Origin of the sequence: Micromonospora sp. WMMD1076, assembly GCF_029581475.1 — a bacterium.
GTDB lineage: Bacteria > Actinomycetota > Actinomycetes > Mycobacteriales > Micromonosporaceae > Micromonospora > Micromonospora aurantiaca.
The window spans coordinates 1,289,153-1,514,555 of the sequence record NZ_CP120862.1 but is presented as its reverse complement, the minus strand read 5'-3'; the positions used below and the strand labels follow the sequence as shown (position 1 = coordinate 1,514,555).

Genomic DNA, 225,403 nt, shown 5'->3' with positions numbered 1-225,403 from the left:
GTCCCGGCGTACGCCCGAGGTTGTCCCCCGCGACGATGTACGAGCCGGCACCGTGCGGATAGGCCGGGATGGTCTGCCGGTAGGAGAGGCCGACGGCGACCATCAGCACCACGAGCACGGCGGCGAGCGGCAGGGCCAGCCCGAGCGCGGCGCTCCCGGCCAGCACCAGCACCGCGAGCATCGCCTCCGGCCCGTACGCCACGGAACTGAGCAGGTCGGAGGAGAGCACCGGCAGCGCGACGAGTTTGCGCATCCGCTCGTACAGCACCGACGCGCTGGACAGCGGCGGCCCGAGCAGGGCCCGGCGGACCCGGGCGGCGGTCCGGCCGGCCCGGTCGCCGGGCAGGTCGGCCGCACCGGTGGCGACCAGTTCGTCCGGCTGCGCCACTGCGAACATGTCGATCGGCGCCAGCCGGCCGAACCGGGTGGGCGCCGGGTGGTGGTCGTGCCGCCCCAGCGTCGGCTCGACCGGCAGGTCGTCTGCGCGGCTCGGGCCGCGCCAGCGCTCACCGATCCGGCCGAGCGCCGCCCGTTCCTCGTCGCCGAGCGGCGGGAACTCGGCCGAGGGCGTGACGACGGTGCCCGCCTCCGCCGCGTCCTCCCGGTCCGTCCCCACCCTGAGCACTTTCGTGCAAACCGGACGGCCCGGTGGCCGGAACGGCGCGACTTCGCCCCGACCGGCTCAGTCGCCGAGCGGCGTCGGGTCGGCGGGGGCCGCGACCGGCGCGGCGCGACGGCCGGCCCGCGCGCCGCCGAGCACCACCACCGCCACGCCGGCCAGCAGCAGCGCCAGGCCCGGCAGGGCCAGCGGCCGGGGCAACTGACCCAGCCAGACCCAGCCGATCAGCGCCGCACCCGGCGCCTCCAGCAGGATCAGCACACTGACCGTGGTCGCGGAGACCCGGCGCAGGGCGTAGTTGAACATCGAGTGGCCGAGCAGCTGGGCGCCCGCCACCAGGCCGAGGATCGCCAGCCAGGTCGCGCCGTCGAAGCCGTGCAGGCGTACGCCGCCGACCAGGCACACCACGAGCAGGATCGCCGCGCAGACGCCGTAGCAGACGGTGGTGTAGGTGGTGGTGCTGATGCTGGCCCGGGCCCGCTCGCCGAAGGCGGTGTAGACGGCCGCGAACAGTCCGCCGACCACCGCGAGCAGGTCGCCGGCGAACGCCCGGCCGGAGACACCGAAGTCGGCGCCGGTGGCGAGCACCGCGCCGAGTACCGCCACCGCGACTCCGGCCCACACCGCCGCCGGCAGCCGCCGTCCCTGCCCGCGGGCGATCAGGCCCTGCCACACCGGCTGCGTCGCGCCCAGCGCGGTCGCGGCCGCCACCGAGGTGAGCTGCGCGCTCGGCATCCAGGTGGCGAAGTGGGCGGCCAGGGCGACCCCGGAGAGCACGCAGTAGAGCCCCTCGCGCCGACCCGGCCCGACGGTCAGCGCCCGGAGTTCGGCGCGCCGCCTGGTCAACGCGACAGGGCCCAGGACCGCCACCGACAACGCGGTACGCCAGAAGGCCACTGCCAGCGCCGACGCGGCGGCGAACGCCACGAGCGGCGCCGAGGACGAGACCGAGGCGACGGCCAGGGCGAGCGCGCCCACCGTCAACGCGTCGAGCGGCGGGCGATGCGGAACGGTCGGCACGAACAGTGATCCTCACACGGACACCCGACCGACACGGAACGTCAGCACTCCGTTACGATCATGCGCGTCCCGGCGATCCCCCCTCGACGTCCGGAGGCGTTCCCTCATGCCCATGTTCCAGGCGGTGCTGTTCGACTTCTTCGGCACCCTGACCCATGGTGTGCGGCGCGGAGCCGCCCACCGCGCCATCGCCGAGATGCTCGGCTGCTCCACCGAGGCCCTGGTGGAGGTGCTGGACAGCAGCTTCTACGAACGGGCGAGCGGCTCCTTCGGGAACGCCGAGTCGACGATGCGCTGGGTGTGCGCCCGGCTCGGCGTCCACCCGTCCGACGCGGCGGTACGCTCCGCCGTCGCCACCCGGCACCGGGCAGTACGCGCGGACACCCGGCTACGCGCCGAGGCGGTGCCGGTGCTGGCCGCGTTGCGCCACCGGGGCGTCCGGACCGGGCTGGTCAGCGACTGCACACACGAACTGCCGGCGTTCCTGCCGCAGCTCACCGTCGCGCCGCTGCTCGACGCCCAGGTCTTCTCGGTACGCCTCGGCCGCTGCAAGCCGGACCCGGCGCTCTACCTGGCCGCGTGTCACCGGCTCGGCCAGGCGCCGGTCGACTGCCTCTACGTCGGGGACGGCGACAGCCAGGAGCTGACCGGCGCGGAGCGGGCGGGGCTGAGCGCCGCCCGGTTGGCGGCACCGGATCTCGCCGACCACGTGGTCCTCAACGCCGACCACGGTTTCGACGGGCCGTCGCTGACCTCACTGACGGGCGTGCTCGACCTGCTCGACCCGGTCCCCGTCGCCTGACCCGGCTCGCCGAGGGTTCGCGCGGTCAGCGGCGGCGGACGCGGTGCAGGCGGAACGGCTTGCGGACGGCCCGTACCACAGAGGCCGGGCGGGGCTGCTCGCTCAGCGAGCCGTCCGGCAGGTCGGCGCCGGACACCGCGGTGCCGGCGGGCGCGAGCCGGTTCAGCGCGCACCCCTGCGCCGCCCACCGCTCCACCAGCTCGGCGGCGGAGCCGGAGGCGTTGAGCCGCTTCGCCGCGACCAGCGGCGCGACGGTGTCCCACTCCTCGGTGCCCGGTCGCAGCCGGGTCACCAGCGCCGGCCAGGTGACGATCCGCCCGCCGTGGTCGCCGCGCAGCGTCACGTCGGCCGTGTCGCCGTCGGCCAGCCCGGGTGCGGTCTGCTCGCCGGGACCGGTGACCACGAGCAGGGTGCCCTCCAGCGGCAGGCACCACAGCGCGTACGCCGGGCCGCCGGTGCTCACCCAGCAGACCGCCGCCTTCTTCACCGCCTCGTCCACAAGCGGCGGCGTCACCCGCTCGTCCACCTCGTCACTCACCCCGCCATCCTCCCCCATGCCCCGCCCACCCCGCCCCGATGGTCAAGGAGACGGAGGTCAGCCGATGAACGGGGGGACGGTGATCTCGCCTCGGGCCACCGGCATGACCTGGCCGGACACGGTGGCGCCCACCGCCAGTCCACCGGCTGCCGTCACGGTGCAGACGAGCGTCGACGGACGGTTGATCTCGATGCCCTGCCGGACGGTGTACTCCGCGCGGCCCTCGCCGGGCAGCAGGCCGCTGGCGACCAGCCACACGCCCAGTCCCAGGGCGGCCGAGCCGGTCGCCGGGTCCTCCGGTACGCCGAGCCCCGGCACGAAGACCCGGGCGTGTGCGGTTTGCGAACCGGGCTCCCAGGAGAAGAGGCTGACGTGCTCCACTCCGTACCGCTGCGCCGCCGTCGTGTTCAACCGTGCCCGGGCCACCGCGTCCGGGCGTACCGGAAGATAGGGGAATTCGAGGCCGCACCCGGCGACCCGCGGTGGCGGGCCGGCGTGGTCGGGGCCGGTGAGGCCGACCATCTCCAGCAGCGGCTCCGGGTCGAGTTCCGGGCCGAGCGTGGGCGTGCCGCCGGTGAGCGTCGCGCCGGTGGCTGTCACCTCGATCGGCAGGACGCCGGCGCCGCACTCCTGGGTGATCCGGCCGACGCCGAAGACGCCGCGCCGGCTCGCGGTGACCGCGGCGCCGACGCTCGGGTGCCCGGCGAAGGGCAGCTCGTCGGCCGGGGTGAAGATCCGGGCCCGGTAGGTGGCGCCCACCTGCGTCGGCGGCAGCACGAAGACCGTCTCGGACAGGTTGAACTCCAGCGCGAGCGCCTGCATCTGCTCGGTGGCCAGCCCTTCCGCGCCGAACACCACGGCCAGCGGGTTGCCGGCGAACGGGCGGTCGGTGAAGACGTCCACGATCTCGTAGCCCAAGGTCGACATGTTGTTAGAGAGTAGGCCCTTAGGCTGGTGCCCGTGAGCACGCCGAACCGGGTCTACCTCGCTCGACTCGCCGGAGTCGCCGTTTTCGATCCGAACGGCGACCAGGTCGGCCGCGTCCGCGACGCGGTGGCCCGGATGCGCGCGACCCAGCGACCGCCCGAGGTGGTCGGTCTGGTCGCCGAGATGCCGATGCGACGGCGCATCTTCCTGTCCATCAACCGGATCACCTCCATCGACACGGACGCGGTGGTGCTCGGCAGCGGCACGCTCAACCTGCGCCGGTTCGAGAAGCGCCCGAACGAGCTGCTGGTGCTCCAGGAACTGCTGGACCGCCGGGTCCAGCTCGACAGCGGGCAGGCCGGCTCGGTGGTGGACGTGGCGATGGAGTGCAGCCGCGGCGGCGAGTGGGCGCTGAGCCGCGTCGCCGTGCGCGAGCACACCGGGCGGCTCACCCGCCGCGGCCACCTCCACCAGGTCGACTGGGACCGGGTCCGCGGGCTGGGTGCGGTCGGCGACAACCGGGGTACGGCGAACCTGCTCGCCGTCCTGGAGGACATGCGCCCGGCCGACCTGGCGAACGCCCTCCAGGATCTGCCCGACGCCCGGCGCAACGAGGTGGCCGCCGCGCTCGACGACGAGCGCCTGGCCGACGTGCTGAGCGAGCTGCCCGAGCGCGACCAGGTGGAGATCCTGGCCGCGCTGGACCGCCAGCGTGCCGCCGACGTGCTGGAGGAGATGGAGCCGGACGACGCGGCCGACCTGCTCAACGAGCTGCCCCCGCCGGAGCAGGACGTGCTGCTGGACCTGATGGAGCCGGACGAGGCCGACCCGGTACGCCAGTTGCTGCGCTACGCCTCCGGTACCGCCGGCAGCGTGATGACCTCGGAGCCGGTGATCCTGCCGCCGGACGCCACGGTGGCCGAGGCGCTGGCCCGGATCCGGGAGACGCAGCTGTCCCCCGCGGTGGCGGCCCAGGTCTTCGTGTCCCGTGCCCCGCTGACCACGCCGACCGGCCGCTACCTGGGTATGGTGCACTTCCAGCGGTTGCTCCGCGAACCGCCGGCCGACCTGCTCGGCGGCATCGTGGTGAACGACATCGACCCGCTGCGCACATCGACCCCGCTGCCCGAGATCACCCGCCGGATGGCCACGTACGACATGGTCGGGATGCCGGTGGTCGACCGGAACAACCGGCTGGTCGGCGCGGTGACAGTGGACGACGTGCTGGACCACTCCCTGCCGCGCGACTGGCGGGACCGGGACGCGGCCCCCACCTCGTCCGCCACCGACGACGGCACCCTGGACGGCGACGATGAGTGACCAGCGACGCGGCGACCGGCTCGACCAGCCGCGCGCCCCGCGGAGCCTGCACCTGCCGCGGATCGACGCGGAGACGTTCGGCCGCTGGGCCGAGGGCATCGCCCGGGGCATGGGCACGGCGAACTTCCTCGTCTACATGACGCTCATCCTGGTGGCCTGGTTCCTGTGGAACACGCTGGCGCCGGCGGGTCTGCGCTTCGACCCGTACACCTTCACGTTCCTGACCTTGATCCTCTCCCTGCAGGCGTCGTACGCGGCGCCGCTGATCCTGCTCGCGCAGAACCGGCAGGCGGACCGGGACCGGATCGCGCTGGACGAGGACCGGCGGCGGGCCACGCTGCAGAAGGCCGACACGGAGTACCTGGCCCGGGAGATAGCCGCGCTGCGGATCGCGATGGGCGACGTGGCGACGCGGGACTTCCTGCGCTCGGAGCTGACCCGGCTGGGTGAGGAGCTGGACGAGGCGGCCGAGCGGCGACGCAAGCGGGAGCGGCGGCAGCAGGAGCGGGAGGGCCGCCGGGCGGGCGGCGGCGAGCCGCTGGACGAGCCCCGGGACGAGCTGGACGGCGACTACGCGCGGGACGGCCGGCGCGACGCCTGACCGGTCATCGAATCGCTCACACCGTCCCCGCCAGCGGCGGTGGCGGATGACCCGCGACGTAGCATTGCGGGCATGTCAGCACCCGTCAGCACCGTCTCCGACGCGATCCAGGCCGCCCTGGCCACCGTCAACGACCCGGAGATCCGCCGGCCGATCACCGAGCTCGGCATGGTCCAGTCCGCCGAGCGTGGCGAGGACGGCGTGGTCCGGGTGGAGCTGCTGCTCACCGTGGCCGGCTGCCCGCTGAAGGACAAGCTGCGCAGTGACATCACCGCCGCCGTGGCCGCCGTGCCCGGCGTGAGCGGTGTCGAGATCACCTTCGGTGTGATGAGCCCGGAGCAGCGCCAGGAGCTGCAGTCGAAGCTGCGCGGTGGCGGCGCCACCGCCGAGCCGGTGATCCCGTTCGCCCAGCCCGGCTCGCGGACCCGCGTCTACGCGGTCGCCAGCGGCAAGGGCGGTGTCGGCAAGTCCAGCGTCACCGTCAATCTGGCCGCCGCGCTGGCGTCCCGGGGCCTGTCGGTGGGTGTGGTGGACGCGGACATCTACGGCCACTCGGTGCCCCGGATGCTCGGCGCCGACGGCGCGCCGACCCGCGTCGAGGACATGATCATGCCGCCGCAGTCGCACGGTGTGAAGGTCATCTCGATCGGCATGTTCACCCCCGGCAACGCCGCTGTGGTCTGGCGCGGGCCGATGCTGCACCGGGCGCTCCAGCAGTTCCTCGCCGACGTCTACTGGGGTGACCTGGACGTCCTCCTGCTCGACCTGCCGCCGGGCACCGGCGACATCGCGATCTCGGTGGCCCAGTTGCTGCCGAACGCGGAGATCCTCGTCGTCACCACGCCGCAGGCGGCCGCCGCCGAGGTGGCCGAGCGGGCCGGTGCGATCTCGTTGCAGACCCACCAGCGGGTGGTCGGCGTGATCGAGAACATGTCCTGGCTGGAGATGCCGGACGGCTCCCGGATGGAGGTCTTCGGGGCCGGTGGCGGCGCGGCGGTGGCCGAGTCGCTGACCCGCACGATCGGCGCGCAGGTGCCGGTGTTGGGGCAGATCCCGCTGGACACCCGGGTACGCGAGGGCGGCGACGCCGGTCAGCCGATCGTGCTGGCGCAGCCGGACGCCCCGGCTGCGAAGGCCCTGTTCCAGGTCGCCGACCGCCTGGCCGTCCGCCGCGAGTCCCTGCTCGGCAAGCCCCTGGGCCTCAAGCCCACCGGCCGCTGACCCACCCACCCCTCCCACCCCCTTCCCGGGGTCGATCATGAGGTTGACGGTCGCCGGAGCGGCGTGTCGCGCCGTCAACTTCATGATCGACGGCGCGGTCGGCGGGAAGGCTGGGCGTTCAGGTCGCGTCGTCGTAGGACGGGCGGGGGGACGGTGGGGTGGGGGTGGGGGTGCTGGTGGCCACCCTCGGGGTGTGCAGGTCGGCGGCCTTCGCCACGTCCTTCAGCTCGTCGTGCACGCCTGTGACGTCCGAGCGCAGGTTGTCGTACATGCTCTGCAGCGGCTTGCGGATCGCCTGCTCGTCGTCCTCGCTGAGCAGGTGCTTGCGGATGAACGCCTTCGGGTGCAGATCCTCCAGCTGGATGTCGGTGCCCAGCTCGCGGCTCAGGTCGCCGGTGGCGTTCCGCGCCATGTTGCGCAGGTTGCGGACCATCCGGAGGCCGTCGTTGATGACGTTGGGCAGCCGGTCCCCGAAGATCAACAACGCCAGGAGCAGCAGGGCGCCGATCTCCCACCAGTTCAGGTTCTCGAACACTCCGGCCTCCTCGTCCGTGTCAGGGGCCAGACTACGCACGTCAGGTGGCCGTCCGGGAGGGGGTGACCGGTGCTCACTTCGCGTCCGCGGCGAGCGTCACCGACGCGTTCTGCCGGGCCGACCCGCGCCGGTACTCGACAGTCACCACGGAACCGGGCGCGTACTTGCGCACCAGTGCCACCAGATCGGTCGGATCGGTCATCGGGTGGCCGTCCAGCCGGAGCACCACGTCCCCGGTACGCAGCCCGGCGGCCGCCGCCGGACCGGCCGGTTCGACCGCGTTGAGGCGTACGCCGCCGCCGGCGGTGCCGGTGCCGCCGACCTGGGCGCCGATCACCGTACGCCGGGCCTTGCCGGTGCCGATGATGTCCTCGGTGATCCGCTTCGCCTGGTTGATCGGGATGGCGAAGGCGAGGCCGATGTTGCCGGCCTCCTGCCCGTCGGCCACCAGCGACTTGATCGTCGAGTTCACCCCGACCACCCGCCCGGCGCCGTCCACCAACGGGCCGCCGGAGTTGCCGTGGTTGACAGCGGCGTCGGTCTGGATCGCCGCGTAGTAGCGGGTCGGCCCGCCCGGCTCGCCGGCCTGCATCGTCCGGTCCAGCGCGCTCACGATGCCCGCGGTGACGGTGTTGGCGAGCGACAACGGTGACCCGATGGCGAGCACCGGGTCACCGACGGCGAGCGAGTCGGAGTCGCCGAACTGCACCGGGGTCAGCCCGCTGCGCGAGACCTTGATCACGGCGAGGTCGGACTCCGGGTCCTGCCCGACCACGGTGCCGGCGGCGGTGCTGCCGTCGTTGAACACGACAGTGGCCTTGCCGGGGCCGTCGGCGACCACGTGGTCGTTGGTGACGATGTGGCCCTCGCCGGTCACCACGAACCCGGAGCCCTCGCTGGTGCCGCCGAGGCTGACCACCCGGATGGTGACCACGCTGGGCAGCACCCGCTCGGCCACCCCGGCCAGCGACTCGGGCTTGCGCTGGGCCAGCGCCGGGGCCTGCCCGGACTGCGCGCCGAGCGTCGGCACGTCACCGCCGCGCAGGAGGGCGTAGGTCAGGGCGCTGCCGAGAGAACCGGCAAGCAGCGCCGTGACCAGGGAGATCAGCACCACCTGGCGGAGCCCCGGCCGGGTCGGCAGGTCCGGGTCGGTGACCGGTTCCGGCTCCCCCGCACCGGACGCCGGCGCCGCCGGGATCACCACGGCGGCGGGCGCGTACGGATCCCGCCACGGGTCGGCAAGCGCGTCGGACCACCACGGCGACGTCGCCTGACCCGGGGCGTCCTGCGGCGGTCGTCCGGACGCCGGCCCGCCCGGCGATCCGCCGGGCCGCCGCCAGTCCCAGCCGTCGGTCACGTCGGTGCCTCCCACTCCGTCCCGCTGGCCCCGCGCCGGCGGCCGGCGGAGCCGGACGACAGTGACGCGCGGGACACATCCAGGATTACACGGATGACGCGAACGGAGTCAGGGGTTGCCGTCCGTGAGCACTCCGCGGCGGACTCGCGGCTGCGCCGGTACCGGCCCGCCTCTACGCTCACAGTGCATACCGCCCCTCGTACCAGTCCGCCCCTCGGAGGTGTCCCATCGCCACGGTCGCCGGTCACGGCAGTTCGACGGCCCAGGCGCTCCACTTCGCCGAGTCTTTCGTCACCGAGGATCTCGTGCTGCGCACGGCCCGCGCCCTCGCCCACGAGGTGGGGGTGGATGCGGTCACGCCCGGGTCGGGTGCTGCGCTGCGGCTGCTCGCCGCCGCCGGCAACGCCCGGGCCGTGGTGGAGATCGGCACCGGCACTGGGGTGAGCGGCATGTGGCTGCTGCGCGGCATGCGCCCCGACGGTGTGCTCACCACGATCGACGTCGAGGTCGAATACCAGCGCATCGCCCGGCGGCTGTTCCAGGAGGCGGGATTCCCGTCGGGGCGTACCCGGATCATCACCGGCCGGGCCCTCGACGTGCTGCCGCGGCTCGCGGACGGCGCCTACGACCTGGTCTTCGTGGACGCGGTGGCGACCGGCTTCGCCGCGTACGTGGACGCGGCGCTGCGGCTGCTGCGCCCCGGCGGCGTGCTCGCGCTCAACGGTGCGCTGGCGGCCGGCCGGATCGGCGACCCGGCCGCGCGGGACGCCGAGACGGTCACCGTACGGGAGACGATCAAGGCGATCCGCGAGTCGGAGAACTGGGTGCCCGCGCTGCTGCCGGTCGGCCACGGCCTGCTCGCCGCCGTGAAGGCCTGACGGGGCTGGCTCAGCCCAGCGTCGCCAGCCAGCGCAGCAGCCCGCGCACACCCCAGCCGGTGGCGCCCTTGACCAGCTCGCCGTGCGTGTCGTCGGACCACGACGGCGCGGACATGTCCAGGTGCGCCCACCGGTCCCGCAGGTCGCCGGTGAACTCCCGCAGGAACAGCGCGGCGACCACCGAACCGGCGCCCTGCGCCGGGGAGCTGTGCAGGTCGGCGATCTCGCTGGCCAGATACTCCACGTAGTCGTCGGCCAGCGGCATCCGCCAGGCCCGCTCGCCGGCCGCGGTGATCGCGTCGAGCAGGCCGGCCGCGAGCGCGTCGTTCTCGCTGTAGAGCGCGGCGTGCCGCTTGCCCAGGGCGACGGCGTTCGCGCCGGTCAGCGTCGCCAGGTCGAGCAGCAGGTCGGGCTTCAGCTCGCGGGCCGCGTACGCCAGCGCGTCGGCGAGCACCAGGCGGCCCTCGGCGTCGGAGTTGGTGCTCTCGCTCGTCAGCCCGCCGTAGTGCCGGATCACGTCACCGGGGCGGAACGCCGAGCCGCTGACCATGTTCTCGGCGAGCGGGGCGAGTGTGGTGACCCGGACCGGCAGGCGCAGTTCGGCGGCGCCGAGCGTCGCGGCGATCACGGCGGCGGCACCGGCCATGTCCTTGCGCATGAGCTTCATAGCCGGCACCGGCTTGATCGAGATGCCGCCGGTGTCGAACGTGATGCCCTTGCCGACGAGCACCACGTGGGTACGCGCGCCCTCCGGCCGCCAGTCCAGCTCCACCAGGCGCGGGCCGCTCGCGGAGCCGCCGCCGACGGCGAGGAGACCGCCGAAGCCCTCGGCCGCCAGTTCCTCCGGGCCGCGTACCCGCAGGTGCAGGTCGGGGCGCCCGGACACGGCCTCGGCCACCTGCGCGGCGAACCACTCCGGGTTCTTGGTGGACGAGGGCATGTTGGTGAGGTCCCGGGCGAGCCGGGTCGTCTCGGCGGTGGCCCGGGCGGCGTCGAGCGTGCCGGCAAGAGCGTCCGGGTCGTCGACGAGCACCGACACCTCGGCCAGGGCGGGTCGCTTGCCTGACTCGGTGAGACGGAATCGGTACGAGCCGAGCAGCAGCCCTTCGGCGAGGCCACGCAACGCCGCCGTCGCCTCGCCGGGAAGCGCGATGGTGATCTGCGTCTCATCCTTCGCCGCGCGGGCCAGCGCCGCTCCGGCGGTGCGCCAGTCGCGCTCGTCGCCCTCGCCGACGCCCAGGAGCCACAGCCGCGCCGGGGAGCCACCGGGACGCAGGTGCTCGCGCACCTCGCCGGCCGCGCCGGTGAGCCCGGCGGCGGACAGGACGGCGGCGGCCTCGGCAGGGACGTCGTCGCCGAGCGGCACGGCGGCCGGGACCAGGCGTGCCGTGGAGTCCGGCGAGATCGTGGAGTCCGGCGAGGCCAGGGGGTCCGGGGAGTCCGGCCCTCCGGGACGGACGGGCAGGACGAGAGCGTCGGGCCCTGCGGGCCCGCTCACCAGACGAATGACCAGCACGCTGGACCGTACCTCCGAAACGGGTTGAACGGGCACATTCCCCCACGCAGCCGTCGAGGAAAGACCCTGAGCCACCGGGCATGCCGGTGGCTCAGGGTAGGACGAACCGCCCGCACGGCGGACGCCGCGCGGGACACTCCTCGAATCAGCCCGCGGCCGCCTTCAACGCGTCACCGAGCGCGGTGGCCTCGTCGGGAGTCATCTCGACGACGAGCCGGCCACCACCCTCCAGCGGGACTCGCATGACGATGCCCCGGCCCTCCTTGGTGACTTCCAGCGGACCGTCGCCCGTCCGCGGCTTCATCGCCGCCATGTTGTCTCCCCTCAGACCTACACCAGGGTCGGTGAGTTGCCCCACAGCCACTTCGCCATCGCCATCCGCAACCGTCGCGGAAGGCCCGACCAACGATTTTCCCTGATGAACACCGCCGGACCCAAACCGAAGCAGCATTGATGTAACAGCACCTAGCTTATCTTGGATAGGCCTGTCACAATGTGCGGTCATGCAGGCACGGTCGGCACTCTTCGACCTGTACGGCGACCACCTCCGGGCCCGGGGTGGCCGCGCACCGGTCGCCGCCCTGGTCAAGCTGCTCGCCCCGCTCGGGATCGCCCCACCGGCGGTACGCACCGCGGTCTCCCGGATGGTCCGTCAGGGCTGGCTGGAACCGCTCCGGCTCGCGTCCGGACCGGGATATTCGATCACCCCGAAGGCGGCACGTCGACTCGACGAGGCGGCGTCCCGGATCTACCGGACCGGGCGGCACAGCTGGGACGGGCGGTTCGATCTCCTGGTGCTCACCGCGCCCTCGTCCCGCCGGGACCGGCAGCGGCTCGCCGCGAACCTCGCCTTCCTCGGCTACGGCACGCTCGACGACTGCACCTGGGTGGCGACCCGCCCGGGTGAGGACGTCGACCTGCTGCTCGACGAGGCGGGCGTGCGCTACGAACGGTTCACCGCCGCGCACGCGGCCGGCACCCCCGGCGCCATGGGCGTGGTCCGCCGCGCCTGGGACCTGGCCGAGATCGGCCGGGCGTACGAGCGCTTCGTCGGCGAGCAGAAGCCGCTGCTCTCCGGCGTCACCGTGCGCAGCAGCGACGAGGACGCGTACGCGGCCCGATTCCGGCTCGTGCACGCATGGCGTACGTTCCTGTTCCGGGATCCGCAACTGCCCCCGGCACTGCTGCCCGAGCGCTGGCCGGGCACCAGCGCGGCCAGCTTCTTCGACCGGCACGCGGCCCGGCTCCGGCCGGCCGCCGACCGGTACGTCGAGCAGTGCCTCGACACCGGCAACCGCCTCGCCCGACAGAAGGGTCGTTAGAAACGTGACCGAGCCGCTGCTCGTCGACCGCGCCGACGCCGTCGTCACCCTGACGCTGAACCGCCCGGCGGCGATGAACTCGCTCGACGTGGCGCTCAAGGAGGCACTCCGGGACACGCTGGCCGAGCTGGAGAGCGACCGGTCCTGCCGGGCGGTCGTGCTCGCCGGCGCGGGCGGTTCGTTCAGCGCCGGGCAGGACCTGCGCGAGCACGTGCGGACGCTGGAGACCTCGGACGCCGACCCGCTGGGCACGGTCCGGGCGCACTACAACCCGATCGCCGCCCGGCTGGCCAACCTGCCCAAGCCGGTGGTCGCCGCGGTGCGCGGGATGGCCGCCGGGGCCGGCGCCTCGCTGGCGTTCCTGGCCGACTTCCGCATCGGCGGCCCGAAGACCCGGTTCCTGATGGCGTTCGCCGGGGTGGGCCTCGCCGCCGACACCGGCGCCTCCTGGACGCTGCCCCGGCTGGTCGGTCACGCCAAGGCCGTCGAGCTGCTGATGCTCGCCGAGCCGGTCGGCGCCGAGGAGGCCTGCCGGCTGGGCCTGCTGACCAAGCTGGTGGACGACGACGAGCAGGTGCTCCCGACCGCGCAGGAACTGGCCGCCCGGCTCGCCGCCGGCCCGACAGTGGCGTACGGGGCGATCAAGCGCCAGCTCTCCATCGCCGACGCGGGCACGCTCGCCGACGCGCTGGCCGCCGAGGCGCAGGCGCAGGCGATCTGCGGCGCCACCGCCGACCACCGGGCCGCCACGGCGGCGTTCGTCGCGAAGCAGAAGCCGGCCTTCGAGGGCCGCTGACCGCGCCGGGCGGCGCCGGAGGTCAGTCGTCCTCTTCCGGATCCTGGTTGGCCTCGACGCCGAGCACGAACGCCTGCATGGCCAGCTCGTCGCCGTACGGCGAGACGAACGCCGGCAGCTCCCGCGGGCCCAGCTCCTGCACGTAGGACCAGAAGATCCGGACCGCCTCGGCACGCGACGCGGCCTCGATCGGCAGGTCCAGGCTGACCAGCCAGGTGCTGCGGGCGGGCGGCGGGCCGAGCCGGTCGGCCAGCGACCGCCAGCGGGCCGGGTCGAGTGCCACGACCGGGCCGTCCGGCGCCGGACCGTCGACCGGCACCGGCTCGTCGAGCACCCGCCGGGTGTACGCGACCACGAGCGGCCCGGCCACCGCGTCGGACTGCGGATCGTCCGGGTCCTCCCGGGTCTCGGACGACGCGAGCGCAACCCGGCCGAGCGCGACCAGGCGCAGCGGCTCGTCGACGAGCACTGCCACCCGGTCGCCGGGCCGGGGGCGGGCCGCCTCGGACAGCCCGGTCAGCTCCAGCAGGTCGTGGTGCACCAGCCGCTCGGCCTCGAAGCGCTCGGCGGGCAGCAGCACCGCCCAGGCCCCGGTCGTGGTCGTGGTCGCACCGTCGGTCGTCCCGCTCGTACGCGGCTCGGTGTCGGTCATGCCCCAATCCCATCACGCCGGAGGTGGCGCGCTCCGTCACACCCCGGCCCGGTCACCGCTCACGTGGCAGTCGGCCAGGTGGTCGTCGACCATGCCGGTGGCCTGCATCAGCGCGTAGGCGGTCGTGGGGCCAACGAACCGGAAGCCCCGCTTCTTGAGCGCCTTGGCCATCGCCACGGACTCCGGGCTGGTGGCCGGCACCTCGGCGAAGGACCGGGGAGGTGCGGCCCGGGGCGGGGGCGCGAAGGACCAGAGCAGCGCGGAGAGGCCATCGGACAGCTCGGACGCGGCCCGGGCGTTCGCGATCGCCGCCTCGATCTTGGCCCGGTTGCGGACGATCCCCGCGTCGGCCATCAGCCGGGTCACGTCGGCCTCGTCGTATCGGGCCACCGACTCGATCCGGAAGCCGGCGAAGGCGTCCCGGAACGCCTGCCGCTTGCGCAGGATGGTCAGCCAGGACAGGCCGGACTGGAACGCCTCCAGCGTCAGCCGCTCGTAGAGCGCGTCGTCGCCGCGCAGCGGCCGGCCCCACTCCTCGTCGTGGTAGACGGCGTAGTCGGGGGTGCTCGCCCCCCACGCGCAGCGCGGCAGCCCGTCGGCGCCGGTCACCAGGTCAGTCACGGCGTCCACGGTAGGCCAGCCCACCGACAACCTCGGTCAGGGCAGGCGGCCCTGCTCGACCAGCCGGGCGAACTTCTTCAGCGCCTGGGTGAGGCTGAACTTCGAGCCGGGCCAGAGCACCGGCCACGCGACCCGGCCCGCCGGCCCGCCCGGCAGGTGGAACCACTCGTGCCAGACCACCTGCGTGCGGTCGCGGTCCATCGGGGTGCAGCGCAGCACGCCGGGGCCGCGCAGCAGCTTGCCGCAGTGCACCACACCGACCTCGTACGGCGCGTCGACCCGGACCACACGCATCTCGTCGCGGAGCACGGCCGGACCGAGCGTGGTGACCGCCTCGACCAGGCTGCCCTCGCCGCCGTCGCCCTCGACCACCCGGACCCGGGTCAGCGGGATCCAGTCCGACTGCCGCTCCCACGCGGTGAGCGCGGCGAACACCCGGTCGGCCGGGGCCTCGACGATCACCGTGGCGGTGACCTCGGCGGCGCCCCGGCGGGACGCCTCGGTGAAGTCGTCGGCGGGGCGGCCGGGGCCGGTCACGCCGACTCCGAGCGGACCACCGAACCGCGCTCCCGGTCGTCGTCGGCCGGGCCGGCCGCGATCCCGTTCGCCGGGGAGACGGTGTCCTCGGTCGCCGCGGCGGCGGGGGCCTCCGCCACGCCCGCCTCGGCCGGGGCGCGGCCCGGCCGGCCGGCGGCGTCGGCGCGGCCCGGCCGCTCGTCGGCGTCGATCCGGGCCGGCTCCGGCGCGGACAGGTCGATCACCATCGGCTCGGGGGTGGACGGGCCGGGCGCCGGCTCGGTCTCGGGGCGGGTCGCGGCGGCCTCCTCGCGCGCCCGGCGCAGCGCGTCGGCGTCCTCGGTACGGCCGTCCCGCAGGGCCGCGTTCTCGGCCTCCAGGACGCCGATCAGCTCGGTCTTGTAGCCGATGTCGTACGCCGCCCGGCGCAGCGCCGCGTCGACCTGGCCCATCCGGTAGCCGCGCAGCGCCGTGTCGAAGCGGACGTCGGACACGTCCGACTCGTCGAGCGGACGGCTGCCGGGCAGGGGCACGGCCCGCCCGTCCGGCTCGGCCGGTGTGAGGCCCGGATCCCTGCCGGAGACGAGCACCGTCACCCCGAACACCACAGCCGCGACGGTCAGCGCGACGACCAAGAGGAGCAGAACCTCACCCATGCACAGATCGTGGCATGCGGGCCGGGATCGGGCGAGCCCTCCGGGACGTCCGGTCGGTAAATGCGTCCGGCGCACGGGACCGGCACGGGCGGCGCGGGCGCGACCGGATAGCGTCGGACCGGCCGGTGCGGTCCGGCGGCGAGGAGGTGGGCATGACCGGGGCGTTGCGGCTGGGCGGACGGACGTTCGGCCCCGGTGAGCTGGTGGTGATGGCGATCGTCAACCGCACCCCGGACTCGTTCTTCGACCGCGGTGCCACCTTCGCCCAGGACAGCGCGCTGCGCGCGGTGGAACGCGCGGTGGACGAGGGCGCCGAGATCATCGACATCGGCGGGGTGAAGGCCGGGCCGGGCGACGAGGTGGACGTGGCCGAGGAGATCCGCCGGACGGTGGACACCGTCGCGGCGGTCCGGTCCGCCTTCCCCGACGTGGTCGTCTCCATCGACACCTGGCGTGCCGAGGTGGCCGTGGAGGCGGTTGCGGCCGGCGCGGACCTGCTCAACGACACCTGGTCGGGTGCGGACCCGGCGCTGGCCCGGGTCGCCGCGGCGACCGGCGCCGGGCTGGTCTGCTCGCACGCGGGCGGGCTCGCCCCACGTACCCGGCCGCACCGGGCCGCCTTCGACGACGTGGTGGCCGACGTGGTCGGCACCGTGACCGGGCTGGCCGAACGCGCAATCGGGCTGGGTGTGCGCCGGGACGGCATCCTGATCGACCCGGCGCACGACTTCGGCAAGAACACCCGGCACTCGCTGGAGATCACCCGGCGGCTGGCGGAGCTGACCGACACCGGCTGGCCGCTGCTGGTGGCCCTGTCGAACAAGGACTTCATCGGCGAGACGCTCGACCTGCCGGTGCCCGAGCGGCTGGAGGGGACGCTCGCCGCCACGGCGGTGTCGGCCTGGCTCGGCGCCCGGGTGTTCCGCGCCCACCAGGTCCGCGAGACCCGCCGGGTGCTGGACATGGTGGCGTCGATCCGGGGCGACCGGCCGCCGGCGGTGACCCGCCGCGGGCTGGCCTAGCGGACCGGCCTGGCGGGCCGGGTCCGGTCCAGGGTCGGGCCGCCGGTCAGGTCCAGCGCAGGACGCCGCGCCGCCACGCGTAGAGGATGCCGAGCGCGACGATCGCCACGAAGACGCCCATCTCCACGACGGTGGTGGCGCCGAAGCCGGGGCGGTCGAAGACCAGCGCCCACGGGAACAGGAAGACCGCCTCGACCGCGAAGAGCACGTAGAGATACGCGTAGACGTAGTAGCGGATCTGCATCTGGGCCCAGTCGCCGCCGACCGGGTCGATACCGCACTCGTACGTGGCCCGCTTGCCCCACGGCTCGGCCGGCCGGCTCGGACGTAACACCCGGTTCGCCGAGAACGCCGTCACGAAGAAGAGCACGGCGGCGAGCAGCAGCAGACCGAGCGTGGCGTACGAGCCGAGATATCCGGTCACGACCGGAGCGTACCGGTCCCGTCCAGATGTCCCGGACACGTTACGAATTCGTTTCCTCGCAGGACTAGTGCTTGATGGCAAGTGTCGCCGAATAATGAGATCTCGTTGATCGTCCCGGAGGACAGATGACCCGCCCCCGCGTTGCGCCCGTTCGGCGGGTCGCGCTCCGCCGTACCCTCGCGCTGCTGGCGCCCGCGCTCGTCGCGGCGCTGGTGGCGGTGGCGCCGGCCGGGGCCGACGCCCACCCGGGGCCGGCCGCCGCGCTCCGGGTGATCGAGCCCGTGGAGCCGGGCGGCGATCCCGGCGGTGAGCCGACCGAGCCCGCGCCCACCGGCGAGCCGACGACCACGGCGACGGCCCCGCCGCCCACCGAGCCGCCGCCGCCTGCGACCACGCCCCCGGCGCCGGTCACCACCTCGCCGGCCCCGCCGCCGACGAGCGCGCCCGCCGAACCGGCGCCGACCACGGCCGCGCCGGCCACCACCGCACCGGCGCCCCCGCCGGTCGTGCCGCCGGTCAAGACCCCGCCGCCACCACCGGCGCAGCCGGCCGGCGGCCCTCTGGGAGTACGCGTGACCACCGAGGACGTGGTCCTCACGCCGGACTACTGGAACGCCGACGCCACGGTGGCCACGCTGCGGGTGACTGTGACAAACACCGGCGGGCGGGCGGAGCGGATCAGCCTCGGCTACACGCTGCCGCCGGGGCTGACCGACGCGGGCACTCCTGGTTGCGAGCCGGCCGGCGACGGCAACCACCGCTGCGTCGGGTGGGACGCCGAGCCGGGTGCCCGGTTCAGCGCGACCATCCGGGTCCGGGTCGACGGCGACGCCTGGCGGACCATGCCGCTGGCCGGATCGGTCCAGGTCACCGCCGTCGCGCCCGGTGTGACCGGGGCGGCGTACGACGACGAGGGCTTCGCGGTGCTGTTCCCGCCCGGGCCGCCGGTACCCGGCATCTCGCTGCGCGCCGACGAGGTGCTGTTCGACATCAGCGGTGCGCCCAGCACGCTCACCGTCCGGCTGGGCAACACCGGCAAGGTCGACGCGGCGGGCCGGATCGAGGTGCTCCTGCCCGAAGGGGTGACCGTGGCCGGCCCCGAGAGCGGCTGCGCCCCGGTGTCGGCCGACCGGACCCGCTGCGAACTGGGCACACTGGCGGCCGGGCGGACCGCGACCGTACGGCTGACGCTGGCGGCCTCGGCTGAGGCGCAGCGGCGGGCGCCCCTGTCCGGCGCGGTGATCGGCCGGCTCGACCCGCGTAGCGGGCGCGACCGGCAGGTGCAGATGAGCTTCCGGATCAGCGCGGCGGCGGCGGACGCCGTCCCGCCCGGCGGGGCGCCGGCCCCGACCGGCTCGCAGGGCGTGCTCGTGGCCGCCGGCGAACGGGACGGCGACGACACCTCGGTCCGGGGGACCGCCATCGCGTTGATCGCCGTGTCCGGTCTCCTGGTCGTGCTCGCGCTGACTCTGGCGACCCGTTCGCTGCGCCGCCGCAGCGACATCACAGTGCCGGAGCGTCCGATCACCGACCGGTGATCATGGATATGCGGTGATCTGGGTTACGGGCCCAGGTACTAAACGCTGCAAAGCAGGGCATACAGCGGCCCGGTCCAGTCCCATACGTCGGACCTCGACCAAGGTGGCCCTAACGTGGCGACGTAGGCTCTGACGTGAGAATCGGAGCGGGCCGGGCCGGCGAGGGCGACGGCGCTCAGTTAAGCGAGGTGCGGGTGTGACCAAGCAGATCCGTCAGCTGGACCGGGTGGTCATCCGGTTCGCCGGTGACTCCGGCGACGGCATGCAGCTCACCGGCGACCGGTTCACCTCGGAGACGGCGCAACTGGGCAACGACATCTCCACGTTGCCCAACTTCCCCGCCGAGATCCGCGCTCCCGCCGGCACCCTGCCCGGCGTGTCGAGCTTCCAGGTGCACTTCGCCGACTACGACATCCTGACCCCGGGTGACGCGCCGAACGTGCTGGTGGCGATGAACCCGGCCGCGTTGAAGGCCAACCTGGCCGACCTGCCGCGCGGTGCGGACATCATCGTCAACACCGACGAGTTCACCCGGCGCAACCTGGCCAAGGTCGGCTACGCGACCAGCCCGCTCGACGACGACTCGCTCGCCGGGTACGCGGTGCACCCGGTGGCGCTCACCTCGATGACGATCGGGGCGCTGGCCGAGCACGACGTGTCCAAGAAGGACGCCGAGCGGGCCAAGAACATGTTCGCGCTCGGGCTGCTGAGCTGGATGTACTCCCGCCCGTACGAGTCCACGCTGCGCTTCCTGGAGCGCAAGTTCGCGGCCCGCCCCGAGCTGGTGGCGGCGAACGTGGCAGCGTTCCGGGCCGGCTGGAACTTCGGCGAGACCACCGAGGACTTCTCCGTCCGGTACGAGGTCAAGCCGGCCAAGATGCTGCCGGGCACCTACCGGAACATCACCGGCAACGCGGCGCTGTCGCTGGGCCTGGTGGCCGCCGGGGTGCGCTCCGGGCTGCCGGTGTTCCTCGGCGCGTACCCGATCACGCCGGCCTCGGACATCCTGCACGAGCTGAGCAAGCACAAGAAGTTCGGCGTGGTCACCATGCAGGCCGAGGACGAGATCGCCGCGGTCGGCGCGGCGCTCGGCGCGTCGTACGGCGGCTCGCTCGGCGTGACCACCACGAGCGGTCCGGGCGTGGCGCTCAAGAGCGAGACGATCTCCCTGGCGGTGGCGCTGGAACTGCCGCTGGTCATCGTCGACGTGCAGCGGGCCGGTCCGTCCACCGGCATGCCCACCAAGACCGAGCAGGCCGACCTGAACATGGCCCTGTACGGCCGGCACGGCGAGGCGCCGGTCGCGGTGATCGCGCCGAAGTCGCCGTCGGACTGCTTCCACGCGGCGCTGGAGGCGGCCCGGATCGCGCTCACCTACCGCACGCCGGTGATCCTGCTGTCGGACAACTACGTCGCCAACGGCTCCGAGCCGTGGCTGCTGCCCGACGTGGAGTCGCTGCCCGACCTGCGGGTCGAGTTCGCCACGAAGCCCAACGGCGAGGACGGCACCACCTTCCTGCCGTACCTGCGTGATCCGCAGACGCTGGCCCGCCCGTGGGCGGTGCCCGGCACGGCCGGGCTGGAGCACCGGATCGGCGGCCTGGAGAAGGCCGACAAGACCGGCGACATCTCGTACGACCCGGCCAACCACGACTTCATGGTGCGGACCCGGGCGGCCCGCATCGAGACCATCCCGGTGCCCGACGTCGAGGTGGAGGATCCGGACGGCGACGCCCGGGTGCTGGTGCTGGGCTGGGGCTCGACGTACGGGCCGATCGGCGCCGCCTGCCGTGGCCTGCGTCAGCGCGGGCTCTCGGTGGCCCAGGCCCACCTTCGGCACCTGGCCCCGATGCCGGCGAACCTCGGCGAGGTGCTGGGCCGCTACGACAGGGTGGTCGTACCGGAGATGAACCTCGGCCAGCTCGCCCACATGATCCGGGCGAAGTACCTGGTCGACGCGATCGGCTACAACCAGGTCCGCGGCCTGCCGTTCACGGCCGCCGAGCTGGAGACGATGCTGGAAGAGGTCCTGAAGAATGCCTGAGCCCGTCGCCCTCAAGCTCACCGCCAAGGACTTCAAGTCCGACCAGGAGGTGCGCTGGTGCCCCGGTTGCGGTGACTACGCCATCCTGGCGGCCGTACAGGGCTTCATGCCGGAGCTGAACATCCCCCGGGAGAACATCGTCTTCGTCTCGGGCATCGGCTGCTCGTCGCGCTTCCCGTACTACATGAACACGTACGGGATGCACTCGATCCACGGCCGCGCCCCGGCGATCGCCACCGGCCTGTCCGTGTCCCGGCCGGACCTGTCGGTCTGGGTGGTCACCGGTGACGGCGACGCGCTCTCCATCGGCGGCAACCATTTGATCCACGCGCTGCGCCGCAACGTGAACCTCAAGATCCTGCTGTTCAACAACCGGATCTACGGCCTCACCAAGGGCCAGTACTCGCCCACCTCCGAGGTCGGCAAGATCACCAAGTCGACGCCGGTCGGCTCGGCGGACGCCCCGTTCAACCCGCTGTCGCTGGCGCTCGGCGCCGAGGCCACGTTCGTGGCCCGGACGATCGACTCGGACCGCAAGCACCTCCAGTCGGTGCTGCGGGCCGCCGCCCAGCACGAGGGTTCGGCGTTCGTGGAGATCTACCAGAACTGCAACATCTTCAACGACGGCGCGTTCGACCCGCTGAAGGAGCCGGCCACCCGGGACGACTTCCTGATCCGGCTGGAGCACGGGCAGCCGATCACGTTCGGCAGGGACGGGCAGTTCTGCGTCGTCCACCCGCCCGGTGGTTTCGGGCTGGAGGTCCGGGAGACCGCGAACACGCCGGCCGAGGAGATCGTCGTGCACGACGCGGGCGTGGCCGACCCGGCGTACGCGTTCGCGCTGTCCCGGCTGCCCGGCCTGGACCTGAGCAACACCCCGATCGGGGTGTTCCGGTCGGTGGACCGTCCCTCCTACGACAGCGTGGTGCAGGAGCAGGTCGCGGCCGCCAAGGCCACCGTCGACCAGACCCCGGAGCAGCAGCTCTCCGCGCTGCTCGGCAGCGGCGACACCTGGACGATCCTCTGATCCGCCGCTGACCCGTCCCGCGAAAGGGCGGGCCGTTCCCCCGCGGAACGGCCCGCCCTTCTGCGTGTGACGGCGGCCCGGTCAGGCGGCCGCCGAGGCGGGCACCCACAGCTCATCGACGGCCCGCTCGGCCGCGGCGAGGCTCTGCTCGAACAGCGGGACCAGCTCGGCCATCGCCGGGTTGACCGGGGCCAGGGTCAGCTCGGCGCAGATGAACAGCGGCTCCAGCCCGGTCCGGGACAGGCCGTGCGGCAGCCACGGCTCGGCGTGGTCCCAGCCCTCCCGCGGGGTGCCCGCGCCGTACCCGCCGCCGCGGCTGACCAGGACGACGAACTGGCGGCCACCGAGCAGCCCGGCGTTCGTCACCGGGTCGTACGCGATGCCGGGGGCGATCAGGTGGTCGACCCACGACTTCACGCTGCTGGGCGGGCCGTAGTTGTAGAGCGGGAGCCCGAGCAGGACCGTGTCGGCCCGCTTCACCTCGGCCACGACCTCCTCGGTCAGCCGCCAGGACGCCTGCTGCTCGGGCGTGTGCTGATCCGGCGGTACGGCACGCGCGAGGCCGGTCGCGGTGTCCAGGTGCGGCAGCGGGTTCTGACCCAGGTCGCGGTAGGTGACGGTGCCGTCCGGATGGGCGGCGCGCCACGCGCCGGCGGCGCGGGCGGTGAGCCGCCGGCTGATCGACCGCTCCCCGGTGATGCTCGAGTCGATGTGCAACAGGTGCGTCATTTCTTCCTCCTCCATCGATCGTTCGTGCAGGGCCAACCATTTATAGCAGGCCGATGTTCCTCGGGGCGCGTAAACTGGGTCACATGTCCGCCGCACCGGTCGAGGAGTCCGAGCGCCGCTCCGGGCCCCTGCTCGATCACCTGGCCCGGCGGATGCGGCTGCGCTCGGAGTCGGTGCTGGCCCCGCTGGGCCTGCGCCCCCGCCACCTGGTGGCGCTCACCGTGCTGCGCGACTCCGGCGGCATCAGCCAGCAGGCGCTCGCCGGCACGCTGCAGATCGACAGCACGAACGTGGTCGGGCTGCTGAACGACCTGGAGTCGGACGGCCTGGCCGAGCGCCGCCGCTCCCCGGAGGACCGCCGCCGGCACGAGGTACGCCTCACCGAGGCGGGCACGAAGCGACTGCGCGAGGCGGAGTGCGCGCTCGCCGGGGCGGAGGAGGAGGTCCTCGGCGCGCTGGCTCCGGGCGAGCGGGACCTGCTCTACGACCTGCTGCGACGGGCCACCCAGGGCCGGTCGTCGACATGCGGCGAAGTGATCGCGGAGGGCGGCCCGGGCGCCTGCTGACCGCGGGCGCCCGGCGGGGCGAGGGTCAGATCGCGGTGGTGGCCTGCGGCCGGTCGTCCCGGACGTGGACGAGCATGTCGCCGGTCTCGATCACCGCGCCCGCGCGGTCGTTGAGCGTGACCACCTTCCCCCGGCGGACCAGCGCGATGACCAGCGACTCCAGCTCACGCGGTGAGCGGCCCACCTCGTCGCGCTCGGCCGACCGCATGGCCAGTGCCATGCCCTGCCCCGGGGTGAGCAGGTCCTCCACCACGTCGATCAAGGGCGGGGCCGAGGTGGACAGGCCGAGCAGCCGCCCGGCCGTGGCCGACGAGACGATCACGTGGTGCGCGCCGCTCTGCTTGAGCAGCGGCGCGTTCTCCGCCTCCCGCACCGCCGCGATGATGCGCACCTGACCGGCGGTGAGCTGCCGGACCGTGAGCGCCACCAGCACCGACGCGTCGTCGCTGTCGGTCGCGATGATGACCGACTTCGCGGTACGCACGTGCGCCTGCTCCAGCACCGACGAGCGGGTCGCCGAGCCCTCGATCGTCACCAGCCCGTTGGAGGTGGCCTGCCGCAGCGCCGGCCCGCTCCGCTCGACCACCACGATCTTGGCCTTGTCCGTGCCGTTCTCCAGCAGGGCGGAGACCGCGCTGCGGCCCTTGGTGCCGTAGCCGCAGATGATGACGTGGTCCTTCACGGTTCTCCTCCACCGCGACAGGCGAAGGCCGGTGCGGTACTGCTCGGTCAGGACTTCCAGGGTGGTGCCGACCAGGATGATCAGGAACAGCACCCGGGCGGGGGTGATGAACAGGACGTTCGCCAGCCGCGCCGACGAACTGACCGGGGTGATGTCGCCGTACCCAGTGGTGGAGAGCGAGACCACCACGTAGTAGAAGCAGTCGAGCAGGCTCAGGCCGCTCTCGTCCACGTCGCGGTAGCCCTCACGGTCCAGCCAGACCACCGCCACGGTGGCGAAGACCAGGCCGAGGGCGGCGAGCAGGCGCAGACTCAGCGCGCTCAGCGGCCCCCGCCGTTGCGCGGGAAAATGGATCACCGTCGGTCCTGCTCCGCCACCTGCACGCCCTCAAGATAGCGGTTACGCCGCGAGCCGGCTGGCTGGGCCGGGCGCCCGCCCTCCTGGCCTCGTCCGGCGTTGATCCACACCTGCCCGGTCGATACTTCGGGGCCGACCGGGCAGGTGCCGGGCGCGTGGACGGGGCATGATGGGGACGTCCGGGACGGCGACCGCGAGGAGGCCGGCATGTCGTTGCTGCGACGCGTGATCGGCGGGGTGCTCCGGCGCATCCGCCTGCGTCAGGGCCGCACGCTGCGCGAGGTGGCCCTGGCCGCCGGCGTCTCCCTGCCCTATCTCTCCGAGGTCGAACGCGGACGCAAGGAGGCCTCCTCCGAGGTGCTGGCCGCGATCTGCCGCGCGCTCGGGATCCACCTCGCCGATCTGCTCGAAGAGGCACGCGACGAGCTGCGCCGGGAGCGTCCGACCCCGGTCGGCCCCGGCGTCTCGGCGGCCCGCTTCGACCGGGTGCCGGTCGCCCGCACCGGGCCGCAGCTTCGGGTCGGCCCGCCGCGGCTGTCCGTCACGCGCCGCCCGGCCGTGTCGCCCCGGCCGCCCGTGACCCGCCGGCCCGCCGTCTCGCTCCGGCCACACGTCGGCCGCCGCCCGGTCACCGCCACGCCACTGCTGGGCGGCGTGCTGCGGCCCGTGGACCTCGGACCGGCGCCGCTCGGACCGGCGTTCGACGCGGCCACGCCGATCGGGTTCGCCGGCGGCATCCGGATCTGGCCGGCTCCCTCCGCCCCGGCCGTCCGCCCCCGTCCGCGTACCTCCGTCACCGTCGCCCGGCGGCGGGCCCGTGCCGGCCGGCGGCGGCCGGTCGCCGCGTAGCTTCTGCCCAGGGCGAATCTGCCGCCGGCAGAAAGCCTGGGCCGCGTGGGTGCGCCCGGCGGACGCTGGAGACCGCCGGGTTCCCGGGCGGTCCCCGCCCACCGGCGTACGGAGGTGGGCGGCGATGGGTGGCATCTGGATGCTCGACGAGGGGCAGCCGGCGTTCGGCGACCGGGTCTTCGAACGGCTGCTGAAGGAGCGGATCATCTTCCTCGGCACCGAGGTCACCGACGCGTCGGCCAACCAGATATGCGCGCAGATCCTGCTCCTCGCGGCCGAGGACGCCGAGCGCGACATCTTCCTCTACATCAACTCGCCGGGCGGCTCGGTCAGCGCCGGCATGGCCGTCTACGACACCATGCGGTACGTCAAGAACGACGTGGCGACGCTGGCGCTCGGGATGGCCGGCTCGATGGGCCAGTTCCTGCTCTGCGCCGGGGCGGCGGGCAAGCGGTTCGCGCTGCCGCACTCGCGGATCATGATGCACCAGCCCTCCGGCGGGATGGGCGGCACCGCCGCGGACATCACCATCCAGGCCGAGAACATGCTGCACGTGAAGCGCACCATGCAGGAGCTGATCGCCCGGCACAGCGGACGGACGCTGGAGGAGATCCAGCGCGACTGGGACCGCGACCGCTGGTTCACCGCCGAGCAGGCCCGCGAGTACGGCCTCGTCGACCAGGTGCTCACCCGCGTCGACCAGCTCGCGGCGTGAGCGGGCGCGGCCCGGCCGGTCCCGCACCGGCCGGGCCGCCCTCGCGGTCAGGGATAGGTGACCACGGTGCTGGTGCCGTACGACCCGACGACAGGCGTGCCGGCCTCGTTGATCGTGCGCTCGATGCCGCCGCTGCCGTCCAGGAACACGGTGATCGCGTCGTGGAACCGCACCCCGGCCCGGCGCGGCGCCTCGATCCCCCGGTCGCAGCGGATGTCCACGCCCTGGTTGAAGTACGAGTACACGCCGAGCCCCCACGCCTCGTGCGTGCGGACGTGGTCGGCCACCTTGTACGACGCCCAGCCGTTGCCGGTCGGGCTGCGCCAGGCCGCCTGGCTCGGCGGGTCGTAGGGCAGCTCGCTCTGGTAGAACACGGTCCGGCCGCGCTCGCCGTTCCAGATCGTCTGCCAGCGCTGGTAGTGCTCGACGAACAGCCCGTACGCGGTCACGTCGTCGCCGTTGACGACCACGCCGGTGGCAGCGGTGTTCACGGTCCAGCCGATCGTGCCGGCCCGGCCGTGGTCGCCACGCCAGGCCCAGATGTTGTCGATGAGCGTGTGCCGGCTGTGCACCACCAGGCTCGTCACCGCCCGCCCGGCGTACGGGCCGCCGATGCGGAAGAAGACGTCCTGGAGCGAGATCGGGTTCGTGGCGTGCGACCGGTGGCAGTGCCGCGTGCCGACCTCGACCAGCACCGGCGACTCGACCGGCCCGGCGTCCACGAGCACCCCGGCGATGCGGACCCCGTCCACGTCCTCGATCCGCAGCGCCGCGTCCCCCCGGTCCGGCACCAGGCTGGGCATCCCGAGGCCGAGCACGACGGTGCCCGGACGGCGTACCCGCAGGGCCCGGTCCAGGTGATAGACGCCGGGGGTGAGCAGCAGGTGCCGGCCCCGGGCCAGTTCGGCGTTGATGCGCCTGGCCGAGTCGGTGGGCCGGGCCAGGTAGAACGCGGACAGCGGCAGCGACGGCACCGGCGCGCCACCGGCGGCCCAGGTGGTGCCGGCGGTGTCACGGCGCAGGCGCGGTACGGCGACCCGCCAGGCCCCGCGAGCGTCGACGAACAGGTACGGCTTCTCCCGGGTGACCGGGCTGGTCGGCAGCGTGGTGTACGGCGGGTCGGGGAAGCCCTGCGCGGGCGCGCCGAGCACACCGGAGAAGACCTGGTTCCACACGCCGTTGGTCCACTCGCCGCCGAGTTCGCTGTCCCGGGTGAGCCACTGCTGCTGGGAGCCGTTGATGGTGATGCCGTCCACCTTGGAGTCGGCGATGTAGCCGCCGCTGGAGTAGCCGCCGTTGCCGGGTTCCAGCCACAGCACGCCCTTGACGTGCACCCGCCGCATCGGTGACGCCTGCGAGACGGCCCATTGGTTCGACCAGTCCGTCGGGGTGACGGCGAGGTTCTCCGCCGAGCGCCAGAAGTTGGTGAGCGCGGAGATGCCGGCGGGCGAGTTCGGATCCGGCTGCCCGACCACCCGGACCGCGCCGTGGATCTCCACGTCGTCCGGGTGCGCGCCGAGACCGGCGACAGTCGTGTAGTAGCCGAGCCGGGCGTCCACCTCGTAGCGGCCGGGCTTGAACAGCACGGCGTACCTGTCGAAGCCCATCTCGTTGCGTTCCTGGGCGGTGAACAGCCGGTCCAGCGTGGACTGGATCTCATCGACCGGCGTGCTGGGGTCGTACACGAAGACGTTCGGGCCGAAGTCGGGCTCGCGGGCGGGGCGCGCGGCCGGGGAGGCGGCGGCGCCGGCCGGGAGGCCGAGGGCGGTGAGCGAGGCCGCGGAGGCGGTGAGCGTGAGGAAACGGCGGCGGGAGGGGTCGGGTGATCGCATCTGCCTGCCTGTTCGGTGATGGGACGGGAGAGCGCTCTCTCGGCTGTTCCTACCTCATCACCGTCGATACCGCCAGAGCCCGCCGGTTCCGGAACCGGCGGGCTCTGGGTCGGGCTGTACTCAGGCGCGCTCGGCGCGCTGCTTCACCAGGTCGTCGACGAGCTTCTCGACGTAGTCGGCGGTCTCCTCCCAGCGGGTGACGGCGACGCAGCGGATGCCCATCGCCTTGACCGGGTAGTCGTTGCCACCCACGTCCAGGCGGTCACCCACGAAGAGCACGTTGTCGATCTTCAGGTCCAGGTGCTCCAGCAGCTTCCGCATGCCGTACGCCTTGTCCACGCCCTTGCGAGTGACGTCGATCGACGTCGAGCCGCCACCACGCACCTCCAGGTCGGGCAGCTTCGCCGCTACCGCGTCCCGCAGCCGCCGCTTCTTGTCGCCGTCCGGGTCCCAGCCGTACTTCTCGGCCGGCGGGGCCGACTGCCCCAGCGCGGAGAACGTGATCTGGCTGCCCCGGTCCTCGATGATGTCGCCCCAGGTCTTCGCCTCCCACAGGCCCAGCGCCTGCGCCGACTCGGTGAGCGCGGTGACGACCCGGGCCTTGTCGGCCTCGGTCAGATCCTCCGCGTAGACCTGCCGCCAGCCCCCGTCGGACCAGCGGTAGTAGCGGGTGCCGCAGGTCGGCATCAGGTGCAGCCGGTCGCGCTGCTCCTCGGTGAGGTCGAGGTGGGCGAGCACCTGCGACTGGAACTGCTCGAACCGGCCACCGGAGATGACCAGTACGTCCACCTCGGTGAGCAGGTGGCCGAGCAACTCCGCCATCCGACGATCGATCTGGGACTTGGAAATCGCCAGGGTGTCGTCGAGATCGAACGCCACCACTCGAAGATCGTTCACGAATACCTCATGTCGTCGCGGACAGGCCAGGACCTGCCAGGGTACCGACGGGTCCTGGCACCGGCCTGAGCGCCCGGCGGGTGACACGCCCCCTCGACGGAGCGTAACCCGGCAGGTCTCCGGGCGGCCCCGCTTCCCGCTCCCGGCGTCAGCACTCCCCCGTTGACGGGATCGCCGGCCGTCGATAGCGTTCGGCTGATAATTACTTTCATCGATGGAGGCGTGCCGGTGAGATTCCTTCGAATACGCGGAGGGCTCGTCACCCTCGCCGCAGCCGCCCTGGCAGCCACCACGGTGGCGATCGTGCCGGCTGCCGCCGCGCCCGCCGACGACATGTCCACGCTGGCGAGCTCCTCCACCTTCCCGCTGGCCGACCCGGACACCCTGCTGGCGAAGGACGGCTCGTACGTCACCTACGGCACCACAGTCGGCGCCGGGACCGGCGCGCGCTGCGGCGCGACCGGCAGGCTGTACGTACCGGTCCTCGTCCACGGCTCCGGCAACAGCGTGGGCATGGCGAACTGCGCGTCGTACGACGCCCTGCCGTCCGGCCCGGGCGCGTGGGCCGAGCCCGGCGGCGCGGTCTGGGCCCCCGGCGTCGCCCGCTTCGGCAGCCGGTTCTTCATGTTCTACACCGCCTCCCGCAAGGGCACCGGCCAGAAGTGCATCGGACGCGCCGTCTCCGACAGCGCCCGCGGCCCCTTCCAGAACCAGGGCGAGTGGGCCTGCCCGGACGCCGGCCGGTGGGCACTCGACGCCAACCCCTTCGTGGCCGGCGGGAACCTGTACGTGACCTACCGGGACGATGCCATCGCCTCCGGCGCCGAGACCGGCATCTCCACCGTCCGCACGGACGGCGAGGGCCGCGCGATCTGGGACACCCGCCGGGACATGCTTAAGAGCACCGACATCACCTGGGACACCGCCAAGACCAGCGGCGGTACGCACGTGGTGGAGAACCCGTCGATGTGGAAGGCCGCCGACGGGGACTGGTACCTCATGTACTCGGGCAACAACTGGGACAGCGCCCGCTACGCCACCGGCATCGCCCGCTGCGGCGCCACTCCCCTGCCCGGCTCCCGGTGCACTCCCATCCGGGAAGGCGTGTCGAGGCCCTTCTTCGGCTACACCGGCAGCGCCGGGCTCAATCCGATCCGGGGCCTGCCCGGCAACCACCAGGGCCCCGGCGGGATGGACGTGTTCGCCGCCGCCGACGGCAGCGAGCGCGTGGTGTGGCACTGGTGGAACGGCTCCACCCGCTTCCCGATGACCGGCGTCCTGACCCGCCCCTCCACCGGCTTCCTCGTGTCGTAGTCGGCGCGCCCGCGGACACGGCTGCTCACCATGCGCTTCGGCGCAGTCACGCTGGGTTGAAATGCTTCACGGAAAATTGCATTTGGCAAGAGATGGCACCGAAATTTTCTCGATGCGATGCATCTGCTTGTCAGGTACCCGACAGTGAATTACCCACTCTTGTGCTAGCTGTCCGCCGGGAGGATGCTCGAACGGTCGAACGGCACTGCGTCGCCTCACACAGAGGGCGGCGCCCGGCTGCCACCGGACGCCGCGTTCGACTCCACCGCTGCAACGGAAGGAGTCACGTTGACTGTAATCCCTCACGGGTCAGACTTCGAGACACCAGAGGACGAGGACGAAACCGTTGCCGAGCCGACCGACCGGCACCGGCTCATCCTGGCGTACATCAAGACGCTCAGTCCGATCATCGCCGCCGTCGTCGCCTGCATCGGGACACTGGTGGCAGCGCTGGTCCGCTGACCCGCCGGCCCCGCGCTCCGGCTCCGGCCGGACGTGGGGCCGTCCCGTCCGTCCGGAAAGGTCTGGCCGGACGCGGGGCCTCCCGCGCTGAACGGTCTGGCACACTGCGGCGATGCCGACGTTTGATCGACTCTTCGCCGAACATGTCGGCACCGGCCTGGCCCGCCAGATGGCGCTGGCCGACCTGCTCGGCGAGCGTGACTGGCAGCTCGACGTGCCCGACGGCATCGTGACGTTCGGGACCGACCTGCGGTACCGCGTCCAGCTCCTCGGCACCGAGAGCCACGACGACGGCACCTGGCTGTGGGCCTGGGCCAACGAGGCCGCCAACCTCCCACCGCCGTTGCTGCATCTGGCCGGCTGGCTTCGCGAGTACGGGCACCGCCAAGGGGTCGCCGAACTCACCGAACCCACGTTCCCGCTCCAGCGCGCCGACGGAAACCGCCTCGCCCTACTGGCGTCCGGCCTGACCGGCCGCTACTACCGCGGGCCGTACGACGGCGGCGCGGTCTTCTTCCACCTCGACGACGCCCCACCGCAGATCACCGCGCCGGTCCGGCCGGAGCGGGTGCTGACCGTACTGACGCAGGTGCTTCAGTCCTTCCCGGTGGAACACCGCGTGGCCGTCGAGTCGTTCCTGCACCAGCAGGGGTGGCGGCTGGATCGGGCGCCGATCTCGGTGACGGCGCAGGATCGGGGCGGGTCCGTTCTGCGTGTCGACTTCGACGCGATGGGTCGCGTCAGCAACCTGTCGGGAACGGTCAGCCCGTAGGCGGAATGTGGTGCACCCAACCTGTCAGCATACGAACCCTCAAGCGGTGATTGAGGGCCCCGAACTGGCCGTCGCGGCGACGCATGCAAAGGTTCGCCGTGATGGCTATCGCAAGTAGCCGTCGGGAGCGCGGCAACCAGTTCGTCTACGACGAAGATCATGCTGCGTACCGGGCGATTTCTGAAGTCGCTCGTGTTTGCCGTGCCGATAAGGTCGCCGTCGATGACCCGCGAGTTCGCCCATGCCGAGGCTCGGTCGACGTGCGGGAGGCGACAAGCTTGGGAGTGGTTTTCATCCGGGTGGAGAATGGGTCGTCGCGTCCTGGCCATAGCGTGGAGAAGCTGCCAGGTAGTACGGCCGACCAGCATGACGCAGCCTTCGAGTGTCCTGCCGAGCCGGAGCTTGTCGCCGTGCGACGGTCTCGGGGCCGTGTCGGAAGGCCCAGCCGCCCCTGTCGGCGTGCCGCCGGGTCCGTCTGGATCGACACGGCCGCCATCAACGGTGAAGACCTGCAGGGCAGCTTGAAAGCCCCACGGCGCGGCCACCGCAGAGCTTCGCACCGCCGTGGCATGCTTGGCCTCCCGCGAGGGGATGGTCCGCGGTCTGTCGCATAGCCTGCCCGCAGGATTGGAGTGCTTCGTGACAACAGCACAGATACAGCTATGGGACGACAACCCCAGCACCCTCGATCTGCTGGGATTCGACGCCGTTGTTCAGCCCGTGCTCGCGGCGCTGGAGCAACCCGATCTCGACCCGCTGACAATCTCGGTGCAGAGCCCGTGGGGCGGCGGGAAGTCAACGGTTTTGGAGCTGCTCTACCTTCAGCTCAAGGACCAGAAGCGTTACGTCGTGGTTCGAACCAGTCCCTGGGAGTACGACGACCACGACGACGTGCGCGGCACGCTGATCACGGAGGTCCTGGCCGGCATCGAGGCCAGCGTTAAGGACAACGCGGCCTTGAAAGACAAGGTCAAGCAGAAGGTCACCGACCTCGCGCGGCGAATCAGCTGGGGACGAGTAGCGCACGCCCTCGCCAAGGGCGCGATCACCATGCAATGGAACTACGACGAGATGATCAAGGCGTTCACGCCCAAGGACGCCGCGTCACCGGACTCGATGGCCGGGTTCCGCGGCTCCTACAAGGAGCTGCTCGACCTGATTCCGCAGGCCGAACGCGTCATCGTCCTCGTTGACGACCTCGACCGGTGCCTGCCCGACGCGGTCACGGCCACGTTGGAAGCCATCAAGCTGTTTCTGTCGGTCAAGAAGATGGTTTTTGTCCTTGCGGCCGACCAAGAAATGATTCGTGAAGCGATCGCGGCAAGCCTCGGCGCCAGCAACCGCAGCGAACGATTCGCGCAGCGATACCTCGAGAAAATCGTGCAGCTTCCCATCGCCCTGCCGCGGCTCGCCCCGGCAGACGCAGAGGCATACATCGGACTCCTGCTCGCCGGACGCAAGCGGCCCGACGACGCGGCGCTGGAAGCATTGGCTGCGCATGTCACGAGCCGGCGCAACTGCGGCAGCAGCCCCCTGCTCGCCGACTTTGCACAGCTCGCCTGGGCGCCCCTTGACAGTGACCTCACGCTCGCCGCTCAGCTCGCCCAAGGTCTGCGGGCCGACCGCCTGGCCAATCCACGGCAGATCAAACGCTTCCTCAACGCCTACGGCGTTCGGCAGTCCATCGCCAGCTCCCGTGGAGTCAGCGTGCCCGCCGACGTCTTGGTCAAGATGCTGCTCCTGGAAGACCAGCACCGGTCCTCGTTCGAGACCCTCGCCGCAACACCCGCCCTCGAACGGGCCACGCTGCTACAGAGTTGGCAGGAGTGGGCCCACGGCACCACCGATGCCCCGGACCAGCCACCAGCGGGAATCGCCGTCGAGACCAAACATTGGGCTGACTCGCCGCCCTCGCTCACTGGTGTGGAGCTGGGCAACTACCTCACCTTGGCGGCCAGCCTGCTTGATGTGACCACCGGAACCCAGGTCAGCGACGCCACGGTCGCGCTCGTACGGCGACTTCTGTCCGAGAGCCAGGCCGACCGCGAAGCGGCAGCCGAGGCACTCGGCCAGCGTCCCGCCGATGAGCAGCGCGCCGCCCTCACACTGCTATTCACCGAGGCTAGGCGCAGCGACGACGCCACTACCATCGTGGCCGGCGCATGCCTGTGGGCCCAGCAGTCAACCGACCTGGCAGAGGTTATCGCAGCCGGGATTCGGGAGGACTGCTGGGGCCAGCGCCTTACCTCGGGCGCCGTCGTGGATCTCTTCAGCTCGTCGATCCCCGCTTTGCAGCAGCTCGTACGCGATGCAGCCCAGGACGGAACATTGGACCCAGCGACTCGCCAGGCCGCTGAGGAGGAGATCGGCGCATCCGGTGGGCACTAGCGGGTCCTATGGCGGCAGCAACGCCAAGCGCTGGCGCGATTTCCGCAAAGCGTGGAACGGCCTCAATACAGGCGACGGGTCGCCGCCGACCCCGCCGAAGCCACCACCTGACGCTCCGCCACCTCCTGACACGCAGCCACCACCGGATCTTGGTCCTCCGCCCAACCCAGGGCTTGACCTTCTCGGTGAGGCACTGCTCAACGGGCTTGGCCGCGATGACCGACTCAGCCGTAGTCCAGACGCTCCCACGCTTTCGCTGTCGTCGCTGCTCGCCCGCCGCCCAGGGGCGGGCGGAGGCGGCGGAACCGCCGGTGGCGCTGCCACCGGAACGACCGGAAGTCCAGGTCGCGCAGGCGCGCGCTCGTCACGCCAGGTCATCAATGGGGCGGGGCGTGGAGGTGCGGCTCTCGGCGCCGCCTACGCGCTGCGAGCCCGGGACGGTGCAGCGCTCGCTGACTACGGTCTCTCGCTGGCCGAGTTGGACGGGCTTGGCCCGCGAGGACAGGCAGTCAAGATCGTTGCGCTGATTCTCGGTGACGACGGACATCCCGACGAAGCTGCGCTACGGCAAGCCGCTACGCAGCAGGTGAAGCGAATCCTGGGCGAAGGAACGGAAGTACCTCCGGCAGATGCTATCCGAGGCCTTGTCGGAGAACTGATCTTTCGACTCGGCCTGACTGAACTCAAAGACCAGATCAACGCCGGAACCCTCGACGGCAAACAGGCCGCCGTGCGAGAACGCTCCTTGCGAGGTTGGATCGCGGCTAAGCTGCGCGCCCTACCCATCGGGACGTCCGGCCAAGTCACCCGATCTGAGCTGCACCAGGCGACCGCCGATCTGGCGCACAAAGCGCTTCGCATCTTGAGAGCAAGGTAGACACATGCCACCGGGAGTCTTCGAACTACGCTGCCAATCGGACACTGCCGCGTCCGCCGAATCCGCAACGCCACTCCAGTGGCCGACCAGCGCGGGCGAAACGTCGACCGTTCGCTCCGACCTGGGATGGTGGATGCAGGATATTGGCCAGGTCCCCGACGCTGCGATCGACCTCGTACGCATTGCCGGCGGTGCCTACCTCGCCGACCGCCTCGCCGACCGCCCCGCAACCTTTACCCGCACCATGCATCTGCGCATTGCAGTCACCAACCCCGATCGCTGGGCAAACGGCACCGCGGACTTGGCGGCTGACCTTCTCCACTGGCTCACTGGCGATCAATGGACGCTCACCCTGTTTCAAGATCCTTGCGCCGATCGACCGGAGAGCTCGCCCGGCCCGACACCCAATGATGCGCCTACCTCGCTGCTCAGCGGCGGCCTCGATTCGTTCCTCGGCGCCCTCCACCTACTACAGCCTGGGCACACCCAGCCCCAGTTCGTCGGGCATGCCGACTCCGCAACAGCAGTCCGGCACGCACAGTCGCTGATCGCCCAGTGGCTCGGCACCGCCTACAGTCCGCCGCCGTCATATTCGCGCCTGGAGTTCAGCCAGGCTGAGCGTAAGAGAGAGAACTCCAGCCGCAGCAGATCGCTGCTGTTTATGGCCCTGGGAACCATGTCAGCCGCGGCTGACCACTCCGACGTGGTCTACGTGCCTGAGAACGGATACACGAGTCTGAACATCCCCCTGCACCCGAACCGTGGCGGGGCACTATCAACCCGGTCGACTCATCCGACAACGCTGCAGCGCGTCAACGACTTACTCGCGGCGCTGGAGCTGACCGTGCAGATCACCAACCCATTCGCAGACCTCACGAAGGGCGAGCAGATGGCCCGGGTCGCGGCCCAATCAATGCCAGCAGGGTGGGAGAAGGCCGCCGCCAAGACAGTTTCGTGTGGCAAGCTCGACGGCCGGACCTTCGAAGGCGGCAACCCCAACCTCAACTGCGGGCTCTGCTACCCCTGCGTCGTTCGACGTGGAGCCTTCCTGGCTGCGGGTGTCACAGACGAGACCGTCTATCTCTCCGATGTTCTGACCGGAGACAGCCGCACACAGCTCCTGGGCAAGCGGCGCAGCGACCGCGAAGCGATCGCCTATGCCATCGAGCACGGACCGGACGACGACCTCATTGACGCCAGCACATGGCCCGACGGATACGACCTCGACCAGGCCACCGATCTTGTCCGCCGCGGACTGGCAGAACTGTCGGCGGTGACGCTGACATGAGCCTGCTGCTGAACGGACCGCCCGCCCTCGACTGCCACGCCCACATCGCTGCAGACGTCACGCCGGCACAAGTGCGCGCGCTCGGCGGAGCGCACGTATTCGCCGTGACCCGGACACTCGCCGAAGCCGACCAAGTGCGTCACCGACGCGACGCGCATCTCACCTGGGGACTCGGCGTACACCCAGGCGTCGCAGCGGCTCGCGTCGCGTGGGATCCGAAAAAGTTTGCAGCGCTGCTACCGAACTTCGCCTTAGTCGGTGAAGTCGGCCTCGACCGGCGTGCCGGCGACCTGCCCGGCCAGCAAGCGATTCTGCGCGAAATCCTCCGCCAGTGCTCAGGCCAGCAAGTCCTTCTCTCGATCCACAGCACGGGTGTCACAGCAGCGGTCACTGACTTGCTCCTCGAACAGCCCCATCCTGGCGCCATCCTGCACTGGTTTCTCGGGACGAATGACCAGATCGACGCTGCGACCAAGGCAGGGGCTTACTTCTCGGTCAACACTGGCATGAGCCGGTCCGCCCTTGCCGCCCTACCGGAAGACCGAGTGCTCCCAGAGACGGACTACCCCGCAAGACAGAGCAAGGCGAAGCGCCCAGCGGATGTGGCCGCCGTCGAACGATCAATCAGCGAAGTCTGGGGAGCCACGATCGAAGAAGTAAGGATCCGTCTCTGGGGCAATCTCCGAGCACTTGCAAGCGCTGCGCGGGTACTCGATCGCCTGCCGGATGCCCTTGGTGACTTACTGCTGGAGTTCTGAGGTGCACGCAACAACCCGCGTCGCCGTAGCAACTCCTCGTTAGACGACCAGGCAGAGTCATGCCGCTACATCAAGGCCGTGGCGAATCGGTAGGTTTAAACGGCATCCTTGATCTGTAGGACGACTGGCCCTGTTGCGGTCGGAGCAATCCAAGCCTCGTAGTTGGGATTCCGGGGGTCAGTCTTCGTGGTGCCGAGCCACGTGTAGCGCACGGCCAATCCATACGTGCCCTTCACATGGTAGATCCCGAACTTCGGATCGAATGTCGCGCGAGCTGTCAGCAACGGATCGTCCGTCAAAGACCATTTGATCTTTTCGGCACCCGACGGCGGCCGCCATTCAGGGCAACCGGCCGGCATGGTCGAGCCGGCGCCGTGTACGCAACGGGCAAATGCGTCTTTCAGGTTCGCCGCCATCGGTTCCCATGCCACCTTGGGATCCTGTTTTACAACCTCGGGATCACCTATGGCCGAGTGCTCTTTGATCTCCTGGACGTCGAGCTTTCCTTCCGCCCACTTCACCTTGGCCCAGTACGTCGTTGGCGTCACGACGCGGCGCGACGTCTTGGAGACGGTGTAGTCCGCCGACACCACGACGGTCCCGAGCATGTCGAAGCGGCTTTCCGCCTCGATGTAGTGGATGACCGGAGCCTCAAGGGGATTGCCGTAGAAGGCCCAATGGGCCTTGGAAACCTCCGATGTCTCGACAATGGATTGCGGGCAATTGGCCGGAGTTGCAGACGCTGACTTCACGCATTTGTCGAGCCAATCACTTGCAGCCGCGACCACGGCCTCCTGATTCACTTCGGCCGGCCAGGGATCTGATGTCGCCGGGAACGGCTCGTCTCCTCCGAAAATGAAATAGCCTAAGACGGCCAGGACGGCGACTACGCCCAGTCCTCCACCGCCTGCGGCTGCCGCCGCACCACTGCCCGAACCTGATTCCGACGACTCTTCGTCATCCCCTTGATCATCGGGGTTAGGGGGTGGACCGTAGTACTTCTTCGTCGTCCTGTAGTCATGATGGACGTAGTCGCGCGCGGGCTGGACCACGTCTCCATCGGTGGTGTGTCCGGTCTGATTGACCACCTGGTCACCTACCGTCCGAGCCCGGCCGACCCCGAACGATGTAGTCACGCGCTACTTGGATGACGTCTCCGTTGGACGTGTAACCATTCTGATTCACGACTGGAACGCCACCGGCCGAGGCAACCCTGCTGTCCACTCCATACTGATCTTGCGTATCGGAGACGGGCGCCGAGCCCTTAAGCGTCAGATACGTACCGATGGTTGCCACTGGCAGAGCGATAATGTTTGCCCACGCTGCGGCACCGTCGAGGCTTCCGCTGAAGATCATGATCAGCGAGGCAATGATGATCAGAACAAGCGCAGAGGCAGTCCAGAGTCGCTTGGGCACGACGTCCATGATGAGCGATGAATGCAACTCGCGGAAGCTTCGAGAGCGAGTGTCGTCGATCCGTCACGTTAGAACGATGAGCTGGAGCCCATTCGGCCCGCGCCTTCGACCTGGTCGCAAACAGAGTCATGGCAGCTAGACTAGGAGACGCGGGCGAGTATTTTAGCTATTCGGACAAGTCGTGTCAAGTCCCGATTTATAGGGATAGTGCCCCCGGCAGGATTCGAACCTGCGACACACGGTTTAGGAAACCGATGCTCTATCCCCTGAGCTACGAGGGCGCGAGGGCACAGTCTAGCGACCTGGGGGTTCAGCTGGGGTGGCAGGGAGTGGCCCACGTTCCCCGGACCCCCGTTCTCCCAGCCCAAGACCACAGCTCGAGCACACGAACCCCGGTTTGCGACCGGCGGTCGGTCGCGGTGACCCGCGTTGGCACCGGTTCACCCAGGGTGGCATCCGCTGAAGAGCACACACTGCGCACATCATCGAAGATCGCGATGCGCGCTCCCCCCCGGGGGGCGCGGCACCTTCGCCGGATCTGATAAGGACGCGTCGAACCGACCGAAGCGTGGCCTGAGCAGGACTTACGCCCGTTCTGCCGATCTTCAGCAAGCGAAGTTTTCTACGCGAGTTCGCACAGGCGAACCATGCGTCAGCTTTCGAGACCTGCGCGGTTGAGGCGTTCGAGCAGGCTGGGCTTGCGGGCGTGCACCGCCCGCAGCTCGGCCAGCCGGTGTCGGAACGATGCCCTGTCTCCGTCGCGTTCGCCGAGGTCGCGCAGGTCGACGAGTAGCTGTACGGCGGCGTCGTATTCGCGGGGTTTCTTCGTGGCGACGAGTTCGTCGACCCGTTGCCAGGCGGCGGGTTGGTCGACCGCGAGGGTGTCGAGGTGCCGTTGCCGGGCGGATGCTGCGGACCGTTCCCGGCGAATCCGGTCGCGTTCACGTTGCTCCGCGTCCTGTCGTTCCCGCTGGGCGCGCAACTCCGTGGCGGTGGCGAATAGTTCCCCCGCGGTGCGGGCCGCTGCCGGGGTGGGCGTATCAGTGCGGTGTGCGTCCCGGTAGCGGCGCAGCAGTCGGCTGCGCAGGTGGCTGTCACTGCCGGTGATCAGGTCGGCCAGAATGGCGTCCTTGTCCCGAGCGGACAGCCCGACGACCCAGGTGCGTAGTTGCGCGGCGGTCGGTTCGCCGGAGGCGGGCGGCGACGACCCGTCCGCTGCGGCCGCGATCAGGTCGGGGTCGATGCGCAGGAACTCGGCAACGGCGGTGAGGGACGCGTCGAGGGTGCCCAGCCCGGCGGGGACGGACGGTTCGGGCTCGTCGTCGGCGATCTCCTCGGACTGTACGCAGCGCAACCAGGCCAGGTACAGCAGGCGCAGGTCGCCGCCGGCGAGGCCGGCCCGGACCGGGATGATTGAGGCGAGCAGGCCGTGGCCGTCGAGGTCCCACTCGTCGGTGCCGTCTTCGTCCTCGTCGTGAAGGTCGATGATGATGTGCTTGCCGGCGGTCCACGCGGATGCGCTGTCGCCCTGGCAGTACCGGGCCACGGTGGCGGGGTCGAGCACGTGTTTGGGTAGCCGCAGCATGAGCTGGCGGGTGCCCCAGTTCGCCAGGTACAGGTGCGCGTCGAAGTACCGTTCCATCAGCGTGCGGGGGTCGCCCTTGAAGTTGCCCCACTCGTAGGTGTTCACGAAGCTGGTGGCGGTGATGTCGGTCCGGGTCGACAGCGACCGAAGCGCGGCCCGCTCCCGGCCGGTGAGGGGTCGGTCGACGGCGGTGAATTCGTAGTACTGGTACTCACTCACGGTGGCCTACCTTCCGCCCAGTGCCGATAGGCGTCGATCCACGCGGCGCCTTCGGGCGCGGGGGTGGGTAGCGGCAGGTCGAGGAGGTCGATCTTCTGCCGGTGGCGGTCTCGGGCGCAGACCGCGACGATGCTGTCCGCGGCCAGCTCGATCTTGCCTATGGTGGCCTCGACGCCGAGGACGGTGGTGGTGAACGGCACCGCCAGATGCTCCTCGATCATGGTGTACAGGCCGTTGAGCTGCTCGTCGTCGCCGTACGCGTCGACGGTGGCTTCCGCGATCATCGCCTCCAGCGCGGCGTTTGCCTTCGATGCCATCGGCGGAGAATGGCCGACCGGTGTCGGGGTGCTCGGAGCCTGATACGCGAGGATGGTCGGCATGGGTTCGGTGGCCGAGTTCGTCGATCTTCGGCGGGAGGTGGAGCGGTTACGGGCGGAGAACGCCCGGCTGGCTCGCCTGCTGGAGCTGCGCGGCCAGGACACGACTGCGGCACCGGAGCAGTTGTCCGCGCCGGTTGAGCGGCCAGGGCTGGTCACCATGGCCTCGCCGACTCGGGACAAGCTGACGTTGTTCGCCGACCGGTTCCGGGCCCGAACCGACGTGTACGCCGTGCGGTGGGACAACGCCCGTACCGGCGCTGCCGGGTGGATGCCGGCGATCGCCGGCGGCTGGCGCAGGGGTATGGACCGGCGCGGCGCCACCTACCTGCCCCGGACGACGGAGGTCGTCGCGGCGCATCTCGTCGGCGACGTGTTCATGGGCCTGTACCCACTGATGCCCGGCAACACCTGCCACTTCGTCGTGGCCGACTTCGACGGGCCGACGGCGATGCTCGACGCCCTCGCCTACGTGAAGGCGGCACGCGCCAGCACGGTGCCCGCCGCGTTGGAGATCTCCCAGTCGGGTCGCGGCGCCCACGTGTGGGTCTTCTTCACCGGCGCTGTTCCCGCCGCCACCGCGCGGGCCGTCGGCACCGTTCTTCTCCGTGAGGCGATGGTGCTGCGCGGGTCGATGGACCTGCGCTCGTACGACCGGCTGTTCCCCAACCAGGACGTCCTGCCCGAGGGTGGCTTCGGCAACCTCATCGCCGCACCCCTGCAGGGCCGCCGCCGCAAGGACGGACTCACCACCTTCCTCGACCTCGGCACGCTCGAGCCGCACGCCGACCAGTGGGCGTTCCTGTCGACGCTGGACCGCCTCAGCCCCGGCGACGCCGAACACGTCGCCCGGCAGGCCAAACAAGCCGCCACCGGCGCCGACGTCGCCACGATGAGCCGGTCCGCCGCGACCCAGGTCCATCCTCCGCTACCTCCCGTGGTCCACGCGGAGGCTGGTGCCGGGCTGAGCATCGACGCCAGGCAGCTCACGCCCGCCGCGCTGGCGACGTTCAAGCATGCCGCCGCCATGGCCAACCCGAAATTCTACGAGTTGCAGCGACTCCGCAAGTCCACCTGGGACACACCACGCTTCATCCAGGGCTACGACCTCACCCTCGATGACCGCCTGGTCCTCCCGCGGGGCCTGCGGCACACCATCGCCACGATCGTCGAGCGCGCCGGGTCGCGACTGGCCGTCACGGACGCACGCAACCCGGGAACCGAGATCGACAGCGCGTTCACCGCCGAACTCACGAGTAGGCAGGCCAGCGCGGTCGGCGCGCTTCTCGCCCACGACGACGGGATCCTGGTCGCCCCACCGGGCTCCGGCAAGACCGTCATGGCCTGCGCCGTAATCGCCGAACGCAACACCTCCACCCTCGTCCTCGTCGACCGCAAAGCCCTCGCCGACCAGTGGCGCACCCGCATCCAACAGTTCCTCGACATCAAGCCCGGCCAACTCGGCGGCGGCCGACGCAAGCTCACCGGCACGGTGGACATCGCGCTGCTGCCCTCCCTCGCGCGGCGCGACGACGTCGCCACCCTGACCCAGGAGTACGGGCACGTCATCGTCGACGAATGCCACCACCTCGGCGCCGCAGCCTACGAGCACTCGGTCAAACGGATCGCCGCGCAGTTCTGGCTCGGCCTCACCGCCACACCCACCCGACGCGACGGCCTCGGCCAACTCGTCACCTGGCAACTCGGACCCGTCCGCCACACCCTGACCGACGAGGAACAAGGCACCCTCGCGGCAGCCATGCACGCCGACGCCGGACCCCGTCGAGCGCTGCACATCCACGAAACCACCTTCCAACCCGGCGACATCGACCTGGACGCGCCCGGCGCACTCGCCGAGGTCCACCGAAGGCTGGCCCTCGACGAGCCCCGCAACACCCAGATCGCCGACGATGTCGCCGTCGCCCTGACCTGCGGTCGAAACTGTCTCGTTCTGACCCGCCGGGTCGCCCAGGTCGAGGCACTCACCGCTCTACTCGCTGCACGCGGATATCAGGCGCTCGTGCTCCAAGGCGCGATGAGCACCAGCGAACGGCGGACCATCGTTGACCGGCTCGACGGCGCCAAGACCGGCGACGGCCTGCTCGTCATCGGCACCACACCGTTCATCGGTGAAGGCTTCGACGCCCCCGCCCTCGACACCCTCTTCCTCGCCGGCCCGATCTCCTACCACGGCCTACTCGTCCAATGCGCCGGCCGCGTCATCCGAGCGGCGCCCGGCAAGGACCTCGCCGAAGTCCACGACTACCACGACCCGGCCACCCCCATCCTCGCCGCCGCACTCCCACGCCGCATGCCCGGCTACCGGACACTTGGCTTCACTGGAACATGAGCGCACCCGATCGCGATCACCATGACTGGTCCCGCCGGCTATGGGGTCTGACCAGACGAGCAACCAACCTCAGCCGGCGCAGGACGTCACCCCAGCCGCCGGCGGACTACCGGCCCTACGGCGACCGGCGGCCCTACGTGGTGGCCGAAACCCTTGCCGAACTGCACGGCCCGACCGGAGGCACGGTGACGCTTCCGCGTCATCTCGACTGGTCCGGGCACGCCGAGTACGACCTTGACCGGCCCGCACGGCTGGCCAGCATGTACAAGGTGGTACTCACCGAAGCCAGCATCGTCGAGGACCTGAACACCTGGCTCGACACCGACCTCCTCCGACGAAGTTGGGTGGCAGCCAGAGGGTGGGCCAGAGCCGCCAGCGCTGGGAGGAAGCCTTCCCGGAACTCGCCATCACCCGCGACAACGCGACATAGCGACAGACGCCTTGCAAGAACCCCTCAGCGTTCCCGCAAATCGAACACCGAGGAGCCGCATTTCGAACACGGTCTCGCCGCAAGTCGAATGTGATAGCGTCGCAGATCGAAAGCGTGCCGCCTATCATGATGTCGTGCCGACACCGAACCTGATTCCACGTCGGGCCGCCGCGCAGGTCGACGCCGCGCTGACCGACACCCGCGTCGTACTGATCAGCGGAGCACGCCAGACAGGCAAGAGCACGCTGGTCCGCATCGTCGCCGGCGATCGTCTCGCCGAGCGCCGCGACCTTGACCGGGCACAGGACCGGGCGGCGGCGATCGCTGACCCGGTCGGCTTCGTAGACTCCTCCGAGTTCCTGGTCGTCGACGAGATCCAGCGCGCGCCGGAGCTGCTACTGGCCATCAAAGCAGCCGTCGACGAGGACCTGCGCCCTGGCCGGTACCTGCTCACCGGCTCGTCCCGCCTCTTCGGCATGGTGGCCGCCCCGGACGCCCTGCCCGGCCGGATGGAAACCGTCGAACTCTGGCCGCTGTCTCAAGGCGAACTCGACCAAGCGCCGGACGGATTCGTCGATGCCATCTTTGCGCTCGGCCCTGACCTGCGACACGAATCGGACGTGACCCGCGCCGACTACGCGGCCAGAATCGCGCGCGGCGGCCTACCCGAGGCCACCACCCGCACCGACCCGCACCGACCCGCACCGCCGCCAACGGTTCCTCGACGCCTACGTCCAAGCGCTCATCGACCGCGATGTCCGGCAACTGTCCGACATCCAGCACAAGGGCGAACTCCGCAAGCTGGTACGCCTCCTCGCGGCCAGATCCGCGACCATCATCGCCGCCAACTCCCTGGAATCCGCACTCGGACTGAGCCGGCCGACGATCGCCCGCTACCTCCAAGCTCTGGAGGAGATCTTCCTGATCAAGCGGATCCCCGGCTGGTCCCGCAACCTGGGCACCCGCGCCACCGCCGCACCGAAACTGATCTTCGTCGACTCGGGTATCGCCGCCAACGAGACCGCGACCGACGCCCGGGCGCTGCTCCGACCGGGCGCACCATTCGGCCCATTACTCGAATCATTCGTCCTATCCGAACTCTCTCGCCAGCTCACCTGGTCCGAGCAGCCCGTCGACCTGTCCCACTACCGCGACCAGAGCAGGTACGAAGTCGACGCGGTGCTTGAGCACAGAGCGGGCCAGGTCGTGGGGATCGAGGTCAAAGCAGCCACCACCGTCGGACCCGACGACTTCCGCGGACTACGCCGACTCGCCGACCGTCTGGGCGACGACTTCATCGCCGGCATCGTCCTCTACACCGGCACCTCCACGCTGCCGTTCGGCGACAAACTCCGCGCCCTGCCGGTCAGCGCACTGTGGCAGACTTCCGCACCGCCACCAGCCTGACCTCGCACCCTTTCCGTAGGTCGCTCCCGGCACCGGAGTGGGCATGCCCGTCAGCCGGGCGGGGGCGGTGGTGCGGCGGCCACGAGGAGGGTGAGTTCCCGGACCAGGTCGTCCAGGGACTGACCGGTCTGCGCCCGGACCAGGCCGAGGGCGAGGTCGGCGAGGAGGTAGAAGCCGAGCGTGCGGGCCTGCTCGGTGTCGAAGGACGCGAGCAGTGCCTCCGCGCCGGCGAGGTCACCGCAGCGGCGGGCGGCGATGACCCCGGCGGCGCATTGCACGAGGTCGGCGGCGACCGGGGCCGGGCCGGTCACGCGGTCAGAGCTTCGGCGCGGCGGCGCGGGCGGCGTCGAAGCGGGCGGTCACGTCGGCCCAGTCCACGAGGTTCCACAGCCGGTCGACGTAGTCCGGGCGCACGTTGCGGTACTGCAGGTAGTAGGCGTGCTCCCAGGCGTCGAAGACCAGCAGCGGCGTGGAGCCCTGCCCGACGTTGCCGTGGTGGTCGTACACCTGCTCCACGATGAGGCGCCGGCCAAGCGGCTCCCAGGCGAGGACGCCCCAGCCGGAGCCCTGCACACTCTTCGTCGCCGCCGACAACTGCCCGGCGAAGCCGTCGAAGGAGCCGAAGTGCTCATCGATCGCGGCGGCCAGCTCACCGTCGGGGCGGTCACCGCCGTCCGGGGACAGGTTGTTCCAGAAGATCGAGTGCAGCACGTGCCCCGACAGGTTGAACGCGAACGTCTTCTCCAACCCCACCAACGCCGCGAAGTCACCCTTGTCGCGGGCCTCGGCGAGCTGCTCCAGGGCGTCGTTGCTGCCCTTGACGTACGCCGCGTGGTGCTTGCTGTGGTGCAGCTCCAGGATCTCGCCGGACATCGCCGGCTCCAGCGCACCGTAGTCGTACGGCATGTCGGGCAGAGAGTAGACGGCCACCAGCAAGCTCCTCACACCATAGTCGGCACCGCGAGCTGGGCGGGCACCCCGGTGGTGGTTCAGATCATCGCGTTGCCGGAGCACCCGCCCACTGCTGCCAGCATCACGTAGTTGCCAAGCTTTGGCAATAAGCATGGTCCAGATTGGGCGCGGCCCGACGCCGAGCCGGGCGCAGCGCGTCGCAAGAGGCCGCTACTGCGGTCGATGGAAAAGTGGTGCTGAACAGAACTTACGCACTTCGCGGGGCTTCCGCAGACGATCACAGCGGCGCGCGGGTGCGACCCGCGGATGACGCCCGGAAAAAGAGAAGCCGCAGGCCATCAGCCTGCCCCTACACACGGAGCGTCGGGCTAGGAAACCGATGCTCTATCCCCTGAGCTACGAGGGCGCGAGCGCCCAGTCTAGCGACCTGGGGTACACCTGGGGTGGCAGGGAGTGGCCCACGTTCACCCACGTTCCCCGGACCGCCGTTGTCACAGCCCAGGACCACAGCTCGAGCACACGTACCCCGGTTTGCGACCGGTGGTCGGCTGCGGTGACCCGCGTTGGCACCGGTTCACCGGGTTGGCATCCGCTGGAGGAGTTCCTCGTGCCGTCGCCGCCGACCGCGGCTACGGCGAGGCGCGTATCGAGACTCAACTGCACGGCATCGGCGTCGAACAGGTCGCCATCCCCCGCAAAGGCACCACCGGCGCCGCCCGCCGACGCCAACGCGGCACAAGCCCTACACCCCGCAGCCCCAAACCGGCTTTCACGACGTAACTAGAGGATCCCGCGCTCAAAGAGCAGCCGGCGAGCCTCCTTGCTGCCGAGCTCGCGCAGCCCGTTCGCGGCCCGCCAGCGGATATCCTCGCGCTCGTGGTCCAGCGCCTCGACCAGCAGATCGAACGCCTTCTCGGACTGGGCGTCGGCGATCAGCTCGAGGATCCAGTACTGGTCGTCGGGCACGCGCCGGTACTCGGTCATCAGCTCTTCGATGTGCTTCCGCGCCAGTGGCTCCAGCAGCGCGAAGCCGTCCTCGGAGAGCTGAGGGTCGTTGCTTCGCATGAGCTTGAGCGACCGCTCGTAGTTGCCCTCGGCCTGCTCGAGCAGCCGGTCACGCTCGCGCATCCACCTGTCCGCCAGCCGATCGGTGTCCCGCTCCCGGCGCCTACCCGAACGGTTCCTCTTCGCCATGGCTTCAGAGGCTAGGCCCGATGGTCGACAAGTCCGAGGTATTTGGGCGCCGGCCGGTGGCCCCGTTCATGAAGCGACGCGGAGTTCCCCAATCCCGCCCTCGCCGTCGTGGATCTGCGCTCGGTGGTGTGCTGTGCCCTGTGCGCCGTCACCTGTGCCGCGTGCTGGGCATGCGTTGTGTGTCGGGGAATCGAACCCCCGCGCCTGCCGCCGGCGCGCCAGGAGTGAACCGGACTACCCGCCGGTTCTCGGGTTTGCGCACGCTTCCACGTCGATTACCTGCTCCGCGTCGTTCAGTCGAGCAAATCGACCTGCCAGTTGACCCGCTGAATCAGCGTGTCCACCTCTCGAACCTGCCGCGCAAGATCGTCGGCCTGGCGGCGCAGCTCGGCGACCGGTAGCGCCGGGATCATCTTCAGCTCCGACCTCAGCTGCCGATATCCGCGCTGGCCCTCACCGGCCGCGGCATCAGCTGCGGACGTGACCATGCTGTGGTTCAGACGCAGGACGTCTCGTCGGGCGAGGGCGTCGGTCAGTGTGCCGCCGTCGACCAGCGTCGCAGCATTGGTTCGGTTGATTCGCCTGATCAGCGACTCAAGCTCGGTGAGCACTTCGCCCGCCTCGGCGAGCAGCGACACCGCGTCCTCAGCCGGAGTCTCGCCTTCCTGGAAGCGTGCGCTGCTGGTGATGCGAGAGCGGAGCTGTTCAGCACGGCGCGATGCATCTGCGCGCAGCGCGAGAGCTTCGGCAAGTTTCATGGGAACAGTATGGCCATCCAAGATCGGAATCACCTCCGATTTCACCGGCGGCCTACGAGGGGGCGCCGATCGCCGCCGCAGACCGCGCGCTGCGCCTCGGTCGCCCGGCTCGTGGAGGACAGGATGCCTGTGTGGCCGTGGGATATCCCGTACGTGGAGGCCGCAGCGTAGAAGATGTCGCCAGCGTAGCGTGACGTGCCGAGGAGCACCGTAGTGCAGCCGCCACCACCGCCGCTCAAGGGCTGGACCATGGCGTGACGGTGGGCCTCGTCCAACGCGGTGGCTCCATTCTCTACGCTGCTCCCATGGCAGCGTGTCCCGAGCTGACCAGGCCGCTCCCCTACGCGGGGCCCGGCCACGGTCTCTCCGGGGCAACCCCGGGGACGCGATACTCACCTGGGCACCACACCACAGGTGCGTCGGCACGCTCCGCGAGCCTGTGCACCCGCACGACCGGGCATCGTCGGGACACGCTGCCACCATCGGCCCGATCGTGACCACCATTCGCGCCCTCGCCACCGCGCTCGCGGACGCATTCCTCGCCAGCGAAGGCTGGCGCCGCACTGACCTCGTCGGCCAAGGTGGACTCGTCCTCGGCATCCGGCGGCGCTGGCTGTGGCCGGTCGCTGACTCGGTGCTGGTCGCCTACCCGCGCCCACCCACCGACCGGCCACGCGAGCTGGCGGAGTTCCTGAGCACCCTCGACCCGCTGCGCGCGGCAGTCGCCACCGCCCGCCAGCACCAGCGGCCGATCGTCGTCCGTGCCCGGCCCGTGACGCCGACCCGCACCGTCCGCCGTCCCTGGCACACCCCGGTCATCGACACCGTCGGCGACCTGGCCGCGATGCTCGACCTGAGTATCGAGCACCTCGACTGGTACGCCGACCGGCGCGGCATGAACCGACGCGCCACCGCCCACCGGCTGCACCACTACCACCACCGGTGGACCGACCACGGCCGCCTGATCGAGGCACCCAAGTCCCGGCTCCGCGCCCTGCAACGCCGGCTCCTCGCCGAGGTCCTCGACCCCATCCCGGTCCACCCCGCCGCCCACGGCTTCGTCCCCGGCCGCTCCCCGCACACCTTCGCCGCCGCCCACACCGCACAACCGGTCGTCGTCCGGATCGACCTGCTCGCCTTCTTCACCCACATCCACGCCACCCGCGTCCACGGACTGTTCCGCACCGCCGGCTACCCCGAACCCGTCGCCCACACCCTCACCGGACTCTGCACCACCCGCACCCCGCCCCCCGTCCTGCGCCGCGCACCCACCGACCTGCCGCACCGGGCGGCGCGGCTCGCCGCGCTGCGCACCGGCCACCTGCCCCAAGGCGCGCCCACCTCACCCGCACTGGCCAACCTGTGCGCCTACCGACTCGACCGCCGCCTCACCGGCCTCGCCGACGCCTTCGAGGTCACCTACACCCGGTACGCCGACGACCTCGCCTTCTCCGGCGACCTCACCACTCGCCAGGCCCGGGGCCTGATCGCCGCCGTCACCGACATCGCCCGCGACGAGGGCCTCCCAGTCCACCCAGCCAAGACCCGCGTCCGCGGCCGAGCCGACCGGCAACTCCTCGCCGGACTCGTCGTCAACCACCACCCCGCCACACCACGCGACGAGTACGACCAACTCCGCGCCATCCTCCACAACGCCGCCCGCACCGGCCTCGCCGCGCAGAACCGGACCGACCACCCCGACTTCGCTCAACACCTCATCGGACGAGTTACCTGGGTCGGCCATCACCACCCAGCACGCGCAGCCAAACTCGCCACGCTGCTGGCCCATGCACTTGCCGCACCGTGAACTGACGCGGCACGACAACTTCGCCAGATCTCGGCAAGGACGAGTCGAACCAACCGAAACACGGCCTGAGCAGTACTTACGCCCGTTCTGCCGATCTTCAGAAAGCGAGCACAGCAACGCGCACCTGCGACCCGCAGACGTGAGAAGAGAACAGGGACTCGCAGGTATTCAGCCTCCGGCCTTCCCCGGACCGCCGTTGTCCCAGCACAGGACCCCAGCTTGAGTCTCATGCGAGGTCGGTTGATCTTGATGGCAGGGCGGTACGGCCGACGGGACCGAAATCGCGTCGGCGCGACGAGAGCGGAGGGCACGCGAAGAAAGCGAGACTCCGGCGGATCGCGTCCGTGGGCGGTAGCGGCCCGATCGCCACATGAGGGGCGGGTACGGATTCACCCCAGGCCGGCAGACCGCGCGGTACGGCCACCCAGCGACCGCTAGGTCGGCAGCGCGCTCGCCAGCACCGCCAGGAGCAGGCAGAGCCCCACCACCCCGCCGACCACGGACCACGGCACCACCAGATCGACCGGTACGCCGGCCTGCTCGGCGAGGCCGGCACGGATACTCAGCAGGCCGACGAACGCGACAGCCCCGCCGAGCAGTGCGCCGATCAGCACCACCAGGGCGGACTCGGCCGTGACCAGCCAGATGACCTGCCTTCGGGTCGCACCGGCCAACCGGATCAGCCGCAGGTCGGCCACTCGGCCGGCGGCTGCCATCAGCAACGTGTTCGCCACCGCGACAGCCCCGTAGCCGGCCGAGACGCCGATCAGTAGCAGCGTGAAGAGCCAGACGAGGCGATCCTCGGCACGGTCCGCCTCGGCCGCCCAACCGGCCACGTCAACGATCCGCCCTCCGAGCGGGGGATCGATCCGGTCCTGGACGTACACCGCGGAGGTGAGCGCCGAGGGGTCGTGCGCCCGCACCACGGATCGGGGCAGGAGCAGGTCGCCGGGGATCGAGTCGTCGGTGACGACCGCGACGACGCGCAGCGACACCGACTCTCCATCGGCGAAGACCAGCGCGTACGGCTCGGCCGGCTGCCGGTTCGCCGAGGCGGGAAGGACCACGGTGTCGTCGCCGCCGAGGTCGTCCAGTGAGCCGGCGACGACGGTGAGCGCCCGGTTCGCGGCGGCGAAGCCTGCCGGGTCCACGCCGAGCGCGGTCAGTGGCCGGTTCTCCGGCGGCGAGTTGGGGTCGCTGTGGAAGACCGTCGTCGGGAGGAGGGCGGTGCCCCCGGTCGCCGCTACGGCCTGGTCCGACAGGCCTGGTGCGCGGTCGGGCACGACGACCCAGCCGGCGTCGACGTTGTCGGCCCGGCCCGCCGCGTAGGCAGCCGTGGTGGTCCGCACCATTCCGGCGACCAGCACCGCGAAGGCGACGGTGAGCAGCACCGGGGCGGCGAGCGAGGCGGTCCGCCGGGTCGCGGTCAACGCCCCGGCCCGGACCAGCATCCCGAGCGCGCCACCCCGTCGGCGCACCGGCCACCGCAACATCCGCACCAGCGGGCCGACGACCGCCGGAGCAAGCACTGTGGCACCGGCCACCAGCGCCATCACCGCGTACAGGGCGTACTGCGCCGCGATGCGGGCTTCGTCGGCGGTCGCCGTCCCGGCGCTGAGCGCGACCCCCGCCGCGACGAGCAGCGCACCGGTGGCGATGCGCAGCCGCCCGATCGGCCGCTGCTCCACAGCGGCATCGCGCAACGCCTCCAACGGCCGGACCCGTGCTGCCCGAGGCGAGGCCGACCAGACGGCGAGAAGCGAGATCACCGGCCCGGCGGCGAGCGAGAGCGCGACCGGCCAGTGTTCGTACCCGACCCGGAAGGTCGACGGTTCGAATCCGGCGTCGACGAGAAGCCGGCCCAGCAGAGGCGCCAGCCCTCCGCCCACCAGCAGGCCGACGATCCCGCTCGCGGCGCCGACGACGAGCGCCTCGCCGTACACCATGCGCCGGACCTGCCGGCCGGTGGCGCCGACGGCGCGCAGCAGGCCCAGCTCACGGCGGCGCTGGGCGACGGTGAACGCGAAGGTGGAGGCGACCACGAACACCGTGACGAAGCCGGCGAGGGCTGCCGTGGCGGTGAGCACCTGCATGCCGATCCAGCGGGTGCGGGCGTCGTTGCGGGGCTCCAGCGCGCCACGCGCGTCGCCGGTCAGGACCGATCCGTCCGCGCCGACGATTCCGCGAGCCGCCGTGGCGACCCGCTCGGGGTCGGCGCCCGCCGCGAGCACCAGCCCGACGGCCCGGACGCCGGGCGCGAGCGTGGCGGCCACCTCGTCGGCGACATGGACGCCGGGCCCGTCGACCAGACCGGTGACGGTGTACGGCTGCGGGCCGGCCGCGGTCAGCAGGGTCACCGGCGCGCCGGTGCGCAGCCCGAGTGCACGGTCCACAACCACCTCGCCGGGCCTGCGGGGCGGCTCGCCGGCCGTGAGGCGCAGTCCGCCGAGCTGGGCGCTGGACCAGCCGTGTCCCTGGTGGGCGTCCTCCCGCCGGCCGTCGGTGCCCGCAGGTCGTCCGTCGACGAGCGGCTGCGCGTAGAAGGCCCGGTCCGGCACGGCCGCCGCGACGCCGGGCAGGGCGGCCAGCCGGCCGACGAGCCCTGCCGTCGTGCTGGCGGACCAGGGCCGCGCCGGCACGAACGAGTCGGCCGAAGCGCCCGCTTCGGGGCTCTGCACCACGACCGCCGCCCGCGCGAGCCGATCCGGCACCTGCGGGCGTCCGGAGGCGAGGAGCAGGGTAGCCGCCGCGACCAGCGTGACCCCGACGGCCACGGCCACGAACGCGCTGACCGACCGTCTGATGCTCAACACGACGGCCCCGCAGGCGTCGCCGCGTGCTGGGACGGGCGGTCCTCACGCTCGGCGATCCGGGCGGCGACCACCGCCGCGGTGATCTCACCGTCCAGTTCGTCGACGATGCGGCCGTCGGCGAGTAGCAGGACCCGATCGGCGTACGCGGCGGCGGCGGGATCGTGGGTCACCATCACGACTGTCTGCCCCTGGTCGTCGACGAGTGCGCGCAGCAGCCGGAGCACCTGTCGGGAGGCCGCGCTGTCCAGCGCCCCGGTCGGCTCGTCGGCGAAGACCACCGCCGGGCGGGTGATCAACGCCCGGGCCACGGCGACGCGCTGCTGCTCGCCGCCGGACAGCTCACTCGGCCGGTGCCCGGCCCGGTCGGCCAGCTCCACCGCGTCGAGGGCGGCGGCGACGTCCCGAGCCGGCGGGCGGCGGCCGGCCAGGCGCATCGGCAACTCGACGTTCTGCGCCGCGGTCAGCGTGGACACCAGGTTGAACGCCTGGAACACGAACCCGATCCGGTCGCGGCGCAGCCGGGTCAGCTCGTCCTCACCCAGGTCGTCGAGGCGGGTGCCGTCGATCGTGACGGTCCCCTCGGTCGGGCGGTCCAGCCCCGCCGCGCAGTGCAGCAGTGTGGACTTGCCCGAGCCCGAGGGGCCCATCACCGCCGTGAACGTGCCGCTCGCGAAGCCGGTCGTCACGCCGTCGAGCGCCGTCACCCGCCGGGTTCCGGTGCCGTACACCGCGCGTAGCCCTGTCAGGGTCACCGTGTGTGTGGTCATGGCCGCCACGGTGCCCGATGTGCGGGGCGCCGCGCGTCGTGCCGGCGTGGACACTTTCCGGCCCTCCACCGGGTGGAGGCGAAGGGCCGGAATCGCCGGTACGTCGTCCTCCGGGATGACCGCCCGCGGGTGGACGCGTCGGACTCGGCCGGCCGATACCGTCGTGCGGGTGACCGCTCCCCTGCTGACCCGGCGGCTGCGGCCGGTGGACCTGTACATCGTGGACGCCGTGCTCGCCGTGGCGGTCGGCGGGCTGCTCTGCCCGTATGCGGCCCTGGAATCGCCGCTGCACGGTGGCGTACGCGAGCCGCTCTGGGTGTCAGTGCTCGTCGGGATGTCTCTCGGGCTGCCGTTGGCCGTCCGGCGGCGGTGGCCGGTTCCCGTCGCCGTCGTGATCAGCGGCAGCACCGCAGCGGCTCTGATCACCGGTGTGATCCCCAACTTCGCCGCTGCCGCGCCGGCGGTCGCCGTCGGTCTGTCCTTCTACACGGTGGCCGCGTCGACGGCCACCCGCCGGTCGCTGCTCACGGCCGCCGGTTGTCTCGCTCTGGTGAGCGTCGCGCTGGCGCTGACCGCAGGTGATCTCTGGTCGCGGACCGGTGCCGTCGTCTACGCCGCCGTCATGATCGCGCCTGCCTGGGTGATCGGCTGGCTGGTCCGTGAGCGACGCGCCCTCGCCGCCCGGCAGGGCGAGCATGTGGTCCGGCAGGCCGTCGCCGAGGAGCGGTTACGGGTGGCGAGGGAACTGCACGACGTGGTCGCCCACACCTTGAGCCTCATCGTGGTGAAGGCGGCAGTCGCCAACCACGTCGCCGCCATCGACCCCCGCGAAGCGGGGGCTGCGCTGCGGGTGATCGAGGAGACCGGCCGCAACGCGCTGACCGACGTACGCCGGGTGCTCGGCGTACTGCGCGAGGACACCCCGTACGCCCCGGCGCCCGGGCTGGACGAGCTGCCCGTGCTCGCCCGGCAGGCGGCGATCGGTGGTGTCGACGTACGGCTCGACGTACGGCGGGAGGAACCGGCCGCCGCGGTGCCGGAGTCGGTGGGACTGACGGTCTACCGGATCGTGCAGGAGGCGGTGACCAACGTGGTGAAACACGCGGCGCCGGCCGCCTGCCGGGCGACTGTGACCGTCACGCCTTGCGAGGTCAGGGTCGAGGTGACCGACGACGGCCGCCGGCCTGTGCTGTCCAGCGGGGAGGGACACGGGCTGATCGGCATGCGGGAACGGGTGACGTTGCACGGAGGTGAGTTCCACGCCGGGCCACGCTCCGGCGGCGGCTACGCGGTGACGGCAAGTCTGCCCTACCGGGTGGCCGCGTGATCCGGGTGCTGATCGCCGACGACCAGGCGCTGCTGCGCGGCAGTTTCCGGCTGTTGGTCGATTCGACCCCGGGCCTCACCACTGTCGGCGAGGCGGGCACCGGCGTGGAAGCTGTGGCGCTGGCCGCCGAGCACCGGCCGGACGTGGTGCTGATGGACGTGCGGATGCCGGAGATGGACGGCATCGAGGCGACCCGGCGGATCTGTGGCGAAGCGGCCACCGCCGGCACCCGGGTCGTCATCCTGACCACGTTCGACCTGGACGAGTACGTCTACGGGGCGCTGCGGGCCGGAGCCAGCGGGTTCCTGCTCAAGGACACCCCGCCGGCGGACCTGCTGGCCGGCATCCGGGTGGTGGCTGCCGGCGAGGGGCTGCTCGCGCCGACGGTGACCCGCCGGCTCATCGACGAGTTCGCCCGCCGGCCCGAGCCGGCCCGGCCGCTGCCACGACGGCTGGACGGGGTGACCGAGCGGGAACGGGAGGTGCTCACGCTGATCGGCCGGGGCCTGTCCAACGCGGAGTTGACCGAGCACCTCAACCTCAGCCTGGCCACCGTGAAGACGCACGTCGGGCGACTGTTGACCAAGCTGGCGGTACGTGATCGGGCACAACTGGTCATCGTCGCCTACGAAACGGGCCTGGTGGCCCCGAGCGGGAACCGCTACCAGGGCAGAGGACCTTCGGCGTGATCGGTTGCCGGGCCGGAGGCGGCAGCGGTGGGTGCGGGCCGCCGGTCGATGTCGGGTTCCGGGTGCGCGGCGGTTCGTGCCTCCGTCGCGGACAGCAGCGGGGAGGTGAGGGGCCCGGCGCGGAGAGCGATCCTCCGCGCCGGGCCCCGGGGGTCGGTTCCGGTCAGGCGGCGCAGGTGGCGGTGGCGCCCTGGCCGGTGCCGGTGCCCTGGAAACCGAAGTTGGTCGTCTGTCCGGCGCCGACCTGCCCGTTGTAGCCCACGTTCGTGAACCGGACGGTGCCGCTGGTGCCGCTGGCCTGGGCGTTCCAGGTGCCGGTGATCGCGGCTCCGCCGGGCAGTCCGACGGTCACGGTCCAGCCGGTGATGGCCGCGGAGCCGGCGGTGACGTTCACGCTGGCGGTGAAGCCGCCGTTCCACTGGTTGATCGCGACCGACGCGGAGCAGCCGTTACCGGCCGGCGGCGGCGTGGTCGGCGGCGCCGTGGTGGGCGGTGCGGTCGTCGGCGGAGCCGTGGTCGGCGGCGCGGTCGTCGGCGGGTTGGTCGTCGGCGGCGCGGTGGTGGGCGGGTTGGGCGCGCCGTTCGCAAGGCTGAAGGCAAGGTCCGGTTGGAACGAACCGGCCGTGTAACGGCAGCCGTCCGCCTCACCCGGCGGCTTCACCCAGAGGTACGCGTCGATGTTGGCGTCGCCGGTGTTCGTCGTCGGGTACTGCCCGATGCGCCGGTCGGTGTTGTCGTCGGCGCACCAGTCACCGGCGGCTCCCCCGTTGCGGCTGGTGTCGATGACCTGGCGCTTGCCGGAGATGCCCATGCCGTTGAGCGCGGAGATGACGGCCCGGCCGAAGTTCGCCTCGCTGGACGTCGGGTTGAAGTTCGACACGTTGGTGAAGAAGCCGTCGGCGTACTGCACGCCGGCCGCGCGGAGCCGGTTGGCCGTGTCGTTGGCGCAGTTCCAGGTCGAGTGGCCGCCGTCGAGGTACACCTTGGCGTTGGGGTTGGCCGACTTGATGGTCTGGGTCGCCGTGGTGAGCGCCTGGTTGCGGGCGTTCAGCTCACCGGTGCTCAGGCAGGTCTGGAGCGCGAGCGAGTCGGTCTCCAGGATGATCAGGACGGTCTGGTTGCCGAGTCCGCGGGCGAAGTTCGACACCCAGGTCTGGTACTGGTTGAGGTCCGGTGCCCCGCCGGCGCTCGCGCCGCCGCAGTCCCGGTTGGTGATCTCGTACACCGACAGCACCGGGATCTGCTGTGCCGCGTTGGCGGCGCCGACGAACCCGGATACCTCGGACTGGACGGTCGACGGGTTGAAGTCGGCGAACCAGCGGGCCTGCGGCTGGCTGGCGATCTTGTCGCGGATGACGGCGGCGCGCGAGTCGCCGGGGTTGGCGGCGACCCAGCGGACGACCGCCGAGGACGGGTCTCGGTAGAGCGATCCGGACACGGTGCCGGCGGACGCGCCGCCGACGGCGAAGCAGACGGCGGCCGCGGCGGCGCCCGCGACTGCCGCCGCGCTGATGGCCGCTGATCTGCGGCGGGACGAGAAGATAGCCACGTCGTGTTTCCTCCTGATCACATAGACGTATCCAAGTTCATGGGAGCGTTCCCACGACGGTAACGGAGGCGGGCGTCGATGCCAAGATGGGAACGTGGGCCACTGCCCCGTAACCTGGCGGCGGTCGACGAAGCGGGCGTGGGAGGAAGACCAGGCATGACGGCTACCAGGCCAGCATCCGCCTGCGGCGGGGCCGCCGGTCGCCGGGCGGCCCGCCGACCAGGATCTGCGGACGCTGTTCGGCGAGTCCATCGCCGTCTTCGCGGCGCTCGCCGGGCCGACGCACGTGGTGGAGGCGGCGAACCCGGCGTTCTTCACCGCCATCGGCGAGGAACGCGCCCGCACCGGGGTCGCGCTCGCCGAGTTGATGCCGGAACTGGACGGCCAGGCTGCCCGCTCCACGTCGAGGAGGCAGTCATCAACGTGCGTTAGGTCTTCATCACCAACGAGGAACTCGGCGGCCTGGCCGCCTACCTCAACCGCTGACCGCTCGATCGCACCCCCGGCGGCAGCGTCGCGGACCGCCCGTGACCTGCGCGGCCGGGGCGGTCACGCCCGGGTGACGGCCTAGCGCCGGTCGGGCGCGGCGGCCGGCTCACGAGCGGGTTGCGCCGCGGCGAACGGGCTCCGCAGGCGGGTCATGGATTCGGCGCTGATGTCCGCGATCGGACTGCGCTCGTCGTCGGTGACCCCGAGCCCTTCCACACGGAAGGGGTTCAGGGCGAACGTGTTGTCGGGCACGAAGTGCTCCAAGGGAATCTGCACGGCAGCGCTCGACTCAGTCGTCGCGGCTGGGAGACCGTGGGGGAAGCAAGGGGTGGCGATCAGTCATCGGTACCCCGCGTCGTCAGCCTAGCGCGCATCAGGCGAGCGGGCGCGTCACGGTCGAAATCGGCGCGCTCGGCCTCCTCGGAGCGGTCCAGCGTCCGCGCACCGGCGACCGCGATCGGCCGTACAGCGGGGTCCAGACCAGAGGGAACGCGGCCGACGGCGACTGCCAGCCGGGCTTGTTCAGGCGGCGGCACCGGCGCGACGAGGTGCCGGTGAAGGTGGCGGCGACGCCCCGCCGCCGAGGGAGAATCCACTTCCGGGTACGTCCCGACGCACAGATCCTTCACCAGAGCACCCCGGGTTCGTAGACAATTTTCATCACCTTCGATAGCCTCCCCACTCAGTGATGACTGTCGATAGGAGGCTCCATGCGACGGTTCGTGCTCTCCTTCACGCTGGTGACCATCGGCGCCTGGGCCGTGGTGCCGGCACCGGCCTCGGCCGCACCCCGCCCGGCACCCGCGCCCGTCACCGACGCGGTGACCGCGAAACTCCTCGGCCACGCCGACGCCGCCACCATGCGGACTGCCGGCGCGGAACGGACCAGGGTCACCGTCACCCGGACGAACGGCCGGTGGGCCTTCGGCACCGCGGTGCTGCTGGCGGACCGGTCCGCGGACGCGCACCCCACCGGTTCGGTCTTCCTGGCCCGCGCCGACGCCAAGGGCTGGACCGTCGCCTTCGACGGCGAGGCGTCGTTCGGTGACCTGGCCGCCACGTCACCGCTGGTGAACAAGGACGAGAAGGCGGTGTTCAGCACTCCTGTCGCACCCATGTACGCGGGGAGCGACTTCCGGACCGGCATGGCGCTGCCGTTCGCGGTCGGGCAGACGTGGACGCTCACCTCCGGGCCGCACGGCTGGGGCGGGGCCGCCGCACCGTGGAGTTCGGTCGACCTCGCCGGTGGCGACCAGGTCGTCCGGGCCGCGCGGGCCGGCACCGCGTACACCATGTGCACCGGGTGGATCCGGGTCATCCACGACCGCGGCTACTCGACCGACTACTACCACCTGTGGAGCAGCATCTCGGTGAACGGCGCGAGCGTCGCCCAGGGCGCGTACCTGGGTTACACCGGCACCGACGTCACCTGCGGCGGCTCCGCCTCCGGCCGGCACGTGCACTTCGGGCTGCGGCAGAACTCGGCGTACGTACCGATCGCCGCGCACGGCATCGGCAAGTGGGACTTCGTCAGCGGCGCGGCCGCGTACCAGGGCGGCGCTCGGCACGGATCCGCCTACGTCGGCGCGGGTGGCCGCGTCTACAACTACGGCGCGCTCGGCTTCAACCAGGGCATCGTCGACGCGAACGGCGGCGGCACCCTGACCCGGCGGTCCGGTCCCGGAACGGGCTACGGCGCGATCGGATCGCTGGCCGACGGTGCCACAGTCACCATCTCCTGCTCCGCCAACGGGACCTCGCACACCGGCCGCTACGGCACCACGGCGCTGTGGAACCGGCTCAGCGACGGCAGCTGGGTGTCCGACGCCTTCCTGTCCACCGGCGTCAACGGGCCGATCAACGGCCGGTGCTGACCACGTCGGGCCGCGCGCGACCGCGCGCGGCCCGGCGTCGCCGACCGTGCGTGCGGATAGCTGCGACTGCTGCCTCCACCAGTGGTCGCGGTAAGCCTGGGTGCGCTGCCGTCACGCCGCCGGCAGGTCCACCACCCGGGTGGCCCAGCGAGCCATCAGCGCCGGGTCGTGGGTGATGACCAGGACCCCGGCTCCCCGCCGGCGCTGGTAGTCGGTGACGACGGCGGCGACGTGCGCCTGGGTGGAGGCGTCGAGCATCGCGGTGGCCTCGTCGCAGAGCAGGTAGTCCGGCCGGTGGACCAGGGCGCGGGCCAGGCAGGCGCGTTGCAGTTGCCCGTCGCTCACCGCGTGCGGGCGGCGGGCCAGCAGGTCGGCGGTGAGTCCGGCCAGGTCGGCCAGTTCCGCCGTACGGGCGGCCGCCTGCTCGCGCGGTGTGCCGGTGGCGCGTAACGGCTCGGCGATGATGTCGGCGAGGCTGAGCCGCGGATCGGTGGCGGCGCGCGGGCTCTGGAACAGGATCGCGACGCGGGTACGCAGTCGCGCCGGCAGGCGGTGGCGGACGCCGCCGAGCGGTTGACCGTCGATCATGACGTGACCGCTGTCCGGGGCGTGCAGCAGGGCGAGGACGCGGGCCAGTGTGGACTTGCCGCTGCCCGACGGGCCGCGCAGCCCGACCGTCTCGCCGGGCGCGATGTGCAGGTCGACCCGGTCGAGGACGCGCTGCCCGCCGTACGCGACGGAGACCTGGTGCGCGGCGAGCCCGGCGGCCGGCGCGACGCCCGGGGCGACGGCGTCGGTGGCACCGGGAACCGTGAGCGTCATGCCGGTACCTCCTCGCGCAGCGGGTGGTGGCAGGCGACCCGGCCCTCGTCTTCGGCGGCGAGGCGGGGCAGGGCGTCGCAGATGTCGGTGGCGCGGGCGCAGCGCGGGGCGAAGGCGCAGCCGCCGGGCAGGTCGGTGAGCGTGGGCGGGTGCCCGGGCACCGGAACGAAGGCGCGGTCGGGCAGCGCGTCGAGCAGACCGGCGGTGTACGGGTGGGCCCGGCCGTCGAACAACGCCTCGGCCGGACGGTGTTCGACGATGCGGCTGGCGTACATCACGGCCACGGTGTCCGCGACGCGGCGCGCGGCGGCCAGGTCGTGCGTGATGAGCAGGACGGCCGCGCCGGTGTCGCAGCGACGGCGCAGCAGGTCGAGCGTGTGGTCGACGAGCGGCCGGTCCAGGCCGGTGGTGGGTTCGTCGGCGAGCAGCACCGGCGGGTCGGGCGCGAGGGCGAGCGCGGTGGCGAGCCGCTGGGCCATGCCGCCGGACAGCTCGTGCGGATACCGGTTCAGGTCGGCCGGATCGAGGCCGACGTCGGCGGCGATCCGGTCGGCGGCGGCCGGCGCGTCGCGGCGGGTGTGCCCGTGCGCGCGAAGCGTCTCCTCCAGCAGCCTCCGCCCGGTACGGACCGGGGTGAGCGCGGTGGCGGGGCTCTGCGGGACGAGCCCCACGCCCCGGCCGCGTACGTGCCGGGCGAGGTGCCGCTCCCCCGCGCCGATCAGGTCGGCCTCCTCGCGTCCCGGCGCGTGCAGGCGGGCCCGCCCGGTGACAGTGGCGTTGCGCGGCAGCAGGCCGAGCAGGGCGTGCGCGAGGACGGACTTGCCGCACCCGGACTCACCGACCACTGCGAGCAGCTCGCCGGGCCGCAGCGTGAGGCTCAGGTCGGTGACGGCGTGCACGACGGCGTCACGCAGCCGGAAGCGGACGGTCAGCCCGTCGACGGTCAGCAGCGCCGGGGCGGTCACAGGTGCAGCTCCGCTCGTACGCGCGGGTCGAGGCGGTCACGCCAGCGGCCGGTGAGCACGGCGAGCGCCAGCGTGGCCGCCACCAGCAGGAGACCGGGGACGATGCTGGCCCACCAGGCACCGGTGAGCAGCGACCGCTGCCCGTCGTTGATCATGTTGCCGATCGAGGCGAGGTGCGGGGGCAGGCCGAGGCCGAGGAACGACAGCGCGGTCTCGTGCCAGACGGCGTGCGGCACCATGAGCGTGGTCGCCAGCGCCAGGCGCGGCAGCACGTGCGGCAGCAGGTGCCGGGTGAGCACCCGGACCCGCCCGGCGCCGCCGGAGATCGCGGCGTCCACGAACGGCCGGTTGCGCAGGCTGAGCAGCTCGGAACGGACGATCCGGGCGGTGGACAGCCAGTGCGTCAGCGCGATGGACACGATCACCGCGCCCAGGCTGGGACGCAGCATCGCCACGATGAAGATGCCCAGCAGCAGGTGCGGCAGCGCCGCGACGGTGTCCACGACGCGCATGAGCGCCCGGTCGACCCAGCCGCCGACGCTGCCGGCGACGGCGCCGACCAGGCCGCCGATGACTGCCGCGACGAGCGCGGCGACCGCGCCGACGAGCAGCGAGACGCGCAGGCCGTAGAGGCTGCGCACTGCCACGTCGCGGCCGAGGTCGTCGGTGCCGGCCAGGTTCTCCGGCGACGGCGCGAGCCGGGTACGGGAGAGGTCGACGGCGCTCTGGTCCAGCGGCCACAGGAGCGGGGCGAGCAGCGCGGCGGCGACGACACCGCCGAGCACGACGACGGCGACGATCGTGCCCGGGCCGCCGGGGCGGCGCAGGTGCCGGACGCGCGTGGGGAGGGCGAGGTCAGTCATCGAGGCGTACCCGGGGGTCGGCGGCGGCGTAGGCGAGGTCGGTGACCAGGTTCGCGGTCAGCACCACGACGGTGGTCGCCAGGGTCGTGGCCGCGAGCAGCGGGAAGTCGGCGCCCAGCGCGGCCTCGACGGTGACCGCGCCGAGACCCGGCAGGGAGAACACGGTCTCCACCAGGACCGCGCCGCCGACGAGTTCGGGCAGGTGCGTGCCGACCAGGGTGAGGAACGGCAGCAGCGCGGTCCGCAACGCGTGTCCGAACAGGACGACCCGGCCGGGGAGCCCTCGGGCCCGGGCGGCCAGGACGTGGTCGTCACGCAGGCTCTCGGCGACCGCGTCGCGGACGAACAGGACGAACCACGGTGCCTGGGAGATCGCCAGCACCGTCACCGGTAGCACCAGGTGCCGGGCCACGTCCGCCGGGCCGGTGCCGGTGGCGGTGATGTCGGTGAGCCCGCCGGCGGGCAGCCAGCCGAGGCTGAGGGCGAACACCGCGATCGCCGCGAGGCCGATCCAGAACACCGGCATCGACTGCACGGCGTAGGCGACGGCGCGCAGCGCCCTGTCGAACCAGCCACCGCGCCGGTACGCGGCCAGCGTGCCCAGCAGCACGCTCGCCACCAGCACCAGGGCCAGCGCGGTGCCGACCAGAAGCAGCGTCCAGCCGGCCCGGGCCGCGAGCACCGAGGTGACCGGCTCGTGCCGGCTCGTCGACCAGCCCAGGTCGCCGCGCAGCAGGTTGCCGATCCAGCGGGCGTACTGCACCGGCAGCGGGTCGTCGACACCCCAGTTGGCGCGGATCTGCGCCAGGTTCTCCTCGCTCGTCGTGAACGCCGCCGCGCCCGCGTACTGCTGCGCCGGGTCGATCGGGGAGGTGGCGCCGAGGGCGAACATGCCCATGCTGGTCGCGGCCAGCACCGGTACCGCCACCAGCAGCCGCCGCCGGACCACGCCGCCTGCACCGGCCGGCCGCCGTCGGCCGGTCACGGATGCCGTCACGGCTTCTTCGTCCAGGTGTGCACGTTCCACCAGATGCTGTTGGCGACGTCGTGCTCGTGCGGCTCGACCCGCGGCGTCACCCCGGTCACGGCGTCCTTCAGCACGTAGGTGTGCTGGAGGTAGGTGAGGAACACCCACGGCACGTCGGCGGCGAGCTGCTTCTGGAACGTGGCGTACGCGGCCTTACGGGCGGCCGGGCCGGCGTTGTCCCGGCCCTCCTGCAACGCGGCGTCGGTGACAGCCGAGCGGTACGAGCCGGGGTTGAAGAAGCCCTGGCCGGCGAAGGCCGAGCTGAACAGCTTGTACGAGACGAAGTCCGGGTCGTACGGCGTGCCGTAGCCCATGATCAGCGCGTCACTGCCCATCCGCGGGGTGATCGCGTCCCAGGTCAGGCCCTCCGGCGTGACCCTGATGCCGGCCTTCTTCGCGTCGGCGGTGACGGCCAGGGCCAGTTCCTTGCGCAGGCTGTCGGTGGCCGGGTACATGAGCGCGAACGCGGCCGGCCGCCCGTCCTTGACGCGGATGCCGTCCGGGCCGGGCTTCCACCCGGCGGCGTCCAGCTCTGCGGTCGCGGCGGCGGTGTCGGCGGCGGGCCTGCCGGCGATCGACGGTTCGGCGTATTCCGACGTGGGCGGCACCGGCCCGAACGCGGGCTCGCCCGCACCGCCGAGCACACCGGTCACCATGGCCTGCCGGTCCACCGCGACGTTCAGCGCCTTCCGGATCGCGAGGTCGCCGGTGACCGGGTTGCCCATCGGCAGCATGACGCCCCGGTAGTCGGCGGTCGGCACCTTCTGCACCCGGTAGCCGTCCCGGCCCTCGAACCCGGACGCGAGCTTCGGCGCCAGCTCCGCCGCGTCGAACTCGCCGGCCCGCATCCGCTGGGCCCGGACGTTGTCGTCGGCGACGAACGCCACCACCACGCCCGAGTTCGCCGGCTTGCCACCCCAGTACGTCTCGTTGGCCGCGAGCACGAGCCGGTCACCGGGTGTCCAGGACGTGAACCGGTACGGGCCGGTGCCGACCGGCTCACGGTTGAAGGACGCCTTGTTGACGTCCTGCCCGGCGAACGCCTTCGCCGGGACGATCCCCAGCGCCAGCCGTTGCAGGAACGGCGCGTACGCGTACTCGAGCGTGAACACCACCGTCGCCGGGTCGGGCGCGGTGACGGAGGCGAGCATGTCCAGATCGGACCGCAGCGTGGAGTCGACTCTCGGATCGAGCACCGCCTGGTAGGTGAACACCACGTCCTGGGCGGTCAGCGGGCTGCCGTCGTGGAACAGCACGCCCTCGCGCAGCTTGGCGGTGACTGTCTTCCCGTCCGCCGAGACGGCAGGCAGTTCACGGGCCAGTGCGGGCACCAGCTCGTTGCGGGCGTCCCGGGCGACCAGCCCGTCGAAGATCAGCGACGCGCCGTCGACGCCGTAGTTGAGCACCGGGTTGAGCGTGTCCGGCTCACCGGCGGTGGCGACCACCACCGTGCCGGCGCTGTTCGGGCCGCCCGTCGGGTCCGTGGGCGACGAGCAGCCGGCGGCGGCGAGCAGGGCGGCGGCGAGCACCGCGGCCACGCGTACGGGCTTGGATCTGATCGCCACCGGCAACCCCTCGAACGCTCGTCTGCAGGTGGCAGCCGGACGGGCGCTCCGGCGAGGATCGATCATCGCGTGCCCGAGCGCCCGCTACCGCCACTCTTCTGTAGTTGCCAAGTATATGCAATACCGGCCGGTCGATGGCGATGACCCGTCGACCCCGGTGTCGCTCACGAGGCGGCAGCCCGGCGCGCGGGGATCCGCACCGCGGCGGCGGCCCGGCGGCGTTCGGCGAGGCGTACCGCCGGCCGCATGGCCAGGCCGGCGACCACGAACAGCCCGCCGAGCACCAGCCAGCCCGGCGTGCCCCAGCCGAGCAGCAGCGAGGTCAGCAACGCCGGACCGAGCATCCGGGCGAGCTGCGGCGCCATACCGAAGAAGCCCTGGTACTGCCCCTGCCGGTCGGCGCGGGCCAGGGTGAAGCCGACCTCCCAGCCGCTGGCCGCCTGCACCATCTCGCCGAACACCTGCACCAGGGCCGCCGCGAGCAGCACCGCCGAGGCCACCCACGCGCCGCCGACCATCCCGGACACCGCGTACGCGCCGCAGGCGACAAGCAACACCCAGCCGGCGTGCCCGCTGGCCCGCGCCGCCGTACCCGGATCGGTCACCCGGCGGGCCACCCGGACCTGCCACAGCACCACGCACAGCATGTTCACCGTGAGCACGATCGCGCCCATCGGCGCCGGGGCGTCGGTCCGTTCCGCGATCCACAGTGGCAGCGCCAGGCTGAGCAGCGGCATGTTCAGGCACATCACCGCGTTCAGCAGCGTGATCAGCGCGTACGGGCGGTCGCGCAGCACGGCCAGCCGTCCCGGCCCGGGTCCGGCCGGGACCGGCGCCGCCGCCTCGGGCAGCCGGCGCACCAGCAGGGCCGCGGCCAGGAAGCTCGCCGCGTCGAGCGCGAAGGCGGACAGGTACGCCGGGTGGGTGTCCGCCCAGAGCACGAGCGCGCCCAGCCCGGCCCCGGCGGCCAGTCCGGCGTTCGAGACCGACTGCAACCGGGCGCGTACCGCGGTGCGCCGCGCGGGCTCGATCAGCCCGACCAGCAGCGCCTGGCGGCTGGCGGTGAGCCCGGCCTGGCAGGCGGCGTAGCAACAGGCGAGCAGCACGAACAGCGGGAAGGAGCGGATCACGAGGAAGCCGCTGAGCGCGGCGGCGGTGGCGACGGCGAAGACGGCAGTCGTCCGCCGCGCGCCGTAGCGGTCGGCCAACTGGCCGGCGGGCACCCCGGCGAGGATGCCCGTCGACCAGCCCACCGTGAGGGCGATGCCGACCTGCGCCGGGGACAGCCCGACCACCCGGATGAAGAACAGCGCCGAGCAGGCGTAGAACGCGCCGTCACCCACCGAGTTCGCGAGCTGGGCCAGGGCCAGCACCCGGACCCGGCGGCCGGTGTCGGCATCGGTCATTGCTCGTCCCCCGATCGCAGTGCTCCTTCCTTCATCCAAGACCTGCGGATTGGCTCGCAGAAGTGCCGATTCCAGATGATTTGATTGGGCCAATGTAGTATCGTCGCCGTGGACGTACACGTCAGCCTGGCCGGGCCCGGCGACCGCGCCACCCGGATCCACAGGCAGTTGCTGGAGGCGATCCTGGACGGCCGGCTGCGGCCCGGCGAACGGCTGCCACCGACCCGCGAACTGGCCCGGCGACTCGACGTCTCCCGCAACACGGTCGCCGCCGCCTACGAGCGGCTGACCGCCGAGGGCCTGCTCACCGCCCGGGTCGGCGCGGGGACGTTCGTCGCCGACGAGCCGGTCGCCCGCGCCCGGCCCCGTCCGGCGCCGCCCGGTGGGGTACGCCCCCGCGCGTTCTGGGCGTCCGCCGCGCCGGCGCCCACCGCCGCGCCCCGACCGGGACACGACTTCCGGGCCGGCACCCCGGACACCGGGTTGTTCCCGCTGGCCACCTGGCGGCGGCTGGTCGCCGGTGAGCTGCGTACCGCGACGGTCCGGGGCGGCTACGCCGACCCGGCCGGGCACCAGGGGCTGCGCGCCGCCGTCGCCCGGTACGTGGGTCTCGCCCGCGCGGTACGGGCCGGGCCCGATGACGTCGTCGTCACCCAGGGCGCGCAGCAGGCGCTGGACCTGATCGCCCGGGTGATGCTCGAACCGGGCGACCGGGTGGCCGTCGAAGATCCCGGCTATCCCCCGGCCCGGCGGCTGTTCGCCGGCCACGGCGCGCGGGTCGTGCCGGTGCCGGTCGACGACGAGGGCATCGACGTACGCGCGCTGCCCGGCGACGCGCGGCTGGTCTACGTCACCCCGTCCCACCAGTTCCCGCTGGGCGTCCGGATGTCACCGGCCCGCCGGATCGCGCTGCTCGACTGGGCGGCGGCCCGGGACGCGGTGGTCGTCGAGGACGACTACGACACCGAGTTCCGCTTCTCGGCGCGTCCGCTGGATCCGCTGCAGACGCTGGACCGGGCCGGGAAGGTGGTCTACGTCGGCACGTTCTCCAAGACCCTGCTGCCCATGCTGCGCCTCGGGTTCCTGGTCGCCCCCGCGTCGCTGCGCCCGGCACTGCTGGCCGCCCGGCAGCTCACCGACTGGCACGGCGACCACACCACGCAGGCCGCGCTGGCCCGGTTCATCGACTCCGGCGAGCTGGCCCGGCACATCCGCAAGGCGACCCGGGTGTACGCCGAGCGGCGCGAGCTGATCGACGCCGCGCTGCGCTCCGACCTCGCCGGCTGGCTCGACCCGGTGCCGTCCACAGCGGGCCTGCACCTGTGCGCGCGGCTGCGCCCGGAAGCCGGCGTCGACCTGCCGGCTGTCGTCGCGCGGGCGGCCGAAGCCGGCGTCACCGTACGCGAGATCGCCGGCTACCGGGCGGGCCCGCCCGGCCCGGCCGGTCTGGTGCTCGGCTACGGCGCCGTCGCCACCGCCGACGTACCCGAAGGGCTCCGGTTGCTCGCGCGCTGCTTCCACGGCTGACCGGCGGCGGCGCAGATTCACTCCGCCCTCCGAGCAACCCCGGCGGTCGCGGTAGCCCCGCCGCGGGCGCGGCTGAACTACCCTCGCCGCCGTGGATACTGTGGAGATCGATGCGCCTGTCGCCGGCGTGACCGTCTACCCGGACCGCGCCCGGGTCACCCGCCGCGGCCGCGTCCGGCTCACCGCCGGCGACCACCGGGTACGCGTGGCCCCGCTCCCGCTGGGCCTGCGCCGGGACTCGATCCGGGTGGGTGGCCGGGGCGCGGTGACGGTGCTCGGGGTGGACGTGGCCGCGTGGCGGCAGCCCCGCAGCACCGACGCCCAGGTGGTCGAGCTGGAACGGCGGCGCCGGGAACTGGCGGACGAACTGGCCGAGGTCGGTGACACCGACGCGATCGAGGACCAGCGCGGCGAGTTCCTCACCCGGCTGGCCGAGCGCGCGGGTGGCACGTACGCCCGGGCGCTGGCCACGGGTGACGCGGCACCGGCGGACGTCGCGGCCTTCACCGACTCGGTGTCCGGGCAGCTCGCCGAGTCCCGGGCCCGGCGGCGCGGGCTGGCCCGGCGGCGCACCGAGCTGGCCGAGGAGCTGGCCGCCGTCGACCGGGAGCTGGACGCGGCGCGCGGCAAGCGGGAGCCGGACCGGCTGGCCGCCGAGGTGTCCGTCTCCGTCGACGCCGACGACACCGAGGTGGAGCTGGAGCTGACGTACCTGGTGGACGGCGCCCGCTGGACGCCCTCCTACGACCTGCGGCTGGTCGAGGACACCATGACGGTGACCTGGTTCGGGCTGGTCAGCCAGGGCACCGGGGAGGACTGGCCGGAGTGCGAACTCCAGCTCTCCACCGCCCGTCCGGCGGCGGCGAGCGGCGTACCCGAACTGTCGCCCTGGTATCTCGACCGGCTCCGGCCGGAGCCGCCGATGGTCGTGTCGGCCGCGTCGTTCGGCGGCGTGGTGCCGCCCCCGGCGCCCGGCGCGGCGCCGGCGGCCCGCCCCCGCGTGGCGCGGGCCGCGGCGCCGGCGGTGCGGGAGAGCGTCGCCGAGGTGGAGCAGGGCGTGACGGCGGCTACCTACCGGCCGGCGCGGCCGGTGGCGGTGCCGGCCGACGGCAGCGCGCACCGGGTGACGATCGCGGTGCTGGAGCTGCCGGCCCGGCTGGACCACGTGAGCGTGCCGGTGCGTGCCGCCGAGGCGCACCTGCGGGCCACGGTCCGCAACACGTCGGACCACACGCTGCTGCCCGGCCCGGCGTCGGTCTTCCACGGCGCCGGCTTCGTGGCGGCGACGCGGCTGAAGACGTGGGCGCCGGGCGAGGAGACGGAGCTGGCGCTCGGGATCGACGACCGGCTGCGGGTGGAGCGGAAGCTGTCCCGGCGCACCGAGAGCAAGGCCACGCTCGGGTCGACGCGGCGGCGGGAGGTGGAGTACCGGATCACTGTGGCGAACCACACGCCCCGCCCGGCCACCGTCGAGGTGCGGGATCAGCTTCCGGTGTCCCGCGACGAGGCGGTGGTGGTACGCGAGACCGCGCTGACGCCGCCGCCGGCCGAGCGTACGGAGCTGGGCGAGCTGACCTGGCGGCTGTCGCTGGCGCCGGGTGAGACCGGCGAGATCGCCCTCGGCTTCCGGGTGGAGCTGGCCAAGGGCGTCGAGCTGACCGGCTGGCGGGAGTAGCCGCACACACGTCAAGAAGGGCCCCTTCCTATGCGCGAAGCGTTGAGAAGGGGCCCTTCCTTCGGTTCTCAGATGCGGCGGCGGCCGTAGACACCGGCGAAGATGGCGACGCCGACGGCGGCGAAGCCGACCTGGAGCGCCAGCTCGATCCAGTCGATGCCGGCGGTGTCATCGACGCCGAACGCACCGGCCACCAGGGTGCCGACGAGCGCGGCGACCACACCGATGAGCAGGGTCAGCCAGATCGGGATGTTCTGCTTGCCCGGCACCACCAGGCGCCCGAGCGCGCCGATGACGAGGCCGATGATGAGCGCGGTGAAGAAGCCCGTGATCTCCACGAGAGGCGTCCCTTCCCTCGGATGTGTTGACGCCTCGCTGGTTGCCCCGATCAACCGTTCGGCCAAACCCGGGAGCTGCTTTCGTCACGGAACTGTCATGACCGTCCCTGATCAGTGGTCCGAGGGCTGGCGGCGGCGCGGCGCGCCGGGCGGCTCCTCCCTGTCGATGCGCAGTTCCCGCTCCAGCTCGGCGATCACCATCCGCAGGTCGTCCAGGCGCTGGCTGATCGCGATCCGGTCCACCTCGTCCGGTATCCCGTCCCCGTCGGAGTCGTAGTCCGAGGCCAGCCCCTCGGTCATCTCCAGCCGGCGCGCCTCCTCCATCGAGTTGACGATGACGGCGATGAGGATGTTCAGCAGGAGGTTGACCGCGATCATCACGAAGCTGACGTAGTAGAGCAGCGTCCACGGCGACACCTCCAGACCTTGTTCCAGCAGGTCCGGCAGCGTCTCCAGGGACAGCAGCACGAACAGCGTGACGAGCGAACGGCCGATGTCGCCGTACTGCTCGGGGTAGCGGTCGCCGAAGATCAGCCAGCCCGCCATGCCGTACACGTAGAGCGTGACGGCGGCGAGCGCGAGGAAACCCGCGACGCCTGGGAGGCTGCGCCACAGCGCCGCGACGATGGTCCGCAGGCCGGGTGAGAAGCGCACGAGGCGCAGCACCCGGGCGACCCGGATGAACCGCAGCACGGCCGAGTCGCCGTGCAGGCCCGGAACGAATATGGCCGCTGTCACCAGCAGGTCGAAGACGTTCCAGCCGTGCCGGAAGAAGTCCTGCGGGCGGCGGCCGTACGCGAGCACCCGGATGGTGATCTCCACGACGAAGACCGCCCGGAACATCCACTCCGTCCACCGCAGCACCGGCCCGGCCGCGCCGAGGTTCGGGTACGTCTCGATGCCCAGCACCACGCCGTTGGCCATGATGAGCACCACGATGGCCACCTCGAACGGCCGGGACGCGACGATCCGCGCGCACTGGCCGGCCAGTCCGCGCCTTCCGTTACCGGTCCGGCGCCCGCCGCGCGGGGCCGGAACCGTGTCCGCGATCAGCGTTCCCCTCCGGAGCGCCGGAATCGGACGACGCGCGCGCAACGGGGGGTAGCCACGCGGACACTCTAGTGGATCACCGAGGGCGGGCGGCCACGGCCGAGGCGCGCAGTGCCCGGCTCAGAGCCAGCCCCGGCGTTTGAACAGCAGGTAGAGCGCACCGCAGACGGCGAGCATCAGGGTGACCGCGAACAGGTAGCCGTATCGCCAGTCCAGCTCCGGCATGTGTGTGAAGTTCATCCCGTAGACGGTGCCGATCAGGGTGGGCGCGAACAGGATGGCCGCCCACGCGGAGACCCGTTTGATCTCCTCGTTCTGCTCGAAGCTCGCAGCGGTCAGGCTGCGCATCTCCTCGTTCTGCGCCTGCGACACCAGCGTGGCGTTGACTGTGAGGATGTTCTGGAGCAGGTGCCGGAACCCGTCCACCCGCTCCACCACCTGGGTCAGGTGGTCGGCCACGTCGCGCAGCCGGCGGCGCAGCTCCTCGTCCGTGCCGTATCTGTCGAAGCCGTGAGTGAGCGCGTCGACGACCTTCAGCAGCGGCCGGGCGGCCCGCTGGAACTGGATCACCTCGCGGCTCAGCTCGTAGATGCGGCGGCTGGCGTTCGGGTCGCCGCCGAACACCTCGGTCTCGATCTCGTCGATGTCGTTCTCCAGCCCGGCCACCACCGGCGCGTAGCCGTCCACCACCCGGTCGAGTACGGCGTAGAGCACTGCTTCCGGGCCGAGCGCGAGCACCTCCGGTTCGGCCTCCAGCCGTCGCCGTACGCCGGCCAGGTCGGGCGTGCCGCCGTGCCGCACGGTGAGCACGAAACCGGGGCCGAGGAACAGGTGCAGCTCGGCGAACTCGACCGCCTCCCGCGCGTCCAGGTAGCGGGCGGCGCGCAGCACCACGAACAGGGTGTCGCCGTAGCGTTCCAGCTTGGGACGCTGGTGGGCGTTGATCGCGTCCTCGACGGCCAGGTCGGGGAGCTGGAACTCGGCGGCCAGCGAGGCCACCTCCTCCCGGCCCGGCCGGCGCAGCCCGATCCAGGCCATCGCGTCGCCGAGCTGTTGCAGGCAGCGGAACGTGTCGGCGAGGGTGACGGGCGACGCCCGGCGTACGCCGCCGACGTAGACGCCGCTGTCGACCAGCCCGTCGGGTCGCTCCGGCTCGGCCGCGCCGGCGTCGATGGCGTGCTCGTCCAGGCGCCGGCCGAACCCCTCCGAGGACCGGTTGTCCGCCATGCCCCCTCCCCCGCTGCTCGGCCGGGTCGCCGAGTCCCCCGCCGGCGCTCGCGCAAACGTCAGGGGCGGTAGCGGTAGCCCATGCCCGGTTCGGTGATCAGGTGCCGGGGCCGGGCCGGGTCGTCCTCCAGCTTGCGCCGCAGCTGGGCCATGTACTGCCGCAGGTAGTTCGTCTCGTGGTGGTACTCCGGTCCCCACACGTCGTGCAGCAACTGGCGCTGGCTGACCAGCTTGCCCGGGTTGCGCAGCAGCTTCCCCAGCATGGCCCACTGGGTGGGGGTGAGCTTGACCTCGACGCCGTCGTCGCGGGTGACGGTCCGGTCGGCCAGGTCCACGGTGTTGCGGCCGATCCGCAGCGCGGGCACGGCGGGCGTGGCCGGGGCGAGCCGCCGGGTCACCGCCCGGATGCGGGCGAGCAGTTCGTCCACGCCGAACGGCTTGGTCACGTAGTCGTCGGCGCCCGCGTCGAGCGCGGACACCTTGTCCTCGCTACCGGCCCGGCCGGACAGCACGATGATCGGGACGGCGGTCCAGCCGCGCAGGCCCCGGATGACCTCGGTGCCGTCCAGGTCGGGCAGGCCGAGGTCGAGCACCACCAGGTCCGGCGGGTGCGCGGCGGCGGCTTTGAGCGCGGCGGCGCCGCTGTCGGCCACCTCGACGTCGTAGCCCCGGGCGCGCAGGTTGATCCGCAGGGCGCGCAGGATCTGCGGCTCGTCGTCGACGACCAGGATCCGGGTCATTCCTGCGGCCCCTCCGGCTGGGTGGCGGCCGGCAGCCGCAGCACCATGGTGAGACCGCCACCGGGCGTGGTCTCCGGGGTGATGCTGCCACCCATCACCTCGGCCAGTCCCCGGGACAGCGCCAGCCCCAGACCCACCCCGGTCTGGTTGTCCCGGTCGCCGAGGCGCTGGAACGGCAGGAAGACGTGCTCCCACTGGTCCTCCGGGATGCCCGGCCCGGTGTCGATCACCCGTAGCTCGACCTGTCCGGCGTGCGCGCTGGCGGTGATCGTCGGCGGCCGGCCGGGCGGGCTGTGCCGCAGCGCGTTCGCCACGATGTTGACGAGCACCCGCTCCAGCAGGCCCGGGTCGGCGAGCGCCGCCGGCAGGTCGGCCGGGATGTCGGTGGTCACCTCGGCCGCCGCCGGGCCCAGTTCGTCGAGGGCCAGGGGTACGGCGTCCTCCAGCCCGATCGCTGTGGCGCTCACGCCCAGCGCACCGGCCTGCAACCGGCTCATGTCGAGCAGGTTCGCCACCAGCCGGCCCAGCCGGTCCAGCGACTCGTCGGCGGTGGCGAGCAGTTCCTCCCGGTCGTCCGCGTCGAACTCGACGTCGTGGCTGCGCAGGCTGCTCACCGCGGCCTTGGCCGACGCCAGCGGCGTACGCAGGTCGTGGCTGACCGCCGCGAGCAGCGCGGTCCGCATCCGGTCGGCGGCGGCGAGCGGGCGGGCGGTGGCGACCTCCTCGGCCAGCCGTTCCTGGCGCAGCGCGACGGCGGCCTGCGCGGCGAACGCCTCGACCACCCGCCGGTCGGCCGCCTCCAGCCGCCGGCCCGCGAGCACCACGCTGAGCCGGTCATCGACCGGCACCACCGTCTCGCCCGCGCTCGGGCTGCCCGGCGGCCGTTCGCCGACGCTCGCCACCACCCGCCAGGCGTCCGCTTCCCGGGCGCGCGCCGGGCGTCCCCCGGCCTCGTCGGTCAGCTCCAGTACGCTCACCGCGCGCAGCCCGAACGTCTCCCGCAGCCGGTCCAGCAGCGCGGGCAGCGGTCGCTCGCCGCGCAGCACGCTGCCCGCCACGGTGGCCAGTGTCTGCGCGTCGGCGGAGGCCCGGGCCGCCTCGCGGGTACGCCGGGCCGCCACGTCGACCACCCAGCTCACCGCGATGGCGACGCCGACGAACACGCCCAGGGCGAGCAGGTTGTCCGCCTCGGCGATGGTGAGCGTCCGGTACGGCGGGGTGAAGAACCAGTTGAGCAGCAGCGAACCGCCGAGCGCGGCGACCAGCGCGGGCCACAGCCCGCCGACCAGCGCCACGCCCACCACACCGGCGAGGAACAGCAGGATGTCGTTCGTCAGGGTGAGATCGGGCAGCGTCCGCAGCACGAGCGTGAGCAGCGGCATGCCGAGCACCGCGAGCGCGTACCCGATCAGCCGTCGCCGCCGGGACAGCGCGGCGGGCACCGACGCGCCCCGGCGCCCGCGCCCCGCCTCGGGGTGGGTGACCAGGTGCACGTCGATCGGGCCGGACAGCACGGTGGTGGTCACCCCGACGCCCCGGGAGAACACCTGCGCGAACCGGCCCCGGCGGCTCGCGCCGAGCACGAGCTGGGTCGCGTTGACGCCCCGGGCGAAGTCCAGCAGTGCCGCCGGGATGTCGGTGCCGAGCACCTGGTGGTACGTGCCGCCGAGGCTCTCCACCAGCATCCGCTGCCGGGCCAGCTGGGCCGGGTCGGCGCCGGCGAGCCCGTCGCTGCGCGCCACGTGCACGGCGAGCAGGTCGGCGCCCTTGCTGCGGGCGGCGATCCGGGCCGCCCGGCGGATCAGCGTCTCGCCCTCCGGGCCGCCGGTCAGCGCGACGACCACCCGTTCCCGCGCCTCCCAGGTGTCGGAGATGCCCTGCTGGGCGCGGTACGCGTCGAGCTGCTCGTCGACCTTGTCGGCCAGCCACAGCAGCGCCAGTTCGCGCAGCGCGGTGAGGTTGCCGACCCGGAAGTAGTTGCCGAGCGCGGCGTCGATCTTGTCGGGCCGGTAGATGTTGCCGTGCGCCATCCGGCGGCGCAGCGCCTCCGGCGTCATGTCGACCAGCTCGACCTGCTCGGCGGCCCGGACCACCTGGTCCGGCACCGTCTCCCGCTGGGTGGTGCCGGTGATCTGCGCGACCACGTCGTTGAGCGACTCCAGGTGCTGCACGTTGACAGTGGAGAGCACGCTGATCCCGGCGTCGAGCAGCTCCTGCACGTCCTGCCAGCGCTTCTCGTGACGGGAGCCGGGCACGTTCGTGTGCGCCAGTTCGTCCACCACGACCACCCCGGGCCGCCGGGCCAGCACCGCTTCCAGGTCCATCTCGGTGAACTCGACGCCCCGGTAGGTCATCGACCGGCGCGGCACCACCTCCAGGTCGCCGATCATCTCGGCGGTGTGCCGGCGGCCGTGCGTCTCGACCAGGCCGATCACCACGTCGGTGCCGCGCTCGGCCCGGCGCTGGGCCTCTTCGAGCACGGCGTACGTCTTCCCGACGCCCGGAGCGGCACCGAGATAGATCCGCAGTTCACCCCTGCCCACGACCCCCATCCTCCCCGAGTGCAAGGAAGGGCCCCCTGTTAACGCCTCGCGAGGTGAAGGGGGCCCTTCTTAACGCCTCCGTCAGCGCGCCGGGAACGCCTCGTCCAGCGCGAGGTTGAGTTCCAGCACGTTCACACCGGGCTCGCCCATGAAGCCCAGCGCCCGGCCGGTGGTGTGCTCGGCGACCAGCCGCCGTACCGCCGCCGGGTCCGCGCCGCGCTCCCGCGCCACCCGGGCCACCTGGATCCGGGCGTACGCCGGGGAGATGTGCGGGTCGAGGCCGCTGCCACTGGCGGTGACCGCGTCGGCCGGCACGGCGGGCCGGGCCGGGGCGTCTCCGCGTACCGGGCTGACGATGCCACCCTCGGCCACGTAGTCGTGGCCGGGCTGCGCCGCCTCCACCGGTACGCCCTCCCAGGTGGTGACGAACGGCGTCGCGGGCGCGGCCTGGTTGACGCTCACCACGCGGGTGATCCGGCCGGTGAGGCCGTCGGCGCGGAACACGGCGAGCACCGCGCCCACCCCGTCCGGCGTGCAGTACGGGCGCCGCCCGTCCACGCCGTCCAGTTCCCCGGCCGCCTTGCTGCGGGCGCAGACCTGGGTGAGCAGGCTCTGCGCCGAGGTCTCCTCGTCGCCGGTGAGCGTGTCCACCACGCTCTCCGGGCCGAGGTTGCCCGCCGCGGTGGCGGTCGGGTCGTAGCCGTCCCCGGCCGCCGACGGGCGGGACTGGAAGTAGCGCGGGACCGGGTTGCCGTCCGCGTCGGTGAACGACTGGCCGATCAACGAGCTGCCGACGGTCCGGCCGCCGACTGTGAGCAGTGAGCCGTCCGCCCTGCCGTCGAGGCCGGGCAGCCGGCCCACGGCGACCAGGGCGAGCGGGTAGACGAGGCCGAGCAGGACGGTGAAGACGAGCACCGCGCGCAGGGCGGCCAGGTGCTGGGAGAGCCAACTGGGAAGGCGCATCACGAGATCCCCGGGACGAACTGGACGAGCAGGTCGATGAGCTTGATGCCGGCGAACGGCACCACGATGCCGCCGAGGCCGTAGAGCAGGAGGTTGCGGCGTAGCAGCGTCGAGGCGCCGGCCGGGCGGTAGCGCACGCCGCGCAGGGCCAGCGGGATCAACGCCACGATGACCATCGCGTTGAAGACGACGGCGGAGAGGATCGCCGACTCGGGGCTCGCCAAGCGCATGATGTTGAGCCGGTCCAGCGACGGGTAGATGCCGGCGAACATGGCCGGGATGATCGCGAAGTACTTCGCGATGTCGTTGGCGATGCTGAACGTCGTCAGCGCACCCCGGGTGATCAGCAACTGCTTGCCGATCTCCACGATCTCGATCAGCTTGGTCGGGTCGGAGTCGAGGTCGACCATGTTGCCGGCCTCCTTCGCGGCCGACGTGCCGGTGTTCATGGCGACGCCGACGTCCGCCTGGGCCAGCGCGGGCGCGTCGTTGGTGCCGTCGCCGGTCATGGCGACGAGCCGGCCGCCCTCCTGTTCCTTCTTGATCAGCGCGAGCTTGTCCTCCGGCGTGGCCTCGGCGAGGAAGTCGTCCACGCCCGCCTCGTCCGCGATCGCCTTCGCGGTACGCGGGTTGTCACCGGTGATCATCACGGTACGGATGCCCATCCGGCGCATCTCGTCGAAGCGCTCCCGCATCCCGGCCTTGACCACGTCCTTGAGGTGGATGACGCCGAGCGCCCGGGCCGGTTCCCCGGTCACGTGCTCGGCCACCACGAGTGGCGTGCCGCCGGTGCCGCTGATCGCGTCGACCAGTTCACCGACCTGCGCGGTCGGGTGGCCGCCGTTGTCGCGTACCCACTTCATCACCGCGGCGGCCGCGCCCTTGCGGACGCGCCGGACGCCCCCGTCGGCGTCGAGGTCGACGCCGCTCATCCGGGTCTGCGCGGTGAACGGCACGAACGTGGCGTGCGGGACGAGGCCGGGCTCACGCTCGCGCAGCCCGTACTCGTTCTTGGCGAGCACCACCACCGAGCGGCCCTCGGGGGTCTCGTCGGCCAGGCTGGACAGTTGCGCCGCGTCGGCGAGCGTGGCCGCGTCCACGCCGGTCACCGGCAGGAACTCGGCGGCCTGCCGGTTGCCGAGCGTGATCGTGCCGGTCTTGTCCAGCAGCAACGTGTCGACGTCACCGGCCGCCTCGACCGCCCGGCCGCTCATCGCCAGCACGTTGCGCTGCACGAGCCGGTCCATGCCGGCGATGCCGATCGCGGACAGCAGCGCGCCGACGGTGGTCGGGATGAGACAGACCAGCAGGGACACGAGGACGACGCCGGTGACGCCGGAGTCGGTGATCGCCGCGGTGTCCGGCGCGGCGGCCTGGTAGCCCTTCGCGAAGATCGCCATGGGCTGGAGCGTGACGACGGCGAGCAGGAAGATGATCGTCAGCGCGGCCAGCAGGATGTTCAGCGCGATCTCGTTCGGCGTCTTCTGCCGGTTGGCGCCCTCGACCAGCGCGATCATCCGGTCGATGAAGCTCTCGCCCGGCTTCTGGGTGATCCGGACGACGATCCGGTCGGAGAGGACCCGGGTGCCGCCGGTGACCGCGCTGCGGTCGCCGCCGGACTCCCGGATCACCGGGGCGGACTCGCCGGTGATCGCCGACTCGTCGACGCTGGCGATGCCCTCCACCACGTCGCCGTCGCCGGGGACGACCTGCCCGGCCTCGACCAGGACGACGTCACCCTGCCGCAGTTGCGGCGCGGGCACCGCCTCGTCCCGGTACGCGGTCGCGGCGGCACCCGGTGTCCAGCCGACCAGGCGGGTGGCGATGGTGTCCTGTTTGGCCCGGCGCAGCGTGTCGGCCTGCGCCTTGCCGCGCCCCTCGGCGACCGCCTCGGCCAGGTTCGCGAAGATCACGGTGAGCCAGAGCCAGGCGGTGATCGCGACCGCGAAGACCGACGGGTCGGCGACCGCGAGCACAGTGGTGAACAGCGCGCCGATCTCCACGATCAGCATCACCGGGTTGCGCCACAGCGTGCGCGGGTCGAGCTTGCGCAGCGCGTCCGGCAACGACCGGAGCAACTGGCGAGGGTCGAGCAGTCCGCCGCCGACCCGGTCGTCGCGGCGGCCCGGCGTGCCGGGAGCCGCTGTGTCGCCGACGACCGGCGCGCCGGCGGTCTGGAGAGGTGCTGTCATGTCCTTGTCTCTCATGGTGGTCACAGCCCTTCGGCCAGCGGGCCGAGCGCGAGCGCGGGAAGGAAGGTGAGCGCGACGAGGACCACCGTGACGCCGACGACCATGCCGACGAACAGCGGCCGGTGGGTCGGCAGGGTGCCCTCGGAGGCGGGCGTGGGCCGCTGGCGGGCCAGCGAGCCGGCCAGCGCGAGCACGAAGATGATCGGCAGGAACCGGCCGAGCAGCATGCAGAGCCCGAGCGCGATGTTCCACCACTGCGTGTTCACCGTGATGCCGGCGAACGCGGAGCCGTTGTTGTTGCCGGCCGAGGTGAACGCGTAGAGCACTTCGGACAGTCCGTGCGGCCCGGCGTTGAGCACTGTCGAGGCGTTGCCGGTGGCGAACGCGGCGGCGGTGCCGGCGAGCACCAGCGCCGGGGTGATCAGGAAGTACATCGAGGCGAACTTGATCTCGCGCGAGCCGATCTTCTTGCCCAGGTACTCCGGCGTGCGCCCGACCATCAGGCCGGCCACGAACACCGTGATCACCGCGAGGATCAGCAGCCCGTACAGGCCGGTGCCGACGCCGCCGGGCGCGACCTCGCCGAGCATCATGTGGCCCAGCGTCATCATGCCGCCGAACGCGGTGTACGAGTCGTGGAACGAGTTGACGGCGCCGGTCGAGGTGAGCGTAGTGGCCGCCGCGAACGTGGCCGAGTTCGACACGTCGAAGCGCACCTCCTTGCCCTCCAGCGCCGCGCCGACGGCCTGCGGCACCGTGCCGTCGCCGGTCAGCTCCAAGACGTTGGTGAGCGTGATGCCGGCGAGCGCGAGGATCGCCATGACGGCGACGATCGCGTAGCCCTGCCGTTTCTGCCCCACCATCCGGCCGAAGACCCGGGGCAGGCTGAACGGGATCACCAGGATCAGGAAGATCTCCAGCCAGTTCGTCCACGCGGTCGGGTTCTCGAACGGGTGGGCGCTGTTGACGTTGTAGAAGCCGCCGCCGTTGGTGCCCAGCTCCTTGATGACCTCCTGGCTCGCCACCGGCCCGCCGGTGACGGTCTGGGTGCCGCCGGTCAGCGTGGTCACGTCGGTGCCGCCGGACAGGTTCTGCACCACGCCGCCGAGCATCAGCGCGAGCGCGCCGAGCACCGCGACCGGCAGCAGGATCCGCAGCGTGACCCGGGTCAGATCGACCCAGAAGTTGCCCAGCTCGCCGGTGCGGCCGCGGGCGAAGCCCCGGACCAGCGCCACCGCCACGGCGATGCCGACTGCGGCCGAGACGAAGTTCTGCACCGCCAGGCCGGCCATCTGCACCAGGTGGCCCATCGTCGACTCACCCGAGTACCACTGCCAGTTCGTGTTGGTCACGAACGACACAGCGGTGTTCCAGGCGCCGTGCGGCACCACCGGGTCGAGTCCGAGCGAGAGCCACAGGTGGCTCTGCAGGCGCTGGAACGCGTACAGGAACAGCAGGGAGACGGCCGAGAAGGCCAGCACCGAGCGGGCGTACACGCCCCAGGTCTGCTCGGCGGCCGGATTGACCCCGACCAGGCGGTAGATCCCCCGCTCGGCCCGGGACGACCGGGTTCCGGCGACCACGCGGTGCATGTGGTCGCCGAACGGCCGGTGCACGGCGACGAGCGCCGCCACCAGCGACAGGACGAAGAGCACGCCGGCTGTCGTCATGCTCATCAGAAGCGCTCCGGGAACAGCAGGGCGACGACCAGGAACACGCCCAGGCCGATCGCCAGCACCAGGCCGACGGCGTTGACGGCGCTCACAGCTTCTCCACGCCCCTCACCACGAGGGCGAGAGCCGCGAACAGCCCCACCGTCAGCAACACGAACAGCACGTCAGACACGGCGGATCTCTCCTAGCGGAAGATGTCCTCGCGACCGCCTCCCGGCCGCGCCGGGCAATCACAACGCCGTATCCGCCGGACGGACAGGGGCTTTGACGCGACCGTCACGCGCGGCCGCGGTTTCTTGACGCGCTTTTCACGCCGCCTCCGCGGCCGGTGATCCGGGTCACCGGATCAGCCTCGCCACCGATCGACCGGAGGTGCCGGTACCCGGGGCCGAGCACCGCGGCGAATCCGATCGGCACGGCCCGGGACCAGGCGTCGCCCGGGCCGGTCAGCTCGCCGTGGTGGTGCGCCAGCTACCCGGCGAAGACCGCCGCGCCCAACGCGGCCACCGCCGCGACCGCGCGCAGGTCGGCCACCACTGCGACCCGGAATCTGGTGGATCCGTACGAACGATCTCGTCCCACGTCCGCCTCCCCCGTCAGTACGGCCTTCGCGGGGCATACGGGCGGGCCGGGCTTCTCACGCCGCCTTCATCCGCGGCGCGGCAGTCACGAGCGGCGAGGCGCCGGTCTCAGCGGCCGGGGGCACTCGCCGGTCGCGCGGCGCATGGGCCTCGTTACTGAGCGTGAGGTCAGCGCGGCATCTCGCGCCAGCCGGAACCGCTCGCGCGCCACGCCCCGGCCAGGATCGTCGCCGAGCCGCGGCTCGGGCATTGCTGGATCCGGGACCGGCCGCTCGCCCCGCCGATCTGCGCCTGGACCTGCCACTGGCTTCCGTCGGTACGGATGTAGACGTCGCGCCGTCCGCGAGGGTTGCTGACGCCGTTCCACCAGTGTTCCTCGACCACCATGCGGTGACCGTACCCCAGGAGACCCGGACCGGCCCAGACCGGAATTCCGTTGCTCCGCGTCACCGGGCGGCGGCACCCTCCACGGATGACCCCACCGGACCTGCCGCGCCAGTTCACCATCCGCGAAGGCGAGCTGCGCATCCTCAACCCGTTCGACGACGTCAAGCTGGCCACGCTGGGCCGGGCGATCCGGCTGCGCCCCGGCGACGAGCTGCTCGACCTGTGCAGCGGCAAGGGCGAACTGCTCTGCACCTGGGCCCGCGACCACGGGATCACCGGCACCGGGGTCGACCTGAGTACCGCGTTCACCGCCGCCGCCCGGGAACGCGCCGCCGGACTCGGCGTGGCCGACCGGGTACGGTTCGTGCACGGCGACGCCGCGGCGTACACCCCGGAGCGGCCGGTCGACGTGGCCGCCTGCGTCGGCGCGACCTGGATCGGCGGCGGGGTGCCCGGGACGCTGGAGCTGCTCGACCGGGCCTTGCGGCCGGGCGGCATGGCGCTGGTCGGCGAGCCCTACTGGCGGCGTGACCCGCCGGACGAGGAGGCGGTCGCCGGCTCGCACGCCCGGTCCCGCGACGAGTTCACCGACCTGCCGGGCCTGGTCGAGTCGTTCGGCGCGTGCGGGTGGGACCTGGTCGAGATGGTCCTCGCCGACCAGGACAGCTGGGACCGGTACGCCGCCGCGCACTGGCTGAACCTGCGCCGCTGGCTGGACGCGAACCCGGACGACGAACTGGCCCCGGAGCTGCGGCGGGAGCTGACCGGGGATCCGCTGCGGTACGTCCGTTTCCAGCGCGAGTACCTGGGGTGGGGCGTGTTCGCGCTGCTGCGGCGCTGACCTGCTTAGCGAACGGCTACGCAGGGTAAAGACAGATCATGGGACAGTTGCGCACCTCGCCGCCGCCACCACAGGCCTCGGAGTTGGAGCGGTGGGTGCTGGACAGTCCCGAGGATCTGCGCGGGCTGCGCGCCTCGCTCCGTGACGCGCTGAACCGGCACGGCCTGGTGCAGGGTGCGGACCTCGACGAGGTGCCGCACCTGGTCGTGCTGGTCGCCACCGAACTGGCGAGCAACGCGCTGCGGCACGGCCGGCCGCCGACCATCATCACGCTGCTCACCACCGATGACCGGTTCCTGCTCGACGTGGCCGACCACGACGTGCGCACCGTGCCGGAGCTGACCGGCATCAGTCCCACGGACTCGGGTGGGCGGGGTCTGTTCCTGGCCCAGTCGGTCTCGCTCGACGTCGGGTGGTACGCCACCGAGAAGACCAAGAACATCTGGGCCTCGTTCTCCCGGTGACGGCCGGGGACCGCCGGGCGAGGGCTCAGCGGTCCCCGGCCGGGATCGGGTCGTCGTACTGGCCGGACGGCCCGGACAGCGGTTCGCCGTCCACCAGCGGCCACGGGATGCCGTCCTCCACGGCGACCCGGTAGCGCAGCAGCTCACCGGAGCGGCCGGCGACCGCGCCGACCGTGTCGGCGGTGCGGAACGTGCCGTCGCCCCGGGCCGGGTAGCCGATGCCGGGGGCCACCCGGCCGGCCGCCGGGACCGGCGTCGGCGTGGGACGCGCGTCCGGCGCGGGCGCGCTCGGTGCCACCGCCCGCACGGTCCGCCGCACGTCGATGCGGTCCAGCAGGTCCGGGTGCCGGGCGGCGTACCCGCCGGCGGCGAGCACGGCCCCGACCAGGACCACCGCCAGGACCCGCGGTGATCGCGGCCTCCGTCGTCGCCGGTGCAGCCCCCGGTCATGCCCGCCCACGTCGATCTCCGTCCGTCGCGCCGCCCCGCTCCGGGCAGGAGTACGGACGCCGGGCCCGGACGGTTGAACGGGCGGGCCGGGTACCGTCGGTGCCGGGGTGGGCGACCTGCCGCCTGTCGGAGTTCAGGGAGAGCCACCCGTGTCACCAGCCGAGCGACTGCTCGACGCCGCCGTCGCGACCGCACGCGCCACCGACGTACGCGCTGCCGAGCGAGCCCTCGACGGGCTCGTGGTGGCCGACGGCGCGGCGGTGGACGCGGCGCTGCTCGCCCGGCTCACGCGGGACGTGGGCCGGCTCTGGCCGCGTGGCTGGCAGCCCGCCGACCTCGATCGGCTCGCCGTCCGGCGGCTCACCCCGCGCGGCGCCCGGCTGCTGCGCGACGCGATGGCCGCGCAGCGGCGCACGCTGCCCGCGCCGGTACCGGCCTGGTTCGACGATCAGCTCACCGACACGGGCGCCCGCTGGGACGACGACGCGGGCTGGCTGAACCGGCGCGCCGACGGGGACCGGATCACCGCGCTGCGGGACGCGGTCGACGCGGCCGTCCTGGTGGCGGGGCTGCCGCCGATCGCGGCGCTCCGGCCGCCACCCGGTTCGGCGGGCACCGCCCTGGCCGCCGCGACACCGAGCGGTTCCCGGATGCTCGACCGGGTACGCGCGCTGCTGGCGAAGGCCGAGTCGACCGGCTACCCGGCCGAGGCGGAGGCGTTCACCGCGAAGGCGCAGGAGCTGATGGCCCGGCACAGCATCGACGCGGCGCTGCTCGACGCCGGGGCCGACCGGTCCGGCGGCCCGGGTGGCGTGCGGATCGGCGTCGACGCCCCGTACGCGGCCGCGAAGGCGCTGCTGATCCAGGAGGTCGCGGCGGCGAACCGGTGCGAGTCGGTCTGGTCCGACGACCTGGGCTTCGCCACAGTGCTCGGCTTCCCGGCCGACCTGTCGGCTGTCGAGCTGCTGCACACCTCGCTGCTCGTGCAGGCCACCGCCGGGATGCTGCGCGGCCGGGGCGAGCGCGGCAGGGCCGGCGGGCGGCGCACCAAGGGGTACGACGAGTCGTTCCTCAACGCGTTCGCGCTGCGCATCGGCGACCGGCTGCGCGCGGCCAGCACGGCGGCGGCCGAGGAACTCGACGACGACCGGCTGCTGCCGGTGCTCGCGGCCCGCTCAAACGCCGTCCGGGAACGCGTCGACCAGCTCTTTCCGGGCACCACCCGGCACCGCCTCCAGGTGCGTGACGAGCAGGGCTGGGTCTCCGGCACCAGCGCGGCCGACCGGGCCTCGCTCGACCCGGGCCGCCCGGCACGCCGTCCGCTACGCGGGGGCCGCTGACCTTTCCCGGGGGATGATGTCGGATCGGGCGGACCGGCTCCGACCCGTCTGCGAGGCGCCACCGCCGGTGGCCCGCACCCGAGGAGTGCACCGTGAAGTACATGCTGCTGATCTGGAACCGGCCCGGCTTCGTGGAGGAGCTGTCCGAGGCGGAACGCACAGCCGTCTTCGGTGAGGTCGACGAGATCATGAAGGAGCTGACCGAGTCCGGCGAGCTGGTCGGCGGCGAGGCGCTCGCCCACCCCTCGCAGAGCCGTACGGCCCGCCCGGCCGCCGGTGGCGGCGTCGAGGTCACCGACGGGCCGTTCATGGAGAGCAAGGAGCAGTTCGCCGGCTACCTGACGGTCGACTGCGAGACCCCGGAGCGGGCCGCCGAGATCGCCGCGCGCTGGCCGGACGTACGGCACGGTTTCGGCGTGCTGGAGGTGCGCGCGGTGATGGAGCAGGCCGGGACGGAGATGTGACAGGACCTGTGGTCGAGGACCTGCTGCGCACGCTCGCGCCGCAGGTCCTCGGCGTGCTCGTCCGCCGCCACGGCCAGTTCTACGCCTGCGAGGACGCCGTGCAGGAGGCGCTGCTCGCCGCCGCCGTGCAGTGGCCGGAACAGGGCTTGCCGGACCGTCCCCGCTCCTGGCTGGTCACAGTCGCCACCCGGCGGCTCACCGACGAGTGGCGCAGCGAGCGCGCCCGCCGGGAACGCGAGGTGGCGGTGGCGGTCCGGCAGCCCGCGTACGCGACTGTCGCGCCGCCCGCCGACGAGGAGCGGCCCAGCGGGGACGACACTCTGCGGCTGCTGTTCCTCTGCTGCCATCCGACGTTGCCGGTCAGCGGGCAGGTGGCGCTCACGCTGCGTGCCGTGGGCGGGTTGAGCACCGCCGAGATCGCCCGCGCGTACCTGGTGCCGGAGGCGACGATGAGCCAGCGGATCCGCAGGGCGAAGCAGCGGATCGAGGCGTCCGGCGCGCGTTTCACGCTGCCGTCCCCGGCGGACCGGGACGAGCGGCTGGGCGCCGTGCTCCGGGTGCTCTATCTGGTCTTCAACGAGGGCTACACCGCGTCCAGCGGCGAGGTGCTGCACCGGGCCGAGCTGACCGGAGAGGCGATCCGGCTGACCTGGGAGCTGCGACGGCTGCTCCCGGACGACGGCGAGGTGGCCGGGTTGCTGGCGCTCATGCTGCTCACCGACGCGCACCGGGCCGCCCGTACCGGGCCGGACGGTGAGCTGGTGCCGCTGGCGGAGCAGGACCGCAGCCGATGGGACCGGGACGCCGTCGCCGAGGGGGTGGCGCTGGTGACCGAGGCGCTCACCTGGTCGGCGCCGGGGCCGTACCAGGTGCAGGCGGCCATCGCCGCTGTGCACGCGGAGGCACCCACCGCCGAGGACACCGACTGGCGGCAGATCGTCGCGCTCTACCGGGTGCTCGCGCAGGTCGCGCCGAACCCGATGGTCACGCTCAACCAGGCCGTCGCGGTGGCCATGGTGGACGGCCCGCGTGCCGGGCTGTCGCTGCTGGCCACGCTCGACGCCGACGACCGGACCGCGGGCCACCACCGGCTCGCCGCCGTCCGCGCGCACCTGCTCGACATGGCCGGTGACCGTACGGAGGCCCGGGCCGCGTACCTGGCCGCCGCCCGGGCCACCACGAGCCTGCCGGAGCGGCGTCATCTGGAGGTACGGGCCGCGCGCCTGGCCGGTGACCGGCCGCGCTGACCCGCGCCTGGACAGCACTCCGGGCCGGCCCGTGGGCCGACCCGGTGGTGTGTGTGCGTCGCGTACTCAGCTCTTGAAGGCGTCCTTGATCTTCTCGCCGGCCTGCTTGAGCTTGGCGCCGGCCTGGTCGTTGCGGCCCTCGGCCTCGAGGCGCTCGTTGTCGGTCGCCCGGCCGATGCCCTCCTTGACCTTGCCCGCGGCGTCCTGCGACGTGTTGTCGATCTTGTCGTCCAGACCCATGATGACCTCCACTGATGCGGTTGCCTGACGACAACTGGTTACCCCGCCGGCCACCGGCTCAACCCCCCTCACCCGATCGGGCGGAAGCGCCGCAGCCGCAGGCTGTTGCCCACCACGAACACCGACGAGAACGCCATCGCCGCCCCGGCGAGCATCGGGTTGAGCAGCCCGGCCGCCGCCAGCGGCAGCGCCGCGACGTTGTAGGCGAACGCCCAGAACAGGTTGCCCTTGATGATCGCCAGCGTCCGCCGGGAGAGCCGGATGGCGTCCGCGGCGGCCATCAGGTCGCCCCGGACCAGCGTCAGGTCGGCCGCCTCGATGGCCGCGTCAGTGCCGGTGCCCATGGCCAGCCCGAGGTCGGCCCGGGCCAGCGCGGCGGCGTCGTTCACCCCGTCGCCGACCATGGCGACCACCCGGCCCTCGCGCTGGAGCCGCTCGACCACGTCGACCTTGTCGGCGGGCAGCACCTCCGCGATCACCTCGTCGATGCCGACCTCGGCCGCCACCGCCTTCGCCACGGTGGTGTTGTCGCCGGTGAGCAGCACCGGCTTCAGGCCCAGCTCACGCAGCCGCGCGACAGCCGCCCGGCTGGTCGGCTTCACCGCGTCGGCCACCGCGAGCACGCCCCGGGCCCGCCCGTCCCAGCCGGCCAGGATCGCCGTCCGCCCGGCGGCCTCCGCGCCGGCCGCGGCCCGCTCGACCTCCTCGGGTACGTCGAGACCCCGCTCCCGCAGCAGCCAGGCCCGGCCGACCACCACGGTCCGGCCGTCGACGGTGCCGGTCACGCCCAGCCCTTCGGCGTTGGCGAACCCGCCGACCGCCGGCAGCGGCCCGGCCTCGACCGCGGCCTCGGCGACGGCCCGCGCGATCGGGTGCTCGGAGGCGGCCTCCAGCGCGCCGGCCACCCGGAGCAGTTCGGCCGCGTCCTCGCCGTCGGCGGGCAGCACCTCGGCCAGCGCCATCCGGCCGGTGGTGACGGTGCCGGTCTTGTCCAGCACCACTGTGTCGACCCGGCGGGTGGACTCCAGCACCTCCGGCCCCTTGATCAGCACACCGAGTTGCGCGCCGCGTCCGGTGCCGACGAGCAGCGCGGTCGGGGTGGCCAGGCCGAGCGCGCACGGGCAGGCGATGATCAGTACGGCCACCGCGGCGGTGAACGCGGCGGTCGGCCCGGAGCCGGTGCCCAGCCACCAGCCGAGCGTGCCGGCGGCCAGCGCGATCACGATCGGCACGAACACACCGGAGATCCGGTCGGCGAGCCGCTGCACCGCCGCCTTGCCGGTCTGCGCCTGCTCCACCAGCCGCGTCATCTGGGCGAGCTGGGTGTCCCCGCCGACCCGGGTGGCCCGGACCACCAGCCGGCCGCCCGCGTTCACCGTGGCGCCGACCACGGGGTCGCCGGGCCCGACCTCGACCGGCACCGACTCGCCGGTGAGCATGCTGGCGTCGACAGCGGAGGTGCCCTCCTCGACCACGCCGTCGGTGGCGACCTTCTCGCCGGGCCGGACCACGAACCGGTCCCCGACCGCGAGCCGGCCGACCGGGATCCGGGTCTCCTGCCCGCCGCGCAGCACCGCCACGTCCTTGGCGCCGAGTTCGAGCAGGGCGCGCAGCGCCGATCCGGCGGTGCGCTTGGAGCGGGCCTCGAAGTACCGCCCGGCCAGGATGAACACGGTCACCCCGGCGGCGGCCTCCAGGTAGATGTTGCCGGCGCCGTCGCCGCGGGTGATGTCGAAGCTGAACGGGTGCGTCATCCCGGGCATGCCGGCGTCGCCGAGGAACAGGGCCCAGAGCGACCAGCCGAACGCGGCCAGCGTGCCGAGCGAGACGAGCGTGTCCATGGTCGCCGCGCCGTGCCGCAGGTTGACCAGCGCGGCGCGGTGGAACGGCAGCCCGCCCCAGACCACCACCGGGGCGGCCAGCGTGAGCGAGGCCCACTGCCAGTAGTCGAACTGCCAGGCCGGAACCATGGCGAGCACGATCACCGGCAGGGTGAGCACGGCGGAGACCCAGAGCCGGGTACGCGCCGTGCGCAGTTCGTCCACCGGCTCCCCGGCCGCTGCCGTCTCCGCCTGCTCGGGCGGCGGCGGCACCACGGCGGTGTAGCCGGTCTTCTCGACGGTGGCGATCAGGTCGGCCGGCGCGATGTCGTCGGCGTACCGGACGGTGGCCTTCTCGGTGGCGTAGTTCACCGTGGCCTCGACGCCGTCCATCCGGTTGAGCTTCTTCTCGATCCGGGCGGCGCAGGACGCGCAGGTCATCCCGCCGATCGCCAGTTCGATCAGGTTCGGCGCGGTGGGCAGCGCCTTTCCCGTGGCAGTCATCGCGGCACCTCCGGCGCTCAACTGTGCCCGTGCCCCGGGGTGCCGTGTCCGGCGTCCGGGGTCGGTGCGGTGGTGGATGCCGGCGCGGCGGGCGGCGGCGCGGTCTGGTCGCCGGCCAGGACGGTGAACTCGGCGGTGTGCACCGCGTCGCCGTGCCGGAAGTCCAGGTAGAGACGGTACGCCCCGGCCGAGGGCACCTCGGCGGCGAACGTGATCGCCGGACCGGCCGGTGTGCGCCCGTCGCCGGGCGTGCCCTCCGGGTGCACGTGCAGGTACGCCAGGTCGCCCTGCCGCAGCGCCACCAGGTGCCCGTACGCGCCGAGGTAGGGCGCAAGGTCGGTGACCGGCCGCCCGTCACGGCTGACGGAGAGCGTGAGCCGGCTGGTCCGGCCCGGCTCCGGTGTGCCGGTCAGGGTGACCGTGTAGCCGTCGACTGTGGTGCTGGTCGCCGGTGCCGGCAGCGGCCGGGCGGTCAGCTCCCCGGGGACCGTGACGTCCAGGCCGAGGGTGAGCGGCTCCCCGCCTTCGGGTGTGAAGTCGGCGAACGCCCGCCAGACGCCGGGGCCGCCCAGCGGCGAGGCGACCCGCCAGGTGCCGTCGCCGGTCATCTCCGGGTGGACGTGCCGGAACCCGGAGAGGTCCCGGCGGGCGACGATCAGGTGCATGCGCTTGTCGTGGGCCACCTCGAAGCGGGTGACCGGGGCGCCGTCCGGGCCGGTGATCCGGAAGGCGAACTGCCCGGCCGGGGCGGCGGCGGGCTGGAACGTGTAGCCGCGTTCGGAGACGAGCAGCCCGCCGGGCAGGTGCGCGGGGGCGCCGCCCGCGTGGCTCTCGTCACCGTGACCGGCGTCGCCGGCCCCGTGGTCGCTGTCGTCGTGGCGGGTCTCGGCGGCCGGCGTGACGGGATCGGCCAGGTTGCCGATCCCGTACGCCGCGCCGAACACCGCCACGAGGCCGAGCGCGAAGCCGCTGAGCTTCGTCGCCGTGTTCATGGTGTCTCCTCGGTTGTCGCGGGTCCGCCGGACCCGTCACGCACCGGCGAGGTCGTAGCCGGCCTCGTCGACCGCCGCGCGGACCGCGTCCGCGTCCAGCGGGTTCTGACTGGTGACGGTGACCCGGCCGCCGGCCAGGTCGACCTGGACGTCGGTGACGCCCGGAAGCGCGCTCAGCTCGGTGCTCACCGAGTTGACGCAGTGCCCGCAGGTCATGCCGTTCACCTGGTAGGTGGTCTCCATCTCGCCCTCCGATCTGATACCCCCTAGGGGTACGTTCGGAACGTTAGCATACCCCCGAGGGGTACGCTATCCTCGGTCTCATGACCGCGCCGTCCAGCCCGACCCGGGGCTACACCGCCAGCAAGGACCAACTCCTCGGCCGGCTCCGCCGGATCGAGGGCCAGGTCCGTGGCATCGAGAAGATGGTCGAGGACGACCGCTACTGCATCGACGTGCTGACGCAGATCTCGGCCATCCAGGCGGCGCTGGACAAGGTCGGGCTGGGCCTGCTCGACGGGCACGCCCGGCACTGCATGCACGAGGGCGCCGCCGAGGGCCGGGCCGACGAGATGGCGACCGAGATGATGGCCGCCGTCGGCCGCCTGATGAAGCGCGGCTGAGCGGAGACCTCCGGTCGCGGCGTCCGGGAGCGGCCGGCCGGGCCGCCTACCATGGCCGGGCGACGACCCGGACGTGGTCGACACGTCCGCGCCGGCCGGGTGACCAGACCGGTCCGGCGGACCAGGCGTCGCCGCGACCGTTGGGAGAGACGCCATGGGTGCCGACCACACCCGCCCCGCACCCGCCGCACCGCCGGGCGTACGACGGCTGCTCGTCGCCGTGGTGGTGCCGCTGTTCGCGCTCACCGTGATCGCGACGCTGGTGCTCTGGCCCCGGCAGGACCGGGAGCCGGTCGGCGGAGCGGACGTCCCCCGCTACCACGGCACAGTGACCCGTGTGGTCACCGAGCCCTGCCCGCCGACCCCGGAGGCGCCGGACGGCGGGGGTGGCCCCTGCGGCACTGTGACAGTCACCGCCGAGCAGGGCCCGGACGCGGGCCGGCAGGTCGAGACGCCGATCCCGGCCGGGCCCGGCGCACCCCGGGTCGCGGTCGGCGACGAGGTCGTCCTGGTCGAGCTGACCGACCCGGGCGACCCGGCGGTGAAGTCCTACAACATCGCCGAGCACCAGCGCGGTACGCCGCTGATCTGGCTGATGGTGCTGTTCGCCGCCGCGATCGTGGCGTTCGGCCGCTGGCGCGGGCTCGCCGCGCTCGGCGGCCTGGTGGCCAGCTTCGCCATCCTCCTCGGCTTCGTGCTGCCGGGCATCGGCGCCGGCCAGCCACCGTTGCTGGTGGCGATCGTGGGCGCCGCGTTGATCATGTTCGTGGTGCTCTACCTGACCCACGGGATCACCGCGCAGACGTCGGTGGCGGTGCTCGGCACGCTCGGCAGCCTGGTGGTCACCGGCGTGCTCGGCCTGCTCGCCACGTCCGCCACCCACCTGACCGGTTTCGGCAGCGAGGACGCCACCACGCTGTCCATGTTCCAGGGCGGCGTGGACCTGCACGGGCTGCTGCTGGCCGGCATCATCATCGGCTCGCTGGGCGTGCTGGACGACGTCACAGTCACCCAGGCGGCCACCGTCACCGAACTGGCGCACGCCAACCCCGGGCTGTCCCGGCGGCAGCTCTACCGGGCGGCGACCCGGGTCGGCCGGGCCCACATCGCATCCACAGTCAACACCATCGTGCTGGCGTACGCGGGCGCCTCGCTGCCGCTGCTGCTCCTCCTGGTCGCCGATTCCCGCCCGGTGAGCGAGATCCTCACCAGCGAGTTCCTCGCCCAGGAGATCGTCCGCAGCGCGGTGGCGACGCTCGGCCTGATCGCCGCCGTACCGCTGACGACCGGACTGGCCGCGATCGTGACCACCGCCGGGCGGCGCTCGGGCGGCGCGGAGCCTGCGCCACCCGCGGCCCGGCCGCCGGCCGGACGCCACGACGCGCTGGAGGCCCTGGGCGGCGGAAAGAGCACGGAGGCCGCATGGTGACACTCCGCAGCGTGACCATCGATTTCAAACGCGACGCTGGTCACGGTGCGCCACGGCGAAATCTCGCTATTGGTCGGCTTCCGGACGTAGATCCTCAGGAGTGCTGTCAGGTAACCTCGCTGCCGGTCACCGCCGAAGGCGCGCACCGGCGCCAGCGGTGCCGCCGCCCAATCGCCCGCGGGCGAGCCGGGGAACCAGGTACATGGGGTGAATCCGCGACAGCGGTAGGGGCCACTTCCGTCCCGAACCCGTCAGCTAACCCGGTCGGCGGCCGACGGAAGGGAACACTGTGACGGCACCCCTGCGCCGCTGGCTGACACCCGTGGTGGCCGTGCTGGCCTCGCTGGCCGTGCTGGCCGGGCCGACCCCGGCGACCGCGGCCCCCACCGCGGCGGCCCCCGGCACCCCCTCGGGACACGAGGAGGACGGCGAACCGCCGCTCATCACCGAGGCGATCGACGCCGCCAACCGGGCCTTCCTCCAGGCCAAGGCGAAGCTCGCCAAGTCGCAGGACCGCCAGCGGCGGCTGGCGGCCGAGGTGAGGACGGCACAGGCCGAGCTCGAAGCGCTCAGCCCGCAGGTCAACCAGCTCGCCGCCCAGTCCTACCGGACCGGCCGGATGGGCGCGATGGCGATGCTGCTGGAGAGCAACTCGCCCGACTCGTTCGTCCGCCGGGTCAACGCCCTGGACGAGCTGAACCTCCTCAACGCGCAGCGCCTGGCCGCCATCAACGCGGTCAAGACCCGCGCCGAGCAGGCCAAGATCGCGCTCGACGCCGAGGTGCGCGAGCAGGAGAAGCAGAAGAACGCGATGGAGCGCGAGAAGGTGCAGGCCGAGCGCGCGCTGAAGCTCGTCGGCGGTCTCGGCTTCACCGGCGGCCTGGTCTCCGCCACCTCACCGGTCGCCAAGATCGGCCCCGGCCGTACCGCCGACGGCGGGTGGAAGGCGGAGTCGTGCAGCGAGGACGACCCGACCACCTCGGGCTGCGTCACGCCGCGCACGTTGCACGCGTACAAGGAGGTCCGGCGCGCGGGCTTCAAGCGCTTCGTGGGCTGCTACCGGCCCGGCGGGCCGTGGGAGCACCCCAAGGGCAAGGCGTGTGACTGGTCGCTCCAGAACAGCGGCTTCGCGGCCTGGCACAACAACGACACCCGCAGGTACGGCAACGAGGTGGCCGCCTTCCTCATCCGCAACGCCGACCGGCTGGGCATCTACTACGTCATCTGGAACCGGCAGATCTGGTTCCCGGCCACCGGCTGGAGTTCGTACAGCGGACCCTCGAACCACACCGACCACGTCCACATGTCGATGCTCTGACCCGGGCACAGCGAGAAGGGGCCGCCCGAGGGCGGCCCTTCTTCGTCATCCGTGCGTGTCAGCCGGCCAGCGCCGGGTCGGCGGGCGCCGCCGGAGCGGGCAGCGGAGCCGGGGACTGCGCCACGGTCCGCACCTCGCCGCCGGCGAGCCGGTACGACATGCCCACCACCGTGCACCGCCCGGCCGCCACCCGCTCGGCCAGCACGGCGGACCGGGCCAGCAGCGTCTCGACGGTCTGCGCGATGTGGACGTCGACGATGCCGTCCAGGTCGTCCACGCCCTGGCGGGCGGCGCGCAGCAGGCTGGGCGAGACCGCGTCCACCACCGCGCCCAGGTGCCCGACCGGGGCGGCGCCGGTCCGGAACCCCTCCCGGGCGGCCTGGACCGCGCCGCACGAGTCGTGCCCGAGCACCACCACGAGCGGGGTGCCGAGCACGGTGACCGCGTACTCGACGCTGCCGAGCACCTCCGGCCCCGCGGTGTGCCCGGCCGTCCGCACCACGAAGAGGTCACCGAGACCGCGGTCGAAGATGATCTCGGCGGCGAGCCGCGAGTCGGAGCAGCCGACGATCACCGCGAAGGGATGCTGGCCGTCCGCGACCGCCGCCCGGTGCCCGGCGTCCTGGTTCGGATGCTGCGGGACGCCGGTGACGAACCGGTGGTTACCGGCACGCAGTTCGGTCAGTGCCTGCTCCGGGGTGCTCGGCGTCATGTCCCTCACCTCGTCTACCTGGGGAACCACCAGGCCGAACGGCCTCGCGACCCACGGTCACACGCACCTCAGGACACGTCAAGATTCGTGATACGCATTTCATACTTTCCCGTTGCCGCCCGCCCCGGCCCGCGCCGATTCGGGCCGGTGGCGGCGGTGGCCATAGCATGACCACCATGGCGACCACACCAGTTGAGGACGGGAGCCGCCGTAACTGGACCTTCCTCACCAACCACGGCCACGTGCTGCTGGCGATCGCACGCAACCCCACCGCCCGGCTGCGGGACGTGGCAGACGAGGTGGGCGTGACCGAACGGGCGGCCCAGGCCATCGTCGCCGACCTGGAGGCCGGGGGTTACCTGCGTCGTACGCGGGTGGGACGGCGCAACGAGTACACGATCAACCCGAAAGGCCGCTTCCGGCACCCGGCCGAGGCCGACCAGCAGGTCGGCGCCCTGCTGGCCCTGTTCGCCGCCGAGCCGGCCGGGGACGCCACCGCCGACAGGTGACCCGGGCCGGCACCACGTGTGCCCGCGCGGGCGGGCGCGGCGGGTAATCTCACCGCGTGCGCGACAGCTTGCGGCCGGCCGCGACCACGGGACGCGTCCGGGCCGGACACCGGATCAGGTCCGTCCTCTCCGGAGCGGCGGTGACCGCCCTGCTCGGCGGCGCGCTGGCGGTGCCCGCGCCCGCGCAGGCCGCCCCGAGGTGCGGCCCGGCCGGCGGCCCCGCGCCCACCGAGGTGCCGTGGGCGCTGAGCCGCCTCGACCCGGCCGCCGCGTGGCGGATCGGCAAGGGCGCGGGGATAACCGTCGCGGTGATCGACTCCGGGGTCTCGCCCGCTCATCCCCTGCTGCGCGGGCGGGTGCTGCCGGGTGAGGACTTCAACCAGCTCGTCCGCCTGAAGGGGCAGTGCGACCTGGTCGGCCACGGCACCATGGTCGCGGGCATCATCGCCGGCCGGGAGGGCACCGGCTCGCCGTACACCGGGATCGCGCCGGAGGCGAAGATCCTGCCGCTGCGGGTGCTGGCCGAGAACAAGGAGAACTTCGACCCGGACGTGCCGGCCGAGATCGGCAAGGCGATCCGCTGGGCGGTCGACCACGACGCCGACGTGATCAACCTGTCCCTGGTCACGCTCGACGACCCGGCGCTGAAGTCCGCGGTGCAGTACGCGCTCGGCAAGGACGTGGTAGTCGTCGCCTCCGCCGGCAACCGGCAGGAGAACCGGGAGGACCGGCCCGCCTATCCGGCTGCGTACGACGGTGTCGTCGCCGTCGCCGGGATCGACGATCAGGGCGGGCACGTCGGCAGCTCGGTCAGCGGGGACTACGTGGACATCGCCGGCCCCGGCCTGAACATCGTCGGGCCCGCACCGCAGGGATCGGGCTACCGGGCCGAGCCGCAGGGCGGGACGAGCTTCGCCACCGCGTACGTCTCCGGGGTGGCCGCGCTGGTGCGGGCCGCACACCCGGACATCAGCGCCGACGAGGTCGCCTACCGGCTGACCCGTACCGCCGACAACCCGCCCGACGGGCACAACGCCGACGTCGGCTTCGGGATGGTCAACCCGTACCGGGCGGTCACCAGCCTGCTGGGCACCCGGGAGGACCCGCCGCTGGGCGCGATGCCGCCACCGGCGCCGCCCGCCGACCCGCTGGCCTGGCAGCGCACCGTCGCGATCTGGGTCGCTGTCGTCGGCGCGCTGCTGACCGGCGTGCTGCTGACGTCGCGCCCAATCCTGGTACGCGGACGGCGGCGCGGGTGGCGTCCCGGCCGCCGCGACGTCCCGCAGGACGCCTGACGACACAAGACGGCTCCGTCCGGCACGAGCCGGAGCGGAGCCGCCGTGGACCGGTCGGGGGTCAGTTGCCCCAGACCTTGGAGTTGCTCATCTCCGTGGTCATGTAGTTCTCGCGCGCGATGCCCACGGCACCGCCGATCTCGTTCAGGACCTTGTTGATGTCCCGCACGGCGGCGTCCCACTGGGCCTGGTGCTGCTCGTAGGCGACCCGGTCCTGGCCCTCCCACTCGAGCTTGCTCAGCATCGCCCGCAGCGTGTCGAGCTTCTCGTCGATGATCCGCGAGATGGCCTGCATCTGCTGGTTGCTGCTCTCCAGAACAGCGTAATCAACCTTGATGCTCATCGATTCCTCCTCTGCCTGTCTTCGCGGATCACGGGTTGAGAGCAGCGTGGAACTTGTCCAGCATCTGCTGCTGCTCTTCGTCGTTGACCTGGTGCGTGGTGCCGGACTTGTCGAGCAGGTCCGCGATGTTGTCCATCGCGGTCAGCAGCTTCGTAGTGTCCTCGTTCCAGCGAGTCATCAGGCTCTGGAAGCCCGTGGACGCCTGGCCCTTCCAGGCCATCGCCAGGTCGTCGACCACGTTCCACAGCTTCTTGAGCTCGCCGTCGACGTCGCTGCGCGTGGACCGCACGTCACTCGCGGCGGTGTGCAGACTCGCTGCACTGACCTCGAACGCCATGCTTCACACCCTTCCGTCATCTTGTGGCGGCGGTTCCGCCGCGCCCTCCCCCGCGGCAAGGCGTACACACCCCACCGACGGACACTTCATGCGAACCGTAGCGGACGATGTCCAACCCGCGCAGCCCTGCCGTCCCATAGTCGTATTCCGACATCCCACTGTCGACAGACGCGATCCGCGGGCATCAGTACGAGGTGGACGGTCGAAGTCGAGGTCACGGCCGCTCACGTGCGGATCTGACGATCGTCGACACGCCGAAGACCAGCACCGCGACCAGCAGCACCACCACGGCCCACAGCATCGGCTTCTCGAACGCGCGCTGGAACGACAGCACCAGCAGCGCCGCGCAGGTGCTCAGCGACACCACCTCGGCGGCCCGCCGCAGCCGCGCCGAGCGGGTCAGCGCGGCGAACAGCATCAGGACCACGAAGACCGGGATGGTCAGCAGGACGTACAGCAACAACGAGAAGAGCAGGGTTTCCATGCGTCGCTCCCGTCACCCGTAGAACTTGGCGTCCCGCACCCAGTCGATCTTGATGTCCTTGATGTCCGGGTCCGAGCCGGTCGGCGCCCAGCCGGGGCGGGAGTCCGCGGTGAAGGTGAACCGGTCGTCGGCGTGGAAGGCGGCCAGCAGCGCGTGCAGCAGCGCGCTGATCTCACCGAAGACCAGGACCAGGACGGCGGCGGTGGCGGTCAGACCGACGATGCCGATGGCCTGCGCCAGCGCGGTCGTGGCGGGGAAGAACTGGAGCGCGATCGAGGCGATCACCGCGACCAGGATCGGCATGAGCGCCTGGGCCAGGCCGGAGATCGCGTCGTTGTACGCGTCCCGGGCCGCGGTGAGCGTGTCCCGGTTGGCGGCGAACGCCTCGGCCAGTGAGTTGATCTCCGCCCCGAGCTTGCGGAGGAACAGGTCGAACGCGTCCCGGTCGTCGAAGTCCCACTCCGCCGCGTCCGGCGGAACCGCCGCCATGGCCGCGCCGAACTGGTCCGCGCCGAGCAGGCGGGCCGCCTCGTCCCACTTCTTGATCGACTCGTTGACCTGCTGGTTGTCGAACGACTCCAGGTAGAGGATCGCGCCGATCAACGCCGCCGAGGCGACGATCCAGACCAGGTTGCCCTTGGCGACGGCCGCCGCCGACCGGACCGGAGCCGTGGTCTCGGCGACCGTCACGGTGCCGGTCACCGTCCCCGAGGCGTTGGCGATGAGGATCTCCGGCGGCATCAGGCGTCCTTCCCGTGGCGGGCCCGGCCGGTCACTTGACCACCCAGGGCTGATCCGACCTCTCCCAGTTCTTCGCGCTCTGTTCGAGCTGCGCGGCGGCCTTGCGCAGATGCTCCACGCCGGTGCGGACGTTGTCCAGGTGCCCGTCCACAGCCGCGTTGTGCCGCTCCACCGCGCCGGTGCCGAACCAGCTCAGCGCGCCGCTGGGCAGCTTCACCTCGCCCAGCAACGTCTCGACGTTGCGGAGGTATTGGATCGGGCCGTCCGGGGCGTCGAGCATCCGGCCCGCCTTCCGGATCGCGTCGACGTCGACCGTGTTCGGCATCGTCGGCCTTCCTCTCGCTCAGCGCCGCAGGTTGCGGGTCGGGTCGGACACGTCCACCCCGAACTGACGGAACCAGTCCTCCGGGGTCAGCGTGCCGTCCTGCGCACGGCGGACCATCTCCGAGTCGCCGAGCATCTCGCTCAGCATCTCGCGCTGCCGCTCCTCGAAGGCCGCGTAGGCCGCGTCGATCGCCGCCTGCATCGCCTCGGACAGGGAGAAGCTGTCCAGCCGCATCGCCCGCGCGTTCAGCTCGATGTCGCCGACCTTCATGCCGCCGTCCACAGTCACCCGCACCAGCCCGTCCGGGCTCTCCCCGGTCACCCGCAGCTCGGCGCGCTGCCGCTGGAGATCGGCCAGCCGGCGCTGCTGTTCCTGCGCCTGCCGCAGCAGGCCCTCCATGGCCGCACCGAAACCCGACGGGCTGCTCACCTGTGCGCCCCTCTCACTCGCGACGATCGATCGGGCCGACGCTACCGGACCGGGCCGCCCGGCGTCCGTCCCGTCAGGCCGGTTCCGTCCACGCGGTCTGGATCAGCTGCTGGCCGTCGCGGCGGCGGACGAGCGTGCCCCGGCCCGGCGGCTGCGGGGTCGGCCGCAGGTTGCCGAAGACCGCGCCCTCCTCCCGGCTGCCGGACATCAGCAGGCCGGGCGAGTCCAGCTCGCGCAGCCGTTGCAGCACCGGCTCGTACAGCGCACGGGCCACACCGCCGACCCGGCGCGTGATGATCAGGTGCAGGCCGATGTCCCGCGCCTGCGGCAGCAGTTCGTGCAGCGCGCTCAGCGGGTTGCTGCCGCCGGAGGCGACCAGGTCGTAGTCGTCCACCAGGACGTACAGGTCCGGCCCCTTCCACCAGCTCCGGTCGCGCAGCTGTGCGGTGGTCACGTCCGGGCCGGGCAGCCGGTTCTGCAACGCGCTGCGGATCGAGCCGAGCCCCTGGCTGAACACCTGGTTCGACGGCGCGTAGTCGAGCAGGTGGTCACCCTCGACCGCGCCCAGCAGACCACGCCGGTAGTCGGCGATGACCAGCCGTGCCTGGGCCGGGGTGTACCGCTCGGCGATCCCCCGGGCGATCAGCCGCAGCAGGTTCGTCTTGCCGCACTCGGCGTCGCCGAACACGGTCAGGTGCGGCTCGCTCGCCAGGTCCAGGTAGACCGGGGCGAGCGCCGACTCGTTGACGCCGATCGGGATGCCCGGAGCGGACCGGTCGACCACCTTCGCCAGCTCGGTGACGGCCAGCCTGCGCGGCAGCAGCCGGACCTTCGGCGCCGGCTGCCCCGGCCAGTTCGCCGCGACGTGACCGGCGAGCGCCACCGACGCCTCGGTCAGGTCCTCGATGTCGCGCTTGCCGTCGATCCGCGAGATCGCGGTCAGGAAGTGCAGCTTGTCCCGGGTCAGGCCACGGCCGGGCGCGCCCACCGGCACGTTCTGTGCGGCCCGCCTGTCGATCTCCGACTCGGACGGGTCACCGAGCCGCAGCTCCAGCTTGGTGCCGAGCAGATCCCGCATGTTGATCCGGATCTCCGCCCAGCGCACCGCCGTGATCACCACGTGGACGCCGAAGCCGAGGCCCCGGTTCGCCAGGTTGGTGATCGTCTGCTCCAACTCCTCGTACTCCTGGCGCAGCGTGTTCCAGCCGTCCACCACGAGGAAGACGTCACCGAACGGGTCGTCGGCGAACTCACCGGCCGCCCGGCGGCGCCGGTAGCTCGCCACCGAGTCGATGCCGTGCTGGGTGAACCGGTTCTCCCGCTCGTCGATCACGGCGACCACCTCGGCCACCGTCCGCCGGACCGCCTCGACGTCCCGCCGGCCCGCGACACCCGAGGTGTGCGGCAGCCCGTCCAGGCTGCGCAACGCGCCACCACCGAAGTCGAGGCAGAAGAACTGCACCTCGCGCGGCGTGTGGGTGAGCGCCAGCGAGGCCAGCATCGAGCGCAGCATGGTGCTCTTGCCGCTCAGCGACGCGCCGACGATCACCACGTTGCCGCCGGCCCCGGCCAGGTCGACCATCATCGGGTCGCGGCGCTGCTCGTACGGGCGGTCCACGATGCCGACCGGCACGGCGAGCCGGCCGCGGCCCGGCCAGTCGGCGGTGGTCAGGCCGTACGTCGGGTGCACGCTCAGCTTCGGCAGCAGCTCGGACAGCCCGGACGGCTCGGCCAGCGGCGGCAGCCACACCTGGTGCGCCGGCGTGCCGCTGCCCTTGAGCTGGTCGATCAGCACGTCGAGCATCGCCACGGCCTTGCCGTCGCCGCTCTGCTCCGGCTCCGGGGCGGCCTCCGCCGGGCTCGGCGCCGCCGGCACCGGCACGTAGTCGACGCCGTACGGGACGATCCGGCGTTGCACCTGCGCCCGGGTGGAGCGCTGCACCTGCCCCGGCGCCCGGTACGGGCCGGACACGTACGCGGCGCGGAACCGCAGCATGGTCGCGGTGTCGGTCTTCAGGTAGCCGTGACCGGGCGCGCTGGGCAGCTCGTACGCGTCCGGCACGCCGAGCACGATCCGGCTCTCCACAGCCGAGAACGTGCGCAGACCGATCCGGTACGACAGGTGCGTGTCCAGGCCGCGCAGCTTGCCCTCCTCCAGCCGCTGCGAGGCGAGCAGCAGGTGCACGCCGAGCGACCGGCCGAGGCGGCCGATCATCACGAACAGGTCGATGAAGTCCGGCTTGGCGGCGAGCAGCTCGGAGAACTCGTCACAGATGATCAGCAGGCTGGGCATCGGCTCCAGCGGCTCACCGGCGGCCCGCGCCTTCTCGTAGTCGTACCGCGAGACGTAGTTGCCCGCCGCCCGCAGCACCTCCTGCCGGCGGTTCATCTCGCCGGCCAGCGCGTCCCGCATGCGGTCGACCAGCGGCAGCTCGTCGGAGAGGTTGGTGATCACCGCGCTCGTGTGCGGCAACGCGTCCAGCGACGCGAAGGTGGCGCCGCCCTTGAAGTCGACGAGGACGAAGTTCAGTTCCTCCGACGAGTGCGTCACCGCGAGCGCCGCGACCACCGTCCGCAGCAGCTCGCTCTTGCCGGACCCGGTCGCGCCGATGACCAGGCCGTGCGGGCCCATGCCCTCGTGCGCGGACTCCTTGAAGTCCAGCTCCACCACGTTGCCGTCCGGCCCCAGGCCGAGCGGGATGCGCAGCCGGTCGCGGTGGCTGCGCGGACGCCAGGTCTGCCGGGTGTCCACCGTGGCCGCGTCGCCGACGCCGAGCAGGTCGGGCAGCTCCATGCTGCGGGCCAGCGGCTCCTCGGTGCTCGCGCCCTGCTGCTGGGAGAGCCGGAACGGGGCGATCTGCCGGGCCAGCCCCTCGGCCGCGCTCAGGGAGAGCCGGTCCGGGCGGCCGAGCCGCGACGTGGCGGTGCCGCGGACCAGGTCGAGGCCGGTGCCGTCCCCGGCGTCCAGGCAGAGCAGCCAGCGCCCGGCATCACGCGGGACCGCGCCGGACAGGTCGAACACGGTCGTGCCGAGCAGGCCCGGCCCGGTCAGCGCGCAGGTCGCCGAGACCTCGCCGCCGTCGAGCACCACCACCACGTGCGGCGCGGTGGTCAGCGGCTTCGCCTCCGGCGAGAACCGGGGCCGCCCGCCCAGGTCCTGGGCCAGCGCGGTCTCCGCCTCGTCCAGCGCGGCGAACACCATCCGGCGCGCGCCGGCCGCGTCCGTACGCCCCGGGTGCTGGGCGTGCGGCAGCCACTTCACCCAGTCCCAGGCCGCCTGCCGGTCCGGCGCTGCGACCACGACCACCAGGAGGTCCTCCGGGGCGTGGAACGTGACGAGCTGGCCCAGCGCGGCCCGGGTCAGGTCGAGCACCGGCTCCCGGTCGCCGCGCAACGCGATCCGGCTGAACGCGCGCAGCGACAGCGCGGTCGGCAGGTCCGGCACGCTGGAGTGGGCCCGGACGAACCGGCGCAGCGCGATCGCGCTCATCGGTTCCAGGTCCTCCACCGGCTTGGTCTCCGGCGGCACGATCTCCACCGCCAGCCGCTGCGGGCCGAGCGCGATCCGCACCTCGCCGAAGTCGTCCTCGGTGATCCGCCGCTCCCAGAGCCGGCGCGAGGCGGCGATCGACCAGAGCGCGTCCGGCTCCGGGTGCCGCCAGGTCATCGCGGCGCGCTGCTGCTCGGCAGCCCGCCGGGTGCGCTTGCGCATCTGCGCGAGGTAGCGCATGTAGTCGCGCCGCTGGGCGTTCAGCTCGGCTTTGTCGTTGCCGCCGTTGCCGAGCGTGCCGATCGCCATGCCCAACATGGACACACCGAACAGGCCACCGGCGACGTACGTCATCATGCCGCCGCCCCGGCCGGCGTAGAGGAACGCCATCGCGCCGACGCCGCAGAGCATCGGCAGGATCATCAGCACCTGGCCCATGCCCTTGGCCTGCGGCTCCGGCAGCTCGGGCGGGGACTCCAGCAGCACCTCGCCGCGCGGCAGCGCGGGCCCCGGTTGACGCGGAAGTCGGCGGAACACCACCGTACTCACGGCTCTCCCCTCCCCAGAAGCGGCCCTGATCGTGGTCTGCCACCGCCGGTGAGCGTCGGGTGGGCAACCTGTGCGACAGCCATCGTAGGTAATCTCCCGGTGGCGTCGTGGACCCGTGGGTGCGACGCCGACGGCCCAGCGGATCGTATGCGAGCACGAGGAGGCCACTGTGGCGACGAAGACGGCGACCGGTGGGCTGAGCCGGATCACCATCGTGGCGCCGCGTACCAGGATGGATCTGGCGCTGCCGTCCGACGTGCCGCTCGCCGACCTGCTGCCCACGCTGCTGCGGTACGCGGGCGAGGACCTGGCCGACGAGGGCGTGCGGCACGGCGGCTGGGCCCTGTCCCGGCTCGGCGGTCAGCCGTTCGACGGCGGCCGGACCGCCGCGCAGCTCGGCGTCCGCGACGGCGAGGTGCTCTACTTCAACCCGCGTGCCGCGACCGCCCCCGAGATCGTCTTCGACGACGTGGTGGACGCGGTCGCCACCTCCACCACCCAGCGGGCGGGCGCCTGGCAGGTCGGCACCACACGGGTGTTCGCGGTCCTGCTGGCCGCCTCGGCGCTCGCCGCGGGCGCGGTGGCGACGCTGCTCACCGGCCCGCCGCAGCTACCCGGCGCGGCGGCCGCGTTCGTGGTCGCGGTGGCGCTGCTGGTCGGCGCCGCGGTGCTGTCCCGCGCCGCCGGCGACAGCCGCACCGGCGCGGTGCTGGCCCTGGTCGGGATCGGGTACGCGGGCGTCGGCGGCCTGCTGGTGCTCGCCGGGGGCCGGACGCTCGGCGAGCTGGCCAGTCCGCACGTCCTGCTCGCCGGCACCGCTGTGGTGGTCTTCGGCGCGATCGCCGCGCTCGCCGTCGGCGACCGTCTGCCGCTGTTCCTCGGCGCGGTGGGCGTGGGCGCGGCGGTCGGCCTCGGCGCGGTGCTCAGCCTGGCCTTCGACATCGGCGCGGCGGCCTCGGCGGCGGTGGTGGCGACAGTCGCGTTCGGCGCGCTGCCCGCCCTGCCGATGCTCGCCTACCGCCTGGCCCGGCTGCCGGTGCCGTCCATCCCCACCGGCCCGGACGACCTCAAGACCGACACCGAGGCGGTGGACGGGCCGTCGGTGCTGCGCAACAGCGAGCGCGCCGACGCGTTCCTCACCGGTCTGCTCTGGACCGTCTCGCTGCTGGTGCTCGGCGGCGAGGTGGTGCTGGCCGGGAACGGCCGGCTCCCGGCGGTCCTGCTCTGCCTGGTGCTGGCGCTGCTGTCGCTGCTGCGGGCACGCCCGTTCCTCAGCCGTGCCCAGCGCACGCCGGTGCTGCTGTCCGGCACCGTCGGCCTGGGACTGGTCGCCGCCGCCACGTTCGCCGCCGGCTCGCTGGCGGTACGCCTCGGGCTGATCCTGGGCGGCCTGGCCGTGCTGGCCGTGATCAGCCTGGTCTACGGCCTGACCGTGGCCGGCAAGCGGATCTCCCCGGTCTGGGGCCGGATCCTGGACATCGTCGAGATCCTGCTCATCATCGCGCTGGTGCCGCTGGCCGTCTGGGTGTGCGGCGCGTACGGCTGGATCGTCAACCTTCGACCGTGACGGTCCCCATCGCGGTGCCGACCGGCGCGGTGGCGTAGACGCCGGGGCCGTGCTGGCCGTCCAGCGGGCGGGCCGGCACGCCGGCACGCCGGGCCATCTCCCGGACCGCCTTCACCAGCGCCTCGGCGTGCCCGTCCATGGCCGCCACCCGCAGCAGCGGCGGCACCCGCCGGCCGCCCGGGAGCACCACGGCGGCGACCGTGTGCGAGGGCGCGGAGGTGGCGGTGACCGCGTCGACCAGCGCGCCGAGCGAGCCGTTGGGGCGTACCCGCAGGGCCAGGCAGCGCTGCGTCCAGCCGCCCCCGCGCAGGCTGGTCCACGTCTCCACCGGGGACTCCGGCGCCAGGTCGAGCCCGGCGCCGGACACCACGGCCGCGTGCAGCTCGTTGCGGTCGAGCACCCGGTGACCGAGGCCGGCGGCGTTGAGCGCCTTGCCGAGCCGGCCCACCCCGGCCGCCACCGTGCGGTGCACGCCGCGCAGGCCGCCGCCCCGGCTCACCGCCTCGGCCCGCGCGTCGGACACCGACAGGCGCAGCGCCACCCACACGGTCCGGTACGCGGACGGCGGCGCGCCGGGCGCCGGGTACCAGACCAGGGTGTGCGAGACGACCTGGGTCTGCGTGACCGGGCCGGAGAAGTCGGCGAGCACAGCGAGCGCGCGGTCCACCGCCGCCGCCTCGATCGAGCCGGCGGGCGCGCCGGGACGGCCGGTCAGCGCCAGCGCGGCGAACCAGCCCCGGTCGTCCTGCCCGATGCCGAGCCGGGTGCCGCGCTCGGTCAGCTCCACCACCGTCAGCTCCGGGGCGAGCGCGGCCAGCCTCGGGTCACCACCGGGTGCCGCGCCCCGGGCCCGGTCGCGGCGCCGGCGCAGGCGGCGGCGGAGCATCAGGTCCTCGTACCACCAGCGGCCGTCCCGGCGCGCGAACGCCGCGGCCACCGCCAGCAGCGCCAGGACGGCGACCACCGCGAGCAGCCACGCCGGGCCGCCGGTGGCGAACCAGACCGCGAGCGCCGCGCACTCCACCACCACGAGCTGCCCGACCACGACCGGGCCGAGGCGTCCCCGGCGGCGTTTGTCGGCCGGGGTGACCGGCCGGTCCGGCGGTACGGCGGAAGTGGTGGCGGTACGACCGGGTGGCGCCTGGAGCTGCGTCATCGGTGTGCGTCCCTTCTGGACATCCTGGGCATCCGCCGGGCGGGTGCGTCGTTCGGTCGGCGGACGGGGTCCGGCGCACCCCCGACGGACCCTTATCGTAGGGAAGCCCGCGACGCTGTTCGGACCTGTCGCCGCGGACCCACCCCCGCCGGAGGTTAGTCATGCGGACCCGCCGCGATCAGGTGCAGGCGTACCGCTTCGTCACCCGCCGCATCGTCTCGGCGCTGCTCTCCGGTGATCCGGAGACCAACGACCTGCCGATGCGCCGCCTCGGCATGGCGGTGTTCGGCAGCGTCATCGCGGCCGCAGTGGTGCTCGGCGGCGTGGGCGCGTACGGGCAGCTCACCAGCAACTCCGCGCCGCTGGAGCCGAACACGCTGGTGATCGAGCGGGAGACCGGCGCGACGTACTACTTCGGCGAGGACAAGGTGCTGCGCCCGACGCTCAACTACGCCTCGGCGCGGCTGATCGTCAACGACGCCGCGGCGCAGCCGCGCACCATGTCCCAGGCGTCGATCAAGGACCGTCCGCGCGGGCGGCTGGTCGGCATCGTGGGCGCCCCGGACGACCTGCCGGATCGCAAGTCGCTGGTCGGGCTCCCCTGGTCGGTGTGCGACGTGCCGGACCCGAACGACCCGCAGCGCTCCACCACCCACCTGGTGATCGACCGCGCGCTGCCCGGCGGCACGGCGCTCACCGACCGGGCCGTGGTGGTGCGGACCAGCGACGCGCGTTACCTGCTCACCGGTGGTTCCCGGCTGCGGGTGGCCGGCGACGAACAGGCGCTGGTGGCGTTGAAGATGGCCGGCGCGACGAACCTGACCGTCGGGCAGCAACTGCTGAACGCGGTGCCGGTCGGGCCGGTGCTGCGCAAGCCGGCCATCGCCGGGGACGGCGGCGCGAGCGGGCTCACGGTGGCCGACCGGCCGGCCCGGATCGGCCAGGTCTACCAGGCCGCCGGCCAGTACTACGTGCTCACCCGGCAGGGCCTGGCCACAGTCCGCGAGGTCACCGCGCTGCTGCTGCTCGGCGGTGGCGGCGATGTGACGCAGATCACTCCTGATGAGGCGGGACGACTCCTCACCGACCAGCGCCTGGACGCGGACGGCCTGCCGGCCCGGCTGCCGACGCTGCACGAGGTCCGTGCGGGACGGACGGTGCTCTGCGCCACCTACCGGCCGGGGCCGGCTGGTCAGCCGCCGACCACCACGCTGGAGGTCTTCGACTCCCCGCCGGCCGAGCTGACCTCGGCGACCGCGATGCCCGCGCGGCAGGGCGCCCGCGACGCGGTACGCACCGCCGAGAGCGTGCTGCTGCCCGGCGGCAAGGGCGTGCTGGCGCAGGCCACTGCCGGGGAGAGCGGCAAGGCCGCGGCCGGTTCGACCGTCTACCTGATCACCACGCAGGGCATCCGCTATCCGCTCGGCACCGCCGGGGGCGACGCGAAGAGCGCGCTCGGGTACGGCGACGTGACGCCGCTCGCCGTACCCGCCTCGCTGCTGGCGCTGGTGCCGACCGGCCCGACGCTGTCCCGCGAGGACGCGATGACCTACTTCGATGCGTCGACACCTTCGGGGGCCGCCGCGACACCCTCGGCCGGTGGCGCGGCGGCGCAGGTCCAGGGCGGTTGACGGGCCCTGCGGCGATCCGAAGTGGAGGATCCCGGTCACGGGTCGCCCGGGTTGGCCCGCTTCGACTAATCTGAGTACGGCGAACGGTTATCGACGATGACTACGGGGATGCAGCCATGACGGGGCGCACGACGGTAGACGTACTGTCCTTGGAGGACTTTCACAAGCGGCTCGAGCGGCGCCTGCACGAGGCGGAGTCGGTGTTGCGCAAGCTCAACACCCAGATGCAGTGCCGCCCGCCGGCCCTCGGCACGTTCACCGACGCGACCGACAACGCACGCCGCTACTCCGAGACCCACCAGAGCTACGTCAACCACGTCGACCGGCTGCGCCGGGCGATCCTGGCCGCCCGCGAGGCGACCCACAAGATCATGACGAACTACAAGACCGCCGAGGCCCGCAACGCCGCCGCCGCGGCCGACATCGCCGCCGCCCTCTCCGGGCTGAACGAGGCGATGAAGCAGCCGAAGGAGGACCCGCGTGTCTGAGTACACCCGGCGCTACGAGCACGTCAGCCACGAGGAGCTCTACCAGGGCGTCGACGCCGGCGACCCGAAGCAGATCGAGGCGCTGAGCGCCCAGTGGACCTCCCTCAAGGGCACGCTCGACGACCTCGGCCGCGACCTGACCGCCGACCTGGAGGCGCTGGCGAAGACCTGGACCGGCGACGCCGCGCGGGAGTTCCACCGCCGGCTGGACATGGTCGTGCGCTACTCCGGCAACCTGTCCGAGGGCATGACGGGCATCCGGCAGGGCCTGGACATGATGTCCAGTGAGCTGCGGGCCGCGCAGTCCAAGGCGGAGAGCCCGGAGAAGACCGACGACAACGACAAGCTGCTCTCCGGCGCCGGCAAGGGTTTCCTGATCGGCGGCGCACCCGGCGCGTTGATCGGCGGGATCGTCGGCCACCAGCAGGACAAGGCCGAGCAGGAGAAGGCGCACCAGCGGATGGTGCAGGTCGTGGCCAAGCTCGCCGAGGGCTACGACTTCTCGGCGTACGGCCGGATCGTCGTACCGGACCCGCCGGAGACCGAGATGCCCGGCCACACCGGCAACGGCGACCCGACGCTGCGGAACGGGCCGTCGGTGAAGACGCCGTCGTCCGGCCCGAGCCTGGGCAGCTTCGGCCCGGGCGCGAACGCCACCGCCACCACGTCGGGCGTGCACCACACGGCCCCGACCGGCGGCACGCCGGGCGAGGGCACACCGGGTGCGGGCACTCCGGGCAGCCAGCCGGGCGCGGGCGCTCCGGGTTCGGTGCCGACCGGCGGCACCGTCGACCCGACCGGCACCTCGCTGGCCGGCGCCGCTCCGCTGACCAGCACCGCGAGCGGTCCGGCGATCGGCGGCGGCCCGGGCTTCGGTCCCGGCGGCGGCGGACCGACGACGATGAGCGCCGGCGGATCGGGTGGCGGGCTCTACGGCGCCCCCGGTGTGCTGAGCACCGGCTCGCTCGCGGGCACCGGCGCCAACTCGGCGTCCTCGGCCCGCTTCGGCGGCATGTCCGGCGCGGAGAACCGCTCGGCGGCCGGCACGGGCCGGCTCACCTCCGGCCGTGGCCTCGTGGTCGACGCCGGGAGCAAGTCCGCCGAGCGCGCCGGCGGCGCCACCGGGCGGCCCGCGATGGCCGGCCGCAGCGGCGTGCTGGGTGGGCGCGGCGGCCACGGCGACGACGAGTCCGACGGCCGGCTGACCTGGCTCACCGAGGACGAGATGGTCTGGGGCGACGGAGACGCCGCGCCGCCGCCGGTGCTCGGCGGCAACTGACCCGGCATCCACGTGACGGCGCGGCACCCCGGCAGTCGCGCCGCGCCGTCGCACGTCGGGCCCGCGCTGGTCTCCGTCCACACCGACCCGTGGGGTGGCTCACGTAACCCGCAAGATCCTTGAGCTGCGAGATCCTCCGTCGACCGATAGGTTGAAACGGTGCTGCCCGTAGCGTTCGCCCCGTCCACCTGGACGGCGACGCTGCGCCGGATCGCCCGCACGGCGGTGGCCGGCCTGGTGCTGATCGCCGGCCTCCAGGGCACCGCCGCCGCACCCGCCCACGCCGCCGCGGCCCCGCACGCCTCAGTCGCCCCGCACGCCTCAGTCACCTCGCACGCCGTCGTCACCTCGCACGCCGTCATCATTGAGCACGTCGCGGCGATCGAGCGCGTCGCAGCGCGGCAGGCGATCACGGCCGGCGCCGCGCGTTCCGCCGAACTCACGGCGGCCGGCGCCACGACCGCCGCCCTGCGGACCACCGGCCCCGGCACCGGCCCGGCCGTCACCGAAGCCCCTTCCGCCGACTCCGCCGGGCGCGTTCCCGGCGTCGAGGTCGTCGCCGCCGCCGACCCCGGCCGGGCGCACATCGCCCGTCGCGGTCCGCCGCGCGCCTGACCGGGCGCCTTCCGGTACGCCCCGGCGCGGCCCCACGGGCCGCACGCCTCGCGCCTGCCGCACGCCGCGCCCTGCCGCGCGTCCCGTCGCGTCCGAGTCACGACGCGCACCCGCCCGGATGTCCGGGCCACCACCGTTGATCGTCCTATGTTCCACCCACGAGGTGCTGGTAATGCAGACCGTCTTCTCCTCCGTCCTGCCCGACATGCCCGCGGCCGCCGTGATCTGGCTGGTCCTGCTCGCCGTGGCCGCGACAGTGGTCGCCGCACTGATCGTCCGCCCGTCCCGGTTCCGTTCCGAACTGGTCGACCGGATCAGTGACGCCGCCCGGCCGAGCAGCATCGAACGCGCCGAGCGCGCCCGCGTACGGGACGAGGAGCGGATCCGCTACGCCGACGAGGTGGCGGTGGCCGCCTCCCGTGCGACGGCGACCGCCGAGCGGAGCCGCGCCGAGTGGCTGACCGCCCAGGAGGAGGCCGAGGCTGCCTGGCAGGCGTACCAGGCGGCCGAGGAGGACGTCCGGCGCCTGACCGCCGCCGCGGCGCTGCCGCTGCCCCGGACCGCCCGGACCCCGGCCGAGTACGCGGACCGGGAGCGCTGGCTGCACCGGGCCGCGATGGACGCCCAGTGGCGCGAGGAGATCACGGTGCGGCAGCTCAGCGACATCCTCGGCGGCAACGGCTGGGATCCGAGCCGGCACCCGGTGGAGCAGGAACTGTTGCTGCGCCGGCTGGTCCGGGACAACATGGCGGCACGGCACCGGGCCGCCGCGCAGCGGGAGCAGGCCGCCTGGCAGGCCGCCGAGCTGGCCGCGGCGGCGGCGCAGAGCCTGCGCGACGAGGCGTTCGCGGCGCTGCACCCGGTCGCCGAGCCGCAGACGGAACTTTCCATCGTCGGGTTCGCCGGACCCGAGGCCACCCGGGAACTGCCGACCGCGGCGGGCGTGGAGACCACTCGCGAGCTGACCCCGGTGGCCCGGGGCCGGGCGGCGGTCGTGGCCTGAGAGCGTTTCCGTGCGAGTCGTCTGTCGGCGGCGGCTACAGGAAGTGGCGGACACCACCGAGAACGGAAGGCTCGGAGCTTCGACACCGCGCGGCCCGGGCCCGGCTCGGCTAGCGTGGTGGCGTGTCCCGTGAAGCCTGGGTGCTGGTCGTCCTCGCCGCCGTCCTCGCGGCGGCCACGCTGGCCGGGGCGGTGCTGCTCGCCATCCGGGTGGTCCGCACCCGCCGCATGCTCGGCGCGCTCGGCGCCGGCGGCAAGGTCGCGTTCTACGGCGCGCTGATCTACACGATCCTGCCGGTGGACCTGCTGCCCGACCCGATCTACCTGGACGACATGGGCGTGCTGGCCGGCGCGCTGTTCTACCTCGGCCGGCTGGTCGCCAAGCACCGCGCCGAGCAGCGGGCCGCCGGAGAGTCCCCGGTGGCGACGTTGCCGCCCGGCGCGGTGCCCCGCCGCTGAGACGTCACCGGCGCGGAACGAGGAGACGACATGGCGGCACGGCATCGGCTGGACCCGCACGACGAGCGGGTGCGGACTTTCTTCGCGGATCGGCGCGTCGCCACGCTCACCACACCGCGTGCCGACGGCACCCCGCACGTCGTACCCGTGGGGGTGACCTTCGATCCCGCGGCCGGGCTGGCCCGGGTGATCACCTCGGCCGGGTCGGCCAAGGCCCGGCACGTCGCGGCGGGCGGGCCGGACGGCGTCCCGGTCGCGGTGTGCCAGGTCGACGGCCGCTGGTGGCTGACTGTGGAGGGCCGGGCGGTGCTGCGCCGCGACCCGGAGTCGGTGGCCGAGGCCGAGCGCCGGTACGCCGAGCGCTATCGCACGCCGCGTCCGAATCCGGAGCGGGTGGTCATCGAGATCGCGGTGACGGGGCTGCTGGGAAGCCTCCCCGGCTGAGGCGTCCGTCCGGTTCCGCGGTGGCCCCGGTCACGCCCGGAAATGGGCTGCCCCGGCAGGGCGGTTGAACTCTCCGTACGCCGAGCGCCACTCCTGGTGCCGCGTCTCCCGCACGGAGCCGTCGACCCCCGAATGGAGCCTCGACCATGAACCCGATCATCCGTAAGTGTGTGCTGTCCGTCGCCGGTCTGGCCGCGGCCGGCGGTGCCGTCGCCGGTCCGGCCGCCGCCGCCCACGCCGCCCCGGTCAAGGGCAAGGGTGACCGCGCCGCCGACTACGAGTACCAGGCGCAGCCGAACTTCTTCTACTGCGGTCCCGCCTCGACCCGGATCGCGCTGTCGGCCGAGGGCAAGGACGTGAGCCAGGACGAGCTAGCCGCCAAGCTCGGTACCACCGAGAACGGCACCGACTCGGCCATCGACATCACCCGGGTGCTCAACGAGTACACGGGTGGCAAGTACCGGACCACCGAGATCCGCGACGACGTGGCCACCCGGGAGCAGGTCGACCGCCTGCGCGCGGACATCCGTACCGCTGTGGACGACGACCGGCCCGTGGTGGCGAACATCCTCGGCGGTGCCCGGGACGTCGACGGTGTGGAGCACAGCTACCCCGGCCACTACCTGACAGTCGTGCGGTACGAGGGCGACGGCGACCGGGTGCTGATCGCCGACCCGGCCCGGCCGGACGAGCCGACGTACTGGATGGACGTGACCGAGCTGGCCAACTGGATCGCCGGACGCGGCTACAGCTCCTGACCCGCACGGGCCGGCCCGACGCCACGGCGGCCACGCTCCCCACCGGGGGCGTGGCCGCCGTCGTGTCCGAAGCGGGTGTACGTCAGCGACCGGTGTCGCCTTCGCCGGTGCGCTGCTGCGCCATGTCGACGCCCTTGTCGATCTGGTTGTCGTACTTGCCGCCGGTGCGCTTGTCGGCCGCGTCACCCGCCTTCTCGATGCCCTGGTCGACCTGCTTGTCGTGCTTGTCGGCGAAGTCCTTGGCCTTGTCCATGAAGTCGCTCATGCCCGATCTCCCTTCGATACGGTGAATGCCTTCCCTCAGGCCGGGGGCACAAACGCCGGGTGGGCGGTTACGTCCCTGGTGTCGGATCGGCCCGCGTCGGGTACCAACGGCCCGGATCGAGGAGGACGACGTGGACGACGACGCCGGCATGACCGGGCGGGCACCGACCGCCGGACCGCGGCAGACCTGGGCGGGACTGCCCTGGCCGGTACGGACGGCGGTCACCTGGAGTGCCTGTCTGCTGGTGGTGACGGCCGGGCTGTGGCTGCTGGGGCAGATCGCCGTGCTGCTCGCGCCGCTGGCGGTGGCGCTGGCCGGCACGCTCTTCCTCGCCGCGCTGCTCGACCCGGTCCTGGTACGCCTGCGCCGGCTGCGGGTGCCGGCCGGGCTCGCCGCGCTGCTGAGCATCCTGCTGCTGCTCGGCATCCTGGGCGGCGCCGGCGTCCTGGTCTGGAACCTCACCGCGAGCCAGTTCGGCGAGTTGAGCCAGCAACTCGACGAGGGGTTGCAGCGCACCCGGGACTTCGTCACGTCCAGCCTGCCGGTCACCGACCAGCAGCTCGACCGGCTCGTCGAGCAGATCCGGCAGGGCCTGAGCAGCGGCGCGCCCGACCCGGTCGCCGGTGCCCGCAAGGTCGCCGAGGTCGCGGGCGCGGTGCTGCTCGCCCTGGTGCTGCTGTTCTTCCTGCTCAAGGACGGCCGCTCGATGTGGCGCTGGGTGCTGCGCCGGCTCACCGGACCACGCCGGGAGCTGACCGCCGAGGCGGGACGGGCGGGCTGGCGGACGCTCGGTGCGTACAGCCGGGGCACGATGATCATCGCGGCCATCGACGCCATCGGCATCGGGCTGGCCCTGGTCGTGTTGCGTGTCCCGCTGGCCCTGCCGCTCGCCCTGATCACGTTCCTCGGCGGGTTCGTGCCCATCATCGGCGCCACAGTGGCCGGTGCGGTGGCGGTGCTCGTCGCGCTCGCCGCGAACGGTCCCACCACCGCGCTGCTGACGCTGGCCGCGGTGATCGCCGTCCAGCAGATCGAGGGCAACCTGCTGGAACCACTGGTCATGCGGCGGCAGGTGCAGCTGCACCCGGCGGTCATCCTGGTGGTGGTCACCGCCGGCACGCTCGTCGCCGGGGTCGCCGGGGCGTTCGTGTCGGTGCCGATCGCGGCGGTGCTGTGGCGGGTGCTGGACACGGTGCAGCGGCACCGCGCCGACGAGCGGAGCGGCTCCGACGTTCCCGCACCGACGGCCGACCCGGGCCGCGCCGCCGAAGCGGCGGGCTGACGACCGACGCGACCCGCAAGCGCGTGGCGCGGGTCGCGTCGGGTCGGCACGAGGTGAGGGCCGCCCGGCCGCCGCGACCGTTCCACGCGGACGGTGCGAGTGCCGGTCAGGCGGGGTGTGGCTGGCGCAGGTGCGTGGTGAACCAGGTACCTGCCTGGTCGGCCACCTGCTCCAGCGTGCCGGGCTCCTCGAACAGGTGCGTGGCGCCCGGCACGATCCGCAGCTCGGCGACCTCGCCCAGCGCGTCCCGGGCCTGCTCGTTGAGCACGATCACCTGCTCGTCCAGGCCGCCGACGAGCAGCAGTGTCGGTGCGCGTACCGCGGTCAGTGAGCCGCCGGCCAGATCGGGCCGGCCGCCCCGGGAGACGACAGCGCCCACCCGGTCCGGCCGGGACGCGGCGGCGACCAGCGCGGCGGCGGCGCCGGTGCTGGCGCCGAACAGCCCGATCGGGAGCCGTCCCAGCTCCGGGTCGGAGCCCATCCAGTCGACGATCCCGGCGAGGCGCTCGGCCAGCATGCCGATGTCGAAGCGCAGGTCGGCGGTGATCTCGTCCCGGGCCTCCTCGTCGGCGGTCAGCAGGTCGACGAGGATCGTGCCGAGCCCGCGCTCGTTGAGTGCGCGCCCGACGGCCATGTTGCGCGGGCTGTGCCGCGAGCTGCCGCTCCCGTGCGCGAACAGCACCACCCCCTGCGCCGAGGCGGGCACCACCACGTCCCCGGCGAGCCCACCGTCCACCACAGGCACCGAAACCTCACGCATCACCTCACCGCCCCTCCCGCTCTCCCCCACGCATACCCCCCACCCCGACGATCATGAAGTTGACGGCCCAGAAAGCGCTCCCCCCACCCGCCAACCTCGTGATCGCGCCCGACGGGGGAGATCGCCGGGCGGAGCGCACTGCGTGCGGGGTTGCGTTGACGTCGGCGGCAAGGTTTAGCGTCGACCCACGGAGACGGACGGGGGCGGCGGATGCGGATCGGGGAGCTGGCGCAGCGGGCCGGTACGAGCACCCGCACCCTGCGCTACTACGAGGCTCACGGGCTGGTCCGGCCGAACCGGTCCGCCAACGGATACCGGGTCTACGACGAGGCGGAACTGCGCGTCGTCCGCGAGATCCGCTCCCTGCTGGCGATCGGCTTCGGCCTGGACGACATCCGCCCGTTCGTCGCCTGCCTGCGCGCCGGAAACGACTCCGGTGACGTCTGCCCCGATTCGGTGGCGGTGCTGCGGCGCAAGCTCGCCGAGGTGGACGACTACCTCGACCGGCTGGGCGACGTCCGCCGCCGGCTGCACGACCAGCTCGCCCACGCGATCGCCCAACGGGAGGAAACATGCCTCAGGACACGGGGACCGGCCGGCTGAACCCGGTCACCGACGACACCTTCGCGACCGCCGTGCTGGCCGCCGACCGCCCGGTGGTGGTGGACTTCTGGGCCGAGTGGTGCCCGCCGTGCCGGGTGGTGTCGAAGCACCTGGCCGAGCTGGCCGAGGAGTTCGGCGACGCGCTGCGCTTCGTCACCCTCAACACCGACGAGAACCCGGCCACCGCACGCGCGCACCGGATCATGTCCGCGCCGACCATGCTGGTGTTCCGGGGCGGCGAGGTGGTCGGCTCGATCGTCGGCTCCCGCCCCAAGGACCACCTGCGGCGCAGCTTCGCCCAGCACGTGGACGGCTGAGCCCTCGCCTGGACGGTTGAGCCGCCGCCGGGCGGGAACGCGCCGGGTGACCACGGACCCCGACCGATCGCGAGGATCGTCATGGCGAAACAGGACAGGTCCCGGGAACAGGAACTCACCGACCAGGAACGCCGCAAGCAGGAGCTGAAGGGCTCGCCGGACTGGGCCGACCGCGCCTCGACGGCGCGGACGTCCGACGATCCGCGGGCCACTGCGCCGCGCGACGCCGGCGGGCGTCCGTCGAACGGCCGCCAGTTCTGAGGTACGCGTACCGAGCGGTCCCGCCCTTCGTGGCGGGGCCGCTCAGTCCATGCGTTCCGGCAGGTGCATCAGCGGCGCGCGGCCCTGCGGCTGCTCCGGCTGCGGTCCGCTCGGGTGTGCCGGTGGTACCGCCACGGTGACCGGCTGCGCGGAGGTGACCCGCAGCGGCTCGCCGTGGTGCCGCAGTTCCACGACGGTGTCCGGGCCGCCGTTGCGCAGCGAGTACGTCGTCTGGTGCGGCCGGACGTCGACCCGCAACCGCATCCCGTGCCACTGGAGTGAGAACTCCAGACGGCTGAGGCGGCTGGAGAGCCGGGGCGCGAAGGAGAGCATCCCGTCGTGGTCCCGCAGGCCGCCGAACCCGGCGACGAGCGCGATCCAGGCACCTGCGAGTGATGCCATGTGCACACCGTCGCGGGTGTTCTCGTTGAGGTCGTGCAGGTCCATCAGCGCGGCCTCGCGCAGGTAGCGGTGGGCCAGTTCGAGGTAGCCGACCTCGGCCGCCAGCACCGCCTGGGTGCAGGCGCTCAGCGACGAGTCGCGTACGGTGCGCCGCTCGTAGTAGACGAAGTTGCGCAGTTTCTCGGCGGCGCTGAACGCGTCGCCCCGCCAGTGCATGGCCAGCACCAGGTCGGCCTGCTTGACGACCTGCTTGCGGTAGAGGTCGAAGTACGGGTAGTGCAGCAGCAGCGGGTACTTGTCCGGCGGTGTGTGCTCGAAGTCCCACTCCTGGAAGCGGGTGAATCCCTCCACCTGCTCGTGCACCTCGGTCTCCGCGTCGTACGGGACGTGCATGTCGTTCGCGGCGTCCCGCCAGGCGGCTGCCTCCTCCTCGGTGACGCCGAGGTCGAGCGCCTGGTCCCGGTAGCGCATCGCGCAGTCCGCGGCGGTACGCAGGTTCCGCTGGGCCATCAGGTTGGTGTAGACGTTGTCGTTCTTCACCGCCGTGTACTCGTCCGGGCCGGTGACGCCGTCGATGTGGAAGCGTCCGGCGCGGTCGTGGTGGCCGAGCGAGCGCCACAGCCGGGCGGTCTCGATCAGCAGTTTCAGCCCGATCTCCCGTTCCAGCGCCTCGTCGCCGGTGACCAGCACGTAGCGGCGCAGCGCGTCGGCGACGTCGGCGGCGATGTGGAACGCGGCGGTCCCGGCGGGCCAGTACGCCGACGACTCCGGCCCTTCGATGGTGCGCCACGGGAAGGCGGCGCCTTCGAGGTTCAGCATGCGGGCGCGTTCCTGCGCCTGCGCCAGCGTGTCGTACCGCCACTGCAACGCGTCACGCACCGCGCCGGGCTGCGTGTACGTGAGCACCGGCAGCACGAACATCTCGGTGTCCCAGAACGCGTGGCCGTCGTACCCCGGGCCGGTGAGGCCCTTGGCCGAGATCGGCCGTCGTTCCGCGCGGGCGCCGGCCTGGAGGACGTGGAAGAGGCCGAACCGGACGGCCTGCTGCACCTCGGGGTCGCCTTCGACGCGTACGTCGGCGGCGTCCCAGAACGTGTCCAGGTATTCGCGCTGGGCCCGGCGCAGCCCGTCCCAGCCGTCGAGCCGGGCCGCTGCCAGCGCCGCGCCGACCTGGTCGCGCAGCGCCGGGAGGGAGCGGCGGCTGGACCAGCCGTACGTGAGGTACTTGACCACCCGGAGCGTCTGGCCGGGCTTGAGCACGCAGCCGATGGTGGTGCGGACCCAGTCCTCGTACCCCTCGCTCTCGATCGTGGTGCGTTCGGGCCCGTCCACGTCGTGGCCCATCGCGGCGGCGACCCGCAGGCCGCTGACCTTGGTGCGGTGGATGAGCTGGCCGCCGTCGTCGGTGGTCAGCTCCTCCTCGGCCTGCAACGGCGACTCCAGGACGGCGGCGACCCGGGGGTCGCGGCTCTGCGGCGGCAGCGACTCGTTGGCGACCAGCTCGGACTGGAGGATCAGTCGCAGCGGCCCGTCGACCGGCTCGACCTCGTAGTGGATGGCCGCCACCGAACGCTGGGTGAACGACACCAGCCGGGTGGTGCGGACCTTGACCTCGCGGCCGGCCGGGGAGCGCCAGTGCAGGTCCCGCTGGAGCGTTCCGGCACGCATGTCGAGGACCCGCTCGTGGGCGAGCAGTTCGCCGTAGCGCACGTCGAGCGGCTCGTCGTCGACGAGCAGCCGGATCAGCTTGCCGTTCGTGACGTTGACGATGGTCTGCCCGGATTCGGGGAAACCGAAGCCCGCTTCGGCGTAGGGCAGCGGGCGCAGCTCGTAGAACGAGTTCAGGTAGGTGCCGGGCAGCCCGTGCGGCTCGCCCTCGTCGAGGTTGCCGCGCAGCCCGATGTGCCCGTTGGACAGCGCGAACACCGACTCGGACTGGGCCAGCACGTCCATGTCGAGCTGCATCTCCCGGACGTGCCAGGGCTCGACCGGGTACGCCCGTTCCCGGATCACGCGGCCGGCTCCGCGGCGAGCAGGTCGGCGAGGTCGGTGACCACCACGTCGGCACCTTGCGCCAGCAGTTCGTCGGCCTGGCCGACCCGGTCGACGCCCACCACGTACCCGAATCCGCCGGCCCGCCCGGCGGCGACGCCGGCGAGGGCGTCCTCGAAGACGGCGGCCTGCGACGGTTCGACGCCGAGCAGCCGGGCCCCTTCCAGGAACGTGTCCGGGGCCGGTTTGCCGCGCAGCCCGTTCGCGCGGGCGACCACGCCGTCCACCCGTGCCTCCAGCCAGCGGTCCAGCCCGGCGGCGTGCACCACGGCGGCGCAGTTGGCGCTGGCCGAGACGACAGCGCGGCGCAGCCCGGCCGTGGTGGCCGCCTCCAGGTAGCGCACCGAGCCCTCGTACACCTCGACGCCGTGCTGCTCGATCCGCTGGAGCAGGACGACGTTCTTACGGTTGCCGAGGCCGTTGACTGTGTCCGCCTCGGGCGGGTCGTCCGGCGATCCCTCGGGCAGCGTGATGCCGCGCGAGGCCAGGAATGTGCGCACCCCGTCGGCGCGCGGTCTGCCGTCCACGTACCGGTTGTAGTCCGGTCCGGGGTCGAACGGGTGGAACGGCTCGCCGGTTTCGGCCGACCGTCGCCGCAGGTACGCGTCGAACGTCTCCGCCCAGGCTGCGTTGTGCACCTTGGCGGTCTGCGTCAGCACACCGTCCAGATCGAAGAGACAAGCGCTCGCGTGCGCGGGGAGGCCCAGCATCGCTTGAATCTATCCAGCCCGCGCACCGGGCAAACCCCGTTCGGGGCTCAGCGGTTCGGGCGGAGCGTCCAGATCACGGTGAGCGAGGAGGTGAGCGTGCCGTCCTCGGTGTGGACCTCTACCTCGACCGGGAACTCCGGCCGTCGCCCGGCGTCCAGCTCGGCCAGCACGTCGGCCGGGGCGCTGCCGAGCCGAGCGGTCGCCAGCACCGGCCCCACCGCGATCTTGAGGTAGCGCATGGTCGCCGTCACGGCCAGGGGTACGGCCCGGTCGAGCACCTGCCCGAACGCGGCCAGGACGACCGCGCCGGAGGCGGTCTCCCCCAGCGTGAACATGGCACCGGCGTGCGGGCCGCCCACGTGGTTGTGGTGCGCCGGGTCGTCGGGGAGCCGGACCACGGCCCGGACCCCGCCCTCGGCCTCGGGCGCCACTTCGACGAACTCGATTCCGAGCGTGCGGGCGAACGGCACGGCGTCGAGGAGACCGGCCGCCACCTGGCGAGAGTCGATGCTCATGCCCGAACGCTACTCGCCGGTAACACCACCGGCAAGACGATGAGCCGGCGGCCCAATGTCTCCAGCAAAGTGACATCCGGGCCGAAATCTCCACGGCTTGTCTCTTAATAAAGGACATTGGGACACGAGACGATCACTTCATCCCGCCACAGCCATGCCACCCTCCCAAATATCAAGATTTGCGCTCCGGATACTGAGCCCGGAGTAGATCTTGGTACGAAAGTGCCCCCATAAGGGCCCTTTCCTACCAAGATCTACGGTGCGGAGACCGGCACGTCTGCGGCGTCATCAGCGCTCGGCTATCTCGTTGCGCCCTGCGCGGTCCGCGTCATGTCGTAGCCCATCGCGGGGATGATCTCGCCGAGCGCTTCCTCGATGAGCGCGCGGGTGCGGGCGTCGAACTGGTCGTCGCGGTGCGCGAGCTTGCCCGCCTGGAACGTCGACGCAGTGACGGCGTCCTCCACACCGAGCCGCTCGAACAGGGCGCGCCGCTGCCCGGGCCAGTCGGCCGCCAGGTCCTCCGCCTTCACCTCGACGTATCGCCGGCTCGTCAGGTCGGCCGCGTTCTTCCAGGCCAGCCACCGATCGTAGACCGGCAGCAGGTAGGCGAGCGCACCGTCTACTGCGGACGGCGCCCACGGCTGAGCCAGGTGGGAGGCGAGCACCGAGAGCGGGTGACGCTTGATGTGCACGATCGTCGCCTCGGGGACCAGTTCCCAGAGGAAGTCCAGGTAGAAGAGGTTGAACGGCGTCTTCTCGCACCAGGTCGGCTTGCCCGCGTCGGCCGCCGCCCCGCCGAACAGGGTGTCGACCAGGCCCCGCAGGATGCCGATCAGTTCGTTCCGGTCACGGAAGTACCTCGGGACGACCCGCCGTCGGCTGGCCGCCCCGAACGGCCCGGCGGGCCGGTCGCCGTCGCCGAAGCCCTCCGCGGGTGCGGGTTCGTCGTACGCGTACGCGATGACCTGCGGCCAGAGCCGGTGTACGGCGTCCCGGTACCGACCCACGCCGACCAGCTCGGGCACTGTCTTGCCACGGTCGTCACGCCGCCCGGGCACGCGTACGGTGAGGAAGTCGCTCAGCCGGCGCAGGGCGTCCTCACCGACGATGGGGTCGTACCGGTCGGTGAGCGCGTCGGCCAGGTCCCGCAGGCCGCCGGGTTCGACGAGGAACTTGGTCTCCGTGGGGATCCGGTGGATCAGCGGATGCTGGCCGATGACGTCGGCGATCCGCGACGTGCCCGAACGGCCCGTGCCCGCGACGAAGACCGGTGAGGGGGACGGCATGGACGGCAGTCAAACTCCCGGCCCGGCGCAGGGGCAATCCAATTATCCCCGCCGCGATCGGCTGATCGCCCACCTGGCCGACGCGGTCGGGTCCGTCACAGTGGCGCACCCGACGCGGGTCGCCGTCGACGGGCCGCCCGCCGCCGGCAAGACCACGCTCGCCGACGAGCTGGCCGCCGTCCTGCGCGCCCGCGGCCGGTACGTCATCCGGGCGACAGTCGACGACTTCCTCTTTCCCCGGGAGCGGCGCTATCGACGCGGCGAGTTCTCGGCCGAGGGCTGCTACGTCGACACCCACGACCACGGGACGCTGAAGCGGGTGCTGCTCGATCCGCTCGGCCCGGGCGGCGATCGGCGCTTCCGGCACACGGTCTACGACCACGCCACGGATACGGTGCTGTCCCCGCCGCTCACGACCGCCCCGGCGGACGCCGTGCTGATCATCGACGGCGTCTTCCTCCTGCGCCCGGAGCTGGTCGACCGGTGGGAGCTGCGGGTGCTCTTGTCGACCGCGCTCGACAAGACGGTGGATCGTGCCGTGATCCGGGAGAGCCGCGTGTCGACGAGGGCCGACGTCGAACGGCGCTGGCGGGAGCGTTACTTGCCCGCCCAGCGGCTCTACTTCGCCACGGCCCTCCCGTCCGAGCACGCCCACGTCGTCGTGCACAACGACGATCCCCGGCAGCCGATCTGGGAGACCCGGACACACCCGGACGGCAGGCTGGCGACCATGGACCGGAGTCGGGTGGCCGCCTGGATCGCGGCGTACGAGCAGGCGTGGCGCACACCGGGGACGGCGGCGCTCGGCACGATGTTCACGTCCGACGCGAGCTACCAGCAGGGGCCGTACCGGGACCCGGTCGTCGGCCTGCCCGCCATCACCCGCATGTGGGAGGGCGAGCGCGATGGGCCCGACGAGGTCTTCGAGATGACAGCGGAGGTGGTCGCCGTCGACGGCGACACCGCTGTGGCCCGGGTGCAGGTCCGGTACGGCGACCCCGTCCACCAGGAGTGGCGCGATCTCTGGATCATGCGGTTCGCCGAGGACGGCCGGCGCCTGTCGTTCGAGGAGTGGCCGTTCGCGCCGTGACGGCGGCCGCTGTCTAGCCCGCTTGGGCGTACGCGACGAACGCCGCCCAGCTCGACGGCGTGACCGTCAGCGCCGGCCCCTGCCGGTCCTTGCTGTCCCGCACCCCCACCACGCCGGGCAAATTGTCCGCCATCTCGACGCAGTCGCCGGAGTTGTCGCTGCTGCGGGTGCTCTTGCGCCAGATCGCGCCGGTCAACTCCATCGCTTCGCCGCCTCCAAGATCGCCGCCAAAGTCGCCCCGTGCGGCATCGCCTCCGCGCGGATGGACTCCCACGTCTGCCGAAGTGGGTTCACGTCGGCCATTCGTTCACGATTGCGCCCGTACACGAGTCGACCGATAGCCCAAGAACGTCGCCGTGCCCTTGGACGGCCAATACGAGCACTCCGTCATTCGGTGTCTACAGGAGCCTCCGCAACCGTAAGCGCACTGGACCGAACGCCAACCCGTTCCTGGAACCGCCTCTCATGTTCTACGAGACATTGCTGGCGAGCAAGCACGAAGCCTTGCACATCGTCGGCAAGTACGCGCTCCAGCGCCACAGAGTCGAAACCGTGGGATTCCAACACATTAGGGGAAGCCTTTGAAAGTTGCAGCTTAACCCACGGCTTGAGTAGCCCTCGGGGGACGTCAGGCGGCCGGATCATGCGATTCGCAGGATTGCCAGTCAAGCTCTTTGGCAAGTCACCCCAAACATAGCCCACCGCGTCCGGCCCTTTTTCCGATATCATCCGCCACGGCTCCACGATCTCACTACCGTCGAGGCTCCGCGGGTGAAGCGAAAGCATGACCAAGAGAAGAGTTCTAGTCCGCGCGCTACGCATATCGAATGTAGCAGGAAAGGGAAGCGATACTGCGTCCATATCAAAGTTATCTAGTCGCTCTGGGGCAGCCACAGCGACAACACGGCGGAATTCCGAGACAAGCGCGTTGACCCTCGAAGGATTAGCACCGCCAAACCAGCCAGAAAACGAGGACACCCAGAACCATCGCCTCAGGAATGCGAGCTGCTCCTCGCTCGGGGATGAACACTTATCAAAAAATGCGCTCAAAACTGCCAGCTGCATCGTGTAGGGCAGGAGACGACTAGTTCCAACTCCGAGCCCTTTGAGGAATTCAACCGCCTTATCCAAACTGCGCGACGCCCGTTCCACACCTTGCCGCAGGCCTGGGAGCAGCTCATTCCTTTTGCTACCAGCAAGGCGAGTCCAGTCCGTTCGGTAGATGTCTTCGTCCAAGTTCGCCAGAACGGACCGGAGGATCGTGGTCCGGTCCACCTCACCAAACCCGACCTCCCCGAGCTGCGATGACAAGGAGTCAATCTTGGATGCTAAGTCGAATCCGGCATTCGACCCACTCTGACGATACATCAAAGCGCTGACCATTTGATCAGCCGACATCGCTTGACCTTTGGAGTTAAGTCGTGCGAAAATTTCTACCGCTTCCGACAAGCCCGTCTGCCTAATCCTGATAACCGGCACACGATAGTGTTGGAATGAGCGGGCAACCTGGCTCACATCCGCAATGTAGCGATCAAATTCGCTCGGTGAGCCAACCGACATCTGAACACGGTTCACGGCATCGAAGAACTTTAGCGTATCGAGCAAGGACGTGAGCGGAAAGAGTGTCGCAGGGTCCTCATCGGCTCGCCCATGCTGAAACCGCCCCTGAAGCATATTCCACGAGAGATCCCACCGCAAAGGATCTTGTCCCGCCTCCGCCAGCGTGCTGGACTCGCGCGATATTAGCGCACCAGCCAGGGTAGAAAGGCGCTGGTGACCATCAAGTAGATAACCGACCGCGCCACCCGAGGTAGCCGGAAATCGAAATGGACCAAGGCGCTCTAGAGTCGCGATCGGCTCATCGGTTTCCCATACCAACAGACTTCCGATCGGATACTGCTTATAAATGGAGTCGAGGAGGTCCGTCATTTGATCGCGACGCCATACAAACGGCCGCTGAAACCGAGGAATACGCAGCTTACCCTCGGTAAGTTCCTTCAGAAGCTCGTAGAGGAAGACGACCTCTGGCTTTACCTCTACTACCGACAATGCACCTTCGGTGGTCGACTCGCTCACAGGTTCTTCTCCAGCTTATCTAGCAGTTCCTCGAATTCCAGCACGCGGTCCCGCTCTCTCAGCCCCTGCCCCGAAAGTGAATGCGAGAAATTGTCCAGGAAATCCGCCATAAAGTCCCCCAACCCGACACCTAAAGGTATGTCATCAGGATATAAAGAACCTGACCTCGAGTGCAGGTCGGCCGTCAGGCCTGCCTTCATGGGGTAGAAGTCGCGAGCAGGCGCCGACAGAGACTTTATGACCTCGACAGCATACCTTCTGTCCGCGCGCTGTTGCACAAAGGTATCAAGGGCGTCATCCGGAATGTAGTTCTCGATCGACCGCTTCGCCAAGACGTGACATGTCGCACCCAGTTCAGAAGCGACGCGCATAACCTGATTCGCGCTGCCAGATATATGATCCGGCGACTCTCGGTCGCTGTCCACAATGACAACGACCCTAAGCGGGACAGCCTCCCCCGGATGGTATCGGCGATATTCTTCCGCCAGTCTTCGCAGCTCGGCTGGAACGCTTCCAATACCTCCGCCGTGCCGCAAGTCGACAGCTTTGCCAGGGCCATTGAGGTAACGCGCAAGGCGGGGTCGGAGCTTATTTACTATGAGTTGTAGCCACCTTCCATCTGTGTGAGGATTCTCGACCAGAACAGCAACTGGGAGCGTGTAGAACTCAGCTAGACGGTACGGATCGCATGACTGGCATTCCTTGTGGAAAACGACTCCTTGGGGTGCATTGATTCCTAGCTTTTGGGACTGCACCAGGAAATCCCCATACAGCTCCCACAAGCTGTCGGGGAGAATAGATCTAAGCCTATCGGAATTCGGTCGGACAATGATGTGCCATCGCTTGTGAACAACGGTGAAAAGGAGCCTGTGCAGGTAGGCATGGTTCTCTGGCCTAAAGATCGCACACTTCTCTCCTAGCGCAAGAATCAACCGTCACCCCAATGCACCGAGAGCGGCGAGCCGAGCATCAGTCATCGCCTGAGCTTCAGCCACATCACTTTCAAAGACTCCTGCGGGCCAGTTGGCGGCTACTCCATATTCATCGAGTTCCACCCTTTCAGGCAATCCGTCTGACCCCATATAGACAAGGTTCAGCCTGTTCCGATCTAGGCGGCCCTCAGCTATTCGTCGACGCAGGCGAAGAATCAGGTTTTCGGAGTGCGTCTCGACGATCGTCTGTGACTGCTCACTGCACGCGATAAGCAAATCAGCCAAGTTTGCGTGCGCTGAGGGATGTAGGTGCTCTTCAGGCTCCTCGACAACGACGAGTTCAGTGGAGTGAAGCCCATGGACTACCCCCTGCAAAAGCGTCACGACTGGCAGGACCGCCTGAGTTCCGCGCCCGCTATGCCCCAAACTGATGGCAACAGCGGTCCCTTTGTTTTCAACAATGCGAAACGCGAATGCGGCTGCATCGAGCGAGATTCTCATTCCGTCAAGGGATTCCGCGCACCAACGCGACACGACCTTCATTAATTCAGGGGAACTATGCAGGATATACGGAACTTCATTAGCAGTCCACCCCGAAGGATCCCGGGAAATGTATGCCTCTCTCATTCCACCCCTTGAACTAGGGATGTGGACGACGCGGTTCCGTAGCCCAGCCAGGTAATGGCGTCTAGCCGAGAAGGCATCCGCAAGGCTCTTGGTCAAGGAACGGCTGACTACTTCAGCGGCCGCCCCTTTAAACTCGCTGGCCAACGGAATCGAGATTACACTGCTTCCGTCTAGGTTGACTTCACTTGGTTGTACCGAACTCTCCCCTTTCCCATTGACAACGTGCTGAAGGCGAATGGCCAGCGACTTACTTTGATCACCCCAAGCGGCGCCAAATCGAATCGTGGGGTGCGCTTGATCTGCACTGGCCAGGTCCAGGAACGAGGACCCAAATCGGTGCCCCTCAAACGAGAGAGCATATAGTGATCTCTCCTCAGCCATACTTGCTGCCACGAATAGTGGCAAGCGCGCTAACGTCGTCTTGCCGCTATTGTTCTTGCCAAATATGACGGTTAGTGGTCTGAGCTCAAGCTCGCCTTTACGACGAAGACCCTTTAGGCCTTCCCATCGAATACTGTCTAGAGACACGGCATCCCCAGTGTGAACGCATGAACGTCTGGCTTTTGGTCGAGTATCATCAGTCTATGACTGATCGTCGTACTTTCCTAGAACGGGGCAGACAGGATTGGGCATCGGTCCACCCCACGTCGGTCTAGCGCTCCAGCGGGCCAACCTTCAGGACGATCCTGTTCTCCGCTGAGGACTTGCCCGCGTCCAGCATGGTGCTGCCGGCCGTCCCCCTACTCGGGGAGTGGAAGAAGTGTGGGCATGAGTAAGGGACCTGAGTTTTTGCCGGGGTCAGGTGCGCTTGGCGTACGCGACGAACGCCGCCCAGCTCGACGGCGTGAACGCCAGCACCGGCCCCTGCCGGTCCTTGCTGTCCCGCACGCCCACCACACCGGGCAGGTTGTCCGCCACCTCGACACAGTCCCCGGAATTACCGCTGCTGCGGGTGCTCTTGCGCCAGGTCGCGCCGGTCAGCTCCATCGTTTCGCCGCCTCCGAGATCGCCGCCAGGGTCGCCCCGTGCGGCATCGCCTCCGCGCGGACGGACTCCCAGGTCTGTCGCAGCGAGTTTACGTCCACAGTCCGCTCCACAATCGTGCCGTGCAACTGGTTATCGAGGTAGCCCACGTCGTCGCCGTCGGCGGGGGTGGCGAGCACGAAAGCTCCGTTGAGCCCGGGATACGAGCCGACCGTCTCCGGCACCAGGTGCAGGTGCACCCGGGGCCGCCGGCCCATCTCGACCAGGTGCGCCAACTGCTCCCGCATCACCTTCGGCCCGCCGACCGGGCGGCTCAGCACCGAGTGGTCGAGCACCGCCACGAACTGCGGCGGCGCGGGGCGATTCAGCAACGGCTGGCGGGCCAGGCGCGCGGCCACCTGCTGCTCCATCGCATCACCGACGAGCGGGCTTGCGCCCTCGTGCAGCGCGCGGGCGTACTCCTCGGTCTGCAACAAGCCGGGAATCACCAGCGGTTGGAAGCTACGCAGTGAGGCCGCCTCCTGCTCGATGCTCACCCACTCGCGGAACCACGGCATCAGCGCCTCCTGCATCAGCGCGTCGCGGATCCGCACCAGCAGGCCGCCGCCGTTCAGCACCTCGTCGCAGCGCTCGGTGAACTCGGCGCGCGGCGCGCGGCGGCACTGCTCGACGGCCGCCACCAGCGACGCCGAATAGCTCACCCGTTCGCCCAGCGCCTCCTGGGTCAGCCCGGCATCGGTGCGTAACCGGCGCAGCTCACCGGCGAACAGTTCCCACAACGGCACACGGATCATCTGCACACCTCTGCACACGGCTGCACACGGAAATCGGCCGATCGGACGGCCGGGAAGGTGGGGGTGGAACGCCTTCCGACCCTAGCGGCGCGGTGACGAGACTGTCACGCAGTGGAGCCGAATTCGTCCGGTTCCCGCTACCGAGAGGAGTTGCGCCGTGCGACTGCGCTGGTTCCGCTGCCGGGGTGCGTCGGCACCGACACTGCCCCACCGGGTACGGGGCGACAACCTGCCGGAGTGGATGCGGCAGGCGACCCGTCCACTGCCGACAATGGGCCCCGGCCGGGTCGGCAACCTCACCCCGGCGCAGCAGTGGCGGGCGAACGGCGGTCGCTGGTCCGTACCGCAGCAGCGCGGGAACGGCGGCGGCCATCGGCCCGTACCGGAGCAGCGCTCGGGACACGGCCAGCACGAGGAGCGCCGGTGATCAGCCACCAGCTCGGGCAGCCGCCGGACGGGCCGACGCCGGATCGCCCCCGGCCGTACCCGTTGCACGCCACCCCGCACACGCCGCTGCGTCCGATGTGGTGCTGCCGGGCCTGCGGCCAGCCGTGGCCGTGCCCGATGGCCCGCCTGCTGCTGCGCAGCGAGTACGAGGACAACCGGATCGGGTTGTCCATCTACCTGTGCGGGCTGCTGTACGAGGCCACGCGCGACCTCTACCGGCTGAACCCGAACGACGCGCCGGCCCCGGCCGACATGTTCGCCCGCTTCGTCGGCTGGGGCCCGTACCGCCGTCACCGGCCCGTCCCTCCGGGCGGCGACTGTTACAAGGGGCCCTTCCTCTACCGGAGGCGTTAACAGGGTGCCCCTCCTTTCACCGCCAGCCCACGTCGATGCGGTCGCCTCGCTCGTCGAAGAAGTGCAGCGCGTCCATCCGCACCTGCACGGCGAGCGGGTGCCCGGGCGACACCTGCGGGTACGGCGCGAGCCGTACCGCCAGTTCCGCCGGACGACGGTGGTGGCGGCCCGGGTCGGGCAGCACGCTCGTCCGGTTGCCGCCGCCCCCGCCCGCCTCCGGGGCTGCGGCCGACGACTCCGCCGCGCGGCCGGTGAGCCGCTGCATCACCTGGTTGAACCGGCGCAGGCCGCGCTGGCCCGGCGCGGCCTGCTCGACCGGCGTGCCCATCTCGTCCACGACGATCGCTGTGGCGCCGATGTCGAGGAACGCGAGCGACTCGTGACCGTGGTGCTCCAGGTAGCGGATGCGTCCGTGCAGCACGTCACCGGCGGTGTCCGGGGCGACCGGGGTGAGCGCCTCGGCGCGCATGCCGACCACGATCCGCTCACCGTGGTAGTGCGCCACCGCCCGGCTGCGGATGTCGTCCCAGGGCAGGTAGAGCGCCTGCTCACCGAGGTTCAGTGCGACGTACCGATCGAGGTGGACGTAGACCGACGCCTCCAGCAGGTTCATCCGGGGGCTGCCGAGGAACGCGGCGACGTAGAGCGTCGCGGGCCGGCCGTACACCTGGGTGGGGGTGCCCACGTCCTGGAGCACGCCCTTGCGCATGATGGCGACCCGGTCGGCCATGGTCAGCGCCTCGGCCTGGTCGTGGGTGACGTAGATGGTGGTGACGCCCAGTTCGCGGGTGAGGCCGGAGATCTCCGCCCGCAGCTCGGCGCGCAACCCGCTGTCCAGGTTGGAAAGTGGCTCGTCCATCAGGAACAGGCCCGGGCGGCGCACTATCGCCCGGCCCATGGCGACCCGCTGCCGCTGGCCGCCGGAGAGCTGGCTGGGCTTGCGCCCGAGGACGTCGCCGATGCCGAGCGCGCTCGCCACGTTCTGGATCCGCTCGCCGCGCGGTCCGGGCTCGACACCGGAGAGCCGCAGCGGGAAACCGATGTTGTCGCCGACTGTCATGTGCGGATAGAGCGCGAAGTCCTGGAAGACCATGGCGATCTTCCGATCGCGCGGCGGCAGGTCGTTCGCCAGTTCACCGCCGAGCAGGATGGCGCCGGAGGACGGGTCCTCCAGCCCGGCGACCATACGCAGCACTGTCGATTTCCCGCAGCCCGACGGGCCGAGCAGCACCATGAACTCGCCGTCGTTGACGTCCAGATTGATGGTGTCGACCGCGACTGTGCCGTCCGGGAACACCTTGGTGACATCCTTGAGCGCGACGGTCGCCACCGTCACCTCCCCAGTTCCTCGCCCCAAACCCGGGAATGACTGTGACCAGGATCATTCGTTTCGCACATCGGGTGAACGTGCCATGTTCGGCTCGTGACAGTCCTATTAAGCGGTATTCGCCGGGCTCCGCAGTCAAGTGACCTGCCGGTAACCACTTTTACGGCGTTTCGCCGAGGAACACGCGACGTACCACGCGCTCGGCGGCGTGCCCGTCGTCGAGCGCGCAGAACCGCGACCGGAACGCCGCCCGGGCCCGCCCGGCCGCCTCGTCGTCGACCGCGCCGGAACGGAACACGTCGAGCAGGCCGGGGAAGTCCCGCGCCACCGCGCCCGGCGGCTCGGCCGGCAGGTCGAAGTAGACGCCCCGGGCGACCCGGTAGGCGTCCCAGTCCGGCGCGTAGACCACTACCGGCCGGTCCAGCACCGCGTAGTCGAACATCGCCGAGGAATAGTCGGTGACCAGCACGTCCGCCGCCAGGTAGAGGTCCTCCACCCGGTCGTACGCGCTCACGTCCAGCACGCCGTCCGCGGCCGGTCCCCGGGGATGCCGCTCCCGGTCGTGGAAGTAGTGGCTGCGCATCAGCAGCCGGCCCCGCGGCCCGAGGACGTCGAGCATCCGGTCCGGGTCGAACGGCGGCCGCCACCCGGGCAGGTGCTCCCGGTGCGTCGGCGCGTAGAGCACCACGTACTCGTCGGGTGCGATGCCCAGCGCGGCGCGGACCTGGCCGCGCTCCTCGGCGGTGGCCAGCGCCAGCCGGTCGTTGCGCGGGTAGCCGACCTCAAGCGTGATGTAGTCAGCCGGGTACGCCCGCTCCCACATCTGCGTGGAGAAGCTGTTCGAGGTGATGCTGTAGTCCCAGCGGTCCACCCGGCGCAGCAGGCCGGCGAAGTTCATCCCCATCGCGCCCACCGGGTAGCGCTGCTGGTCCAGGCCCATCACCTTGACCGGCGTGCCGTGGTGGGTCTGCACGTGCACCGAGCCGGGCCGCTTGCGCACGAAGTCCGGGAAGTTGACGTTGTTGACGAGCCAGCGGGCGCGGGCCAGCACGCGGTGGTACTCGCGGCTGCCGGCCACCACGTACTCGACGCCGGGCGGCAACGCGCCCACCCGGTCCCGGCGGACGATCCACACGCCGCGTACCTGCGGCGCGAGCCGGCGGGCCGCCTCGTAGATCGCCGCCGGGTTGCACGAGTAGCCCCGGTACCAGTAGGCCGCGTACACGGCGAGCGTCGGGTCGACCGGCCGGTGCAGCTCGGCCCGGTAGTACTCGCCCAGCGCCAGGTCACGCGCCCGCCGGGCGGTCCGCCGCACCACCGGCGTGATTCGTCGCCGGGCCCGCCGCGCGGTCCGCCGGGCCGTCTCCCCCGCCTGGTGCGCCTCGCGCAACGCGCTGAACGTCCGCCAGCGCCCGGCCGCCACCAGCCGGTGCTTGAGCCCTTCCGGGCCGGGCGGGACCGGGTAGCCCTCGGGCGGCAGGAACCGCACGTAGTCGGCGTGCATCTGGGCGAAGAAGGGTGCCCGCAGCTCGGGCGCGATCCGGTCGCCGTTGCCGAGCACTGTCAGGTAGTGCCAGATCATCCGCTCGAAGACCGCCGGCCGCAGCCCGGTCACGTGCCAGCGGTCCATCAGCCCGAACACCCGGTGCCACTGGGCGAAGACCTCGAAGTGCCGGTCCCCCCGGGTCTTCGTGATCGCGCCGGTACGGCGCTGCCGGTAGTTCAGGCAGATCCGATCGAGTACGCCGATCCGCCCGGCCGCCATCAGCGCCGGATAGCTGAACGAGACGTCCTCGTACCAGCCCGGCTCGAAGCGCAGCCCGCGTTCGATCAGGAACTCCCGGCGTACCACCCGGTTCCACGCGGTGTGCAGCAGCTTCAACGTCTCCGGCCGGTCCCGCAGCGCGAAGGTCGTCGCGCCCGGCGGTTCGGGGAACACGTCACGCATCGCGCTGCGGGTGCCGATGTTGTTCCAGTGCGCCCGGACGTGGTCCACGATCAGCACGTCCGGTGCGGTGTCGCGGAGCCGGTCCGCGACGTGCGGCAGGCAGCCGGGCACCAGCCAGTCGTCCCCGTCGACGAACCACACGTACTCGCCGACGGCCCGGTCCAGCCCGATGTTGCGGGCCGGACCGAGCCCGGCGTTCTCGGCGAGGCGGACCGGGCGGACCCGGGGGTCGCGCAGCGCGTACTCGGCCAGGATCTCGCCGCTGTCGTCCGGCGAGGCGTCGTCGACAGCGATCACCTCGATGTCGCCGAACGGCTGGTCGAGGATCGAGTCGAGGCATTCCCGCAGGTATCCCTGCACCTTGAAGGCCGGCACGACGAAGCTGATCAAGGTCACCCCGGCCCGCCCTCCGTCAGCCCGGCGAGCGCACACCCCCACGGGCGCGGGCCGGCAGGACCACCCAGGCGAGGACCACGCTCGCGACAAAAACCACGAGAAGGTACGCACCGATTGTAGCTAGAGCGATACTCGCATATCCGGCGATCAGCCCGATTGCCAGCAGCAGCGAGCGCCCCGGCCAGCCCAGCGTGGCGGCGTGCAGCGGCGGCGCCGACTGCCGCTTCTCGAGCCGGGCGGTCAGGTCGTAGTGGTGCAGCGTCAGCACCAGCACGTACCCGAAGATCAGCCAGGCCGGGGCCCGGCCCGCCACCCCGACCGCGATGGCGAACAGGTACTCGGCGGCCCGCAACGCGGCCGGCACCAGCCAGTCCAGCGCCCCGTCGTGCGGTGCCCGCGACGCCTGCGCCGCCCCCAGCAGCAGCACCAGCGCCAGCACCGGCACCCAGACCGGCAGGTCGCCGCCGCCGTGCACCGCGAGCAGCGCCCACACCAGCGTCCCCGCCGCGCCGAGCGCACCGAGCACCGCCAGCGGCAGCGGCCGTCGCGCGGTCGGCAGCGTCCGGGCCAGAACGCCGTCGTCGCGGTGCAGACCCGCGTCCACGGTGGCCAGCACCGGCACCCGCATCCACCGCGCCCGCAAGGTCCGCAACCCCCCGGTGTACGCGAACGCCAGCGTCCCCCAGACCAGCACCGCGACCAGCGCCACCAGCGGCCCGAACAGCGCGGCGGCGAGCGCGATGAGCGCCCACCGCTCACCGATCGGGAACACCACTGTGCGCTTCAGCCAGTACGACACCGAGCCGGTGTCCGCCTGCACCCGCGTCGACGCGGCGTTCAGCTTCCCGCCGATGCCGCCCGCCTCGGCGTTCACCACCTTCGGCCGCCGGGCCGCCTCGTCGTGCAGCGCGCCGTACCAGGTGTCGGTCATGTGCCGCACGGTCTGCAACGTCATCGCGGCGAGCGCCAGCGCCCAGCCGTACCGGAACCCGGCGTGCGTGGCGCCGAAGCCGAGACCGGCGTAGACCACGTACTCCTTGAACCGGTCGGCCATCGTGTCCAGCCAGCCGCCCCAGGCGCTGAAGTGCCGGGTGTAGCGGGCGAGCTGCCCGTCCACGCAGTCGAGCACGAAACCCAGGTACAGCAGGACCGCGCCGGCGACCAGCGCGGGCCGTCCACCGGCGCCGAACAGCACCGCCGCGGCCACCGCGAACGCCACCGAGACCATGGTGACCCCGGTCGGGCCGATCCCGATCCGGGCCGCCGCCTTCGTGACGTACGGGGACCAGGTGCTGACGAAGAACGTGGTGAAGAAGTCGTCCCGCTCCTTCACCGACAGCTTCAACTCGGCGCGGTCCTCGTCGACGGCGGCCACCGCCGACTCGGCCGCCACCCGCTGCGCCTCGTCGCCGACCCGGTGCGCCACCAGCAGACGTACCCGATGGGCGAAGATCAGCGTGCCGCGGGCGGCGAGGTCGGCCACGAGCCGGTCCACAGCGCCCAGCGGCCCGCCGCCTGCGGCGCGGCGGGCGGCCTCGGCGAGCGCCGGCAGGTCGGCCGCGCCCACCCGCAGTGCACCGCCGAACACGCCGCTCGCGTCGGCGGCGCCGACCTCGACCACCTGCCCGCGCTCCTCACGCACAGTGGCCTGCCCGGGAGCGGGCGGATCGGTGAGCACCAGCGCCACCGTCGGCCCCACCGGGCTGGTCGCGAGGTGCTTGAGTACGGCGGCGTGCGTCACCAGGTCAGCGCCGCTCACCAGCACCGGGCCGGAGGCGGCGGCCACCAGGTCGGCCAGCTCGGTCAGGTCGGCGGCGATGCGCACGTCGTCCGCCCCGGCCCGCCGCCACTGCGCGGCCAGCCGTTCGGCGAGGTGGCCCGCCGCCGGGTCGGCGGCGAGCACGAGCGCGAGCGTCACCGCTTCGCCGCGTCGGCGTAGGCGGCCAGCGCCTCGTCGATCGTCCCGTCGACGATCAGCCGTCCGGCGTCGAGGTAGAGCCCCCGACGGCAGAACCGGGTGAGGTCCTTGTCGTTGTGTGACACCAGCACCAGCGTGCGCCCTTCCGCGAGAAGTCGCTCGATGGTCGCATAGCACTTCGCACGGAACTCCGCGTCCCCGACCGCTGTCACCTCGTCCACAAGCAGCACCGGGTGCGGCAGGTGCGCGATCACCGCGAACCCCAGCCGCACCTTCATCCCCGACGAGTAGTGCCGCACCGACGTGTCGATGGCGCGTTCCACCTGCTCACCGGCGAACGAGACGATCTCGTCGAAGTGTTCCCGCAGGTACGCCGACGACAGCCCGTGCAGCCCGCCCACCAGGTAGAGGTTCTCCCGGCCGGTCAGGTCCCCGGAGAACCCGGCGGACAGTTCGAGCAGCGGCGCCACCCGGCCGTGCACCCGGATCGAGCCCTCGTCCGGGATGAGCACACCGGCGATCAGCCGCAGCAGCGTGCTCTTGCCGGTGCCGTTGCGGCCCACCACGCCCACCGTCTCGCCCGGTTCGACCCGGAACGACAGGTCGCGCAACGGCCAGAACCGGCCCGCGTCCGGGTCGCGGGCGCCCCGGTGCACGATCAGCTCCCGCAGCCGCAACTGACGGCGCCGGTTACGGACGAACCGGATGCCGAGCCCGTCCGCCTCGATGATCGGCGCCATCAGAGTTCCTTCAGCACTGCCGGTTCGAGGCGGTGGAACGCCCACCAGCCCAGCGCCAGTACCAGCACGCTGCCGGACACCGTGATCGTGAGCAGCCGGGCATCAGGGAACTCGTCCGGATACCAGACCGCGTGGTGCAGTTGGAAGATCCCGACCAGCGGGTTCAGCTCGTACCCGATCTTGAGCCAGCCGGGCATGCCCGACTCCCGGACCAGGTCGAGCGGGTAGATGATCGGCGTCGCGTAGAACAGCAGCCGGATGACCAGCCGCATGGTGCGCTCGATGTCGCGCATCAGCACGTTGCCCGCCGACAGCAGCAGCGCCAGGCCCACCAGCAGCACGAACTGCACCGCCACCGCCAGCGGCAGGGCGAGCAGGCTCCAGCCGGGGCGGATCTTCCCCTGGCTCGCGTAGATCGCCGCGACGGCCGCCAGGATCGGCAGCCCGGCCAGGTACTCGGCGAACCGGCCGGCGACCCGCCCGATCGGGAAGATCGGCCGGGGCAGGTTCATCGTGGTGATCAGCCGGGACTGGCCGGTCAGCGCGTTCGCCGCCTCGGTCAGCGCCGAACTCGCCCACATCCAGGCGAAGATGCCGGTGATCAGGAACAGCGGGTACGACCCGGCCGCGTCGCCCAGGTGCCGCCGGGTCGCGCCGGAATAGAGCACGCCGAAGACGAACCAGTAGATCAGGCCCATGCCGAACGGCTCGATCAGCGACCAGAAGTAGCCCAGCACCGACTGCTGGTACTTCACCGCGAGATCCCGGCGGACCAGGATGCGCAGTGAGGTGCGGGCGGACCAGAGCGCCGCGACGCCTGACGTCACAGCGCCATCGTCGCGCCTTCCCGTGCCGGCGCGACGGCGCTCCACGCCGGGTCACCCCAACGGAGTCAGCACTCGATCACGTTGACGGCGAGCCCGCCCCGCGCGGTCTCCTTGTACTTGACCTTCATGTCCGCGCCGGTCTCCCGCATGGTCTTGATGACCTTGTCCAGCGACACGTGGTGCACCCCGTCGCCGCGCAACGCCAGCCGGGCCGCGGTGATCGCCTTGATGCTCGCCACCGCGTTGCGCTCGATGCACGGGATCTGCACCAGGCCACCCACCGGGTCGCAGGTCAGCCCCAGGTTGTGCTCCATGCCGATCTCGGCGGCGTTCTCCACCTGCTCCGGCGTACCGCCGAGCGCCTCGGCCAGCCCGGCCGCCGCCATCGAGCACGCCGAACCCACCTCGCCCTGGCAACCCACCTCGGCACCGGAGATCGACGCGTTCTCCTTGAACAGCACACCGATCGCGCCCGCCGCCAGCAGGAACCGGACCACGCCCTCCTCGGAGGCGCCCGGCACGAACCGGGTGTAGTAGTGCAGCACGGCCGGGATGATCCCGGCGGCACCGTTCGTCGGCGCGGTGACCACCCGCCCGCCGGCCGCGTTCTCCTCGTTGACCGCCAGCGCGAACAACGTCACCCAGTCCATCGCGCGCAGCGGATCCCGGCTGCCGGTCTCCGCCTCCAGGCCGCGCCGCATCTCGGCCGCGCGCCGCCGGACCTTCAACCCACCCGGGAGTACGCCGTCACGGGTGCAGCCGTTCTCCACGCACTCGCGCATCACCCGCCAGATCTCCAGCAGCCCCGCCCGGACGTCCGCCTCGCTGCGCCAGGCCAGCTCGTTGGCGAGCATCACCTCGCTGATCGACAGGCCGGTCCCGGAGGTGACAGTCAGCAGTTCCGCGCCGGTCAGGAACGGGTGCCGTACCCGGGTGGTGTCCGCCTTGATCCGGTCCGCCCCGGCGGCCGCCTCGTCCACCACGAACCCGCCACCGACCGAGTAGTACGTGCGCGTCCGCACCTCGCTCCCGGCCGCGTCGTACGCCGCGAACGTCATCCCGTTCGGGTGGTACGGCAACGAGCGCCGCCGGTGCAGCACCAGATCGGTGTCCGGGTCGAAGTCGATCCCCTGGCTGCCGAACAGGTCGAGCCGCCGCTGCGTACGGATCCGCTCCACACGCGGCCCGACCGAGTCGGTGTCGACGGTCTCCGGGACCTCGCCCTCCAGCCCCAGCAGCACCGCCCGGTCACTGCCGTGCCCGTGCCCGGTCGCGCCGAGCGAGCCGAACAGCTCCGCCCGTACCCGCGCCACGTCGGCGAGCTGCCCGTCGGCCTTCAGGCCCGCCACGAACGTACGGGCGGCCCGCATCGGCCCGACGGTGTGCGAGCTGGACGGCCCGATACCGACGCTGAAAAGATCGAAAACACTGATCATTGGCTGCTTTCCTCGCCGTCGTCCCGTTGTGCGGATCCGAGCCGGTGCGTGGGTGCCGCGCCCGCCGGGCGGGTAGACGGCCGGCGCCCGGGGTGGGGGCGTCCGACCGGCGAGCCTACCTCGCCCCCGTGAATACCCGCTCCCACTCCGCCACATACCCGACCCGACGCGCACGCCCTCCCCTCCCGCTCCTCTCCCGCTCGCCCTCCGCCCTCGCCCGCTCCTCTCCCGCTCCTCTCCCGCTCGCCCTCGCCCTCACGCTCCCGCGCCGCCCCTCCTTCCCCTCCTCGCCCCTCCTTCTCCCTCCCCGCCTCGCCCCGCCTCGCGCTGTCTTCGCGCTGCCTCGCGCTGTCTTCGCCCCGACCCGCCCTCCTCGCCTCGCCCCTGCTCGTCGCCTCGCCCCTGCTCGCCTCGCCCCTGCTTGCCCCTACTCGTCGATCTTGGAGCTATGGCACCCAGGATGCCCGTCCAGCGCCATTCGTGAAGTGCCACAACTCCAAGATCTGTGCACCGAGGCCCAGCCCGCCGAGATCTTGGTACCAAACGGCCCCCATAGGGGCACTTTCCTACCAAGATCTCCACTGATCCCACTCAACGGAACACCCCTCCCGCGAGTTGGAAGCGCTCGACGCAGCAGCCCTCCCCGAGCGGGGCTCCCGCCCGACGCCACCCCATCGCTCCCGCGATCTTGCAGTTGCAGCCTTGACAAGGGTGCGAATCGGGCAGAACGGGGGCCACAAGCGCAAGATCGCGGGGCGGCGCGGCGCGAGGACAGCGCGAAGGGAGCGCGAGGACAGCGCGAGAAGACAGCGCGAGGACAGCGCGGAAGGCAGCGCGAAGGCAGCGCCGAGGACAGCGCGAGGGTGGGGCGAGGGTGGGGCGGGGCGCGCGGGGGGCGTTGGTGAGGCAGGGCCGGGGTAAGCACCTACGGGTGCCCGGGTCGCCGATCCTCCTCGGGGCTGAGGGCGCGGCGCGTACCCCTTTCTACCGTGGAATCAGCGCGGCGGATCGCCGCAGAAGTGGGAGACGACGATGAGTCGCAAACTGGTCCGGCCCCGCGAGGGGCGCATGATCGCCGGTGTCTGCGCCGGCCTGGGGCAGCGGTTCGGCATGTCGGCCGGCATGGTCCGGCTGCTGTTCCTGCTGTCGCTGCTGCTGCCCGGCACGCAGGTGATCATCTACCTGATCCTGTGGATCCTGATGCCGAACGAGGACCGCTACCTCGCCACCCGCTGACGCGACACGAGCCGGGACGCCGGCACACACGCGACGCGCCCGCCCCGGACCACCGGGGCGGGCGCGCGACGTCAGAGCGGTCAGGGAGCGGTGTACGTGACAGTCACCTTCTCGTACCCGAGGGAGCGCAGCAGCCCTTCGAGCATCTTGCGGGTGTTCTCCTGGGCCCGGGCGGTGAGCCCGCTGTCCCGGGCGGCAGCGGTGATGCGGTCCTCGGCGAGCTTGTAGACCTGCTGCTGCCGGTTCGGATCGCCCGCGACCAGGTCGTTGAGCCGGTTGATCAGGCCGCGCTGCTCGGCGAACACGTAGCTCTTGTCCATGTCCAGGTCGGTCTCGCCGAGCTGCGGCGCGGGCAGCTTGATCTCGGCGGACTTGCCGTCCTCGGAGACCACCACGGCACCGTCGGCGATCTTCGCGAAGTCGACGTACGCCTCGACCCGGCCCGCCCCGACGAACAGCGTGCGCTCGTTGAGCAGGAAGTCGGGCACGTTGCGCCTGTCGTTCTGCACGTCGACCACGACCTGGAAGTTGCCCTCGGCGGCGACGTAGCGGCTCAGGTCACGGATCGACTTGAGCAGCGGCGGCTGGCTGCGGTCGGTCTGCTCCTTGGCGAACGGGTTGCGGAAGTCGGGCAGCAGACCGGTGGCCTGCACGCCGAGCAGCACCACGACCGCCAGCGCCGCCGCGCCGAGCACCCAGAGCAGGCCGCGCGCCGGGCCGCCGCCCGACGCCGGGGCGCCGGGGGCGTACTCGCGGTCGTGGTCGGGCGAGCCCTCCGCCCGGTCGCGAAGCGACTCGCTGGTGGGGTAGTCCGGGAACTCCCGGGTGGGCTCGTTGATGTCACCGTCGCGGGCCATCGCCCTCACCGTCCTCGTCCGACACATCGACTGGCAATGACGGTACGGCCACCGTGCGACAGCCGCTCGCCGAGCGACCCGATCGGGTGAAACAGCAGGTCAGGCGAACGCGGACAGGCCGGTGAGCCGCTGGCCGATGACGAGCTGGTGGATTTCGGAGGTGCCCTCGTAGGTGAGCACGCTCTCCAGGTTGTTGGCGTGCCGCATCACCGGGTACTCCCCCGATACGCCGTTGGCGCCGAGGATCGTGCGGCACTGCCGGGCGATGGCGAGCGCCTCGCGGACGTTGTTCAGCTTGCCCACGCTCACCTGGTCGGGCCGCAGCGTGCCCGCGTCGGCGAGGCGGCCCAGGTGCAGCGCGAGCAGCATCCCCTTGTTCCACTCCACCGCCATGTCGGCGAGCTTGGCCTGGGTGAGCTGGAAACCGGCGAGCGGGCGGCCGAACTGGGTGCGCGTGGTCGCGTACTCCAGGGCGGTCTCCAGGCAGTCGCGGGCCGCGCCGAGCGCGCCCCAGACGATGCCGTGCCGGGCCTCGGTCAGGCACCCCAGCGGCGCCTTCAGCCCGATCGCCTCGGGCAGTCGCGCGTCGGCCGGCAGCCGGACGTCGTCGAGCGCGATCTCGCCGGTCAGGGACGCGCGCAGCGACATCTTGTGCCGGATCTCGCGCGCCGTCACCCCCGGCGTGTCCATGGGTACGGCGAAGCCGCGCACCCCGTCGTCGGTACGCGCCCAGATCACGCCCACGTCCGCGACCGGCGCGTTGGTGATCCACAGTTTGCTGCCGCTGAGGATCCAGTCGTCGCCGTCGCGGCGGGCCCGGGTCGCCATCGAGGCGGGGTCGGAGCCGTGGTCGGGTTCGGTGAGCCCGAAGCAGCCGATCGCCTCACCGGCCGCCATGGCGGGCAGCCAGCGCTGCTTCTGTTCCTCGCTGCCGTAGCGCCAGATGGCGTACATGGCCAGCGATCCCTGCACCGAGACCAGGGACCGGACGCCGGAGTCGCCGGCCTCCAGTTCCAGGCAGGCGAGCCCGTACGCGACCGCTGACGCGCCGGCGCAGCCGTACCCGGTCAGGTGCATGCCGAGCAGGCCGAGCTTGCCGAACTCGCGGGCCAGTTCGCGGGCCGGCACCTGGCCGTCCTCGTACCAGCCGGCGACGTGCGGGCGTACCCGGTCGGTCACGAGCCGGCGCACGACGGTGCGGATCTGCCGCTCCTCGTCGCTGAGCGACGCATCGATGTCGAGCAGGTCGAGAGGAGTCATGGCGTCACCTTAACCAAGGCTCAGGGAGGCGTCACTCGCCCTGGTCACCGAGCACGAGCACCCGCGCGTGGATCTGGTTGCGCTGCTGGAGCGCCGCGCGCAGCGCCCGGTGCAGGCCGTCCTCCAGGTAGAGGCCGCCGTTCCACTGGACCACGTGCGGGAAGAGGTCGCCGTAGAAGGTGGAGTCCTCCGCGAGCAGCTTGTCCAGCGCGAGTTCGCGCTTGGTGGTGATGAGCTGGTCAAGCCGCAGCGGGCGCGGCGGAATCTCGGCCCACTGCTTCAGCGTGAGGTTGTGCTCCGGGTAGGGACGCCCGTCCCGGACCGCCCTGAAGATCACGGCGTGCTCTCCTCCCCAGGCCAGGCTGACAATGTGGATGTCAGCCTAACCGCTCAGGTCCACCGTCCCCGCCGCACCACATCCTGCACCGGACGCCGCCCTCGGCGCAGCGACGGTGACCGGTGGTCGACAGCTCGGTAACCTACTGTGATCGCGCCGATCGGATGCAGTTCCGCCGGCACCCCGAACGTCTCCCGGTACGCCCCGATGCGCTGCGGCGGGATGCCGAAGAAGCAGGCGCCCAGCCCTTCGTCGACGGCGGTGAGCAGCATCAGCAGAGCCGCGAAACCGGTGTCCACGTACCAGTAGGGCACCGGCCAGCGATCCTCGGCGCGATCCGACCAGCCCTTGTCCGGCTCGGCGTAGCGGTCCAGGTAGGCGTCGCGGTTGGCGTGCGGCACCACGATCAGCGGCGCCCGGCGCATCCCGGCCAGCCAGCGTTCCCGGCCGCCGCCACCCGGCGTGGTCGCGGCCCAGAACCGTTCCCGGTCCTCGGGTTCCTCCAGCACCAGGAAGCCCCAGCCCTGCGAGAACCCGGCCGACGGGGCCCGGACGGCGTGATCGAGCAGCCGGTCCACCACCTCCGGCGGCACCGGCCGGTCGGGGTCGTAGTTGCGCACCATCCGGCGACGCCGGACGACCTCGGCGAACTCCACGCTCAGACCTCCGGGCGGACGCCCCAGGCGCCCCGCCAGGTCTGCCCCGGCTCCAGCATGATCAGGTCCTTCCCGGAGCGGAACGCGTCGGGCGGGCACGTCATCGGCTCCACCGCCACGGACCGGCGGTGCCGTTCCCCGCCGAGCGTGTCGCCGGTGAACACCTGCCACCAGCCGAACTCGCGATCCGCCCAGATCCGCAGCCCGGACGAGCCGTCCGGTGCGCTGAGCACCACCGCCGAACCGCCGTCGGCGTCCCGCTCGACGTCGCCGAACGCGGTGTCGAGCACCAGGTCGCCGATCGGGCGCGGGCTGGTGAAGTCGAACTCGGAGCCGGTCACCTCAGCGGCGGCGACCGGCAGCAGGCGGCTGTCCACCAGCACCCGCCGCCGGGCCGGTACGTGCAACCGCAACTCGTCCACGCCGACCTTCGGCAGTTGCAGGTAGGGGTGCACGGAGAAGCCGAACGGCGCGGGCTCGTCGGAGACGTTCGTCGCCTCGTGCTCGGCCCGCAGGCCGCCCGGGCCGACGCTCCACCGGGCCCGCAGCCGCAGTGCCCACGGGTAGCCGGGCCTCGGCGGCAGGTCGTAGCCGATGGTCACGCTGTCCGCCGCCTGCTCGATCGGCCGCCACCGCGCCCAGTTCACCAGGCCGTGCAGGGCGTTGTGCCGCTCCGGCTCGGTCAGGTCGAGCTGAAACGACCGCTCCCCGACCGTGTAGACGCCGTCCCGGATGCGGTTCGGCCAAGGGGCCAGCACCTGCCCGGCGGAGCCGGGGCAGACCTCGTCCTCGGCGTACCCGTCGAGGTGGTCCACGCCGTCGTAGCGGTAGGCCCGCAGCCCGCCGCCCACCTCGACCACGACGGCCTCGTGGCCGTCGGCCGCGATTGTCCACTGTGCACCGGACGGTGGCTGCGCGTCGATCCCCATGCCGGCGACCCTACCGTCAGCGGCGCTCCTCGGCGGGAGTGGTCGAGCGATAGCGCAGCAGCGCCGGGAACGCCACCACCAGCAGCACCGCGAGTACGGCGGCGGCCAGACCGCCACCGACCATGGCGAAGCCGGTGCCGAAACCGGCGGCCGTCGCACCGGCCCGCAGGTCGCCCAGGCGCGGGCCACCGGCCACCACGACCGTGTTCACGCCCTGGAGGCGGCCACGCATCCGGTCCGGCGCGTAGACCAGCAGCATCGACTGGCGCAGCGTGGCGCTGACCAGGTCGGCGGCGCCGGCGACGCCCAGCAGCACCACAGCGACCCACAGGTGCCCGGCCAGCCCGGCGAGCGCGATGGCCACACCCCAGCCGACCACCGCCACTGTGAGCGCGAGGCCCTGCCGGCGGACCCGGCCGATCCACCCCGAGGTCAGACCGCCCAGCATCGCGCCGATGGCGATGGAGCTGTAGAGCCAGCCGACCGCCGAGGCACCGCCGAAGCGTTCCTGCGCCAGCTCCGGGAACAGCGCCCGCGGCATGGCCAGGATCATCGCGATCAGGTCGATGGCGAAGGAGAGCAGCAGCACCCGCGTGGTGGCCAGGTAGCGGAAGCCGTCGACGATGCTGGCGAACCCGGCCTTGCGGACGCCGCCGTCCGGCTCCGGTGCGGGCGGCATCGCGGGCAGCCGCAGCGTGGCCCAGAGCGACGCGGTGAACAGCAGCGCGTCCGCCGCGTACGCGATGGGCAGCGCCACCCCGACCTGCCAGGCGGCGAAGATCAGTCCGGCGGCGAGCGGGCCGAAGACGGCGGCGGCGGTGAACGTGGTGAAGTTCAGCGTCGTGGCCGCCGGGACCAGCTCCGCGGGCACCAGCCGGGGCAGGATCGCGCTGCGGGCCGGCGAGGTGATCGCGAAGGCGATCGACTGGAGGGCGACCAGCAGCAGGAGCAGCAGCGGGCTGCGCACACCGGCCAGCGACTGCACCAGCAGCCCGAGCGTCGAGGCCCACAGCACGCAGCCGCCGACGAGCAGCACGCGGCGGCGGTCCCGGGCGTCGGCGACAGCACCGCCCCACAGCCCGAAGATCAGCAGCGGTACGAAGCCCGCGATGCCGAGCAGACCGACCCAGAGCGAGCCGCCGGTCAGGTCGAACATCTCCACCGGCACCGCGACGGCGGTGAACTGGAACCCGAACATGGCGATCGCGTTGCCGGTCCAGACCCGCCGGTACGCGGGCACGCGCAGCGGACGCAGGTCGATCGCCCAGCGGCGCGCGCCCCGCCGCCCGGTCTGCGTGACGCCGGTCACGGCGCGAGCCGCTCGACGACGAAGAAACCGTCCCCGGTACGCCGGAAGCGCAGCCGGTCGTGCAGCCGGCCGGCCCGGCCCTGCCAGAACTCGACAGTCTCCGGCCGGACCCGGAACCCGCCCCAGTACGACGGCGCGGGGATCGGGTCCACGTCGGCGAACCGCTCGGCCATCGCCCGGTACGCCGCGTCGAGCGCCGCCCGGTCCGGCACCACCGCCGACTGGGCGCTGGCCCACGCACCGAGCTGCGAGCCGCGCGGCCGAGTGGCGAAGTACGCCTCGGTCTCGGCCCGGTCCACCTGCTCGACCCGGCCGGTCACGATCACCTGCCGCTGCATCGGGAACCAGGGGAACACCAGGCTGGCCCACGGGTTCCCGATCACCTCGGCGCCCTTGCGCGAGCCGTGGTTGGTGTAGAAGACGAAGCCCTCCGGGCCGTACCCCTTGAGCAGCACTGTGCGCCCGCTGGGCCGGCCCTGGGCGTCGGCCGTGCCCAGCACCATCGCGTTCGGCTCGGGCAGCCGATGGGCCACCGCGTCGGCGAACCAGCGGGCGAACTGGGTGGGCCAGTCCGGCGCCAGGTCCGTCTCGGTCAGGCCCAGGTCGGCCGCGTACTCGTTACGCATGCCGGCCGGGGCGGGTGTGTCGCCTGTCACTGTGGTAGTCCCTCTCCCGGGCGTGCCGGCGTCCCCCGACGCTGGCCAGGCCCCGGTACCCAGTCTTCTCCTTCCCGAACGGGCGTCCACCGGCGGGGATGTCGTGTGGCGCACAGTGGCTGTGGGTCGCGCAGCGCGTTACCCACCGGGCAAGATGTTCCGAACCACATCCCTGAAGGGTCGCCTGAGCTGCGGGGCTCGATCAGCCGCCCGGGCGCGCCGAGCCGAAGCCAGGAGACGACATGTCCGATTTCAAACCGGGCCTGGAGGGCGTCGTAGCCTTCGAGACCGAGATCGCCGAGCCCGACCGCGCGGGGGGTTCACTGCGCTACCGGGGCGTGGACATCGAGGACCTGATCGGCCAGGTCTCGTTCGGCAACGTCTGGGCACTGCTGGTGGACGGCCGGTTCGGCCCGGGCCTGCCGCCGGCCGAGCCGTTCCCGGTGCCGGTTCACTCCGGTGACATCCGCGTCGACGTGCAGTCCGCGGTCGCCATGCTCGCCCCGTACTGGGGGCTCAACCAGCTTCTCGACATCTCCGACGAGCAGGCCCGCGAGGACCTGGCCCGGGTGTCGGTCACCGCGCTGTCCTTCGTCGCCCAGTCGGCGCGCGGCCTGGGCCTGCCGGCCGTGCCGCAGAAGGAGATCGACAAGGCGGAGACCATCGTCGAGCGGTTCATGAAGCGCTGGCGCGGTGAGCCCGACCCGCGGCACGTCAAGGCGGTCGACGCGTACTTCATCTCGGCCGCCGAGCACGGCCTGAACGCCTCCACCTTCACCGCCCGGATCGTCGCCTCCACCGGCGCGGACGCCGCGGCCTGCATCTCCTCCGGCATCGGCGCGCTCTCCGGCCCGCTGCACGGCGGCGCCCCGTCCCGCGTGCTCAGCATGCTGGAGGCGGTCGAGCGCAGCGGCGACGCCGACGGGTACGTCAAGGGCGTCCTGGACCGGGGCGAGCGGCTGATGGGCTTCGGCCACCGGGTCTACCGGGCCGAGGACCCGCGTGCCCGTGTGCTGCGGCGTACCGCCAAGGAGCTGGGCGCGCCCCGCTTCGAGGTCGCCGAGGCGCTGGAGAAGGCCGCGCTGGCCGAGCTGCAGGCCCGCCGCCCGGACCGCGTCCTCGCCACCAACGTCGAGTTCTGGTCCGCGGTGGTGCTGGACTTCGCCGAGGTGCCGGCGCACATGTTCACCTCGATGTTCACCTGCGCCCGGATGGGCGGCTGGTCGGCGCACATCCTGGAGCAGAAGAAGCTCCAGCGGCTGGTCCGGCCGTCGGCCACGTACGTCGGCCACGGCCCGCGCAAGCCGCAGCAGGTCGAGGGCTGGGACGCCATCCCGCACGGCGTCTGAGCGCTAAGGAAGGGGCCCCGCTCGACGCCTCCGGTATCGGCGGGGCCCCTTCCTGACGCCCGCCTCCGCCGGCCCGCTACGCCCCTGCGGCGCGGCGCCGCTGTGGCGCACGACTCAGCGCCGGGCGTGGGACCAGCCACCGGGCCGGCCCGCCCGGGTGGGAGGATGAAGGCCGGCAGCGCTGCCGGCCGGGTTCGGACCCCGGCCGTACCGTGCGCCCGGCGCACGCCCGGCCTTCGGTCCGCGCCCGCACGAAGGGCCCGTCCCGCCCACGCGGAAGGATCAAGACAACCGTGGCTGACGCACCGACCATCCGGATTCCCGACGAGATCAGGCCCGCCGACGGACGATTCGGCTGCGGCCCGTCCAAGGTCCGTCCGGCCGCGGTCTCCGCCCTCTCCGACGTCGCCACCAGCTACCTGGGCACGTCGCACCGGCAGAAGACGGTCCGCGACCAGGTGGCCCGGCTGCGCCGCGGCCTGGCCGAGTTCTTCTCCCTGCCCGAGGGGTACGAGGTGGTGCTCGGCAACGGCGGCACCACCGCGTTCTGGGAGGTCGCCACGTTCGGCCTGATCCGCGACCGGGCCCAGTTCGCCAGCTTCGGCGAGTTCGGCGCCAAGTTCGCCAGGTCGGTCTCCGACGCGCCGTTCCTCGGTGAGCCGACAGTGCGCAAGTCCGAGGCGGGCAGCGCCCCGTCGCTGGTGGCCGAGGCCGGCGTGGACGTCTACGCCACCCCGCACAACGAGACCTCCACCGGCGTCGCGGTGCCGATCAGCCGGGTCGCGGGCGCCGACGAGGGCTCGCTGCTGCTGGTCGACGCCACCTCCGGCGCGGGCGGGCTGGACGTGGACGTCGCCCAGACCGACGTCTACTACTTCGCCCCGCAGAAGTGCTTCGGCTCCGACGGCGGCCTCTGGCTGGCCCTGATGTCGCCGGCCGCGCTGGCCCGGGCCACCGAGGTCAAGGAGTCGGGCCGTTACATCCCGGCCTTCCTCGACCTGGTCACCGCGATCGACAACTCGCGGCTGGAGCAGACGTACAACACCCCGGCGCTGGCGACCATCTTCCTGGCCGCGGAGCAGACCGACTGGATGAACTCCCAGGGCGGGCTGGCCTGGGCGGCCAAGCGCACCGCCGAGAGCGCCGGCATCGTGTACGGCTGGGCCGAGCGCTCGTCGTTCGCCACGCCGTACGTGCCGGACCCGGCGCTGCGGTCCAACGTGGTCGCCACAGTCGACTTCGCCGACGGGGTGGACGCGACGGCGATCGCCAAGGCGCTGCGCGCCAACGGCATCGTCGACACCGAGCCGTACCGCAAGCTGGGCCGCAACCAGCTGCGGGTGGCGCTGTTCCCGGCCGTCGAGCCGGCCGACGTCGAGGCGCTCACCGCGTCCATCGACTACGTGGTCGAGCGACTCTGATCACTTGGTCACGGTGCGTGGCCGTCGGGGCTCCGGCGGCCACCCACCGTGATCGTTACCGCAGCTCAGTCACGACATGCCGGGGTGTCGCAGTCCCCATCGGCGGGTAGATGAGCGTACGGTGGTGCGAGACGCCCGGGTGGCCGGCTCCCGTGGCGTGACGGCCAGCGAAGCGGGACGGAGGCAAGCCCATGCGCCCAGTACGCTTCGTCGCCCTCTCCGAGGACGGCCAAGCCCTGGTGCTCGCCGACGAGGTGGGGCGCCTGCTGGCGCTGCCCATCGACGAGCGGATCGCGTCGGCGCTGCACGCCGAGCCGGGCGCCCCGCCGCTCGCTGTGGTGCCGAGCGCCACCGACCCGACGCCGTCGCTGTCCCCACGCGACATCCAGGCCCGGATCCGGTCCGGCGAGTCCGCGGAGGACGTCGCCCGCATCGCCGGTGTGCCAGTCGACCGGGTGCTGCGTTACGCCGGTCCGGTGCTCCAGGAGCGGGCCATGCTCGCCCAGCACGCCCGCCGCACCCGGCTCAAGGGCGCGGAGAAGCCGACCCCGCTGGCCGAGGTCGTCAACGGCCGGCTGGCCCAGCACGGCATCGACACCGAGAAGATCTCGTGGGACGCCTACCGCCGCGACGACGGCACCTGGCGGATCATCGCGACCTGGCCGTCCGGCAAGGCCACCGCCCAGGCGGTGTGGGACCTGGACAAGACCCGGCAGAACGTCGCCCCGCACGACGACATGGCGCAATACCTGTGCGCCGAGCGGCCCACGCCGATCCTCGGCCAGGAGCCGGCGCCGGAGCGGGGCGGTCACGCGCTGCCAGGTCCGTCGCGCGGCGAGCCGAGCCGGGGTGGGCACGGTCTGCCGGCCGCCTCCGAGCACGCCCGTCCGGGGCGTGACCCGATCCGCGCCGGCCGGGACGCGCTGCTCGCCTCGCTGGACCGGCCGCTCGGCGGCACGTCCGGGCGTGGTCTCGACACCCGCTCCCCGGCCGCGCTGGCCGGGCAGGAGGCGCCCCGTCAGCGGGCCGTCGCCGGTGGTGCCGCCGCGCTGCTCGGTGGTGGGCAGGGTTCGGCCTTCGACGACGACTCGGACGCGCCGAAGGAGATCCCGGCCGTACCCTCGCTGGCCGTGCTGCGTCCCCGCCGCACCGGCCCCGCGACGGCGACCGGCGGTGCGGCCGCCGAGTCCACCGAGGCCGGTGGCAAGCCGCGCAAGCGGCTGCCGAGCTGGGACGACGTGTTGTTCGGCACCGGCCCGGCGGCCCGCGAATCATCCTGATCCATCGCTCCACCCTGGCTCGTTGAGAGGGCACTCCAAGTGCCGGCGTGCCAGGGTGGAGTCATGGAGTACACGAACCTGGGACGCACCGGTCTGTCCGTGAGCCGACTCTGCCTCGGCACGATGAACTTCGGCCCGCAGACCGACGAGCCGGACAGCTTCGCCATCATGGACCGGGCGCTCGAACACGGGATCAACTTCTTCGACACCGCGAACGTCTACGGCTGGAAGCTCGGTGAGGGCGTCACCGAGCAGATCGTCGGCCGCTGGTTCGCGCAGGGCGGCGGGCGCCGCGACAAGGTCGTCCTCGCCACCAAGGTGTACGGCAAGATGGGCGAATGGCCCAACGAGCAGGGCCTGAGCGCCCGGCACATCATCCGGGCCTGCGAGGACTCGCTGCGCCGGCTCCAGACCGACACGATCGACCTCTACCAGATGCACCACATCTCCCGGACCACGCCGTGGGAGGAGATCTGGCAGGCGATGGAGACGCTCGTCGCCCAGGGCAAGGTGCTCTACGTCGGCTCGTCCAACTTCGCCGGCTGGCACATCGCGCAGGCGCAGGCCGCGGCCGGCAAGCGCAACTTCCTCGGCCTCGTCTCCGAGCAGTGCATCTACAACCTGCTGACCCGGTACGTCGAACTGGAGGTCGTCCCGGCCGCACAGCACTACGGGCTGGGCATCATCCCCTGGTCGCCGCTGCACGGCGGGCTGCTGTCCGGCATCATCCGCAAGATGGCCGAGGGCAGCGCGGCGCGCGGCACCACCGGCCGCTCGGCCGACGCGCTGGCCGAGCACCGGAACACCATCGAGGCGTACGAGAAGCTCTGTGCCGACCTCGGCCACGACCCTGCCGACGTGGCGTTGGCGTGGCTGCTGTCCCGGCCGGGCGTGACCGCCCCGATCGTCGGTCCGCGCACGATGGACCAGCTCGACCGCAACCTGGGCGCCCTCGACGTCCACCTGGACGAGCCGACGCTGACCCGCCTGGACGAGCTGTTCCCGCCCGTGGGCAACGGCGGCCCCGGCCCCGAGGCCTGGGCCTGGTAGGTGTAAGGAAGGGCCCCTTCTTAACGCCTCCGGTAGAGGAGGGGCCCCTTCTTAACGCGCCGCCCGAATCAACGCCCCGCCCGAATCAACGCCCCGCCCGAATCGACGCGCCACCCGAATCGACGCGCCACCCGCATCAACGCCCCGCCGCCAGCGCCCACGCGGCGACGCGGGTGTAGCGCGGCGTACCGCCCAGGTGGCTACGGACCAGGAGCAACTCGCCGGCCGCCCACTGCGGCCCGGCGTAGTCGTGCAGTGTGTGCACGTCCGAGCGGAGGTCGGCCTCGGGCACCCGGTCACCGGGGCGGGCGATGGTCAGGTGTGGCCGGAACGGCTTGCCGTCGCAGGGCAACCCGGCCTCGCGCAGCTCGGCGCGGATCGACCGGGCGAGCGCACCGAGCGCGTCGAGCGCGTCGGCCTCGCCGCGCACGTCGACCCAGAGCACTGTGGACCGGCCCTGACCGAACCTGCCACCGCCGGCAAGGCGTAGCAGCGGGGAACGAGCCGTCCGGGCGGCCGAGGCGAGCGCGTGCTTCACGTCGGGCAGCCGGACGTCCGGTACCTCGCCGAGGAAGGCGAGCGTGAGGTGCAGGTTCGCCGGATCGGCGAGGCGGGCGTGGCAGGCGGCTGCGACCCGCAGGCCCTTGAGCCGGGCGGTCAGGTCCGCGACGGCCACGGCAGGTGGGTAGATCGCCGCGAAGAGACGCACCCGGTCAGCGGTGCCGCTGGTGGTGCGCCGCGCGGGCGGCCGGCAGGGTCAGCCCGGCGGCGTGCAGCAGCCCTTCGACGCGTACCCGTTCGATCTCCCGGTCGACGCCGTCCAGCTCGGCCAGGTGTTCGGCGATGCCGAGCGCGTGGCAGGCGGCGCGCAGCCGTTCGTCGTACGCCTCGATGACCGCGCCGTGCCACACCACGCTGCGGTCGGCGGCGGCGAGCCGGTGGCCGCCGAGACGGCGCAGGTCGGTGGCGAGTTGTTCCAGCGGACGGCGGCCGTCCCTGTCGAACTCGGTGAGGTCGATGCCGCGGGTCAGCGCCTCGGCCTCGATGGCCCGGTCGAGCCGCGCGATGGTACGGCGTTCCCGGCGCTGCTCCCGCCACTCGGCCCATCCGCAGGCGACCCGATCGATGATCTCGTCGGCGCAGAACAGCAGCGCGAACAGGGCAGGCAGGCAGCAGACGGCGAGGATCGCCAGCGCCAGCAGCAGTCCCTGCCCCACTTCCACACATCGACGCTAAGCCCTGCCGCACCGGCCCGCCACCCGTTTGGGTAATCGGGCCGGTACGACCGGCTATCCGGGCTACTTGGCGCCGGGTGACACCACGTAGAAGCGGGGCATCGGCAGCACCCGCATCCGCAGCCGGGCACCGGAGCGGCGCAGCTGCCAGGTGAGTGCCAGCAGCGCGGCGGTCAGCGAGATCAGGCCACCGGCCCAGATGCTCGCGCCCGCGCCGTACGTCTCGGCGACCCAGCCGATCAGCGGCGCGCCGACCGGGTTGGTGCCCAGGAACACCAGCACCCACAGCGCCATCACCCGTCCCCGGAAGGACGCGTCGACACCGAGCTGTACCCGCTGGTTGGCCGCCTGGGCGAAGTAGACCATGAAGAACCCGGCGGGCAGCAGCAGCGCCACCACCAGCCAGTACGACGGGGCGAGCCCGACGAGCGTGCCGAAGGCGGCGCAGCCGATCGCGGCGCCGAGCACGAGCCAGACCGAGGGCCGGCTGCGGCGGCCGGTGCCGGCGAGCGCGCCGACCAGCGCACCGGCCGCGAGCGCGGTGCTGAACAGACCGAACGAGGCGGCGCCGGTGCTGAACACGGTCTTCGCGAGCGCCGCGAGGGTGAGCTGGAAGTTGAACAGGCTCATCCCCATCACCGACATGAGGACCATCGGCAGCAGGATGTCGGGGCGGCGCGCGACGTACCGGAGGCCGTCCACCACGCGGGCCTGGTCCCGCTCGCCGGCCGGCGGCAGGTCGTTGCGGTGCAGTTCGTCGGTACGCATCCGGACCACGTTTACCAGCGGCGCGATCGAGCTGAGCGCGGTGACCAGGAAGACCGGGCCGACGTCGACGACGGCGATGGCCAGGCCGGCGACGGCCGGGCCGACGATCCGGGCGGAGTTGAACACGGCCGCGTTGAGCGAGAGCGCGTTCGGCAGCAGCGGCATGCCGACCAGCTCGGAGACGAACGCCTGGCGGACCGGCGTCTCGACCGCGTTGGCGACGCCGAGCAGGGCGGCGAACGCGAAGACGTGCCAGAGCTGCACCAGGCCGGTGAGGACCAGGACGCTCATGGCGAGTGACAGCACGGTCCAGAACGCGTTGGCGACGAAGAGCAGCATCCGCTTGTCGTAGCGGTCGGCGAGCCGGCCGGACAGCAGCGTGAGCAGGAGTACGGGGGTGAACTGCAACGCGGTGACCACACCGAGCGCGGTCGCGGAGTTGTCGCTGAGCTCGAGGACGAGCCAGTCCTGGGCGATGAACATCATCCAGACGCCGATCAGTTTGATCAGCTGCCCGGTGGCGAAGAGTCGGTAGTTGCGGACTCGTAGGGACTGGAACATCGTGCTCAGCTTGGCCTGCACTCTAGGTGCGCCTCCTTGCGTCGGTACGCTTCATCCACAGCTGACGAAGCGAACCGCGGGGCGGCGGTGTCAGGCGCGAGCGATGCCCTGGAGGATGTCCGCTGCCCGCCGTAGCGTTTCCCGTTCGTCCTCGGTCAGCGCGGCCAGCCGGGTGGCCAGCCACTCGTTGCGGGCCCGCTCGAACTGGTCGAGTACGGCCCGTCCCCCTTCGGTCGCCGCCAGGATGACCTGCCGTCCGTCGGTCGGATGGGGGGTGCGTTGCACGAGGCCCCGCTCCTCCAGCTTCGCGACGATCTTCGTCATCGTGGGCGGCTGCACCCGTTCGACATCAGCCAGTTCCCGTGGCGTGAGGGCGCCCGCCAGGTTGAGGCTGGTGAGCGCCGACAGCTGGGTGACCGTGAGGTCGCCGACCGGCCGGGCCTGTCGGACCCGCCGGTTGAGCCGGGTGATCGCATCTCGCAGCTGAGGGGCCAGCTGCGCCGGTGGCACGCGTTTCGCCGTCACCGTCCGCTCCGTCACACTAGTTAGCCTAACTAATGAGCCTGGCTAACGACATGCGTTATGACCAGGCTCACCAGCGTCAGAGCAGCACGGACTCGACCGGCCCGCGCAGGAAGTACACGATGAACAGCGCGGCGACCCCGTACAGGAGCGGGTGGACCTCGCGGGCCTTACCCTTCGCCATCTTGAGCAGCACGAAGCTGATCACGCCGGCCCCGATGCCGTTCGAGATCGAGTAGGTGAACGGCATCAGCGCGATGGTGAGGAACGCCGGGATGGCGATCTCGTAGTCGGTCCAGTCGATGGTGCGGACCGCCGTCATCATCAGGAAGCCGACCACCACCAACGCCGTCGACGCGGCCTCGAACGGCACGATCAGCGACAGCGGCGCCAGGAACATGGCGAGCAGGAACAACGCGCCGGTGACCAGGTTGGCCACGCCGGTCCGGGCGCCCTCCGCGACGCCCGCGGCGCTCTCGATGTACGACGTGTTGCTGGACACCGAGGCGGCGCCACCCGCGGCGGCGGCGATCGAGTCGACGAGCAGGATCTCCTTGGCCTTCGGCGGGGTGCCCGTCTCGTCGAGCATGTCCCCCTCCTGGCCGATCGCGACCATCGTGCCCATGGTGTCGAAGAAGTCCGTGATCAGCAGCGTGAAGATGAACATCAGCGGGACCAGCCAGCCGACCCGGCTCCACGAGTTCAGCACGTTGAACTGGCCCAGCAACGACAGGTCGGGCAGGTCCACGATCTGTTCGGGCAGCTCGGGCACGTTCAGCGCCCAGCCCTTCGGGTTGGGCTTGCCGTCGACGAAGGACGGGCCGACGTTGGCGATCGCCTCGACCACGATGGCCAGCACGGTGGAGGTCAGGATGCCGATCAGGATCGCGCCCCGGACCCGGCGTACCACCAGGACCAGGGTGACCAGCAGGCCGACCACGAAGACCAGCATCGGCCAGCTGACGATCTTGCCGTTGATGCCCAGCCCGACCGGCACCGTGGAGTTCGCGGCGTCCGGCACACGCCTGACGAAACCGGCGTCGACCAGGCCGATGATGGTCAGGAACAGACCGATACCGACGCCGATCGCGGTCTTGAGCTGCGTCGGCACCGAGCGGAACACCGCGGTACGCAGTCCGGTGAGCACCAGGATGCCGATCAGCACACCCTCGATGACCACCAGGCCCATCGCGTCCGCCCAGGTCATCTGCGGCGCGATCTCGTAGGCGACGAGCGCGTTCACCCCCAGGCCCGCCGCGAGCGCGATCGGGAACCGGGCCACCACGCCCATCAGGATGGTCATCAGTCCGGCGACGAGCGCGGTCGCCGCGGCGAGCGCCGGAATGGCCAGCGAACGGCCGTCGCCGTCCTTACCGCTGCCCAGGATCAGCGGGTTCAACACCACGATGTACGCCATCGTGAAGAACGTGGCGAAGCCGCCTCGCAGCTCCCGGCTCAGCGTCGACCGGCGCGCCGAGATCAGGAAGAAGCGGTCGAAGGCGTTTCGTGGATGCGCGGGATCGGGCGGTGTGCCGTGATCCGGCGGCGGAGCAATGGACATCGGTTCCTCGTCTAGGTCATCGGCCGGGTCTTGTCGCGCGCATCGTCCCAGATCACCTGGCAGGCAGGGAAGAACGATCACGTACGCTGGGCCGGTGTCACAGGAGCAGCAGCCGCGGCCGGAGCCGCTCGACCCACCGATGGTGCCGTTCGCCGTCGCCGGGCTGATCGCCTGGGCGGTGGCCGGCCTGGTGCTACTGATCTTCTTCCGGGACTGGCTCACCGAATCCGGGCGTCAGAACTGGCTCTGGACCTGCCTGGCCGGTTTCCTGTGGGGCTTTCCCGGCCTGGCGGTGATGATGCGGCACGACGCCAACCGGCGTCGCCGGCGCGCGGCCGCCGCGCAGCGAGCGCGCTGACCCGTCAGGGGTGGCCGTACGGCTCCGCCGGCTCGGCCACCTCCACCGAGCCCGGGGCCCGGCTGACGGTCATCGCCTCGACCGCGCTGTCGTCGTAGACGGTGGAGAGTTCGTCGACTGACGTCTCGGCCGCTTCGATCATCGTCTCCGAGTGCGCGCCGCACCCGTGGTCGGCGCTCACCACCCGGCCGTCGTCAGGGGCGTAGAAGTTTCCGCAGGCGCCGAACGCGAGGCGCAGCGAACCGGCGAGCGGCAGGTAGAAACCGCAGGTGCCGCAGCGCGCGGCGGCCGGGGCGGAGGCCGAGATCGCGGCGTCCGGGCCGTGGTCCCCGTCGTACCACCGCTGGGCGGCCTCGGCGCGGCCCTCCCGGGACAGCACCCGGGCCCGGCCCAGGCCCAGCTCCCAGGCGGTCTCCTCCACTGCCGGGTCGTCGGAGAGCAGGTAGCCGGGGGCGAGCCGCTCGTCGTCGGCCGGGGTGGGCAGCAGGTCACCCGGACCCAGGTCGCCCGGCTTGAGCCGCTCCTGCCAGGGCAGCCAGCCCGGAGCGAGAAGCGCGTCCGGGCCGGGCAGCAGCACCGTCTCGCAGATGGTGACGTGCCGGCTGCGCGGCACCCGGGTCACGGTGACGGCCCAGCGCCAGCCGCGGTAACCGGCCATCCGGCATTCGAAGTAGTGGGTGACGACCCGGTCGCCCTCGGCGACCGCCTGGAGATGATCGCCGATGTCGGTGGGCTCCACCTCGGTGATCGCGTCGCGGGCCACCTCGACGGCGGCGGCGCAGACCTGGTCGAGCCGGGGAGCGCGGGCGGAGGCGGGCCTGGTCACCTGACCATTGTTCCCCATGCCCGTTCACGGGCGACAGGCACTCCCCGGAGTCATTCTCTCCGGGTGATGCGGCACACGCGGAGCCGATGGGCGAGGATGGGACGCATGGCGCTGTCCTCCCGCTCCGGCCGCTCCTTTCTCGGGCGGACCGTCGGCACCGGCATCCGCGCCACCCGGCTGCTCCTGCGGGGCTCGCTGCACGGCGGGCGCTGGATGACCCGGCGTGCCGGCACGGCCCGGGCCCGCAGCGCCGGCAACGAGGTGGGCATGGTCCGCCTGTTCGACCTGCACGCGCTCTCCTGCGCCGGTGACACGCTCATCGCGATCGGCCTGGCCGGGACGATCTTCTTCGACGTGCCGCTGGGCGAGGCGCGCAACAAGGTGGCCCTCTACCTGCTGGTGACCATGGTCCCGTTCGCCATGCTCGCCCCGGTGGTCGGCCCGCTGCTCGACCACTTCCGCCACGGCCGGCGGTACGCGCTGGCCACCACCATGCTGGGCCGGGCGTTCCTGGCCTGGCTGATCTCCGACTACATGGGCGGCTTCGGGCTCTACCCGGCGGCGTTCGGCGTGCTCGCGCTCTCCCGGGCGTACGGGGTGGCCCGCTCGGCGGCTGTCCCCCGGCTGCTGCCGGAAGGGCTGGGGCTGTCCCAGGTCGGGGCGCGCGCCAGCGTCTACGGCACTGTGGCCGGCGCGCTCGTCGCACCGATCGGGCTGGCCGCGTTCTGGTTCGGGCCGCAGTGGCCGCTGCGGGTCGCCTCGGTGATCTTCCTGATCGGCATGGTGATCTCGCTCCGGCTGCCGCCGAAGGCCGACTCCGAGCCGCCGGAGCGGATGCCGCACCCGCTGCGCGCGCTGCGCCGCCGCGACGGCGAGCGCCCGCTGGGCCGGGGCCGCCCCAGCGGCCGGCTGGTGATCGCCACGCTGATCGGCGCGGCGGCGCTACGCGGGCTCTACGGCTTCCTGCTGCTGTTCCTCGCCTTCGCGATCAAGGCCGGTGACCTGACCACCGACTTCTTCGGCCGCGACCTCGGCGCCCAGGGCGCGCTGGGTCTGGTCGGCGGCGCGCTGGCGGTCGGCACGTTCCTGGCCACCGCGCTCGGCACCCGTCTGCGCATCCACCGGCCGACAGCGCTCCAGTCCAGCGGCACGATCGTGGTGGCCGGTGTGGCGGTGCTCGCCGCGCTGAAGTTCTCGCTGCCGATGGTGGCGCTGCTCTGCCTGGTCGCGGCGATGATGAGCGGGATCGCCAAGCTGGCGGTGGACGCCTCGATCCAGGAACGCATCCCGGAGCGGCTGCGCGCCAGCTCGTTCGCGCACTCGGAGACGGCGCTGATGCTGGCGTTCGTGGCCGGGGGCGGGCTCGGGCTGGTGCCGTTCACCGGCCTGATCGGCGTGACGGTCGCCGCCGCGGTGGCCGCGCTGGTGGCCGTACGCGGGGTGCTGGTCGCCGGCAAGCTGCGCGGTGAGCACCTGGTCGGCCGCCCGCTCGGCGACCAGGAACTGGCGGCGGACCAGGCCACCCGCGCCGAGGAACCGGCCGCCACCTCGTTCGACGACCCGGCGCCCACGTCACCGGCGCCCCAGCGCTCCGGGCCGCCGCCGGACGACGACGGGCTGGCCCCGCCCGGCTTCCACATCTACCGGCCGTCCTCCTCGGTGGGCGGGCCGGGCGGCGTCGAGGACACCGAGCGGCGCGATCCCCGGGGGCCGGTGGCGTGACCGGACTGCTCGTGGTCACGGCCGTGCCGGCCGAGGCCGAGGCGATCCGTGCCGGCCTCACCGCGCCGGCATCGCCGGACGGGACGGCAGCGCCCGACGTGACGGTGCTGCCGGTCGGGACGGTGCCGCCGGTCGGGACGATGCCGCCGGACGTGACGGTGCTGCCGGTCGGGGTCGGCCCGGCCGTCGCCGGGGCCGCCACGGCACGGCTGCTGGCGCTGGCCGAGGCGGCCGGACGCCCGTACCGGGCGGTGGTCAGCGCCGGCATCGCCGGAGGGTTCGTCGGCCGGGTCGCGGTGGGCGGCACGGTGCTCGCCGACCGCAGCGTCGCCGCCGACCTCGGCGCCGAGTCACCGGCCGGCTTCATCCCGGTCGAGGACCTGGGCATGCCTCCCGAACTGCTGGGCGGCGGCCGGATCGTGCTCGCCGACCCGGGCCTGCTGGCCCGTCTGCGCGCCGCGCTGCCCGGGGCCACCGTCGGCACCGTGCTCACCGTCAGCACCGTGACCGGCACCGCCGCCAGCACCGCGGCCCTCGCCGAACGGCACCCGGACGCGGTGGCCGAGGCCATGGAGGGGTACGGCGTGGCCGTCGCCGCCACCCAGGCCCGCGTGCCCTTCGCCGAGCTGCGCACGGTCTCCAACCCGGTCGGACCGCGTGACCGGAGCGCGTGGCGGATGCGGGAGGCGTTCGCCGCGCTCACCGCCGCGGCGGCCGCCCTCCACTGATCCGTCCACCTGTGGACAACCCTGTGGAGAAGTCGTCGGGCTGGGGACGGCGGGCTCAGATCGTGATGACGACCTTGGCCCGCGCGTGCTCGGCTTCGAGGTACCGGATGGCCTCGGGCACCTCGTGCAGCGGATGCGTCCGGTCGACCACAGGCGTGAGACGGCCGGCCTCGGCATGCTCGCGCAGCACGTCCAGGTGTGCCCGGCCGGGTGACGTGGCGAGGACGACGACGCGCTGCCGGACGAAGGGCGCGAGCAGCCGTCCGCGTGCCAGCAGCCCGATCGGGCCGAGCAGGCTGCCGCCGCGGTAGACGCCGCCGCCGGAGAGCACGAGCGTCCCGGCCGGCGTGAGCGCCCGCCGCAACGCGGTCAGGGAGCGGTTGCCGACCAGGTCGAACACCACGTCGTGGCGGCGTCCGTCACGGGTGAAGTCGTCGCGGGTGTAGTCGACCACGTGGTCGGCGCCGAGCGAGCGGACCAGCGCGACGTTGCGGGTGCCGCACACGCCTGTCACCGTCGCGCCGAGCGCCTTGGCCAACTGGACGGCGAGCGTGCCGACGCCGCCGGAGGCCCCGTTGATCAGGACGTGATGGCCGGGCCGGACCTGCCCGGCGTCGCGCAGTCCCTGGAGCGCTGTGACGCCGGCCAGCGGAAGGGCTGCCGCCTGCGCCGCCGTCAGGTTCGCCGGCCGCGGCGCGACCAGGTGCTCGGGCACGCGGACGTACTCGGCGAACGCGCCGTCGGCCTCGCCGAGGTCGCCGAGGACGGCGTCGCCGGGGCGTACCTGCCGCACCTGGGCGCCGACGGCCTCGACCCGGCCGGCGAAGTCGCGGCCACGGATGCGGGCGCGGGGCCGCGCGAGGCCGAGCGCCAGCCGCGACAGCCGCGGGTCGCCGCGCATGACGTGCCAGTCGTACGCGTTCAGCGCGGCGGCCTCGACCCGGACGAGGACGTCGCCCGGGCCGGGCGCGGGTGTCTCGACGTCGGCGAGCACGAGTGTCTCCGGGGGGCCGTACCGGTCCTGGACGATCGCCTTCATGTCCCACTCCCTCCCAGGTGTACGGCGTACACCATGATGGGGACAAGGCTAGGTGTACGCCGTACACCAGTCAAGACGGTTACTGTGTCAACGGCCTTCGGGAGGACTGGGGACGACATGGCGGAGCGGGTGGAGACGGCGCGAAGGGCACCCCTGACCAGGGATCGCGTCCTGCGTACCGCAGTCGTGCTCGCCGACCGGACCGGTATCGAGTCGCTGAGCATGCGCAACCTCGCGCAGGATCTGGGCGTCGTGCCGATGGCCCTCTACAAGCACGTCGCCAACAAGGACGAACTACTCGACGGCATGATCGACATCGTCGTCGCGGAGATCGACCCGCCGATGCCCGGCGACTGGAAGCAGGCGATCCGCCGGCGCATCCTGTCGGCGAGGCAGATGCTGCTCCGCCACCCGTGGGCGTCGCTGGCGATCGAGTCCCGGACCACTGCCACACCGGCCGTCCTGGCGTACCTCGACTCGACCGTGGGCGCGCTGCGGGCGGGCGGGTTCTCCACCGATCTGGCCCACCACGTCATGCACGCGCTGGGCAGCCGGGTGCTGGGCTTCAGCCAGGAACTGTTCGACACCTCCCGGCAGGCGGGCCGGTCCGGCGCGACGAGCGCCGACCCGCCGGCTGACCTGCCACCGGAGGCGGCCGCCCGGTTCCCGCACCTCGCGGCCATCGCCACCGCCGCGTCCCACGACGACGACTCGGTGGTCGGGCCGGGCTGCGACGACCAGTTCGAGTTCGAGTTCGCGCTGGACCTGCTGCTCGACGGCATCGAACGGCTGCACCGGAACGGCTGGACGTCACATCGGGCGGGGTGACGGACGGGCCGGTCGCCGGGGTTACCGTGGGACCGTGGCGCTCTCCCTGGCGATCTCCCCCTGCCCCAACGACACGTTCGTCTTCGACGCCTTGGTGCACGGCCGGGTGCCGGGCGCGCCGCCGGTCGAGGTGACCTACGCGGACGTCGACGTCACCAACACCGCCGCCGAGCGGGGCGCGTTCGACCTGGTGAAGGTCAGCTACGCGGCGCTGCCCTGGCTGCTCGACGACTACCACCTGCTGCCCTGCGGCGGCGCGCTGGGCCGGGGCTGTGGCCCGCTGGTGCTGACCCGTGGCGACCGGACCGACCTGTCCGGCGCGACGGTGGCGGTGCCCGGCGAGCGGACCACCGCGTACCTGCTGTTCCGGCTCTGGGCGGCCGGTCAGGCCCCGGCGCGCATCGAGGTGGTGCCGTTCCACGAGATCATGCCGGGCGTGGCCGCCGGCCGGTACGACGCGGGCCTGGTCATCCACGAGGCGCGCTTCACCTACCCGCGGCACGGGCTGACCGCCCTGGTCGACCTGGGCGAGTGGTGGGAGGGCGACACCGGGCTGCCGATCCCGCTCGGCGCGATCCTGGCCCGCCGGGGCGCCGTCGACCCGGTCGAGGCCGCAGCCTGGATCCGCGAGTCGGTACGCCAGGCGTGGGCCGACCCGGAGGCCAGCCGCGAGTACGTCCTCGCGCACGCGCAGGAGATGGAGCCCGACGTGGTGGACCGGCACATCGGCCTCTACGTCAACGAGTTCACCGCCGACCTGGGAGAGGCCGGCTCCGCCGCCGTGGAGGCGCTGCTGGGCCGGGCCGCCCACGCCGGGCTCGTCCCTCAGACCTCCAGCTCGCGCGCCACCGCGTGGACCAGCTGAGCGATCTTCTGCGCGGTCCTCCGATCCGGGAAGCGACCCCGGCGCAGGTCCGGCTGGACCTTCGCCTCCAGCACCTTGATCATGTCTTCCACCAGGCCGTGGAGTTCCTCGGCCGGCCGGCGGCGCAGCTCCGCCACGGACGGCGGCGCCTCCAGCAGCTTGACCCCCATCGCCTGGGCACCCCGCCGGCTGTCGACCACGCTGAAATCGACCCGCTGGCCACCCTTCAGGTCGGCGACACCCGCCGGTAGCGCGCCCTTCGGCAGGAACACGTCGCCACCCTCGTCACTGGTGACGAACCCGTACCCCTTGGCGGCGTCGTACCACTTCACTCGACCCGTCGGCACCTGTTGAACCCCGCTCCACTCGAACCGTCTACCCGGTAAAGGCTAGCCCGATGATCCGGTCCAGCGCCGCCGGGAATTCGACGAGATCATCGAGCACCACACGGGCACCCGCCGCGGCCAGTTCCTCGGCCGAGCAGGGACCGGTCGCCACTGCCACGCCCGGGATTCCCGCGGCTCGCGCGGCGGCCATGTCGGCCACGTGGTCGCCCACGTAGAGCGTCGCGCCGTGCTCGCGCAACGCCACCGCCTTCTGCTCGGCGAACACGTCCCCGGCCAGCTCGTCCACCGGCAGCCCGAGGTGATCCAGGTGCAGCTTCGCCAGCCGGCCCATCTTCGCGGTCACCACCATCGTCCGCCCGCCGCGCGCCTGCACCGCGCGCAGCGCGGCCGCCGCACCCGGCATCGGCACGGTCGGGGTGATCGCGTACGCCGGATACAGCTCCCGGTAGAGCGTCACCGCCTCCTCCAGGCGCTCCGGCGGGAACCAGCACGCCAGCTCGGTACGCAGCGGCGGGCCCAGCCGGGAGACGGCCAGTTCCCCGTCCACGTGCACGCCCGTGCGCGCGGTGAGCGCCCGGAACGCGGCCGCGATCCCGGGGCGGGAGTCGACCAGGGTCATGTCGAGGTCGAAGCCGACCATCAGCGGAGACATGCCGAGAACCTACCCAGCGGGCTAGCGTGGTACGACGATGACCACCTCACTCGCCGACCACCTGCGGGCCCTCCCCGACGAGTCGCTCGCCGCCCTGCTCCAGCTGCGGCCGGACCTCGTCGTGCCGGTGCCGGCCGACCTGTCCGCCCTCGCCCTGCGCGCCCAGTCCCGGGTCTCCGTGGCCCGGGCGCTCGACGGGCTGGACCAGTTCACCCTCCAGATCCTCGACGCCGCCCGGCTCACCCGCGGCCCCGAGGGCGCCACCTCCACCGACCAGATCCTGGCCATGGCCACCGCCGGGCCGCAGCCGCCCGCACCGACGGCGGTCCGTGCCGCCGTCGACCGGCTCCGGGCCCGGTTCCTGCTGTACGGCCCCGAGCACGACCTGTGCGTGGCCGGCGGCATCGACGAGGTGTCCCCGTACCCGGCGGGGCTGGGCCGGCCGGCGGCGGAGCTGGACCCGCGCACGGCGGCGCTCTGCGCGGACCCGGCGAAGCTGCGGCGGACGCTGCTGTCCGCGCCGCCCTCGGCCCGCGCGGTCCTGGACCGGCTCGCCGCCGGGCCGCCGGTCGGGACCGTGGCCCCCGGTGCGCTGGAGGCCCCCGCCACCGGCGCCGAGGACGTGCTCCCGCCCGACCTGGTCAACGGCGGCGCGCCCACCGGCTCGCCGATCCGCTGGCTGGTCGAGCACCGGCTCCTGGTCCGGATGTCCGGCGGCCGCAACGGCACCGTCGAGCTGCCCCGCGAGGTGGGGCTGGTGCTGCGCCGCGACACCGGTCCGCTCGGCCCGCTGCGCACCAGCCCGCCGGTGGTGTCCGGGCCGCCGCGTGAGGTCAAGGCCGTCGACTCGGCCGGGGCCGGGCAGACCATGGAGGTGGTCCGGCACACCGAGGCGATGCTGGAGGCGCTGACCGCGGAACCCGCACCGGTCCTGCGCTCCGGCGGCGTCGGCGTCCGCGACCTGCGGCGGCTCGCCCGTGGCCTCGGGCTGGACGAGCCGACCACCGCGCTGCTGTTCGAGGTGGCGTACGCGGCCGGGCTGACCGGCGAGATGGAGCTGACCGGCGCGGCCACCACCCGGTACGGCGGTGACCAGCAGATCCTGCCCACCGGCGGATACGAGGTGTGGCGCGCGGTGTCGCTGGCCCAGCGCTGGGAGCAGCTCGCCCGCGCCTGGGTGTCGATGCCCCGCCAGGCCGGCCTGATCGGGCAGCGCGACGACCGGGACCGGCCCATCTCGGTGCTCTCCGCGGAGGCGGAACGAGCAGGCGCGCCGGCCGCCCGGCGTGCGGTGCTCGCCGTGCTGGCCGACCTGCCACCCGGCACCGCCCCGACCACCGACGAGGTGCTGGAACTGCTGGACTGGCGCGCGCCGCGGCGGGCCCGGGGGCGGGAGGCGGCGCACCGGGAGGTGCTCGCCGAGGCCGCCGCGCTGGGCGTGACCGGGCTCAATGCGCTCACCTCGTACGGGCGGTTGCTGCTCGCCGAGCTGACCGAGGCCGACGAGCGCGGTGACGACCCGCTCGGGCTGCGCTCCGACGCCGAGTCCGGCGACGCTTCGACGACGGTGCGGGCGCTGGACGGGCTGCTGCCCGCCCCGGTCGACCACGTGCTGGTGCAGGCCGACCTGACGGTGGTGGTGCCCGGCCCGCCCGATCCGGCGCTCGCCGCCGAGCTGGACGTGGTGGCCGAGCACGAGTCGGCGGGCGGAGCCAGCGTGCACCGGGTCACCACGGCGAGCATCAGGCGGGCGCTCGACGCCGGCTACACCGCCGACGACCTGCACGCGCTGTTCCGCCGCCGCTCGCGTACCCCGGTGCCGCAGGGCCTGACCTATCTGGTCGACGACGCGGCCCGCAAGCACGGCGGGCTGCGCGTCGGGCCGGCCGGCGCGTACGTGCGCAGCGACGACGAGACCCTGCTCAGCGAGGTGCAGGCGGACCGGCGACTGGAGCCGCTGGCGTTCCGCCGGCTCGCGCCCACGGTGCTGGTCACCCCGTACCAGGTCAACCGGATGCTCACCGCGCTGCGCGACGCCGGGTACGCCCCGGTGCCGGAGGACGCCAGCGGAGCGACGGTGCTGTCGCGGCCGAAGACCCGGCGAGCGCCGGCGCGTACCGCGATCGGCCGTGCGGTCGACCCGCTCGCCACGCCGAAGCTGCCGATGCCCCGCCTGCTCGGCGTGGTGGAGCAGATCCGCCGAGGCGAGGCGGCGGCCCGGGCGGCACGGCGAGCCCCGGCGGTGCTCCGCGGCGCCCCGGCGGCCGGCGGTCCCGCGCCCGTGTCCGGGCACGGCGACGCGCTGGCGGTGCTCCAGCAGGCGGTACGGGACAAGGCGCTGGTCTGGGTGGGCTACGTCGACGCGCACGGGGCGACCGCGTCCCGGCTGGTCCGGCCGGTGTCGATCGGCGCCGGCTACCTGCGCGCCGAGGACGACCGGACGGAGATGCTGCACACGTTCGCGCTGCACCGGATCACGGCGGCCGTGCTGGAGGAGTGAGCTACTCCCCGTTGCGGCGCAGCGTGCCGATCACCGACACGGCCAGCAGCAACGCGAACGCGGCCCCGGCCGACTCGCCCACCGAGTCGACGAAGCCCTGCTGCTGCACCAGCAGCCCGAACAGGAACCAGCCGAACACCCCCGCGGCGGCGGCCGCGTAGGCGAGCACGACCGCCGTGGGCACCTCCTGCTGCCGCGTCCGTTCGTCCTCGGGAAGCACGTCCTGGTCAACGGTCATGGCAGTCCCTCCCCGTCCCGGCATGGACCCGGCTTCCAGGGTTACACCAACCGGACCGCGCGGACAGGGGTTAAAACCCTGATCCGGGCGGTCCGGTCACGGGTGGGACCGGTTCCGGGCTCAGGTGCCGGGGCGGCGGCCGATCACGACCACGCGGGTGCCGACCGAGCCCAGCTCCCACAGGCGTACCGCGTCACGGTGCAGCAGGTTGACGCAGCCGTGCGAGCCGATCGCGCCGTTGTGCAGGTAGGTGGTGGTCTCGTGGAAGCCGATCCCGCCGTTGAACTGCTGCCAGTACGGCAGCCACACCTCGTACGGGTTGGACCACTCGCGCGGGTTCTTCCGGCCCACCGAGTACGTGCCGGCCGGGGTGGCGTAGCCGGACATGCCGGTGCGGGTGACTGTCGGGCCCATCACCACAGTGCCGCCGCGCATCGCCCAGACCGTCTGCCGGGTCAGGTCGACGCAGAAGGTGAGCCGGGAACCGGCCCTGCACCGCGCGGTGTCGGTGGTGGCGAGCCGCTTCGCCACGTCGTACGTGGTGGGGCCGGCGCGACCCGAGGACGGGCTGATCCCGTACCGGATCTGGAACTTCTTGATCGCGGCGCAGTCGGCGGCGGACTGCTCGCCGTCCACGGTCAGCGTCCCGAAGCCGCCCAGCCGGGTCAGGTACGTCTCCACGGCCCGCTGGTGCTCCCCCTGCGGGCACCCGGCGGACGCGCTCGGCTTCGGCTTGGGCTTCGTCGTCTTCGTCGCCTCCGGCGACCGGGAGGGTTTCGGCGAGGCCGTCCGGCTCGGCTGCGCCGACGGGGACGTGACCGGCTGATCCGGCGTGGGCGACGCGCTCGCCCCCGATGCTCCCTCCGTCAGCCCGACCGGGCCGGGGGTGCTCCCCCAGACGCCTTCCGCCTGCGGATCGAGCGCACAGGCGCCGACACCGACCAGCACGACCACCGCCAGGGCGGTGACCCGGGCGAGAAACCGGACACGCTGCATGGGCCCTCCCTGGACAGTTGTCCCGCTTGCTAGACGTGTGGGACGAGTATGACGTTGCCTGTCCAGTGAGACTTTTTTGCGGTGCCCTCCGGCGTGCAACACTGGTTGGTCGGCCTCCGGCAGGTCAGCCGGGGTGCGGACGGGATGCCGGGCGACCGGGTTCCGGGCGACGAGTTTCCGGGCAGCGGGTTCCGGGCGATGCGAGAGGACGCTGGCGTGAGCGGTGGACCACTGATCGTGCAGTCGGACAAGACGCTGCTGCTGGAGGTGGATCATACCGACGCGCAGGCGTGCCGGATGGCCATCGCACCCTTCGCCGAGCTGGAACGCTCCCCCGAGCACGTGCACACCTACCGGCTCACGCCGCTGGGCCTGTGGAACGCCCGGGCCGCCGGCCACGACGCCGAGGGCGTGGTCGACTCGCTGATCAAGTACTCGCGTTACCCGGTGCCGCACGCGCTGCTCGTCGACGTGGCCGAGACGATGGACCGGTACGGCCGGCTCCAGCTCGCCAACGACCCGGTGCACGGCCTGGTGCTGCGCGCGCTCGACCGGCTGGTGCTGATCGAGGTCGCCAAGAGCAAGAAGCTCGCCGGCATGCTCGGCGCCAAGCTCGACGACGACACCGTCGCGGTGCACCCCTCCGAGCGGGGGCGGCTCAAGCAGGCGCTGCTCAAGCTGGGCTGGCCGGCCGAGGACCTGGCCGGGTACGTGGACGGCGAGGCGCACCCGATCGAGCTGGCCGAGTCCGGCAAGAACGGCGGCAAGCCGTGGACGCTGCGGTCGTACCAGCGGGAAGCGGTCGAGGCGTTCTGGGCCGGCGGGTCCGGCGTGGTGGTGCTGCCCTGCGGCGCCGGCAAGACACTCGTCGGCGCGGCGGCGATGGCCGAGGCGAAGGCGACCACGCTGATCCTGGTCACCAACACGGTGGCGGGACGGCAGTGGAAGCGGGAACTGATCGCCCGCACGTCGCTGACCGAGGAGGAGATCGGCGAGTACTCGGGCGAGCGCAAGGAGATCCGCCCGGTCACCATCGCCACGTACCAGGTGCTCACCTCGCGGCGCGGCGGCGCGTTCACCCACCTGGACCTGTTCGGCGCCCGCGACTGGGGCCTGGTCGTCTACGACGAGGTGCACCTGCTGCCCGCGCCGATCTTCCGCTTCACGGCGGACCTCCAGGCCCGCCGCCGGCTCGGCCTCACCGCGACGCTGGTACGCGAGGACGGCCGCGAGGGCGACGTGTTCAGCCTGATCGGCCCGAAGCGGTACGACGCGCCGTGGAAGGACATCGAGCAGCAGGGCTGGATCGCCCCGGCGGAGTGCACCGAGGTACGGGTGACGCTCACCGACGCCGAGCGGCTGGCGTACGCGACGGCGGAGGCCGAGGAGCGCTACCGGATGGCGGCGACAGCCCGCACGAAGCTGCCCGTGGTGCGGGCCCTGGTGGACCGGCACCCGTCCGAGCAGGTCCTCGTCATCGGTGGGTTCCTCGACCAGTTGCACCAGCTCGGCGAATACCTGGACGCGCCGATCGTGCAGGGCTCCACCACGAACAAGGAGCGCGAGCGGCTGTTCGACGCGTTCCGCTCCGGCGAGATCCGCACCCTGGTCATCTCCAAGGTCGGGAACTTCTCCATCGACCTGCCGGAGGCGGCGGTGGCGATCCAGGTGTCCGGCACGTTCGGCTCCCGGCAGGAGGAGGCACAACGGCTGGGCCGGGTGCTGCGCCCGAAGGCCGACGGGCGGCAGGCGCACTTCTACACGGTGGTCTCCCGGGACACCATCGACACCGAGTACGCCGCGCACCGGCAGCGGTTCCTGGCCGAGCAGGGGTACGCGTACACCATCGTGGACGCCGACGACGTGCTGGGGCCGTCGCTGCCCACAGTCGACTGACCGGCATGGCGGCCGGGCGGGTCGCTGTGGTGCGGCCCGCCCGGTCTCGGGGTCGGCCCTTGCCGCCGGCGCGGAACGCGACCCAGGCGTCGCTCAATCCGGTCGGTCCGGCCCGGGTTCACATGTTCATGCAGGAGTCCTGCGTGTAGTCCAGATACCGCAAGTAGTACCACCGGTGAGTCGTTGTCGTCGCGGCGCCGACGACGATCCGCGTCGGGTCAGTCATGCAGGTAGCGGGCGCGGCGGCCGAAGTCGCGGAAGCCGAGCCGCCGGTACAGCCTGGCGGCCGGGTTGTCGTCGTTCACGCAGAGCCACGCGGCGTCCGCTCCCGCGTCGGTGAGGCCGCGCAGCACACGCGACACCAGGTACGCGCCGACCCGCCGCCCACGCCACCCGGGCACGACGCCGACCTGGTCGATCCAGTCGTCCAGCACGGTGACGAAGCCGGCCGCCGCGCCGTCCGGGCCGCGCGCCAGCAGCGTCAACTCCGGGCGGAAGTCCCCGTCGTCGCGCAGGTCGCCCAGCCACTCGTCGGCCTCCGGCTCGACGAAGCCGGGCCGGTCGGCGAACGACGCGCGGTAGGTGGCGAACAGTTCCGGCCCCGGCGTGGCAGTCTCCACGGTCACGCCGTCCGGCGCGGCGACCTCGGGCAGCACGTCGAGGTCGTGCCGCAGCACCCATTCCAGGAACGTCCGCGTGTAGCCGCGCGCCGCGAACAACTCCTCCGCGCCCGCGGTCCACGTCTCCGTGGTGACCAGCAGGCCCGCGTCGCCCGCCTGCTCCTCCGCCCACTCCAGCAGCGCACCGCCGAGCCCACGCCCGCGCCAAGCCGGGTGCACGAGGCCGGTGGCGGTGGCGGGCGTCCGTCCGGTGCCGACCCCGACGGCCGCGACCAGGTCGCCGTCCGACCAGGCGCCGTGGGTACGCGTCTGCAGCAGCCGCGCACGCGCCAACGGGGTACGCCCGAACAGCGGCAACCCGCCGTCGGTGGCGAGGCACGCCTGGGCCAGGCCGGTCAACGCGGGCAGGTCGTCGTCGCCGACCCCCTGCCAGACCAATGCATCCGTCCCGTCCACGCCCACTCCCGCGACCAGCCACGCCCGACCCCCACGGTCCAGCACACCGACGCAGTAGGCCCCACCCCTCCCCCCGAGGTCAACCACTTTCCCCACCCACCCCGGCCACCCTGGACCGCCCACCACCCCGTTGATCATGCACTTGCTGCCCGGATAAAAGCTGCAAAAGGGGCACCAGGAGGGCCGAAACCGCAAGATCGACGAGGGCGAGAGCGAGGGCGGGGCTAGGGGGTGGCGTGGATCAGGATCGTGGCGCCTGCCGAGAGGGGGGCCAGGAGCCACTTCAGGGGCTGCTCGTCCTCGGTCGGGTCGATCACGAGGCGATCACCCTGGTGCAGGTTCATCTGGATGGCGATCTCGGCGGCCAGGCGGCGCCACGCGCCGAAGCTGGTGCCGTCCGGCGTGGCCGGGTCGGACGGGTCGACGGCCGTGTAGTCCGGCGGGTCGGTCGGGTGCCGCAGCACCTCGGCCGACCAGTCCAGCCAGCCCGGCGGCACCTCGTCGAGCGGGCCCGGCCCGGTGCCCACCAGGTAGCGGTGCGTCCCCTCGGGCACGTCCTCCAACCAGTCGTCGAGGCGTTCCGGGGTCACGAACACCGCGTCGTACGGCCGGTCCGCGCCGGGTTCGAGCACCGGCAGTCCGGCCAGCGCGCGGGGCCGGAACGAGACCGTCAACCCGACCGACCAGGCGCCGATCAGCACCGCCGCGGTACGCCAGTGCGGCGGCAGCAGCACCGCCACCCGGTCACCGGGGCGCAGCCCGCACCCGTCGCGCAGCAGCCCGGCACTACGGGCCGCCCACCGGCCCAACTGCGGCCCGGTCAGCTCGGTTCGCTCGCCGGTGGCGTCGTCGAGGTAGGTCAGCAGCGGCTCGCCGGTCGCGACGGCGGCGGGTGTGCGGGTGGCCATCGGATGTGCTCCTCCCTGGCGGTCAGCTCACCCTAGCCGGGCGAACCGGTCGACCAGGAGGGCCAACCGCCGCTCGTGTTCGTCCCGCCGCAGACGGCCGCCGCGCATCAGCGTGACCTGGCCGTGCAGTGCGCTCCAGAACGTCTCGGTGAACGTCTCCAGGTCGTCGTCGCCGGTGAACGGGCGCAGCGTCTCGGTCAGTTCGGCGAAGGCCCGGACCAACTCGACGGGTGTGTCCTGGCTGGCGAAGGAGAGGGCGACGGGGAGGGTGAAGATCGCGTCGTAGAGCGCGGGCCGGCGTTCGGCGAACGCGGCGTACGCCGTGGCGATGCCGGCCACCGCGGAGATACCGCGTACCTCACGGTCAAAGGGCTGCGTGACCTCACCTACGGCCTGGTCGGCCTCGCCCTGATCGCCTTCACCAGCACCGACGCCGTCGCCTGGTTCATGCTGGTCGTCGCGCTGGCCCCACTGGGCGACACCCTCGTCGTGCTGCGGCACGGCGGCTCCCGGGCGACCGCCTTCGGCATCCACTTCGCCACCGCCGTGGTCGTCCTCCTCGACGCGGCGCTGCTGTTCGCGCTCTAGCCGGGCCCACCGGTCCGCGACGGTCGACTTTGGTCGCGGATTCGGTCGTCCGACGGCCGTATCGGGGGGCCGGGTGGCTGCGGGACCGTGCCGGCATGACGACCGAACCCCCGCGCCGGAGGCTGGTGCCGGCGAGCGCGCTGCTGCTGCTCGCCCCGTGGACCGCCGAGTGCTCCTGGGGCGGCTTCACCCTCACCGGCATGCCGTTCGTGGTGCTCGTGCTCGCCCCGATGTACGGCGGGGCCGCGCTGCTGATCCGCGAGACGGCCCGGCGGCTCGGGCTCGGCTGGCCGGGGATCGCGCTGCTCGCCGCCGCGTTCGGCGTGGTCCAGGCCGGTCTGGTCGACCAGTCGTTGTTCAATCCCGGGTTCCTGGACGACACCGAGTTCGCCGACACCCGGGCCGCAGCGGAGGCCACGCTGGTGCCCGGTCTCGGGTTCAGCGCGAGGCAGGCAGTCGACTACGTGGGCAACCACGTGGTGCTGACCGTCTGCGCGCCGATCGCGCTCGCCGAGTCGTACCTCGGCGCGGGCCGCCGGGCGCGGCCCTGGCTGGGCCGACCGGGGCTGGTCGCGGCGGCGCTGCTCTGGCTCGGCGGCAGCCTGCTGGTGTTCGCCGACGACGGTGGCCGCAAGAACTTCCTGGCCTCGCCGGTCCAGTTGGCGGTCGCCACCGGCGTGGCGCTGGCCCTCATCGCCGCCGCCCTGCTCCGCCACCGGCACGCCGGGCGGACGCCCGACGCGCCGACGCCCGGGCCGACGTCCGCCGGGCCGACGTTCGCCGGCCGACCGCAAACCGAAGCCGGCCCGCCCCGGCCGCTCTGGCCCGCGCTGGTCGTGGCGGTGGCGTACGTGGGTTCGACGATCGCCCCGGGGTGGCCGGGAGTGGTGCTCGCCCTCGCACTCGCCGGGATCGCCACCGCCCTGCTGACACGCTGGTCCCGGCGGCCCGGCTGGGGGCAGCGGCACGTGCTCGCCACCGGTTCGGCCGGCCTGGTCGTCGCCGCAGCGCTCGCGTACACGGTGCCGACCTATGCCCCGGCGAGCCCGGCGGCGGCGCTGGTGGGTGACGTGGCGATCAGCGTGATCGTGCTGCTGCTCGTGGGCGGTGCGTGGTGGCGGATCACGGCAGCTCGGGGCCGCCGTCGAGCAGCGGGGCCAGCAGGTCGCCCTGCTTCTCCACCCGCTTGAGCACCTCGCCAGCGGCGTACGGCCGCGTCGACGGCCGCTTTCCCGCCGCCCCGGCCTCCACCTCGTCCCAGGTCAGCGGCGTCGACACGGCCGGCACCGATCGGGCCCGCAGCGAGTACGGCGCCACAGTCGTCTTCGCCGCGTTGTTCTGGCTCCAGTCGATGAAGACCCTGCCGGGGCGCAGGTTCTTCGCCATCTTCGACACGATCAGCTTCGGGTCTGCCTGCTCCAGCTCCTGCGCGATGCGCTTGGCGTAGTCGGAGACGACCTCGGCGTCCTGCGTACCGGCGATCGGGCAGCAGAGCTGCATGCCCTTCTTCCCGGACGTCTTCGGGTACGCCTCGACGCCGTCGTCGGCCAGCCGGTCGCGCATCAGCAGCGCCACCCGGCAGCACTGCTCGAGCGCGGCCGGGGCGCCCGGGTCCAGGTCGACCACCATCATGTCCGGGTGCGCGCCGATCTTCCACTGCGGAGTGTGCAGCTCCAGCGCGGCCAGGTTGGCCAGCCACACGAGTGTGGGCAGCTCGTCGCAGACCACGTAGTCGATGGTCTCCCGCCCCTTCGTCGACCCGGGGGCGGGCAGGTTCTCGGTGCGTACCCAACCGGGGGTCGCGGCGGGTGCGTTCTTCTCGAAGAACGAGCCGCCGCCGACGCCGTTGGGGAACCGGATCCGGGTCAGCGCGCGGTCGCGCAGGTGCGGCAGCAGCACGGGGGCGATCCGGGTGTAGTAGTCGATCACCTCGCCCTTGGTGAAGCCGGCCTGCGGGAACAGCACCTTGTCCAGGTTGGACAACTCCAGCGAGCGCCCCTCGACCTCGACCTTCAACCGGTCAGACGGCATCGTCGACCTCCTCGAGCGGCTTGTCCGGGCGCAGGCGCAGGATGCGCGGGAAGCGCAGCCGGCCGTCCGGCGTGCGCTGGCCGTACTTGACCTCCACCACGATCCGGGGAGTTACCCAGATCGCGCCCCGGGCATCCTCGCGCGGCACACCGGCGGCGAACGGCGAGTCGGTGGCACGCAGCGGTTCCAGCTCGCGCAGCAGTTCGCGTTCGATGGCCGCGCCGATCCCGCCACCGACCCGCCCCCGGTAGGCCAGCCGCCCGTCCGGGCCGGGCACGCCGACGAGCAGGCCACCGACCCGCCGCGCGCCGGGCCGCCAGCCGCCGACCACGAAGTCGGCGGTGACCTCCAGCTTGACCTTCACCCAGTCCGGCGAGCGCGCGCCCGGCCGGTAGAGCGAGTCGACCCGCTTGGCCATCACCCCTTCCAGCCCGTGCTCGCCGGCCGCCGCGTAGGTGGCCGGGCCGTCGCCGAAGACCGGCGGCACCGCCCACCGGGCGGCGCCGAGCCCGAGCGACTCCAGCGCCGCCCGCCGCTCCCGCCACGGCCGGGCGGTCAGGTCGACGCCGTCGAGCCGCAACAGGTCGAAGATCATGTACGTGACGGGTACCGTCGCCGCCAGCCGCGCCGCCTTGGCCGGGTTGCGGACGTGCATCCGCTCGGCGAGCGCGGTGAACGAGGGCTGCCCGTCGGTGAAGAGGACCACCTCGCCGTCGAGCAGCGCGTCGCCTACCTGCTCGGCCAGGTTGAGCAGTTCCGGGTACGCGGTGGTGATCTCGACGCCGGAGCGGGCGTAGAAGTGCCGGTCGCCACGGGAGATGTCGGCGAGCGCGCGTACGCCGTCCCATTTGAACTCGTACGACCAGGCGGCGCCGGCCGGGAGCTGCCCGGTCGTCGCGAGCATCGGCTTCAGCGGCGCGCCGGGCACCTCCTGACTGTAGTTGCGCACGGAAGCGCGTGCGTCCCGTTCGATCGTTTGCGATTCTGGTGGTCAACCGGGGAGAGGAGCGCGGGTATGCGGGCGATCTGGAAAGGAGCGGTGTCGTTCGGCCTGGTGTCGATCGGGGTGAAGGTCTACTCGGCCACCGAGGAGAAGGACATCCGTTTCCACCAGGTGCACCGTGAGGACGGCGGCCGGATCCGCTACAAGCGCACCTGCTCGGTCTGCGGCGAGGAGGTCACCTACGACGACATCGCCAAGGGGTACGACATCGGCGGCGGCGAGATGGTCATCCTCACCGACGAGGACTTCGCCGACCTGCCGTTGAGCACCTCGCACGCGATCGACGTGCTGGAGTTCGTACCGGCCGAGCAGGTCGACCCGATCCTCTACAACAAGGCGTACTTCCTGGAGCCGGAGGGCTCGGCGACCAAGCCGTACGTGCTGCTGCGCGACGCGCTGTCCGACTCGGAGCGGGTGGCGATCGTCAAGGTGGCGCTGCGCCAGCGGGAGCAGCTCGCCACGCTGCGCGTCCGCGAGGGCGTGCTGCTGCTCAACACCATGCTGTGGCCGGACGAGATCCGCCGGCCCGACTTCGGTTTCCTGGACGAGGACCTGAAGGTACGCCCGCCGGAGCTGGCGATGGCCAGCTCGCTGATCGACTCGATGGCCGGTGAGTTCGAGCCGGACGCGTTCACCGACGACTACCGGGCCGCGTTACAGGAGGTCATCGACGCGAAGGTCGAGGGCCGCGAGGTGGTGCAGCCGGAGGAGGAAGAGGCCGCTCCGGCCGCCGCTGTGGACCTGATGGCCGCGCTGAAGGCGTCGGTCGAGCGGGCCCGGGCGGCCCGGGGCGAGGCGCCGTCCGGTGGCGGCGCCGAGCCGACGCCCATCTCGTCGGCCCGCTCGGCGAAGAAGGCCGCGAAGAAGGCGCCGGCCCGGAAGAAGGCCGAACCGGCGAAGAAGACCGCCGCCAAGAAGACGCCCGCGAAGAAGACGGCGGAGAAGAAGGCCGAACCGGCGAAGAAGACCGCCGCCAAGAAGACCCCGGCGAAGAAGACGGCCGCGAAGAAGAGCGCCTGACACGTACGGCGCGGGCCCCGTCCCCTCGGGCGGAACGGGGCCCGCGCCGCTCAGCCGCGGCCGAGCTTCTCGGTGGGGGTGACGCGGACGATGACGCGCTCCTCGCCGGGGCGGCGCCAGGGGTAGGTGTCCTGGCCGAGGTACTTCTTCGCCAGCCGGTCGATGTGCTCGTCGGCGCCTTCGGTGACGAACTCGACGGTGCCCTTGATCCAGAGGGTGCGGAAGTCGTCGGCCTTGTCCGCCACGGACACCGCGACCACCGGGTTGCGGGACATGTTCAGGTACTTCTGCCGGCCCTTGGCCGTGTTGAACACGATGTGCTCGCCGTCGGTGTCCACCCAGACCGGGGTGACGTGCGGGGTGCCGTCGGCCTCGATCGTCGCCACGTGCGCGAGCTGCGGCTCGCCGAGCAGGGCCAGGTCTTCTTCGCTGAGGATCGCCATGGTCGCGAACGTACCCCGCGCGGTGCCCTCGTATCGGGCTTCGTGTCCGGATCGTGGCGGCCGTATGGGCACGCTGGGGCCCCGGGCGGGTACCGTGTGCGCTGGCCTCGGCGGCGGCCCGCCGGGGGCGCACCCACCCACCCTGCAGGGAGTCGACGTGAGCGAGCGTGTGGAGAACCGGTCGGCGGGCCAGGCCCCGGCCACCAAGGCACAGCGGCGGCTGGCCGCCCAGCTGGCCGAGAAGAAGGCAGCCGAGGCGCGTCGCCGCCGGCAGTCGATCCTCGGCGCGGCTGTGGGCGTACTCGCCGTGGTGGCCCTGGTCGGCGGCCTGGTCTGGCTGAACAGCGGGGACGACGACAAGACGTCCACCGCCGGCTCCTCGGCCAGCCCCACCGCGCCGGCCGAGCCCACCGCGGCGCCCGCTCCGGAGCTGCCCGCCGGTTTCGATCCGGCGCTGAAGACCAAGCCGACGGTGCAGGCCGGCACCGGCGAGCTGAAGAAGCTCACGGTCACCACGCTGGTCAAGGGCACCGGTCCGGCGGTGAAGGCGGGTCAGAACATCACCACGAACTACGTGGGCGTTTTCTACAAGGACGGCAAGCAGTTCGACGCGTCCTGGGACAGCGGCCAGCCGGCCACCTTCCAGATCGGCGTGGGCCAGGTCATCAAGGGCTGGGACCAGGGCCTGGTCGGCGTCCCGGTGGGCAGCCGGGTGCAGCTTGACCTGCCGGCCGAGCTGGCGTACGGCAACGACGCCGCCGGCGGTCGTCCGGCCGGTCCGCTGCGCTTCGTCGTCGACGTGCTGGCTGCGCAGTAGCTCACTCCGGGCTTCCGCCCGGTCACCCAGCGGCAGTAGGTTCATGGTCACCACGGGCGGCACGTCCACCCGTGGTGATCTACCCACCGACGCGGAGGTGCACGTGGCGGCGCTGGACGAGGCCGGGGTGACCCGGCGGATGTGGACGCTCTACGAGCCGGTCCACGCGGTGACCTACTTCCACCCCCGGGCCCGGGCCGCGTTCGAGGGGGTCGGGCTGCGCGGCTACTGGCGCGGCTACTTCGCCGGCCGGGCCGCGCCGCTCGGACCGGTCGACGCGCCGGCTGTCACGGCCGCCTTCTTCAGTTTCGCGCCGGCCATGGTGGCCCGCGCGCTGCCGTCGGTGTGGCGCCTGGCCACCCCGGAGGAGGCGCTGCGGGCCCGGCTCACCGGAGGCGTGCAGGCGCTCGCCGAGTTCACCTACGAGCTGCCCGAGTCGCATCTGATCGAGGCCGCCGACCTGCTGGAGGAGGCGGTCGGCCGGGTAGACGTCGCGGGCCGGGTACTCGGCGCGGTCAACGCCGCGCTGCCCCGGGGCGAGTACCCGCTGGCCCGGCTCTGGCAGGCCGCCACCACGCTGCGCGAGCACCGCGGCGACGGCCACGTGGCGGCGCTGGTGACGACCGGGCTGGAACCGGCCGAGGTGGTGGCCTGGCGGTGCCGGGTCGACCAGTCCCGCGAGTTCCACCAGCCGGCCCGGGGCTGGACCGACGAGCAGTGGACCGCCGCCGAGCAGCGCCTGGTGGACAAGGGCTGGCTGACCGCCGACCTGGACCCCACGCCGTACGCCACGGAGACGTTCCGCGTGGTCGAGGAGGCCACCGACCGGGCCGCTGCGGGTCCGTGGCGGGCGCTGGGCGCGGGGCGTACCGCCCGGCTGCGGGATCTGCTGGAGCCGATCGCGGCGCGCTGCCGCACGATCATCCCGGCCAAGGCTCCGATCGGCCTTCCGGCGCAGCGTTCGGTGAAGGCGGCGCAGCCGCACTGATCCGGGCCGCCGGCTGGGGCAGGATGGCGGCATGGTGGACGCGGTGCTCTTCGACCTGGACGGCGTGATCGTGGACTCCGAGCCCGTCTGGGAGGAGGTCCGGCGGGCGTACGTGGCGCGACACGGTGGCACCTGGCAGCCGGGCACCCAGCGCCGGCTGATGGGCATGAGCACCGCCGAGTGGGCCGAACACCTCAGCGGTGAGCTGGGCGTCGACAGGTCGGCCGAGCAGGTCGCCACCGAGGTGGTGACCGAGATGGCCCGGCGGTACGCGCAGCACGTACCGCTGATCGACGGCGCCGACGCGGTCGTGCGCCGCATCGCCACGCGGTGGCCGCTGGGGTTGGCCAGTTCCTCACCGACCCGGCTGATCGCGGCGGCGCTGGACGCGACGGGCCTGGCCGGCGCGTTCGGTGCGACGCTGTCGACCGAGGAGACCGCCCGGGGCAAGCCCGCGCCCGACGTGTGGCTCGCGGTGGCGCAGCGGCTGGGCGTCGACCCGGCCCGGTGCGTGGCGGTGGAGGACTCGTCGAACGGGGTCCGCTCGGCGGCCGCCGCCGGGTGCCGGGTGGTGGCGGTGCCGCACTCGTCGTATCCGCTCGACCCGGACGCGGAGGCGCTCGCGGCCGTGCTGCTCCCCTCGGTCGGCAGGCTCACTCCCGAGGTGGTGGCGGGGATCGACTGAACCACCCACCCGCCGCCGTCGCCCGGCCTACGGTCGGTGACATGAGGGCTGTGGTGTACGAGGGGCCGCACGAGGTGGCCGTCAGCGAGGTCGACGACCCCCGGATCGAGGATCCGAACGACGTGGTCGTCCAGGTCACGACGACCGCGATCTGCGGTTCGGACCTGCACATGTACGAGGGACGGACGGCCGCCGAACCGGGCATCGTGTTCGGCCACGAGAACATGGGCGTGATCGTCGAGACCGGGCCGGGCGTGACGAGCCTGCGCGTGGGCGACCGGGTCTCGATGCCGTTCAACGTGGCGTGCGGGTTCTGCCGCAACTGCCGGGAGCAGCGCACCGGTTTCTGCCTGACGGTGAACCCGGGCTTCGCCGGCGGCGCGTACGGCTACGTGTCGATGGGGCCGTACCGGGGTGGGCAGGCGGAGTACCTGCGGGTGCCGTTCGCCGACTTCAACTGCCTGAGGCTGCCGCCGGGCATCGAGCACGAGAACGACTACGCGATGCTCGCCGACATCTTCCCGACCGGCTACCACGGGGTGGCGATGACCGGGCTGCGGCCGGGCGAGAACCTGACGGTGATGGGCGGCGGGCCGGTCGGGCTGATGGCCGCGTACTCGGCGGTGCTGATCGGGGCGTCCGAGGTGTTCGTGGTGGACCGGGTGCCGGACCGGCTGCGGCTGGCCGAGTCGATCGGCGCCACCCCGATCGACTTCAGCGCGGGCGACCCGGTCGAGCAGATCCGCGACCGGACCGACGGGATGGGGACCGATCACGGCGTGGACGCGGTGGGATACCAGGCGTCCGCGCCCGGCGGCGAGGAGCAGCCGGCGCTGGTGCTGAACACGCTCGTGGAGGTGGTGCGCGCGACCGGGGCGATCGGCGTGGTCGGGCTCTACCTCTCGGCGGACCCGGGCGCCCCGGACGAGCACTCCGCCCGGGGTGAGCTGCTGTTCAAGGTGGGCAAGCTGTTCGAGAAGGGCCTGCGGATCGGCACCGGGCAGGCGAACGTGAAGACCTACAACGCGTACCTGCGGAACCTGATCACGGCGGGGCGGGCGACGCCGAGCTTCGTGGTGAGCAAGGAGCTGCCGCTGGACGCGGCGCCGGAGGCGTACCAGCGCTTCGACCGCCGCGAACCGGGCTACTCGAAGGTCGTGCTCAAGCCGGCCGCCTGACGAGCCGTCGTACGGTGGCCGGGTGCGCCCGGACCGAATGTTCGGGCGGCTGCCGGGTAGCGCACCCGGGAGGACGGCGGAGGGACGGCGATGAAGGCGATCGTGTACGAGCGCAGCGGGGACGCCTCGGTGCTCCAGGTGGTCGAGCGGCCGGTGCCGGAACCCGGACCGGGCGAGGTGCTGGTCCGGATGGCCGTGTCGGGGGTGAACCCGACCGACTGGAAGGCCCGCCAGACGTGGCCGCTGCCGGCCGGCTGGCAGATCCCGCACCAGGACGGCGCCGGAGTGGTCGAGGCGGTCGGCGAGGGCGTGGACCGGACGCTCATCGGTGAGCGGGTCTGGGTGTGGGAGGCGGCGTGGCAGCGGCCGTGGGGCACCGCCGCGGAGTACACGCTGGTCCCGGTCCGGCACGCGGTGCCGCTCGGTCCGGCCTCGTTCGACCTGGGCGCGGCGCTCGGCATCCCGTTCATGACCGCGCACCGCTGCCTGACGGCCGGCGAGTTCATGCCGGACAAGCTGCACGCCGGCGCGTTGAGCGACCACGTGGTGCTGGTGCAGGGCGGCGCGGGTGCGGTGGGCAACGCGGCGATCCAGCTCGCCCGGTGGGCCGACGCGTGCGTGATCACCACAGTGAGCAGCCCGGAGAAGGCGCAGCTCGCGGCGGCGGCAGGCGCCAGCTTCGTGATCGACTATCGCGAGCAGGACGTGGTCGAGGAGGTCCGCAAGGTCGCGCCCGACGGGGTCCACACGATCGTCGAGGTGTCCGCCGCCCGCAACGCCGCCGCCGACGTACGGATGCTGCGCACCGGCGGGGCGGTCTGCGTGTACGCCGACGACGGCGGTGGCGAGGTGACGTTGCCGATCCGGCCGCTGATGGGCCCGAACGCCCGCTGGCAGTTCGTGCTGATCTACACCGCGCCGAAGGTGGCGAAGGCGCAGGCGGTCACGGACATCGCGGCGGCGGTGGCGCAGGGCGCGATCCGGGTCGGCGAGGAGGCGGGGCTGCCGCTGCACCGGTATCCGCTGGCGGAGGCCGCCGCCGCACAGCAGGCGGTGCAGGACGGCGTGGTGGGCAAGGTGCTGGTGAGCACCGCCGACGAGTAGGCGACCGGATTTCCCCGACAGCCGGACAGACGCGAACAAGTTTCGCAACAATGACGGTGCGGGTCACCCCGTAACGGACGGGCGGCCCCGGCGCGGTGCGAACGCCGGGGCCGCCCTCTGGGAGGAATGTCCGTTGGGAACGCGTCCTACCCGTGTAGGCGACGGTACGCCGCGAAACGTTACGACGCGGTCAGTTCCCGCACGTCGAGCCCGCCGTCGGCGTACCGCGAGCGCACCACCTTCTTGTCGAACTTGCCGACGCTCGTCTTCGGCACCGCGTCGATGAACGCCCAGCGCTCCGGCAACTGCCAGCGGGCCACCGAGCCGGCGAGGAAGTCCCGCAGCTCCTCCGCGGTCACCGAGGCGCCCTCGCGGACCACCACGGTGGCCAGCGGCCGTTCGTCCCACCGCTCGTCCGGTACGCCCACCACGCACGCCTCCAGCACCGCCGGGTGGGCCATCAGGGCGTTCTCCAGCTCGACCGAGGAGATCCACTCCCCGCCCGACTTGATCACGTCCTTGGCGCGGTCGGTGAGCGTGATGTAGCCGTCCGGCGAGAGCGTGCCGACGTCACCGGTCCGCAGCCAGCCGTCCCGGAACTTCTCCTCCTCCGGGGCGTCGTCGCCGATGTACCGCGCGGTCACCCACGGCCCGCGTACCTCCAGCTCGCCCACCGACGTCCCGTCGGCGGGCAGCGGCTCGCCCAGCGGGCCGACGATCCGCGCGGTCACGCCCGCCGGGACGCGGCCCTGCGTGTAGCGGTAGCGCCAGGCGTCGTCGCCGGTGGCGCCGGCCGGCGCCCGGGAGACCGAGCCCAGCGGCGACATCTCGGTCATGCCCCAGGCGTGGATCACGTCGATGCCGTACCGGTCGTGGAACGCGTGCATCAGCGCCGGCGGGCAGGCCGACCCGCCCACGATGACCTCCTTCAGCGAGGAGAGATCCACCTCGTGCGCGTCCAGGTAGGCCAGCAGGTCGGTCCAGATGGTCGGCACCGCCCCGGCGAGCGTGGGGCGCTCGGCGGCGATCATCGCGGCGATCGGCTCGGCCTGGAGGAACCGGTCCGGCATGATCAGCGAGGCGCCAGAGAGGAACGCCGCGTACGGCAGGCCCCACGACATCGCGTGGAACATCGGCACGATCGCCAGTTCCCGGTCGTTCGGGCCGAGCCCGAAGCCCTCCGGCATGCAGACCTGGAGCGAGTGCAGGTAGATCGAGCGGTGCGAGTACGCGACCCCCTTGGGGTTGCCGGTGGTCCCCGAGGTGTAGCAGAGGGCGGCGGCGTCGCGCTCGTCCACCTCCGGCCAGTCGAAGTGGTCCGGGCGGCCGGCCAGCAGCGCGTCCCAGTGGTGCACCGTGATCCGGTCACCGGCCGCGGCCAGCAGCGGAGCCGGATCACCACCGCCGACCACCACCACGTGCGCGACGCCTGTCATCTCGCCGATCACCCGGGCGAGCAGCGGGATGAGCGTGCTGTCGACGAGCACCACCCGGTCCTGCGCGTGGTTGGCGATGTAGGCGACCTGGTCGGGGAAGAGGCGGATGTTGAGCGTGTGCAGCACCGCGCCCATGCTCGGGACGGCGAAGTAGGCCACCAGGTGCTCGTTGTTGTTCCACATGAACGTGCCGACCCGCTCGTCGCCGGTCACCCCGCACTCGTCGCGCAGGGCGTGGGCCAGCCGGGCGGCCGCGCGGCCGACCTGCGCGTACGTCATCCGGCGGGGCTCGGCGCCGGTCCAGGTGACGACCTCCGCCGCACCGTGCACGGTGGAGCCGTGTTCGAGGATCCGGGCGACCTGGAGAGGGGCATCCATCATCGTGCTACGCATGGGTAACAACGTAGTGGCGGCGGTCACATCTGCGGAACCCCCCGGAATCACCGAGGTGATCACGGATGATGCGTAGATTGTCCGGGTGAGCATCTCGTGGGCCGACTCGTACGTGGGACAACTCCGTGCCCTGGCCGGTGACCGCACCCTGATGTTCGTCGGCGCCCGCGCCGTGGTGCGCGACAACGCCGCCCGGGTGCTGCTGATCCAGCGTTCCGACAACGGCCAGTGGGCCCTGCCGGCCGGCGCCATGGAACTCGGCGAGTCGATCGCCGACTGCGCGGTCCGGGAGGTCCGGGAGGAGACCGGGCTGCGGGCGCTGCGGGTCAGCGCGTTCGCGCTCTACACCGGCCCGGACCGCACCCACACCAACATGTACGGCCACACGTACCAGGTCTTCACCACGGCGTTCCGGGTCGACGAGTGGGACGGCGAACTGGCCCGGTTCACCGACGAGACCACCGACTCGGGCTTCTTCCACCCGGCCGGCTTCCCGCACCCGCTGTCGTCGAGCGTGCACGAGACGCTCGCCGACCTCGACGTGTTCGAGCAGACCAACCGGCTGATCCTCAAGTAGCCGCCTGTCACAGCATCGTCTGCGACTTCGCCTCCATGTCGGCGGCGGCCTCGTTCTTCGACTCCTTCGTCAGCGGCTTGCCGCCGGGCGCCGGCGCCTTCCCGCCGAGCGGGTCGGCGCCGCCGGTGGCGCCCTGCGGGCCGGTGCCGCGCAACTGAAGGTTCGGCATGGCCAGCGTGACCAGTACGGCGATCACGGCGATCAGCCCGGTGGTCAGGAAGACCAGGTGCAGCGACTCGACGAACGCGGCCTGGACGGCGGCGCGTACCGGGGCGGGCAGCGCGAGGATCGCCGCCGGGTCGTTGATCGAGAAGTCCCCGCCGGCCGTCACCGCGGCCCGCTGCTCCGGCGGGAGCTGCGCCAGCGCTCCGGGCAGCCGCGCGGACATCTCGGCGGTGAGCCGGGACGACAGCACCGCGCCGAGGATGGCCACGCCGAACGAGCCGCCGAGCGACCGGAAGAACGTCGCGGACGAGGTGCCCGCGCCCAGGTCGCGGACGCTCACCGCGTTCTGCACGGCCAGGATCAGCGACTGCATGCACAGGCCCAGCCCGACGCCGATCACCACCATGTAGGCGAACGCGAGCCAGAGCGAGGTGCCCACCTGGAGCTGCTGGAACAGCAGCATGCCGGCCACCAGCACGGCCGCACCGGCCACCGGGAACCACTTGTACCTGCCGATCCGGCTCATCGCCCGGCCGGTGAGCACCGAGGTGACGATGACGCCGGCCATCATCGGCAGCATCAGCAGACCGCTGCGGGTCGGCGAGGCGCCCTTGACGATCTGGAGGTAGAGCGGGATGAAGATGATCGACCCGAACATCACCAGACCGAGCACGAAGCCCGCACCGTTGGCGAGCGCGAACGTGGCGCTGCGGAACAGCCGCAGCGGCAGGATCGGCTCCTTGGTCCGGGCCTCCTGGACGACGAACAGCACGCCCAGCACCGCGCCCGCGGCGAACAGCCCGACGATCACGCCGGAGCCCCAGGCGTACTCGGCGCCGCCCCAGCTCAGCGCCAGCAGCAGGCAGCTCACGCCGGCCACCAGCAGTGCCGCGCCGATCCAGTCGACTGTGTGCTCGCGACGCTCGAACGGCACCAGCCGCATCACGTGCCAGCAGACCACGATGGCGAGGATCGCCAGCGGCACGTTGATGTAGAAGATCCACCGCCAGTTGTTCTCCGCGAAGTAACCGCCGACCAGCGGTCCGGCCACCGACGACACGCCGAACACAGCGCCGAACAACCCCTGGTAGCGGCCACGCTCCCGGGGCGACACCACGTCCGAGATGATGGTGAACGCCAGCGTCATCAGGCCGCCCGCGCCCAGGCCCTGCACGCCCCGCGTGACGATCAGCTGGGTCATGTCCTGCGACAGCCCGGCCAGCAGCGAGCCGAGCAGGAACATCCCGATCGAGAACAGGAAGACCGGCCGGCGTCCGTACAGGTCGGCCATCTTGCCGTACAGCGGTGTCGAGGCGGTCGAGGCCAGCAGGTACGCGGTGACCACCCACGAGTAGTGGTTGATGCCGCCCAGCTCACCCACGATCGTCGGCAGCGCGGTGCCGACGATCGTCTGATCCAGCGCCGCCAGCAGCATGCCGGTCATCAGACCGAACATCAGCAGGCGGATCTGGCGGGCGGGCAGCGCGGGACGGGCGGCCTGGGCGGTCATCCCGCTTCCTATCCCACCGGGGGCGGATCATGCCCCCGGTGGGCGTACGAGTTTCATCGGGCGGCGTGCCGCCCCTCGGCGAACTCCTCGACGATCTTGGCGCAGAACGCCGGCAGGTCGTCCGGCTTGCGGCTGCTGACCAGCCCGTTGTCGGTGACGACCTCCTGGTCGACCCAGTTCGCGCCGGCGTTGGTGAGGTCGGTGCGCAGGCTCGGCCAGGAGGTGATGGTGCGGCCCCGCACCACGTCCGCCTCAACGAGCGTCCACGGGCCGTGGCAGATCACGCCGACCGGCTTGCCGGCGTCGAAGAACGCCTTGACGAACCGGACCGCCTCCGGGTCCGTCCGCAGGAAGTCGGGGTTCGCCACGCCACCGGGCAGGACCAGGCCGTCGTACGCCCCGGCGTCCGCCTCCTTGGTGGTGACGTCGACCTGGTACTGCTTGCCGTGGTCGAGGTGGTTGAAGGCCTGGATCGTGCCGGACTCGATGGAGACCAGTTCGACCTGGGCGCCGGCGTTCTCCACCGCCTCCCGGGGCTTGGTGTACTCGACCTCCTCGACGCCGTCGGCGGCCAGGAAGGCGATGCGCTTGCCCTGAAGTGTCGCTGCCATGCCGTTCTCTCCTCTCCGGGGTACGTCTGAGACGGTTCCCCCGTCCGATGCCGCGAAACCGGACGCATCGGGTGGCCCGCGTCGCACCAAGGTTTGGCCCGACAGCCCGGGGGGATCCGCAGCGGTATGGCAGGAGCAGCAGCGGAAGAGCGCCGGCTGGCCACCGTCGTGGCGAGCTGGCAGCAGCGTCCCGTGCTGGTCGTCGGGGACGCCATGCTGGACGAGTGGCGGTTCGCCGAGTCGGAGCGGCTCTGCCGCGAGGCGCCCGCGCCGGTCCTCACCCTGCGGCGGCGGATCTCCGCTGCGGGAGGCGCCGCCAACACGGCGGTGAACGTGGCAGCGCTCGGCGGCCGGGCCGCGCTGGTCGCCCCGGTCGGCGCCGACGTAGCCGGCGACGAGCTGCACGACTGCCTGGACCGGGCGGCGGTCTGGGACCGCACGGTGAGCCAGTCGGGCCGGCCCACGCCGGTCAAGCGGCGGATGCTCGCCGGCAACCAGATCCTGCTCCGCGAGGACTCCGGCGGACCGGAGGACGGGCTGGACGCCGACGGCGTGGCCCGCCTGCTGACCGCGCTGCACTGCGCCACCGAGGAGCTGCGGGCGGTGGCCGCCGGGCAGCCGCTCACGCTGGTGGTCTGCGACTACGGCCTGGGCGCGCTGCCGTCTGCGGTACGCGCCTGGCTGATCGCCAACCGCGACCGGTACGGCACCGTGGCGCTCGACGCGCACGACCTGGCCGACTGGCGCGGGCTGAACCCGACAGTGGTGACGCCGAGCTTCGCCGAGGCGACCCGGCTGCTGGCCCGCGCCGCCGCCGGGTTCGCGCACGCCGAGCGGGGCGCCGTCCCCAGCGGCGACGTGCACCTGAACCACCCGGCGGCGGCCGACGGCCCGTCCGAGCTGATGGTGGGCGCCGCGCCCGGCGGGTCCGGTGAGCGCGTACCCGGCAGCCCGCACCCGACGTCCGGCACGCCCGCAGCCGAGGCGCCCGCCGGACCGACCGGCGAACCGGTGCCGGGCGAGGAGCGGGTGGCGCTGACCGGCGACGGGCTGAGCGTCACCGGGACCGGCGTGACGGTGAGCGCGGCGGCCGGCGCCGGCGTGGACCGGGCGGTGCTGGCCGAGTCCCGCCTGCCCGAGCTGCGCGAACACACCGGTGCCGACGTGGTGGCTGTGACACTGGACACCGAGGGCGCGGTGGTCGGCGGCGCCGAGGGCGAGCCCCGGCGCAGCCACAGCACCCCGGTCCCGGCCAGCCACGCGGTGGGCGCCGGGGACGCGTACCTGGCGGCCATGACGCTGGCGCTCGCCGCCGACGCGGGCCTGCCCACCGCCGCCCAGCTCGCCCAGCTCGCCGCCACCATCACTGTGGCCGACACCGGCACCTGCGTGTGCCGTCGGCAGGATCTGCTGGCCGCGCTCGGCACCGGCGCGGACGAGGGCGGGCACCCGGCGCTGGTCGGCGCCGACGAGATGGCCGCCCTGGTGGACGAGCACCGGCAGGCCGGGCGGTCGGTGGTGTTCACCAACGGCTGCTTCGACGTGCTGCACCCGGGGCACGTCCGCTACCTGACCCAGGCCCGCGCGCTCGGCGACCTGCTGATCGTGGCGGTCAACTCGGACGGCAGCGTACGGCGGCTCAAGGGCCCGGACCGGCCCGTCAACCCGGTCGAGGACCGGATCGCCCTGCTGGCGGCGCTGGCCTGCGTCGACCACGTGGTGGTCTTCGAGGAGGACTCGCCGGCCCGGCTGATCGAGGCGGTCCGGCCCGACGTCTACGTCAAGGGCGGCGACTACCCGCCGGAGATGGTGCCGGAGGCGCCGCTGGTACGGCGGCTGGGCGGGCAGGTGCGCACGCTCGGGTACGTGCCGGACCGCTCCACCTCGGCGATCATCGACCGGATCCGCGCCCAGTCGCACAGCATGAGCGAACGCACCGAGCGAAGCGAGGGCCGTGAGGCCATGCCCGATTCGCACAGCCCCGCCGTGGGCGAGGGCAGGCCGGCGTGACCCGTCCGCTCGACCCGGGCACGCCCGAAATGTTCCGGCACCACCGGCGGCTCGACGTGCTGATCCCCACCCGCAACCGGCCCGCCGAACTGGCGGTCACGCTGTCCGGGCTGGCCGCCCAGGAGGGCGTACCCGGCTTCGGGGTGGTGGTCAGCGACCAGTCCGACGGCGACCCCGCGTACGCCCACCCGGCCGCCGCCACGATGGTGCGGGCGCTGCGGCACCGGGGACATCCGGTGCTGCTGACCCGGCGGCTGCCCCGGCGCGGCCTGGCCGAGCACCGGTCGTACCTGCTGGCCCAGTCGGCGGCCGACGCGGTGCTCTGCCTCGACGACGACGTGTGGCTGGAGCCGGGCACGCTGTCCCGGCTGGTCACGGCGCTCGCCGAGTTGGGCTGCGGGTTCGTCGGCAATGCGGTGCACGGCCTCTCCTACGCCGACGACGTCCGCCCGGAGACGCACCAGCACTACGAGGAGTGGACCGGGCCGCCGGTGCCGGAACGTATCCAGCCCGGCTCGCCGGAGTGGCACCGGGCGTCCATCCACCCGGCGGCGAACCTGCTGCACGTCACCGAGAAGCTGGACCTGGCGGCGGACGAGTGGCGGGCGTACAAGGTCTCCTGGATCGGCGGGTGCGTGCTCTACGACCGGGCCAAGCTTGTCGGGGCCGGCGGCTTCGACTTCTGGGAGCGGCTGCCCGAGCGGCACCAGGGCGAGGACGTCGCCGCCCAGCTCGCGGTGCTGGAGCGCCACGGCGGCGCGGGTGTGCTGCCCAGCGGGGCCTACCACCTGGAGTCGCCGACCACAGTCACCGAACGCGACGTGGAGGCGTGGGAGGTCGTGCTCAGCGAGTCGCCCGCCGAGGTGTGAGCAGCTCCCGGGCCGCCTCGACCACCTCGGCGACTGGTACGTCGGCCACGAACGACACCCGGTGCGGGCAGTCGCCGTCGCCCGGCCGGTGCGGGTAGATCCCGGGTGTGCAGTCGACGCCGCAGACCGGGCAGTGGGTGGTCCACGCGGCGATCGGGCGGTGCCGCCCGCGCAGCGGCGACGCCCCGTTGATCAGGTTGCCGACCCAGAACACGCCCACTGTCGGCGCTCCCACGGCGGCGGCCAGGTGCAGCGGGCCGGTGTCGTTGGAGACCACCAGGGCACAGTCCGCGTACGCGGCGGCCAGCGCGCCCAGGCTGAGCGTGCCGACCTGGGGACGCACCGGCACCCCCGCCGCCGCCACCACCGCGTCGACCGTCTCCTGCTCGGCGGGGGTGCCGGTGACCAGCACCTCGTACCCGTCTCGGGTCAGCTCGCGGGCGACCTCGGCGAAGCGTTCCGGCGGCCAGCGCCGCCGCGTGTCGGTGGCGCCCGGGTGCAGCGCGACCCGGGGCCGGGTGGGTTCGCCGAGCACGTCGGCGGCCTCCGCCCGGTCGGCGGCGGTGACCGCGAGTGACGGGGTGATCGTGGTGGCGGGCGCTCCGACCAGAGCGGCCACCTCCAGGTAGCGGATCACCTCGTGCTGGTAGTAGACGTAGCGCAGCCACCGGTCCAGCGGCGGCGCGCCCTCGGCCCGCAGACCGGCGGTGACCCGGGCGCCCAGCCCGGCCACGAACGGGTTCGAGTTGCCGCCGCCGCCGTGCACCTGCAAGGCCAGGTCGAACCGTTCGGCGCGGGCGGCGGCCAGGAACACCGGAACGTCACCCGGCGACTCGCCGGGCCCCGGGTCGCGGATGCCGGGCGCCGCCGGCACCACCAGCACCCGGTCCACCGGGCCGGGCCGGTCGCGCCAGAGCGCCGCGTGCCACGGCGCGCCGAGCAGCACGATCTCCGCCGACGGGTACGCGGACCGCAACGCGTCCAGCGCCGGCAGCACGAAGATGAAGTCACCGAGCGCGTTGGCGCGCAGCACGGCGATCCGTTCGACGTCAGGGACGCGCTCGCCGACCGGGCCGAGCGCAGACGGCTCCAGGTCGCGGCGCGGCGGCAGACGCGCCGCGCTGGAGTCGTCCGACGGGCTGGTCACGCGGCCCCTACGGCCTGTCGATCTCGTCGAGCGCGGTGTCCGGGTGGTGCAGCTCCCGGTCCGCGGCCGGGTCGGCGGGCATCGGCGTACGGTCGGCGCCCGGTCGCGGGCCGGTCCGGCCGACGGTGATGGTGCGCGGCGCGGGCCGGGACGCCCGGGGCAGGCGGACCCGGAGCAGGCCGTGGTCCATCACCGCGTCGATCCGGTCCGGGTCCACGCGGGACGGCAGGTCCACGCGGTACTCGAAGCCCCGGGTGGTGAACCCGCCCGGGATGCCGTGGTCGGCGTTCACCTCGGCCTCCGACCGGGCGCGTACGCACAGCTCCCGGTCGTCCAGCTCGACGGCGACCTCCTCCGGCGCCACGCCGGGAAGCCGGACGACTACCTCCCAGCCGTCGGCCGTCTCGGCCAGATCCACGTCCTGGCTGCCGGAGCGTCCGCCGACCAGCCGGCTCAGCTCGGAGCGCAGCGACTGGAGTTCGCCCATCGGATCCCAGCCCTGCTGGCGGCCACGCCAGCCTCGTCCGCTGCCCTGTTCCGTCATCGCGCGTCTCCGATCCGCTGTGTCGCCGGGGAGGGTCGCAGCGAGCTGGGCGCGTTGAGATCGTGCTCCGGGTCGACGCCGACACCGAGCCGGTCCACCAGTTCGCCGCCGAGCCACGCGCTCACGCCGAGGATCGCCAGGGCGACCACCTCGATGGCGACGAGCGCGCCCCCGGCCGCCCGGGAGTCGGCGTTGAGCCGGACCGCCCAGACCGCGGCGAACAGCAGGATGACCGCCACGTTGGCGGCGGCGTGGGTGACACCGACCCGCTTGGCGCGGGTGCCGGCCGGCAGGGCGAGCAGGTCGAACGCCCCGGCCGCCGCGGCCAGCAGGCCGCCGATCAGACCGATGGTGATGTTCCAGTACGCGACCTCGGCCAGGAAGCCGGGCCCGCCCACGGTGTCCACCACGTCGAAGATCACCGCGGTCACGAAGAGCGCCACCGGGAACATCACGAGCATCGGATGCACGGGATGGCCGAGCACCTTGAGCCGGCTCTCCATCTCGGCCTCCATCCGTCGCGTCCGGACGCACGCTGCGAACCGGTCCCTACCCGCCGGCTCCGGGGGCAAACCCGGCGCTCGACGCGTCTCCTAGGCTGACAGTGGCGGATCACGGCCCGCCACGGGCCGGAACCGTCGTCGAGGTCAACGGACGGGGGAGGAAGACGTGACGACCCGGGAGATCACCAGCGAGGCCGAACTACGCGAGCTGATCGGCACACCGATGCCGCGGGCGGCCGCGAAGGACCGCCGTACGCTGCACGAACGCGACCGGGAGTGGCTCGCCGCCTCACCGTTCTGCCTGATCGCCACCGCCGGCGCGGACGGCACCTGCGACGTCTCCCCCAAGGGCGACCCGCCCGGTTTCGCGCTGGTGCTCGACGACGCCACGGTCGCGATTCCGGAGCGGCCCGGCAACCGGCGGGCCGACGGCTACCGCAACATCCTGGCCAACCCGCACGTCGGGTTGATCTTCCTGATCCCCGGCCGCACCGACACGCTGCGGATCAACGGCCGGGCCCGGCTGATCTCCGACGCGCCGTGGTTCGCTGACATGGAGGTCAAGGGCCACCGGCCGGTGCTGGCCGTCGAGGTCGCGATCGAGCAGATCTTCTACCACTGCACGAAGGCCTTCCTGCGCTCCGAGCTGTGGCAGCAGGAGACCTGGCAGCCGGACGTGCTGCCGACGCGCGCCCGGCTGATCAAGGAGGTGGAGGCCCCGGCGGAGAGCCTGGCCGACCTGGAACGCCACTACGGCCCGGCCTACCTGGAGACGCTCTACCGCTGACCCCGTCGCCGGCGGCCGCCACCGGGCACGTACGCGAGGCTGAGCCAGAGCGGCCGACGCATGATCACGCCGCCGTTCCGGCCGGGCACCGCAACCCCGGCGAGCTACCCGGCCGGGGTGAAGCGCGCGGGTACGCCGACGTCGGACAGGGCACGGGCGAGGTGCGGCGCTGTCGTCTTCACGTACGCCGCGCCGATGTGCGAGCCACCCCGGTAGATGAGCACGTTGCCGAACACCACAGGGCACCTGTCGGTCGGGCAGACGGCGTCGAACAGGTCGATCATCTTGACCTTCGGCGCACCCGCGACCGCCTGCCGCTGCATCCGGTAGGCCGGGTCCTGGTCGTGCCGTTCCCTGTCGAACGCGCACCGGGACAGGCGCTTGCGGTTCTTGTCGGCGCACGTCACCGCCGGTCCGGGGCCGGGGTTGTTGGCGAGCACGACGACCTTCGTGCCCACGGCGTCGAGCTTCTTCCACGCGGACCGGACCCCGGCGACCATTGCCTCGACTGTCGGCTCCTCGGCCGCGCTGTCGAAGGCGCGCGCCGCGCCCTGCGAGGTGACCAGGTAGTCGGGCCGCTCCTCGACCAGTTTGCGCATCAGCGACCGGTTCCAGTCGATGCAGTCGGTGTAGAGCCTGCTCGGGTCGTCCGCCCGGACCGCGGGGGCGCTGGTGAACGGGCACGACGCCTTCGCGGCGATCAGGATCTTCCAGTCGTTCTGCTCGGCCAGCACCTGGAACGCGGGCAGCCACTGGTCCATCTTCGAGTCGCCGACGAGCGCGACGGTGGTGGCGGCGTTCGGGTTGCCGTACGTGCAGGACAGCACCTCGGCACCGTCGACCTGCTGGAAGCACTTGTCCCGGTTGGTGTCGGGCACGTCCATGAAGCCCTGCCGGATCTCCAGCGGATCCGGCGTGATCGTGTCGAACCGTTCCGGGACCGGACCGATCGGCGCGGTGCCGGGCGCTGTCGACAGCAACGCGGCGCCTGGGGCGTACCGGCCCTTCGTGGTGGTCGCGGCGGCGGCCCAGGCGCCCATCAGCACCAGGACCATGCCGGCGCAGATGCCGGCGAGCGTGAAGTTGCCGCCCAGGCTCAACGCGAGACGCGGCGACGTGGAGATCTTCCGCGAGTACCGCAGCGGGTTCTCGACCAGCCGGAAGGTGAGCCAGGCCGGGATCACCGAGGCGAGCGCCACCAGCAGGCCCTCGGTCAGCGACAGGTCACCGAAGTGGGCGGCGGCCACCACGAGCATCGGCCAGTGCCACAGGTACAGCGAGTACGACAGGTCACCGATCCACTGGAACGGACGCGTGCCGAGCACCATCACCGGCCCGCGGGGGCCCGCTGCCGCGCCGGCCGCGATCACCGCCGCCGCGCCGAGCGTGGGCAGCGCCGCCGCGTACCCGGGCCATGCGGTCTTTCCGCTGACCAGCAGTGCCGCCGCGACGATCGCGGCGAGGCCGAGCCATCCGAGGACCACAGCCACGGACCGGGGCATCCGCGCGGCGCGGACCGCCAGCAGCGCGATGGCGGCGCCGACCCCGAGCTCCCACAGCCGCGTGGTGGAGACGAAGAACGCCCGCTGCGGCGAGTCGGCCGTCTCGATGATCGACCAGACGAACGACGGCACCGCCAGCACCGCGAGACCGACCCACAGGGCCGGCCGTACGTCAGCCCGCCGGAGCCTGCGCGCGGCGAGGATGGCCAGCACGATCAGCAGCGGCCAGAGCAGGTAGAACTGCTCCTCCACGGCGAGCGACCAGAAGTGCTGGACCGGCGACGGCGCGACGTCCTCGGCCAGGTAGTCGACCGCGCGGTCGGCGAACCGCCAGTTCACGATGTAGGTCGCCGCGGCGGCGATGTCGCCGCCGACGACCTGCCACTCACCCCGGGGTACGAACAGCCGGACCGCGACGGCCGTGACCGCCAGCACCACGGTGGCGGCGGGCAGGATGCGCTTGGCCCGGCGCGCGTAGAAACCGGTGAGCGAGACCCGACCGCTGCGCTCGATCTCCGAGATGAGCTGCCCGGTGATGAGGAAGCCGGAGATCACGAAGAAGACGTCGACGCCGACGAAGCCACCGGGGATGAACGGCAACCCGGCGTGATAGAGCAGCACCAGTCCCACGGCGACGGCCCGGAGCCCGGCGACGTCGGCCCGGAACCGGCTCGGCGTCGCCTCCCTGCCCGGCTCGCGTCCGGTGGCCGTGCCGGCCGGCTCCTCGACCGGTGAACCCTCCCGATCGGCAACCTTCGTCAACGGCGGGGAAGTCATCGCGATCCTCAAACTCTGCGGGCTGGGGGCGAGGGAACGATAGCGGCTGGTCACCCGGCGGACAATCGCGCCGCGTCGCACGCCTCACCGCCGAGTGGCCGCCAACCCCGATGCGGTTGAATCGGCTGCGTGGCGAAGACCTTGACGATCACCACCCGCAACGCGAGCTTCCAGCAGTGGCAGGCGCTGCTGACCAACCGCACCAAGCGGCAGCGTTCCGGGGAGTTCCTGGTCCAGGGGGTACGCCCGATCACGGTGGCACTGGAACAGGGCTGGGAGATCAGTGCCCTCCTCTACCCGGACCGGCAGCCCCTGTCCCGCTGGTGCCGCGACCTGCTCGACCGCGCCGACGCCAGGCGGGTGGCCCTCGCGCCGGAGCTGATGCGGGAACTGAGCGGCAAGGAGGAGGAGTCGCCCGAGCTGCTGGCCGTCGTGGCGCAGCCCGCTGACGACCTGGCCCGCATCCCGGTCGGGCCGGCCATGCTCGTGGTGGTCTTCGACCGCCCCAAGACGCCGGGCAACATCGGCACGCTGATCCGCTCCGCTGACGCCTTCGGCGCCTCCGGCGTGATCATCACGGGCCACGCCGCCGACCCGTACGACCCGAAGGCGGTCCGGGCCACCACCGGGTCGCTGTTCGCCCTACCCGTGGTGCGCGTCGCCAGTCACCGCGACGTCCTGGACTGGGTCGCCGCGGTGCGCGCGGACGGACTTCCGCAGGTCCAGATCATCGGTACGGACGAGCACGGGGACGTGGACGTCGCCGAGCACGACCTGACCGGCCCCACTCTCCTGCTCATCGGCAACGAGACGCACGGGCTCAGCAAGGGCTGGCAGGAGGCCAGCGACCGGATGGTGCGCATCCCGATCGTGGGGGCGGCGAGTTCCCTGAACGCGGCGGCGGCCGGGACGGTGGCGCTGTACGAGGCGGCCCGGCAGCGCGCCGAGCGCCGGTAGGCGGGCGGAGTCGCATCCCGCCCGTCCGGTGGCTCACCGCCGCACGAGCACTTGACTGCGCGGCTTCGCCCACTCCGACGCCGACGTCCCAGCCCACGTCGGGATCGAGCGCCACGCCCAGCGCCGCGTCCACGGTCGCGCCGCCTCCTGCTTCCTCCACCAGCCCGGCGGCTCCCGTCGGCGGCGAGGGCGGTGGGCTGCCCGTGACCGGCGACGACACAGCGACCGTGGCCGGTATCGGCGTCTGCGGCATCGGCCGCTTCGATCCATGCCGGAGTCCTCGGGCCGGCCTCGGGAAACGGCGAAGCCCAGGCCGATGACCTGGGCTTCTGTACCGAGCCGCCTGACGGAATCGAACCGTCGACCTACGCATTACGAGTGCGTCGCTCTAGCCGACTGAGCTAAGGCGGCAACGACCGCCAAGTGTACGGCACGCCCGACCGGAAGCCGAACCGGATCCCCTCGCCTCGAACCCGGACACCCGACCACGTCCGCCCCGTTACGGGAGAGACTTCGCGCCCGGTCCGGACTACCCTGCGGCGGGTGACCGACGAACCGCCGCGACCACCGGCTCCCGAGGCGCATCCCGGCGAGCGTGCCACCCGCCGCCCCCGCAGCATCGACCCCCGGGAGCTGGGTTTCACCCCGCGCCGGCCGGTGCCCTGGCTCGCGCCACTGCTCCTGATCAGCACCGGCCTGCGTACGTTGCTCGCCATGCTGTTCGGGGCGTACCTGGACAAGCGCGAGTTGCAGAACGCGTTCGGTGACGGCACGTTCCGGCAGGTCGGACCGGACGGCGGGCTCTGGCTGGACTACGTGGCCGACCTGGGTGACGGCTTCGACGCCACGTACTCGGTGGCGTACCTGCTCGCCCAGCCGGAGCTGACAGTGGACGGGCACACCCTTCCCCGCGCGCAGACGCTGGTGATGGGCGGCGACCAGGTCTATCCGGCGGCGGGCTACGAGGCGTACGAGGACCGCTGCAAGGGCCCGTACCAGTCGGCGCTGCCTGTCGCCCCGCCGGAGCAGCCGACGCTGTTCGCGGTGCCTGGCAACCACGACTGGTACGACGGGCTGACCGCGTTCCTGCGCCTGTTCGTGCGTACCCGGGATCGGCACTTCGCCGGCTGGGGCACCGGCCAGTCCCGCTCGTACTTCGCCGTCGAGCTGCCGGCCGGCTGGTGGCTGCTCGGCCTCGACGACCAGTCCGGCTCGTACCTGGACGACCCGCAGCTCACCTACTTCGATGAGGTGGCCCGCAAGCTCACCCCGGAGTCCAAGGTGATCCTGGCGGTGCCGGCGCCGACGTGGGTCAAGGCCGTCGACCACCCCAACGCGTACGACTCGATCGACTACTTCATCCGTACCCTCGTCGCGCCGACCGGCGCTCAGGTGCGGGTGCTGGTCTCCGGCGACCTGCACCACTACGCCCGCTATGCCGGGCCGGACCGGCAGCTCGTCACGTGCGGCGGTGGCGGCGCCTACCTCTACCCCACGCACCGGCTGCCGGAGAAGCTGGAGGTGCCGCCGCGTGACACGCTGACCCGGCGGGCCAGCAACACCCGGGAGTACGACCTGGCTGCGCGCTATCCGGACAAGGCGCGCTCCCGCCGGTACGGCTGGGGGATCTTCGCCCGGCTGCCGTTCCGCAACCCGGGCTTCACCACGCTGCTCGGCACCCTGCACACGCTGCTGATGCTGGCCATGGCCGGGGTGGCGGTGCAGCAGGTGGGCACCACCGAGCAGCGCCTGTTCAGCGTGCCGCTGGCGATCATGCTGGGGGCGGCGATGATGGGCGCGGTGTTCTTCGCCAAGCCACCCACGGCGGGCGGGAAACGGCACGCCCGGCACTGGATCCTCGGGGTGGCGCACGGGCTGGCCCAGGTGGCGCTCGCCGCCGGCGGCACGTGGGTCTGGTTGCAACTGCCGTTCTACGACTGGCCGTGGCCGATGCCGGCGGTCGCCGCGGCGGTGCTCTACGGGCCGGTGAGCGGGCTGGTGGCCAGCCAGCTCGTGGCGCTCTATCTGCTGGTGGCGGGCGCGTTCGGGGTGAATCTGAACGAGTTGTTCGCGGCGCAGGGCATCGAGGACTCGAAGGTGTTCCTGCGGTTCCGGATCGACCCGGACGGCACGTTGACGATCTACCCGATCGCCGTCGACAAGGTGTCCCACGACTGGCAGTTGAACCAGGACCAGTCCCCCACCGCCTCCTGGCTGACCCCGAAGACCCACCTGACCCCCCGCCTGGCCGAGCCCCCCGTCGTCATCCGCTGACCCCGCACCGGCCCCCACCCCCACCCCACCCCGTCGACCATGAAGTTAGCGGCGAAGTCGATCACTATTTCGACCGTCAACTTCATGATCGACGGGGTGGGGGCGGGCGGGACAGGGAGGAGGGTGGGAGGAGGGAGGGGGAGGGGTCAGCGCTGGTCGTGGGCCTGCCTCGGGCCGCACACCGACGCGCGGGAGCACATCGAACGGGAGCCGTCGGCGTCCAGGCGGACCGTCACCGCGTCGCGCGGGACACTGTGGCCGACCACCTTGCCCTCGCCCTGCGGCGTGGACACCCGGCTGCCGACCGCCGGGGCCGACTCCTGGAATTTCTGATACAGCGGATGTTCGTACTTCAGGCAGCACATCAGCCGCCCGCACGCCCCGGAGATGCGCAACGGGTTGAGCGGCAGGTCCTGGTCCTTCGCCATCCGGATGGTCACCGGCTCGAAGTCGGTCAGGAACGTGGCGCAGCACAGGTCACGCCCGCAGGAGCCGATGCCGCCCTGCACGCGGGCGGAGTCACGGGCGGAGAGCTGCCGCAGCTCGACCCGGCAGTGCAGCGTGGCGCCCAGGTCGCGAACCAGCGAGCGGAAGTCGACGCGGTGCGGCGCGGTGAAGTAGATGGTGGTGCGGTCGCTGCCGTTCTCCGGCGTGGCCAGGACGTGGTCGACGGCGACCACCTTCATCGGCAGGCCGTGTTCGCGGATCAGCCGCTTGGCGGCGACCTTCGCCTCGGCCTTGCGCCGGCGCAGCATCTCGTCGCGGCGCAGGTCTTCGTCGCCGGCGATCCCGGCCAGCTTCGGGAAGCTGTCGGTGTCCTCGCTGACCCACTGCGCGGCCCAGACGCACTCGGCCACCTCGGGCCCCTCGTCGGTGGGCACCAGCACCCGGTCGCCCACCTGCGGGCGCAGCTCACCCGGGTCGAGGTAGTAGAGGCGCCCGTACCGGTTGAAGCTGACCGCGCAGAGCATGCCCATACGCCACACCCTACGCGGATCGACGCCCGCCGCACGGCGCACCTGTCGCCGCCCGGTCACCCACCGCAGCGATCATCATCGTCGGCCCGGCCGAACCGGCCCCATCGCCTCGCCCGGATGGCTGAATCTCAGTGGGGCCCCTGACAAACACCGCCCGGCGCGTTGAGTGAAGGCATACCTGCGGGGGGTGCAGGGGAAGGCCACGGCGTCGCCGCCGTCACCCGGCCACGGCCGGACCGGCGCGCGACGCCGTGGACCGTCAGTAGCCGATCCGGGTGGTGCCGCCGTAGTGCGGGGCGGTGGTGGCGCGGTCCCGCCACTGTGTCTCGGCCAGGCTCGGCCCCCACTGGCGCAGCAGCGTCTCGGCACCGTCGTAGGCCACCCCGAGCACACCCAGGACCCTCGTCGCGATCTCGGCCGCGGCCGACGCCCCGGCCCGTCCCGCCTCGGCGCCGGGCCGCGTCGCCGCGTGCACGGCGACCGCCTCGGCCGAGCCCAGCACCTCGGCCAGCGCCCGGGCCAGCGCGGCCCGGCTGCCCTCCACCCAGCCGGCCAGCGCGTCGGCGTAGCCCGCCGTCGACTCCAGCCGCCCCACCAGGCTGTCCGGCCCCTCGTCCAGGTGCCGCAGCAGGGCGGCACGTGCCTCGTCGTACGCCGACGCGGCGGCACCGGACCAGGCGACCTGGTCGGCCAGCAGCGCGCAGGTGTCGTCGTACCCCCGGACGAGCCGGCGCACCGCGTGGCCGGCGCCGGTCAGCGGCGCGGGATGCAGGTCGAGGAACTCGCGCACGGCCGCGCCGGGAAGCACCTGCATGCGGCGCAGCAGCGGCCACAGCCGGTGCCCCTCGGGCGCGCCGGCGGCCAGCAGCGTGTCGACGCGGGCGAGCAGGTCGAGCCCCGGCTCGGCGAGACGGTCGAGCGCGTCCATCAGGCCTCCCGGGCCAGCCGCCGGGCGACCGCGTCGTCGGCGGCGGCGTAGCGGTCGGCGGCGCTGCGCAGCGCCGCCGCTGCGGCTGCGAGCCGGACGGCGGCGGCCTGCGCCTCGCGCGCCCGGTCGGCTGTGGCGAGCGTCCACTGGCGGTGCAGCGCGCGGCCCACCTCGCCGGGGCGGCCGGCGGTGTGCGCGCCGAACGCGGGATGCGGCGGGTCGGTGGCGGTCACCGTGCGGGAGAGGGTGGCGAGGGTCGCGCCGGCCTCGTCGAGACGGACGGCCAGGGTACGCAGCGTCTCCATGTCAGGCCCCCGCCAGCGGCCGGTAGGCCGCGAACGTCTCGTTGTGCAGCTTCTCCCGCGCCCACTGGGCCGCGTCGGCGGCGGCCGTCACAGCCGCCTGCACCGAACCGGCCACGTCGCGCGGGCTGCGGTGGTGCAGTGGGCCGAGGAAACGCACGTCGGTGATGCGTCCGCCGGCGGTCACCACCACCTCGACGAGCCCGTCGGGTGAGCGGACGGTGACCTCGACCGTCGCGACCGCCTGGTCGAACTCGGCCTGCAGGTTCTCGATCCGGCGGTAGCGCCGCACCGCCTCCTCGATCCAGGCCTCGTCGATCTCGCCCCGCGGCATCGGCGGACTCCTCCCGGCCGGTCGGCCCGACCCTCACTGAGCGTGCCGCCTCGGTCACCGCGGCATCACCGGACCGTACCGCACGCCAATCGCGCGTGTCGATGCCCTGTGGACAGTGCGGAAGGGCCCGGCTCAGCCGCGCCAGAGGGCCAGCATCATCGCCTCCACGGCGATCCGCGGCTTGACGTTGGCCTCGATCGCCGCGCGGCACTCCAGCACCGCCTCCAGGCGTCGCAGCGAGCCCTCGGCGTCCCACTTCTGCGCGCCCGCACCGGCGAGCGGCGCGGTGTCGGTGTGCACCGGGGCGACCGGCGCCCGCCACGCCATGGTGAGCGCGTCCCGGTAGAACCCGGCCAGGTCGACCAAGGCGCGGTCGAGCGCGTCCCGCTGGGCGCGGGTGGCCCGCGACTTCTGCCGCTTCTCCAGATCCTTGAGCTGGCCGGCCGCGCCGCGCATGGCACCGGCCGCGCCCCGGCCGGTGCCGCCCGCGCCGAGCGCGGTCTGCAACGCCGTACGCTCCGCCTCGTCGATCTCCGCGACGGACGCGGCGGCCTCCGCCTCGGCGGCCTCGATGAGCGCCGAGGCCGCGTCGAACGCCGCGCCCACGCCGGTCAGCCGACGCGGTACGGCCAGCACCGCGTCACGCCGCTGCCGGGCCTCCGGGTCGCGGGCCAGCCGCCGGGCCCGGCCCACGTGCCCCTGCGCCGCCGCGGCGGCCCACTCGGCCACGTCCGGCGCGACGCCGTCGCGGCGGACCAGCACCTCGGCCACCGCTGCGGGCGGCGGCTGCCGCAGGGGTACGACGCGGCAGCGCGACCGGATGGTCACGGAGATGTCGTCCGGGTGGGTGGACGGGGCGCAGAGCAGGAAGACGGTACGCGGCGGCGGCTCCTCGATCGCCTTGAGCAGCGCGTTGCCGGCGGCCTCGGTGAGCCGGTCGGCGTCCTCGATGATCACGATCTGCCACCGGCCGCCGGAGGGCGCGCTGGCCGCCCGCAGCACCAGCGCGCGCATCTCGTTGACGCCGATGGACAGGCCCTCGGGCACCACGAGGCGGACGTCCGCGTGGGTGCCGGCGAGCGTGGTGTGGCAGCCGGGACAGGTGCCGCAGCCGGTGCCGTGCACGCACTCCAGCGCGGCGGCGAAGGCGCGGGCGGCCACCGAGCGGCCCGATCCGGGCGGCCCGGTGAAGATCCAGGCGTGGGTCATGCCGGCGCCCGGGCCGGCGGGCGTGGCCGGCGCCGGGTCGCCGTCGTGCTCCTCGGCGAGCGCGTCGAGGTCGTCGTGCCCGCCCGCGGGGGACGACACCGGCGCGCGCAGCAGGGCGGCGGCCGAGGCGGCGGCCCGCCGCAGCGTGGCCACCGCCTCGTCCTGCCCGACCAGATCGCCGAAGACGTCGGTCATCGTCGGGGTTGCTCCATCGTCACCAGCTCCGCGTCGGATAACTCGGGCTGGACCGAGGTGTCCGGGCCCTGCGCCGGACGGGGGTGCACGATGCCGGCCGGATCGGTGAGCAGCTCGCCCACCCGGCGGGCGACCGCCTCGGCGGTCTCGTCGATCGGGCGGGACGCGTCGAGCACCAGGTATCGCTTCGGGTCACCGGCGGCCAGGTCGAGGAAGGCGTACCGGACCCGCTCGTGGAACGTCAGCGACTCGGCCTCCAGCCGGTCGGTGCCCTCGGCGCGGTCCTCGACCCGGCTCAGGCCGGTACGCGGCTCGACGTCGAGCAGCACCACCAGGTCGGGCTTGAGGCCACCGGTGGCCCAGGAGGAGAGCCAGGAGACCTCGTCCACCGGCAGCGTCCGACCGGCGCCCTGGTAGGCGAGCGACGAGTCGACGTACCGGTCGCTGATCACCACAGCGCCGCGCACGAGCGCCGGGCGGACGACGGTGGCCACGTGGTGCGCCCGGTCGGCGGCGTAGAGCAGCGCCTCGGCGCGCGGCGACGGCGCCTCGCCGGGCGTGGTGCCGAGCACCAGGGAGCGGATCCGCTCGCCGACCGGCGTGGCACCCGGCTCGCGGGTGACCACCACGTCGCGGCCCTGCGCGCGCAGCCGCTCGGCCAGCGCGGCGAGCTGGGTGGACTTGCCGGCGCCCTCGCCGCCCTCGAAGACCACGAACAGGCCGCTGGAGACGAACGGCTCGGCCGGCATCAGCGGGCGGCCCCGGATCGAGCCCCACAGGTCGGCGAGGACCGGTACGCCCTTCTTGTCGTCCATCTGGCCGAACGCGCTGATCCCGGCGATGATGCCGGCCGCGCCCGCGGCGAGCAGCAGCAGCCGCGTGGAGGAGATGGAGATGCCCAGGTCGGCGATGGTGAGCTGACGGGAGCCGCCGACACCGACCAGGAGGCTGCTGAGCGCGATCGCCAGGATCAGCACCAGCCGGGTGCCGATCTGCACCACCGCGAAGACCCGGCCGCGTACCTCGTCGGCGACCTCGCCGCCGAGCAGCGTGGTGCCGGCCAGGAACGCCATGCCGGCGCCCGCGCCGACCAGGATCGCGCCGAGGATGGCCATGGACAGGTGGATGGCGAACGCGAGCACCAGCACCGAGGCGCTGGCGAGCACGATGCTCATGCCGAACCAGCGGCGGCGGGACATGTCCCGCACGATCATCGGCCCGAGGCCGATGCCGAGCGCCAGGCCGACGAAGATCGCGCCGAAGAGCAGCGAGAACGCGGCGTCACCGGCGCCGAGCGAGTTGGCGAAGAACTTGCCCGTGCCGACCACGATGCCGCCGCCGGCGAACGCGCCGAAGATGCCCAGCACCAGGCCACGGACGAGTGGGGTCTGGCCGATGTATTTCCAGCCCTCGGAGAACTGCCGGAACATGCTCTGCTCGGTGCGCGCCGCCTCGGCGCGCTGGGCGTGGCTGATCTCCTTGATCCCGAGCGCCACCACGAGCGCGGTGGCCAGCCGGGACAAGGCGTTGAACCAGAGCGCGAGCTGGGCCGGCTCGGCCCAGTTCGGCAGGTCGCCGCCGACCGCGCTGGGCAGGCCGCGGGTCAGCACGGCCAGGGCGACGGCCGCGGCCACCGGCGTGAGGCCGTACGTGGTGATCAGCGTGAGCTGGTTCGCCGCCTCCAGCCGGGTACGCGGGATGAGGTTGGGGACCGCCGCCTCCTTGGCCGGGATCCACATCAACGTGATCGACTCGATCAGGAAGGTGGCGATCAGCGCCCAGCCGACCACCAGCCCGCCCGCGGCGCCGGTGAGCGCGTACAGCGGGATCGAGGCGAACAGCACGAAGCGCAGCAGGTCGCAGATGACCATGGTCCACCGGCGGTCGAACCGGTCGGCGAACACACCAGCCACCGGGCCGAGCACCAGCGCCGGGAGCAGCCGGATCGCGGTCACACCGCCGAACGCGGCGCCCTGGGCAGTGCTGCCGGAGACCTGGGACGCGGCGAACAGCGCGGTGGCGAGCAGGCCGAGCCAGTCGCCGAAGGAGGCGGCGCTGAGGACGATCCACAGCCTGCGGAACGGCCGGATGCGCAGCACCGACCGGATGGCGGCGACGCCGGAGTGGTCGGCGGCTGTCCCGGGCGACGACACGCCGGGCGACTCGCCGTTGTTCTGGCTTTCGATGGCCGTACCTCCACGTGCCGGCCCAGGTCTGGGCATCCCCGGTGGAACACTCTAGTCGCGCAGGAAGGGTCGTCCCCCGCGACATTCGCCTGCTCGCCGAGCCTAGGCCGCCGGGACCACCGCCCGCAGCCCGGACAGACGCGAGGGTATTTCGCATTGCCGTCCAGACAGTTAGCGTGCAGACGTGGCCATCGACCGTGACAAGACTCGCGATCGTCTCGACCGGGCGACCGCTCACCTCGACCCGCCGTACGCAGTCGTCGACCTCACCGCGTTCGACGCCAACGCCGAGGCCCTGGCCGGCCGGTCCGGCGGCAAGCCGCTGCGCGTGGCGAGCAAGTCGGTACGGGTCCGCGAGCTGCTGACCCGGGCGCTCAAGCGGCCCGGATGGCACGGCGTGATGGCCTTCACGCTGCCCGAGGCGCTCTGGCTGGTCCGCTCCGGGGTCAGCGACGACGTGCTCGTGGCGTACCCGACGGCCCACCGGGGCGGCCTCACCGACCTGGCCGCCGACCCGGCGCTCGCCGACGCGGTGACACTGATGATCGACGACACCGCGCAGCTCGACCTGATCGACCGGGTGTGCCCGCCCGCGCGCCGCCCCGCGTTGCGGATCTGCCTCGACCTGGACGCCTCCTGGCGCCCGCTGGGCGGCCGGGTGCACGTCGGCGTGCGCCGCTCCCCGGTACACAGCGCGACGGCGGCCGGCGCGCTCGCCGCCGCCGTCGCCGGCCGGCCGGGCTTCCGGCTGGTCGGCCTGATGTCGTACGAGGCACAGATCGCCGGCCTCGGCGACGCGCCACCCGGACAGGCGATGCTCGGCTCGGCGATCCGGGTCGCGCAGCGCGGGTCGTACCGGGAACTGCTGGCCCGCCGCTCGGCCGCGGTCGGCGCCGTCCGCGAGCACGCCGACCTGGAGTTCGTCAACGGCGGCGGCACCGGCAGCGTGGCCGCCACCAGCGCGGACCCCGCGGTCACCGAGGTCACCGCGGGCTCCGGCCTGTACGGGCCGACGCTGTTCGACGCGTACCGTGCCTGGCAGCCGACCCCGGCGGCGTTCTTCGCCTGCGCGGTGGTCCGCCGCCCGGCGCCCGGGCTGGCGACGGTGCTCGGCGGCGGCTGGATCGCCTCCGGCCCGGCGGCGGACAACCGGCTGCCGCGGCCGTGGCTGCCGGAAGGGTTGAAGCTGCTCGGCGCGGAGGGCGCCGGCGAGGTGCAGACGCCGCTGGCCGGGAAGTCCGCTGACGGCCTGCGCGTCGGCGACCGGGTGTGGTTCCGTCACGCCAAGGCGGGCGAGCTGTGCGAGCACGTCAACGAGGTGCACCTGGTCGAGGGGGACGCGGTGGTCGCCACCGTGCCGACCTACCGGGGCGAGGGGCACGCCTTCCTCTGAGCCGCCCCGCGGCCCTGCCCCACCGCGTGACGACGGCGGGCCCCGGCGCACTCGGGAACCCGCCGTTCAACGTGCCGCTCAACCCTGGTGGACGGCCTCCGTGGGGGCGTTCACCTGCCGGTGCAGGTACTCCCGGATGAGCGCCTTGGCCTCGACCAGCACCCGCTCGTCGCCGTCGGTGCGGCGGCGGAAGGCCAGCTTGATCAGGGCGTCGGCGGCCTCCACCGCGACCTCCAGGTGGAACCGCAGGTCGGGCACCCCGGCCAGGCCGAAACGCTCGGTGAGTACGCGGGCGAGCTGCTCCGCGATGACCCCGTTGTTGTCCCGCTGGTCGTCCAGCAGGTGCAGGTCGACCACGTCGCCGAAGTGCAGGGTACGGAAGCCGGGGACGGTGCGGTGCATCGAGATGTACTCGTCGATCGCCGCGTCGACACCGTCCCACCAGTGGGTCAGGTCGTCCGAGGAGAACCGCTCGTCGAGCCGCTGGAGGTAGGACTCCATGGTGCGCAGGGTCAGCGCCTGCACGATCGCCCGTTTGTCCGGGAAGAACTGGTAGACCGACCCGATCGCCACCTCGGCACGCTCGGCGAGCAGGGTCGTGGTCAGCCCTTCGTACCCCACCTCGTCGACGAGCTCGGCGCAGGCGTCCAGCATCCGCTGGACCCGCGCGACACTTCGACCCTGCACCGGTACCCGACGCAGCGGCCCGGTCGTGGCGGCTGGTGTGGACACTCGGCGCCACCCCCCTTCGACGGATGAACATATCTGCACGTCACGAGTCTGTGACTACCGGTACAACGAGCCGGGCTCGATTGCGGTATTTACCAGGCACAACGTTCCTGATATGAATTCAGTTCATATTCATGTCGAGGAGTGGCCGCGATGACCGGTACCACCGCCACCTGGTCCAACTGGGCCGGCAACCAGCACAGCACCGCGCTCCTCACCGTGCGCCCGCGCAGCGTCTCCGACGTGGCCGAGGCGGTGCGCCGGGCCGCCGCGGCGGGCCGGACCATCCGGGCCACCGGCAGCGGCCACTCCTTCACCGCCACCGCCGTCGCCGACGGGCACCGGATCGACCTCGCCGCGCTGGAGACGGACGTCACAGTCGACGTGGCGCGCCGCCTGGTCACCGTACCGGCCGGGATGACGTTGCACACGCTCAACGAACTGCTCGCCGGGCACGGCCTCGCCATGCCGAACCTGGGCGACATCGACGCCCAGACCATCGCCGGTGCGCTCTCCACAGGCACCCACGGCACCGGGGCGAAACTGGGCTGCCTGTCCACCTTCGTGGCCGGGCTGACGCTCGTCACCGGCACCGGCGAGGTGCTGCGCTGCTCGGCCGAGGAGAACCGCGACGTCTTCGACGCCGCCCGGGTCGGGCTCGGCGCGGTGGGCGTGCTGGTCGAGGTCACGCTGCGCTGCGTGGACGCCTTCGTGCTGCGCGCGCACGAACGCCCGGCCCCGCTCGCCGAGGTGCTCGACGACCTGCCCGGCCTGTACGACGCGCACGACCACGCCGAGTTCTACTGGTTCCCGTACACCGACCGGGTGCAGGTCAAGACCAACGACCGGGTAACCGCCGACGACCGGCCGCTTCCCGGCTGGCGCGGCTGGCTGGACGACGAGTTCCTCTCCAACACCGTCTTCGCCGGCGCCTGCCGCCTCGGCCGCGCCGTACCCGCCCTCGCACCCACGATCAGCGCCGTCTCCGCCCGCGCGCTCACCGAACGCACCTACACCGGCCGCTCCGACCGGGTGTTCTGCACGCCGCGCCGGGTCCGCTTCGTGGAGATGGAGTACGGGCTGCCGCGCGAGGCACTGCCCACCGCGCTGGCCGAGCTGCGCCGGATCGTGGACCGGCTGCCGTTCAAGGTGCTGTTCCCGGTCGAGGTGCGGTTCACCGCCGCCGACGACATCTGGCTGTCCCACTCGTACGGGCGGGACTCGGCGTACATCGCCGTGCACCAGTACGCGGGCATGCCGTACGAGCCGTACTTCCGCGCGTTCGAGCAGGTGGCGACGGAGTTGGGCGGCCGCCCGCACTGGGGCAAGCTGCACTGGCGCACCGCCGAGTCCCTGGCGAGCGCCTACCCGAGATTCGCGGACTTCCAGTCCGTCCGCGCCCGCCTGGACCCGTCCCACATCTTCCAGAACCCCTACCTGACCCAGGTCCTGGGCGCCTGACCGGCCTAGCGGAGATCTTGGTACGGGGGCGCCCCTTGAAGGGCGTTCCCGTACCAAGATCTTGGCGGCTGTCCACAGGGGCAACAGGGAGGACGGGACAGCAGGTGGGATTCATGTGTGGAGATGCCGGGGGATGACGCGGACGAGTTGAGCTGGTTGCTGTTCCATCAGGAACGGGTGCTCGAAGCGACGCAGGCTCGACGGTTCCTGTCCGAGAAGGCGATCCGGCACCGGCTGGGCAGCGGGCGCTGGCGGCAGGCGCACCGGCGCGTCTACGTCACCCACAACGGGCCGGTGGGTCCGAAAGAGTGGCGTTGGGTGGCGGTGCTCGCGGCGGGACCGGCAGCGACGCTGGGTGGACTCACCGCGGCCCAGGCATGGGGCCTGCGGCGCTACGAGAGCCGGCTGGTGCATCTGCTGCTGCCGGCCCGGCATCAGACGCGAACCCTGCCACCGGGTGTGCGGATCCATCGCACCACCGCACTGCCGCCAGAGGACGTGCTGGACGTCGGCAAGCCCCGCCGGACCATGCCGGCCCGCTCGCTCGTCGACGCGGCACAGTGGGCGGCGACCGACGAGGAGGCACGGGCTGTCATCGCGGCAGGCTTCCAGCAACGCCTGGTCTGGGGCGACGACCTGCATCGGGTGCTACAGCGGCTCCCTCGCGCACGTCGGCGCCGGCTGATCCTGGCGACCGCCACGGACGCGGCCGGCGGCGCTCAGTCCCTTGCCGAAATCGACTTCCTCGATCTCGTCCGGCGGGCCGGGCTACCCGAACCGTCCCTCCAGGTCGTCCGGCGTGACGCCACCGGGCGGCGGCGCTACCTGGACGTCTGGTTCGAGCGGTGGCGGGTGCACGTCGAGATCGACGGCGGGCAGCACCTCGACCCGAAGACCGCCTGGGCGGACATGCAGCGGCAGAACGACGTCTGGACCACCGGTGACCGGGTCCTGCGCTTCCCCGCCTGGGCGGTCCGCAACGACCCCACCCGCGTGATCACCCAGTTGCGTGCCGCCCTGCGATACGTAGGCTGGCCCGGCTGAGATCTTGGTACGGATCCGCCCCTCCACGGGCGTTTCCGTACCAAGATCACTCCTTCGGGGTTGAGGTCGCCTTCTTGGGAGCGGCCTTCTTCGCGGGAGTTTTCTTCGCCGCCGTGGCCTTGGCCGTCGTCTTCTTCGCCGCGGCCGTGGTCTTCTTCGCGGCCGTGGTCTTCTTCGCCGGGGCGGCCTTCTTGGCGGCCTTCTTCTTCGGCGCCGGGCCCTTCGCGCGCTTCTCGGCCAGCATCTCCGACGCCTGCTCCAGCGTCAGCTCCTCCGGCGTCTGCCCGCGCCGCAGCGACGCGTTGAACTCGCCGTCCGTCACGTACGGCCCGAACCGGCCGTCCTTGATCACCAGCGGCTTCTCGGTGAGCGGGTCGTTGCCCATCTCCCGCAGCGGCGGCGCGGCTGCCCGGCGCTGGCGCGTCTTCGGGGCGGCCAGCAACGCCAGCGCCTCGTCCAGCGTGACTGTGAACATCTTGTCTTCCGAGTCCAACGAGCGGAAGTCGTCACCGCGCTTGACGTACGGGCCGTAACGGCCGTTGTTGGCGAACACCTCGGCGCCGTCCGGGGCCACGCCGATCAGCCGGGGCAGGCGCAGCAGCTGCAACGCCTGCTCCAGGGTCAGGCTGTCCGGCGTCTGCGAGCGCAGCAGCGACGACTTGCGCTCGCCGCTGGCCACGTACGGGCCGAACCGGCCGGACTTGAGCACGATCGGCTCGCCGGTCGACGGGTCGTCGCCGAGCTTGCGCTCACCGCCGCCGCCGAGGAACAGCTCGTGCACCTTCTCCGGGGTCAGCTCGTCGGGGGCCAGGCCCTCCGGGATCGGCGCCCGGTCGCCCGGCGAGCCACTCTCCTCGCCCTCACCCGAGGCCGCCGGTGCCGGCACCTGCTGCTCGCCGGGGAGCGCCCGCTGCAGGTACGGCCCGTACCGGCCGACCCGGACGACGACCTCGCGGCCCTCGTCGTCGGTGAACAGGGGGATGGAGTTGACGCTGCGCGCGTCGATCTCGCTGAGATTCTCGGTGACCAGCTTCTTCAAGCCGCCGGCGTGCGCGATGGCCTGGTCGCCGGTGCCGTTGGTGCTGCCGAAGTAGAAGGAGGTGAGGAAGTCGACGGCGGCGTGGTCACCACCGGCGATCTCGTCCAGCTCGTTCTCCATGCTGGCCGTGAAGTCGTAGTCGATCAGGCGCGGGTAGTGCCGCTCCATCAGCCCGATCACCGCGAACGCCAGGAACGACGGGATCATGGCCTGGCCGCGCTTCACCACGTACCCGCGGTCCTGGATCGTCTGCATGATCGACGCGTACGTGGAGGGCCGGCCGATGCCCAGCTCTTCGAGCGCCTTGACCAGCGACGCCTCGGTGTAGCGGGCGGGCGGCTGGGTGTGGTGGCCCTGCGCGGCCAGCTCGTCGGCGGTCAGCGGCTGGTCCTTGACGAGCGTGGGCAGCCGCCGCTCGGCGTCCTCGGCCTCGGCGTTCTCGTCGTCGCTGGACTCGACGTACGCGCGCAGGAAGCCCGGGTCGGTGATGGTCTTGCCGGTCGCGCCGAAGTCGGCCTCCTCCTGGGCGGAGGAGACGGCGCGGATGCGCACCGACACGCTGGAGCCGACCGCGTCGGTCATCTGCGAGGCGATGGTGCGCCGCCAGATCAGCTCGTAGAGCTTGAACTCCTCGGCGGACAGCTCCTTGGCCACCTCGCCCGGGGTGCGGAAGTTGTCGCCCGCGGGGCGGATCGCCTCGTGCGCCTCCTGCGCGTTCTTCACCTTGCCGGTGTAGCGGCGCGGCTCCGGCGGCACGCTGCGCTCGCCGTACAGCTCGACGATCTGCCGGCGGGCCGCCGCGATGGCCGTCTCGGACAGGTTCACCGAGTCGGTACGCATGTAGGTGATGTAGCCGTTCTCGTACAGGCGCTGCGCGGTGCGCATCGTCTGCTGCGACGAGAACCGCATCTTGCGGGCCGCCTCCTGCTGGAGCGTGGAGGTGATGAACGGCGCGTACGGGCGGCGGCGGTAGGGCTTCTCCTCGACCCGGGTGACGGTGAACGGCTGGTCGGCCAGGCGGGCCGCGAGCCCCCGGGCGCCGCCCTCGTCCAGGTGCACCACACCCGCGCCGGGCCGCACCCGGCCGGTGGTCGGCTCGAAGTCCTTGCCGGTGGCGATCCGGTCACCGTTGAGCGCGACGAGCGTGGCGTTGAACGTGCGCGGGCCCTCGCCCGGCTTCGCCACCGCGAGCGTGGCCAGGATGTCCCAGTACTCGGCGGTGCGGAACGCCATCCGCTGGCGCTCCCGCTCGACCACGATCCGCGTCGCCACTGACTGCACCCGGCCCGCCGACAGCCTCGGCATGACCTTCTTCCACAGCACCGGCGAGACCTCGTAGCCGTAGAGGCGGTCGAGGATGCGCCGCGCCTCCTGGGCGTCGACCAGGTCGCGGTCGATCTCCCGGGGGTTCGCCACAGCGGCCTGGATCGCCGGCTTGGTGATCTCGTGGAAGACCATCCGCTTGACCGGCACCTTGGGCTTGAGCGTCTCCACCAGGTGCCAGGCGATGGCCTCGCCCTCGCGGTCCTCATCCGTCGCCAGGAAGATCTCGTCGACCTCCTTGGCCAGCTTCACCAGCTTGCTGATCTGCTGCTTACGGTCGGGCGACACCACGTAGAGCGCGTGGAAGCCGTTGTCGACGTCGACGCCGAGGCGCGCCCACGGCTCACCCTTGTACTTCGCCGGGACGTCGGCGGCGTTGCGGGGCAGGTCCCGGACGTGGCCGAAGCTGGCCTCCACGACGTACCCCGGGCCGAGGTAGCCCGAGATCGTCTTGGCCTTCGCCGGTGACTCGACGATGACCAGACGGGTGGTTCCAGCGTTGCTCGGCACGTCTCTCCCCGACCTCACTCCTACGCCATGCCCGCTTCGGGCCGTGTTGCACCACCCGGACCACAGGCGGTCCGGATGTCCAACGTAACGCGCCGTCCGCGTTCCGGGTTTCGTGGGCGGCAAACGGGCCGCCCTCCCGGCGACCGCCGGCCGCACCCTGCCGGACGGCGTCACGGTACACCGTGGGTAGGGCGGCAGGCGGGTCACTGTGACGATCGCGTACACCCGGCGCAGCCGTCGCCGGGTGTCCGGGTTCGGACACCGGACGGTCAGCCGTGCGAGCCCGGCCACTCCGCCGCCGGCGCCGTGGCCGGCCGTTCCCCCACCAGTTCGGCGAGCCGCGACATCCGCCGCCCGCCGATCCGGAACGCGGGTCCGCCCTCGTCCGGCTCCACGAACGCGGCCGGCAGCCCGACCGCCGCCAGCGCGGCGCGGACCACCGGCCAGCACGGCTCGTCGGCCGGTCCGAGCCGCAGCCGGAACCCGCCCGGCTCGGCCGTGCCGGCGGCGGCCGCCCAGAGCCGCAGCCGCCGCCCGTCCAGGTGGAAACGGGCCGGTGGCCGCTTCGCCGCACCGCGCAGCCAGGCCCGCGCGAGCGGCGCCAGCATGCTCGTGTACGCGGTGCGCACCCGGTGCCGCCCGTCCTCGGTCGGCTCCCAGCTCGCCGGCACACCCCGGGCGCCCAGCTCGGCCACCAGCACGTGCACCCGCCAGGCGACGTCGACCACCACGGAGATCCGGGCCGTGCCGCCCATCCGCCCCACCTCACCCGGCCCGGCGAGCAGGCCGGAGAGGTCCGCCAGCGCGGGATCGGCCGCCTCGGTGGAGAACAGCGAGGGCTGGCGGGCCGGTTTCGGGGTGGGAGGGGTCAGCGACACTCCGGGACCTCGTCGAAGGCCTCTTTCAGCTCGGTCGAGTCGAGTTTGCCGGTGTCCAGCGCGCTCGCGTCGTACTCCTTGTTGAGCGTGTCCACGGCGGCGCGCACGCCGTCGTAGAACGGACCGGCCTGGGCGGTGTCGAGCCGGTCGATGGCGGACCGGGCGCGGCCGTACGCGTCACGCATCTTGCTCAGCGACCCGAGGAACCCGGCGGACACCTCGGCGCCGCGTTCGGCCTCGGGCACGCCCGCCTCCTCGACCTTGCGCCGGGCCGTCTCGCTGGCCTGCTCGGCGCCGGCGAAGAGCCGGACCAGGTTCTCCTTGGCCTGCGCCGGGGTGGTCTGCGCGGTCATCTGCTGCTGGGTGCTGCTGGTCAGCTTGGAGATCTCCGCGCGCCACGGGGTGAGCGCCTGGCACACCGACGCGGCCCAGACCCGGGGGTTGGGACCGCCACCGCACCCGGCGGCGACGAGGACCAGCGTGGCCAGGACCACCGTGAGCTTTCCGGCGGTTGCCGCCCGGCGCGTACGCATGCGAAGCAGCGTACGACCTCCGGGCGGAACCGCCACCGGTCAGGTTTGCCGGGCACGGGGTTCCCGGCCGGCCGGGGCCGGCCGGGAACCGTCGCGTGCGATCAGGCGTTCACCGTCTCCGGACGCTGGCCCGGGGTGCCGGCCCCGCTGTCCTCGTCGGTCATCGCCACACCCTTACGCTTGCTGAACACCACTGCGGCCGCGATGATCAGCGCGGCCACCACGGCGATCGTGATGCGCAGCGGGTTGTTCTTGTCGTCGCCCACGCTCCAGGCCACCACGGCCGGGGCGATCAGCAGCGAGACCAGGTTCATCACCTTGATCAGCGGGTTGATCGCCGGGCCGGCGGTGTCCTTGAACGGGTCACCGACTGTGTCGCCGATGACGGTGGCGGCGTGCGCGTCGGAGCCCTTGCCGCCGTACGCGCCGTCCTCCACCAGCTTCTTGCCGTTGTCCCAGGCGCCACCGGAGTTGGCCAGGAACACCGCCATCAGCGTGCCCGCACCGATCGCGCCGGCCAGGTACGCGGCCAGCGCGCCCGGGCCGAGGCCGAAGCCGACGGCGATCGGGGCCAGGATGGCCAGCAGGCCGGGGGTCATCAGCTCGCGCTGCGCGTCCCGGGTGCAGATGTCCACGACCTTGCCGTACTCGGGCCGCTGGGTACGGTCCATGATGCCGGGCAGCTCGCGGAACTGGCGGCGTACCTCCATCACCACCGCCCCGGCCGAGCGGGAGACCGCGTTGATGGCCAGGCCGGAGAAGAGGAAGACCACAGCCGCGCCGATGATCAGGCCGACCAGGTTGCGCGGGTTGGACACGTTGAGCGAGTTGAGGATCTCGGTGCCGACGTCGCCCACGCCCGCGTCCTCGTAGGCCGAGCGCAGCGTGTCGGTGTACGAGCCGAACAGCGCGGTGGCGGCCAGCACCGCCGTGGCGATCGCGATGCCCTTGGTGATCGCCTTGGTGGTGTTGCCGACCGCGTCCAGCTCGGTGAGCGTCCGCGCGCCGTGCTCGTCGATGTCGCCGGACATCTCGGCCACGCCCTGCGCGTTGTCGGAGATCGGGCCGAACGTGTCCATCGCGACGATGACGCCGACGGTGGTGAGCAGGCCGGTGCCGGCCAGCGCGACAGCGAACAGCGACAGCGTGATCGAGCTGCCGCCGAGCAGGAACGCGCCGAAGACGCCTGCGCCGATCAGCAGCGCCGAGTAGACGGCCGACTCCAGGCCGACGCTGATGCCGGCGAGGATGACGGTGGCGGCGCCGGTCTGCGAGCTCTTGCCGATGTCCTGCACCGGGCGCCTGTTGGTCTCGGTGAAGTACCCGGTCAGCGCCTGGATCGCGGCGGCCAGCACGATGCCGATCACGACCGCGCCGATGGCCACCAGTCGCGGGTTGCGGTCGACGTCGGTCAGCCCGCCCTCCAGCTCGGCGAACGTGGCCGGCAGGTACGCGAACGCGGCGATCGCGACGAGCACCGCGGCGATCAGCGCGGACAGGTAGAAGGCCCGGTTGATCGCGGTCAGGCCGTTGCGGTCGCTGGCGCGCAGCCGGGTGATGAACACGCCGACGATCGCGACCAGCACGCCGATGGTGGAGATGATCAGCGGGAAGACCAGGCCGGTCTCGCCGAACGCGGCCCGGCCGAGGATCAGCGCCGCGACGAGCGTGACCGCGTACGACTCGAACAGGTCGGCGGCCATGCCGGCGCAGTCGCCGACGTTGTCGCCCACGTTGTCGGCGATGGTGGCGGCGTTGCGCGGGTCGTCCTCGGGGATGCCCTGCTCGACCTTGCCGACCAGGTCGGCGCCGACGTCGGCGGCCTTGGTGAAGATGCCGCCGCCGACCCGCATGAACATGGCGAGCAGCGCGGCGCCGAAGCCGAAGCCCTCCAGCACGGTCGGTGCGTCACCCCGGAAGATCAGCACGACCAGCGCCGCACCGAACAGGCCGAGGCCGACGGTGAGGAAGCCGACCACGCCGCCGGTGCGGAAGGCGATCTTCATGGCGCCCTCGCGCCCGCCTTCCCGCTCCCGTGCGGCCGCCGCCACCCGCAGGTTGGCGCGGGTGGCCAGCCACATGCCGGCGCCGCCGATGAACGCGCTGAACAGCGCACCCACCACGAAGAACGCCGAGCGGCCGGCCTTCACCAGCGTTTCGTTGCCGTCGGTGTCGTGCACCGGCAGCAGGAACAGCAGCACGACGGCGATCACCACGAAGATCGCCAGCGTGCGGAACTGCCGCAGCAGGTACGCCGACGCGCCCTCCTGCACCGCGCCGGAGATCTCCTGCATGTTGGTGGTTCCCTTACCGGCCGCCAGGACCGCCCTGGTGAGGGCGGCCGCGAAGACGAGCGCCACCAGCGCGATGACCGCGGCGATGACGACGTACGTCACGTTGGCTCCGGTAAGGGACAGTGCGCCGCCGTCGGCGGCCAAGGTCCCGGACATCTATGTCCTCCTGTACCGAACAACTCGCGCCGACCTGTGGAGACGCACGGGCCGACGCCTGGATGCGGACTCGCAAGCGCGCGCCGACCCACTCCGGCGGACCAGCGATGAACTCCCGTTCCCGCTGGCTACGGGACGGGATCACTTGCTGACAACTCGGGTACTGTAGCCCTCCGGCGTGGCGGAGGTCACACCAAGGGGGCACCGTGTCTCGATGATCTTCGTAACTGTGTTATGCGAAGAAATCTGATATATGGCGCGGCCAATACGACGAGGCCGCGCTCCCTTTCGGGGAACGCGGCCTGCGTGTGCGAATCGGGTCAGGCGCGGCCGGCCGGCCAGGACATCCGTACCTCGGTGCCGACGCCGTCGTCGACCGGGCGGACCTGGAGATCCTCCACGAAACCGGCGAGCAGCGCGAAACCCACCCCGGTGGTGAGCGCGTCCTCGCTGAGCGACTCCTTGGCCAGTTCGTCCGGGCCGAGCGCGGCCAGGCCGAGGCCCGCCTCGATCGGGGCCCGGTCCACCACCCGGACCGTGTAGCCGCCGCCGTCGGACATCTCCACGTACACCGGGTCGGCCAGGCCGTACTGCCGGTGCAGCGCGACCGCCCGGGTGCACGCCTCACCGATGGCCAGGCGCACCTCGTCCAGCAGGTCCTCGCGTACGCCGGCCCGCCGAGCCACCGCGACGCCGACCAGGCGGGCGGTGCGCACGTGCACCGGGGCCGGAGAGAAGGACAGCTTGACGGTCGCCATCACGCGCCGGTGGAGTCGGCGGCGATGGCCGCGTCGACCGTCGGATGCAGCGGGAAGACCTGGTCCAGGGCGGTGATCCGGAAAATCTTGAGCAGCGGCTCCTTGTCGCAGACCAGCGCGAAGGAGCCACCGGCCGAGCGCAGCCGCTTGAGCGCGCCCACGAGCACGCCCAGACCGGTCGAGTCGAGGAAGTCCACCCGGCCGAGGTCGACCACCACGTGGCGGGCCCCGCCGTCGATCAGCTCCAGGAGCCGTTCCCGCAGGCGGGGGGCGGTGTAGACATCCACCTCACCGCCGACCTCGAGCACCGTGTGCTCCCCCACGGCGCGGGTCGCCAGCGACAGCTCCATCGGTCCCTCCTCGGTAAACTCTCCTGGGCATCTAACCATCTCCCCGTGCGGCCCCCTCGGTCACCGGCCACGCCCTCCCCATACCCCCACCCTGCGGTTCCCAATTCCGAACACCAGTGCGAGAGTGCAGGACGTGACCGACCACAGCCCCGGCCCGCGACGTGCGCCGGGCGAGCTGCTGAGCCGGTTGCGGCTGCGTCACGCCACCGACCCGGTCACCCACGTCGAACGCGTCCCGGCCCGCGCCGGCGAGCCCGTCGGGTGGCCCGGCTGGGCGCCGGAGGAACTGAGGGCGGCGTTCGCACGGCGCGGCGTCACCACCCCGTGGCGGCACCAGGCCGAGGCCGCCGAGCTGGCGTACGCGGGCCGGCACGTGGTGGTCGCCACCGGCACGGCGTCCGGCAAGTCCCTGGCGTACCAGCTTCCCGCGCTGAGCACGCTGCTCGCCGACCCGCGCGCCACGATGCTCTACCTGGCGCCGACCAAGGCGCTCGCCGCCGACCAGCTCCGCGCCGTCGCCGGTCTCGAACTCGACGGGGTACGCCCCGCCACCTACGACGGGGACACACCGCGCACCGAGCGGGAGTGGATCCGCAGGCACTCCCGGTTCGTGCTGACCAACCCGGACATGCTGCACCACGGCATCCTGCCCGGGCACGCCCACTGGTCCGGTTTCCTGCGCCGCCTCGCGTACGTGGTGGTCGACGAGTGCCACACCTACCGGGGTGTCTTCGGCTCACACGTCGCGCACGTCCTGCGGCGGTTGCGCCGGCAGTGCGCCCGCTTCGGGTGTACCCCGGTGTTCCTGCTTGCCTCGGCCACGTCGGGCGATCCGGCGGCGGCGGCCGGGCGGCTCACCGGCCTGCCGGTCACCGCCGTCACCGAGGACACGTCGCCGCGCGGCGGGGTGACGTTCGCGCTCTGGGAGCCGCCGCTGCTGCCTCCCACCGACTCGTCCGTCGACGCCGACCTCGTCCAGGTCCGGCGCTCCGCGCTGCGGGAGACCGCGGACCTGCTCGCCGACAGCGTGGTGGAAGGGGTACGCACACTCGCGTTCGTGCGGTCTCGCCGGGGCGCCGAGGTGGTCGCAGCGAACGCCCGGCGGTCACTCGACGAGGCGGTGCCCGGGCTGGGCGACCGGGTGGCCGCCTACCGGGCCGGCTACCTGCGCGAGGAACGCCGCGAACTGGAACGGGCGCTGCTGCACGGTGACCTGCTCGGGCTCGCCTCCACCAACGCGCTCGAACTCGGCGTCGACCTGGTCGGGCTGGACGCGGTGCTGATCTGCGGCTGGCCCGGCACCCGCGCGTCGCTGTGGCAGCAGGCCGGGCGGGCCGGGCGCTCCGGCGACGAGGCGCTCGCCGTGCTGGTGGCCCGGGACGACCCGCTCGACACCTACCTGGTGCACCACCCGGAGGCGCTGTTCGGGCGGCCGGTCGAGGCGACGGTGCTCGACCCGGCCAACCCGTACGTGCTCGCGCCGCAGCTCGCCTGCGCCGCCCACGAGTCCCCGCTCACCCCGGCCGACCTGGACCTGTTCGGGGAGGGCGCGAAGGAGGCGGTGGACTCGCTGGTCGAGGCGGGTGCGCTGCGGCAGCGGCCCACCGGCTGGTACTGGCGGCACCGGGAACGGCCCGAGGTCGACCTGCGCGGCGAGGGCGGCACCCCGGTATGCGTGGTCGAGGAGTCCACCGGCCGGCTGCTCGGCACCGTCGACGGCGGGTCGGCGCACTTCCTGCTGCACACCGGCGCGGTCTACCTGCACCAGGGCGTCTCGTACGTGGTCGACTCGCTCGACCTGGCCGACGGGTGCGCGCTCGTGCACGCCGAGGAGCCGGACTGGTCCACCCACGCCCGCGACGTCACCTCGCTGTCGGTGGTGTCGGTCCGCTCGTACGTGGACGCCGGGCCGGTCGGCCTGTTCCTCGGCGAGGTGGACGTGACCAGCCAGGTGGTGTCGTACCAGCGGCGGCGCATCGCCACCGGCGAGGTGATCGACACCCGCCCGGTGGATCTGCCCGCCCGGGAGCTGCGCACCGTCGCGGTGTGGTTCACGCTCTCCCCCGAGTCGCTGACCGCCGCCGGTGTCGAGGCGGCTGACGTACCGGGCGCGCTGCACGCCGCCGAGCACGCCGCCATCGGCCTGCTGCCGCTGATGGCGACCTGCGACAGGTGGGACATCGGCGGGCTGTCCACCGCCCTGCACCCGGACACCGAGGCGCCCACCGTCTTCGTCTACGACGGCCACCCCGGCGGTGCGGGTTTCGCCGAGCGGGCGTACGGCACCGCCGCCGCCTGGCTGCGCGCCACCCGGGACGCGATCGCCGAGTGCGGGTGCGAGACCGGGTGCCCGTCCTGCGTCCAGTCCCCGAAGTGCGGCAACGGCAACAACCCGCTGGCCAAGGCGGAGGCGGTGAAGGTCCTCGACGTGGTGCTGACCAACCTCGCCACGGTCGGGTACACGGGTCCGGAGCGCCCCGGGAACCTTGGCCCGGACGGCACCACGTCGCCAAAGGCGGATCCCGGCCCGGAGGCGGGGCACTCTGGGGCGCTGCCCCGGCAGGGTGACCGGGTGGCCCGCCCGGCCCCGGCGGCAGGCCCGCCGGCCTGACCCGGCGCGGACGGTCTTCCGGCGCCGGGGTGTCTGGTTGGTGGGACGGGTGCATGAGGGTAGGGCCGTCGGGGCATTGATGTATGGGAGCGCTTCCATGCATCATTTCCGGTAGCGCACAGGTGACCCGAGACCCGTTCCGCCGGAGGTGCCGCCGTGGCCGACACGATCGCCGAGACCGTCGAGCTGCTCTACACCATCGACCAGGAGAACCTCACCCCCGACCAGCAGATAGCGCTGGGCACCGCGATGGCCACGCTCGCCCAGGCGGAGCGGCTGGAACAGGTCAACGAGCGCCTGCGCGGCATCCATCAGGTGCTGAACAGCTGGGCGATGAAGGCCACGGTCGACGGCGGTCGTTGACCTTGCGCCCGCCGTTTCGGGGTACGACGACACCCCCTGCACGGCGTGCCGCCGCGTGGGTCCTGCCTGCGGCGGCCGCTCGTCCCGCAGAGGTGGCTGCTCGGGCGAGCGGTGGTCGGCCTGCTGTGCAAGACTCCGGCGACCCCTCGAAGGAGATCCCATGTCGCCCGACAACCTGCAGGCCCAGCACCGGTTCATCATCCGTCAGCGGCTCCGGATGATGGTCAACCAGTACGACGTGCACTCGGTGGCGCCCGACGGCTCCGAGGGTGGGCTGCTCGCGTTCGCGCAACAGAAGCGGCTCGCCTTCAAGGAGCAGGTGACCATCTACACCGATGACTCCAAGCAGTACCCCCTTCTCGGCTTCAAGGCCCGTCAGCGGCTCGACCTCGGTGCCACCTACGACGTGACCGATCACGCGGGCAACCCGATCGGGCTGTTCCGCAAGGACTTCGCCCAGTCGCTGCTGCGCTCGACGTGGCACGTCGAGCAGCCCGGCCTGCCGCCCGCCACCGGGCAGGAGCGCAGCCTGCCGGTGGCGCTGCTGCGCCGGTTCGTCGACTCGCTCTCCTGGTTGCCGTACCACTTCGACTTCATGGCCGGCGGCCAGCCGGTGTTCTCGGTCGACCGGAAGTGGGGCCTGCGGGACCGGTACTCGGTGGAGATCCAGCACCCGCAGATCGACCGTCGGCTGGTGATCGCCATGGCGGTCGGACTGGACGCCCTCCAGTCCCGCTGACCTCGCCCGACGATTCACCCGCCGAGCCGGGCCCGGTCCTCGACCTGACTCGGCCCGGCTCCCGGTCCCGGCTCGGCTCGGCTCGACTCAGGCAGGGTTTTCGCCTGTCAGGACCGGGCCGGCCCGGCCCGGGACGTCGCGCTGGCGTCCCGGGTCAGTCCCGGCAGCGGCGCGACACGTACCAGGGCCGTGACGATCAGGTCCAGTCCGTCGGCCCGGCACCCGGTCATCCGGCCGCCGTTGGCCGAGACCAGGTCGGCGGCGCGAGCGCAGGCGGCGTCGGCTCCGTCGAGCACCTGCACGGCACCGGCCAGCGCTCCGAAGTCCGCCGCGTTGCGGGCCTGATGCCGCGCGCACCGGGCCGCCCCGACCGCGGCGCCGAACACCCCTACCAGCACGAACACCAGTCCGATCGCGAGCAGGCACACGGTCGCGCCGCCCCGGTCGGCCGAGGACGTGCCACTGACCGGCTCCCCGTCCTCCCCTATCCCCACGTGCCTGCTCGACCCGAGCCTGCTCGCCCCGGATCTGCAGGCTCCGGGCCCGCTCGCCTCAGACCTGCTCGCCCCGGATCTGCTCGCCCCGGACCGGCTCGTGCCGGGATCGCCTGCCCTGGGCCCGCTTGCCTTCAGCTTTCTCGTGTCGGCTCCTCCTTCCAGGGCGGGCCGGCGTGAGGGCGGGTCGGCCGGGAAGCCGCCGGCTCTCACGGCACCGGCCCCGGCGCACCGGGTTCCACCGCGGCCACCGCCTCCGCCGACACGACCAGCCGGGGCAGTCGGGTACCGAACGTCCGGACCGGTGCCCGGACCGTCGCCGTGACCCGATCGCCTGTCACAGTCACGGCCACCTCGGCGCCGTCCGGGGCGTACCGGGTTCCGGCGACCGTGCCGGACTCGCCCCGGGCCGCGGCAAGGGCCGCCTCCCGGGCGGCGTCGACACACGCGACCCGGGTACCCACAGCGCTCACCGCGGTCAGACCGGCGACGAGGAGCAGCATGAGCGCCGGCAGGCCGGCCGCCAACTCGGCGGTGAACGAACCCCGCTCGCACGCGACCCGCGAGCGCCACCGGCGCCGTACCGCCCCGGCCCGGGTGCCGACGGCGTCCCGGGTCGAGCCGGGCTCGGCCGACACGTCGAGCGGGACCGCTGGTTCGTGGAGCCACCCGCCACGGCGGCCGGCCCGCCGGCGCCCGATCACTTCAGGGCCCGGTCGATGACGGCGGTCAGCGCGGACTGCACGTTGCCTGAGGTGAGCACCTTCAGCAGGATCCCGGCGAAGGCGACCGCGGCGAGGGTGCCCACCGCGTACTCGGCGGTGTTCATGCCGGCGTCACCCCGCAGGCGGGTGAGGAGCTTGCGCATGTCGTACGTCCCTTCTCGATGGTTCACAGCACGTCGCCGAGAACGGCGACGATCACCGGCACCAGACCGGCGAGAATGAAGGCGGGCAGGAAGCACAGCCCGAGCGGCAGCACGATGAGCACGCCCGCGCGGCGGGCCGCCGCCTCGGCCGAGGTCGACCGTTCGGCACGCAGGTCGTCGGCCGACCGGGTCAGCGCGCGAGCCAGTGCGGCGCCGCTGTTCGACGAGCGGACCGCCGCCGCGACCACGGGTTCGGCCCCGGTGACGCCGTCCAGGTGCGCCCAGGCCTCGCCGGGGCTGCCTCCGAGACGTAGCGTCCGGCCGACCCGGCCGAGCCGGTCCGCGAGTGGCCCGCCGAGCGCCTCGGCGACGGCGAGCACCGAGCGGTCGACCGGCGCGCCTGCCCGCAGCGCGGCCGCCAGCAGGTCCGCGGCGAGCGGCAGGTCGGCGGTCTCCCGCAGCCGCCGTTCCCGGGCGGCGCGCGGCTCGATCCGGCGTAGCAGACGATCGGCGGCGGCACCGGCCAGCAGCCCGGCGAACACGCCCGTGACACCGCCGACCACTACCGCCACCGCGATTCCGGCCAGCGCTGCGCCGAGGCGTACCCGATCCGGCCACCACGCCGGGCGAGCCGGCCGCGGCGTCGGAGCGAGCCGGCGCAGCCGCCGTGCCGGGCGGACGACCGGACCGGCGACGACCAGGAGCGACGCGGCACCGCCGAGACAGACGGCGGCCAGTACCTGCCGTGACATCAGGCGGCCCGCCCGGGAGTGACGCCGAGTCGCTCGGCCCAGAGCAACCCGCCGACCTGCAACACGACTGCCGCCACCGCACTGCCGGCACCCACCGGCGTGTGCAGGAGCACCGCCACCGGGTCCACCCCGATGCCGTAGCCGAGACCTATCCCGCCGAGCGGCAGCGCGGCGAGCAGCCACGCGGTCGCCCGCGCCCCGGCGGCCTGGGCGGCGGCAGCGGCGAGGCCCCGATCAGCGGCGCGGGCGTCGGCCTCGATCCGTTCCAGCAGATCGGCCAGCGGCGCACCCGTCTGGTCGGCCAGCCTCCCGGCGGCCCGGGCCAGCCGCGCGACGCGTCCCGGGCCCTCGTCGACACCGCCGTCGACGGGTAGCCCGGCTCGCAGGTCGGCGGCGACCGCGGCGAGGCGGTCGAGATCGCGGCGGTGCGCGAGGGCGGCCGTCCGGTGGGTACGTCGGCGCAGCACCGCCCGGGCCGCGAGCACGCCGTAGGTGGCGAGCACCACTGCTGCCACCGGGCCGCCGAGCAGCGCTCCGGTCACGGCACCGCACAGCGCCGCCACGGGCAGCACGCGTCCGGCGGGAAGCGGCAGCGCAGGATTCGACGCCGGAGAGGATGTCACCGGAACCGGCACGAGGCCCGTCCATCGCCGTACCTGATGCCCGACACCCGGTCGACGCCGTTCCCGGCCCCGGCCGGGAGGCCGTGCGGACGCCGTCGGCCCGGAGTCGAGCGGACGTCGTCGCAGGTCCGGGGATGCTGGACGTGCGCCCGTCACCCGCGCGACCGGGATGTCACTACCCAGGACCGCCAGCCGCCGGGCGCGAGCGGCCCGTACCGGCCAGGCGACGGCGACCGCCGCAGCCGCCAGGAGCAGGACCGCCGGCCAGAGGTGGCCGGTCACGACGATTCCGCCGGACCGGGCCACGCCGCCTGGAGGATCGGCGGTACCGGCGCTCCCCGCTCCCGCAGCAGGCCGGCGAGCAGCCGGGCCGCCGGGGCAAGACCCCGGCCGCGCGTCCAGGCCGGAACCACCGTCACCACCCGGTCGGGCCCGTCGGGCAGCAGCAGGCCGATGGAGTCCAGGACGCGTCCCTCGCCGGTGCGGCGGAGCTGAAGGACGACCTGCAACGCGGCGGCGACCTGGGCGTGCAGCGCGAGCCGGGGCAGGCCACCGAGCATCCCGAGCGCCTCCAGCCGGGCCGGAACGTCGGCCGGGGCGTTCGCGTGCAACGTTCCCGCACCGCCGTCGTGGCCCGTGTTCAACGCGGCGAGGAGGTCGACCACCTCGGCGCCCCGGCACTCGCCCACGACCAGCCGGTCCGGCCGCATCCGCAGCGCCTGCCGGACCAGGTCGCCGAGCCCGACAGCTCCGGCGCCCTCGACGTTCGCCGTGCGGGCCTGCAACCCGATCACGTGCGGGTGCACCGGGCGCAGCTCGGCGGCGTCCTCCACCAGCACGATCCGCTCGGTGCCGGGCACCAGCCCGAGCAGCGTGTTGAGCAGTGTCGTCTTGCCGGATCCGGTGCCGCCGCTGACCAGGTACGCGAGACGGGCCGCCACGAGTGCGGCGAGCAGCGGGGCGATCGGCCGGGGCACCGTGCCCCGCTCGACGAGTTCGTCGAGGGTGAACGGCCGCTGCCGGAAGGTACGCAGCGACAGGTAGGGCCCGTCGGTCGCCACCGGAGGCAGCACCGCGTGCAGCCGGGTGCCGTCGGGCAACCGCGCGTCGGCGTACGGGGAGGCGTCGTCGAGCCGGCGACCGGCGGCCGAGGTGAGGCGCTGCGCCAACCGGCGTACGTCGTCGAGCGTGCCCAGCGGCACGGCGACCTGACGCAGTCCCCGCCCCCGGTCGACCCAGACCCGCACCCCGTTCACCAGTACGTCGGTGACCTGCGGGTCGGCGAGCAGCGGAGCCAGTGGACCGGCGCCGACCAGGTCGTCGTGCACCCGGTCGGCGATCCGCAGCAGCGTGGTGTCGCCGAGCACCGCCGTCGCCGGCTCGGCGCGTACCGCGGAGACGATCGCCGCGGGCGTGACCGGGGTGGCCTCGGCAGCGAACCGGTGCCGGACCCGCGCGGCCAGCTTCCCCGGGTCGGCCGGCGCGGTCATGCCGCACCCGCAGCCGACGACCCGACCAGTTCGTCCACGATCCGCTGGCACAGCGCGGCGAGCGGCCCCTTCCCGCTCGCGCCCGGCGCCTCGCCCCGCTCCAGCCCACGGCACAGCCCCGGTTCGGGTCGCAGCGTGCCGGCGAGCGGCAGCCCCAGCGCCCGGGACACCTCGGCCGCCCGCAGCCGGCCGGGCGCCGGACCGCGCACGATGACCGACAGGTCGACGCAGTGCGGCGCGGCCACGGCGGCGACCCGGGCCGCGGCGGCTGCTGCCCGCAGCTCGGCCGGTACGACGAGCAGCGCGCGGTCGGCGGCCTGGAGCGCGACCACAGCCGCGTCGTCGAGGTGCCGGGGCAGGTCGAGAACGACCAGGTCCCGCCCGCGCCGCCCGGCGTCGACGGTGGCGGCCATCGCCTCGGCCGGCAGGTGCCGCAGGTCGCCCCGGTCCCAGGAGAGCACCACCAGGTCGCCCCGGCTGGGCAGCGCACGGATCAGCGACGGCGGGTCGACCCGCCCGTCCGTGCCGGCCAGCTCGGGCCAGCGCAACCCGTCGAGCTGCTCCCACCCGAGCACCAGGTCGAGACCGCCACCGAGCGGGTCGGCATCGACGAGCAGCGTGCGCAGCCGGGACCGAGCCGCGCTGACGGCGAGCCCACCTGCAAGCACGCTGGCTCCGGCGCCGCCCCGGCCGCCAAGCACAGCCACCACCCGACCCTGACCCGGGCCTGCCGGACCGGCCACGCACTCGGCGAACCGGTCGACCAGCCAGGGCTCGGCCGCCGGCAGCGTCGCGACGTGCTCCGCCCCGATGAGTTCGGCCAACTCCGTACCCGGATCGAGCTCTCCGGAGCGACCGACCAGGACCGTGCGGGCGCGACGGGGAAGGCGCGCCCGCAGGCAGGGCGCCGCCTGGTCGGCGCCGATGAGCACCAGCGGCGCCGGCGCCCAGCGGGCCCGGGCGGCGGCCGGATCGGCCGCCAGCTCGACCTCGGTGCCGCCGGCCGCCGCGAGTCGCAACAGCTCGTCGAGAAGGTCGCCGTCGGAGGTGACGAGCAGGGGCAGGCGACGGTACGGCGGGAGCGGGGTACGGGGCGGCATGGCGGCCTCCATCGGTCGGACTCGGACGTGCCGCGGTGCAGCTTGCCCGGCCGGGGGAGGCGAGACAGGTGCCCTGTGGACAACGGAGGGTGTTGTGGACAGACCTCGGTGGCCCGGTTGATCTGCTATGTGCCGGAGACGGAGGCCAACGAGTGGCCCGTCGTCGACGAGCGGATGCTGGCGGCCGAGGTCGCCTGGTCGGTGGACGTCGTCGACCTGGTCTTCATGCCGATCGGGCTCGACGGGCACGCGTGGGCGTACCGGGTGGAGACGTCCGACGGCCGCCGCTACTTCCTGAAGGTACGGCGCGGCGACTTCACGCCGGCCGCCTTCCTGCTGCCCGGCTTCCTCTGGGCCCAGGGACTCCGGGAGGTGGTGGCGCCGCTGGACCCTTCGCCTCGATGGCGGGGTCGCACGTCGGTTCGGGGACTATCGACTACTGCTTTACTCGTTTCACGACGGCGGCGGCCTGTGGGGCGGGCCGCAAGAAGCGATGCGCTCAACGCCTTCTGGGAGCGGTACGGCACCGCGCTGCACCGGTTGGCGGAGACTGTCGACGACCTGGCGTCGCGCGTGACGCCAGGTCAGCGCGTCATCTGCCAGGCCGACATCCATCGGGGCAACCTGATCGTCGACGGCGACGGTCCGCTGCACGTCGTGGACTGGGACGCGCCGATCCTCGCGCCGCGCGAGCGGGACCTGGTGTTCGTCCACAGCGCCGACTTCGGCGACCACCCGATCAACGCACACCGGGCTGAACTCTTCCGCGAAGGCTACGGGGCGCTGGAGCCGGACCAGTCCTGCTGAGTTGCTACCGCGGCGAACGCATCTCGACGATGTCGCGGCGTTTCTGGGCAGCATCCTCGGTCCGGAGTCCCGGGCCAACGACCTGCACTGGTTCACCCGCATCGCCGAGGCGGTCGCCGACGCCGGCTACGCGCCCTGAGTTGACGCGGAACGCTCGTCCCGCAAAGGGACGACCCCCGTCGGGGGGAGACGGGGGTCGTCTTGTGGTTCGGCTCCGGGGGGGTCGAGCCGAACCGACTCAGCGGTTACGGGGGGTGCAACCGCCGAGGCCCATCGGCGCCGGGTAAGCGAACTCCCGCCGCGAGGACAAGCATGCCGCAGTCGACCCTTATACGTCGAGTGTTGTTCACTCCACGCAAAGCTAAATTCATCGATAGCCGCCTGTGACCGCCGTCACTCCACCGGGTGCTCATCGGCTTTCACGACCCGGGCGGACGCCTCCACGCCCTCCGTCGGGCTAGACTTTCGCGCCGTGGGCCGCAGCGCCGCTTTCTTCGATCTCGACAAGACCGTCATCGCCAAGTCGAGCGCCCTGGCGTTCGGTCGGCCGTTCTACCGGGACGGGCTGATCACTCGGCGTGACGTGGTCAAGTCGGCGTACGCACAGTTGATGTTCCGGCTGGGCGGCACCGACGAGCAGACCATGGCCCGCACCCGGGACTACCTGGCCACGCTCTGCAAGGGCTGGCCGGTGGAACAGGTCCGCCAGATCGTCGCGGAGACGCTGCACGAACTGATCAACCCCTACGTGTACGCCGAGGCGGCCGCCCTGATCGAGGAGCACCAGGCCGCCGGGCGGGACGTGGTGCTGGTCTCCGCGTCCGGTGACGAGATGGTGCGGCCGATCGGTGAACTGCTCGGGATCACCGACGTGATCGCCACCCGGATGGGTGTGGTGGACGGCCGCTACAGCGGCGAGGTCGAGTTCTACGCGGCCGGTCCGAGCAAGGTCGAGGCGGTCAGCGAACTGGCTCTTGAGCGGGACTACGACCTGGCCGACTCGTACGCGTACTCGGACTCGTACTCCGATCGGCCGCTGCTGGAGTGCGTGGGGCATCCGACGGTGGTCAACCCGGACCGGGCGCTGCGCAAGCTGGCGGCGGAGAACGCGTGGCCGGTGCTGGAGTTCCGGCACCCGATCCCGCTGGGCCGCCGGCTGCGCGAGCGACCGGCAGTGCCGGTCGCGGCGGCGGCGCTCGGCGTGGGCGTCGGCGTGGCCATCGGCATCGCCTGGTACGGCCGGCACCGGCGCACCCGCGCCGCAGCACCGACCGCCTGACGGGACGCCTCGCCGCAGCCACTGCCGGACGGGACGCCTCGCGGAACGGGCCGCGTCAGGACGCGGCGAGGATCTCGTCGCCGATCAGCGTGATCTGGTCGGCGCCGACCTCCACCGCGCTCATGTAGTGCCGCAGCCAGGAGCGCAGGCCGTCGGGCGTGCCGGTGGCGAACGCGCCGGCCGCGCCCACGTACTCCGGTTCGCGCTCGCGGTGCCCGACGTCCACCGCGACCAGCCCGCGGGGGTCGAACCCGGTGGAGATCAGCACCAGTCGGGCGGCGGCGCGGGCCACCACCCCGGACGGGCCCGGGAACGGGCGCAGGTTCAGCAGCTCGCCGTGTACGACGGCGGCCAGCACCAGCGGTGGCACCTTGGTGCCGCCGGCGACGAGGGCGGCCAGGCCGTCGAGGCGGGCCGCGACCACCGGGTCGGCGACCGGCCGGCCCAGTTCCTCCTCGGTCACCACGTCGCGGGCGGCGAGCACGTGCAGCCGGGCCATCACCTGCCGGGGGGCCTTGGGCCAGAGGTCGCTCAGCCCGGGCAGCGCCCCGGCGACCCGCAGCGCGCCCTGGAGCACCGGGTCGGTGACGGTGCCGGCGCGTACCTCCTCGCGGTCGTGGTCGCGGCCCTCCAGCGCGGCGCTGGCCACTGCCGAGCGGAGGCTGACCTCGGCGGCGACCTGGCCGCCCTGGCGGCGCAGCGCGCGGTGCCGGTGGGCCAGGTCGACCCGCTCGCGGGCCCGCTCGACGGCGGTGGCGACGTCGGCGAGCGCGAGCAGCGGTGCGAGCGGATCGGTGGTCACCCCGTCACGCTAGCGACCGTCGGGCTCCTCCCAAGCCCGGGGTTGTTAATAGGGGGCCCTTCCTCTACCGGAGGCGTTAACAAGGGGCCCTTCCTTACACCTCGGCGCGAGGGGAGGGCCGCTCGGCGCGCGGTGAGGGGCCGGGCGGTCGCGGCCGGGGTACGGCGGGACTAACCTTCCCCGGAGTAGGAGACGCAGGTCACGCGACGAAGGAGTCACCGCATGAGCGAGGCATTGGCCAACTTGCTGAACGAGACGCGCCAGTTCCCGCCGCCGGCTGAACTCGCCGCGAACGCCAACGTGACCGCCGAGGCGTACGAGGAGGCGGCCGGGGACCGGCTGGCCTTCTGGGAGCGCCAGGCCGGACGGCTGGCCTGGGCCCAGCCGTGGGAGCAGGTGCTCGACTGGTCGAACGCCCCGTTCGCGAAGTGGTTCACCGGGGGCAGGCTCAACGTCGCGTACAACTGCCTGGACCGGCACGTCGAGGCGGGCCTCGGCGACAAGGTGGCGATCCACTGGGAGGGCGAGCCGGGCGACACCCGTACCGTCACCTACGCCGACCTGCACAAGCTCACCTGTCAGGCGGCGAACGCGCTGACCGAGCTAGGTGTGACCGCCGGTGACCGGGTGGCGATCTACCTGCCGATGATCCCGGAGGCGGCGGTGGCGATGCTCGCCTGCGCCCGGATCGGCGCCACGCACAGCGTGGTGTTCGGTGGCTTCTCCGCCGACGCGCTGACCAACCGGATCCAGGACGCCAGCGCCAAGGTGGTGATCACCGCGGACGGCGGCTTCCGCCGGGGCAAGCCGTCGGCGCTCAAGCCGACTGTGGACGAGGCGGTGGCGAACTGCCCGTCGGTGGAGCACGTGCTGGTGGTCCGGCGTACCGGCGAGGAGGTCGCCTGGTCGGCGAAGGACCACTGGTGGCACGAGACGGTGGAGACGGCGTCGCCGGAGCACGAGGCGCAGGCGTTCGACGCCGAGCACCCGCTGTTCATCCTCTACACCAGCGGCACGACCGCCCGCCCGAAGGGCATCCTGCACACCACCGGCGGCTACCTGACCCAGACGTCGTACACCACGCACGCGGTGTTCGACCTGAAGCCGGAGACGGACGTCTACTGGTGCACGGCCGACATCGGCTGGGTGACCGGGCACTCCTACATCGTGTACGGCCCGCTCTCCAACGGCGCCACCCAGGTCATGTACGAGGGCACGCCGGACAACCCGCACAAGGGCCGGTTCTGGGAGGTCGTCGACAAGTACAAGGTGACCATCCTGTACACCGCGCCGACGCTGATCCGCACCATGATGAAGTGGGGCGAGGACATCCCGGCCGGGTACGACCTGTCGTCGCTGCGCCTGCTCGGCAGCGTCGGTGAGCCGATCAACCCGGAGGCGTGGATCTGGTACCGGCAGCACGTCGGCCGCGGCGAGCTGCCGGTGGTGGACACCTGGTGGCAGACCGAGACCGGCGCCATCATGATCTCGCCGCTGCCCGGCGTGACCGAGGCGAAGCCCGGCTCGGCGATGAGCCCGCTGCCCGGCATCGTCGCCGACGTGGTCGACGACCAGGGCCAGTCGGTGCCGAACGGCGGCGGCGGATACCTCGTGCTGAAGGAGCCGTGGCCGTCGATGCTGCGGACGATCTGGGGCGACGACAACCGGTTCCTGGAGACGTACTGGTCCCGGTTCGGCGCCGGTGCGAACACCGGCGACGAGTGGGTCTACTTCGCCGGTGACGGCGCGAAGAAGGACGACGACGGGCACATCTGGCTGCTCGGCCGGGTGGACGACGTGATGCTGGTGTCCGGCCACAACATCTCCACCACGGAGGTGGAGTCGGCGCTGGTCAGCCACCCGTCGGTGGCGGAGGCGGCGGTGGTGGGCGCGACCGACCCGACCACCGGCCAGGCGATCGTCGCGTTCGCCATCCCGCGCGGCAGCGCGGAGATCTCCGGTGACGCGGGCGAGCAGCTCATCGCCGAGCTGCGCAACCACGTGGCGAAGACGCTCGGCCCGATCGCCAAGCCGCGGCAGATCATGCTGGTGCCGGAGCTGCCGAAGACCCGCTCCGGCAAGATCATGCGTCGGCTGCTGCGGGACGTGGCGGAGAACCGGTCGCTCGGCGACGTGACCACGCTCCAGGACTCCTCGGTCATGGAGTTGATCTCGTCGGGGATGAGCGGCGGGAAGTCCGACGAGGACTGACGTCGACTGATGACGAGGGGGCGGGCCGCCGGGCGGGCCGCCCCCTCGCCGTGTCCGGGATCCGCGCCGGTCGATCGGGGGATCCGAGACTGACCTGATCGGCCAGAGGGCCTGATCAACTCTGTCGATGTCGCTCGTCGT

Annotated in this window: 220 protein-coding genes, 2 tRNA genes, 3 pseudogenes and 1 riboswitch (1 of these 226 only partly in view); of the genes and pseudogenes, 92 read left to right on the top strand and 133 right to left on the bottom strand. The window is 72.4% G+C overall.

Going from position 1 to position 225,403, the window contains the following annotated elements; genetic code table 11:
* Together O7622_RS07500 and O7622_RS07495 are read right to left on the bottom strand one after the other, a co-directional pair.
* Positions 1 to 616, bottom strand: the start of a protein-coding gene (locus O7622_RS07500; protein ID WP_282312546.1) for an APC family permease. Its footprint begins 1,517 nt before the window's first position; 616 of the gene's 2,133 nt are visible here — the first part of the coding sequence; the start codon lies at positions 614 to 616; its stop codon lies off the left edge, out of view.
* A gap of 66 nt (positions 617 to 682) precedes the next feature.
* Positions 683 to 1,639, bottom strand: coding sequence for a DMT family transporter (locus tag O7622_RS07495; protein WP_282312544.1), 957 nt, complete (start codon positions 1,637 to 1,639; stop codon positions 683 to 685).
* 106 nt (positions 1,640 to 1,745) lie between these two features.
* On the opposite strand from O7622_RS07495, the gene O7622_RS07490 reads away from it, so the two are divergent.
* On the top strand, positions 1,746 to 2,441 hold the full coding sequence (locus O7622_RS07490) for an HAD family hydrolase (RefSeq protein ID WP_282312543.1): 696 nt from the start codon (positions 1,746 to 1,748) through the stop codon (positions 2,439 to 2,441).
* A 25-nt stretch (positions 2,442 to 2,466) separates the two neighbouring features.
* Here O7622_RS07490 and O7622_RS07485 read toward each other — a convergent pair whose 3' ends face one another.
* Both O7622_RS07485 and O7622_RS07480 read right to left on the bottom strand, forming a co-directional pair.
* Entirely contained in the window at positions 2,467 to 2,997 is a 531-nt protein-coding gene (locus tag O7622_RS07485) for a hypothetical protein (protein ID WP_282312542.1), read from the bottom strand.
* 39 nt (positions 2,998 to 3,036) lie between these two features.
* Complete coding sequence (locus tag O7622_RS07480) at positions 3,037 to 3,906, bottom strand: PhzF family phenazine biosynthesis protein (protein WP_282312541.1); 870 nt, start codon at positions 3,904 to 3,906, stop codon at positions 3,037 to 3,039.
* 33 nt (positions 3,907 to 3,939) lie between these two features.
* On the opposite strand from O7622_RS07480, the gene O7622_RS07475 reads away from it, so the two are divergent.
* From O7622_RS07475 to O7622_RS07465, 3 genes are all read left to right on the top strand, one after another.
* Entirely contained in the window at positions 3,940 to 5,226 is a 1,287-nt protein-coding gene (locus tag O7622_RS07475; protein ID WP_282312540.1) for a CBS domain-containing protein, read from the top strand.
* Complete coding sequence (locus O7622_RS07470; RefSeq protein WP_282312539.1) at positions 5,219 to 5,827, top strand: DUF1003 domain-containing protein; 609 nt, start codon at positions 5,219 to 5,221, stop codon at positions 5,825 to 5,827. The genes O7622_RS07475 and O7622_RS07470 overlap by 8 nt, the downstream gene beginning before the upstream one ends.
* Positions 5,828 to 5,899: 72 nt before the next feature.
* Positions 5,900 to 7,048 (top strand): P-loop NTPase, encoded by a 1,149-nt coding sequence (locus O7622_RS07465; protein WP_282312538.1) that lies wholly within the window; start codon positions 5,900 to 5,902, stop codon positions 7,046 to 7,048.
* 118 nt (positions 7,049 to 7,166) lie between these two features.
* Here O7622_RS07465 and O7622_RS07460 read toward each other — a convergent pair whose 3' ends face one another.
* Together O7622_RS07460 and O7622_RS07455 are read right to left on the bottom strand one after the other, a co-directional pair.
* On the bottom strand, positions 7,167 to 7,583 hold the full coding sequence (locus O7622_RS07460) for a preprotein translocase subunit TatB (protein ID WP_282312537.1): 417 nt from the start codon (positions 7,581 to 7,583) through the stop codon (positions 7,167 to 7,169).
* 73 nt (positions 7,584 to 7,656) lie between these two features.
* Positions 7,657 to 8,955, bottom strand: coding sequence for a trypsin-like peptidase domain-containing protein (locus tag O7622_RS07455; RefSeq protein ID WP_282312536.1), 1,299 nt, complete (start codon positions 8,953 to 8,955; stop codon positions 7,657 to 7,659).
* Between the two features lie 212 nt (positions 8,956 to 9,167).
* Between O7622_RS07455 and O7622_RS07450 the strand changes: the two genes are divergently transcribed.
* Entirely contained in the window at positions 9,168 to 9,818 is a 651-nt protein-coding gene (locus tag O7622_RS07450; protein WP_282314070.1) for an O-methyltransferase, read from the top strand.
* Positions 9,819 to 9,828: 10 nt separating this feature from the next.
* Here the strand turns inward: O7622_RS07450 and O7622_RS07445 are convergent, their stop codons facing one another.
* Both O7622_RS07445 and O7622_RS07440 read right to left on the bottom strand, forming a co-directional pair.
* Positions 9,829 to 11,334 (bottom strand): leucyl aminopeptidase family protein, encoded by a 1,506-nt coding sequence (locus O7622_RS07445; protein ID WP_282312535.1) that lies wholly within the window; start codon positions 11,332 to 11,334, stop codon positions 9,829 to 9,831.
* A gap of 145 nt (positions 11,335 to 11,479) precedes the next feature.
* Positions 11,480 to 11,647 carry a DUF3117 domain-containing protein gene (locus O7622_RS07440; protein ID WP_013283866.1) on the bottom strand — a complete coding sequence of 56 codons (168 nt, stop codon included), beginning with the start codon at positions 11,645 to 11,647 and terminating at the stop codon, positions 11,480 to 11,482.
* Positions 11,648 to 11,837: 190 nt separating this feature from the next.
* On the opposite strand from O7622_RS07440, the gene O7622_RS07435 reads away from it, so the two are divergent.
* Together O7622_RS07435 and O7622_RS07430 are read left to right on the top strand one after the other, a co-directional pair.
* Positions 11,838 to 12,656 (top strand): PaaX family transcriptional regulator C-terminal domain-containing protein, encoded by an 819-nt coding sequence (locus O7622_RS07435; protein ID WP_282312533.1) that lies wholly within the window; start codon positions 11,838 to 11,840, stop codon positions 12,654 to 12,656.
* Positions 12,657 to 12,660: 4 nt separating this feature from the next.
* A complete protein-coding gene (locus O7622_RS07430) occupies positions 12,661 to 13,452 on the top strand; it encodes an enoyl-CoA hydratase-related protein (RefSeq protein ID WP_282312531.1) in 792 nt (263 codons plus the stop codon).
* 22 nt (positions 13,453 to 13,474) lie between these two features.
* On the opposite strand, the gene O7622_RS07425 is transcribed toward O7622_RS07430, so the two are convergent.
* From O7622_RS07425 to O7622_RS07410, 4 genes are read right to left on the bottom strand one after another with little or no spacing between them, the layout of a single operon-like run.
* Positions 13,475 to 14,104, bottom strand: coding sequence for a hypothetical protein (locus O7622_RS07425; protein WP_282312530.1), 630 nt, complete (start codon positions 14,102 to 14,104; stop codon positions 13,475 to 13,477).
* Between the two features lie 36 nt (positions 14,105 to 14,140).
* Positions 14,141 to 14,725 (bottom strand): DNA-3-methyladenine glycosylase I, encoded by a 585-nt coding sequence (locus O7622_RS07420; protein ID WP_282312529.1) that lies wholly within the window; start codon positions 14,723 to 14,725, stop codon positions 14,141 to 14,143.
* A gap of 36 nt (positions 14,726 to 14,761) precedes the next feature.
* On the bottom strand, positions 14,762 to 15,262 hold the full coding sequence (locus tag O7622_RS07415) for an SRPBCC family protein (RefSeq protein WP_282312527.1): 501 nt from the start codon (positions 15,260 to 15,262) through the stop codon (positions 14,762 to 14,764).
* Positions 15,259 to 15,897: a DivIVA domain-containing protein gene (locus O7622_RS07410; RefSeq protein ID WP_282312525.1), complete on the bottom strand. Its 639-nt coding sequence runs from the start codon at positions 15,895 to 15,897 to the stop codon at positions 15,259 to 15,261. The genes O7622_RS07415 and O7622_RS07410 overlap by 4 nt, the downstream gene beginning before the upstream one ends.
* Before the next feature lie 152 nt (positions 15,898 to 16,049).
* On the opposite strand from O7622_RS07410, the gene folP reads away from it, so the two are divergent.
* A complete protein-coding gene (gene folP, locus O7622_RS07405) occupies positions 16,050 to 16,919 on the top strand; it encodes a dihydropteroate synthase (protein WP_282312523.1) in 870 nt (289 codons plus the stop codon).
* 46 nt (positions 16,920 to 16,965) lie between these two features.
* Here folP and O7622_RS07400 read toward each other — a convergent pair whose 3' ends face one another.
* Positions 16,966 to 17,343: an NADH-quinone oxidoreductase subunit A gene (locus O7622_RS07400; RefSeq protein ID WP_030501070.1), complete on the bottom strand. Its 378-nt coding sequence runs from the start codon at positions 17,341 to 17,343 to the stop codon at positions 16,966 to 16,968.
* A gap of 125 nt (positions 17,344 to 17,468) precedes the next feature.
* Between O7622_RS07400 and O7622_RS07395 the strand changes: the two genes are divergently transcribed.
* The 3 genes from O7622_RS07395 (at position 17,469) to O7622_RS07385 (ending at position 21,952) form a co-directional block, all read left to right on the top strand.
* Positions 17,469 to 18,881 (top strand): hypothetical protein, encoded by a 1,413-nt coding sequence (locus tag O7622_RS07395; protein WP_282312522.1) that lies wholly within the window; start codon positions 17,469 to 17,471, stop codon positions 18,879 to 18,881.
* Positions 18,882 to 19,077: 196 nt separating this feature from the next.
* Positions 19,078 to 20,925, top strand: coding sequence for a 2-oxoacid:acceptor oxidoreductase subunit alpha (locus tag O7622_RS07390; protein ID WP_282312520.1), 1,848 nt, complete (start codon positions 19,078 to 19,080; stop codon positions 20,923 to 20,925).
* On the top strand, positions 20,918 to 21,952 hold the full coding sequence (locus O7622_RS07385) for a 2-oxoacid:ferredoxin oxidoreductase subunit beta (protein WP_282312519.1): 1,035 nt from the start codon (positions 20,918 to 20,920) through the stop codon (positions 21,950 to 21,952). Before O7622_RS07390 ends, O7622_RS07385 begins: the two co-directional genes overlap by 8 nt.
* Before the next feature lie 81 nt (positions 21,953 to 22,033).
* Here the strand turns inward: O7622_RS07385 and O7622_RS07380 are convergent, their stop codons facing one another.
* Positions 22,034 to 22,681: an NAD(P)H-dependent oxidoreductase gene (locus O7622_RS07380; RefSeq protein ID WP_282312518.1), complete on the bottom strand. Its 648-nt coding sequence runs from the start codon at positions 22,679 to 22,681 to the stop codon at positions 22,034 to 22,036.
* Positions 22,682 to 22,764: 83 nt separating this feature from the next.
* Between O7622_RS07380 and O7622_RS07375 the strand changes: the two genes are divergently transcribed.
* Positions 22,765 to 23,247, top strand: coding sequence for a MarR family winged helix-turn-helix transcriptional regulator (locus O7622_RS07375; RefSeq protein WP_282312517.1), 483 nt, complete (start codon positions 22,765 to 22,767; stop codon positions 23,245 to 23,247).
* A 25-nt stretch (positions 23,248 to 23,272) separates the two neighbouring features.
* On the opposite strand, the gene O7622_RS07370 is transcribed toward O7622_RS07375, so the two are convergent.
* A complete protein-coding gene (locus tag O7622_RS07370; protein ID WP_282312516.1) occupies positions 23,273 to 24,286 on the bottom strand; it encodes a potassium channel family protein in 1,014 nt (337 codons plus the stop codon).
* 207 nt (positions 24,287 to 24,493) lie between these two features.
* Here O7622_RS07370 and O7622_RS07365 point away from each other — a divergent pair, with 207 nt between their 5' ends.
* Both O7622_RS07365 and O7622_RS07360 read left to right on the top strand, forming a co-directional pair.
* The gene (locus O7622_RS07365; protein ID WP_282312515.1) at positions 24,494 to 25,135 is read left to right on the top strand and encodes a helix-turn-helix transcriptional regulator; all 642 of its coding nucleotides are present in this window, start codon (positions 24,494 to 24,496) and stop codon (positions 25,133 to 25,135) included.
* Positions 25,136 to 25,259: 124 nt separating this feature from the next.
* Positions 25,260 to 25,850: an ATP-dependent Clp protease proteolytic subunit gene (locus O7622_RS07360; protein ID WP_018788935.1), complete on the top strand. Its 591-nt coding sequence runs from the start codon at positions 25,260 to 25,262 to the stop codon at positions 25,848 to 25,850.
* A gap of 47 nt (positions 25,851 to 25,897) precedes the next feature.
* On the opposite strand, the gene O7622_RS07355 is transcribed toward O7622_RS07360, so the two are convergent.
* Both O7622_RS07355 and O7622_RS07350 read right to left on the bottom strand, forming a co-directional pair.
* Positions 25,898 to 27,682, bottom strand: coding sequence for an adenylyl cyclase (locus O7622_RS07355; protein ID WP_282312514.1), 1,785 nt, complete (start codon positions 27,680 to 27,682; stop codon positions 25,898 to 25,900).
* A gap of 120 nt (positions 27,683 to 27,802) precedes the next feature.
* Entirely contained in the window at positions 27,803 to 28,579 is a 777-nt protein-coding gene (locus tag O7622_RS07350; RefSeq protein WP_282312513.1) for an HAD-IIB family hydrolase, read from the bottom strand.
* Between the two features lie 228 nt (positions 28,580 to 28,807).
* On the opposite strand from O7622_RS07350, the gene O7622_RS07345 reads away from it, so the two are divergent.
* The 4 genes from O7622_RS07345 to O7622_RS07330 all read left to right on the top strand — a co-directional run bounded on the left by O7622_RS07345 (position 28,808) and on the right by O7622_RS07330 (position 33,515).
* On the top strand, positions 28,808 to 29,893 hold the full coding sequence (locus tag O7622_RS07345) for a family 43 glycosylhydrolase (protein ID WP_282312512.1): 1,086 nt from the start codon (positions 28,808 to 28,810) through the stop codon (positions 29,891 to 29,893).
* Between the two features lie 288 nt (positions 29,894 to 30,181).
* Positions 30,182 to 30,355 (top strand): hypothetical protein, encoded by a 174-nt coding sequence (locus tag O7622_RS07340; protein WP_013283846.1) that lies wholly within the window; start codon positions 30,182 to 30,184, stop codon positions 30,353 to 30,355.
* 112 nt (positions 30,356 to 30,467) lie between these two features.
* The gene (locus O7622_RS07335) at positions 30,468 to 31,127 is read left to right on the top strand and encodes a DUF6882 domain-containing protein (protein WP_282312511.1); all 660 of its coding nucleotides are present in this window, start codon (positions 30,468 to 30,470) and stop codon (positions 31,125 to 31,127) included.
* Positions 31,128 to 31,766: 639 nt separating this feature from the next.
* Positions 31,767 to 33,515 carry a P-loop NTPase fold protein gene (locus tag O7622_RS07330; RefSeq protein ID WP_282312510.1) on the top strand — a complete coding sequence of 583 codons (1,749 nt, stop codon included), beginning with the start codon at positions 31,767 to 31,769 and terminating at the stop codon, positions 33,513 to 33,515.
* 364 nt (positions 33,516 to 33,879) lie between these two features.
* Here the strand turns inward: O7622_RS07330 and O7622_RS07325 are convergent, their stop codons facing one another.
* Complete coding sequence (locus tag O7622_RS07325) at positions 33,880 to 34,062, bottom strand: hypothetical protein (protein ID WP_282312509.1); 183 nt, start codon at positions 34,060 to 34,062, stop codon at positions 33,880 to 33,882.
* Between the two features lie 463 nt (positions 34,063 to 34,525).
* On the opposite strand from O7622_RS07325, the gene O7622_RS07320 reads away from it, so the two are divergent.
* Together O7622_RS07320 and O7622_RS07315 are read left to right on the top strand one after the other, a co-directional pair.
* On the top strand, positions 34,526 to 35,680 hold the full coding sequence (locus O7622_RS07320) for a hypothetical protein (RefSeq protein WP_282312508.1): 1,155 nt from the start codon (positions 34,526 to 34,528) through the stop codon (positions 35,678 to 35,680).
* On the top strand, positions 35,677 to 36,438 hold the full coding sequence (locus O7622_RS07315; protein ID WP_282312507.1) for a TatD family hydrolase: 762 nt from the start codon (positions 35,677 to 35,679) through the stop codon (positions 36,436 to 36,438). Before O7622_RS07320 ends, O7622_RS07315 begins: the two co-directional genes overlap by 4 nt.
* A 95-nt stretch (positions 36,439 to 36,533) precedes the next feature.
* Here O7622_RS07315 and O7622_RS07310 read toward each other — a convergent pair whose 3' ends face one another.
* The 5 genes from O7622_RS07310 to O7622_RS07290 all read right to left on the bottom strand — a co-directional run bounded on the left by O7622_RS07310 (position 36,534) and on the right by O7622_RS07290 (position 39,975).
* Positions 36,534 to 37,526 (bottom strand): hypothetical protein, encoded by a 993-nt coding sequence (locus O7622_RS07310; RefSeq protein WP_282312506.1) that lies wholly within the window; start codon positions 37,524 to 37,526, stop codon positions 36,534 to 36,536.
* Between the two features lie 4 nt (positions 37,527 to 37,530).
* Positions 37,531 to 37,854, bottom strand: coding sequence for a hypothetical protein (locus O7622_RS07305; protein ID WP_282312505.1), 324 nt, complete (start codon positions 37,852 to 37,854; stop codon positions 37,531 to 37,533).
* Positions 37,855 to 38,062: 208 nt separating this feature from the next.
* Positions 38,063 to 38,135, bottom strand: a tRNA-Arg gene (locus tag O7622_RS07300).
* A gap of 371 nt (positions 38,136 to 38,506) precedes the next feature.
* Positions 38,507 to 39,658, bottom strand: a complete 1,152-nt coding sequence (locus O7622_RS07295) for a hypothetical protein (RefSeq protein WP_282312504.1) — start codon at positions 39,656 to 39,658, stop codon at positions 38,507 to 38,509.
* Positions 39,655 to 39,975 carry a calcium-binding protein gene (locus O7622_RS07290; RefSeq protein WP_282314069.1) on the bottom strand — a complete coding sequence of 107 codons (321 nt, stop codon included), beginning with the start codon at positions 39,973 to 39,975 and terminating at the stop codon, positions 39,655 to 39,657. The genes O7622_RS07295 and O7622_RS07290 overlap by 4 nt, the downstream gene beginning before the upstream one ends.
* 61 nt (positions 39,976 to 40,036) lie before the next feature.
* Here O7622_RS07290 and O7622_RS07285 point away from each other — a divergent pair, with 61 nt between their 5' ends.
* From O7622_RS07285 to O7622_RS29180, 3 genes and pseudogenes are all read left to right on the top strand, one after another.
* The gene (locus O7622_RS07285; RefSeq protein WP_282312503.1) at positions 40,037 to 42,385 is read left to right on the top strand and encodes a DEAD/DEAH box helicase; all 2,349 of its coding nucleotides are present in this window, start codon (positions 40,037 to 40,039) and stop codon (positions 42,383 to 42,385) included.
* Between the two features lie 53 nt (positions 42,386 to 42,438).
* A pseudogene (locus tag O7622_RS29185) lies at positions 42,439 to 42,815 on the top strand (hypothetical protein); the annotation flags it as partial.
* A gap of 134 nt (positions 42,816 to 42,949) precedes the next feature.
* Positions 42,950 to 44,222: pseudogene (locus O7622_RS29180) on the top strand (ATP-binding protein).
* 50 nt (positions 44,223 to 44,272) lie between these two features.
* Here the strand turns inward: O7622_RS29180 and O7622_RS07260 are convergent.
* From O7622_RS07260 to O7622_RS07245, 4 genes are all read right to left on the bottom strand, one after another.
* Positions 44,273 to 44,533: a superoxide dismutase gene (locus O7622_RS07260; protein ID WP_282312501.1), complete on the bottom strand. Its 261-nt coding sequence runs from the start codon at positions 44,531 to 44,533 to the stop codon at positions 44,273 to 44,275.
* A gap of 4 nt (positions 44,534 to 44,537) precedes the next feature.
* Positions 44,538 to 45,152, bottom strand: a complete 615-nt coding sequence (locus O7622_RS07255) for a superoxide dismutase (RefSeq protein ID WP_282312500.1) — start codon at positions 45,150 to 45,152, stop codon at positions 44,538 to 44,540.
* A gap of 762 nt (positions 45,153 to 45,914) precedes the next feature.
* Positions 45,915 to 46,328, bottom strand: a complete 414-nt coding sequence (locus O7622_RS07250; protein ID WP_282312499.1) for a HEAT repeat domain-containing protein — start codon at positions 46,326 to 46,328, stop codon at positions 45,915 to 45,917.
* 293 nt (positions 46,329 to 46,621) lie between these two features.
* On the bottom strand, positions 46,622 to 47,086 hold the full coding sequence (locus O7622_RS07245) for a DIP1984 family protein (RefSeq protein ID WP_282312498.1): 465 nt from the start codon (positions 47,084 to 47,086) through the stop codon (positions 46,622 to 46,624).
* A gap of 493 nt (positions 47,087 to 47,579) precedes the next feature.
* Between O7622_RS07245 and O7622_RS07240 the strand changes: the two genes are divergently transcribed.
* On the top strand, positions 47,580 to 48,893 hold the full coding sequence (locus O7622_RS07240; RefSeq protein ID WP_282312497.1) for a reverse transcriptase family protein: 1,314 nt from the start codon (positions 47,580 to 47,582) through the stop codon (positions 48,891 to 48,893).
* A gap of 434 nt (positions 48,894 to 49,327) precedes the next feature.
* On the opposite strand, the gene O7622_RS07235 is transcribed toward O7622_RS07240, so the two are convergent.
* Both O7622_RS07235 and O7622_RS07230 read right to left on the bottom strand, forming a co-directional pair.
* The gene (locus tag O7622_RS07235; RefSeq protein ID WP_282312496.1) at positions 49,328 to 51,706 is read right to left on the bottom strand and encodes an FtsX-like permease family protein; all 2,379 of its coding nucleotides are present in this window, start codon (positions 51,704 to 51,706) and stop codon (positions 49,328 to 49,330) included.
* The gene (locus O7622_RS07230; protein ID WP_282312495.1) at positions 51,700 to 52,473 is read right to left on the bottom strand and encodes an ABC transporter ATP-binding protein; all 774 of its coding nucleotides are present in this window, start codon (positions 52,471 to 52,473) and stop codon (positions 51,700 to 51,702) included. The genes O7622_RS07235 and O7622_RS07230 overlap by 7 nt, the downstream gene beginning before the upstream one ends.
* A gap of 169 nt (positions 52,474 to 52,642) precedes the next feature.
* Between O7622_RS07230 and O7622_RS07225 the strand changes: the two genes are divergently transcribed.
* Positions 52,643 to 53,800, top strand: a complete 1,158-nt coding sequence (locus tag O7622_RS07225; RefSeq protein WP_282312494.1) for a sensor histidine kinase — start codon at positions 52,643 to 52,645, stop codon at positions 53,798 to 53,800.
* The gene (locus tag O7622_RS07220; RefSeq protein WP_282312493.1) at positions 53,797 to 54,489 is read left to right on the top strand and encodes a response regulator transcription factor; all 693 of its coding nucleotides are present in this window, start codon (positions 53,797 to 53,799) and stop codon (positions 54,487 to 54,489) included. The genes O7622_RS07225 and O7622_RS07220 overlap by 4 nt, the downstream gene beginning before the upstream one ends.
* 163 nt (positions 54,490 to 54,652) lie before the next feature.
* Here O7622_RS07220 and O7622_RS07215 read toward each other — a convergent pair whose 3' ends face one another.
* The 3 genes from O7622_RS07215 to O7622_RS07205 form a co-directional block, all read right to left on the bottom strand.
* Entirely contained in the window at positions 54,653 to 56,038 is a 1,386-nt protein-coding gene (locus O7622_RS07215; RefSeq protein ID WP_282312491.1) for a glycoside hydrolase family 6 protein, read from the bottom strand.
* 567 nt (positions 56,039 to 56,605) lie between these two features.
* Positions 56,606 to 56,779, bottom strand: a complete 174-nt coding sequence (locus tag O7622_RS07210) for a hypothetical protein (RefSeq protein ID WP_282312490.1) — start codon at positions 56,777 to 56,779, stop codon at positions 56,606 to 56,608.
* A 121-nt stretch (positions 56,780 to 56,900) separates the two neighbouring features.
* On the bottom strand, positions 56,901 to 57,053 hold the full coding sequence (locus O7622_RS07205; protein WP_282314068.1) for a TspO/MBR family protein: 153 nt from the start codon (positions 57,051 to 57,053) through the stop codon (positions 56,901 to 56,903).
* A 184-nt stretch (positions 57,054 to 57,237) separates the two neighbouring features.
* On the opposite strand from O7622_RS07205, the gene O7622_RS07200 reads away from it, so the two are divergent.
* Positions 57,238 to 58,401, top strand: coding sequence for a peptidoglycan DD-metalloendopeptidase family protein (locus O7622_RS07200; protein ID WP_282312489.1), 1,164 nt, complete (start codon positions 57,238 to 57,240; stop codon positions 58,399 to 58,401).
* A gap of 111 nt (positions 58,402 to 58,512) precedes the next feature.
* Here O7622_RS07200 and O7622_RS07195 read toward each other — a convergent pair whose 3' ends face one another.
* From O7622_RS07195 to O7622_RS07170, 6 genes are all read right to left on the bottom strand, one after another.
* On the bottom strand, positions 58,513 to 59,223 hold the full coding sequence (locus tag O7622_RS07195) for a dipeptide/oligopeptide/nickel ABC transporter ATP-binding protein (RefSeq protein ID WP_282312488.1): 711 nt from the start codon (positions 59,221 to 59,223) through the stop codon (positions 58,513 to 58,515).
* Positions 59,220 to 60,188 (bottom strand): ABC transporter ATP-binding protein, encoded by a 969-nt coding sequence (locus O7622_RS07190; protein ID WP_282312487.1) that lies wholly within the window; start codon positions 60,186 to 60,188, stop codon positions 59,220 to 59,222. The genes O7622_RS07195 and O7622_RS07190 overlap by 4 nt, the downstream gene beginning before the upstream one ends.
* On the bottom strand, positions 60,185 to 61,051 hold the full coding sequence (locus O7622_RS07185) for an ABC transporter permease (RefSeq protein ID WP_282312486.1): 867 nt from the start codon (positions 61,049 to 61,051) through the stop codon (positions 60,185 to 60,187). The genes O7622_RS07190 and O7622_RS07185 overlap by 4 nt, the downstream gene beginning before the upstream one ends.
* Positions 61,044 to 62,048, bottom strand: coding sequence for an ABC transporter permease (locus tag O7622_RS07180; RefSeq protein WP_282312485.1), 1,005 nt, complete (start codon positions 62,046 to 62,048; stop codon positions 61,044 to 61,046). The genes O7622_RS07185 and O7622_RS07180 overlap by 8 nt, the downstream gene beginning before the upstream one ends.
* Positions 62,045 to 63,643 (bottom strand): ABC transporter substrate-binding protein, encoded by a 1,599-nt coding sequence (locus tag O7622_RS07175; protein WP_282312484.1) that lies wholly within the window; start codon positions 63,641 to 63,643, stop codon positions 62,045 to 62,047. Before O7622_RS07175 ends, O7622_RS07180 begins: the two co-directional genes overlap by 4 nt.
* Positions 63,644 to 63,807: 164 nt before the next feature.
* Complete coding sequence (locus O7622_RS07170) at positions 63,808 to 65,049, bottom strand: MFS transporter (RefSeq protein WP_282312483.1); 1,242 nt, start codon at positions 65,047 to 65,049, stop codon at positions 63,808 to 63,810.
* Between the two features lie 108 nt (positions 65,050 to 65,157).
* On the opposite strand from O7622_RS07170, the gene O7622_RS07165 reads away from it, so the two are divergent.
* Both O7622_RS07165 and O7622_RS07160 read left to right on the top strand, forming a co-directional pair.
* The gene (locus O7622_RS07165; RefSeq protein ID WP_282312481.1) at positions 65,158 to 66,576 is read left to right on the top strand and encodes a PLP-dependent aminotransferase family protein; all 1,419 of its coding nucleotides are present in this window, start codon (positions 65,158 to 65,160) and stop codon (positions 66,574 to 66,576) included.
* Positions 66,577 to 66,667: 91 nt separating this feature from the next.
* A complete protein-coding gene (locus O7622_RS07160) occupies positions 66,668 to 68,251 on the top strand; it encodes a mucoidy inhibitor MuiA family protein (RefSeq protein WP_282312480.1) in 1,584 nt (527 codons plus the stop codon).
* Positions 68,252 to 68,319: 68 nt separating this feature from the next.
* Here O7622_RS07160 and O7622_RS07155 read toward each other — a convergent pair whose 3' ends face one another.
* The 10 genes from O7622_RS07155 to O7622_RS07110 form a co-directional block, all read right to left on the bottom strand.
* On the bottom strand, positions 68,320 to 68,589 hold the full coding sequence (locus O7622_RS07155) for a GlsB/YeaQ/YmgE family stress response membrane protein (RefSeq protein WP_282312479.1): 270 nt from the start codon (positions 68,587 to 68,589) through the stop codon (positions 68,320 to 68,322).
* 111 nt (positions 68,590 to 68,700) lie between these two features.
* Entirely contained in the window at positions 68,701 to 69,534 is an 834-nt protein-coding gene (locus tag O7622_RS07150) for an ion transporter (protein WP_225319469.1), read from the bottom strand.
* Positions 69,535 to 69,759: 225 nt separating this feature from the next.
* Positions 69,760 to 70,866 (bottom strand): magnesium and cobalt transport protein CorA, encoded by a 1,107-nt coding sequence (locus O7622_RS07145; protein ID WP_282312478.1) that lies wholly within the window; start codon positions 70,864 to 70,866, stop codon positions 69,760 to 69,762.
* Between the two features lie 59 nt (positions 70,867 to 70,925).
* Entirely contained in the window at positions 70,926 to 71,606 is a 681-nt protein-coding gene (locus tag O7622_RS07140; RefSeq protein ID WP_282312477.1) for a response regulator, read from the bottom strand.
* A complete protein-coding gene (locus O7622_RS07135) occupies positions 71,603 to 74,149 on the bottom strand; it encodes a DUF4118 domain-containing protein (RefSeq protein WP_282312476.1) in 2,547 nt (848 codons plus the stop codon). Before O7622_RS07135 ends, O7622_RS07140 begins: the two co-directional genes overlap by 4 nt.
* 81 nt (positions 74,150 to 74,230) lie before the next feature.
* Positions 74,231 to 75,112 carry a potassium-transporting ATPase subunit C gene (locus tag O7622_RS07130; RefSeq protein ID WP_282312475.1) on the bottom strand — a complete coding sequence of 294 codons (882 nt, stop codon included), beginning with the start codon at positions 75,110 to 75,112 and terminating at the stop codon, positions 74,231 to 74,233.
* The gene (gene kdpB, locus O7622_RS07125; RefSeq protein WP_282312474.1) at positions 75,112 to 77,304 is read right to left on the bottom strand and encodes a potassium-transporting ATPase subunit KdpB; all 2,193 of its coding nucleotides are present in this window, start codon (positions 77,302 to 77,304) and stop codon (positions 75,112 to 75,114) included. Before kdpB ends, O7622_RS07130 begins: the two co-directional genes overlap by 1 nt.
* Positions 77,305 to 77,324: 20 nt before the next feature.
* On the bottom strand, positions 77,325 to 78,980 hold the full coding sequence (kdpA, locus tag O7622_RS07120) for a potassium-transporting ATPase subunit KdpA (protein WP_282312473.1): 1,656 nt from the start codon (positions 78,978 to 78,980) through the stop codon (positions 77,325 to 77,327).
* Entirely contained in the window at positions 78,980 to 79,069 is a 90-nt protein-coding gene (kdpF, locus tag O7622_RS07115) for a K(+)-transporting ATPase subunit F (protein WP_036343797.1), read from the bottom strand. Before kdpF ends, kdpA begins: the two co-directional genes overlap by 1 nt.
* Positions 79,070 to 79,726: 657 nt before the next feature.
* The gene (locus O7622_RS07110) at positions 79,727 to 79,945 is read right to left on the bottom strand and encodes a hypothetical protein (RefSeq protein ID WP_013283796.1); all 219 of its coding nucleotides are present in this window, start codon (positions 79,943 to 79,945) and stop codon (positions 79,727 to 79,729) included.
* Positions 79,946 to 80,030: 85 nt separating this feature from the next.
* Here O7622_RS07110 and O7622_RS07105 point away from each other — a divergent pair, with 85 nt between their 5' ends.
* Positions 80,031 to 80,786, top strand: coding sequence for a methyltransferase domain-containing protein (locus tag O7622_RS07105; RefSeq protein WP_282312472.1), 756 nt, complete (start codon positions 80,031 to 80,033; stop codon positions 80,784 to 80,786).
* A gap of 38 nt (positions 80,787 to 80,824) precedes the next feature.
* Complete coding sequence (locus tag O7622_RS07100) at positions 80,825 to 81,250, top strand: ATP-binding protein (protein WP_282312470.1); 426 nt, start codon at positions 80,825 to 80,827, stop codon at positions 81,248 to 81,250.
* Positions 81,251 to 81,275: 25 nt separating this feature from the next.
* Here O7622_RS07100 and O7622_RS07095 read toward each other — a convergent pair whose 3' ends face one another.
* Entirely contained in the window at positions 81,276 to 81,644 is a 369-nt protein-coding gene (locus tag O7622_RS07095; protein WP_282312469.1) for a hypothetical protein, read from the bottom strand.
* 205 nt (positions 81,645 to 81,849) lie between these two features.
* Here O7622_RS07095 and O7622_RS07090 point away from each other — a divergent pair, with 205 nt between their 5' ends.
* The 3 genes from O7622_RS07090 to O7622_RS07080 all read left to right on the top strand — a co-directional run bounded on the left by O7622_RS07090 (position 81,850) and on the right by O7622_RS07080 (position 84,751).
* Positions 81,850 to 83,040 (top strand): DUF2786 domain-containing protein, encoded by a 1,191-nt coding sequence (locus O7622_RS07090; RefSeq protein WP_282312468.1) that lies wholly within the window; start codon positions 81,850 to 81,852, stop codon positions 83,038 to 83,040.
* Between the two features lie 101 nt (positions 83,041 to 83,141).
* A complete protein-coding gene (locus O7622_RS07085; protein WP_282314067.1) occupies positions 83,142 to 83,504 on the top strand; it encodes a YciI family protein in 363 nt (120 codons plus the stop codon).
* On the top strand, positions 83,501 to 84,751 hold the full coding sequence (locus tag O7622_RS07080) for a sigma-70 family RNA polymerase sigma factor (RefSeq protein WP_282312467.1): 1,251 nt from the start codon (positions 83,501 to 83,503) through the stop codon (positions 84,749 to 84,751). Before O7622_RS07085 ends, O7622_RS07080 begins: the two co-directional genes overlap by 4 nt.
* Before the next feature lie 66 nt (positions 84,752 to 84,817).
* On the opposite strand, the gene O7622_RS07075 is transcribed toward O7622_RS07080, so the two are convergent.
* From O7622_RS07075 to O7622_RS07060, 4 genes are all read right to left on the bottom strand, one after another.
* Positions 84,818 to 84,991: a CsbD family protein gene (locus tag O7622_RS07075; RefSeq protein WP_282312466.1), complete on the bottom strand. Its 174-nt coding sequence runs from the start codon at positions 84,989 to 84,991 to the stop codon at positions 84,818 to 84,820.
* A gap of 68 nt (positions 84,992 to 85,059) precedes the next feature.
* Entirely contained in the window at positions 85,060 to 87,315 is a 2,256-nt protein-coding gene (locus O7622_RS07070; protein ID WP_282312465.1) for a heavy metal translocating P-type ATPase, read from the bottom strand.
* Between the two features lie 17 nt (positions 87,316 to 87,332).
* Positions 87,333 to 88,307, bottom strand: a complete 975-nt coding sequence (locus O7622_RS07065) for a hypothetical protein (RefSeq protein WP_282312464.1) — start codon at positions 88,305 to 88,307, stop codon at positions 87,333 to 87,335.
* A gap of 36 nt (positions 88,308 to 88,343) precedes the next feature.
* A complete protein-coding gene (locus tag O7622_RS07060; protein WP_282312463.1) occupies positions 88,344 to 88,550 on the bottom strand; it encodes a heavy-metal-associated domain-containing protein in 207 nt (68 codons plus the stop codon).
* 80 nt (positions 88,551 to 88,630) lie between these two features.
* On the opposite strand from O7622_RS07060, the gene O7622_RS07055 reads away from it, so the two are divergent.
* The 3 genes from O7622_RS07055 (at position 88,631) to O7622_RS07045 (ending at position 91,677) form a co-directional block, all read left to right on the top strand.
* Entirely contained in the window at positions 88,631 to 88,930 is a 300-nt protein-coding gene (locus O7622_RS07055; RefSeq protein WP_282312461.1) for a metal-sensitive transcriptional regulator, read from the top strand.
* Positions 88,931 to 89,084: 154 nt separating this feature from the next.
* Entirely contained in the window at positions 89,085 to 90,359 is a 1,275-nt protein-coding gene (locus tag O7622_RS07050) for a YibE/F family protein (protein ID WP_282312460.1), read from the top strand.
* A gap of 154 nt (positions 90,360 to 90,513) precedes the next feature.
* A riboswitch (cyclic di-AMP (ydaO/yuaA leader) is annotated at positions 90,514 to 90,645 on the top strand.
* A gap of 3 nt (positions 90,646 to 90,648) precedes the next feature.
* Positions 90,649 to 91,677, top strand: coding sequence for a hypothetical protein (locus O7622_RS07045; RefSeq protein WP_282312458.1), 1,029 nt, complete (start codon positions 90,649 to 90,651; stop codon positions 91,675 to 91,677).
* Between the two features lie 58 nt (positions 91,678 to 91,735).
* Here O7622_RS07045 and O7622_RS07040 read toward each other — a convergent pair whose 3' ends face one another.
* Positions 91,736 to 92,389, bottom strand: a complete 654-nt coding sequence (locus O7622_RS07040) for a carbonic anhydrase (RefSeq protein WP_282312457.1) — start codon at positions 92,387 to 92,389, stop codon at positions 91,736 to 91,738.
* Between the two features lie 167 nt (positions 92,390 to 92,556).
* Between O7622_RS07040 and O7622_RS07035 the strand changes: the two genes are divergently transcribed.
* Positions 92,557 to 92,898 (top strand): helix-turn-helix domain-containing protein, encoded by a 342-nt coding sequence (locus O7622_RS07035; RefSeq protein WP_120571957.1) that lies wholly within the window; start codon positions 92,557 to 92,559, stop codon positions 92,896 to 92,898.
* Between the two features lie 56 nt (positions 92,899 to 92,954).
* Complete coding sequence (mycP, locus tag O7622_RS07030) at positions 92,955 to 94,193, top strand: type VII secretion-associated serine protease mycosin (RefSeq protein ID WP_282312455.1); 1,239 nt, start codon at positions 92,955 to 92,957, stop codon at positions 94,191 to 94,193.
* A 61-nt stretch (positions 94,194 to 94,254) separates the two neighbouring features.
* On the opposite strand, the gene O7622_RS07025 is transcribed toward mycP, so the two are convergent.
* The 7 genes from O7622_RS07025 to eccCa all read right to left on the bottom strand — a co-directional run bounded on the left by O7622_RS07025 (position 94,255) and on the right by eccCa (position 100,891).
* Complete coding sequence (locus tag O7622_RS07025) at positions 94,255 to 94,536, bottom strand: WXG100 family type VII secretion target (protein WP_282312453.1); 282 nt, start codon at positions 94,534 to 94,536, stop codon at positions 94,255 to 94,257.
* Between the two features lie 28 nt (positions 94,537 to 94,564).
* Positions 94,565 to 94,873 carry a WXG100 family type VII secretion target gene (locus tag O7622_RS07020; RefSeq protein ID WP_282312452.1) on the bottom strand — a complete coding sequence of 103 codons (309 nt, stop codon included), beginning with the start codon at positions 94,871 to 94,873 and terminating at the stop codon, positions 94,565 to 94,567.
* 214 nt (positions 94,874 to 95,087) lie between these two features.
* A complete protein-coding gene (locus tag O7622_RS07015; RefSeq protein ID WP_282312450.1) occupies positions 95,088 to 95,357 on the bottom strand; it encodes a hypothetical protein in 270 nt (89 codons plus the stop codon).
* A gap of 12 nt (positions 95,358 to 95,369) precedes the next feature.
* Positions 95,370 to 96,098, bottom strand: coding sequence for a hypothetical protein (locus O7622_RS07010; RefSeq protein WP_282312448.1), 729 nt, complete (start codon positions 96,096 to 96,098; stop codon positions 95,370 to 95,372).
* A gap of 31 nt (positions 96,099 to 96,129) precedes the next feature.
* Positions 96,130 to 96,423, bottom strand: a complete 294-nt coding sequence (locus O7622_RS07005; RefSeq protein WP_013283769.1) for a hypothetical protein — start codon at positions 96,421 to 96,423, stop codon at positions 96,130 to 96,132.
* Between the two features lie 18 nt (positions 96,424 to 96,441).
* Entirely contained in the window at positions 96,442 to 96,852 is a 411-nt protein-coding gene (locus O7622_RS07000) for a YbaB/EbfC family nucleoid-associated protein (RefSeq protein ID WP_013283768.1), read from the bottom strand.
* A gap of 73 nt (positions 96,853 to 96,925) precedes the next feature.
* Entirely contained in the window at positions 96,926 to 100,891 is a 3,966-nt protein-coding gene (eccCa, locus tag O7622_RS06995; RefSeq protein WP_282312446.1) for a type VII secretion protein EccCa, read from the bottom strand.
* 169 nt (positions 100,892 to 101,060) lie between these two features.
* Between eccCa and eccD the strand changes: the two genes are divergently transcribed.
* Positions 101,061 to 102,458: a type VII secretion integral membrane protein EccD gene (gene eccD / locus O7622_RS06990; protein WP_282312444.1), complete on the top strand. Its 1,398-nt coding sequence runs from the start codon at positions 101,061 to 101,063 to the stop codon at positions 102,456 to 102,458.
* Here the strand turns inward: eccD and O7622_RS06985 are convergent.
* Positions 102,442 to 103,614, bottom strand: coding sequence for a type VII secretion protein EccE (locus O7622_RS06985; RefSeq protein WP_282312443.1), 1,173 nt, complete (start codon positions 103,612 to 103,614; stop codon positions 102,442 to 102,444). The two genes, eccD and O7622_RS06985, sit on opposite strands and share 17 nt — an antisense overlap.
* Before the next feature lie 161 nt (positions 103,615 to 103,775).
* Here O7622_RS06985 and eccB point away from each other — a divergent pair, with 161 nt between their 5' ends.
* The 8 genes from eccB to O7622_RS06945 all read left to right on the top strand — a co-directional run bounded on the left by eccB (position 103,776) and on the right by O7622_RS06945 (position 110,290).
* Positions 103,776 to 105,245, top strand: a complete 1,470-nt coding sequence (eccB, locus tag O7622_RS06980) for a type VII secretion protein EccB (protein ID WP_282312442.1) — start codon at positions 103,776 to 103,778, stop codon at positions 105,243 to 105,245.
* 149 nt (positions 105,246 to 105,394) lie between these two features.
* Entirely contained in the window at positions 105,395 to 105,733 is a 339-nt protein-coding gene (locus O7622_RS06975) for a hypothetical protein (protein WP_282312441.1), read from the top strand.
* Positions 105,726 to 107,012, top strand: coding sequence for a WXG100 family type VII secretion target (locus O7622_RS06970; RefSeq protein WP_282312440.1), 1,287 nt, complete (start codon positions 105,726 to 105,728; stop codon positions 107,010 to 107,012). Before O7622_RS06975 ends, O7622_RS06970 begins: the two co-directional genes overlap by 8 nt.
* 159 nt (positions 107,013 to 107,171) lie before the next feature.
* Positions 107,172 to 107,627 carry a hypothetical protein gene (locus O7622_RS06965; RefSeq protein ID WP_282312439.1) on the top strand — a complete coding sequence of 152 codons (456 nt, stop codon included), beginning with the start codon at positions 107,172 to 107,174 and terminating at the stop codon, positions 107,625 to 107,627.
* Positions 107,628 to 107,799: 172 nt separating this feature from the next.
* Positions 107,800 to 108,630, top strand: a complete 831-nt coding sequence (locus O7622_RS06960) for a hypothetical protein (protein WP_282312437.1) — start codon at positions 107,800 to 107,802, stop codon at positions 108,628 to 108,630.
* Positions 108,631 to 108,752: 122 nt separating this feature from the next.
* On the top strand, positions 108,753 to 109,088 hold the full coding sequence (locus O7622_RS06955; RefSeq protein ID WP_282312436.1) for a YkvA family protein: 336 nt from the start codon (positions 108,753 to 108,755) through the stop codon (positions 109,086 to 109,088).
* Positions 109,089 to 109,118: 30 nt separating this feature from the next.
* Positions 109,119 to 109,532: a pyridoxamine 5'-phosphate oxidase family protein gene (locus O7622_RS06950; protein WP_282312435.1), complete on the top strand. Its 414-nt coding sequence runs from the start codon at positions 109,119 to 109,121 to the stop codon at positions 109,530 to 109,532.
* A 146-nt stretch (positions 109,533 to 109,678) separates the two neighbouring features.
* On the top strand, positions 109,679 to 110,290 hold the full coding sequence (locus O7622_RS06945) for a C39 family peptidase (RefSeq protein WP_282312433.1): 612 nt from the start codon (positions 109,679 to 109,681) through the stop codon (positions 110,288 to 110,290).
* 82 nt (positions 110,291 to 110,372) lie between these two features.
* Here the strand turns inward: O7622_RS06945 and O7622_RS06940 are convergent, their stop codons facing one another.
* Entirely contained in the window at positions 110,373 to 110,555 is a 183-nt protein-coding gene (locus tag O7622_RS06940) for an antitoxin (protein ID WP_013283756.1), read from the bottom strand.
* Positions 110,556 to 110,685: 130 nt separating this feature from the next.
* Between O7622_RS06940 and O7622_RS06935 the strand changes: the two genes are divergently transcribed.
* Complete coding sequence (locus O7622_RS06935) at positions 110,686 to 111,837, top strand: AI-2E family transporter (protein WP_282312431.1); 1,152 nt, start codon at positions 110,686 to 110,688, stop codon at positions 111,835 to 111,837.
* A 106-nt stretch (positions 111,838 to 111,943) separates the two neighbouring features.
* Here O7622_RS06935 and O7622_RS06930 read toward each other — a convergent pair whose 3' ends face one another.
* Positions 111,944 to 112,597 carry a dienelactone hydrolase family protein gene (locus O7622_RS06930; protein WP_282312430.1) on the bottom strand — a complete coding sequence of 218 codons (654 nt, stop codon included), beginning with the start codon at positions 112,595 to 112,597 and terminating at the stop codon, positions 111,944 to 111,946.
* A gap of 210 nt (positions 112,598 to 112,807) precedes the next feature.
* Here O7622_RS06930 and O7622_RS06925 point away from each other — a divergent pair, with 210 nt between their 5' ends.
* From O7622_RS06925 to O7622_RS06915, 3 genes are all read left to right on the top strand, one after another.
* The gene (locus O7622_RS06925) at positions 112,808 to 113,200 is read left to right on the top strand and encodes a MerR family transcriptional regulator (protein ID WP_013283752.1); all 393 of its coding nucleotides are present in this window, start codon (positions 112,808 to 112,810) and stop codon (positions 113,198 to 113,200) included.
* Positions 113,170 to 113,517, top strand: a complete 348-nt coding sequence (gene trxA, locus O7622_RS06920; protein ID WP_282312428.1) for a thioredoxin — start codon at positions 113,170 to 113,172, stop codon at positions 113,515 to 113,517. The genes O7622_RS06925 and trxA overlap by 31 nt, the downstream gene beginning before the upstream one ends.
* An 81-nt stretch (positions 113,518 to 113,598) precedes the next feature.
* On the top strand, positions 113,599 to 113,778 hold the full coding sequence (locus O7622_RS06915; RefSeq protein ID WP_281579182.1) for a hypothetical protein: 180 nt from the start codon (positions 113,599 to 113,601) through the stop codon (positions 113,776 to 113,778).
* Positions 113,779 to 113,820: 42 nt separating this feature from the next.
* Here the strand turns inward: O7622_RS06915 and O7622_RS06910 are convergent, their stop codons facing one another.
* The 4 genes from O7622_RS06910 to O7622_RS06895 all read right to left on the bottom strand — a co-directional run bounded on the left by O7622_RS06910 (position 113,821) and on the right by O7622_RS06895 (position 118,743).
* The gene (locus O7622_RS06910) at positions 113,821 to 116,193 is read right to left on the bottom strand and encodes a glycoside hydrolase family 65 protein (protein ID WP_282312425.1); all 2,373 of its coding nucleotides are present in this window, start codon (positions 116,191 to 116,193) and stop codon (positions 113,821 to 113,823) included.
* On the bottom strand, positions 116,190 to 116,942 hold the full coding sequence (locus O7622_RS06905) for a beta-phosphoglucomutase family hydrolase (protein ID WP_282312424.1): 753 nt from the start codon (positions 116,940 to 116,942) through the stop codon (positions 116,190 to 116,192). Before O7622_RS06905 ends, O7622_RS06910 begins: the two co-directional genes overlap by 4 nt.
* A gap of 47 nt (positions 116,943 to 116,989) precedes the next feature.
* The gene (locus tag O7622_RS06900; RefSeq protein WP_282312423.1) at positions 116,990 to 117,457 is read right to left on the bottom strand and encodes a DUF4442 domain-containing protein; all 468 of its coding nucleotides are present in this window, start codon (positions 117,455 to 117,457) and stop codon (positions 116,990 to 116,992) included.
* A gap of 299 nt (positions 117,458 to 117,756) precedes the next feature.
* Entirely contained in the window at positions 117,757 to 118,743 is a 987-nt protein-coding gene (locus O7622_RS06895; RefSeq protein WP_282312421.1) for a sulfotransferase, read from the bottom strand.
* Here O7622_RS06895 and O7622_RS06890 point away from each other — a divergent pair.
* Together O7622_RS06890 and O7622_RS06885 are read left to right on the top strand one after the other, a co-directional pair.
* Positions 118,742 to 119,443, top strand: a pseudogene (locus tag O7622_RS06890) (AAA family ATPase); the annotation flags it as partial. The gene O7622_RS06895 and the pseudogene O7622_RS06890 overlap by 2 nt on opposite strands.
* A 30-nt stretch (positions 119,444 to 119,473) precedes the next feature.
* Entirely contained in the window at positions 119,474 to 119,833 is a 360-nt protein-coding gene (locus O7622_RS06885; protein WP_282314066.1) for a nuclear transport factor 2 family protein, read from the top strand.
* Between the two features lie 13 nt (positions 119,834 to 119,846).
* On the opposite strand, the gene O7622_RS06880 is transcribed toward O7622_RS06885, so the two are convergent.
* The 6 genes from O7622_RS06880 to O7622_RS06855 form a co-directional block, all read right to left on the bottom strand.
* On the bottom strand, positions 119,847 to 120,035 hold the full coding sequence (locus O7622_RS06880) for a DUF397 domain-containing protein (RefSeq protein WP_282312420.1): 189 nt from the start codon (positions 120,033 to 120,035) through the stop codon (positions 119,847 to 119,849).
* Between the two features lie 185 nt (positions 120,036 to 120,220).
* Positions 120,221 to 121,909 (bottom strand): DUF262 domain-containing protein, encoded by a 1,689-nt coding sequence (locus tag O7622_RS06875; protein WP_282312419.1) that lies wholly within the window; start codon positions 121,907 to 121,909, stop codon positions 120,221 to 120,223.
* Entirely contained in the window at positions 121,906 to 122,691 is a 786-nt protein-coding gene (locus O7622_RS06870; protein WP_282312418.1) for a hypothetical protein, read from the bottom strand. The genes O7622_RS06875 and O7622_RS06870 overlap by 4 nt, the downstream gene beginning before the upstream one ends.
* Positions 122,692 to 122,844: 153 nt before the next feature.
* Positions 122,845 to 123,849 carry an AAA family ATPase gene (locus O7622_RS06865; RefSeq protein WP_348774069.1) on the bottom strand — a complete coding sequence of 335 codons (1,005 nt, stop codon included), beginning with the start codon at positions 123,847 to 123,849 and terminating at the stop codon, positions 122,845 to 122,847.
* 417 nt (positions 123,850 to 124,266) lie between these two features.
* Positions 124,267 to 124,455 (bottom strand): DUF397 domain-containing protein, encoded by a 189-nt coding sequence (locus tag O7622_RS06860; protein ID WP_282312416.1) that lies wholly within the window; start codon positions 124,453 to 124,455, stop codon positions 124,267 to 124,269.
* Positions 124,446 to 125,246: a helix-turn-helix transcriptional regulator gene (locus O7622_RS06855; protein ID WP_282312415.1), complete on the bottom strand. Its 801-nt coding sequence runs from the start codon at positions 125,244 to 125,246 to the stop codon at positions 124,446 to 124,448. Before O7622_RS06855 ends, O7622_RS06860 begins: the two co-directional genes overlap by 10 nt.
* 157 nt (positions 125,247 to 125,403) lie before the next feature.
* Between O7622_RS06855 and O7622_RS06850 the strand changes: the two genes are divergently transcribed.
* Both O7622_RS06850 and O7622_RS06845 read left to right on the top strand, forming a co-directional pair.
* On the top strand, positions 125,404 to 125,673 hold the full coding sequence (locus O7622_RS06850) for a hypothetical protein (RefSeq protein WP_282312414.1): 270 nt from the start codon (positions 125,404 to 125,406) through the stop codon (positions 125,671 to 125,673).
* Complete coding sequence (locus O7622_RS06845) at positions 125,670 to 126,047, top strand: hypothetical protein (RefSeq protein ID WP_282312413.1); 378 nt, start codon at positions 125,670 to 125,672, stop codon at positions 126,045 to 126,047. The genes O7622_RS06850 and O7622_RS06845 overlap by 4 nt, the downstream gene beginning before the upstream one ends.
* Before the next feature lie 16 nt (positions 126,048 to 126,063).
* Here O7622_RS06845 and O7622_RS06840 read toward each other — a convergent pair whose 3' ends face one another.
* From O7622_RS06840 to O7622_RS06815, 6 genes are all read right to left on the bottom strand, one after another.
* On the bottom strand, positions 126,064 to 127,377 hold the full coding sequence (locus O7622_RS06840) for an ABC transporter ATP-binding protein (RefSeq protein WP_282314065.1): 1,314 nt from the start codon (positions 127,375 to 127,377) through the stop codon (positions 126,064 to 126,066).
* Between the two features lie 157 nt (positions 127,378 to 127,534).
* Complete coding sequence (locus O7622_RS06835; protein WP_282312412.1) at positions 127,535 to 129,718, bottom strand: bifunctional glycosyltransferase family 2 protein/CDP-glycerol:glycerophosphate glycerophosphotransferase; 2,184 nt, start codon at positions 129,716 to 129,718, stop codon at positions 127,535 to 127,537.
* Between the two features lie 16 nt (positions 129,719 to 129,734).
* Entirely contained in the window at positions 129,735 to 131,636 is a 1,902-nt protein-coding gene (locus tag O7622_RS06830) for a DUF5941 domain-containing protein (protein ID WP_282312411.1), read from the bottom strand.
* Positions 131,633 to 132,379: an ABC transporter ATP-binding protein gene (locus O7622_RS06825; protein ID WP_184689259.1), complete on the bottom strand. Its 747-nt coding sequence runs from the start codon at positions 132,377 to 132,379 to the stop codon at positions 131,633 to 131,635. The genes O7622_RS06830 and O7622_RS06825 overlap by 4 nt, the downstream gene beginning before the upstream one ends.
* Entirely contained in the window at positions 132,376 to 133,203 is an 828-nt protein-coding gene (locus O7622_RS06820) for an ABC transporter permease (protein WP_282312410.1), read from the bottom strand. The genes O7622_RS06825 and O7622_RS06820 overlap by 4 nt, the downstream gene beginning before the upstream one ends.
* A 65-nt stretch (positions 133,204 to 133,268) precedes the next feature.
* Positions 133,269 to 134,639, bottom strand: coding sequence for an L-serine ammonia-lyase (locus O7622_RS06815; protein ID WP_282312409.1), 1,371 nt, complete (start codon positions 134,637 to 134,639; stop codon positions 133,269 to 133,271).
* 1,032 nt (positions 134,640 to 135,671) lie between these two features.
* Here O7622_RS06815 and O7622_RS06810 point away from each other — a divergent pair.
* Entirely contained in the window at positions 135,672 to 135,875 is a 204-nt protein-coding gene (locus tag O7622_RS06810; RefSeq protein WP_282312408.1) for a PspC domain-containing protein, read from the top strand.
* A gap of 80 nt (positions 135,876 to 135,955) precedes the next feature.
* On the opposite strand, the gene O7622_RS06805 is transcribed toward O7622_RS06810, so the two are convergent.
* The 7 genes from O7622_RS06805 to pdxH form a co-directional block, all read right to left on the bottom strand.
* Positions 135,956 to 136,732 (bottom strand): DUF4230 domain-containing protein, encoded by a 777-nt coding sequence (locus O7622_RS06805; protein WP_282312407.1) that lies wholly within the window; start codon positions 136,730 to 136,732, stop codon positions 135,956 to 135,958.
* 99 nt (positions 136,733 to 136,831) lie between these two features.
* Complete coding sequence (locus O7622_RS06800) at positions 136,832 to 137,992, bottom strand: acyl-CoA dehydrogenase family protein (RefSeq protein ID WP_282312406.1); 1,161 nt, start codon at positions 137,990 to 137,992, stop codon at positions 136,832 to 136,834.
* 31 nt (positions 137,993 to 138,023) lie between these two features.
* Entirely contained in the window at positions 138,024 to 138,329 is a 306-nt protein-coding gene (locus tag O7622_RS06795) for a type II toxin-antitoxin system VapB family antitoxin (protein WP_013283726.1), read from the bottom strand.
* A 53-nt stretch (positions 138,330 to 138,382) separates the two neighbouring features.
* Complete coding sequence (locus tag O7622_RS06790) at positions 138,383 to 138,985, bottom strand: nitroreductase family protein (protein ID WP_282312405.1); 603 nt, start codon at positions 138,983 to 138,985, stop codon at positions 138,383 to 138,385.
* Between the two features lie 2 nt (positions 138,986 to 138,987).
* Positions 138,988 to 139,914 carry an aldose 1-epimerase family protein gene (locus tag O7622_RS06785; protein WP_282312404.1) on the bottom strand — a complete coding sequence of 309 codons (927 nt, stop codon included), beginning with the start codon at positions 139,912 to 139,914 and terminating at the stop codon, positions 138,988 to 138,990.
* Between the two features lie 16 nt (positions 139,915 to 139,930).
* Positions 139,931 to 141,223, bottom strand: coding sequence for an MFS transporter (locus O7622_RS06780; protein WP_282312403.1), 1,293 nt, complete (start codon positions 141,221 to 141,223; stop codon positions 139,931 to 139,933).
* A complete protein-coding gene (gene pdxH / locus O7622_RS06775) occupies positions 141,220 to 141,849 on the bottom strand; it encodes a pyridoxamine 5'-phosphate oxidase (RefSeq protein WP_282314064.1) in 630 nt (209 codons plus the stop codon). Before pdxH ends, O7622_RS06780 begins: the two co-directional genes overlap by 4 nt.
* Before the next feature lie 272 nt (positions 141,850 to 142,121).
* Here pdxH and O7622_RS06770 point away from each other — a divergent pair, with 272 nt between their 5' ends.
* The 4 genes from O7622_RS06770 (at position 142,122) to O7622_RS06755 (ending at position 146,979) form a co-directional block, all read left to right on the top strand.
* The gene (locus O7622_RS06770) at positions 142,122 to 143,228 is read left to right on the top strand and encodes a citrate synthase 2 (protein WP_013283721.1); all 1,107 of its coding nucleotides are present in this window, start codon (positions 142,122 to 142,124) and stop codon (positions 143,226 to 143,228) included.
* A 293-nt stretch (positions 143,229 to 143,521) separates the two neighbouring features.
* The gene (gene serC / locus O7622_RS06765) at positions 143,522 to 144,649 is read left to right on the top strand and encodes a phosphoserine transaminase (RefSeq protein ID WP_282312402.1); all 1,128 of its coding nucleotides are present in this window, start codon (positions 143,522 to 143,524) and stop codon (positions 144,647 to 144,649) included.
* 191 nt (positions 144,650 to 144,840) lie between these two features.
* Positions 144,841 to 145,929: a septation protein SepH gene (gene sepH / locus O7622_RS06760; RefSeq protein WP_282312401.1), complete on the top strand. Its 1,089-nt coding sequence runs from the start codon at positions 144,841 to 144,843 to the stop codon at positions 145,927 to 145,929.
* Between the two features lie 63 nt (positions 145,930 to 145,992).
* The gene (locus O7622_RS06755) at positions 145,993 to 146,979 is read left to right on the top strand and encodes an aldo/keto reductase (RefSeq protein WP_282312399.1); all 987 of its coding nucleotides are present in this window, start codon (positions 145,993 to 145,995) and stop codon (positions 146,977 to 146,979) included.
* Positions 146,980 to 147,115: 136 nt separating this feature from the next.
* Here the strand turns inward: O7622_RS06755 and thpR are convergent, their stop codons facing one another.
* The 5 genes from thpR to O7622_RS06730 form a co-directional block, all read right to left on the bottom strand.
* On the bottom strand, positions 147,116 to 147,688 hold the full coding sequence (gene thpR / locus O7622_RS06750; RefSeq protein ID WP_282312398.1) for an RNA 2',3'-cyclic phosphodiesterase: 573 nt from the start codon (positions 147,686 to 147,688) through the stop codon (positions 147,116 to 147,118).
* A gap of 4 nt (positions 147,689 to 147,692) precedes the next feature.
* Positions 147,693 to 148,202, bottom strand: a complete 510-nt coding sequence (locus tag O7622_RS06745; protein WP_282312397.1) for a hypothetical protein — start codon at positions 148,200 to 148,202, stop codon at positions 147,693 to 147,695.
* Positions 148,203 to 148,277: 75 nt separating this feature from the next.
* Positions 148,278 to 149,564 (bottom strand): MFS transporter, encoded by a 1,287-nt coding sequence (locus O7622_RS06740; protein ID WP_282312396.1) that lies wholly within the window; start codon positions 149,562 to 149,564, stop codon positions 148,278 to 148,280.
* A 69-nt stretch (positions 149,565 to 149,633) separates the two neighbouring features.
* Positions 149,634 to 150,083 carry a MarR family transcriptional regulator gene (locus O7622_RS06735; RefSeq protein ID WP_030274920.1) on the bottom strand — a complete coding sequence of 150 codons (450 nt, stop codon included), beginning with the start codon at positions 150,081 to 150,083 and terminating at the stop codon, positions 149,634 to 149,636.
* A 61-nt stretch (positions 150,084 to 150,144) separates the two neighbouring features.
* Positions 150,145 to 151,626 carry an NCS2 family permease gene (locus tag O7622_RS06730; RefSeq protein WP_282312395.1) on the bottom strand — a complete coding sequence of 494 codons (1,482 nt, stop codon included), beginning with the start codon at positions 151,624 to 151,626 and terminating at the stop codon, positions 150,145 to 150,147.
* Between the two features lie 94 nt (positions 151,627 to 151,720).
* Here O7622_RS06730 and O7622_RS06725 point away from each other — a divergent pair, with 94 nt between their 5' ends.
* The gene (locus tag O7622_RS06725; RefSeq protein ID WP_282312394.1) at positions 151,721 to 151,984 is read left to right on the top strand and encodes a DUF2530 domain-containing protein; all 264 of its coding nucleotides are present in this window, start codon (positions 151,721 to 151,723) and stop codon (positions 151,982 to 151,984) included.
* A gap of 4 nt (positions 151,985 to 151,988) precedes the next feature.
* On the opposite strand, the gene O7622_RS06720 is transcribed toward O7622_RS06725, so the two are convergent.
* Complete coding sequence (locus O7622_RS06720) at positions 151,989 to 152,828, bottom strand: DUF3027 domain-containing protein (RefSeq protein WP_282312393.1); 840 nt, start codon at positions 152,826 to 152,828, stop codon at positions 151,989 to 151,991.
* 87 nt (positions 152,829 to 152,915) lie between these two features.
* Between O7622_RS06720 and O7622_RS06715 the strand changes: the two genes are divergently transcribed.
* Entirely contained in the window at positions 152,916 to 154,532 is a 1,617-nt protein-coding gene (locus O7622_RS06715; RefSeq protein WP_282312392.1) for an MFS transporter, read from the top strand.
* Complete coding sequence (locus tag O7622_RS06710) at positions 154,529 to 155,260, top strand: futalosine hydrolase (RefSeq protein ID WP_282312391.1); 732 nt, start codon at positions 154,529 to 154,531, stop codon at positions 155,258 to 155,260. The genes O7622_RS06715 and O7622_RS06710 overlap by 4 nt, the downstream gene beginning before the upstream one ends.
* Before the next feature lie 55 nt (positions 155,261 to 155,315).
* Here the strand turns inward: O7622_RS06710 and O7622_RS06705 are convergent, their stop codons facing one another.
* Positions 155,316 to 156,299, bottom strand: a complete 984-nt coding sequence (locus O7622_RS06705; protein WP_282312390.1) for an NAD(P)-dependent alcohol dehydrogenase — start codon at positions 156,297 to 156,299, stop codon at positions 155,316 to 155,318.
* 117 nt (positions 156,300 to 156,416) lie between these two features.
* On the opposite strand from O7622_RS06705, the gene O7622_RS06700 reads away from it, so the two are divergent.
* Together O7622_RS06700 and O7622_RS06695 are read left to right on the top strand one after the other, a co-directional pair.
* Positions 156,417 to 157,127 (top strand): TetR/AcrR family transcriptional regulator C-terminal domain-containing protein, encoded by a 711-nt coding sequence (locus O7622_RS06700; protein ID WP_282312389.1) that lies wholly within the window; start codon positions 156,417 to 156,419, stop codon positions 157,125 to 157,127.
* A gap of 34 nt (positions 157,128 to 157,161) precedes the next feature.
* Positions 157,162 to 157,992 (top strand): 1,4-dihydroxy-6-naphthoate synthase, encoded by an 831-nt coding sequence (locus O7622_RS06695; protein WP_282312388.1) that lies wholly within the window; start codon positions 157,162 to 157,164, stop codon positions 157,990 to 157,992.
* Here the strand turns inward: O7622_RS06695 and O7622_RS06690 are convergent.
* Both O7622_RS06690 and O7622_RS06685 read right to left on the bottom strand, forming a co-directional pair.
* A complete protein-coding gene (locus tag O7622_RS06690; RefSeq protein ID WP_091583311.1) occupies positions 157,953 to 158,339 on the bottom strand; it encodes a cold shock domain-containing protein in 387 nt (128 codons plus the stop codon). The genes O7622_RS06695 and O7622_RS06690 overlap by 40 nt on opposite strands.
* Positions 158,340 to 158,367: 28 nt before the next feature.
* On the bottom strand, positions 158,368 to 158,991 hold the full coding sequence (locus O7622_RS06685) for a haloacid dehalogenase-like hydrolase (RefSeq protein WP_282312387.1): 624 nt from the start codon (positions 158,989 to 158,991) through the stop codon (positions 158,368 to 158,370).
* Between the two features lie 37 nt (positions 158,992 to 159,028).
* Between O7622_RS06685 and O7622_RS06680 the strand changes: the two genes are divergently transcribed.
* Positions 159,029 to 161,491 carry a helicase-associated domain-containing protein gene (locus O7622_RS06680; protein WP_282312386.1) on the top strand — a complete coding sequence of 821 codons (2,463 nt, stop codon included), beginning with the start codon at positions 159,029 to 159,031 and terminating at the stop codon, positions 161,489 to 161,491.
* 1 nt (position 161,492) lies between these two features.
* Here the strand turns inward: O7622_RS06680 and O7622_RS06675 are convergent, their stop codons facing one another.
* Both O7622_RS06675 and O7622_RS06670 read right to left on the bottom strand, forming a co-directional pair.
* Positions 161,493 to 161,729: a hypothetical protein gene (locus O7622_RS06675; RefSeq protein ID WP_013283702.1), complete on the bottom strand. Its 237-nt coding sequence runs from the start codon at positions 161,727 to 161,729 to the stop codon at positions 161,493 to 161,495.
* Positions 161,730 to 161,849: 120 nt separating this feature from the next.
* The gene (locus tag O7622_RS06670) at positions 161,850 to 162,725 is read right to left on the bottom strand and encodes a L,D-transpeptidase family protein (RefSeq protein WP_282312384.1); all 876 of its coding nucleotides are present in this window, start codon (positions 162,723 to 162,725) and stop codon (positions 161,850 to 161,852) included.
* 216 nt (positions 162,726 to 162,941) lie between these two features.
* Between O7622_RS06670 and O7622_RS06665 the strand changes: the two genes are divergently transcribed.
* Positions 162,942 to 164,621 carry a DNA repair helicase XPB gene (locus O7622_RS06665; RefSeq protein WP_282312383.1) on the top strand — a complete coding sequence of 560 codons (1,680 nt, stop codon included), beginning with the start codon at positions 162,942 to 162,944 and terminating at the stop codon, positions 164,619 to 164,621.
* A gap of 218 nt (positions 164,622 to 164,839) precedes the next feature.
* Here the strand turns inward: O7622_RS06665 and O7622_RS06660 are convergent, their stop codons facing one another.
* From O7622_RS06660 to O7622_RS06650, 3 genes are all read right to left on the bottom strand, one after another.
* Positions 164,840 to 165,697, bottom strand: a complete 858-nt coding sequence (locus O7622_RS06660; protein WP_282312382.1) for a GNAT family N-acetyltransferase — start codon at positions 165,695 to 165,697, stop codon at positions 164,840 to 164,842.
* 224 nt (positions 165,698 to 165,921) lie between these two features.
* Positions 165,922 to 166,605, bottom strand: coding sequence for a TIGR03089 family protein (locus O7622_RS06655; RefSeq protein ID WP_282312380.1), 684 nt, complete (start codon positions 166,603 to 166,605; stop codon positions 165,922 to 165,924).
* Between the two features lie 27 nt (positions 166,606 to 166,632).
* Positions 166,633 to 166,944: a TetR-like C-terminal domain-containing protein gene (locus O7622_RS06650; protein WP_282314063.1), complete on the bottom strand. Its 312-nt coding sequence runs from the start codon at positions 166,942 to 166,944 to the stop codon at positions 166,633 to 166,635.
* Between O7622_RS06650 and O7622_RS06645 the strand changes: the two genes are divergently transcribed.
* The gene (locus O7622_RS06645; protein WP_282314062.1) at positions 166,843 to 167,193 is read left to right on the top strand and encodes a DUF4267 domain-containing protein; all 351 of its coding nucleotides are present in this window, start codon (positions 166,843 to 166,845) and stop codon (positions 167,191 to 167,193) included. The two genes, O7622_RS06650 and O7622_RS06645, sit on opposite strands and share 102 nt — an antisense overlap.
* A gap of 95 nt (positions 167,194 to 167,288) precedes the next feature.
* Positions 167,289 to 168,383, top strand: a complete 1,095-nt coding sequence (locus O7622_RS06640; RefSeq protein ID WP_282312379.1) for a hypothetical protein — start codon at positions 167,289 to 167,291, stop codon at positions 168,381 to 168,383.
* On the opposite strand, the gene ligD (O7622_RS06635) is transcribed toward O7622_RS06640, so the two are convergent.
* Positions 168,316 to 169,224 carry a non-homologous end-joining DNA ligase gene (gene ligD / locus O7622_RS06635; protein WP_282312377.1) on the bottom strand — a complete coding sequence of 303 codons (909 nt, stop codon included), beginning with the start codon at positions 169,222 to 169,224 and terminating at the stop codon, positions 168,316 to 168,318. The two genes, O7622_RS06640 and ligD (O7622_RS06635), sit on opposite strands and share 68 nt — an antisense overlap.
* Positions 169,214 to 170,152 (bottom strand): non-homologous end-joining DNA ligase, encoded by a 939-nt coding sequence (gene ligD / locus O7622_RS06630; protein ID WP_282314060.1) that lies wholly within the window; start codon positions 170,150 to 170,152, stop codon positions 169,214 to 169,216. The genes ligD (O7622_RS06635) and ligD (O7622_RS06630) overlap by 11 nt, the downstream gene beginning before the upstream one ends.
* 87 nt (positions 170,153 to 170,239) lie before the next feature.
* Between ligD (O7622_RS06630) and O7622_RS06625 the strand changes: the two genes are divergently transcribed.
* A complete protein-coding gene (locus tag O7622_RS06625; RefSeq protein ID WP_282312376.1) occupies positions 170,240 to 171,247 on the top strand; it encodes a Ku protein in 1,008 nt (335 codons plus the stop codon).
* Positions 171,248 to 171,297: 50 nt separating this feature from the next.
* On the opposite strand, the gene O7622_RS06620 is transcribed toward O7622_RS06625, so the two are convergent.
* A complete protein-coding gene (locus O7622_RS06620; RefSeq protein ID WP_128137132.1) occupies positions 171,298 to 171,690 on the bottom strand; it encodes a PPOX class F420-dependent oxidoreductase in 393 nt (130 codons plus the stop codon).
* Positions 171,691 to 171,754: 64 nt separating this feature from the next.
* On the opposite strand from O7622_RS06620, the gene O7622_RS06615 reads away from it, so the two are divergent.
* The 5 genes from O7622_RS06615 (at position 171,755) to O7622_RS06595 (ending at position 176,462) form a co-directional block, all read left to right on the top strand.
* On the top strand, positions 171,755 to 172,507 hold the full coding sequence (locus O7622_RS06615; protein WP_282312374.1) for an FKBP-type peptidyl-prolyl cis-trans isomerase: 753 nt from the start codon (positions 171,755 to 171,757) through the stop codon (positions 172,505 to 172,507).
* A gap of 139 nt (positions 172,508 to 172,646) precedes the next feature.
* Positions 172,647 to 173,495 (top strand): hypothetical protein, encoded by an 849-nt coding sequence (locus O7622_RS06610; protein ID WP_282314059.1) that lies wholly within the window; start codon positions 172,647 to 172,649, stop codon positions 173,493 to 173,495.
* A gap of 31 nt (positions 173,496 to 173,526) precedes the next feature.
* Positions 173,527 to 174,180 carry an HAD family phosphatase gene (locus tag O7622_RS06605; RefSeq protein ID WP_282312373.1) on the top strand — a complete coding sequence of 218 codons (654 nt, stop codon included), beginning with the start codon at positions 173,527 to 173,529 and terminating at the stop codon, positions 174,178 to 174,180.
* A gap of 41 nt (positions 174,181 to 174,221) precedes the next feature.
* Positions 174,222 to 175,358 (top strand): glutathione-independent formaldehyde dehydrogenase, encoded by a 1,137-nt coding sequence (locus O7622_RS06600; RefSeq protein ID WP_282312372.1) that lies wholly within the window; start codon positions 174,222 to 174,224, stop codon positions 175,356 to 175,358.
* 90 nt (positions 175,359 to 175,448) lie between these two features.
* Positions 175,449 to 176,462, top strand: a complete 1,014-nt coding sequence (locus O7622_RS06595) for an NADPH:quinone reductase (protein WP_282312371.1) — start codon at positions 175,449 to 175,451, stop codon at positions 176,460 to 176,462.
* A gap of 179 nt (positions 176,463 to 176,641) precedes the next feature.
* Here the strand turns inward: O7622_RS06595 and O7622_RS06590 are convergent, their stop codons facing one another.
* Positions 176,642 to 178,276, bottom strand: coding sequence for a fatty acid--CoA ligase (locus tag O7622_RS06590; protein ID WP_282314058.1), 1,635 nt, complete (start codon positions 178,274 to 178,276; stop codon positions 176,642 to 176,644).
* Positions 178,277 to 178,376: 100 nt separating this feature from the next.
* Between O7622_RS06590 and O7622_RS06585 the strand changes: the two genes are divergently transcribed.
* Positions 178,377 to 178,868 (top strand): NUDIX domain-containing protein, encoded by a 492-nt coding sequence (locus tag O7622_RS06585; protein WP_282312370.1) that lies wholly within the window; start codon positions 178,377 to 178,379, stop codon positions 178,866 to 178,868.
* 7 nt (positions 178,869 to 178,875) lie between these two features.
* On the opposite strand, the gene O7622_RS06580 is transcribed toward O7622_RS06585, so the two are convergent.
* Together O7622_RS06580 and O7622_RS06575 are read right to left on the bottom strand one after the other, a co-directional pair.
* Positions 178,876 to 180,543, bottom strand: coding sequence for an MDR family MFS transporter (locus O7622_RS06580; RefSeq protein WP_282312369.1), 1,668 nt, complete (start codon positions 180,541 to 180,543; stop codon positions 178,876 to 178,878).
* Between the two features lie 53 nt (positions 180,544 to 180,596).
* Positions 180,597 to 181,154: a type 1 glutamine amidotransferase domain-containing protein gene (locus tag O7622_RS06575; protein ID WP_120572023.1), complete on the bottom strand. Its 558-nt coding sequence runs from the start codon at positions 181,152 to 181,154 to the stop codon at positions 180,597 to 180,599.
* A gap of 126 nt (positions 181,155 to 181,280) precedes the next feature.
* Here O7622_RS06575 and rfaE2 point away from each other — a divergent pair, with 126 nt between their 5' ends.
* A complete protein-coding gene (rfaE2, locus tag O7622_RS06570; protein WP_282312368.1) occupies positions 181,281 to 183,164 on the top strand; it encodes a D-glycero-beta-D-manno-heptose 1-phosphate adenylyltransferase in 1,884 nt (627 codons plus the stop codon).
* The gene (locus O7622_RS06565; RefSeq protein ID WP_282312367.1) at positions 183,161 to 184,033 is read left to right on the top strand and encodes a glycosyltransferase family A protein; all 873 of its coding nucleotides are present in this window, start codon (positions 183,161 to 183,163) and stop codon (positions 184,031 to 184,033) included. Before rfaE2 ends, O7622_RS06565 begins: the two co-directional genes overlap by 4 nt.
* Here O7622_RS06565 and O7622_RS06560 read toward each other — a convergent pair.
* The 3 genes from O7622_RS06560 to O7622_RS06550 all read right to left on the bottom strand — a co-directional run bounded on the left by O7622_RS06560 (position 184,008) and on the right by O7622_RS06550 (position 186,227).
* Complete coding sequence (locus O7622_RS06560; RefSeq protein ID WP_282314057.1) at positions 184,008 to 185,126, bottom strand: glycosyltransferase family 9 protein; 1,119 nt, start codon at positions 185,124 to 185,126, stop codon at positions 184,008 to 184,010. The genes O7622_RS06565 and O7622_RS06560 overlap by 26 nt on opposite strands.
* Positions 185,127 to 185,187: 61 nt before the next feature.
* Entirely contained in the window at positions 185,188 to 185,724 is a 537-nt protein-coding gene (locus tag O7622_RS06555) for an Hsp20/alpha crystallin family protein (RefSeq protein ID WP_282312365.1), read from the bottom strand.
* Positions 185,721 to 186,227 (bottom strand): DUF2231 domain-containing protein, encoded by a 507-nt coding sequence (locus tag O7622_RS06550; protein WP_282312364.1) that lies wholly within the window; start codon positions 186,225 to 186,227, stop codon positions 185,721 to 185,723. The genes O7622_RS06555 and O7622_RS06550 overlap by 4 nt, the downstream gene beginning before the upstream one ends.
* 166 nt (positions 186,228 to 186,393) lie before the next feature.
* Between O7622_RS06550 and O7622_RS06545 the strand changes: the two genes are divergently transcribed.
* Positions 186,394 to 187,014 (top strand): pyridoxamine 5'-phosphate oxidase family protein, encoded by a 621-nt coding sequence (locus O7622_RS06545; protein ID WP_282312363.1) that lies wholly within the window; start codon positions 186,394 to 186,396, stop codon positions 187,012 to 187,014.
* 104 nt (positions 187,015 to 187,118) lie between these two features.
* On the opposite strand, the gene O7622_RS06540 is transcribed toward O7622_RS06545, so the two are convergent.
* Positions 187,119 to 189,293 carry an acyltransferase family protein gene (locus O7622_RS06540; RefSeq protein WP_282312362.1) on the bottom strand — a complete coding sequence of 725 codons (2,175 nt, stop codon included), beginning with the start codon at positions 189,291 to 189,293 and terminating at the stop codon, positions 187,119 to 187,121.
* A gap of 129 nt (positions 189,294 to 189,422) precedes the next feature.
* Between O7622_RS06540 and O7622_RS06535 the strand changes: the two genes are divergently transcribed.
* A complete protein-coding gene (locus O7622_RS06535) occupies positions 189,423 to 190,250 on the top strand; it encodes a TrmH family RNA methyltransferase (protein ID WP_282312361.1) in 828 nt (275 codons plus the stop codon).
* A gap of 337 nt (positions 190,251 to 190,587) precedes the next feature.
* Here the strand turns inward: O7622_RS06535 and O7622_RS06525 are convergent.
* Positions 190,588 to 190,661 (bottom strand) — tRNA-Thr (locus O7622_RS06525).
* 132 nt (positions 190,662 to 190,793) lie between these two features.
* Between O7622_RS06525 and O7622_RS06520 the strand changes: the two genes are divergently transcribed.
* Entirely contained in the window at positions 190,794 to 192,524 is a 1,731-nt protein-coding gene (locus O7622_RS06520) for a metallophosphoesterase (RefSeq protein ID WP_282312360.1), read from the top strand.
* 146 nt (positions 192,525 to 192,670) lie between these two features.
* Here O7622_RS06520 and ricT read toward each other — a convergent pair whose 3' ends face one another.
* From ricT to tmk, 6 genes are all read right to left on the bottom strand, one after another.
* Positions 192,671 to 193,501 (bottom strand): regulatory iron-sulfur-containing complex subunit RicT, encoded by an 831-nt coding sequence (ricT, locus tag O7622_RS06515; RefSeq protein ID WP_282312359.1) that lies wholly within the window; start codon positions 193,499 to 193,501, stop codon positions 192,671 to 192,673.
* Positions 193,502 to 193,760: 259 nt separating this feature from the next.
* A complete protein-coding gene (locus O7622_RS06510) occupies positions 193,761 to 194,429 on the bottom strand; it encodes a hypothetical protein (protein WP_282312358.1) in 669 nt (222 codons plus the stop codon).
* A complete protein-coding gene (locus O7622_RS06505) occupies positions 194,429 to 194,734 on the bottom strand; it encodes a hypothetical protein (RefSeq protein WP_282312357.1) in 306 nt (101 codons plus the stop codon). The genes O7622_RS06510 and O7622_RS06505 overlap by 1 nt, the downstream gene beginning before the upstream one ends.
* A gap of 1 nt (position 194,735) precedes the next feature.
* Positions 194,736 to 195,065: a YbaB/EbfC family nucleoid-associated protein gene (locus O7622_RS06500; protein ID WP_013473591.1), complete on the bottom strand. Its 330-nt coding sequence runs from the start codon at positions 195,063 to 195,065 to the stop codon at positions 194,736 to 194,738.
* A gap of 132 nt (positions 195,066 to 195,197) precedes the next feature.
* The gene (locus O7622_RS06495; RefSeq protein WP_282312355.1) at positions 195,198 to 196,469 is read right to left on the bottom strand and encodes a DNA polymerase III subunit delta'; all 1,272 of its coding nucleotides are present in this window, start codon (positions 196,467 to 196,469) and stop codon (positions 195,198 to 195,200) included.
* Complete coding sequence (tmk, locus tag O7622_RS06490; protein ID WP_282312352.1) at positions 196,466 to 198,622, bottom strand: dTMP kinase; 2,157 nt, start codon at positions 198,620 to 198,622, stop codon at positions 196,466 to 196,468. The genes O7622_RS06495 and tmk overlap by 4 nt, the downstream gene beginning before the upstream one ends.
* A 217-nt stretch (positions 198,623 to 198,839) precedes the next feature.
* Here tmk and O7622_RS06485 point away from each other — a divergent pair, with 217 nt between their 5' ends.
* Positions 198,840 to 200,048, top strand: a complete 1,209-nt coding sequence (locus tag O7622_RS06485; protein ID WP_282312350.1) for an amino acid deaminase/aldolase — start codon at positions 198,840 to 198,842, stop codon at positions 200,046 to 200,048.
* A 78-nt stretch (positions 200,049 to 200,126) separates the two neighbouring features.
* On the opposite strand, the gene O7622_RS06480 is transcribed toward O7622_RS06485, so the two are convergent.
* Positions 200,127 to 200,702, bottom strand: coding sequence for a TetR family transcriptional regulator (locus tag O7622_RS06480; RefSeq protein ID WP_030274442.1), 576 nt, complete (start codon positions 200,700 to 200,702; stop codon positions 200,127 to 200,129).
* A gap of 219 nt (positions 200,703 to 200,921) precedes the next feature.
* On the opposite strand from O7622_RS06480, the gene O7622_RS06475 reads away from it, so the two are divergent.
* Both O7622_RS06475 and O7622_RS06470 read left to right on the top strand, forming a co-directional pair.
* Positions 200,922 to 202,238 (top strand): D-arabinono-1,4-lactone oxidase, encoded by a 1,317-nt coding sequence (locus O7622_RS06475; protein WP_282312346.1) that lies wholly within the window; start codon positions 200,922 to 200,924, stop codon positions 202,236 to 202,238.
* A gap of 123 nt (positions 202,239 to 202,361) precedes the next feature.
* Positions 202,362 to 203,282: a DUF559 domain-containing protein gene (locus O7622_RS06470; protein WP_282312344.1), complete on the top strand. Its 921-nt coding sequence runs from the start codon at positions 202,362 to 202,364 to the stop codon at positions 203,280 to 203,282.
* 46 nt (positions 203,283 to 203,328) lie between these two features.
* Here O7622_RS06470 and topA read toward each other — a convergent pair whose 3' ends face one another.
* The 6 genes from topA to O7622_RS06440 form a co-directional block, all read right to left on the bottom strand.
* Positions 203,329 to 206,154 (bottom strand): type I DNA topoisomerase, encoded by a 2,826-nt coding sequence (topA, locus tag O7622_RS06465; RefSeq protein ID WP_282312343.1) that lies wholly within the window; start codon positions 206,152 to 206,154, stop codon positions 203,329 to 203,331.
* Positions 206,155 to 206,423: 269 nt separating this feature from the next.
* Positions 206,424 to 207,032: a hypothetical protein gene (locus tag O7622_RS06460; RefSeq protein WP_282312342.1), complete on the bottom strand. Its 609-nt coding sequence runs from the start codon at positions 207,030 to 207,032 to the stop codon at positions 206,424 to 206,426.
* Positions 207,023 to 207,565: a hypothetical protein gene (locus O7622_RS06455; RefSeq protein WP_282312341.1), complete on the bottom strand. Its 543-nt coding sequence runs from the start codon at positions 207,563 to 207,565 to the stop codon at positions 207,023 to 207,025. Before O7622_RS06455 ends, O7622_RS06460 begins: the two co-directional genes overlap by 10 nt.
* Before the next feature lie 101 nt (positions 207,566 to 207,666).
* The gene (locus O7622_RS06450; RefSeq protein WP_282312340.1) at positions 207,667 to 210,015 is read right to left on the bottom strand and encodes a sodium-translocating pyrophosphatase; all 2,349 of its coding nucleotides are present in this window, start codon (positions 210,013 to 210,015) and stop codon (positions 207,667 to 207,669) included.
* Positions 210,016 to 210,335: 320 nt separating this feature from the next.
* Entirely contained in the window at positions 210,336 to 210,773 is a 438-nt protein-coding gene (locus O7622_RS06445) for an ATP-binding protein (protein ID WP_013283650.1), read from the bottom strand.
* Positions 210,773 to 211,123, bottom strand: coding sequence for an STAS domain-containing protein (locus tag O7622_RS06440; protein ID WP_013283649.1), 351 nt, complete (start codon positions 211,121 to 211,123; stop codon positions 210,773 to 210,775). The genes O7622_RS06445 and O7622_RS06440 overlap by 1 nt, the downstream gene beginning before the upstream one ends.
* A 133-nt stretch (positions 211,124 to 211,256) precedes the next feature.
* On the opposite strand from O7622_RS06440, the gene O7622_RS06435 reads away from it, so the two are divergent.
* The 3 genes from O7622_RS06435 (at position 211,257) to O7622_RS06425 (ending at position 214,836) form a co-directional block, all read left to right on the top strand.
* Positions 211,257 to 213,734, top strand: coding sequence for a DEAD/DEAH box helicase (locus O7622_RS06435; RefSeq protein WP_282312338.1), 2,478 nt, complete (start codon positions 211,257 to 211,259; stop codon positions 213,732 to 213,734).
* A gap of 156 nt (positions 213,735 to 213,890) precedes the next feature.
* On the top strand, positions 213,891 to 214,097 hold the full coding sequence (locus tag O7622_RS06430) for a hypothetical protein (RefSeq protein ID WP_282312337.1): 207 nt from the start codon (positions 213,891 to 213,893) through the stop codon (positions 214,095 to 214,097).
* Positions 214,098 to 214,257: 160 nt separating this feature from the next.
* Positions 214,258 to 214,836 carry a hypothetical protein gene (locus O7622_RS06425; RefSeq protein ID WP_282312336.1) on the top strand — a complete coding sequence of 193 codons (579 nt, stop codon included), beginning with the start codon at positions 214,258 to 214,260 and terminating at the stop codon, positions 214,834 to 214,836.
* Positions 214,837 to 214,943: 107 nt separating this feature from the next.
* On the opposite strand, the gene O7622_RS06420 is transcribed toward O7622_RS06425, so the two are convergent.
* The 7 genes from O7622_RS06420 to ssd all read right to left on the bottom strand — a co-directional run bounded on the left by O7622_RS06420 (position 214,944) and on the right by ssd (position 220,163).
* Entirely contained in the window at positions 214,944 to 215,330 is a 387-nt protein-coding gene (locus tag O7622_RS06420; RefSeq protein ID WP_282312335.1) for an Rv3654c family TadE-like protein, read from the bottom strand.
* A 209-nt stretch (positions 215,331 to 215,539) separates the two neighbouring features.
* Positions 215,540 to 215,968: a TadE family type IV pilus minor pilin gene (locus O7622_RS06415; protein ID WP_282312333.1), complete on the bottom strand. Its 429-nt coding sequence runs from the start codon at positions 215,966 to 215,968 to the stop codon at positions 215,540 to 215,542.
* A 62-nt stretch (positions 215,969 to 216,030) separates the two neighbouring features.
* The gene (locus tag O7622_RS06410) at positions 216,031 to 216,198 is read right to left on the bottom strand and encodes a DUF4244 domain-containing protein (protein WP_013283643.1); all 168 of its coding nucleotides are present in this window, start codon (positions 216,196 to 216,198) and stop codon (positions 216,031 to 216,033) included.
* 23 nt (positions 216,199 to 216,221) lie between these two features.
* Entirely contained in the window at positions 216,222 to 216,950 is a 729-nt protein-coding gene (locus tag O7622_RS06405) for a type II secretion system F family protein (protein ID WP_282312331.1), read from the bottom strand.
* Positions 216,950 to 217,855 carry a hypothetical protein gene (locus tag O7622_RS06400; RefSeq protein WP_282312330.1) on the bottom strand — a complete coding sequence of 302 codons (906 nt, stop codon included), beginning with the start codon at positions 217,853 to 217,855 and terminating at the stop codon, positions 216,950 to 216,952. The genes O7622_RS06405 and O7622_RS06400 overlap by 1 nt, the downstream gene beginning before the upstream one ends.
* A complete protein-coding gene (locus O7622_RS06395) occupies positions 217,852 to 219,063 on the bottom strand; it encodes a TadA family conjugal transfer-associated ATPase (RefSeq protein ID WP_282312329.1) in 1,212 nt (403 codons plus the stop codon). Before O7622_RS06395 ends, O7622_RS06400 begins: the two co-directional genes overlap by 4 nt.
* On the bottom strand, positions 219,060 to 220,163 hold the full coding sequence (gene ssd / locus O7622_RS06390) for a septum site-determining protein Ssd (RefSeq protein ID WP_282312328.1): 1,104 nt from the start codon (positions 220,161 to 220,163) through the stop codon (positions 219,060 to 219,062). Before ssd ends, O7622_RS06395 begins: the two co-directional genes overlap by 4 nt.
* A gap of 129 nt (positions 220,164 to 220,292) precedes the next feature.
* Here ssd and O7622_RS06385 point away from each other — a divergent pair, with 129 nt between their 5' ends.
* The 3 genes from O7622_RS06385 (at position 220,293) to O7622_RS06375 (ending at position 222,249) form a co-directional block, all read left to right on the top strand.
* Positions 220,293 to 220,970, top strand: a complete 678-nt coding sequence (locus O7622_RS06385; protein ID WP_282312327.1) for a phosphotransferase — start codon at positions 220,293 to 220,295, stop codon at positions 220,968 to 220,970.
* A gap of 1 nt (position 220,971) precedes the next feature.
* The gene (locus O7622_RS06380) at positions 220,972 to 221,109 is read left to right on the top strand and encodes a hypothetical protein (protein WP_282312326.1); all 138 of its coding nucleotides are present in this window, start codon (positions 220,972 to 220,974) and stop codon (positions 221,107 to 221,109) included.
* Positions 221,110 to 221,442: 333 nt separating this feature from the next.
* On the top strand, positions 221,443 to 222,249 hold the full coding sequence (locus O7622_RS06375; RefSeq protein WP_282312325.1) for an HAD-IB family hydrolase: 807 nt from the start codon (positions 221,443 to 221,445) through the stop codon (positions 222,247 to 222,249).
* 55 nt (positions 222,250 to 222,304) lie between these two features.
* Here the strand turns inward: O7622_RS06375 and O7622_RS06370 are convergent, their stop codons facing one another.
* Positions 222,305 to 223,051, bottom strand: coding sequence for an oxidoreductase (locus O7622_RS06370; RefSeq protein ID WP_282312324.1), 747 nt, complete (start codon positions 223,049 to 223,051; stop codon positions 222,305 to 222,307).
* A gap of 222 nt (positions 223,052 to 223,273) precedes the next feature.
* Here O7622_RS06370 and acs point away from each other — a divergent pair, with 222 nt between their 5' ends.
* The gene (acs, locus tag O7622_RS06365) at positions 223,274 to 225,262 is read left to right on the top strand and encodes an acetate--CoA ligase (RefSeq protein ID WP_282312322.1); all 1,989 of its coding nucleotides are present in this window, start codon (positions 223,274 to 223,276) and stop codon (positions 225,260 to 225,262) included.
* The last annotated feature ends 141 nt before the right edge of the window (positions 225,263 to 225,403 follow it).

Excerpts from the sequence above, each read along its gene's own strand:
- O7622_RS07140 (WP_282312477.1), bottom strand. The coding sequence starts at position 71,606 with ATGACCCGGATCCTGGTCGTCGACGACGAGCCGCAGATCCTGCGCGCC.
- O7622_RS07385 (WP_282312519.1), top strand. The coding sequence starts at position 20,918 with ATGCCTGAGCCCGTCGCCCTCAAGCTCACCGCCAAGGACTTCAAGTCC.
- pdxH (WP_282314064.1), bottom strand. The coding sequence starts at position 141,849 with ATGCGTAACGAGTACGCGGCCGACCTGGGCCTGACCGAGACGGACCTG.
- O7622_RS06700 (WP_282312389.1), top strand. The coding sequence starts at position 156,417 with ATGGCGGAGCGGGTGGAGACGGCGCGAAGGGCACCCCTGACCAGGGAT.
- O7622_RS06640 (WP_282312379.1), top strand. The coding sequence starts at position 167,289 with ATGACGACCGAACCCCCGCGCCGGAGGCTGGTGCCGGCGAGCGCGCTG.
- O7622_RS07015 (WP_282312450.1), bottom strand. The coding sequence starts at position 95,357 with ATGGAAACCCTGCTCTTCTCGTTGTTGCTGTACGTCCTGCTGACCATC.
- O7622_RS06470 (WP_282312344.1), top strand. The coding sequence starts at position 202,362 with ATGCCGGGGGATGACGCGGACGAGTTGAGCTGGTTGCTGTTCCATCAG.
- O7622_RS07395 (WP_282312522.1), top strand. The coding sequence starts at position 17,469 with ATGACCCGCCCCCGCGTTGCGCCCGTTCGGCGGGTCGCGCTCCGCCGT.
- O7622_RS06615 (WP_282312374.1), top strand. The coding sequence starts at position 171,755 with ATGGGCACGCTGGGGCCCCGGGCGGGTACCGTGTGCGCTGGCCTCGGC.
- O7622_RS06940 (WP_013283756.1), bottom strand. The coding sequence starts at position 110,555 with ATGAGCGACTTCATGGACAAGGCCAAGGACTTCGCCGACAAGCACGAC.
- kdpB (WP_282312474.1), bottom strand. The coding sequence starts at position 77,304 with ATGACAGCACCTCTCCAGACCGCCGGCGCGCCGGTCGTCGGCGACACA.
- O7622_RS07440 (WP_013283866.1), bottom strand. The coding sequence starts at position 11,647 with ATGGCGGCGATGAAGCCGCGGACGGGCGACGGTCCGCTGGAAGTCACC.
- O7622_RS07055 (WP_282312461.1), top strand. The coding sequence starts at position 88,631 with ATGACCGCGCCGTCCAGCCCGACCCGGGGCTACACCGCCAGCAAGGAC.
- kdpA (WP_282312473.1), bottom strand. The coding sequence starts at position 78,980 with ATGAGCATGACGACAGCCGGCGTGCTCTTCGTCCTGTCGCTGGTGGCG.
- O7622_RS06505 (WP_282312357.1), bottom strand. The coding sequence starts at position 194,734 with ATGGAGACGCTGCGTACCCTGGCCGTCCGTCTCGACGAGGCCGGCGCG.
- ricT (WP_282312359.1), bottom strand. The coding sequence starts at position 193,501 with ATGGGCATGCTCTGCGCGGTCAGCTTCAACCGGTACGGGCGCCTCTAC.
- O7622_RS07480 (WP_282312541.1), bottom strand. The coding sequence starts at position 3,906 with ATGTCGACCTTGGGCTACGAGATCGTGGACGTCTTCACCGACCGCCCG.
- O7622_RS07200 (WP_282312489.1), top strand. The coding sequence starts at position 57,238 with ATGCGACGGTTCGTGCTCTCCTTCACGCTGGTGACCATCGGCGCCTGG.
- O7622_RS06540 (WP_282312362.1), bottom strand. The coding sequence starts at position 189,293 with ATGACTTCCCCGCCGTTGACGAAGGTTGCCGATCGGGAGGGTTCACCG.
- O7622_RS06500 (WP_013473591.1), bottom strand. The coding sequence starts at position 195,065 with ATGCCGCGGGGCGAGATCGACGAGGCCTGGATCGAGGAGGCGGTGCGG.
- O7622_RS06555 (WP_282312365.1), bottom strand. The coding sequence starts at position 185,724 with ATGACGGAACAGGGCAGCGGACGAGGCTGGCGTGGCCGCCAGCAGGGC.
- O7622_RS07410 (WP_282312525.1), bottom strand. The coding sequence starts at position 15,897 with ATGGGTGAGGTTCTGCTCCTCTTGGTCGTCGCGCTGACCGTCGCGGCT.
- O7622_RS06860 (WP_282312416.1), bottom strand. The coding sequence starts at position 124,455 with ATGGAGCTGACCGGCGCGACCTGGCGCAAGAGCACCCGCAGCAGCGGT.
- O7622_RS06655 (WP_282312380.1), bottom strand. The coding sequence starts at position 166,605 with ATGGCCACCCGCACACCCGCCGCCGTCGCGACCGGCGAGCCGCTGCTG.
- O7622_RS06480 (WP_030274442.1), bottom strand. The coding sequence starts at position 200,702 with ATGCTGGACGCCTGCGCCGAGCTCGTCGACGAGGTGGGGTACGAAGGG.
- O7622_RS07050 (WP_282312460.1), top strand. The coding sequence starts at position 89,085 with ATGGGTGCCGACCACACCCGCCCCGCACCCGCCGCACCGCCGGGCGTA.
- O7622_RS06445 (WP_013283650.1), bottom strand. The coding sequence starts at position 210,773 with ATGGCGACCGTCAAGCTGTCCTTCTCTCCGGCCCCGGTGCACGTGCGC.
- O7622_RS07245 (WP_282312498.1), bottom strand. The coding sequence starts at position 47,086 with ATGAAACTTGCCGAAGCTCTCGCGCTGCGCGCAGATGCATCGCGCCGT.
- O7622_RS06720 (WP_282312393.1), bottom strand. The coding sequence starts at position 152,828 with ATGGGGAACAATGGTCAGGTGACCAGGCCCGCCTCCGCCCGCGCTCCC.
- O7622_RS07435 (WP_282312533.1), top strand. The coding sequence starts at position 11,838 with ATGCAGGCACGGTCGGCACTCTTCGACCTGTACGGCGACCACCTCCGG.
- O7622_RS06715 (WP_282312392.1), top strand. The coding sequence starts at position 152,916 with ATGGCGCTGTCCTCCCGCTCCGGCCGCTCCTTTCTCGGGCGGACCGTC.
- O7622_RS06865 (WP_348774069.1), bottom strand. The coding sequence starts at position 123,849 with ATGGCTGAGGAGAGATCACTATATGCTCTCTCGTTTGAGGGGCACCGA.
- O7622_RS07250 (WP_282312499.1), bottom strand. The coding sequence starts at position 46,328 with ATGGCGAAGAGGAACCGTTCGGGTAGGCGCCGGGAGCGGGACACCGAT.
- O7622_RS06705 (WP_282312390.1), bottom strand. The coding sequence starts at position 156,299 with ATGAAGGCGATCGTCCAGGACCGGTACGGCCCCCCGGAGACACTCGTG.
- O7622_RS07145 (WP_282312478.1), bottom strand. The coding sequence starts at position 70,866 with ATGGCGGACAACCGGTCCTCGGAGGGGTTCGGCCGGCGCCTGGACGAG.
- O7622_RS07315 (WP_282312507.1), top strand. The coding sequence starts at position 35,677 with ATGAGCCTGCTGCTGAACGGACCGCCCGCCCTCGACTGCCACGCCCAC.
- O7622_RS07075 (WP_282312466.1), bottom strand. The coding sequence starts at position 84,991 with ATGGGTCTGGACGACAAGATCGACAACACGTCGCAGGACGCCGCGGGC.
- O7622_RS07380 (WP_282312518.1), bottom strand. The coding sequence starts at position 22,681 with ATGACGCACCTGTTGCACATCGACTCGAGCATCACCGGGGAGCGGTCG.
- O7622_RS06405 (WP_282312331.1), bottom strand. The coding sequence starts at position 216,950 with ATGTCACGGCAGGTACTGGCCGCCGTCTGTCTCGGCGGTGCCGCGTCG.
- O7622_RS07470 (WP_282312539.1), top strand. The coding sequence starts at position 5,219 with ATGAGTGACCAGCGACGCGGCGACCGGCTCGACCAGCCGCGCGCCCCG.
- O7622_RS06800 (WP_282312406.1), bottom strand. The coding sequence starts at position 137,992 with ATGACTCCTCTCGACCTGCTCGACATCGATGCGTCGCTCAGCGACGAG.
- O7622_RS07130 (WP_282312475.1), bottom strand. The coding sequence starts at position 75,112 with ATGCGCCTTCCCAGTTGGCTCTCCCAGCACCTGGCCGCCCTGCGCGCG.
- O7622_RS07005 (WP_013283769.1), bottom strand. The coding sequence starts at position 96,423 with ATGCCGAACACGGTCGACGTCGACGCGATCCGGAAGGCGGGCCGGATG.
- O7622_RS06815 (WP_282312409.1), bottom strand. The coding sequence starts at position 134,639 with ATGATCAGTGTTTTCGATCTTTTCAGCGTCGGTATCGGGCCGTCCAGC.
- O7622_RS06960 (WP_282312437.1), top strand. The coding sequence starts at position 107,800 with ATGCAGACCGTCTTCTCCTCCGTCCTGCCCGACATGCCCGCGGCCGCC.
- O7622_RS06680 (WP_282312386.1), top strand. The coding sequence starts at position 159,029 with ATGACCACCTCACTCGCCGACCACCTGCGGGCCCTCCCCGACGAGTCG.
- O7622_RS07325 (WP_282312509.1), bottom strand. The coding sequence starts at position 34,062 with ATGTCCGTCGTCACCGAGAATCAGCGCAACGATCTTGACTGCCTGTCC.
- O7622_RS07355 (WP_282312514.1), bottom strand. The coding sequence starts at position 27,682 with ATGCGATCACCCGACCCCTCCCGCCGCCGTTTCCTCACGCTCACCGCC.
- O7622_RS07100 (WP_282312470.1), top strand. The coding sequence starts at position 80,825 with ATGGGACAGTTGCGCACCTCGCCGCCGCCACCACAGGCCTCGGAGTTG.
- O7622_RS06425 (WP_282312336.1), top strand. The coding sequence starts at position 214,258 with ATGTCGCCCGACAACCTGCAGGCCCAGCACCGGTTCATCATCCGTCAG.
- O7622_RS07335 (WP_282312511.1), top strand. The coding sequence starts at position 30,468 with ATGCCGACGTTTGATCGACTCTTCGCCGAACATGTCGGCACCGGCCTG.
- O7622_RS06810 (WP_282312408.1), top strand. The coding sequence starts at position 135,672 with ATGAGTCGCAAACTGGTCCGGCCCCGCGAGGGGCGCATGATCGCCGGT.
- O7622_RS06915 (WP_281579182.1), top strand. The coding sequence starts at position 113,599 with ATGGCGAAACAGGACAGGTCCCGGGAACAGGAACTCACCGACCAGGAA.
- O7622_RS07375 (WP_282312517.1), top strand. The coding sequence starts at position 22,765 with ATGTCCGCCGCACCGGTCGAGGAGTCCGAGCGCCGCTCCGGGCCCCTG.
- O7622_RS07365 (WP_282312515.1), top strand. The coding sequence starts at position 24,494 with ATGTCGTTGCTGCGACGCGTGATCGGCGGGGTGCTCCGGCGCATCCGC.
- O7622_RS06925 (WP_013283752.1), top strand. The coding sequence starts at position 112,808 with ATGCGGATCGGGGAGCTGGCGCAGCGGGCCGGTACGAGCACCCGCACC.
- O7622_RS06685 (WP_282312387.1), bottom strand. The coding sequence starts at position 158,991 with ATGTCTCCGCTGATGGTCGGCTTCGACCTCGACATGACCCTGGTCGAC.
- O7622_RS07195 (WP_282312488.1), bottom strand. The coding sequence starts at position 59,223 with ATGACGCTCACGGTTCCCGGTGCCACCGACGCCGTCGCCCCGGGCGTC.
- O7622_RS06730 (WP_282312395.1), bottom strand. The coding sequence starts at position 151,626 with ATGTCCATTGCTCCGCCGCCGGATCACGGCACACCGCCCGATCCCGCG.
- O7622_RS06985 (WP_282312443.1), bottom strand. The coding sequence starts at position 103,614 with ATGACGCAGCTCCAGGCGCCACCCGGTCGTACCGCCACCACTTCCGCC.
- O7622_RS07285 (WP_282312503.1), top strand. The coding sequence starts at position 40,037 with ATGGGTTCGGTGGCCGAGTTCGTCGATCTTCGGCGGGAGGTGGAGCGG.
- O7622_RS07040 (WP_282312457.1), bottom strand. The coding sequence starts at position 92,389 with ATGACGCCGAGCACCCCGGAGCAGGCACTGACCGAACTGCGTGCCGGT.
- ssd (WP_282312328.1), bottom strand. The coding sequence starts at position 220,163 with ATGCCGCCCCGTACCCCGCTCCCGCCGTACCGTCGCCTGCCCCTGCTC.
- O7622_RS06590 (WP_282314058.1), bottom strand. The coding sequence starts at position 178,276 with ATGGATGCCCCTCTCCAGGTCGCCCGGATCCTCGAACACGGCTCCACC.
- O7622_RS06930 (WP_282312430.1), bottom strand. The coding sequence starts at position 112,597 with ATGCGTGAGGTTTCGGTGCCTGTGGTGGACGGTGGGCTCGCCGGGGAC.
- O7622_RS06855 (WP_282312415.1), bottom strand. The coding sequence starts at position 125,246 with ATGATCCGTGTGCCGTTGTGGGAACTGTTCGCCGGTGAGCTGCGCCGG.
- O7622_RS07025 (WP_282312453.1), bottom strand. The coding sequence starts at position 94,536 with ATGAGCATCAAGGTTGATTACGCTGTTCTGGAGAGCAGCAACCAGCAG.
- O7622_RS07020 (WP_282312452.1), bottom strand. The coding sequence starts at position 94,873 with ATGGCGTTCGAGGTCAGTGCAGCGAGTCTGCACACCGCCGCGAGTGAC.
- eccB (WP_282312442.1), top strand. The coding sequence starts at position 103,776 with ATGCGGACCCGCCGCGATCAGGTGCAGGCGTACCGCTTCGTCACCCGC.
- O7622_RS06580 (WP_282312369.1), bottom strand. The coding sequence starts at position 180,543 with ATGACCGCCCAGGCCGCCCGTCCCGCGCTGCCCGCCCGCCAGATCCGC.
- O7622_RS06805 (WP_282312407.1), bottom strand. The coding sequence starts at position 136,732 with ATGGCCCGCGACGGTGACATCAACGAGCCCACCCGGGAGTTCCCGGAC.
- O7622_RS06455 (WP_282312341.1), bottom strand. The coding sequence starts at position 207,565 with ATGCGTACGCGCCGGGCGGCAACCGCCGGAAAGCTCACGGTGGTCCTG.
- O7622_RS06620 (WP_128137132.1), bottom strand. The coding sequence starts at position 171,690 with ATGGCGATCCTCAGCGAAGAAGACCTGGCCCTGCTCGGCGAGCCGCAG.
- rfaE2 (WP_282312368.1), top strand. The coding sequence starts at position 181,281 with ATGGCAGGAGCAGCAGCGGAAGAGCGCCGGCTGGCCACCGTCGTGGCG.
- O7622_RS07290 (WP_282314069.1), bottom strand. The coding sequence starts at position 39,975 with ATGGCATCGAAGGCAAACGCCGCGCTGGAGGCGATGATCGCGGAAGCC.
- O7622_RS06595 (WP_282312371.1), top strand. The coding sequence starts at position 175,449 with ATGAAGGCGATCGTGTACGAGCGCAGCGGGGACGCCTCGGTGCTCCAG.
- O7622_RS06395 (WP_282312329.1), bottom strand. The coding sequence starts at position 219,063 with ATGACCGCGCCGGCCGACCCGGGGAAGCTGGCCGCGCGGGTCCGGCAC.
- O7622_RS06950 (WP_282312435.1), top strand. The coding sequence starts at position 109,119 with ATGGCGGCACGGCATCGGCTGGACCCGCACGACGAGCGGGTGCGGACT.
- O7622_RS06900 (WP_282312423.1), bottom strand. The coding sequence starts at position 117,457 with ATGAGCATCGACTCTCGCCAGGTGGCGGCCGGTCTCCTCGACGCCGTG.
- O7622_RS06610 (WP_282314059.1), top strand. The coding sequence starts at position 172,647 with ATGTGGACGCTCTACGAGCCGGTCCACGCGGTGACCTACTTCCACCCC.
- O7622_RS06675 (WP_013283702.1), bottom strand. The coding sequence starts at position 161,729 with ATGACCGTTGACCAGGACGTGCTTCCCGAGGACGAACGGACGCGGCAG.
- O7622_RS06880 (WP_282312420.1), bottom strand. The coding sequence starts at position 120,035 with ATGGAGTTGACCGGCGCGATCTGGCGCAAGAGCACCCGCAGCAGCGAC.
- O7622_RS06885 (WP_282314066.1), top strand. The coding sequence starts at position 119,474 with ATGGACCGGAGTCGGGTGGCCGCCTGGATCGCGGCGTACGAGCAGGCG.
- O7622_RS07490 (WP_282312543.1), top strand. The coding sequence starts at position 1,746 with ATGCCCATGTTCCAGGCGGTGCTGTTCGACTTCTTCGGCACCCTGACC.
- O7622_RS06625 (WP_282312376.1), top strand. The coding sequence starts at position 170,240 with ATGCGGGCGATCTGGAAAGGAGCGGTGTCGTTCGGCCTGGTGTCGATC.
- O7622_RS07035 (WP_120571957.1), top strand. The coding sequence starts at position 92,557 with ATGACCACCATGGCGACCACACCAGTTGAGGACGGGAGCCGCCGTAAC.
- O7622_RS07010 (WP_282312448.1), bottom strand. The coding sequence starts at position 96,098 with ATGCCGCCGGAGATCCTCATCGCCAACGCCTCGGGGACGGTGACCGGC.
- ligD (WP_282312377.1), bottom strand. The coding sequence starts at position 169,224 with ATGCCGTCTGACCGGTTGAAGGTCGAGGTCGAGGGGCGCTCGCTGGAG.
- O7622_RS06945 (WP_282312433.1), top strand. The coding sequence starts at position 109,679 with ATGAACCCGATCATCCGTAAGTGTGTGCTGTCCGTCGCCGGTCTGGCC.
- trxA (WP_282312428.1), top strand. The coding sequence starts at position 113,170 with ATGCCTCAGGACACGGGGACCGGCCGGCTGAACCCGGTCACCGACGAC.
- O7622_RS07230 (WP_282312495.1), bottom strand. The coding sequence starts at position 52,473 with ATGACCACACACACGGTGACCCTGACAGGGCTACGCGCGGTGTACGGC.
- O7622_RS06895 (WP_282312421.1), bottom strand. The coding sequence starts at position 118,743 with ATGCCGTCCCCCTCACCGGTCTTCGTCGCGGGCACGGGCCGTTCGGGC.
- O7622_RS06575 (WP_120572023.1), bottom strand. The coding sequence starts at position 181,154 with ATGGCAGCGACACTTCAGGGCAAGCGCATCGCCTTCCTGGCCGCCGAC.
- O7622_RS07105 (WP_282312472.1), top strand. The coding sequence starts at position 80,031 with ATGACCCCACCGGACCTGCCGCGCCAGTTCACCATCCGCGAAGGCGAG.
- O7622_RS06605 (WP_282312373.1), top strand. The coding sequence starts at position 173,527 with ATGGTGGACGCGGTGCTCTTCGACCTGGACGGCGTGATCGTGGACTCC.
- folP (WP_282312523.1), top strand. The coding sequence starts at position 16,050 with ATGACCGGGGCGTTGCGGCTGGGCGGACGGACGTTCGGCCCCGGTGAG.
- O7622_RS06785 (WP_282312404.1), bottom strand. The coding sequence starts at position 139,914 with ATGGGGATCGACGCGCAGCCACCGTCCGGTGCACAGTGGACAATCGCG.
- O7622_RS07360 (WP_018788935.1), top strand. The coding sequence starts at position 25,260 with ATGGGTGGCATCTGGATGCTCGACGAGGGGCAGCCGGCGTTCGGCGAC.
- O7622_RS07170 (WP_282312483.1), bottom strand. The coding sequence starts at position 65,049 with ATGACCGATGCCGACACCGGCCGCCGGGTCCGGGTGCTGGCCCTGGCC.
- O7622_RS06670 (WP_282312384.1), bottom strand. The coding sequence starts at position 162,725 with ATGCAGCGTGTCCGGTTTCTCGCCCGGGTCACCGCCCTGGCGGTGGTC.
- O7622_RS07425 (WP_282312530.1), bottom strand. The coding sequence starts at position 14,104 with ATGACCGACACCGAGCCGCGTACGAGCGGGACGACCGACGGTGCGACC.
- O7622_RS07110 (WP_013283796.1), bottom strand. The coding sequence starts at position 79,945 with ATGGTGGTCGAGGAACACTGGTGGAACGGCGTCAGCAACCCTCGCGGA.
- O7622_RS06770 (WP_013283721.1), top strand. The coding sequence starts at position 142,122 with ATGTCCGATTTCAAACCGGGCCTGGAGGGCGTCGTAGCCTTCGAGACC.
- acs (WP_282312322.1), top strand. The coding sequence starts at position 223,274 with ATGAGCGAGGCATTGGCCAACTTGCTGAACGAGACGCGCCAGTTCCCG.
- O7622_RS07085 (WP_282314067.1), top strand. The coding sequence starts at position 83,142 with ATGCTGCTGATCTGGAACCGGCCCGGCTTCGTGGAGGAGCTGTCCGAG.
- O7622_RS07060 (WP_282312463.1), bottom strand. The coding sequence starts at position 88,550 with ATGGAGACCACCTACCAGGTGAACGGCATGACCTGCGGGCACTGCGTC.
- O7622_RS06905 (WP_282312424.1), bottom strand. The coding sequence starts at position 116,942 with ATGCTGGGCCTCCCCGCGCACGCGAGCGCTTGTCTCTTCGATCTGGAC.
- O7622_RS06755 (WP_282312399.1), top strand. The coding sequence starts at position 145,993 with ATGGAGTACACGAACCTGGGACGCACCGGTCTGTCCGTGAGCCGACTC.
- O7622_RS07070 (WP_282312465.1), bottom strand. The coding sequence starts at position 87,315 with ATGACTGCCACGGGAAAGGCGCTGCCCACCGCGCCGAACCTGATCGAA.
- O7622_RS07185 (WP_282312486.1), bottom strand. The coding sequence starts at position 61,051 with ATGACTGACCTCGCCCTCCCCACGCGCGTCCGGCACCTGCGCCGCCCC.
- O7622_RS07320 (WP_282312508.1), top strand. The coding sequence starts at position 34,526 with ATGCAGGATATTGGCCAGGTCCCCGACGCTGCGATCGACCTCGTACGC.
- O7622_RS06495 (WP_282312355.1), bottom strand. The coding sequence starts at position 196,469 with ATGACCGACGTCTTCGGCGATCTGGTCGGGCAGGACGAGGCGGTGGCC.
- O7622_RS06550 (WP_282312364.1), bottom strand. The coding sequence starts at position 186,227 with ATGGAGAGCCGGCTCAAGGTGCTCGGCCATCCCGTGCATCCGATGCTC.
- O7622_RS06440 (WP_013283649.1), bottom strand. The coding sequence starts at position 211,123 with ATGGAGCTGTCGCTGGCGACCCGCGCCGTGGGGGAGCACACGGTGCTC.
- O7622_RS06410 (WP_013283643.1), bottom strand. The coding sequence starts at position 216,198 with ATGCGCAAGCTCCTCACCCGCCTGCGGGGTGACGCCGGCATGAACACC.
- O7622_RS06600 (WP_282312372.1), top strand. The coding sequence starts at position 174,222 with ATGAGGGCTGTGGTGTACGAGGGGCCGCACGAGGTGGCCGTCAGCGAG.
- O7622_RS06450 (WP_282312340.1), bottom strand. The coding sequence starts at position 210,015 with ATGTCCGGGACCTTGGCCGCCGACGGCGGCGCACTGTCCCTTACCGGA.
- O7622_RS07065 (WP_282312464.1), bottom strand. The coding sequence starts at position 88,307 with ATGAACACGGCGACGAAGCTCAGCGGCTTCGCGCTCGGCCTCGTGGCG.
- O7622_RS06510 (WP_282312358.1), bottom strand. The coding sequence starts at position 194,429 with ATGGACGCGCTCGACCGTCTCGCCGAGCCGGGGCTCGACCTGCTCGCC.
- O7622_RS07485 (WP_282312542.1), bottom strand. The coding sequence starts at position 2,997 with ATGGGGGAGGATGGCGGGGTGAGTGACGAGGTGGACGAGCGGGTGACG.
- sepH (WP_282312401.1), top strand. The coding sequence starts at position 144,841 with ATGCGCCCAGTACGCTTCGTCGCCCTCTCCGAGGACGGCCAAGCCCTG.
- O7622_RS07465 (WP_282312538.1), top strand. The coding sequence starts at position 5,900 with ATGTCAGCACCCGTCAGCACCGTCTCCGACGCGATCCAGGCCGCCCTG.